Raw genomic sequence first — 230,686 nt, forward strand, 5'->3', positions numbered from 1 at the left:
GCAGGGATTAAGCGGTTCGGAAAAGGTTTTGGTGATTTGTACAGATAACTATATTGAAAAATCTAATGCTGGCAATGGAGGTGTTGGATACGAGGGGCAAATATTAACGGCAGAGATTTATCGCAGGCAGGATAGCGTTAAATATATTCCTCTGGTTAGGGGTGTGACTGCCGTCGTAAAGACGCCGACTTGCTTTGATGGTCGTTTGTACAGTGACTTCACAGATCAGGATAATTATGAAAATAACTTTAATGCCTTGATCCATAATCTCTATGGAGTAATGCTTCTGCCTAAGCCTGCGTTAGGTCCTAGTCCTTTTTTGACGCCTCCGCCAACTATGCCCGTTTTTTGGGGTAGTTCTGCGGAGTATTTTAGCGGGCGATTTGGGAAATCCTTTCCAGGTGTAAGAGGTATAGAGTGGTTTAGCGGGAAAGTAGCTACGGACAGATTGTGTTTGTTGCTGAAAGAACCACTTGTTTTCGGTAATATTAGCCCGATCTGGTGGTGGCGTACTGGTGATCTCCAGATTTCATCCCTGATCCGAGAAGGCGATAATATGCTTTTAATGAACGGGGAAGAACTCGCGATATCGAAAATTGCAGCTGTGGATGGCGCTTATTGGCAGCAATTTGTTTATGTAGAAGTTGAACATATGGAGCCTACAGGTGTGTATCCATATTTAAATGTAAAGGCGCAGATCGAATCTCGAGGATACGCGTTTGAAGAGTTTGGGATATATCAAGGTCGTCATATTTCAAGAGAAGAGTATGACGACGGTGCCGCAATCATAGATGGTGAAATTGTTGATCTTGAAGGGGGCGCTGAGATAAGACGGCGCTATCTAACTCCTTATAATTTTATTGTCGCGCCGGTTGGCTCGTGTATTAATAATATGGACTTCGATGCGAACAGAGAAAAGCTATTGGATGGTGTTCTAGCGGGCACAGTCACAATCGAAGAGCTGGCCGAACGAGTGAAGCAGCTTCCAAAGAACTTCTCAGCAATTTAAATCATAAACCGAGCTGCCCATCTGTCATATGAGCAGCTCGTGTCGTTAATTAGGGTTGAACGTACCCAGCGCCAACTTAGCAGCCTCACCTACCTGCGCTTCAAGCACCGACTTGAACTCTTGGGCGATTTCTTCTCGCTGAACTTCTTCTCCAATCCAGCGCAGCTTTAATGCCGGTTGCGCACCGCTGGTGATAACCGAGATGCGCAGGATGATTTCGCGCAAGCTCAAACCCTCGAACGGCACAACCGAGAACAACAACGAAGTAGGCAGTATTTCTTTGCTGGTCGCCTCGATGGCGTCCATTGCGCTACGGCTGGCGCGAGTTTCGCTGACGGTGTGATCGCTTTCAGACGATGCCTTGATGGTGATGGTCCGAACAGCTGCGATCGCTTTAACCAGGCTGATCTCCTGCAGGTCTTCACCAACAGCTTTCAGCGAGCCATTGCAGTCCTCAATCCAGTCGCTGAGGTCCTTCTGGGTCATCGTTTTACCGCCGATGGCCAGCACCGCTTTGTATCCGGCGGTTGGCTTCAACTTCAACGTTGCACGGTCATCGGCATGGCCAGGGCTCAACATGTCACCGATATTGAACATCACTGCGCAGGACATTTCGTCCTGATCGATAAAGCCCTTTGCGTTCACTACGGCACGGTCAGTGACATATTTACTGAAGTCGGGTAGCGAGTTGGTGGAGTAGACGCCACGGAAGCGGCTACGGCTTGCCTGGAACTTCTCTAGGTTGACCACTTCGGCGCCCTGAGGCAGCACAACGGTTGGCGTGAACGTGGACAGCGACTTGCCTGTAGCGATCAGGGCATTGTCGGTGATGAGTTGAATTGCTTCAGGGGTGAGGGACATTCGTTAGATCTCGATAGGGAAGGGAGGTTGTAACGGGTGATCAGGTGCGGGGAAAAACTGGCGCTTGGTCCTTGGTAAAGATCTGGGCGTGCTTTTCAGGGAAGAGCGTAATTTTCCCGCCGCTGCCGACGTGCATTGGCGTGTCGAGGCTGGTGTTCTCGCTGCGGGTACCACGCTTGGTCGGTACCTTGTAGTCGAGCTTATGTTTGATCTTCACCTGGCTGGATTCGCCGATCTGCGAGAGGTCTAGGGTGATCACGAGCTTTCCGACCTTGCCGTGGTCAACAACACCAGAGGCAACTTCGGAAAGGGCGTGGCCGATCTGGCTGGCGAAGGCGCCGCCATTCAGCTCCTCGAGGAACTCGGCCGTATTGGTTGCGATGGGCATTGTGTTTCTCCGGTGCGCGAAGCGCGGGTTGCTATCGATCCGCCTAAGTGCGGCGGCGCTTTACTCGTTTTTTGACATTCTTTGGCGTCCCGCGACCGTGTGCTATCCACCCGGCGCCGGAGACCTCGTTACCGTTCTCGGCGATCAGGTCACCGAAGCGTTCGTTCATCAGAGGAATCATGTCGACCAGCGTGGCGTTGGGCACCGTTACTGCGTGAACATGCTTTTCCCCGTTGGGTAGGACGAAGTACGCAGACACTTCCCAGTGGCAGGCCGCCGAGATCATCTGCCCCTTTGTCACCGTCCGCCCGCCGTTCGGCCCCACGTGGTGGGTTACTGTCGTTGACATGAAAGAAGTCCATATGGGCGATACGGCGCCGATCACCGATTGCTCGGGCGCGGCGCATCACAGGGGATTGCTGACGTATTTCGGGTAATCGATGTCGTACTCGGTGATAAGCCGGATAAACAACTTGTCGTTGACCTCAAGTTGCCGAGCGGCCTGCGCCCGGGTCAGGCCGATTTCCTTGAAATCCTTGATGCGCTCGACCCGTGCCGCGTCTTGGCTTCGGTCTGTTCGCGCACCAGCCGGTCGAGGCTGGCACTCACGTTCAAATCGGAACGCGAAGCCATGCTTCTGGCCCATGGCAAACAGAATCCTTCGAGCAACACCTGTCTGTTCGACGATTGCCCTTTGGGTCATCGTTTTGGACATGCCCCGAATCTGCTCAACGAATGCCTGCTTTTCCGCAGCCGCTTGGCGCGCAGACTGATATTTAAGGTCTGCTGCCTCGCCACCTTGGGCGGGTGGCGCGATGGGCCGGAAAGAGTACGTCGGCGGGGGCGCCTGAAAGATGATGCCGCCGTGAGCGAGAAAGCATTCGATCTGAGCGGTCATCAGAATAACGCTTGGACGCCGCTCATTAATCAGGCTGGTGTGGTTGCTTATCATCGGTGCGCACTAATGGCGAGAGCCACCAACACAACGCAGAACGTCACGGTCCAGCCGAGCATGTTGCGAGCAAAGTTGCGCATTGATGAGCGCCGCGCTTCGGTGGCGTCCGCTTCATCTTCAAGCCGCTGCGCAAGCTGGCATCCGTCACGGTGACCGGCCTTAAAGCCGTGAACTTTGCCGGTGGTGCGCTCGCGCACTTCGAACATGTTATTACCGCGCCCCTCGACGACGAATCGAACGGGCCGCGCAGGCTCATCGATACCGACCTTTGCGTAAAACTCGGCGGTGGCCATCTTGCTGCGTTCGCGCAATCCATCAAGGATGACGCGGCGCTGGAAAAGTGATTGGTTCATGGCGAATCCTCAATGGTTTGCGTTTATTCGTCAGCGCTCCAACGCTCTGTTGAGCGCTGACGAATAAAAACAGGCATTAAAAAGCCCGGTCGAAACCGGGCTCTGTTGCGCTCACTACGCCTCCGTATGCGAGCACTCACCGACCCAGGCGAGCATGTGGCGGGCCTGGTCACTGTCGTTTACATGGCTGCAAATCCTCTGAAGGTGGACGGGGGGTGATGAAGGTAGGCGGTATAGTCCGCGAATTCGTCCGCACTCGGTCAGAAGCCGTGCGCGAGTGACAAAATCCAGACCAATGAAATCTATGTGGCTCTAAAAGCCCTAAAGGGACCATATGGCTTTCATTAGGCTGGCTCGGCATCTGCCGATGCGGATGGACGCAGTTAACGCTTTGCGAGTGTGACCATCGCAACCGCTTGGAGCTTCGTCTGCTCAACAGCAGCGGCGAGAGTGTCAAGCAACAACTCTTGTCGCTTGTTCTTATCCAGGCACTGACGAAGTGCCTGGATAAGATGGTGTTCATGCTGGTGTCGAGGAAGCTGGCAGCAGCATCAACCTCGTCGCGCATACCGTCTGGCAGCCGTACCACGAACTTGTCGGCGGCGGGAGCTGAATTCTTTTTTGGGCATTGTTGGGTCCTCGCCGGTATCGAGTTGGTTTTGTTCAGTTACGTATTGGCGTTGCTGATTTGAATGCCCGAATACACAATCCGCCGCAGCGTTCGTTCACACAAGCCTTAGCAGGCACATCCAGGATGGAGACAAGCCAATGTCAGTTGAAAAGATCAATCACACGTCAGCCCGATCCCCAATTGCCCGCGCCATGGATGTCACGATGATCGCGACCACTATCGGCTCTGCAGCCATCGCCAATATGATTTTCCCCAGTCTAGGAAGCGCTGTCATCGGTGCAATTCTTGGCGCTATCTTCGGTTATCGAGCGACCAAATCGGCCTGAGCTTTCAAGGAATAGGCCGCATGTGCCTTGGGATCACTCACCATGTCCTCCAATCATGAACAGATGGGGGTATTTCGCGATCAGAAACCTAGCATCCTGATGGGTACCCTGGCGATGATCTGGATTTCCGTTGTGACGGCATATCAAGCTGTTATGCAACCCGTTCGATCAGGGAAGCGACAAGCAAACCCCCAACCCGACGCATCTTGATCGTCATTCGTAGTAACCCCGTATTACCCACCCGCCACCACCCGAACTAGACTGTTCGTCTCCCAACAAGAGCGAATCCCTTCATGCCTTTCGTCAGCGAAAATCAGCCCGGTGTCTGCCTGACACCCGATCCCGTTACTCAGGATTATGTGTTCAACCACACCATGCTTCGGGTCAAAGATCCCCAACGATCCCTGGACTTTTACAGCCGTGTGCTGGGCATGCGTTTGCTGCGCAAGGTGGACTTTCCAGAAGCCAAATTCTCCCTGATGTTCTTGGCCATGACGAAGGGCGACGCCGTGCCGGACGAGTCTGGAGAGCGCCAGGTGTATACCTTTGGCCGTGAATCGGTGCTGGAATTGACTCATAACTGGGGCACGGAGACTGACGATTCGCAGTACCACAACGGCAATCAGGAACCGCGCGGTTTCGGTCATATCTGCTTTTCGGTGCCGGACATCGAAGCCGCTTGTGTGCGCTTCGATGCCTTGCAGGTGCCGTTCGTAAAACGTTTGGACAAAGGTATGAAACACGTGGCTTTTATCAGCGACCCGGATAACTACTGGATCGAGATCGTCCAGGCGGATTTGCTCGCCAATCTCGGCAAAAGCTGACTGCGATCAGGCGTCTGATTCCGTCAGTGCCGAATACACCAACGTGCGCAGTTTCTGTCTGATTGGGTACGCGCTCGACGGCATCAGCTGAGTCATGAACACCACCGCAATGTCTTCCACCGGGTCGATCCAGAAACCGGTAGAAGCCATGCCGCCCCAAAAGAACTCGCCCAGTGAACCCATGTTCAGCGTGCGGGCTTGATTAATCGTGACGGCAAACCCCAATCCAAAACCCAGTCCATCGACCAGAGATTCACTGAACGGCGAGTCGGACATTTCTCCCAGCTCCTTGCCGCCCGGCAGGTGGTTCATGGTCATCAGTTTCAACGTTTTCGGGCTAACAATTCGCACGCCGTCCAGTTCGCCACCGTTGAGCAACATACGGCTGAAGCGCATGTAGTCGTCGGCGGTTGAGACTAGACCGCCGCCGCCGGATTTTGTGGCAGGGTCGCTCAAGAAGGCACTGGTGGCGGGATCGTCTTGCAATACGACATTGCCGTGTTGATCCAGGGCGTAGCAGGCAGTCAGCCGGTGTTCTTGGCCTGTGCGCACCGAAAAATCGGTATCCACCATGTTCAGCGGCTGAAAAACTCGCTCACGGAGAAACGTCTCGAACGGCATCCCCGAAATCACCTGCACCAAATAACCCAGTACGTCGGTGGAAACCGAATAATTCCAGGCTTCGCCGGGGTCAAATTCAAGCGGCACGCTGGCCAGCGCTGTGACAAACGCTTCAAGACCTCCCTCGCTGTTAACGCCGTCCAGCTTGAGGTGGCGATAGGCAGCGTCGACGTTGCTGCGTTGTTGAAATCCATAAGTCAGGCCAGAGGTGTGGCGCAACAAATCAATGACCTGCATCGCTTGGGTAGGCTTGCGCGTCTGGAAGGCGCCGGTTACGCCCGCTTGAAACACACCGAGGTTTGCCCAGGAGGGGATATAGCGCGCCACCGGATCATCCAATGAAACCTTACCTTCCTCGACCAGCATCATGAAGGCGATGGAAGTAATGGGTTTAGTCATCGAATAAATACGAAACAGGCTGTCGGCCTTCAGTGGCAGACCGCGCTCTTTGTCCGCAGAGCCTAACACCGAGCTGTACGCCAGTTGGCCGTGGCGCCAGATTTGTGTCGACGCGCAGGGCAACTTTCCGGTGTCTATGTATTCTTTCTGAATGAACGCGTCGATACGTGCCAAACGCTCGGAAGAAAGTCCTACAGATTCGGGAATGATCAAGGGGCGGTTCTCCAGTAAAGAAAGGGCGCGATGCCCCTCACCTTATCTGAACCACCTCGGTAAACGCAGCCATCTTGGGCGCGCGTACGAAATTGTGCCGTGCATCTGGAAATCGGGTGGTATCAGGCGCAATACCGCCTTGATTCATTGGGTTGGCTCGGAACTTGTTTCAAAATTAAGCCTCAATAGCGCATTACGTGTGACCTGAACGGGCCAAACCTATTCACAGTTGGACGTTTGAATAAATGCGCGGGTACCATCGCGTCCAGATAAGCAAAGACGTTGTCTGGAAGGGTTTGCCTTCGTATTTTCTGTGCGCAGCGCCGTGCCTTGAACCCTTGATGTGGCGAGTCTGGCAGTACCATTTTGATGGCTTGGGGCGGAGGGCGAATGAAGCTACAACGGGATTATGAGTTGGGGGAACCCTTCTATCGCCAGCAGGTGGAAGGAACCCGACGCTCGTCGCGATCGACTCATGGCCTTTGGATACATGCGTTATGGCTCGTCCCGATTTTGGCATTGGCCGCCATCGCGCGCTTTTACGGTTTGACCCAAACCGCGATTTGGTGCGACGAAGGCTCCAGCCTGCTCATGAGCCAGTACTCGCCCGCGCTGACCTGGTTTCACAGCGCGCACGACGTACACCCCCCGCTTTATTACCTGCTGCTGCATGCCTGGATGAATGTCTTCGGTAACGGGATCTTTTCGATTCGGGCCATGAGTGCTTTACCCGGTATCGCGACCGTGGGCCTCGCGGTCTGGTTGATGCGCTTAATCACGACCCCCCGCGCGGCGGTGCTGGGCGGGGTGTTACTGGCCTTAATGCCCATCGTCGTGCGCTACAGCCAGGAAGTACGCATGTACTCTCTGATGGGCTTCTGGCTGATGGGTGCAACCGTGGCGCTGGTGTATTGGGTCAAAAACCCTAGCCGCAAGCGTTATCTGGCGATCTATGCGCTGTTGATGACCGCAAGTTTCTATACCCATTACTTCACCTGCCTTTGCGTGCTGGCTCACTGGTTCTACTTGTTGATGCTGCGCTGCAAGTCTGAGGACAAACTCAAGCTGATCACACGACCAGCCTGGTGGGTGACCAACGTCGCAATTATCGTGCTGTATGCGCCTTGGATTCCTAGCTTGGTTGGGCAGTTGACCCACCTTGATCAATTGCGGGTCGGCGGTGATGTAGGCTGGATTCCACCCATCACCCTGGATTCTTTACCGTCGGCGATCTGGCAATTTCTGACCTTGAAAGACGGTGGCGACGTTTGGTTTCCGCTGTATCTGTTAATGCCGCTGGCCATCGCGACTATCGCAGTCATGGTTGTCGTCCGAGACCGAAGCGACTACCGGTTTAATGGACTGCTGGTGGCGTACACTTTCCTGCCGCTGCTGGTGATTTTTGCGGTGTCGTTCGTGACACCGTTGCTGGTCGAGCGGTACTTAATGTTTGCCGCCATTGGCTTACCGTTGGTGTTGGCGGTCGCCATCGATCAGCTTGAACGACGTTTTCGTTTTCTGGCGATTGGCCTGCTGGTCGGAGTGCTGGGCATTGAAATGGTCGGTTTAAAGAATAACTACAGCGTGGACAACGAACAGTTCGACGTCCTGGTCAACTACGTCAATCAAAACTACGTCGCGGGCGACCGCATCGTGGTGAGCGATTTGTTCTGGTATTTCGGCTACGTCTATTACAACAAGACTGGCGCACAGCCCTTGCTCTATACACCCACTTTGCCTGACGGCACTTCGGGCCGTCCGAACGCTTACGGCTTCGGCACCTTGGTGGACGAAGACGCGGATAAAATCTACGTTGATCGCTTGCAGGTAATGCCCAAAGGCACCGGTCGAGTGTGGTTGGTCAGTGGGAGCTACCAGCCCGATGATTTCCGCTCGATCCCAAGCGAATGGAATAAAGAGACAGAATTGAAAGTAGGCGATACCGAGGTTCGTTTGTACACAATTCACTGAGTGTTATCGATTACGAGGTCACAAGGCGGGCTGCGCAAAACACAGCCCGCTTTTTTATTGCTGCAACAGACTCAATCTTCCGCGGTGGGGTAGTCGACGTAGCCCTCAGGCCCTTGGCTGTACCAGGTCTGCATGACGTCATCGTTGAGCGGCAAGCCGTTGGCGAAACGATGCGGTAAGTCTGGGTTGGCAAGGAACGGCCGCCCAAAAGCGATGCCGTCAGCTTCGCCTGCGACCAGTGCAGCCTGAGCACGCTCAAAGCTGTAATCGGAATTCAAAAACAGCGCGCCGCGGAAGGCCTTGCGAATCACCGGATGAATCGGCGGTCGGTCGGCTTTGCCGAAGGTGCCATTGAACGGCGGTTCGCGCAGTTCCAGGTAAGCGATGCCAATCTTGTCCAGCGCTGCCGCTGCGGCGCCAAACAGAGCTTCCGGATTGCTGTCATTGACGCCCTGGGAGTCACCGTTGGGCGACAACCGTACGCCGGTGCGCTCGGCGCCGATGGTGTCGGCAACCCGCTGAGTAACCTCGACCAACAATCGAATGCGGTTTTCGATCGAACCGCCGTATTCATCTTGTCGGAAGTTGGTGTTGTCACGCAGGAATTGATCAATCAGGTACCCGTTGGCTGCGTGGATCTGCACCCCATCAAAACCGGCTGCCATGGCGTTTTTAGCGGCCTTGGCGTAGTCGTCGAGCAAACGTTTGATGTCCTCGACGCTCAACGGCCGCGCCAATGCATACGGTTGCTTGCCGTCATAGGTATGGGCACTGCCCGGCGCGGTAGTGGCCGACGATGAAACCGGCTGCGCACCGCCAAGGAAGCTTGGGTGGACAATACGGCCCATGTGCCACATCTGCAGATCGATACGCCCGCCCGCTTGATGAACAGCGTCGGTCACAGCTTTCCAGGCGTGAACCTGCTCATCGCTCCAGATTCCAGGCGCATACGGCCAGCCTAAACCTTCCTGACTGATGCCGGTCGCTTCAGTGATGATCAAACCGGCACTGGCTCGCTGGGAGTAGTACTCGATCATCAATTCAGTGGGTACATGCTCACGGGTCGCACGACCGCGGGTCAATGGCGCCATCAATATGCGGTTAGGCGCAGAGACGGTGCCGATTTTCAACGGATCAAAAAGGGATGGCATTCAGATTTCCTTTTAAAAAGCATTTTAGAAGGCGGTCATCAACAGACTCTGTAGGAGCGAACTTGTTCGGGAAGGGCCAGGCATAGCGTTTCAGACAAATCGCACCGCCTTTAGCGATCATCCACCGCGCCGCGGGCGCGATACGATGGATTCAATGTTCTTGCGACCGATCAACTTGGCTTGTGCGGGAACGGATTTTTCTATCGGATCCGCCAGCCATTTGAACATGACCAGGCAATCCACCAACCCCAACCGCGCATGCTGATAAGCGCGGGGCAAGCGCCCGACGGTCTCGAATCCTAGCCGGTGCCACAACGCGACGGCCACTTCGTTGCTGGACACCACTGAATTGAACTGCATCGCCAAAAAGCCGCTGTCGCGGGCCAGTTGCTGGGAGTGTTCGCACATCAGCCGGGCAACGCCACGCCCGCGGGCCGCCTCACTGACCATGTAGCCGCAGTTGCAGATGTGACTGCCGGGGCCTGCGGCGTTGGCTTTTAGGTAATAACTGCCGAGCACGACACCGTCTTCTTCGGCGATCAACGTATGCAGCGGCGTCTGCAACCACAGTTGAAGCGCCTGTTCCTGGGTAATTTCAGGGTCGTAGGCGTAGGTTTCACGCGCAGTGACAATGGCCTGAAAGGTCGGCCAAAAACCCTCGAAATCGGCGGCGGTCATGGGGCGGATCTGGATCATGGTGTGCTCTGGGCGTTTGGCTGTCGGTCAGTCTGGCAGTCTTCCTGCAAAAATTAAACGCCGTGGTGATTGCCCAGAGATGCGCCGTTATGTCGCACGACGCTTCATCGCCTTTAAATCAGCCGCGTGTAGGAAGTTTCACTGCATCATTGACCGCCTACTCAACACAGGCTGGTGTCGCATCCGACGGGACGGTGTTAGATTCCGCGCCCATGAAAATCGCCCGAATCCCCGTGATCACAGAGCACCGCTTGCGGATGCCTCTGCACGCGCTATTCGACGGGGCGTCTTTCACGTGATGCGCAGCAGCAAGGGATCGATCGGCGCATGGCTCAGTTTGTTCGCCATGCTGATGATCTTCCTTGGGCCATTGGTCTCTCAGGGCATGAGCTTGTCTCATGGCATGAACGACGCCATGACCATGGGCGAGATGCCGTGCCACGACAGCATGCCTGGCATGGCGCAGGCTTCCGAGCCGGCTAAAATCAGCCCGCCTCACAGCCTGGTGGTCTGGGAGAAGTGCGGGTATTGCTCGCTGCTGTTCCAGCATCCGGCGTTACCGCCATCTACCTTCACTGTCGTCCGCTCGGGCTACCCTCCCGCGTTATTTCGGGTGTCTTGCGTCGCGCCGCAAGCGGCAATGCCTCCGGTGTTTCCCGGGGCCAGGACTCGGGCGCCACCTGCACTCTGCTGATCGTCATTCACCCTGTTTCCCAAGGCAAAAGCTGAGCAGGGCGCACACGCGCCGGCCCCCGTGCGGGCGCTCATCTTTGTGAACCTGTTATCCCGGATAACGCTGACTTTTCAACGGACGATTTCATGCGCTCGATCTTTAACGCGTCCCTGTTTCACCTGCGCCCGCAGCATCTTTACTGGCGTCAGGCGTTTGCATTCTTTTTGGGCTTGACCCTGCCCGTGTGTGTAATGGCCGCTGAGCCTGAAGACCTTGATTCGACACCCGTACCGCCGCCATTGGTATTGGAACCGACAGTGATTACGGCTGTTCAACAAAGCTCACCGCTGACCATCATCACTAACCCAAAAGACCCACGCCAGCCGGTCCCGGCCAGCGATGGCACGGACTACCTCAAGACCATTCCCGGCTTTTCGGCGATTCGTAATGGCGGAACCAACGGCGATCCCGTGCTGCGCGGCATGTTCGGCTCACGCTTAAACATTCGCACCAACGGTGGGCTGATGCTCGGCGCGTGTCCGTTTCGAATGGATGCGCCCAGTTCTTACATAGCCCCGGAAACGTTCGACAAACTCACCGTAATCAAAGGGCCCGAAACAGTGCTGTGGGGGCCGGGAGCTTCAGCCGGTACGGTGTTGTTTGAGCGCGGCCCGGAACACTTTGCCCAATTGGGCAGCCGCTTGAGTGGTAGCGTGCTGGCCGGCTCCAACGGGCGCTTCGACAAAGTACTCGACGGCGCGGTCGGCGGACCGCAAGGCTATCTGCGCGCCGTCGGCAACCAGTCACAGGCGGATGACTATAAAGACGGTGGCGGCCACACAGTGCCTTCGCGCTGGGACAAATGGAACGGCGATGTGTCGCTGGGTTGGACGCCCGACGCCGATACGTTGTTGGAGTTGACGGCGGGTAAGGGCAACGGGGAAGCTCGCTATGCCGGGCGCAGCATGGACGGAACGCAGTTTAAACGTGAAAGCCTCGGGCTGAAGTTCGAGAAGAGCAACCTCGGCGGGGTGCTGGATAAGTTCGAAACGCAGGTCTACTACAACTACGCCGATCACATCATGGACAACTTCCGCCTGCGGACACCGGACCCCAGCAGCATGATGCCAATGCCCATGGCTTCAGAAGTCGACCGTCGCACGCTGGGCGGGCGCATGGCGGCCACCTGGAAGTGGACCGAGGTGGAACTGATAACCGGGGTCGATGCATTGCGCAGCGAACACCGTGTGCGTGATTCCGAATACGCCATGATGACCGATACCTTTACCGACACCGACGAAATGGCCTGGAGCAAAGACGCGGTCGAGCACAATTACGGTGCTTTTGCGGAACTGACCTGGTATGCCGCTGAACGCTCACGGGTAATTACCGGCGCTCGACTGGACCGCGCCTTAGCCAAGGATTACCGGCAAACCCTGCGCAGCATGTCAATGAGTTCGTCCAACCCCACCGCCGGCGATACCCGCGCCGATACTTTGCCCAGCGGTTTCGCACGTTACGAATACGACTTGGCCGACTCACCCACCACCGTGTATGTCGGTATTGGCCATGTGCAGCGTTTTCCTGACTACTGGGAGCTGTTTTCAGCGGGTAGCGGTCCGGCGGGCACGAGCAATGCGCTCAGTGGCGTGAAGCCTGAAAAAACCACACAAATCGACTTCGGCGTTCAGTACAACCGTGACGATTTGCAGGCTTGGGCGTCCGGTTATGTAGGCCAAGTGCAGGATTACATCCTGTTCGACTACAGCACCAGCATGATGGGCATGAGCAGCTCCAAAGCCGAAAACGTTAATGCTCGAACCCTGGGCGGTGAACTGGGGGCGGCGTACCGTTTGACGCCCAACCTGAAGGCCGACGCAACCATGGCTTACGCTTGGGGCAAAAACACCTCCGACGGCCAGGCCTTACCCCAAATGCCGCCGTTGGAAACCCGCCTTGGCCTGACGTATCAAAAAGGTGCGTGGGGCGCCGGGGCGCTATGGCGGATAGTTGCCGAGCAAAATCGGGTGGCAGTCAATCAAGGCAATGTGGTGGGTCAAGACTTCGGCAAGAGCGCCGGGTTCGGCGTGTTCTCACTGAACACCAGCTACCGAATCAGCAAACAGCTGAAAGTCAGCACCGGCGTCGATAACCTGCTGGGCAAAGACTATGCGGAGCACCTGAACCTTGCGGGCGATGCAGGCTTTGGCTATCCGGGCGACAAGGCGATCAATGAGCCGGGCCGTACCCTGTGGACCAAGGTCGATTTCAGCTTCTAAAATTTCGGCTGGAAAAGGTGACTTGTTGGTGAGGAGGTGTGCAAGCCGGGCCGCATCCGGTCTCCCGCCAACACGTTGACCCTCATCAAACACGATGTAACTCATTGAAATATCAACATTAAACTGTAGGAGCTGCCGAAGGCTGCGATTCGACCGGGAACCGGTCGCTTTCTTAAGACCACTGAAGGTTGTGCCGACCTTATCGCAGCCTGCGGCAGCTCCTACACGTCCAGTTTGCTGCGCGACAGCGTGGCGGGCCCCTCCTACAGACAAAATACGATCTGACAGTCAACCGCATTGTCCGCTTCCCGAATAACAGCCTGCTCAATTTTTTCCGGGCGGACCACCCGCACTGGGGCGCCGGCGTTGCCTCGTCCTGGAGTCAACGCCGCCACGAGCATGATCCAGTTGTTTAGCAAGCGTTTTACGTCTAGGTTGCTGCATCGACCATAAGTACAAAAACAGGAGTCACAGATGCAACCGATTCGTCTCGGTTTAGTGGGCTACGGCAAGATTGCGCAGGATCAGCACGTACCGGCGATTCTGGCCAACCCCGCGTTCCAACTGCTCGCGGTCGCCAGCCTTGGGCAACCGTGCCCAGGGGTAAAAAATTTCAGTTCCTTGGACGAAATGCTCGAGCAGTCGCCAGAGCTGGACGCCATCGCTTTTTGTACGCCGCCTCAGGGTCGTTACGCGTTGGTGCGTGCCGCCTTGGCCGCGGGCAAACACGTCTTGGTGGAGAAACCGCCTTGCGCCACATTGGGTGAAGCCCTGGCGCTGGTGGAGCAAGCCCGCGATCAAGGAGTGAGTGGTTTGTTTGCCTGGCATTCACGATTTGCCCCGGGCGTTGAAGCGGCACGCACATGGCTGTCGGGCCGTACCCTCAAGTCCGTGCAGATCGATTGGAAAGAAGACGTGCGCAAATGGCATCCAGGTCAGGCATGGATCTGGCAACCGGGCGGCTTGGGGGTATTTGATCCTGGCATTAACGCGTTATCCATCGTGACCCATTTATTGCCATTGCCTCTGTTCGTTGAGTCAGCCGAACTGCGGGTCCCGAGCAATTGCCAATCACCAATTGCTGCGTCGCTGCGTCTGTCCGACCCAAACCATTTGGACATTCGAGCCGAGTTCGATTTCGACCATGGGCATGATGAACTCTGGAGTATCGAGGTTCGTTGTGCTGATGGAATACTGAGACTGGACAGTGGCGGGGCGTCTCTGAGCATCGATGGTGTTGCCCAGTCAGTAGCCGATGAAGGGGAATACACGGCGGTGTACCGACACTTCGAGCAGTTGATTAGAGGGAAATCCAGTGACCTGGACCTTCAGCCATTGCGTCTGGTAGCGGACAGCTTTTTCGTGGGCAGCCGCGAAAGGGTCGAACCCTTTTACGATTGATCTATGACCGCATATAGTTCGGGAAATGTAGGAACAGCCGAACGCTGCGATAAGGTGGGAGCGACCTTCAGCGGTTTCATGAGGGCGATGAATTGCCGTTGGAACCGCATCCTCCTGCCCATCCTACGGGCTTTATCGTCGGACCTGTGACAAAGGCGTTTCTCTAACAACACGCGCATATATTGATCCAAGACAAGCATGCTAATTATGGGGATGCGACGATTTATACCTTGTATGTGGTTGTACGATATTGTACGGTCCCGTTCAGGCATAAAAGTAATGGCCAAATGCCTTTTTTGATCCGCTTTTTTAAACACGCACATCAAAGCCGCTTAACTGACTATCTTGTTCGCCTGCTAACAGGAAATGCCACACTGACTTTTTTCCTGTGATTGAACAGTAGTTTGTTAGCTAAGTATTTATTCAGCCGTATACGCATATTTATGCGACAACGTTCTGGCGGCATTAATAAGTCAGTAATAAAAGCCTATTATTATGCATACTTTTTTTGCGTAATAATTAACGTATGGGCTGTGCATTATTAACGGAGAGTTGCTGCATGGGCTATCCGAATGAGGGTGTTGATTGTTTGACAATTGAACAATGCATTCCTAATTATCAGCGGTAACTTTGCTAAATAGCCACTGCGCGGCGGTCGTTACGCGGCAAGAATAATAGGGATTGCGCATGAGAAAAAATTCAGCTGTAACCGGCCGCGCCATTCAACTTCCAAGCGATGCAAACATTCTTTCTACGACCGATACCGCTAGCCTGATCACCTATGTGAACCCTGACTTTATAAAATTCAGCGGCTACAGCGAAGCGGAACTGCTAGGTCAGCCCCATAACATCGTCAGGCACCCGGACATGCCCGCGTTGGCGTTTGAGCATATGTGGGCAACGTTGCACACGGGTCACTCTTGGATGGGATTGGTCAAGAATCGTTGTAAGAACGGCGATCACTATTGGGTCAGTGCGTATGTCACACCTATTCGAAAGAATGGCAAAACAGTCGAATTCCAGTCCGTACGCACTGCACCTTCCGCCGCTCAGGTTGAGGCAGCGGAAAAACTATATACGCAGCTGCGCAGCGGGTCGGGCTCGGCCAGTCGATGGTTGCGATTGGGATTAAGCACAAAAATTTCTGTGCTGGTGTGCAGCTTGATCACGCTAAGCATCTTCAGCCTCGGCAGCGTGCTGTCGATTCCATCGTATGTTTCGCTTCTGGAAACCGCACTAAGTTGCGCATTAAGCTGTGTCGCCATAGCCGTCGTACTTAGGCCCCTGCGAGGCTTGGCGCGTCAGGTACGCGGTTCAGCAGACAATCCACTGAGCCAGATCCTTTACACGGGCCGGGCGGACGTGGTCGGTCAGATCCAATTTGCGTTGCTGACCGCCCATGCAGAAACCGGTGCTGTTATCGGTCGCATTGCCGATGCGTCTGACCGACTGGGGGGGTGTGCGAAAAACTTGCTGGACGAAATTCATGCGAGCAATCGGCTGACCGTCGAGCAGCAGGTCGAAACCGATCAGATCGCCACTTCAATCACTCAAATGGCGGCCAGCATCCAGGAAGTGGCGCGCAATGCGCAGACTGCTGCCAGCGCGGCGGAAAAGGCTGGCAATGAGACGCGCTTTGGACAGCAATTGGTCAGCGACACCAGCAAGATGATCACTGCGCTGGAAATTGAAATTCATCAGGCCACGAACGTCATCTATGCGTTGGAAAACCACAGCAACGATATTTCCCAAGTGTTGGAAGTGATTGGCGATATCGCGGCACAAATAAACATGTTGGCACTCAATGCCGCAATAGAAGCGGCCCGCGCGGGAGATCAAGGTCGCGGTTTCGCTGTGGTCGCAGACGAAGTACGCAGTTTGGCTGCGCGGACTCAGCAGTCGACCGCCGATATTCAGCAGATGATCAACGCGTTGCAGGACGGTACCCGTTCTGCAGTGAGCGTCATGGAGAAAAGCCGCGATCACGCGCAATTGAGCGTCAGTCAGGCTCGTCAAGCGAGAGAATCGCTAGGCGGCATTGGTCGTGGCGTTCATGAAATCACGGAAATGAACATGCAAATCGCAGCAGCGGTTGAAGAGCAAGGGGAGGTGAGCGAAGGGATTAATCGCAGCGTTGCTAATATTCGGGATGCTACCGAATTGAGCGTTAGCACGAGCCAAAACAATCATAACAACGCAAGTGAAGCTTTACGTCTAACGTCCGCGCTGCATGAATTGACCAAGCAGTTCTGGGCAAAGCTGCATTAATAAGTTGACCACTTCGACATAAATGCGTCACACGATCAAGGATGACCTACCGGATAGCCTGCATGCCCCCCCAACCTATATTTAGCATCAATTTACGCCGTCTAATAATAACGTTGGCACTCTTGAGTGCCGCACTGACCCTGGTCAACAGCCTTTACGCCAGCTACCGCGTTCAACGCCAATTGTTGATCGATAACACCTTGGAAGCCAATCGGGTCTACGCCACCAAGCTGGCTAACAGCACCGATGTGTTTCTCATCGCGGCCAGGCAGCAGCTGGCCTACAGTGCCGCGCTGTTAGCTGACCAACTGGAAAACAAACAAATGCTGCAATCGGAAGTGCGGCGATTGCAGTTTCAGACCAACAGTTTTAATTCAGTCGCGATCGTGGATGGGCAAGGCTGGATATTGGCAGTCTCGCCTGATTTATTTGCCGGAAAGCAAAAAATGGCAAAGACACCCGGCGCCATTGAAGCTTTGGCTAAACAGCAGCCCCTCATCAGTCAGCCGTACATCTCGCTGGCAGGTAATTTGGTGGTATTTATTTCTCACCCTATTGTCGATCAAGCGGGCCATTACTTCGGGTATGTCGGTGGGACGCTGTACCTTAAGAAAAAAAGCATCCTCAATGATCTTCTCGGCGAACAGTACTACCACGACGGTTCCTATCTGTACGTGGTTGATCAAAACCGCCGTCTGTTGTATCACCCGGATCCTGCACGGGTGGGCCAAATCGTGCATGGCAACCCCGTGGTCGAAGCGGTCATTCGTGGGGAGAATGGCAAGAAGCGACTGATTAATAGTAAGGGCGTCAGCATGTTGGCCGGCTATGCCAATGTGCCGTCGGCGCATTGGGGGATCGTGGCGCAAAAGGAGACCGACGCAACATTGGGAGCCCTCAACAACCTGATGTTGGACATGCTGCGGAACACGGCGCCGTTGGGGATTTTCGGTTTAATCATTGTGTGGTGGCTGGCACGTTTGATTTCACGTCCTCTGCTGCAGTTGGCTGAAAGTGCGCAAGAAATGCAATCACCTGGTGCGGCGGGACGTATTGAGCGCGTGAAGCCTTGGTACTACGAGGCGGCGCAACTCAAGCGCGTCATGTTGGTGGGCGTTCGCTTGCTTCACGCAAAAATTGGCTTGCTCACCAGTGAAGCGCAAACCGACGCGCTTACCGGTTTGTACAACCGCCGTGTCCTGGACAGCTCTCTGGAAAGGCTGAAAGCCGAGCAGATACCCTTTGCTGCGGTGGCCGTGGACATTGATCACTTCAAGCGGGTGAACGATAACTTTGGTCATGGCATCGGCGATCAAGTGCTCAAGCGGCTGGGCGAGTTGATGCGTATCAACACGCGAGACGATGATGTGCTATGCCGCATTGGTGGTGAAGAGTTTTTAATTCTGTTACCCAATAGCTCGCCCGAGGTCGCCCTTAGGGTGTCTGAGCGTTTGCGACAACAAGTCGAACTCACGCTGTTTAAGACCGCTGGGCACATCACGATTTCGTTGGGCGTTGCACATTGGCCGCACACCTCATCCGATATCAATGAAGTTCTGAAGCAGGCGGACACAATGCTTTATACGGCTAAACAGTCTGGCCGAAACAAGGTGGTTGCAGCCCCCGCAGATCCCCGCGAAAAGAATTTGGTTTCTTAGTGTTTGGTGATGATGTCGGTTGTATTCCGTAATGGAATCCATTGCATAAAAAACATGAATTTTATTTATTTAAACCAACGCTGTAGCGTGTGCCGTTCTCCTTCCCTGGATGGTCGGCATGACAACGGTTTCGAATTCCACCCAGCAGCACTGGCAACGTAATTTGGCAGTGTGTGTTTTCGGCTCTTTCACCACGATCATTGCGATGACCTTGTTGCTGCCTTTCTTACCGCTATACGTTGAGCACCTGGGCGTCAGCGACCCCGGCGCCATCGTGCAATGGTCGGGGGTGGCGTTTGGCGCGACCTTTCTTAGCGCCGCGTTTACGGCACCGTTGTGGGGACGGCTAGGCGACCGTTACGGGCGCAAGTTGATGCTGATTCGGGCCAGCCTCGGAATGGCGGTGGCCATGTCGTTGATTGGCTTGGCAGAGAATGTCTGGCAATTGGTTCTGCTGCGGTTATTGGCAGGGTTGTTGGGCGGCTATGCCTCAGGCGCGACGATTCTGGTGGCTACGCAAACCCCCAAAGCGCGTTCGGGATGGGCGTTGGGCATGCTGTCTTCGGGAATCATGGCCGGCAGTCTGGTGGGGCCGCTGATGGGGGGGTTATTACCGCCATTGATTGGCATCCGTAACACCTTTTTCCTCGCCGGCGCGGTGATATTCGTAACGTTTCTGGCGACGGTATTTTTCCTCAAAGAAGCGCCCCGCGTGCCGCGCAAGGTCACTAAAAAGGGTGAACCGCCCCTTCGTGTCTGGGATCAGATTGACGATAAACGACCGGTAAAAATCATGTTTGTAGTGGCCTGCCTGGTCATGTTCGCAACCATGTCCATCGAGCCGATCATCACTGTTTACTTGCAAGAATTGCACACAGAAAGCCTGACAATGATGGCGGGGATCGTCATGTCGGCGGCAGCATTGGGCAGCATTATTTCCGCTTCGCGCTTGGGAAAGGTTGCCGACACGGTGGGCCACTGGCGGGTGGTCACGGTCTGTCTGTCGGTGGCGGCAGTGCTGTTGATTCCCCAAGCCTTTGTCACCAATGAATGGCAACTGGTGGTATTGCGCTTCCTGATGGGGTTGGCATTGGGCGGATTATTGCCTTGTATTGCGGCCATCATCCGCCACTCGGTGCCCGAGAACATCGCCGGGAGGATGCTCGGGTATTCCACGTCCAGCCAATATGTCGGCCAAGTGCTTGGGCCTTTGACCGGAGGATATTTAGGTGGTCATTTCGGTATGCGGATGGTGTTCATCGGCACCTTTGTCTTAATGGCGGCCTGCGCGTTAGCGATGGTTGTGCTGCGTCCGGTGCCCCAGCCCTTGGCGACATAGCCTTCTTTTCGAACGATGACAATCACCACTGTGATCACGCCCAGCAACAGAAACAACCCGAACACCCACAGTGCAGCGTGAGCGCCGAAGTGGTCGGCCAGAAGGCCGGTAACAATGACCGGAATGCTGAATCCCATATACGCCAACAGAAAGAACCCGGCATTGACGCGGGGTGTTTCCGAGCCCGCCATCGCCGTGACGGCCGATAGCCCGCCTAAATAAATAAACCCGTAACACGCACTGCTGGCACCCACTGCGCCTATTAATACGGCAGCGAGACAACCGCTGATCGCACCCCACGCCAGCAGTGCATAGCTCAGGGACAAGATCAACAGTCCCAACCCCGTGGCTTTGGCCGGTTGCATCCGTCGAACCCAAGGCTGAAACACCACGCCACTGCTGATCACCAAGAACGTACAGACGCCAGACCAACGTTCAATACCATGGGCTGCAAGCACCGACGGCACGATGGCGATGACTACTCCCGAGGCAGCCCACGCCAACAAAATTGAAAAACTGTAGGGGAGGCTGCCGGCGGGAAATCTAGGCAAGCGTATCAGCGGCGTGTTTTTGACTTTCACTTTAGAGTCCGGCAGCTTCACCACTACAACAATCGCCACGCACGCTAACGCCAATTGCACCCAAAAGCTGCCGGGTGTAACGCTGTCGTGGGAAAGCAGAAACAGGCTGGTCAGCACCGCGCCGAGTCCAAAGCCTAAGGACGTACTGGCGGTGACCCAATGGGCGGGGGCGCGAGCATCACCCGTCGACATCAATTCGGTCATGTAGGCCGTGCCGGTGACCGAGGCAAGCCCCGTGCCGATGCCCAACAGCAGCCGCGCCGCGCCCAGTGCTAGCAAATTTGGCCAGAGCAGCATGATGAGCGTCGCCATGATGGATAAACACAGCGCTGTCAGAATCAACGGTTTGCGTCCTACCCGGTCAGCCAGTCCGCCGAGGGCGAGTAACACCGGCAACACGCCCAGTACATAACCGGAAAACGCCAGCGCAGTAGCGCCCGCGCCATAGCCAGACAATTGCGCATAGGTCGTATACAACGGGGCCTGCAAGTTTACCGCGAGGGTGATCAGGCAAAGAACGAACGCTAATCCCCATGAATTCCGATGCTGTGCGTTCAAAGATGCTGCTCCGTAAATAGGCGTTTTAGTTCCTTCACTAAACTCCCGGACTATCTATCCCGGGGGCGATGTAAACAAGGAACAGACGGGTACCTTTTATGCTTAACTGTTCGCTCAAAATCTGAGAACAGTGCCCGTCGTGGACTTGAACATTGATCGAAACGCTGCATCGCCGGTGACTCAGCAGCTGGTGACTAATGTTACGCAGTGGATAAAGCGACGTCGTATCCGGCCTGGCGCCCGATTGCCCTCCATCCGTCAATTGGCGCAGGAAAACGGCTTGAGCCTGTCGAGCGTGATCAAAGCCTACGATCAATTAGTGGCCGTCGGTGTGCTGGAGTCCCGCCATGGATCGGGCTTCTTCGTGGCCGAGACGCGGTCCCAGTCCGTGGAGACCCACCGAGAACACGACAACGGCGCTTGGGAGCTGTTCGGCAGTGAGTCCACAGCGCTCAAACTGGGTTGTGGCTGGTTGCCTGAATCGTGGCGAGAGGGTACCGATTTGGGGCTGGCAATCCGCCAGGTGGTGCGCAGCGACAGCCACTCGTTATTCAACTACAGCTCCCCACTGGGCTCTGCTCATTTGCGGCAGCACATTCAGAAACGTCTGAGCTTGATTGACCTTCACGTCGAACCGCATCAGATCATCACCACTCAAGGTGCCAGTCATGGCCTGGATCTGTTGGTGCGGACGTTGTTAAAACCGGGTGACCTGGTGTTGGTGGAAAGCCCCGGTTATTACAATCTGTTCAACCTGTTGAAGTTGCACGGGATCAAAACCCTGGCCGTACCCAGAACTCAGCACGGGCCTGATATCGCCAGTCTTGAAGCGATCCTCAGCCAACACAGCCCGTCTTATTTCTTCATCAACAGCATGTACCAGAACCCAACCGGCACCAGCCTAGCGCCGAGCGTCGCCTACCGGTTACTGCAATTGGCCACCCAACATGACTTTCGAATCATCGAAGACGATATCTACGCCGACTTTCAGAACGGTACAACCTCTCGGTTAGCCAACCTGGACGCCTTGGATCGGGTGATCTACCTCGCCAGCTTTTCCAAGACCCTGACCAGCTCATTGCGAGTCGGCTATGTGGTTGCCCAACCGGAAATCATCAATCGGTTAGCTGAAGTCAAAATGATCACTGGTTTAGGCTGCCCGTTGTTCGCCGAAAACGTGGTTGCCACCTTGCTGGCCAATGGGTCGTATCGCAAGCTGATCCAGCGCTTGCGCCAACGCCTGAACAAGCAGATGGCGAACACGCTTCGGCAACTTGACGACGCTCATTGGGAGGTTTTTTCCGAGCCCACCGAAGGTATGTTCGTGTGGGCACGGCCGCGGCATTTAAGCGCCCAGCAGGTCAATCAAATCGCCGAGGAACTGCATGTGCAACTGTCGCCGGGGTCGGCATTCATGCCAGAGGGTCAGACCTGTGACTGGCTACGGCTGAACGTGGCATATGCGCAGGACATTCGTGCGCAGACCTTCTTTCAGCGCATAGAGCAGAAGTCGAAAGCGGCGCTGATAAGGCTCACGTCATAACAGTGAGCTGAATTGTCAAAAACGTCAGGTTGCTGGCCCTTTGAACTCTATCTTCTTGTCAAAATCGCTGACTTTTCAGGTGGTTAGAGAGGGTCATGTGCGGATTTTAGTATCTACGTTCCTAGGGATTATTTTGGTCAGCGTTGCGCTTGGTGCTCAGGCTAAGCAGTTGAGTAAAAGTGATCGGTTTGTGTGCAGTTGGGGTGCCGGGATTGCGGGCTCTGCCCAAGCATCAAAGCTCTCTGGCGTCAGTCGTTATGGCGCACGCCGGAAGTTACAGTATCAAAAGTTCAAGCAGAGTTGGATGCGAATGATGGCAATAGGAATCACCGAGCAGACCTACAACAGCGCCTCGCGGTTAAAGCCCGCTGGGGTCAAGCAAACCTATAACGAGGAATGCTTGAAGCACGAGTTGGCCCGTAGGTGATATTGAAAAGCGGCCACGATAACCGTATGGAAAAAGACGAACCGCCTAAGCCCGTATCGGCGGGAGTAGGCGGTCCAAGGGAACTCAACGGTCGACGCGTTGCTGCAAGTGAGCCGGGTAGCGATCACCCGCCACTGTAATCCGCGCCAATGCCGACTCAATGGTGGCCACGTCAGCATCGCTTAATGCGACGGTCGCAGCACCGACGTTTTCTTCCAGACGATGCAGTTTGGTGGTGCCTGGAATTGGCACAATCCAAGGCTTTTGAGCCAGCAACCAGGCAAGGGCAATTTGTGCACGGGTGGCGCCTTTGCCTTCGGCTATTCGCCCCAAGGCTTCGACCAATTGCGCGTTGGCCCTGCGGTTTTCTTCGTTGAAACGCGGGACCGTATTGCGGAAGTCGTCTTTTGCGAATGTGGTGTTGGCGTCAATGGCCCCGGTCAGGAACCCTCTGCCCAAGGGGCTGAACGGTACAAAACCGATGCCCAGTTCCTGCAGGACGGGGAAAATGTCTTTTTCCGGCTCCCGCCACCACATTGAATATTCGCTTTGCAACGCGGTGACCGGCTGCACCGCATGGGCACGACGGATTGATTGCACGCCGGCTTCTGACAGGCCGAAGTGTTTGACCTTTCCTTGCTCGATCAATTGCTTCACCGCCCCCGCGACGTCCTCCATGGGAACACTCGGATCGACCCGGTGTTGGTACAGCAGGTCGATGCGGTCCGTTTTCAGGCGCTTGAGCGAGGCCTCGACCACCGCTCGAATGGTGTCAGGATGACTGTCGAGGCCTTGTGCAACTTCGGCATTTTTGAAGCCAAATTTTGTAGCAATCACGACCTCATCGCGAAACGGTGCTAATGCCTCGCCGAGCAATGCTTCATTAACGAATGGGCCGTAAACCTCGGCAGTGTCGAAGAACGTGACGCCTGCGTCGAAAGCGCTACGGATAAGCGATATGGCAGATGACTTCTCCATTGCCGGGCCGTAAGCGAAACTCAAGCCCATGCACCCCAAGCCTATTGCTGATACCTCAAGGCCGCTGCTGCCTACTGTGCGCTTTTGCATAATCAGTCTCCTATTGAAATGTCTGTAGATGGCTAGTCGTTGGCTCTTACAGCCGGTCTGCTACCTTATATTGCTGTAATCTCCTCAACAATCCGTCTTCCGGTACATAGGTTATTGAGGAAAAATCACAAATGATTCGTGCCGGGCTACCTGAACTTACGGCATTCATTGCCATTGCCGAACACCGTAGTTTCAGCGGTGCCGCCCGCGTCCTTGGGGTTTCGCCGTCAGCGCTCAGCCATTCAATGCGCGGCCTCGAAGCCCGACTGGAGATGCGCCTGTTCAACCGCACGACGAGATCAGTGGCGCTTACGGAGGCGGGGGAGCAACTATTCAATGGCGTTCGGCCGTTACTTGGCGATCTGGAAAACGTCGTCAACGAGGTGACTTCCGCACGCAATACGCCCTCGGGTTCGATCCGTATCAGCGCCTCAGAATCAGCGATCAGGCCGCTTATCCGCCACGTTATTCCAGCGTTTTTGGCAACGTACCCGCAGATTCACGTTGAGTTCGTGGTAGACAGCAAATTGCTGGACATCGTTGCCGACGGCTTCGATGCCGGCATTCGAGCGTTCGACGACGTTCCGCGTGACATGATCGCCGTACGCTTTGGCCCCGATATTCGTTTTGCGGCAGTCGCGTCTCCTGAATACCTTGAGCGTCATCCCGCACCGAACGAGCCGCACGAACTCAAACAACACCGCTGTATACGCTTTCGATTTGCCAGCGGCGCTCTGTTTCGATGGGATCTTGAACACGCTGGAACCAGCACCAGCGTTGATGTCGAAGGCCCGATGACAATGGATAACATCAACCTGATGATTGAGGCCTCACTGGCTGGGATTGGCGTTGGCTGGGTGCCCGAAGACCAGGTAGCCGAGCATCTGGCGGCTGGCCGATTGGTTCATTTACTGACACAGTGGAGCCCAAGCTACCCAGGCCTGAGTCTTTATTACCCGGCCAATCGTCACCCACCGATGGCATTGCGGTTGTTCGTTCAAGCGCTGCGCGAATGGTCGAACGAATCACCCGGTGTTCGAACGTGACTCAAACACGTCCTTTAGTACCGGAACTGCCGACATCGCTTTAGGCCATCCGACATAGAACGCCACGTGGGTACGACTTCGGCGGCCTGCTATCCCGATAGATGGCACCTTCTAACGTTTAGCGATGGTCTGATCATTGCAAACGGGTCCGCTCAAGCGTTCTTGATAACTGAAAATTGGCGCTAAAACCTATACCCACATCTTCGCATCGACGTGTTCCGAGAGGAGCATTAGTCAGGAGTTAATCTTGAGCACACTCGCGGAAATGGCAGCCAACTTCTTGAAGTTTGAACTGCGGGCTGAAACATCTCTTTTGAATACAGCCAAGCAAGATTTAAAGGCAGGGCAGGAGCGAATAGCTTTTTTGAACGTCGCCGAAGGCCATGACCCTGAGCCACACTTGGTTCCGAATGATTTAATAGAACGAGTTGGGGGACAGGGTTTGATGCCAAGAACTTGACCATCAAGTTTGATCAGTCCCTGCCTATCGCCAATAGGCAGGTCATTCGCGGCACCCAATCCGAATGTCAGGATGCAAGAACTTCCAATGCACGTAATACATTCTTTTGATGCTCTGGCATTTCACTGGCTTGCGAGGCAGCGGGCCAAAGGGAACGTACTTTTTGCATTACCGCTTTCAGGTTGTAGAAAAACGGTCGCCAAGGGATATCGCTTTTTTTGAGCGCGTGAATTCTATATTTAATAGGTCCATGGATTTGCTGGGGGGCGGAAATACAGGAGACGCGAGACCGGCCGCCCCCACAGATGAACGCATTCTTCTATGGGAGCAGGTTTGCCTGGGAATGGTTGACGCGGTGTCAGATCAGAAGAAGTTGTAGGTGTAATTGAAGAACAACCGGGTCTGATCCAGATCAGCAGAACCCGTGTTACCTGCATGGTAGGTGCCGTGGCGCAGGGTAGTGCCGAAGCCTTTCAATGGGCCGGTTTGCACAACATAGTCGACGCGAGTGTCGATTTCCGATTCGTGCTGATCGGCCCCATGGCCATCGGCCGCTCTGATATCTGCGCCCCGCAGGTAGCTGACAGACGCCTTCAGGCCGGCAATACCCAGACCGGCAAAGTTATAGCTGTACTGGCCGAAGTTGGTGGCCTCACCCGCTCGGGCGAAGCTTCCGACCGTAGCGTCGTTGAACAGGTAGAAACTATAGCCGCCTTGGCCTTCGTTCTTACCGTATTGGTTAGTTTCGCTGGCATCGTTGTTCCAGACGAAACCACCGTCGTCAGAGACTTGGGTTCGGCCAAGCATCAGCGATTGGTTACCCAAGGAGTAGGTGAACATCGTGCTCCAGGTGGTGTTGTCTACCTTACCGGCGTTCTTCGCGTAGCCACCGTTGTTGTTGAACGCGTAGCCAGACTCGCCGTTGCGTCCGTCCGAGGTGCTCTTGAAGTAGCGCAGATCGGTCTTGAACGAAGAGTCGTCGGTGATCGGCAGCACATGCACCAGTCCCAAGAAATTCTGAGAGTAGAAGTTCTCCATGTTGGCGTAGTAGTACTGCAGGGTTAGGTCTTTATTGACCTTCCAGTCTCCACCGGCAAATAAGAATTTATTGCTGTCTTGCGTGGCGCCGGACACCGACAAGCCGGTGCTGTTGGTTGAAGCGCGGCCTTTGACCCCTTCAATTTGGCCCCCGGTCAGCGTCAGGTTATCGATGTCCTTGGAGGTGATCATGCCGCCCTCGAAGGTCTGCAGTTGCAGGCGCCCATCGTTGGCCAACAAGATCGGCAGGGCTGGGGTCAGCGTGTTGCCATAGCGAAATTCGGTCTTGGAGAAGCGCGCCTTGGCCGTAGCACCCGCACTGGCCCAAGTGGATTCAGCCGAACCGTCGCTTTTGCTCGGAGTGAAGGTATTGACCGCCGGGTGCATGCCTTTGCCGCCGTCCAGGTGCAGACCCAGCATACCTTGGACGTCCAAGCCAAAACCGACAGGGCCCTCGGTAAACCCAGAGATATAGTCAAGTTTGAACCCCTGCGCCCATTCTTTTTGATCTGCACCACCGGAGTGGTTATCAGAGTTGAAAAAGAAGTTACGCATGCCCAGCGATAACTTACTGTCCTCGATAAAGTCTGCGCGCGCCGTGGCCGTTAATCCAAGACCCACGGTTAAACTCGTCAGCGCCAACGCGGCTGACAATGATTTGCTGTGCATAGTTGCCCCAAAGTGTATTTATTATGAATTGTTAACAAGCTTGACGCGCCAGTCTTATCTGTCTTTAAGTTATGGACTGGCGCGGTGTTTTTTTCATCAGATGGCCAAGCGGTGTAACTCAGTAAGTATCAGGTTCAACAAATCAACCGTGGTCGCAACCGGTGCCCATCACCAGGTACTGCATAACGTGCCGTACCCCGGCCGAGTCTTCGTAGGTCAGTTGCACGGTTTCTGCACCGCAGGAGTGCCGGGCTCGGTGTGCGAGATGACCTTGGCGATGTCCGGGTGGCTGTCATAGGTATAAATGTCTACCGGCGCGGTCTGATCGCTCTTGGCAGTCGCAGCATCCTCCGCCATCGCAGAAATGCTTAAGCCGGCAAGTGCAAGTGTGATCAGCGCGTTTCTTATACTCATCTCTAACTCCGATATAACTAAAAGCGATCGCGTTATATGATCTATTTTTCCGTCGGGCGCTGTCGAAGATTCTCTTGGAATTGGAGTTTGGTGAATAGTTACAGCAGCCTCTGCGAGGGCTCGGATCTTAAGGAAGTGGTGGAACGGTGAGTAGGCAGGTTTGCGACAAACACTGTTTCCTGAATGAGGGGTAATGGATTGGTTTGAAGGGGGGTGGTGCGGGGCTAATCGGGTCAGGGAGTGGTGTCGGCCAGCTACCTTGCAAAATACCAAGCCGATCAGGCATTGAAGTCAGCGAGGCCAGCGCACGTCCACTACCCCGGCAAAGAGTCGCACTTGATGAGCGGCTGGTACGGTACGTCACCTACCTGGCGACTTGGAAAGTGATCGACGGAAACATCGACTCTACGAGTGTTTGCCTCAATTGTAAGGGAGGGTCCATTGGCGGCCGCGAACGCTGAAAAAGCGCCAAGCAGTGGTTCAAAGATCAATGCCGACAAGCAGGGCGGGGAGCCGGTGAGGGCGGTGAAACTACGAGGGGACGATACTGTTCGGCCGCGTCGAGCTTCAGTCCTATGGGCTGAGCGGACCGACCATAACCCTGGATTTCGAGCCCCGTTAGCCAAATCAGGTTAGAGTGTCCGTCAATGTCTGTTCATAAGGGCCATCCACTCGACTCGCGTGGTTGCGCCAAGTGGTTCCCGCGAACCAACAGGGCAAAAAAACCGTATACCAATCGATATGTGAAGAATGAATCGTCCGCTGTTTGTTTCTCTAGATGGACCTAAGGGAGTCGGCAAAACCACTCTGTTGGAGGCCGTCACTAAAGAGCTGAGGGCAGACAATAAAAAAGTGATCCGGCTTTGCGAGAAAAAAAGTGACCCCTATAGGGGTGAAACAATGGCCCTCGTTAACGGACTGGTGAGAAATCCCACCAGGAATTTGGAGCTGAGGGTTTGTGAGCGCTTTGCGGATAGCCGTAGTTGGATTTCCCAGCACGTGCTAGCTAAACAGCCACAAGGCAGCATCATCTTGATCGATCGCTGGTACCCGTCTGAAGCCGCGTTTCGCCGGATAGTGCCGTTTGCAGAGATCCTACAGTTGAACATTGATCGAAACGTGCGGGTGCCAGACCTGCATGTCGGGGTAGTCACCGCGCCTGATATTTCATGGGCGAGGGCAGCGGCACGACGGCGTGGTCTGAGCAGTACTGTGATCCATAAACTTGAAGATCATGTCGCTTGTACCACGGCGTTCGAGCGAGCGATTGCAGATCATGGCTGGGTTCTATGCCGGAATGAAGGAACGATTGAAGACGCGACGATGCAGGTGATTTCTGAGATTTATAGAGCCCTTCGATGTGCGGTAGCCGAACAATGACTTGCCATGAACGCGAAGTACATGGCCCTTGATGAAAATACCTGGAAGTACAGATACAAAAACATACCAGAGTTCTAGCACTGAGTAATATCAACTGGTTGCATAGGGAGCGTGTCCTCCATCCTAGGAGATTTGAAAACTTTACAGTCGTAATCTGCTGCGTATGTTTTTTTGAAGTCTGTGAAGTGTAAGAAATATTCAAACCAGGAAGCGGGCACCTTGTCAGGTCGAGCACTTCGTTGCTGTGGAGAACGCAACAGTACCTTGACGTAGCACAGTTCCTTTTCAACCTAGGTATTATGTTATTTCAAAGCTCCTGCAGCTGTATTATAAAAGGCAACTTGGTTGCGTCCACGCGTTTTTGCTTCGTACAACGCAATGTCCGCCTGTTTGAACCATTCATGTAGTAACATTGGGTTGTCGAACGCCGTTAGACCGATGCTTAATGTCGCAACGGTTGTCTGCTTTTGACCGAATACAGAGTCGGCGACCTTTATCCTCACCCTGTCAAGAACTTGAAAGGCTGTTACTCGATCGGTATCAGGTAGGAACACACAAAACTCATCTCCTCCAAACCGCGCGACTATATCAGTTGAGCGTAGGTTAGACCTGAGTGCGCAAGCCACATGCCTCAGGACTTCATCCCCAACAAAGTGGCCATACGTGTCGTTAATCTGCTTGAAATGATCCAGATCCAAGATTGCGAGACAGCCCTTCGAGACACCGTACACGCTGCGTTTATATTCGTTTGAGAGCAGCGCGTTCCAGTAGCGACGGTTGTAGAGACCCGTCAGGCTGTCGGTCTCACTCAACTCACGCAAAATCTCACGGTTGCGCCCTAGCCGAAGCGCAAGTTTGTATAGCGTCCAACCGATGACCAATGGCTGGATGATAATCATCGGTATCGACGAATAGACGACTAAAGGACTGCTATAAAGCGAAATACTTAAGCCAAATATTGCAACGAAAACGGCGATTCCAACTATTTTGGCCAGCCAGCCACGCAATACGAAAGCCATCCCGCCTGTAGCAACGTTGTTCATTGCCAGCATCGATAGCATTACCACGCTGGGAAGCAAGTTGAATCCTATGGCGGCGATCCAAAACGCGGACAAAGCTGAATCCAGTAGGACACTGCGCCGCTCTATATACGCGGGATGTTCAGCGAACAGTGCTAGTACAAAGGCTATCCACGGCCATACGAAGCAAAACGTAATGAGCAGTGCCCAGATTAAAGGTGGACGACCTTGCTCCCAAAAGACCCCGGCGACGCAGAAAAAACCAGCGGCCAGCCCTATAGCACGAGGCATCAATGCACGTTTGGCAAAAGCTTGGTTCCTGTTCCTTGCTCCGAATGAACTCGTCATCACTGTCCATAAATCCAAATTATCCAGCTACGGCCTCGCTCATGGGTCGGCCAAATCGAGCATAATTTCTATGCACGCTCGATAACTTAACAGACTCATTGGCTTGCATATCAAAATACCATCGTTGCGTGGGGGGTATTCTTTGAGGTGGTGTAACCCTCCAAACGGGCCTCAGCAGGTCACCTTGACGCTGGTAACTTGCCTGCACTTCGGCTCTCGCCCTAGGCGCTGGGGTCAGGAATGTCTGTTATCCAGACGGATGATGTACCAGTTAAAGCTGGCGCAGAATAGTCGATGAAAATTCGATACTGTTAAGAGTGTTTTTCGGATCAATGTCTTTAATGGCCTGCAGCAGTAGTTGCTCATGCGATGTCACGTGCGGGCTTGCGAAAAGCTGATCCAACGGTACAAAAGAATCGGTGAAGGCCTTTACCAGTTTGATGACTTCGCATTCTCGCAGACGTCTACCAAGGTGGAGTCGATAGAGCCCTCCCGCTGAATACCAACGGCGGTTATCCATTTAGGTAGCGACACGTTGGCGGCGATGCCAAGGCCGACGCGCGTGGCAGGGGAGACTGAATTTTCATAGGTAGAGCGTAAAGTCAGGAGATAGCTCCGGTAAGGGCTGGCTGGAGCGATATAAATGAGCCATCGCCCTGAGGGCAGGGCACATTCGGTGGTTGTGGCCGCGTAACTGATACTGACAGGCGAGGCAATAGGTGCACGCTATGGAGCCGTTTTGTTCTGCCCTTGCGAATGCTCGAACAAGCGCCTGAACCCTGTATTTCATGACACGCGTCGACGAGAAAACCCGCTGCTAGTCATTTTCAGAATGCTCGATGCACCGCTGCAATCATTTTCATTCCGGCGGTAAGCCCCATCGCAACCCCAGATGCGCCTGCCTCTGGGGCGGACATGACGGCTCCTATCACGGTAAAAGAATGGTGGCCATTGTAAGTCAGTTTTTTTCGGCATACCCTATGCAAAACCTATACAAAGTGCATTCATATGTATAACGCTGAGCAATGGCCACTGACGCTTTATTTTGATGGTGACTGCCCGCTTTGCGCTCGAGAAATCAAGATATTGAGCCGAAGCGCCACAGAGGCACGACTGCTGTTTTTTGACATCAGTCGCGATGACTTTGACGCCAAGGCACTGGGGTTCACGCTCGAGCAAATGCAGTCGTCACTTCATGCCAGCTTCGCCGATGGCCGCTGGGTTACCGGTCTAGACGCTACCCTATGGAGCTGGCGAGCAGCCGGTCTGGGTATGTGGGCCACTCCACTGACATGGCGCGCAATTCGGCCGCTACTTGCAGTCGGCTATAGCCTGTTCTGCCGCCTACGCCCCTATTTGGCATGGCTACCTCATCCTGATGGCAGCCGTCGCTGTCGCGACAACCGATGCACAGTGCCGGAGCCGAAAACCGCGGCAAGTAAGCAGTCAACATCGAAAACAAAGAAGACCTAGACAGCTTCACTCTGTCATTCGTCCGACGAAGAATCCGGGCCATAGGTGCTGCTCTACCGAAACCTGCGTTATCTGCTTCAAGCCAAGCGTTAAAGGCACGTCCCTAATGATTAGAGTGAACCTCTCCTGAAGTGCAATATTGCCGCGAGAAGTCAAAATGAACCCTTCATTAGTAGAGCATCACGGTAAAACTCTCGTCGGCGTCATCAATCTCTCTATGCCCAAGTTCGGCATCGAGATGGGGCAAGTGGCGTTGTTTTTCCATCGCCAGTATGTGGAGGAAACTCAATGAACAATACCTTGCGGATGAATTCCTTTGGCGACGGCTACCGGGCCTTGGTGATAGGCGCCAGCGGGGCACTCGGGTCGGCCTTCTGCGAATTGCTCAAGGAGGATCCACATTGTGTGGGGGTTCGCGAACTGGGACGCCATGGTTTTCCACGGTTGGATCTGGAAGAACCTGAGAGTATTGCCAAGGCTGCTGCCGAATTAGCCGAAGAAGCACCGTATCAGTTGATCCTGCATGCCGCAGGCCTGCTTCATCGTGGCGAAATCAAGCCTGAGAAAAGTTACTCCGCGATTGAAGACGATGCGTTCAGGACTGTATTTCAAGTGAATACGTTGGGGCCCGCGCTGGTGTTGCGTCACTTTCTGCCATTGCTTGACTCTCGTGGAGCGATGGCGCTGCTCTCTGCCAAGGTCGGGAGTATTGGCGATAACCGTTTGGGCGGCTGGTATGCCTACCGTGCCTCCAAAGCGGCGTTGAACATGCTGATTAAAACTGCAGCAATCGAACTGGCAAGAACCTGCCCTAAGTCCCGCTTACTCAGCCTTCATCCAGGCACCGTTATCTCGGGCCTTTCCCAACCCTTCCGTGGCGCCGCTGCAGCAAGACCGGCACGTCTTGCCGCACATGAGCTGCTATCGCTGATTGATCAACTGGGCCCTGCCGACAGCGGAAACTTCTTTGCTTATGACGGAGAGCGCCTACCTTGGTAGGCGAGGAGTGAAACTTGAATCTGAAAAAGCTGACTGAGTTGGCTGCAAATGGCGAGATACGGGAACTGGAACTGCTGTCACTGGAGCGTGGTATCTACATAGCGCGCGTTAGGCTTGATCACGGCCAGCTTACGCTGCTGAACGATTCGGCGAAGCCTATGCACCTTCGTTCCGTCACTCACTTGCGCGATCTGTTGCAAGCGGTTCCGCCGTTTCCATGTGTGCTTGTGCAGCAGTGTGTCCATGATGAAATGTGCGGCGGGCGTGAAGGCCCCATTGAGTCGTTGCGAATTCCTTTTTCGCTGGGGTCGCCCTAGTGAGACCGCTGGTTCGTAATCTGGGATCTGCTGTTGAGCCATCAGCTGTACTTCTATCTAAGTCTATGCGACGCATTGGATGGCGAGCACGACGCCATGCTGATGGCAGAGTGTGAGCGTGTTAGAAGCTCAGCTCCTGGATTTCAGAGCGCCAATCTCAACGCTGGCCATAACCTCCGGGCATCTGCCAACGCCTGTGACCGCCCATGACGACCGGGCTTGAGCGTGTACGAAGATATTGTCACCCTTGCTCGGCCGTAGGAAAGAACTAGTGCGTCACCGCGAAGTTGGTCAGCGCTATGGGGGCATCGTTTTATCATTTGGGAAACCTAGCACCGGGGCGTATGATTAAGGTAGTAGCCTTTCGACATCATGGCTGCGTTTTTGGAGCATGATGCTCCTGCTGCCACGGATCGCACGCGTACGTCGACATCCCCTTACCGCTACTGATCACCTCTCTTGGGAATTGGATGAAACACGCTGAAGAACCATCAACAATTGAACTACGTCGTTTTGAACGTATTCGGGAGTTGTGCCTCCTCGACGATCACCACGATGATACTTTTGATCAAATCGTGGCGCTTTGTGCCGAATACTTTCGTGCGCCCATCGTGCTTATTTCAATTGTTGATCAGCACAAGCAATGGTTCCGCGCCAAGGTTGGCGTAAGCATCAACGAAACGCCGCGCAGCGAGTCGTTCTGTGCCTATACCGTGCATTCGCATGAATTTCTCGAAGTGCCGGATGCAACAGCCGATGTCCGATTCAAAGACAATCTTCTGGTCACCGGTCTCCCCAATATCCGCTATTACGCTGGTGCGCCTCTAACCACTGAAGATGGCCTGGGTCTAGGCACTCTCTGCGTGATAGATACTGTGGCCAGGCCGGCGATGAGCCTACAAGACCTCTCAATGCTGATGCATTTGGCTAAGCTTGTAATGAGCCGAATCCCCGCGCTTAGATCAGAACACTTTGTTGACGCTGCCACCGGAATCTACAACCGCACCAGATTTGAAGAAGACATTAGAAAAGTGAGTCCCGAGGCACCTGAGTGTCTCGTCGTAGCGGTCGACATCATCTCCCCAAGCTTTTTAGATGACATCGTCAAAACGCTAGGTTATGAGTTTTCGTTGGGTCTGATGCTGGCCATCAAGGAACGCCTTTCAAAGCTCGTTGCTGCGGACTGCCAGCTATACAGAATCAGTCCCACTCGTTTCGGGCTCATGCTCGCTGGCCACGAAGCAGAAGCCTTTAGCCAGGCAGTTATCAACGACTACCAAACGCCGGTAGTGTGCGAAGGCATTCCTCTGCAGATGACGGTGGGCATCGGCTTGTTCAAACTCGATCAGTCAGGTCGCTCGTCGCAGGAGTGTGTTCGGTTGGCAATAAGCGCGGCTGGTGACGCCAGAGATCGAAACGTTGGTTGGGGGTACTACGAAAATGGGCTGGATGCTGCGCAGCAACGTACCTTCACGCTTTTGCGCTCGCTCACCACAGCCATGTACAGCGATGATCAACTTAGACTGGTTTACCAACCTCGCATCGACATTATTACTGGCGAATGCACCTCGGTTGAGGCACTTCTGCGTTGGGAGCATCCAACTCTAGGATCAATCGGGCCCGGAGAATTCATCCCGCTAGCTGAAAAAACAGCACTGATGGGGCCGCTTAGCGTTTGGGTTTTGCGGAACGCTATCAAACAGGCTTCCCATTGGCATCGTGAAGGGTTCAACTTCAAAGTCTCAATTAATGTGACGGTTAACGACCTCGAATCTCTTCTATTCATCAATTATCTTATTGAGAGGGTTCACGTCGAGGGTGTTGACCCCCATTTAATTGAATTGGAGCTAACCGAGAGTGCTCGCGTCGTAAACTTAGGGCGCATGTTGGAGCATCTGGATCAGCTTCGCGCCTACGGGATCGAGATTGCTATCGATGATTTCGGAACCGGCTATAGCAACTGGTCACACCTCCAGCAGCTACCTGCTCGTGTCGTGAAATTGGATCGGTCATTGATTGATGGCCTCGCTCAGAATCCCAAAAACCAGTGCATGGTGCGGACACTCATCCAGCTTGCTTGTTCTTTGGGATACCGCGTAGTCGCGGAAGGTGTCGAAACAATGGAGACCTACGAGCTTGTCCGTGGTTGGGGTTGCCATGAGATTCAGGGATATCTGATTGCTAGGCCGATGGAGGCAATTGCTTTACCTGTTTGGTTACTTGACCAAAATAACGCCCGAGAGGTTTTAAACGTCGAACATTTTAGCCGTGCTGATGTTGATGTTGACGCTACATCAACCAACTTCGACTAATCCAACCGGCGCATCGTGTGACAGCGACCCTGATTCATCACGAACCCGACAATAGCCACTGGCAGTGCGGCTGCGCACTCAAGCGTATTGGCGAGGATGTCAGCGAAAAACTCGACTACACACCGAGCGTGTTCACCGTCGAACGCCAGATCCGAGGCAAGTTGGTCTGCGACGATTTTGGCGGCTACAAGGCCAGTTTTGAACAGGGCGTGACCGAGATCGGTTGCATGGCCCATGCACGGTGCAGGTTTTTCGATTTGCACGCCACACACAAGCGCCAACTGGCCGAACAGGCGTTGCGATACATTCAGCTGCTGTTCGAAATCGAGCGTGAAGTCCGCGACCTGGAACCGGATTTACGCCGACGAATGCGACAAGAAAAAGCCGCGCCAGTGATGGACGCGCTGCCTACCTGGATGATCGCCCGGCGTCTGCTCGTGCACGATGCTAGATAGTGGCATTTTCGATACTCCCACCAATTGTTCAAAGCTTAGGTTAGGTGTCGCCCCAAGTTGAGATATGACTCGTTCCTGCATCCCTATATAGGTCCGAACGGCTGTTTTTGGCCCAGAGGTGTGAAGAAAAACGCTTGATCAAACCCTTTCTATGATTTCTGAGAACTTCATCGTAGGGATTGCCCATGAAGCGTTTTATTCAGAGGTGAACATCGTGGTCAGAGCACCCCCCTCTTAAAACCCTTGACGGCTATGTCAGCGATACTAGCTTGGTATGCGTGGTCGATTTTCATCGACTAACCCAACCTAGTTAAACTGGGTTTTAAGGCATCATTGTTCAGCCGCCAAAAAATCGCGGCTGACAGGAAAGTTACTGCTCCCATGCACACAAAGGTTGTGCGGAAAGTCAACAGAGTTACTTCAGCATCGCTGGCGAACAGATGGGAAAACAGCACCAGCAAACCACCAGCTCCAGATACGCCCATCCCCATCGCAAGCATTTGTACCATCGTCAGTGTGCTATTACCGCTGCTGGTCTGTTGCGGAGCCAAGTCTTTCAGTGTCAGCGTGCTCATCGCCGTAAGCTGCAGAGAGTTAAAGGCCCCAAAAAATAACAACGCGGGTAGTTGCAGCCAGAGAGTTCGTGGGCCTCGACCCATGGCGAAGCTGGCAATAGTGAGGCTGACCAACAAGGTATTGTTAATCAGCACATTGCGGTATCCAAAGCGGGTAACCAAGCGGTTGGCCAGCGGCTTCACCACCATCCCCGCCATCGCTATGGGTAGCATTAGCAAGCCGGCATTCAGCGGGGAGTATCCTTGGCATACCTGGAAATACAACGGCAGCAGATATGGCGTCGAGGAGCAGCCCAAACGCGCTACAAAGTTGCCCCACAAACCAATGCGCAAGCTGGCGACACGAAACAAGGTCGGTGGAAATAAAGGATTGCGATGGCGCATTGCATGCCGCCAGTAGCCCGCTAGGTTGGCTGAACCCAGCATTATTAACGTCAACGCTATTTCCCAGCCAAAGCCAAAACTGGCGACGCCGTCGAGCGCCAATGTGACGCAAAGCATGCCAAGGGCGAGCAAGGCGTAGCCGACAAAGTCGAATGGACCAAGCCCGCTGAGCGGCCGCCCTGGCATATACATCCAGGCGCCCAGCACACCAATAAAACCTACCGGTATATTGACTAGGAATATCCATTGCCAACTGGCGATCTGCACCAGCCAGCCACCGAGCGCTGGGCCAATCAATGGGCCGATCAGACTGGGAATGGTGACGAAGCTGATGGCAGGTAATAAGCGGTTGCCGGTAAATACGCGGATCACGGCCAAACGCCCCACGGGTAACATCAACGCACTACCAAGACCTTGCAATACCCGAGCGGCAATCAACTGCTCGGAGCTTTGTGCCATCCCGCAGCACAGCGAGCCAAAAGTAAATAAACCAATGGCAGTGATATACACACGCCGTGTGCCAAAGCGGTCGGCGATCCAACCCGAGGCCGGTATCAGCAGGGCCATGGTCATAACGTAAGCGACGATCACCGACTGCATGCGCAGCGGGCTTTCACCAAGGCTGCGCGCCATTGCCGGTAACGCCGTGGTAACCACCGTGGCATCGAGCGTCAGCATAAAAAAGCCACCGGCCACCAGCCATAATAGTGACCGGTCAGAATGTAGTCTAAAACCTTGTTTCAGCATCCGCTGGATCCTTTTCGGGCATGCGCCCCCTAAGCCGCCAAGCTGCGAGAATGTATCAATAAGCCCTAAATTTCGGCGATCCAACGGCTGAGCAGTTCGGCGATTTCCAAGTGGTTGCGTTCAAGCATCAGCATGTGGCCGTTGCCGTAGAGGCCGAAGTCTTCCAGGCGCCAGTGGGTGCAGGGTACGCCGGCCTGGATCAGATATTCGTAAGTACCATGGTCGTAAAGTGCATGGAACGAGGCCTCACCGGTCACGATGAGTACCGGTACATGCGCGAGATTGAGGAGTTGCCGGGCAGGGGACTGTTGAAGCCAACACGGTACTCGTTCCGCATTATTTACGGGGTCTTGCTGAACGAATACCAAGGCTTGACCCTCAGCGAGCGGTGGGTCGTAGGCAAGCGGGATGTCGGTGATGCCGCCGACCCGAGGCGGCTGCCCGGACGTGTCCTGTGTCTGGTTTTTTAGAGCCTTTTGCAACGACATGTTTTTCACGGGTGGGCCTTGCGGCTCAACCGCCACAATGGCCTTTACCAACTGAGGCCGGGCATCGGCGAGCAGCCAGCCCAACGGTCCGGATTGTGAGTGGGTAATCAGAATCGCCGGCCCGATAGTGTCGAGAAGGGCGCTGCCCGCAGCCTGGAAGAGGTGTTCGGTTTCGACGCTGTCGACTAGATAATCGACCTGGCTGGCGTAGAACGCGTCGAATACCGGGTCGCCTTGTCGACCGGTGCCTGGCCATTGTGTATGCCGGCGAGCCTGGGGCCACTCGCCCAACTCGGCGGTTGCGGTGAAGTAACGCTCGGTCGCCGCCACTGGAATACTGCCAAGTTCACCGTTGAACCCAGCGTGCCAAGCCGACCGGCCACGTGCCGGCTGATCGACCACGTGTACCGCATAGCCTTGACGGGCGAAATACTCTGCCCAACCGATGCGCCCATCCGGAGTGCGCAACCAATTGGTAGCCGTTTGCGCGCTGCCGTGGATCATCACCAGAGGGTAGCGCTGGGTGATTTCGGCGGGCGTGAAGACTTCAACGTACATTTGCCCGACCATCAGTTGCTTGCCAGTGTCGTCCGTTACGTAGCGACCGCCCGCATAAAAGAAACTGCGTGTAATAGCATCCATCATGCGCTGTGTACCTCAAGCAGTTGCGTCAACTCAACGACTCGCTGGCAGTTTTCCAGTTGTTGCCAGGCATTGAAGGCTACCAGCGCTTGCGCTTGCGGCATCATGCGAGATGCGCAGTCGCTGAATTTTGTCCACATTTCTTCGTCGCTCATAGGGTTTGTGCCGCCACGACCGAGGGCATGTGGAGCCTTGCTGAGCAAAGTCTCGCCAGTGCGTGTTAGCACGCGAATGTCGGCAGCGAATTCATTACTGGATGCCGTGGTTTGCTTCGGTTCATCCGGATAGACGGCCAATGATGTCTTGGCCATCAATCCACGCACGCTGGGGTCGTTGTGGGCTTCGCCTTCGAAATCCTTGAGGCGCACGACGCCGTCCACCAAGGCGCGCGCTGTAACGTACTGCACGCTGAATTTGGCACCCAGTGCGGTTTTCGGGTCGGGATTATCGGTGTGCGGCAATCGTAGGCGGTGGGTGGTAATCAGGATCGATTCGACGTCCTCGGCACGCAAACCGCCGCGCTGCAGTTGCAGCATGGCTCTCACTGCCGGATGGGTGCTCCCGCAGCAAGGGAACTGCTTGAGGCCGACGGATTTCTGTTCGATTTCCAGAATGCCACCCCATTGATCAAGCAAGAGTTCAGGGTGCACGTTGGCCATGCCATCGTAAGAAGCAAAAAAGCCTTGTTTGTGCTCGAACACCGCGAGGTTAGCGGTAAAGCCCTGGCTCGCCAATTGCGCGGCGAACAGGCCGTTGCGCACGCACTGGCCCACGTGCAATGGCTTGGTCATGGTGCCGAAGTTGGCTTTGATGCCAGCCGATTGCGACGCCGCAATGGCCAGCGCTGTAGCCGTTTGCTGCACATTCAGGCGTAGTAAACGCGCCGCCGCCACGGCAGCACCGAACACACCCAGTGTCGAGGTCGGGTGCCAGCCGGTTTCATAATGATGTGGGTGAACTACCCGACCCAGCCGACAGACCGTTTCGAAACCGACTACATAAGCCTCCAGCAGCTCTAGACCGGTCGAGCCGAGCGCCTCGCCAAGGGCCACGATCACGGGCACCAGCGCTACTGATGGGTGGCCGCCCATATGCCGGGCCATGTCGTCATAGTCGGCGGCGTGGGATGCGGTGCCGTTGATTAGCGCAGCGTCCAGCACACTTATGCGCTGGTGTGCACCGAACACCAGCGCTGGGCCGTTGGCGAGGGTGCCGGTCAGGGTTTTGTGCAGCACCTCGACCACCGGCTCGGTCGCACCAAGCAGGGTCACTCCAACGGTATCAATGATGCCGCGTTTGGCGGTCTGGATGACGTTTGCGGTCAAGTGGTCGACGGTTAACGAGGCTAGCGCTTGGGCAAGGATCATCGCAAAAGGTAGTTCGTTCATGGCATCAATCCTTGGCAGCAACCGTTTCAAAGCTGTGCGAGCCTGTGCGTGATGGGAAACCACCGCGGACTGTGCCGCCACGCTGGTCTTGATAGAGGGCCGACATCAGCGGGCTGAGCTCGCGGGTGTTCGGCATCGAGAGCCACATGCGCAACAAGTGGCGTTTGCGCTCAGGCTCGTTTGGCCAATCTTCGAACTCGCTGCGCGAGTGCATAGTCACGTGGTTGTTGAGTAATTGGATATCGCCCGGCTCGAAGAGCATACCGAAGTGGAACCGCGGCTCGTTTGCCAGTTGGTTGATCAATACCATGGCTTCTTTCTGCTTGTCGGGCAGCGGGCCCAGTTCTGGATTGTCCTCGTGGGCGCTCAATACATGCGGCGGGATATGCCGGGACGCGAACTTGCCTTTATGTTCAGAATAGGTCGGTTGTGGGTAGTAACTCTTTTCGTCGGGCGCCTGCTGGCCTTTCCAGCTCCAGTAAAAGGGTGTGTAGAGCACTTCAAGCAAATCGGGTCGGGTGCGTGCGATTTCATTTCGGATCGCCACCGAGCTGCAAATTTTGCTTACCCCGCCATTCATTGCTGTGCGCAACACCATCAGTACGACAACGTCAGCGCTGTCGGAGTGAAACCCAAGGGCCTGTTTTGACATGTAGCCACGGCCGGTAGAGCTGTTGAAATCAGCTCCAAAGTTCATCACGTCACCGAGCAAATCGCCTTTGCTGCTCTGTGATACGCCAGTGCCCAGATACAGGCCAAGACCCCAATACATCAGTCGCAATTCTTCCTTGCTGTAGTCGAGCGCTGGCAGGCCACGCAATACCACTACGCCACGGCCATTCTCCAAGCGGTCGAGCACTTCAGGGATCAGTTGGTCGAAGTCGCTAAGCGGAAAGTTTTCCTTGGTTAGTCTGTCGAGTGTCACGCCGCCTTTTTTCGCGCTACGCAGGGCGTTGTCGAGGGCCCGGATGTGAGCCGGCGTCAGGTGAATACACCATTGAACCGGGTCTTCCATGTCAGAGGCCATCCAGTTCCAAGGGCCATTATAGGTGTCTCTCATTTTTATTCTCCTTGGTGCATTTGGGTCAGTGGCGCTGCTCGGCAGCGACCGGAGTAAGGGTCAATCGTTAATGGCTTCGAGGGTGCGCCCTCGGGTGCGGGGCCCCATCGTTCCAATGATCAGAGCGACGACCACCATGCTGCCGGCCACTAGCCCAAGCGCTGATATAACGCCGTAATGGCCGAGCAAGAAGGCGATCATGAAGCCGCTGAGCATTCCGGAAATACGGCTGAACGAGTACACGAAACCGACCGCCTGGGATCGAATTCGGGTGGGATAGAGTTCTGATTGATACGCGTGGTAGCTCACCGACATGACGGTTGAGCCCACTGTTACCAGCACCCCGCACAGAATCACCAGTGAAGGCTCGCGGACGAATGCGAAGGCTAGCCCGCCGATAGCCATCACCAGCGCCGCCCCGGCGATTTGCCACTTGCGTTCAACTTTGTCGGCAAAGGTGCTGTTGAGCAATGGTCCAAGCGGAGCGCTGCAGCCCATAGCGATGGTGTAGGCCAAGCTGTGCGCAACCGATACGCCCTGCTCGATAAGAAAAGTTGGTACCCAGTTCATGAAGCCGTACACGCCAATCGAGGCGAAAAAGTGGAAGATCACCAACATGACGGTTCGCCGGGCGTATTTGCGGTTCCACAACTCGGAAAAATGTCCTTTGTGTTCCTGTGGTGGCAGGCTGGTGACGGTCGGAGATAAAAGATCGCGGCCTGTTTGCTGAACGGATTTGCGCTCCAGCTCTGCGACAATTTGCTCGGCGCGATCAATATGGCCGCGACTCGCGAGCCAGCGTGGACTTTCCGGCAACCTGCCGCGCAGCAGAAATACACCAAGCGAACCTAGCGTGCCGAGACCAATTACCCACCGCCAACCCTCTATTCCGTAGGGTTCATGGGGCACCAGCAGCAGCGCGCAAACGCCGCAGATCGGGCCCGCCAAATAAGAAATCACGTGGTTATAAGCAAAGGCACGACCACGAATTCCCGGTGGAACCAGTTCTCCAAGGTAGGTATCGATGGTCACTAATTCCACGCCTAGTCCGATTCCGGCCATCAAGCGCCAGAAACATAAGCCCATTGCGTCTGTCTGGCAGGCCATGATCAGTGAGCATGCGGAATAGCTCAGCAGTGCATAAATAAACACCCTGCGCCGACCGAGGCGATCGGCGACAAAGCTGACGCAAGAGGTGCCAATGAACATGCCAATAAACGTGGCGGCGATGTAACTGGCCGCACCGTGAATATCAAATAATCCGGCGGTGGAGGCGGTCAGTACGCCACTGTGGATAATGCCTGGGATGACAAAGCTCGTTGAGAACAGCTCGTAGGTTTCGAAAAAACCACCCAGCGACAATAGAATCACCATCTGCCAGATCACCTTGCTCGATGGCAGCCGATCCATGCGTGCAGCGAGCATCGCCTGCGCAGACATGGCCGGTTGTTGAAGCGGCGAGGCTGAAAAAACACTCATTATTTTTATCCTTGTTATCGAGTTCTGCAGGTCTTGCCCGTGCTTACTCCGGAACCTGGATCGACAGCAGCGGCACGTACTGCTGGCCGCCATAGCAATCGCTGTCGGCCAATTCGCCCTGATACACCGGGCGCGGGAACGAGGCTTTGATGGCGCGCGCCGCGTCGTGATAGACCAGCACGATGTCCTCTTCCTTTTGCTTATATAGCTGCGCCAAAATGCTTCGGGTGAGCGGCTGGGTGCGGCGCACCCGGGCGTAGTTGTCCTCATTGGTGAACATCAGGTCAAAGGTCAGGACGAAGGGGCCGGCGTTTTTCGAACGCACCAGGCTGCACAGTTCAGAAATGGTTGTCATGGGTCAGACCTCAAGTAGCTTGATGCGGAACATTTCCAACGGGTCGTCGGGCAGCAGCACGTGGTTGACGCTGAAGCGATAGATCTGCCCGCGCTCCATTTCAGGCGGCGAGAACGGGTAGGCGATGGTACTGATCAGGCCTTCGTAACCGGGCACTGGCAGGTGGGCGCTGACGTGCGCTACGAAACTGGCGATCTTGCTGGCGTACTCCTGCGACGGCGCCGTGACGGTGATCAACACCCCGATTTCTGACGGCTTAGGGTGCTTCTCGACTTCCAGCGGGCCCATGACAACGCCCATGCCGTACAGGCGGAAATTGATGTCATATTCGTTCGGCTGAAGGCGACCGCCGAACAGATCGGCAATCCGGGCGTTGAAATACTCCTGAGCCTTGGGCAACAACGTATCGAGGGCCATGAACACGTTCGGATCTCGAATACCGCCGATTACCACAGTTTGGAAACCGTTCGGCTGTGCGCCTTCAAGCTTCACGGTGTATACGTCGGCTGGATGAAAAGCCGATCCGCTGACTTTTACCGTGCGGTCAGTCAGCGCGGTGTATATCGCGCCTTCGGTGTCGACAACGCCAGACGGCTCAGTAAGCAAATACGGGTTGGCATTCTCATAGAGCGTATGTGCTGCTACCGATAGCGGGGTGACCTTGGCGTCCAAGTCCAGTGGTTCGATCTCGAAATGATCGTCGCGGATGTATGCGATCAAGCCGTCGGCCGCTGGGGTTACACAACAAGCGGCTCCGCACTCGATCGTTTTGGCCGCATGCCACGTTAGGCCTCGGTCGGCACCCATACGTTCTGGAACGACAGCGTATAGCGCTGAATCGCTTGCGCGACCGGCGAGAATGACTTGCGCGCCTTGATCAAGTGCTTCGCTCAAAGGTTCGGTGCCCATCATCCCGACGATATGGCTGCTATCGATCACGGCAGCGTCGAAATGCGGAGCTGGCATCAGCGGCTTAATTCGGTCTTCTTCAAGGCGCATGCGCAGATAAGCGGATGACTGGTCGGCGTAGATCAAACCGAGTTTAAAGCGCAGACCTTCCTCATCGGCGATTTCCAACGCGATCTCGGCCATCCAATCGACGCCGCTATCACGCCCGCTGGTACCGCAGGAACCAATAATCAACGGCACGTCGAGTTTGTCGCGACCCAACAGCAACAGACGTAAGTCACGCTTGCAGGCATCGCGTGACAGCTTAGCGCGGCCACTGCCCAGCGCTGAAGGCCCCGAATCGGTAGAGCCAGCATCGCAAGCGATAACGTGGGGAGCGAGGGCAAGACCACGTTCCAGTGAACTTACCTTAAATCCGGCGCCAATCACGCCGGTCGGTGCCAAAACGCGTATTTCCATAGTGCTTCACTCCACCTACTACATATATAGATCAATATATGTACTTTATTTTTGTTAATGTGAAGATATAGCGCGAATTGGCAACTGTAAATCTGTACGAAATTCATCAACCTGAGAACTTTATATGGAAAGTCCTGAAGACGGTTTGTACCTGTCAGCTGATGAGGCGGCTGCAATCCTGAGCGTCAGCCTGCCCACGCTTTACGCGTACGTCAGTCGTAAAAACATTCGTTCATTGAAGGTGGATGGTTCGCGCAGCCGCCGGTATTGGGCAGCGGACATCCAACGTCTGGCCAAGCCGAGAAGCGATGTGGTAGCTCTGTCAAATGAGCCACAACGCATTGCATCGTCCAGTACGATCACCTTGCTTACCGACAAGGGCCTTTATTACCGGGGCCTTGATGTGGCGGAGTTGGCCGCCAGCGCCAGCGTTGAGCAGGTCGCGGAGTTAATGTGGCAGGCACCAGGCGTATTCACGGACGTACTGCCAAAGCGGCCGAAAGCGGCTACACAGCTGCTAAAGGCATTCGCAGACCTGCACCCCGTGGAGAAGGCTATTGCGTTGTTTCCGCTGATAGAACGCGAAAACCCGAAGGCCTATGATTTGTCCCCAGAAGGCTATGCGCGCACAGGCGTAGGCGTGGTGCGTTGGATGGCGGCGTTGATGGTGGGGGCTGACGGTCCGAGTGCTCAACCGTTACCGGCATTTATCGTAGGGGCACTGGGCGTTGATCCGGCATTTGAGGATCTGGTGCGTCAAGTATTGATCTTGTCCATTGATCACGAACTCGATCCATCGACTTACACCGTTCGCGCGGCCGCCAATACAGGCGTAACCCCGTACTACGCGGCCGTCACCGGTCTGGCCTCATCTCGCGGACGGCGACTAGCCTACAGTCGGGGCGAAACAGTGGTCCGTCTGTTAGAAGAAATTTGCACTGCGCAGAATCCACAAACACCGGTCTTAAAGCGCTACCGCGAAGGCGAAGCGATTCCGGGTTTTGGTTCGAATATGCATGGCGTGGTGGACCCCCGGGCGCAAAGCCTGTTGGTGACTTTGCAACAGCTGTTCAGTGCTGATGTCGAATTCCAGCGCTTACTTAAGGCGGCACAAGTGGCCCATGAATTGATTCAACAACCCCCTGATTTCATCCTTTTGCTGTGCTTTGTCGGGCGAAAACTGAAGCTCGAAGGTCAAGAGCTGGCGCTGCCAGGTGTAGGCCGGGTAATCGGTTGGCTGGCCCATGCGAGCGAGCAGTATCACCATCAACCTCTCATCCGTCCGCGAGCCAAATACACCGGCCCGTTGCCGGACTGAGATTGAGGTCCCGCCCGCACAGGCGTATCGGTTACTTTTTCGCTCCTATTGAACCGCGATCCAAACCCGTCGGTCAGGCGCTCCCGAACATTGACAAAAAACGTACAGATTTACAGCGATTGCTTGATTGATTAGGCTCGTTATCGTCAAGTAAAAATCAATGTATTTTGTATTCGTCAATGTTTAAGCCTAGGGCGAGGACGAGTCACGAAATGCCGCACAGGATTCCCGTTCGACCAGCTTGGCCCCATTGCCGAAATTGCCTCGGGCAGAGAAGCAATGGAAATCGACATGGAGAAAAGCGCTTGATGATTTATTGGATTTTCAAATAAGTCTATCGCAGAAGGTGATTTGTTCAAGCGTTCTTTATCGCCAAATATGAGCCCGGACTTAGCAAAGGTCCTAGTTTCACGGCGACGCTCCATACCTATTCGTCAATGTTTAGGCCTGGATGGCACGAGTTACGGAATACCGCACATGACTCAAAATAAAAATAATAGGAGCTGCTGCATGACAACACGTACGCATCTGTCGTTTCGTCGTACCCCTTGGCTGAGCATAGCAACGTTGACTTTGACACCGTTGGCTTGTGCGATCTCATTGAGTGCTCGCGCCACCGACTTCGACTTCGGTGAAATCACTGGCCGCTACAATGGCAATATTACCGCTGGGGCGCTCTGGAGCACTCAAAGCCCGACCAACTCAACGATCAATCAAGGCAGTGCTAATAGCATCGGTTATGGCCACGCCGGTCAGTTCAATAACGGTGGAGGGCGTACCTCAGATGACAGCCGCTTGAACTTTCACAAGCCCGGTGAGTTGGTGTCCTCACCCATCACGCTGTTGGCCGAAACCGAACTAAAGTGGAAAAACTACGGCCTATTCCTTCGTGGCAAGGCTTGGTACGACTACACGTTGGAAAACAAGGAGGTCGATTACGGTAGTTCGGCCAACGGCTATCAGCAAAATCAAACCCTGAACGACGCCCACTATGACAAGCTGGCCAAGTTCCAGGGAGTCGAATTGCTGGATGCCTATGTCTACGGTAATTACGATATCGAAGGACATCCGTTAAACGTGCGCGCCGGTAAACAAGTGGTTAGTTGGGGGGAAGGGTTGTTTTTTCAGAACGGTATTAACGCTATCAACCCACTTGACGTAGCGGCCTTGCGTCGTCCCGGCGCACAACTTAAAGAAGGGTTGCTGCCGGTCCCGATGCTTTATGGCAATTTCGGAATCACCGACAGCCTGAGTGTTGAGTCGTTTTACCAACTCGCATGGCGCAAAACGGTTCTGGAAGGTTGTGGGACTTTCTTTTCAACCAACGATTACATTCCAGACGGCTGCTACGGCGTGCCCCGGGCAGGCAGCAACGATCAAGCTTCCTTTGCCAATGGTCAGATTATCCAGCGTGCACCGGATAAAGATCCGAGAAACATGGGCCAGTTTGGCTTCGCCTTGCGGTATTTTGCCGACGAAATTGGAACCGAGTTTGGCGCTTATGCGATGAACATTCACTCGCGCACCCCATATTCGAATTCGGTCATTGGTGCACGCTCGATTGCGTCAGGACCTTATCCAGGTTGGGTCAGCCCGACGACTAGCCCTGCACTGGCAGCGGGCAACGGTGAATACGACGTCAGTTATCCAGAGGACATCCGCATCTTTGGCGTAAGTTTCTCAACGACCGTCTTGAGTACGTCAGTGTTTGGGGAGTTAAGCTATCGCCCTAATCAGCCGGTACAACTGGCCAGTGCCGACCTCATTGCTGCCTTTGCAGCACTGCCTCCCGGTACGGGTAAAGCGTTAGGTATTCCGTTGGCGAGCGAGGCGTATCAAGTCTACGCACCCGGCACCGTAGTCGACGGATACGAGCGGCTGAAAGTGACGCAACTGTCATTGGGCGCTGTCAAGACGTTCCAGCATGTGTTGGGTGCAGACACGCTGAGCCTGGTCGGCGAGATGGGTATGAAGTACATGAACAACTTGCCAAGTTTGAGTGACGCCCGCTTTGGTCGTACAGACCAGTACGGCTCCGATTTGGCCAGCGGGAGCGTTGCCGGTTGTGCCATCGGCACTGCGTCCAATCCAAAATATGCCAAGCTCGCCTGCTCAAAGGACGGCTACACCACCAAGTTTTCTTCTGGTTATCGTCTGAAGGCGCAACTGACCTATAACTCGCTGTTAGCAGGGATCAACGTTTCTCCTTACATGGCGTTTGGTCAGGACATCAAAGGTTGGTCCTACGACGGCAACTTCGTCCAAGACCGTTTGCTCGGTTCAGTTGGGGTCAAAGCTGATTACTTGCAGAAATACTCTGCCGACTTGTCCTGGTCGGGTAGCGGCAACACACCGTGGGCAACAACGGATAAAGACTTTGTCGCGTTCAGCGTCAGCATGGGTTTCTAAAAAGCATTCGGAAAAATGAGGCATCCAATGAAAACAAGAAAACTGCTTTGTGTGACCGTCATGGGCAGCATGCTTGGTCTTGCCAGTAGCGTCGCGCTGGCCAAGGCCGACGCAGCCGATGTGGCGCGTCTGGGCCAGGATTTGACGCCATTTGGCTCGGAAAAGGCTGGTAACGCTAGCGGCACCATCCCTGCCTGGACAGGTGGGTTGACCCAGGCGCCAGCCGGATTCATTCCGGGTAAAGGCTACGTCGATCCGTATGCTAGCGACAAACCGGTGTACACCATTACCGCTGCCAATATGGCGCAGTACGCGGATCAATTGACGCCAGGCTACAAGGCCATGCTGCAGAAATTTGCTAGCTACAAGATGATCGTCTATCCGACGCATCGGCCGGTTGGGTTGCCTGCGACCGAGTACGAACAGATCAAGAAAGAAGCGGGGACCGTTGCCCTGGCTGACAATGGCGCCGGGATGCTCAATTACGATAAAACAAGCGTACCGTTTCCGGTTCCGAAGACTGCTCAGGAATTGCTTTACAATCATTCTCTGCGCTACCGCTCGGGTGGCTACCATTATTTCCCTACCGAAATGGTGGTCAAGCCTGGCGGCAACTTCACGGTAATTCATCGTGATGTGACGTTGGCGATGGCCTCTGCATTGGGCAACCCTGAACCGAACCGTCTCTACTATTACTTGAGTAAGGTGACCGGGCCGGACAGCGTTGCAGGCCAGCAAAGCTTGGTGCATGAGCCGATCGATCAGGTCAAGGAACCTCGGCTTGCCTGGCAGTACAACCCAGGTCAGCGTCGAGTGCTGAGAGCTCCTGAATTGGCCTATGACACTGTCGATGGTTTGTCTGACGGTTTGCGCACCCTGGATATGTACGACATGTTCAGCGGCGCGCCGGATCGTTACGACTGGCAACTGCTCGGCAAGAAAGAAATGATTGTGCCGTATGACACTTATAAACTGGCCGACCGCTCATTGCAGTACAGCGATATCGTCAAGCCTGATCACCTGAATCAAGACTTGATCCGCTACGAAACACATCGTGTGTGGGTGGTGCAGGCGACTTTGAAACCGGGTGCAAGGCACATTTACGCCAAGCGCATTTTTTACATCGACGAAGACAGCTGGGCAATTCTCGCCGCAGACCTTTTCGACGGTCGTGGCGAGCTGTGGCGTATGCAGGAAGCCCACGGGCTGCAACGCTACGACGTGTTGTCGAGCATTGCGATCAGCGACGTTGCCTACGACCTGCAAGCGCGTAGCTATGTGGTCAACGGCCTGGAGAATCAGGAAAAACAGTCCAGTTTCGGCGTCCATTTCACCCTTCAAGACTTCAGTCCCGCGGCCTTGCGCCGAGCAGGTAACTGACGACGGTCGAATGAACGAGCGAGGCCGGTGTGCGGCCACGCTCTTTGTTGCTGAATTCGAAGCAGAGACACCTTCGCGATGACTATTTTGATTTTGCGCCCAGCGCTTGCGCTGACGTTGGCCTTAAGCGTAGGCGTGCCTGTTCTGGCGCAACCGGTCCCTGATCGTTTGCAACGGCCTTCACCGATGTCGGCGTCGGCCAGCCATTCGCCGCTCACCGATATTCAGACCTTGGGCGACCGACAGGTGATGGTCGGTGACAGTGGCCACATTTTGCTGCTCGCAGCCGATGGCAGCGTCACCCAAGCCAAGGTGCCGGTGGATTTACTGCTGACGGCGGTATATTTCGTCGATGACCAGCGAGGCTGGGTGGTGGGTCATGACGGTGTGATCTTGCACAGCGATGACGGGGGTCAAAACTGGAAAAAGCAGCTGGATGGCAACGCCATCAATGCTCTGCTCAACGTTTGGACCGCAAGCGAGGCCACACGTCTGCAGCAGGCGGTTGCCACGCAACCTGACGATAAAACACAAACAAGCGCGTTGGAAAACGCACTGTTTGCCGTCGACGATGCCAAGGCCAGCAGTGCTGCCGGGCCGTCGCGACCTTTACTCAATTTGTGGTTTCGCGATGCCAATCAGGGGTGGGCGGTGGGCGCCTACGGGATGATGTTATCGACAATCGACGGCGGGCAGAATTGGCACTACTTGCCCGACCTGGATAACCCAGACCGACTGCACCTGAACGCTGTTCTGGGCCTGGCGGATGGAACGTTGCTAGTGGCGGGTGAGGGCGGACGAATCTATCGCTCGGCGGATAACGGATTGCATTGGCAGGCTGCCATGGCTCTTGGCCCTGCGTCTTTTTACAAACTGCTGGCCTTGAAAAACGGTGAAGTTCTGGCGATGGGATTTGGCGGTGTGCTATTTGCTAGCCATGACAGCGGTGTCAGTTGGCAGGCATTAAGCAACCCGGTGAAAGCGGGCCTCTATGGGGGCCAGCAATTAACCGACGGCAGCCTGATATTGGCCGGACAGGGTGGGATATTGCTGTACAGCGACGACGGCGAACATTTCAAAGTCTGGCGTTCGAAAAGCAAGTTGCCTTGGCTGGGTATTGGTCAGGTTTCTTCGACTCAAGTGGTGTTGATTGGCAGCGCCGGTCTGCAAAACCAGTCGTTGATCGAGCTCAAGGAGCACCTGCAATGAATGCTGCACGACAGATTCAGACGCCCCCCAACTTAACTAACCGTCTGGTCGCAGGCTTTGAACGGTATCTGTTCGGGCATCGCATCCTAGTGTTGGCGTTGTTCCTGCTGGTTTCCCTCTTGCTCGGATACGCCGCATTGTCCCTGCGCCCGGACGCTAGCTTCAGCCGGATGATCCCTGTTCACCATCCTTTTGTCTTCAACTACCTGAAGTTCGAAGATGTGCTGCGCCCACAGAGCAATGTTTTGCGCGTGGTAGTGGAAAATCCGAATGGCGATATCTTCAACAAAGCGTTTCTAGACACCCTGCGCGAAGTTAATGACGCGATTTTCTTTATTCCCGGTGTTGATCGAGGCAATCTCAAATCGCTGTGGACACCAAATGCGCTGTGGGCCGAAGTCACCACCGAGGGTATCCGCTCCGGGCGTGTCATCCCAGATAACTACGACGGCGGGCCGCAAGCCTTGGCACAGGTGCGACAGAACATTTTGCGGGCCAACATGCTAGGTAGTTTCGTTGCCAATGACTTCAGGTCGGTGGTGATCCGGGTTCCATTGTTAGAGAACGACCCCCAAAGCGGTAAGCCTTTGGACTACGGCGTATTGGCGCATGACTTAGAAAAACAAGTGCGGGCGCACTTCGACGCCCGAGGCGTACACATTCGCGTGATCGGTTTTGCACAGATCATTAGTGATTTGTTGGCGGCGGCGGCTGACATTGCGCTTTTCTTCGCCATCACCGTGGGCCTGATCACGCTGCTGTTGTATGGCTACTGCCGCTGCTGGCGCAGTACCGCCGTCACCGTGTTGACCTGCCTGTTGACGGTGGTATGCCAACTCGGTCTGCTGAGTGTTCTGGGTTTGGGGCTCGACCCGTATTCGATTCTTGTGCCGTTCCTTATCTTTGCCATTGGCATTAGCCACGCGGTGCAGAACATCAACCTGATGATGAGCGAAATAGGGCAGGGTGCCTCGCCACTTCAGGCTTCTAGACGCACCTTTAGAGCGCTGTTTCTGCCTGGATCAACGGCGTTACTGGCGGACGCTGTGGGTTTCATTACGTTGATGGTGATCGACATTGGTGTGATCCAGCAACTGGCAATAACAGCTAGCATCGGCGTATTTGTAGCGCTGTTTACAAAAATGTTTCTGCTGCCTGTGTTGATGTCCTACGTCGGTGTGAGCCCCGGAGGGCTGCGTAAACAACAACAGCGTTTGAATTATAAATGGCCCGTTTTTACCCGTTTGGCTAGGGTCTGCGAACCGCGCTTCGCCTGGCCGCTGATCGTTGCGAGCCTGCTATTACTGGGCTACGGGTATCACGCTCGTCAGGACTTGAAGATCGGCGATCTGGACAAGGGTGCGCCTGAGTTTCGTCCAGAAGCGCGTTACAACCAGGACAACGCTTACTTGCTCAATCACTACACCACGAGCACCGACGTTTACGTAGTGATCTTCAAGACGCCGCAAGAGCAGTGTGCTCGCTTCGCTGCGGCAGACCTGGCGAGCCGATTCGAGCGCACGATGCGCGAAGTGCCTGGGGTGGAGTCAGTGCAATCGCTTTACAATGCGATGCGTTTTAAGATCATGGCAAGTAACGAAGGCAACCCGAAATGGGCCGAATTATCCCGCGACCCTTACGTGATGAATACCGCCCGCGCCGGCGTCGCCACAGAGTTTATCAACAGCGATTGCAGCGTAGCGCCGATCAGTCTGTACCTCGCCGACCATAAGGCCCAAACCCTCACCGCAGTGGCCAATGCGGTACAGACGTTTGCCAACGCCAATAATACTGGCGGTCTACAGCTGCTTCAGGCCGCTGGCAACGCCGGCATAGAAGCGGCCACCAATATCGTCATCGGGCATTCTGAAAAGCTGATGCTGATTTTGGTGTTCTTGATAATCAGCGCGGTGGTGTGGTGGGAATTTCGCTCCCTTAAGGTTGCTTTCGCCCTGATGGCACCGCTGTACCTGTCCACCGTGCTTTGCGAAGCTGTGATGGCCAAAATGGGTCTCGGCGTAAAAATCGCCACCTTGCCGGTGATTGCCTTGGGCGTGGGGATTGGCGTGGACTATGGCATTTACCTTTACAGCCGAATTGAAGGTTTCCTGCGTCAAGGGCTGACGCTGCAAGAGTCATTTCTGGAGTCGCTGAAAACCACCGGTACCTCGATCGTCTTTACTGCCCTGACCTTGGCGGTCGGCGTTGCCACCTGGTCGTTTTCATCTCTTAAATTCCAAGCGGACATGGGCGTGTTGTTGGTGCTGCTGTTTATCTGGAACATGATCGGAACCCTAGTCTTGACCCCAGCGCTGGCATCGGTGCTGATCTTCGCCAAGAGGAGATGACCGGCACCCGACCTGCGTCCTCCAGAGCTACTCCAGCGGGACGCGGGTCAGCGTAACTTGCTGACTATTCAACCTGCTACACAGGCCGCCAAGATTGGTATCCCCACTATAAAAACAAAGAATAGGGAGAGAACTTCAGTGAGAAGCCTATTATATCCGGCTATTGTCTTAATGGATCGCTTGAGCTTCGCGATGAAGTTCAGCCTGATCAGTATCTTGTTTTTCGCGCCGATGCTGGCGACAAATTACGTCCTTGTGCGCGACTCTTACGATCAGTTCGTAGCCACCCGCGCCGAGCTTGAAAGTATCGACTTACTGCATTCCAGCGTTGGCCTGCGGCGCGATATCGAAAGTCTTGACAGCCTAGTCGCTATCAACGTTGTACTGGGTATCTCCGGCAAAGGCGGAGACCTCAATGCCCGCGCTACGAAGCTGACCAGCGACATCATCAGCACGTTGCAGGGGCTGAATTCTCCTAGCGACAAGTCCGAAGACGTCGAGCGTTTCAACGCTTCACGAAGAGAACTCCTTGACCAGCTCAAACAGCAGCAAAACGAGAACTCGTTGCGTAGCAAGAGCGAGATTCTCGATAAGGTGCTCACGCAGACCTTGGTGTTCTGCCGGCTGGTCGCCGGGCAGGCTGGTTTCAATCAGGACTACAACCCACAGGTGCGCCAATTGACCGAACTGGTCGTCGGTTCTACGCCGCTGGTAACCCACGCTCTGGCTCAAGGCCGTGTCATGGGCTCCTATTCGCTGGGACAGGGATTCCTTAATTCCGCTGCCAGCAGCAAGTTCGATGAAATACTCCAGCAGCTCGACAAGCTAGACGGTGATTACACGCTCAAGCTTCAGGACGCACTGCAAGGCAGCTCGGCCAAGGACGCCTTGCAAGAGCAGGCCGCGAAAAGCCAAGTGTCGTTAAAACAGGCCAGCCGCTTGTTCGAAGAAAAGGTAGTAATGGCCAGTACTCTGGATATGGCCTGGACCGACTTTTACGACCAGACCACTGCGTTCATGGCGAGCACCTACCAGCTTAACGATGCAACGCTAGTGCTGGTCCGTCATGAACTTGAGCAGAGGCTGCTGCAGAACCGCCTGCATATGGTTTGGCTTGCGGGTGGGCTGGCGCTGGTGTTTCTGCTGATCGTTTATTTGTACGCGTCGTTCTATGTATCGACTGTCAGCACCTTGAAGAGCCTCGGGGCAATGATGGACAAGGTTGCTGCGGGCGATATGACTGTGAGCTTCGAAGCGAAAAGTCGAGATGAGTTGGGGGAACTGGGCCGGGTGTTCAATGGTACTGTAAAAAAAATTCACGGCCTAATCGATCGGGTCGGCCAGACGGTGGTCGAGGTCCAGCGTCAGGCCGATCGGGTCGAGGCAGTTTCCGGCGCCAGCAACCAGGCTGTCGCCGGGCAGCGTGGTCAGATCGAGCAGGTGGCCACGGCGATGAACCAAATGTCTGCCACCGCGCAGGAAGTTGCCCGAAACGCTGCGGCGGCAGTGAGCAGCGCGCACAGCGTGAACGACGAGACGGTAACTGGACGCGAGCTGGTCGAGTCCCAGCTTGGCAGCATCCAGCAACTGGCTACCGAAATAGAAACCTCAGTGCAAGTGATCAACCAACTGGCAACCGACAGCACGGCCATCGGCCAGGTACTTGAGGTGATCAAAAAAATCGCTGGCCAGACCAACCTGCTGGCCCTGAACGCTGCTATCGAAGCGGCGAGGGCAGGTGAGCAGGGCCGCGGTTTTGCGGTGGTCGCTGACGAAGTACGTAACCTCGCCAAACGCACTCAGCAATCCACCGAAGAAATCGAGCACATGATCGTCCGCTTGCAGGGTGGCGTCGGAGCTGCGGTTGCCGCCATGGGTACAAGTCATCGTATGGCCAGCGGCACGTTGGGGCAATCGGACAAGGTGCAGCAGGCGTTGAAAAATATCCTTGGCGCGGTTGGTACCATAGTCGAGCAAAACCAGCAGATCGCCGCCGCAGTCGAACAGCAAACTGCGGTGGCCCGTGATATCGATCAGAACATCGTGGCTATCAACCATGCGGGTGAGCGCACTGCCGAGGGTGCTCACCAGGCAGAGCAGGCAAGCCGTGAACTTGCTGCCCAGGTGGGTGAGCTAAAGTCGCTGATTGGAGCGTTTCGGGTCTAGCGTAGTTCATTCCACCACCCTGACCAGGGCGGCGTCCTTAAACTAAACTTCCGCCAGTTGGTTTCATCGATATCCTTTGAGATGGGACTGCAAACGTAGCTATCCGGCATTGTCGATTTTGTTGACGCTAATGCGAACAAAATAATGCCTGGAAAAGTTTATCGATATCATCCAATAGAATTCCGGTGTATTGCGAATGGCAGTGGCGGGGATTTGAAAGCCAATTAAATTTGTTTCGTTTGCCGAACTAAACTCATCAGCCGTTTAGCGGCGTTTGTGAGCGCATTTGGTAAGTGACCATCACAGTCTGCACTTAAGCGGCCAGCTGGCGAAGTGACCGACAACGCTAAGATCATCTGCCCATCGCTGAAAATCGGTACGCTGAACGCATTTACAGTCTGCAGATGAAGCGGCGACGGCTGGGAGCGTGCAGCTTGAGCAAATCCTCGACTACGTATCACATCCAGTTCGTGCTCGAAGCGCTCTCGTTGCGTTGCCGCGTCCTCACCTTCCTCGCGATATTGGCGCAGTTCTTCAGATATCAAGTTCTTGGTCATCTCGTCAGGCAGAAATGCTGCGAACGCGCGTCCAGTTGCAGATTGCGTGACAGGCATTACTAATCCTAACCGTAACTGCTGGCTCACAGGTTGGCTGGAAGGCTCCCAGTAAATTGCAGTTGGACCGTGATTTCCCCAGACGGCTAAACATAGCGTATGACCACCCATTTCTTCGGCCAATTGTGGTAGTTCTTGGATAACTCGCCGAACGCTGGCCATTTGTGTCGGCGTTGAAGTACCAAGGTGCAACGCGAGCGGACCCAAGTCATGGCTATAGGCGACCATATACTTACCACTACCAAACGCTAAGGGCCGCTTACAGGACTCACCGATACCCTCAACCCGACCAAGAAATACTACGTGATCGCCCCCTGGATACGCTGCTACTTTGGTGCACTCTAGGTGCGCTGCTGCGCCCACTAAAAGAGGAATATCGCCTAGTCCGTTGCTATGAGCAATAGAGCTGAATTTGTCATCTTGTGATTTCGCGAAATGATTGGAAATCGCGATCTGATCATCAGCAAGTATATTGATGGTGAAGCGGTCGCTATCGCGAAAAGCCGGGTAGCTGCTTGAACTCAGAGATTGGCTCCAGAGCACCAACGGCGGATCAAGGGATACAGAACTGAAAGAATTGGCGGTCACGCCAAACGCTTTACCTGATGGGTCACGCGTAGTGACGACGGTGACCCCAGTCAGAAATGTGCCGAGCACGTTGCGTAGCTGGCGTTGATCAAATTCCGTAAAAGTTGTGGTCATAGCGGCTCTCCTGAAGTAGTCCGTCTTGTAGGAGAACAAGTCTAATCACGAGGCAGGACTCTAACAATTTGCGAGTGTCAATCGCTCTATAGGAGCTGCGAATAAATGATCAAGCTTTAGCCGAGGTTTCGGCCGCCTCGAGTGCCATATGTTGGCGCAAGAACTCGCAAAAGCTGGTGACGGCGGTGCTCTGATCGATTTTTTGTGAATAAGCGATTCCAAAGTCACGATGCAGATCCAGTCCTTCCAATAAGACGATCCGCGTTCCTCGTTCATCGTTGCGCTTAGCGATGACATGCGGTAACAGCGTTACGCCCATTCCGGCATCAAGCATCCCGAGTAAGGTGTTCAGGTTGCCGACAGATTTTACCGGTGGCATTACCAGGCCTTGCTGTTCTAACACTTCAGCAATCTGGGCACGAAGCGATCGATATTGCTCAATCACCATCAACGGATAATTCACCAGCATCGCAGGTTCGACGCTGCGAAACTTTGCAAGCGGGTGCTGAGCCGGCACCACTAACACCATTTTTTCGCGCCAAAGTAGCTCCCGTTGGTAGCGCTCACTGCGAGGTTCGAAAGCGATGACAGCGAAGTTGGCCGCGCCGCTGTCTAGAGCAGCAAGGGCTTCGGGGTATTGGAGGTCGAGTAGTTCCACCTGCACGGAGGGATAGCGCTGCGTATAGGCTTGAATTACGGGTGGCAGCGTGAGCGCGGCGAGCATCGGAGTTGCGGCAATCACAACGCATTGGCGCGCCAGTTGGGTCTCATTGCGCAGGTCGCCAATTACTTTAAACAGACCTCGCAGGGCGGTTGAAGCCTCGATTGCCAGGCGTGTGCCATCGGCGGTCAGTTCAACTCTGCGAGTCGTTCGTTCGAGTAGTTGGATTCCGAGGATCGACTCCAACCGTTGCACGCGACTGGTTACAGACGGTTGGGTGACATGTAGTGATTCCGCTGCTTGGCTAAAGCTGCCGCATTCGGCGACCGCAAGGAAGGTTTCCAGTTCGACCAGTTTGATCCCCATCGCCGAAATTGGCTCGTGCAGTGAAGAAATGGAACTCGACATAGGGAAAAGACACTTTGATGATTTATTTTAATTTCAAATAAGTCTATCGCAGAAGGTGATTTGTTCAAGCGTTATTTATCGCCAAAGATGAGCCCTGCTTTTAGTAAGGTCCTTGTTTCACGGTCACGCTCCATACATTGATGGCGCGGACGCGTTAAACGACCGGGGCTGGGGCATGAGCCTCATCATTTTGTCGGAGAAAAATAAAAATGAGTTCCAAAATACCGCGTCAGATCAGCATGGTCGCCTTTATGCAGGCCCAGAATTGTTCCAATTATGTGGGTTCATGGCGCCATCCTGCGACTATGAATGATTTTATGGAGCCTGAATATTACCAGCGTATCGCACGTACGCTGGAAGACGGTTTGTTCGACATGGCGTTCTTCGACGACCGGCTTGCAATGCCTGATATCTTCGGGGCTGACCACCACGAAACGGTTGCACATGGCATTCGGGCGGTGAAACTCGATCCGACGCCAGTACTAATGGCTATGGCAGCCGTCACTAGTAAGCTTGGTCTCGGCGCAACTTACTCGACCACTTACTACGAGCCGTACCATGTTGCTCGTCTCTTCGCCACGCTCGATCTAATGACAAAGGGCCGCGTGGCTTGGAATGTTGTTACTTCGTTAAATGACTCAGAAGCTGAAAACTTCGGCCGGGACGCGCATGAAGAGCACGACCTGCGCTATGACCGCGCTGACGAATTCATGGAAGTCGTAATGGGTCATTGGGATAGCTGGGAAGATGATGCGTTAATTCTTGATAAAGTGGGCGACCGCTTCGCAGATCCGGATAAAGTGCATCGTCTTGACCACGCGGGGCGCTTCTACAAATCGCGCGGACCATTCACCGTCCCGCGATCCAAGCAGGGAAGCCCAGTGATTCTGCAGGCTGGACAGAGCGGTCGTGGAATGGCATTCGCTGCACGTTGGGCGGAATTGGTGTTTGGTGCATATCCAAATTTAGAAATTGGCAAAAAGCAATATGCCCACTTGAAAGAAGCTACCCAGGCGGCTGGTCGAGATCCAGCAACTGTGAAGGTTGCTCCAGCGGTGAAAATCTTCGTTGCCGAAACCGAAGCGTTGGCAAGAGAAAAGTACGAATACGCTGGCTCATTGGGCCGGCCAATCGATGCGCTTACGCTGCTTTGTGAAGCGCTCAACGTCGACTTTTCGACCCGTCCTTACGATAAGCCATTTAGCGACGCTGAACTGGCCACAGTATCTTGGCACAGCCTTCGAGATCAGGTCATCCGCATCAGCGGTAAGAAGAACCCTTCGGTACGTGACTTTGTCGAGTGCAGCGGGCGCGGCACCATCAAAGAAGGCCCTGCGTTCATCGGCACGCCAACCCAAGTTGCAGATCAGATGGTTGAGTGGTTCGAGAATTGCTGCGACGGATTTGTATTGCAAGCCACCTCAATGCCCGGAACCTATGAAGATTTTGTCCGCTTAGTAGTGCCTGAACTGCAGCGTCGTGGTCTCTACCGCAAGGAGTATCCGGGCCAGACCTTGCGCGATACGTTGGATATTAAAAGGCCGACAACCCGCGCCTGGCGCAAATACGTCTGAGGATAATGGTCATGAAAGAAATCAAAATCCTCACCCCGATCGGGATGCTTGGCTACGGTGTGCCCGAGGTTGACTTCGAGGCAGGGCTCGAGGCCGGTGCAGATGTCGTGATCGTCGACTCCGGATCCACCGATCCAGGACCTTACCAATTGGGCCTTGGCGAGACTCTTGCCAAGCCCGAGGCATACGTCCGTGACCTGCGTGTGATGCTTAAGGGTTGTACGGCACGCGGCGTGCCGCTGCTGATTGGTTCTGCTGGCGGTCCAGGCACGGCAAAACACGTCGACGACATGGTGGAGACCATTCAGCGTATCGGCGCCGAGTTGGGCAAGTCACTGAAGATAGTTGCGATATATGCCGACGTTGATCCAGGGTTGGTAAGCGCGCGTTTTGCCGCAGGGCGCACTCAGTCTTGTGCCTCAGCTCCAGAGCTAACCCAAGCAGACATCGATCAGAGCGTGCACATTGTCGCTCAGATGGGCGCTGAACCTATTTATCAGGTGCTGCGTGAGCATCCCGATGTAGACGTAGTTGTGGCCGGACGCGCTTACGATCCGGCGCCTTTCGCTGCTTTCTGCATGTTGCATGGCATCGAACCGGGCATTTACTGGCACATGGGCAAGATAATGGAGTGTGGTGGTGCCTGCGCTGAACCGAAGGGCAAGGTGATTCTCGCCACGGTGCGGGCCGACAGCTTCGATCTGGAACCATTGAATCCAGCCGAGCGTTGCACACCTACGTCAGTCGCTGCTCATACGTTGTACGAGAAGAGCCGTCCAGACTTGCTGGCCGGTCCTGGCGGCGTGCTCGACCTTCGCAGTTCGAAATATGAAGCGCTCGACGACCGCCGAGTCCGCGTCAGTGGCAGCATTTTCCATCCAGCGTCGACCTACCAGGTAAAGCTCGAAGGTGCTGCGATTGATGGTTATCGGACAATCTTCATCGGAGGTGTTCGTGATCCAATCCTGATTGCCATTATCGATAAGGCACTGATTTCCATACGCCAATATCTGCAAGGTTATTACCCTGAGATGGCCAGCGGAGAAGCGCAAATAAACTTCCACGTATATGGCAAGCACGCGGTGATGGGAAAGCGCGAACCCTTAAGTCACCACGAGCCTCACGAGGTTGGCATTCTTGGAGAAGTTACCGCTTCGACACAAACATTGGCCAATGCCATTTGCAGCACTGCGCGCATCGCCATGCTGCACATGCCTTATCCGGGGCAGATGGCAACTGGCGGTAACTTCGCGATTCCGCTCAATCCGCCGGAGAATCCTATTGGTGCTGTTTGCAGATTCTCGCTTTATCACCTGATGGACGTGGAGTCGCCCTGTGAACTGTTTCCAAGCAAGGTGATAGAGGCCCATGTATGACAGCGCTGAAGAGCTTGGCCCAAGTAATACGTAGTAAGAATTCAGGCCCGTTCGAAATTACTTTCGATGTCATTTTCGCTGATCGCCAGCGTTACGAACGTGTCCGCACCAGTCGCGTACTGACGCAGGAGCTGATCACTGAGTTGTACCAGATTCCTCCTGGCGAACTGATTACTTTCATGTTTTTTGAGCCCGCGCTCGCGTTCAAATTCACCATCAAGCGTCATGGCAATCAGGGTGGAATAGGGGAGCGCGACACTTTTGGCGCACAGCAACACGCACTGTTGCTGGACATCGATATTCCTTGAGCTACCGCCGCTCTTCAAAACAAAACCAAGATTCGGAGAGAACCCTTATGAACACACATCAAGCGCCGACGTCACCTACTGATTCCGAGCGGATTGCTGCTTTTGCCTTGCAGCTAGATCTAGATGCAATTCCAGCCGAGGTGCAGATACTTGCCAAGGAGCATCTGCTGGACGTTCTTGGCATTGCCTTGGCTTCCTCTCGTTTCGAATTCGGCCGCGTAGCCATTGAGGGTGCACGCGCACTCGGCAAGGGAGACGAGGCCACTGTATTGGGGACCGGAGAGCGCCTTCCGGCAACTTCTGCCGCGCTGGCTAATGGCATCCTCGCTCATAGTTTGGATTTCGACGATACCCACATTGGTGCTATCTACCACGCCAGCGCTCCAGCCATGGCGGCGGCATTGGCTGCCGGCGAGGCGACCGAAGCCAGCGGCCGCGAGGTTCTGACCGCGTTCATCATTGCTTTGGAGATCGGATGCCGACTGGGCACCGGCGCTGCCGGCAAGCTCCACGTCCGAGGCTTCCATCCAACCGCGCTGTGCGGCACCTTTGCCGCTGCTACTGCTGCTGGCCGCCTCAACAAACTTGGATACCCTGCATTGGTATCAGCTTTGGGGCTGTGCGGAAGCATGGCGGCGGGCATCCTTGAAGTTGGACAGTCTTGGCTTAAGCGCTTGCATCCGGGCTGGGCCGCACATGGAGGTCTGAGTGCGGTGGCGCTCGGGCGAGTGGGTTTCCTTGGACCCAATACCGTACTCGAAGGCTCACACGGCTTTTATGCGACTCACGTGCAATCTGTGCCGCAGGGTGAGCACTCTCCAGCTCATGGTCTCGGCGAGACTTGGCAAACTCTCGGCATCGCCCTAAAGCCATATCCCTGCTGTCATTTCATCCACGGATTTGTCGACGCCGCATTGGAGTTGCGTGGCCAGTTCGACCTGGATGAGGTCGAGCGCATCGAATGCCCGCTGACTGCGATGTTGCACCCGATGGTTGGCGCACCACGCGAGCGTTGCATTGAACCTCCGACCGTCTATGCGGCGCTTTTCAGTGTGCATTATGTGGTGGCGCTCGCACTCACCAAGGGGCGTGTCGATTTGGTAGCGTTTTATGACGAGCCGATCAGCGATCCTAAAGTGCTGGAAGTTGCGGCAAAGGTGCATTGCATCGATGACATCAACAGCGATTTTCCTAAGCATTTTCCGGGGGAGGTGATTGTCACGCTCAAGGACGGGCGCGTCTTTCGTTGCCGTAAGCCCACCAGCCTTGGAACGCCGGAAGTACCCCTGTCGCGGGCCGAGATCGAGGTCAAGTTCTTTGCGAACGCTACCCGTGCGATTAGTCGCGAAGCGGCCGAACAAATCGTTGATGTAGTGTTGAATTTGGAAAAGGCTGAGTCTCTTGGCCAGCTCATGGCGCTTTGCAGCGCCAGTTGATGCATCCGAGGTGCGCTGCTTGCTGGCGCACCGTTCTGCGGCGAGACCTACAGTCAAGCCGAACGATAAAAATAAGAGAGCAGGAGTATTTCTGTGCGTGAACACATCCTTGATGACTCTGCCAATACGGCTGCGACGTCTCTCTCCGATTCCATTTCGGCTGGCGACATCGCCGCCCGGCTCGACCGACTTCCGGCAACCCGCTCGGTTTGGACTATGGTGCTGTTGCTGGCGCTTGGGTCGTTCTTTGAATTTTACGAAATATTTTCTACGGCCTACGTCATGCCAGGGTTGATCGCGAGTGGGATTCTCACTACAACAACGGAAAGTTTCTTCGGTATGACCGGCGCGGCGAGTTACATCGCGGCTACCTTTGTCGGCATGTTCCTCGGCGTTCTGTTGTTCGGCCAAGTCGCCGACCGATTCGGCCGTCGCACTGTTTTCACCTGCGCTCTACTGGGCTACTCGATTGCCTCGGCAATTATGGCCTTCCAGACTGACGCTCATACGCTCAACATCTGGCGACTCGTCGCTGGTGTGTTCCTCGGCGTAGAAATCGTCACCATCGACACTTACCTGAGCGAGCTCGTACCAGCCCGGATTCGTGGCCGCGCCTTCGCCATTCTGAGAATGTGCAGCTTCATCGCCGTGCCCATGGTGGCATTGATCGCCTACCTTTTGGTACCAACCACGTTGCTCGGCTACGAGGGGTGGCGATGGGTCTTCTGGATCGGCTCCTGTGGTGCACTGTTCATCTGGTTCCTGCGCCGTGGTTTACCAGAGAGCCCGCGCTGGCTAGCCAGCCATGGCCGTTTAAAGGAGGCGGACGCGGTCCTGCGTCAATTGGAGGCGAGGGTACAGACTCATTATGGTAAGGCGCTGCCGAAGCCGACGCCAACGCAGGGAGTCGTGCTGAAAACTCGGGAGCAGGTGAGCTTCACCGAAATATGGAGCCGACACTACCGCGGTCGCACCCTGATGTTGCTGTTGTGTCAGGTGGCGATGGGCATTGCACTTTTTGGTTTCTCAAACTGGATGCCCACGTTCCTTGTTGAGCATGGCATTGGGCTCACCAAGAGCCTTGAGTACGGCCTGATAATTTCTTGCGTAACACCTCTCGGTCCATTGGTGGCGTTCTTTTTCGCCGATCGAATTGAGCGTAAATGGCAATTACTCGTTGCTGGTAGCCTGATGATTTTCGGTGGTCTGTTATTTGTCGAGGTGCGAGGTATGTTGCCGCTGATCCTGGCAGGTTCGTTAATCACACTGGGCGCAACCGTCGTGCCGATGGTCGTACATACCTATCAAACTGAACTTTACCCCACCCGCAACAGAGCGCTTACAACTGGTTTTGTGGTCGCTATTGGGCGGCTCGGTGGGGCAATGAGCGGGTTCCTGATCGCTGCTGCGCTGAAGTATGCGGGCGTGTCCGGCGCACTCATGCTGATCTGCGGTGCCATGGCAGTATCAATGTTGTCGATCATCCTATTTGGACCTCGCACTCGCGGGCGCTCATTGGAAGAGCTTAACCGTTAGGGCCTCCTGAATCAGGCGCCTCACCCCTCATATTCCTCCACTGTACAGGCCGCATAGACTTCTCATTGCATCATGAGAAGGGCTTTGCCCGAAAAGCCCAAATTCACACGGCGTCGAAATCCAGGCCAAGATCGGCCAGCGTCTAGAAGGAAGAGCATGCACAGAGCTTGCGCATTGGACATCCACTCGGCGTCATGGAGGTCAAAATTGTGTGCAAGGCTGATGGCGGTAGGAGTGTCACTGTAATCAGCACCCCTGATTTTAACCCTAGCCCTTGGACTTAGTCGGATCAGCGCTGCGTGGGTAGGTACGTTCCTCTTGAGTCGTGCCATCGTCTTGATGGATTGTGAGCGAAGCCGTCTTACCGTCCAAAATCTTAACTGCGAGCTTCGTAATCTCTTATTTAGTGGCGGCGGTTTTCGATGCGCGCTCCGCACCTTGCTTGGTAAGCGCCCAGCCTTTGTCGGTTTGTCGATGTGAGTTGTTGTCGATTTCATTCTCCGGTTTTTTGAGTTTCACTTGAGGCCAACACGCCTGCGCATTTCAGCCGTAATCGTTTGTCGAGTTTTGTTCAGGTCAGCCCAAGGATCCTTGTCTAACTGACCCAATCGTTCATGGATGTTCTGGATATTCCAGACATTAGCGCCTTTGATCTCCAGCAATTCTTCACGGAAAATCGGCACCGAGACCGGCAAACCTTCGCGGGTGCGAACCCCGTAAGCACATGCAGTCGTTGCGCCCAGGCCGTTTCGCAGGTAGTCGATGAAGATTCTCCCGACGCGGTTTTTCGGCCCGGAAACGGCGGAGAAACGATCAGGGAGTAGTTTGGCGATATGTTTAACAATGGCATGGCTGAAGCTTTTGACGGCTTCCCAGTCGTCTTTTGGCGTAAGCGGCACAACCAAGTGGATTCCTTTGCCTCCGCTTGTTTTCAGAAATGACTTGAGCCCGAGTTCATCCAGAACGGTTAGCGTCAACTGAGTGGCCTCGACCATGCTCTTCCAAGGCAGCACGGGGTCTGGATCGAGATCGAGGATGAAACGGTCGGGTCGCTCAAGATCTTTGGAGACAGCATTCCACGTATGCAACTCGATGGTGCTCATTTGGACGGCACCCACCAGGGCTTCGATGTTGTTGATCAACATCACGGGGTGGCCGGTGTATTCCTTGCCCATGGTTTCAATGCCGGGTATGGCGAGACGGTCTGCGTTTTTTTGGAAAAACAATTCACCGGCGATGCCTTCAGGTGCGCGCACCAATGCGACGGGACGATTGGCAAGTTCGGGAAGCAGCCAGTCTGAGACGCCGATGTAGTAATCGGCAAGATCACGCTTGGACGAACCGCTGACGGGGTCGATTACCCGCTCGGGGTGGGTCAGTCTGATCTTGCCAGTCGTCTTGGAGGCAGCTGTTTTAACTTCGGGGGCCTGATTGTCTAGCGGGGTTTTTACAGGTGGTTTGGACGGTGTCTGCTTCTTTTCGGCTATTGGCGGAGCAGGGCGCTCTTCGGTAATTGCCTTCGCCGGCTTGTCATTGCGCATGCCATGAAAAACTGCGTGCCGTACAGAACCTTCCTTGGTGATTTCCGCGAATGCGACTTCCGCCAGCAGTACGGGCTTGAGCCAATGAACCCCTTTGGCTTCAAAGCCTGTTGGTGGATTGACGACCGCCGCCTTCTTCATTTCAAGCGGCACAAGCTGATCGAAGATTGTATTCAACGTGGCTTCGTTGAATCCGGTACCGACTTTTCCCGCGTACCTTAGTTCGCCGCTATCGGCGTCATGCAGTCCCAATAGCAGGGCTCCGAATTTACTGCGAGCGCCCTTGGGTTCGCTATAACCGACCACAATAAACTCTTGCCGCCGTTTGCACTTCAGCTTGATCCAGTCGCCGCTGCGGCGCGAGGTGTATGAGCTGCCGACTCGCTTACCAATCAGGCCCTCCATCTTCATCTGGCAGGCACTGTTCAGAAGAGCATCGGGCTCCTCGCCAAAATCTTCTGAGAACCTGAGTATGTCGTCTTCACTGCGCTCCAGCAGTTGTGATAACGCGGCGCGACGCTGCTGAAGGGGCACTTCCCGCAGATCCATACCGTTGAGATAGGGCAGGTCGAACAGGTAGTAGACGATGTTGCCACTGCGACCAACTTCAAATGCGTTTTGCAGCGCTTGGAAATCGGGAACACCTTCGTCGTTGGCGACGACCATTTCTCCATCTAGCCATGCCGATTCAAGCGCAAGACCGGCGATGGCTTCGGCTTGGCGAGGAAGTTTGTGCGTCCAGTCATGACCATTGCGGGTAAACAACTGAACTTTGCCAGCGTCAATTCTGGCCATGATGCGATAGCCATCAAACTTAATTTCGTAACGCCAATCACCGCCAGGCGCTGACTCCACCAACGTTGCCAATTCTGGTTTTATACTGTCAGGCATCTCGGCTGCTTGGGCCCCGGTTAGTTGAGTGTTGCCAGTCTTTTTCTTCGCAGCCGGTACTGTTTCAACGGGCTTAGGGGCGGCGGCCTTTCCCCCATGAGTTTTGGCGATAATCGTCCGCTCGCTTAACACGCTGTCAGGCAATTCCTTGACGACGTCGTACTCTGATTCAGGGCGGGCGAAATCGTCTTGGTGCTTAATCAAAAACCACGGTTTTTGTTTTCCTTCGCTGTGGCCTTTGACCAAGTTCCAGAGACCGCTGAGCTTTTCTCCCTGCAATTCGAATTTGAGCCGCCCCTGGGAATAGGCCTCGGCGGGGTCTGACAGTGGTTTCCAGACGCCACGATCCCAGACGATCACATCGCCAGCGCCATAATGCCCCTCGGGGATGCTGCCTTCGAACGTTGCATAATCAATCGGGTGATCTTCGACATGCATGGCCAAGCGTTTTACTTGGGGATCGAGTGAAGGCCCCTTGGGAACAGCCCAGCTTTTCAACGTGCCATCCAGTTCCAGGCGGAAATCGTAATGGAGGCGGGATGCGTCATGCTTTTGAATGCAAAATTGTAAAGCCGCTGGCGCTTTTGCCTTGTGGTTTACGGCGAACTTGGTTTTTTTAGCACCCGAAGGCTCCGGGGTGGCTTCGAAGTCCCGCTTGCGGTTGTACTCTTCAAGATTCGGATGGGACTTTGATGCTAAAGGCGCAACGTCAGTCTTCTTTGCGTTTTTCTTGGGCTTTTTCGGGGACTCCGCGATTCTGATCCATGTGGGGGCATGATCACTGGCATGCTCCTCACCTCGCACCCAGGCGTCCACTCCTGCCTCTTGTAGGCGAGGGGCCAGTACCGGGTTTAACAGGAGATGGTCGATGCGCAGACCTGAATTGCTCTGCCAGTGCCCGCGAAAATAATCCCAAAATGTATATACGCGCTCCTCTGGATAAAGATGCCGCAGCGAGTCGAGCCAGCCTTGACCCAAGAGTCGCTCAAAACACTCACGGCTTTCGGGCTGCAGCAGTGCGTTCTTAAGCCAGGAGCGCGAGTTATAGATGTCCATGTCGGTCGGTACGACATTGAAATCGCCCGCAAGAACAACAGGGTGGTCACTGGATTGTAGCGTTTTGGCATGTTCAATTAGATGCTCATACCACCTGAGCTTGTATTCGAACTTTGGCCCAGGTTGGGGATTTCCATTGGGCAGATACAGGCACGCTACGATAAGGCCGTGTGCGGCGGCTTCCAGATAACGGGACTGTATGTCTTTCTCTTCGCCAGGAAGACCTTTCTGGATGAGCAGCGGCTCCGAGTCTCGGGCCAGAATGGCCACCCCGTTCCAAGACGCTTGGCCCAGGTGCAACGATCCGTAACCCGCAGCTTCGAGTTCCCGTGCGGGGAAGTCTTTATCCTGAGCTTTGAGTTCTTGCAGGCAAACGATATCGGGCTGCTCTCGCTCAAGCCACTGTTTAAGGTTCGAGAGCCGTGTATTGATGCCGTTAACGTTGAACGTCGCTACCTTCAGCGTTTTCATCTTCCGTTCCTTCGACTTTTCAAGACCTTCTTATCTGAGGTCTGGCAGTCGAATGAGTTCGGGATTTTGGTGAGCTCGATGTAGCCAGGGAAGAAACTACCTGGCGCCTTCGATATGCTGATCGTCTGGTGTCATTTCGAGCGTTGCCATGCCGCCCGTGGGATTTCGTAGACTGCGCCGGTCAGGCAACTGCGAAGCTATAGATATAGGCCGTGGTCGCCCCCTGTAGCTCAACGTGTATGTCTGAAGTTAGACGACTGTCCTCTCCAAAACAGCGTTCACGCGTTCTTTCCAGATGCAATATTGGCCCTCCAATATCCAAGCGGGCATACCGCTTCCACGCTGAGAATTATGACGACGAACCATCTTCGTTTTCGTCATTTATTGTGACGAAGGATTGAGAAATTCAATGCAGCTGCCACCGAGAGCCACGCCAGGTAGGGGAATAGAATAAGCCCTGTAACGATGTCTAGCTGCAGAGCCATCACGACCATCGCGGCCACAACGATCCACAGCAGAGCAAGAATTACCATCGCAGCGACGATGTTGTTCGCTCCAAAAAACACCGGTGTCCACAACGTATTAAGTGCAATCTGAGCGGCCCATAAAGCCAGCACTGTCTCGCTGCCAGGAAGCAGAGTTAGGCGATATCCTGCCCACGCGAGAAGCAAATAGAGGGTCGTCCAAGCCACCGGAAACGCCCAATTCGGTGGAGTGAAGCTCGGTTTTTGAAGCGCTTCATACCATGCCCCAGGTTTGAAAATGATACCGGTAGCTGCAGCTGCGCAGCATGCTAGAAGAAAGATGAAGAAGGTCATAGGTCGTCCTAGGCCAAATTAATCGGGATGTAGAGGGGGAGTGGGTATCTCGGGATTGGATGCTCATACAAAGAAAAGTCGGTATCCAAGTCTTTGGAGCATCGCCACAGTCGTCCTTTGACAAAAGGAATAGTGCCCGTCAGGCGTGGTTGGATACATCGTTGGCATTCCTCCGGATGGTTAGCTTACCGCCCAGCGTACTGACGTGCGCAATTGCGAATCCTGTTGGACTGACCCTTTCTCAGGATCACGCGCGGCTGAAGTGCGCGGGTTGAACATGACGGTGATGTAGACGAGCGATCGGCAGCACGGCAATGGCTACAGCTACTGCTGGGGCCTGATGGGGAATGTCTCGGAATCCGTGTTCAATAATAGCGTTTTAGCTCATGCGCTTGGTCAATCATCTAACATCAACGGGGTGCAAGATTTTGAAATCTCACAGGCAAGCTACTTTGTCATTTTTGGCGATGGTATTACCTTTGCTGTCAATAAGGGTCACCGTCACATTCCTGCCGAGGCCACTGCTCTCCACCAAGTCGTAACGTTGATTCGGTAAAAAATCCCTAAAACTGAGAGCCGCAAGGCAAGTACGACGTCTTTCTTGGTAGTCCCATTTGACTATTCCAAGCTCCATTTTGTGTTCTCCGGAAGAAACGATGAAATATTTTAATTTTTTCGATCGTTCTTCGTCTAATCGTCTTGCAATCATCTCGTCACCAGGCTGTGCCTGCAGGTTAACCTTGGATTGGCCATCTTCCAGAGTTGTAGGCTCGGTCGTGCAGCCTGCTAAGCCCTGAAGGAGAATTAAAGTGCAGATGATCTTGATAGGGTTCATAGGTGCTTCTGCTAGAGGCTCAATGAAAGCTAGACCCGCAGGTCGGAACTAATACCCATAGCCGATTCCGAAATTGAACGGAGGATGCCCGTTCCAATGTTTATCGTCTGGACAAAAATAGCTAAGGCTTTTTATTAGAGGCTTCACGCACTATCTGCGTCAAGATTCGAGCGATTGCCGGTCTTTTAAAGTGTTGGCAGCAGGATAGGGCGGTCGTTGGTATCCGTGCGGCGAACACGCCTTCCAGACACCGATGCCAAAGGCGAAGGTGTCCACCTAAACTGAACACCTTCGCCGCCAAATGGCCTGCACTGGCGCAACAGGCGGCCGAAAAAGAGACCAGTTACGCCGATTTTCTGGAGCAATTATTACTCACTGAAAAATGGTCTCGATTGGAGCGTCGACGAGAGGCCCTGCTCAATTTTCGGGGCTTCCCGCTGTCAAAACCTTGAGCAATACAATTACACGCTTCATCTGCGCAGCAGACCTGACCCAGTATTTCAGCCGAGTAGTACAGCGCGCAAAATTACTGATTATCGACGAGATCGCTCGGTATGACCTTAACTCATGGCCTCATGATTTTTAATGGTTGTCGCCCCTTCAATCCCCAATGCTAAAAAGTCGCAAATCAGCTCCCCAACAAAAAGAGCGTTTGCAACCATGACTCACCATCACTGCCACGTCTTCGCCAGTTACGTACTGCGCTCTTCGAACCCCGATTTTTATCACGCAGCCTACACCTGCGTGCATTTCTGACCACCCAAAATCCCTGAAGAGTAATAACTCATGAAAGAACTCGACTTGTACATCGGTGAAGGCTTCGAAGGTCCAGGCGTCAACGCAGCACACATTAATATTCTTATCGGCCCACGCAATGGCCCAGCGGGTCAGGCTTTCGCAAATAGCCTTGCGTCACCCAGCCAAGGGCATTGCCCGTTCATGGTGATCGCTCAGCCCAATATTCCGGTCAAACCCATGACCCTTTATGTCAACAAAGCAGCCATCGGCAGCGAGTTGCATGGCAATGCCACGTGGGGCGCGTCCCAAGCGGGGATCGCCAAAGCTGTTCTGGAATCGTTGCTGGACGGCACCTTACCGCCTGAAGCCGAAGACGAGTGGGCGATTGTGACCGCGAACTGGGTCAACCCGGCCTGCAACGACCTGGATGCGGTGTACCGCAACAACTACAACGCCTGCCGCACGGCGATTCGAGCGGCCCTTTCCGGTAAACCGGAAAAAGCACAACTGACGGATGTGGTCGACCACATCAGCAACCCTTTCTACACGCCAAAAGCCTGAGGTTTCCCATGGAATATATTCGTTTGGGCAATTCCGGCCTGCAAGTCTCCCGCCTGTGCCTGGGCACCATGAACATGGGCACCCCGGACTGGAAACCATGGATATTCAATGAGCAGCAAAGCGAGCCGATCGTCGCGCACGCGCTGGACAATGGGGTGAACTTCATCGACCTGGCGGACTTTTATTCCGCTGGTGTGGGTGAGGAAGTGGTGGGGCGTATCGTCAAGCGTCTGGCCCGTCGCGAAGACTTGGTCATCACCACTAAAGTCGGTTATGGAACACGCAATGGCCTCAACGTCAGCGGTCATTCGCGCAAGCACATCATGGACAGCATCGATGCTTCGCTCAAGCGCCTGAACATGGAGTACGTCGATGTGTTCATGTTGCATTACTTCGACGTGAACACACCGGTGGAAGAAACCATGTGCGCCATGAACGATATCGTGCGCTCCGGTAAAGCACGTTACATCGGCGTGTCGACCATGCTTACAGGACAACTGGCAAAAGTCCTCTTGGCCTGTGAGCGCAACGGTTGGGTCAAGCCCATCAATATGCAGCTGCAACTTAACTGCGCTTACCGCGAAGAAGAGCGAGAGATGATTCCGTTCTGCCGCGATCAAGGTTTGGGTATCTCGGTGTTTAGCCCATTGGCCCGCGGGCTGTTGACCGGGGACGTACAGTCGACACGCAACCAGACCGACCTGTTTACCCAGCAGATGTACAGCGACGATGCATCGTTTGCGATTGCCCATTCAGTGCAGCGTGTTGCCCGCGCCCGTGGTGTGTCCAACGCACAGATTGCCCAAGCGTGGGTCGCCAACCATCCAGGGGTGGATTGCATGCTGGTGGGTGCTGACACCACTGCACAATTCGACAGCGCGCTGGCAGCGCTGGAAACCCGATTTGATGCCGACGAATTGCATGAGCTGGAGCGCAATTACACCCCGTGCGACGTGATCAATGACTACACCGCCGGTAAACGTATTTTGCGTACGGCCCGTCCGGGTGTTGAACGTTTCACTTTGACCGAGGCTGTGGCATGAGCGCGCTGATCCGTAACGGCAATTTCATCGACGGCCAGTGGTCCAGTGGCGGCCCGAGTTATCCCGTACTGAACCCGGCCAATGGCGAATTGATCGCAGAGGTACAAAAAGCCGGTGCTGGGGAAACCAATCGTGCCATCGCTGCCGCCCAGCGTGCCTTGCCGGCCTGGCGCAAACTGACCGCCAAAGAACGCAGCCAGCGTCTCAAGCGCTGGAGCGACTTGATGCTGAGCCATCAAAAAGAACTGGCAACCTTGCTCAGCCGCGAGCAGGGCAAGCCACTGGCCGAAGCCATGGGCGAAGTGGTGTACGCCGCAAGTTTCCTGGAATGGTTCGCCGAAGAAGCCAAACGCGCTTACGGCGACGTCATTCCAAGCCATAAGCCTGATGCGCGGATCATCGTCGTCAAAGAGGCCATCGGCGTAGTAGCGGCAATTACCCCATGGAATTTCCCGCTGGCCATGGTCACTCGCAAAGTCGGCCCAGCACTGGCAGCCGGTTGCACAATGATCCTCAAACCCTCGGAAGAGACGCCGTTGTCAGCCTTCGCCTTGGCCGTGTTGGCCGAGCAGGCGGGTATCCCAGCCGGCGTATTTAACGTCGTTTCCGGTGACGCGGTGGCCATCGGGGGCGCGCTGCAAGCTTCCAGCGTCGTACGCAAACTATCGTTTACCGGCTCCACCCGCACGGGCAAATTGCTCATGCGTCAGGCCGCCGACACCTTGAAAAAGGTCTCGTTGGAATTGGGCGGTAACGCGCCGTTTATTGTATTTGACGACGCCGATCTGGATGCCGCCGTCAAGGGCGCCATGGCCTCCAAGTTTCGCAATACCGGGCAGACGTGCGTATGTGTTAACCGCTTCTTTATCCAAGACGGCGTCTACGAAGCTTTCACCGGCAAACTGGCTGAAGCGGTCGCAGCGATGCGCATCGGAAGCGCCTTGGAAGGCGACACCGAGCAAGGTCCGCTGATTAATGCCGCGGCGCTGGCCAAGGTTGAGCTTCACGTTGGTGATGCACTGGCCAAAGGTGCCACGTTGTTGTGCGGTGGTCGCCGTCACGCACTGGGCGGCACGTTCTATGAACCAACAATTCTGATTGATGCCAACAGCGACATGCTGATCGCTCAGGATGAAACCTTTGGCCCAGTGGCTGCCTGTTTCCGATTTCAAGACGAAGCCGAGGTGCTGCAACGAGCCAACGATACGCCCTACGGGTTGTCAGCCTACTTTTACAGCCGTGACATCGGCCGGGTGTGGCGCATGGCCGAAGGGCTGGAGGTCGGTATGGTCGGCATCAACGAAGGGATAATCTCCACTGAAGTCGCTCCCTTTGGTGGAGTGAAGGAATCAGGGCTGGGCCGCGAAGGTTCTCGGTATGGCCTTGAGGATTATCTGGAGATCAAATACCTGTTGATGGGCGGTTTGTAACACAGCGGCGCCTTCGTACGCGGGGGCGCCTGATGTTCGACGTTTTACTCCCTGAAAAATAAGAAAAAGGAGAAGAATATGTCGGTTCAACCGATAAAGATCGATGACCTGCCCATTGGGCGCTTTCACATCAAAATCGCCGGCCTGACGTTCGGTGCGCACTTTACAGACGGTTATATTCTCGGGCTTATTGGCATCGCGTTTACGCTGCTTAGCCCGCAGATGCATTTGGATGCACTGTGGCAAGGATTGATTGGTGCTTCGGCTCTGATCGGGTTATTTCTCGGTAGTCTGTTCTTTGGCTGGATCGCCGACAAAACGGGTCGGCAGAAGATCTTCCTGGTGAGTTTCGTATTGATCACTGTGGCATCGGTGATGCAGTTCTATGCCCAAACGCCCCTGCAGTTGTTTTTATGCCGAGTGCTTATCGGCATCGGTTTAGGCGGTGATTTCAGTGTCGGCCACGCCATGCTTGCCGAGTTTGCGCCCAAGAAAAACCGCGGTGTGTTGTTGGGATCATTCAGTGTGATCTGGACTTTCGGTTATGTCGCGGCGACGTTCGTTGGCACCGCCATGCTCAGCTTGGGTGATGACGCATGGCGCTGGATGCTGGCCTCTTCGGCGATCCCCGCCGCGTTGATTCTAGTTGCCCGTATCGGCACGCCAGAGTCGCCACGCTGGTTGGTCAATCAGGGGCGCATTGCCGAAGCCCGCGCCATCGTCAAGAAGCACTTGGGTGACAACGTCGAACTGGACGAAACCCAATCCACTGAAACGCGTTCTGGCTATGCGGTGCTGCTAAGCCCCGAATACCGTAAGCGTACCGCTTTCAACTGCCTGTTCTTCGTCTGCATCGTGATGCCGTACTTTGCTATCTACACCTTTCTGCCGTCGATCCTGAGCAAGATGGGTTTAGCCGAAGGGTTTGGTACTGAATTGATGCTGAACATGCTGTTGATTTTGGGCGCGCTGATTGGCATCTGGTGCACGGTAAAGTTTTCGCGTCGGGGATTTTTGATCAACGCATTTATTGTTCTCGCGGTGGCCTTGCTGATCCTCGCGGTACTGCCGAACAACGCGGTATTTTTCATGATTTTGGCGTTTGGGGTCTTCACGTTGGTGCTGTCGGCGGTGAGTAACCTGGTGGGAGTTTTCCCGGCTGAAAGTTTTCCGACTGAGGTTCGTGCCAGTGGCATTGGTCTGGCGACAGCAGTGAGTCGCCTTGGCTCGGCGATCAGTACGTTCCTGTTGCCGGTCAGTGTGGCAGGAATAGGTTTGAGTCCGACCATGGGCATTCTCGCGGCTATTTTGACCCTAGGTGCGATCATTTCCTGGGCCTGGGCACCGGAAACCAAATCCCTCACGTTAAGCCAAGCATGCAAGGTCCAGGGCACGGTGCAGGTCACAGCTCCGATCCCTGTTCAGGGCAGTCCTTCAACGGCGGTCAACGTGGCGGTGCCACTGGGAAGCTGAAGGCCATCGCCAGTGAAAAAGGGCTCTGTGATGAGCTGGAATCCGCACCTTCAAGGGTTGCTCACCAGCCCCAACCACTCAGTAAACAACCGCACTTTCGATAACCCCAGCTTGTCATTGGCCACGTCCAACCAATATCCATAAGGTCCGATCACCTCCACCGGGGTGATTGGCAGTAGGCTGCCGTTGGACAGTTCCTTTTCGATCATCTGCCGGTCGATGACCGCGAGCCCGCCTCCTGCCAATGCTGTGTGAATGACTTGGTCCAGGGTGCTGAATTCCAGTCCTTGCCCGGCATTGATATCGTCACGACCCATGGCCGCCAACCAGTTCTCCCAGACTCTCAAACGCTTGCCGTCGTGCAGAATGTGCAGCAATGGATGCTGCTGCAGATCCGGTGGCTGGCCGTTGACGAACAACTCCGGGCTCGCTACCGCCATGTGTCGTTCCATCACCAATAATTGACTGCTGCAGTGACTGGCGGCTTCGACACCAAAGCGGATATGGCAGTCGAGTTCAGCGAGGTTATCGTGGCCATTTTGGTGGGTCACACTCAGGCTGATATCAGGGTAGCGCTGGCAGAATGCGCGCAGGTGCGCTGACAAATAACGCGTGGCCCAAGTCGGTGGCGCCACAATTCGCAAGCGCTGGCGCAAGTTGGGCACTCGCACAGATTGCAGGGCACGTTCGATGTGGTCGAACGCTTGCTCCAGATGAGGGGAAAGGGCAATGCCGGTTTCGGTCAGCGACAGTCCTTGCGGGGTACGGATGAAAAGAGCGTGGCCAAGGTAATCTTCGAGTTGCTTGATCTGCCGGCTGACGGCACCTTGAGTGACGTTCAAACCCAAGGCAGCTTGGCTAAAGCTGCGATGCCGAGCAACCTCTTCGAAGACCCGCAGCATATTCAGCGAGGGCAGTTGACGCATGAAAGGATGACTCCACACCTGCCGCCGGTGTTGCGTGGGGCTGGTTTATTGTTTTTGTGGGTGACGCTTCTGTGGTGCTTATCTGACGCTATCTGTAGGGCGTGGTGCAAGGAGTTGTAGTTATTTTGTGTAAGGGGGCCGCCAAGTCTTATGCCTTTACCTCATCTTGTAGGGGCTGCCGAAGGCTGCAATTTTTCCTGACCTGATGAAGGCGGTTTGCCAGGCCATCAGCGCGGTTGGTAACGCGGGCTACCTGAACAACTTTGGTGCGGCATTCGCTGGCAAGCCAGTCTCCCACAGGATTTGGTCAGCCCCAACTAGCCAACCAAACACACATCGCCTGTAGGCGCGAACTTGCTCGCGATGGAGCGCGAAGCAGCGCCGCCGTATTACCGTTAACAAGCTACACGCCGCGCTTTTGCCCTTAGAAGTAATACCCGATATTCGTATACAGCTGATTCTCCCAGTGATTTGTCCCACCGGCGCCCAGGCTCTGCGTATAGCTGCTGCCACCAATGTATGGGTCGTTCTTGCCGTACAGCCATTCTGTGGCGATCCACAGTTTGCTGAACGAGAACGAGGTGCCGAAGATCGCCCGTTGTGAGGTGTTGAAATCGTCATCAGATTTCACGAAGGCGCTGTAGTTGGCGTACAGCTTGACCCCACTGATCAGGTCAAACAGGTGCTTGCCTTCGACGTCGTAACTCAGGTCCGCCACGTACAGGTTGCCACGGGCGGCAACGTTGTAGGTGCCGTCGTAGCCGCCTACGGTGACCAGCGCGTCGGTGCCGGGGTTACGCGGTGACATCTGTTGGCGCGTGGCCTGAACCTGCACGCCCCACGGGCCATTTTTGCCGAGGTAATGCACAGCCACCGCGTTACGACGACCGGTGTTATCGGTATCGCTGTTTTTTAGTTCCGAGGTCAGGCCGGAAATGCCAACTTCGGATTTCCAGCCACCGATGTCCAGTGCCTTGGCCACTCGCAGGACCACGGTGTTGCGTTCCTGGTTGTTGCTGCCATCGACAACGTAGCTGTCAGCTTGGGAGATAGCGCTGGAGTAGGTGTCGCCTTTGCTGGTGCCTTTGCCTTGCCAGGCAGGACGCAAGTAATAACCTGCCTGCACGTTCCAGTCGCCGATTTGCTGGATGTATTTGGTACCTACTTCCTCTAGGTCCTCCAAGCCGATGACGTTACCCAGCGTTTCATAGAAGGTGCTGCCAAAGTAAGGCTGCAGGCCAAATGGCACCTGATTCAGGCCGACCTGGATTTGCTGGTTTGGATTGAATTTATAGCCGACCCAAGCGGACTCGGCAAAGGCTACATCGCCGACGTTATTGGTGTACTGGTAAGGATAAGCCCGCCCGTAAAAGCGGTACTTGGCCGCGCCGATCCACGTGTCAGACGTGTACTTGGCAGTGAGGAATGCCGTGTCGAAGTTAAACTTCTGAATGTCGCGGTCAGGGTCGTAGTCCCAACGGGCACGCACTGCGCCACCGAGGTCGAGGTTGTCGGTCACCTGTATCGCCATGGCTGGCGCCGCGAAGGCCCCTAATACGGGAATTAAAGCAATGGAACGGATAGCACGAGGGGTGAGTGTGCGCAAAGTGAGCTCCGATGTCTGATTTTATAATGGGCAACAGCAGCCCGGACCGCAGCGAATGCGGCGGCACGGGGTAAGGTTTGTTGACTCAGTTGAACTAGGGTCTTATCAGCCTCAACGCAGAGGTTGTTGCGGGTGCCATCGGTATCGCCGAGGCGCCGGGAGCCGCCGCCAGCAAGGTTTGGGTGTAGGTGTTTTGCGGCCGCAAAAGCACCTGTTCCGCCGTGCCGTACTCCACCACTTGTCCTTGGCGCATCACCGCGATGTAATCGCTGATCTGCGCCGCTACGCGCAAGTCATGGGTGATGAACAAAATGCTCAGGTTGAACCGTTGTTGCAACTCGGCGAGCAACTCCAGGACCTGCTTCTGTACCGAGACATCCAGCGCTGAGACGCTTTCATCGGCAATCAGTATTTCCGGGCGCATCGCCAACGCCCGGGCGATACCGATGCGCTGGCGTTGGCCACCGGAAAATTGCCGTGGTTTACGTTTGAGGGCGTCTCGCTTGAGCCCGACTTGCTCTAACAAGTCGCCGGCTTCGGTCCATGCATCCTTGGCCGACAGCCCACGCAGTTGCGCAGCCCGGCCGATAATGTCGCCGACCCGATGCCGTGGGTTGAGCGAACCATAGGGGTCCTGGAAAATCATCTGGATCCGCCGACGATTGGCCGCCAGGGCTGAACCGTTCAAGGCCAGAAAGTCAGTGTCACCGAGCCATACGTGTCCGCTGTCGCTGTCGATCAAGCGAATGGCTGCTTTCACCAGCGTGCTTTTACCAGAGCCCGATTCGCCGACAATTGCCAACGTCTTACCCCGTGGCAACTGCAGCGAAACGTCCTTGAGGGCCGACACCGAGCGACCACCGACAGTGTAGGTTTTGGTCAGGTGCTCAATACGTAACGCAATTTCGCCGTCTGCACTCGGTGCATGCAGTTCAGGGTGCAGGGCCGGCACAGCCGCGATCAGTTTGCGGGTATAGGGGTGTTTCGGCGCGTGCAGCACTTGATCACGCTCGCCAATTTCCACCAGCACACCGCCTTGCATCACGGCGATTCGGTCAGCTATTTCTGCGACCACGCCGAAGTCGTGAGTGATGAACAAAATGCCGTGCTGGCCGCGGCCGCGCAGGTCCCGCACCAGCTTCAACACTTGAGCTTGAGTGGTCACGTCGAGCGCTGTCGTCGGTTCGTCAGCAATCAGCAAATCAGGATTCATCGCCAGTGCCATGGCAATCACCACGCGCTGGCATTGGCCGCCGGAAAGTTGATGGGGGAAACTGTTAGCGATTCGTGGCGGGGCCGGTAACTGCGTAGAAGCAAGCAGTGCCAGTGTGCGTTCGCGGCGCTCGGCAGCAGGCATCGTTGGCGCGTGAATATCGAAAATTTCTTCGACCTGCTGACCGATGCGAATCGCCGGGTTAAGCGCTGCCATGGGCTCCTGGAAAATCATCGCAATACGATTACCCCGCAGCCGGCGCAATGCGGACTCATCCATGCGGCAAATATCGCTGCCGAGAAAGTCGATGACTCCCTCGCTGTGACGCAGGCCCTTGGCGTAGTCGCCCATGATCGCCGCCGACAATACCGACTTACCGGACCCGGACTCGCCGATCACGCACAGGATTTCACCCTTGCGCACGTCCAGGCTGATACCTTTTACAGCGTGGCTGCGGTCAGCGCCCGCGGGCAATTCAATGGAAAGGTTTTCCACACGCAGCACTTGTTGCTGATTAGGTTGGGGACTCATGCTCAACTCCTTGTGCTTTTCTGGGCGTGTTCGTCCAGACCATCCGCTAGCAGGCTTAGGCCTAGCATCAGGGTGGAGATGGCAATGCAGGGGAAAATCACCAAGTGCGGGAAGGCGATAGCCATGCTCCGGCCTTCGTTGATCATTCCGCCCCAATCCGGGGTGGGTGGCGGCAAGCCGAGGCCAAGAAAACCGAGGGCCCCGATCATGATTGCGGTGTAGCCAATGCGCAGGCAAAAATCGACGATCAGCGGGCCACCACAGTTGGGAAGGATTTCTACCAGCATGATCCTCAGCGGACCTTCGCCTTGGGTGATGGCGCTGAGCACGTAGTCTCTGGAGCGGATGTCGATGGTCAGCGCACGCATGATCCTGAAGATCGCCGGGGCGCTGGTGAACGTGACTGCAATCAAAATGTTCAGCGCCGAGGCACCCAGCGCGATGATGATCACGATGTAGAGCACCAACACCGGAAATGACAACACGGTGTCGGCGACATACGACAGCAAGGCGTCCACCCAGCCACTGAAGTAACCAGCGCACAGGCCCATGGCGATGCCCACCGCGAATGCAGTCAGCGTCGCCAGGATCGACCAGAACAATACGGTTCGGGTGCCCCAGATGAGCCGTGAAAGAATGTCCCGGCCGATCATGTCGGTGCCCAGCAGGAAGCTCATGCCGTTGCTGTCGGGGGTCATGGGTGTCAGCAGCGGAGTGAAACTTTCCAGCGGGTCATGAGGCGCAAGCCAAGGCGCAAAGAGTGCCATCAGCACCCAACTGCCTACCAGCAGCAGACCGAGCGCGGCCAAGGGATGTTTGAACGAGTTAAGAAGGTTCATTGGGCACCTGCGCCAAGACTGCGCAGGGTGATGCGCGGGTTGAGCCAGGTGTACGCCAGGTCCGAGAATATTTTGGTCGCACCGACCACGACGCCGCTGATCATTGCGCACGCTTCGATCAAGTAAACGTCATGGTTCAGCGAAGCGGTGTAGAGCAGCGAGCCGAAACCTTTGTAGGCGAAAAACACCTCGACCACGATGACGTTCGACAGTAGCCACGGGATGTACAACATGATCACCGTGATAGGCGCGATCAGCACGTTGCGCAGGGCGTGGCGCAGTACGATGCGAGTGGTGGATGCACCTTTCAGGCGGGCAGTTCGGATGTAGGGCGCCTGCATCACTTCGACCATGGACGCTCGCGTAATCCGCGCCAGGTAACCGATGCCGAACAGACACAGCACCATCAGTGGCAGTGCCATTTCCACGGCGTTGAAGCCGTCGCTCATGCTGCTGACCCCCGGCAACCAGTTAAGCCAGAAGACGAAGATGGCCGAGACAAACACCGCGCTGGCAAAGTCGGGAATCGAAGTGGTAAAGATCGACAAAAACGATACCAGGCGGTCCAGTACCGAGCCTTGACGAATGCCCGCTAGAATTCCCAGTGTCAGTGCCACCGGCACCATGATCAGCAGCGCCAGTCCTGCGAGCATCAGGGTCTGCCAGAGGCTAGGCAGCAACAGGTCGATCACCGGCTCACGAAAGTGTACCGAGGTGCCCCAGTCGCCACTCACGAAGTCTTTTAACCACACAAGGTATCGTAAAACGAAGGGTTGGTTGTAGCCGTGCTCCGCCAGCCACGCTGCGCGCTGGTCGGCAGCGGAGTAGGGTCCGAGAACATTGATTGCTACGTCCTGGATGTTCAGCTCCAGAGCCAGGAACACGATCGCCGACACCGACAGCAGGGTTGCTACCAGCGCCAATAGCTTGCGCATTAAAAATTCAGCCATGCTCGCACGCTCCGTTAATCAAGGGATGGAGGCTTGCCGCGCCGAAGCGGGCAAGCTCAATGAGTGGGCGCCGGAATCAGGCGCTCAACCACACTTCATCCATTGGGTAGAAGTCCGAAGGGTGCACGTTGAACCCGTGTACCTTTTTGCTGGCGGCGGTGAACTTGTCTCCCCAGAACGGCTGCACCATGACGCAAGCATCTTGCAGAATCTGCTCGACGGCTTGCATCGCCACTGCGCGCTGTTTTGGATCGATGATGCCCATGGCGTTGTCCAGCGCGGCATCGAATGCCGGGTCGCTGTAATGGCTTTCGTTCCAGGCCGCGCCGCTGCGGTAGGCCAGCTCCAAGGACATCACGCCCAAGGGGCGGTGAGCCCAATACGTGAGGCTGAAAGCAGCTTTGTCCCAAATCGGCCAGTATTGAGTGGCAGGGATCACTTTGAGGTTGATGCGGATGCCCGCTTCGGCGCAATTCTGCTGCAGGATTTGTGCACAGTCCTGTTCGTAGCGGCCTTGGGTATTGCCGACGATCAAGTCGATATCAATCCCGTTGGGATGGCCCGCTTCGGCGAGCAGCTTTTTGGCGCCTGCCACGTCCCTGGCGCGTTTGGGCAGCGGGAAGTACTCCGGATGGGAGGGGGCAACATGGTGGTCTTCGCCCAAAGTGCCCATGCCGCGATAGGCAATTTTCAGCATTTGTGCGTTGTCGGCGCAGAGCACCACGGCTTTACGAATCCGCAGATCATCGAACGGCTTCTGATCGCAGGCCATGCGCATCACGATGGTTTGCGCCGATTTGCAGGTCAGCAATTGAGCACCCGGCAAGCGTTTGGCCAGGTCGAGCTCTGCGACGGTTACCCGATACAGCACGTCGACCTGGCCTGCTTGCAGTGCGGCCAAGTGGGTGGAAACGTCGGTACCCATGTCGACGTAACGTAATTCATCGAGGTTGGCAGGTTTACGCCAGTAATCGGCACGCTTGGCAAACGTCGCCTGCTTGTTGACCGCGAACGAGACCAGCTTGAACGGCCCAGTGCCCAGCGGGTTTTTTACCCAGTCGTCACCGGCCTTGAAGCTGCGGTGGACAATGGCGCAGGTGAAGGCGTTGAGCATTTCCGGTATGGCCAGTATCGGCCGCTTGAGTATCAGGCGAAATTGAAAGTCGCCCAGTTTTTCAAAGGAGCCGATGTCTTGGAACGCGGTGCGATTGACTGATTTGGAATCGGCAGCAATCCAGCGCTCGATGTTGTGCTGTACGTCCTCGACGGTGAAGGTGTCGCCGTTGCTCCACTTCACGTCTTGACGCAAGTTGAAGGTCCACGTCTTGAGGTCGTCCGACGGGCTCCAGCTCTCGGCCAAGTACGGGTGTGTGATGTTGTCGGCGTCTACCCAGGTCAAGTACTCCAGCGAGTTGCGCAACAGGTTCGAGGCTTCGATCCAGGTGATCAACATCGGGTCCTGGATTTCCTGGATGGCGCAGGCGAATCGTAGGCTGCCGCCCTGACGGGGTGCGATGGCATCGGCGGCGCTGGCCGAGTCAGCGAGCAGCGCAGAACCCACAAACGTGCTGGCGCTGGCGGCGGTAATGCCCAGCAGCGCGGCGGTACGCAGGAACTGTCGACGATTGATCTCGCCGCTTTGGACTTGAGTGCACAGGCTGTTTACGGCTGGATGCGGCAGGGCGCCGTCCAGTGTCATTAAGTCTTTCATATGCCTCTCCGATAACGTGCAAATATGCGTTTTCCGACTGGCCGCAGAGGGGGCTCGCGGCAGACGCGGTCGCTTTTCGATGAACCGAACCGATAAACCGAAACTGTCAGTGGCAGGTGCCGCAAAGGCGCAGACAAGACAGGCGTGAAGCCGGCAGCAAACAAAGGAGCAACGAAATCAGGAGGACGGATGCGGGGTATGGCATGGGGCAGCTCTCATTTTATTTTTATTAGAGATGGCCGCAGTTTTGTCATCTGAGCAACGATGGACAAATGATAAATTCATGGGTGAAACGTTCGATAAATGCATGTTACTGACCGCAATGAAGGCTGCCGCTTGAGCTAGACAGGCCGGACGAGTGAACGCACAGGTGCAAAACCCAGAGCGCGGGGCCCAAAAAAATCCTCGTTCCGTCTGGAACAAGGGGAAAACGAACGGCGTCGAAGGAGGCGTCGACCCCGTTCGGGGGAACTCAACGGGGCAATAGGCGCGAATCGAACGGGTAATCTGAGAGCAATTCGATACCGTTTTCGTGGATGTAGATTTGCTCTTCGAGCTTGACGCCTTCGCCGCCGGCATCGTGACCGATATAGCTTTCTACACAAATGGTCATGCCCGCTTCGAACACGCCGTTGTAACCCAGCGCATCAATGTCCTCGCGGTGCACTACGTAGGGGTATTCACCGGTCATGCCAACACCGTGGGCCAGGGCGAAATAACGGTTGGCCTTGTAGTTGTCAGGAATCTTCCATGCCAGCTCTGCGTACTCCTTGAAACTGCGCCCGGCCTTGAGCATTTCCATGTTGGTCTGCACTTGCTCGTAGGCCAGTTTGTACAGTTCCTGCTGCTTGGCGGTGGCTGCTTGTTCGCCGCAAAGGAAGGTTCTTGAGAAGTCTGCGTAGTAACCGAAACGCCCGACGACGTCGGTGTCCAGCGCCACCAGATCACCAGCCTCGATGGGCCGGGTGCTGCATTCCTGAAACCATGGGTTAGTGCGCGGACCGGAGGAGAGAAGGCGGGTTTCCACGTAGTCGCCATCGGTGGCGATCACGTGTTGGTGCAGGTGCGACCACAACTCGTTTTCTGTAATGCCAGGGGTAAGTTTGCTTTCCATCAAGCGCACGCCCGCTTCAGTTGCACGCAGGCTGGCACGGATCATCTTCAACTCGTTAGGCACCTTGATGCAGCGGGCCCGCTCCAACGGTTCCTGAGCGTCGAACACCTGATAGCGGAGCTTCTGCAGTTCGAACGCAGCCGCCGACGTCGCGCTTTCGATGGCAATACGTTTGCCGCCCCCACATTTACGTACCAAGTCGTCAATTTCGGCGGCCCAATCGGCGGTGACGTTGCTCAAAAAGCTGTCGCAGAAGTAATAAGAAATGGCTTTGGCCGGACGCACTTCGTCGACGGTGTTGAGTGACTCCGCCAAGTGCAGGCAGCCACCAAATTCGAATATGACTACCGGACCTTCCGCCGGAATAAAGGCATAGCGTGCCGGGTTGCGTGCTGAGTACACCTGCATATTGCGCGAGCCGGTGGCGTAGCGCATGTGGGTGGGGTCGAACACTACGCAGGCGGCGTAATCGCGCTTCTTCAGCTCGTTGCGCACCCGTTGCAAGCGGTCGAGTTGAATCTGTTGGATCTCGTCATAGGTCGGTTCACAGTCGGCGGGGTTACGGTTTGGGCCGGACAAGCTCATCGGGTATTCCTCACGGGCACGTAGTGGGTTTTTTATAGAGGTTTTGGGGTTGAATCAGTCGAGCAACTGGTCGCTGCGTACCAAGTTGCGTTCGGCCTGTAGATGGGCTTCGGACAGTCGTCCGTAAAGCTGCTTGGTGCGTTGGGCGCGACCGACGATTCCGGGCTTTTCGGAATAAGCAAAAATCGCCGTATTGCGCTCGGTGGGACCTTGCACTTTGGTGACTCGGTGCACGGAGAAGCGCCCTTTGAAAATCTGCAAATCGCCGGGGTTGAGGTCCAGTTCCTGCACGCGGCTGTGGTCTTCGCCGCGTACTACTTTGCCCACCGCGCCGAGGTTTTCCTGGGTGCGCGAACGGATCATCGGTGCGTATTCGAACAAGCCACCGGTTTCTGGCTTCTGAGTCATCATGCTGACGATGAATTCGTTAGTGTCGAAGTGCCAAGGTTGTTCGGTGCCATGGGGCATGACGTTGATCACCAGGCCAGCGAACGGGTCGGCGTACTCGAAAATCTCTGGCTCGTTCAGGCAGGCGCCGATGAAGCGCTTCATTATGGGTGACACGTACAAGCGATGGATGATTGCGTCTGGGGCGATCATGTCTCGTGTCACGAAGCCGCTGGTGCGCTCCATGAATGTGCGTCGCGGGTCATCTTGGGGCAGGGTGGGGTCGTCTTCGGTGAAATAGGCATTGACCTTGCGCACCGAATAAAACGTCTTGCCCGACAGCGCCTGTCCTTCGGCACGTGCCTGTTCCAGCGCTTGCGGCCGCAGGAAGTTCTTCAGCAAGCAGCAGCCATCCTCGGCCAATTCAGCGCGGGCGTGCTCGATCAGTGCCTGCAATCGGACATGGCCCGAATCATGTATGGGGTACAACTCAGTATTAATGATGTCGCTGATATCGCCCACTTCGGCGTCGGCAAGTTGAAGACTCATGCAGGGCTCCTGGAACTATCAATACACGGGGTATTTTGGGAGTGGCTTAACCACTGTTTTGCGTGGAGTCGATAGTTGCTTAACGAGGTGAGAAGTGGAAATTACAAGTTGTGATCGAATCCATCGGCGGGTGCGATAGTTATGTCAGGCGAATTGGATGGGACCTTACTTAAAGTTTTTGTCGCGATTATCGAGTGCCGCGGATTCTCTGCGGCAGCTGAGCGCTTGCATAAAACCCAGTCGACCATCAGCCAGAGTTTGCAGCGCCTGGAAGAAATCGTCGGCACGCCCCTGGTCCAGCGCACCAGTCGTTCAGTTAGCCTGACGCCTGGCGGCGAGACCTTTCTGATATACGCCCGGCAAATCCTCAAACTCCACGGCGATGCGATCAACGCAGTGCACCTGCCCAACGAGCAAGCGTGTGTTCATGTGGGCATGCCGGAGGATTACGCGCAATTTTGCCTCGCACAGGTGTTGCAGGACTTTCAAGAGCAGTTCCCCCAGGTGCGGCCAGACATTTGCTGCGAAATGTCCACGGCGCTGGTCGGCCGTTTGCAACGCGGCGAGCTGGACTTGGTGCTGGGCGTGCAACACACCAACATGCAGCAAGGCGAATACCTGTGTGACGAGCCACTGGTGTGGGTGGCTGCCGGGGATTGGCGCTGTGATACCCACGAGTCCGTGCCGTTGGCCGTGTATGCGGAGGGCTGTGCTTTTCGCGCCAACGCCGTTGGTGCACTGGCCGAGGCGGGGCGGCCGTGGCATGTAGTGTATACCAGCCAAAGCCCGCGTGGCATTGCCATCGCCATCGAACAGGGGCGTTCAGTGGGAGTTACTGCGCGCCGCTTGGTGCCTGCCGGCTGGCAAATTCTGGACGAGGCACAAGGCTTCCCGCCCATCGAACCCGCGAGGTTGATGTTCTGGCGTTCTGCCCAGTGTCAGGAGTTGGCAGTCACGGCGCTGGCAGATATCTTGTGGCGCCAGTTGGGCCGTTCAGAGTTGTTGGCCCAGCGCGGACTCGCCGCGTTGACGACCAGCCATCAGCCGCAGCAGTAATACGCTGGCCGCCACCGAACAGACAATCCAGCCATGTACCCAGCTGAACTGTCCCGTAGTTTGCAGTATCCAGCCGCACAGCCCGTTGGCGGTGGCACTGGCCAGTCCATAGCCGACCATGCTCAGGCTCACCACTTGCAGGCTCTGCACCGGGTTCAACCGTGCGCTGAGGTAGGCCGCCATCAAGCCCCATGCCGGAAAATAGAACAGCGCGAACAGTCCGGCTGCCAGCCACGTCAGTTCCAGATTCGGCCGCCACAGCAAGGCGATCATTGCCAGGCCGAACGCGCTGATGCTCAAGGCCATGACTCGCAGCGCACCCCATCGATCCGCCAATGAGCCCAACAACAAACCGCCTACCGCCCCGCCGATACCGATCAGCGTCCACAGCGATCCAGTGGTTTGTGCGCTGGCGCCCAGCTGTTCGCTGACAAACGCCGAGAGAAAATTCAGGAAGGGTCCGCTGATCCCGCCAACACAGGCGCTAAGCACGAGTATGTGCAGCGCCACCGGGTATTCCAGGCACAGGTGCAGCCATTGCTTGAGTTCCCGCCGCAACGACGGCTTGCGCTGAGGCTTGTCGCGTTGGTCCGCTGCCAGTGGTGCCAGCGCCCAAAACGTTGCTACCGTAACGATCAGCGTCAAGCCTGCGCAGATAAACCAGAAGTGCGTCAGGGAGATGCCCTGCAACAAGGCGATCAGCAGTCCATTAAGGCAAATCGCAAACGCCGCCCCCGATGACGCCAGACCCAGCACGCGGCTTCGGTGGGAGACAGGGATTACCTCGCCCACCAATGCTGCAATGGCATTCCAGTTCGATACGGCGCAGGCCGAGATCAGCGCCAGGCACAGTGCGAACGGTATGACCCATGGCGTGGCAACCGCTAAAACCATCAACACCGGGCTTAACGCAATGGTCAAACGCACCATATTGCGAGGGCTGATCCAGGCCGCAGCGATGCCACTGACGAGAGATGCGCCCATATAGAACAGTTGCAGCAGCGCGGCGATGAAGGCGGCCTGGCTATAACTTAGCCCGAACACTTGGCGGATCTCGGGTAATAGAGCCGAATACAGAAAAATACTGAAACCGTGGGTGGTGGCGTTGCACGCGGTAAAGATAACTGCCAGCACACCGATACTTCTTGCCGGCGAGTTAATGGGCATTGGCATGTGTCTGACTCGATAAGGTTGGATGTACCACGTGCAGGCAAAGCTTTAATCTTGCCGAGAATCAACGCGAGGAGATAACAGGCTAACTGTTGAACTTAGACTAGCGTTTATATAATAAAAACCGCCAGTGCTTAATTGTCATGGTTGCACTGCGAAATACTCATGCTACTTATGCGTGAGCGACAATTATTGGTCTCAAACCGACGCCTCGAGCCTAGGATTTGTCCCGGCCATGATTAATGATGGGAAACAGTGCTGCTTAAAGCCGTACTGATGGCAGCCTTGTGGCTGCGGCCAACACAAAAATGCATGTTACTCAGAAAATTTTCTGCGGGGTGTGGGATGCTTGGCATTCGTCAGCCGATGCGGAAGTATCTTTAATGAAACGCAAAATGCCCGCGCTGAACGCACTCAAAGCTTTCGAAGTGGCCGGCAGTACGGGCAGTTTTACCCGCGCTGCGGAATTGTTGAACGTCACGCAAAGTGCCGTCAGCCGCCAGGTTCGTCAGCTTGAGGAGCAGTTGGGCGAGAACTTGCTGGAGCGTCGTCACCACCATTTGGAACTGACCAGTGCGGGCCGGGTTTTGCTGCGAGCGCTGCATCAGTCCTTCGATAAGATCGAGCTGACGGTGCGCAGCATTCAGGAGAAATCCCACGCCAATCGCTTGCACATCAATGCACCGCCGACGTTCACCAATCGCTGGCTGATGCCTCGCTTGGGCAGGCTGCGCGAGCGGCATCCGGAGTTGGAATTGAGCATCACCACGCGCCTACAGGACAGTCTGGCCGAGACCAGTACCCTGGATTGTGCGATCCGTTTTGGCGACGGCGAATGGGACGGGCTGGACAGCTCGCTGCTGATACAGGAGCGGCATATCGCCGTGTGCTCGCCGACCTTGTATGCGCGGGAGTGGAGCGAGCGCGGCATCGACCTGAATCGCTTGACCCTGCTGCATGTGCTGGCCCGGGAAGACCAGCGTTATTTGACCTGGAAGCACTGGCTGGACGCCGCGCGCATCAGCGGTGTCGACACACAAGGCGGTTACGAATTCGACCTGCTGGACCTCGCCATCCGTGCGGCCACCGATGGCTTAGGCATCACCATTGCCGACTGGCACATGGTCGCTTCCGAACTGGCCAGCGGGCAATTGACCCAAGTGCTTAACGTGCATGTCGACGGGCATCAATCCTATTGGCTGGTGACCCGCCCGGAGCAGACGTCGTTGCCCCAATTGCAGCTATTCAACCAATGGCTGCAAGAAGAGATCTGGTTGGCGCAACGTCAGTTGGAACCCTCTAAAGCGGTGCCGTCAGCCGTCTGAAGGGTAACGTAAGGGGTAACCTGCGTTTTACGAATGTTTTAATGCTCAATAAATCGTTTGTTCAACCCGGCGCGGATGACAAGACTGCGGTGACTGGATAAAAACAACGATGGGCGATTGACATGCGATTAGAGCGAAACTTTGTAAACGGCCACTTCATTGAACCGACCAGCGACGCATCGATCGCGGTGTACAACCCCGCGACCGAAGCCTTGGTCGGTCATGTAGCCGCCGCCACTGCCAGCGAAGCCATTGCAGCAGTAGATGCCGCCGCCGCTGCTCAGAAAGGTTGGGGCAAGCTCACCAGCATTGAGCGCGCCGACCACCTGCGTGCCTTCGCTGATGCCCTTGATGCCTGTGCCGAAAGCATCGGTGCTGCCTTGGCCAGCGAGTCCGGCAAAAGCGTGGCCGACGCCAGCAACGAAGCCCGTTATGCCGCGCAGATCACCCGCTACCACGCTGAATGGGCACGCCGTATCGAAGGCGAAATCATTCCCAGCGACGCCCCGGACGAAAACATCTTTTTGCACCGCGAACCGATCGGCGTCGTGGCCTGCCTTATTCCGTTCAACTACCCGGTTTACACCTTGCTGCGCAAAATCGCCCCGGCGCTGATTGCCGGCAACACCGTGGTAGTGCGCCCGAGCAACAACACGCCGACTTCAGCCTTTGAAATCGCCAAGGCCGTCCAGCAATCCGGCATGCCAGCAGGCGTGGTGAACATCCTGACCATGGACCACGCCACGGCATCGTCCTTGTGCACCCACAAATCGGTCGGGATGATCACCTTGACTGGCAGCGTCAACGCCGGGCGAGTGGTGCTGGACTACTGCAAGACCAACATCGCCAAACCTTCTCTGGAGCTGGGCGGCAAAACTCCGGCGATCATCGAAGCAGACGCTGACCTGGAAAAAGCCGCCAGCGACATTATCGCCTCCAAGACCACTCATTGCGGCCAGCTGTGCACGGCAGTAGAGCGCGTCTACGTGCAAGAAAATGTCTACGACGAATTTCTGGCTTTGCTCCGAACCAAAATCAAGGCGGTGAAAATCGGTGACCGCAGCACCGACGCCAGACTGATGGGGCCCCTGGTCAGCGCCAGTGCCCAGCAAAACATTCATGCCATGGTTGAGCGCGCCATTGCCGACGGTGCTGTATTGGAAGCAGGCGGCGTGCTGCCGCAAGGCAAAGGCCATTTCTATCCGCCGACCCTGCTCAGCGGTTGCCGTCAGGGCATGGAAATCGTCCAGGAAGAAATCTTCGGCCCAGTGCTACCCGTACTCAAGTACCGCGACATCGACGAAGCGTTGGCCATGGCCAACGACCACCAATTTGGTTTGTCGTCGGTGCTGTACACCGAGAACTACCGCACCACCATGAAAGTGGCCAACGCCATCGAGTCCGGTGAGCTGTACATCAATCGCACCCCGGCCGACCCGTATCAGGGTTACCACGCTGGTTGGAAACGCTCAGGTCTGGGCGGTGATGACGGTAAACACGGCATGCTCGAATTTACCCAGACTCGATTAGTCGTGATGAAGTTTTAAGGTCAGCTACAGGCTTCAAACGCCACGTTCAGCGCCAACCGTTTTTAGTTCGCAGCTAGCCGCTTGTGGCCGTTTCTATACCGCTTACCGCTTCACCTAAAACAATAATTATCAGGGCACCTGGATCACCAGGACGCCCGAGGTCACACAGATGTCCAAGCATGCATCCACTGCTGCCGCTGTTCAGAATTCGGCGTTAAAAGGCCGCAGTGACAAGGCCAGTCGTTATATCCAGTTGTCGTTGTTGGTACTTGCCGCAGGTGCGATCTACCCGATCCTGTACCTGCGTCAGGTTTACCAAACCACCATGCTCGACGTGTTCCACATCAGCCACAGTGAGTTGGGGTACCTGTATTCGATGTTGGGTACGATCTTTCTGCTCAGCTATCTGCCCAGCGGCTGGTTGGCCGACCGGATTGCACCACGGTTTTTAATCTTCTTTTCGCTGGTCGCTACCGGCGCATTGGGCCTTTGGTATTCAACCGCACCGTCCATGACCGGCCTGATGATTATTTTTGGTTGCTGGGGGCTGACCACCGGTTTGACCTTCTGGGCTTCGGTGCTCAAACGCGTAAAAATGATTGCCCACCACACTGAACAGGGCCGCTTCTTCGGCATCCTTGATGGCGGTCGCGGCTTGGTAGAAGCGCTGTTGGCCACCATCGCCCTTGGGCTTTTTGCCTTCGCCACCGAGACCCGCGGCGAGTCGGCAGCCGAAGGTTTCAAACACGTCGTTTATCTGTACGCGTTTATCTGCATCGCCATCGGTTTTGCACTGGTGCTGATCAAAGATCCAAAGGCGCTGGTTGAAACCGCAGCGGAGCAGAAAGGCAGCTTCAACCTGCTCGCGGACTTGGCTACCTTGGTCAAAATCCCGGAGCTGTGGCTGGTAACTGCCATTGTGTTTTGCGGTTATCACATCTTCTGGGCCACCTATAGCTTCTCCGATTACCTGCAAGGCAACGGTATGACTGCGGTCATGGCGGGGACCATAACCACCATCAAGTTATGGATGCGGCCCATTGGTGGTATTGGCGGAGGTTTGCTCGGCGACAAGTTTTCCAATATCTCGGTACTGATCGTGGCGCTGGTGCTGGCGACCTTGGGGATGGCGGGCTTGATAGTGTTCCCGGGGCTGAACAGTCTGGCACTGCTGATCGGTACGGTGATTTTCATTGGCCTGATGACCTATGCCATCCGCGGCCTGTATTGGGCCATTCTCGACACCTGCGACATCCCGCTGCGTATCACCGGCCTCGCCATCGGCATTGTTTCGGTGGTGGGGTATCTGCCAGACACCTTCATTCCGCTGATCAATGGCTACCTCACCGAAAATTTCCCCGGTGCATTCGGTTACCAGCTTTATTTCGGCTATATCGCCTTCGTCGGCATGCTCGGGACCTTCGCGGCTCTGGGATTGCGCGCGCGTATCAATCGTAAATCCTTGAACCAGACTGGTGCCTGAGATGAAAATCGTCGCCCTTGAAACCCATATCGTTGCCGTACCTCCACCGCACATTGGTGGCATGTACTGGTTGTTCGTCAAAATCAAAACCGATTGCGGTATCGAAGGTGTTGGCGAGATATACGCTGCGACCTTCGGCCCCAAAGCCATGCTGCCGATCATCGAAGACGTATTCGAACGCTACTTGCTCAACCATGACCCGCACCACATTGAGCGCTTCTTCCGTCAGGCCTATTCCAGCGGGTTCACCCAGCGTCCGGACCTGACCATGATGGGCGTGGTCAGCGGCCTGGAAATGGCGTGCTGGGACATCATCGGCAAAGCAGCGAACAAACCGGTTTACGAATTACTCGGCGGTAAGGTCAATGAACGCCTGCGTTCCTACACCTACCTGTATCCGGTCAACAGCAAGGGCGAGTACGACTACGATGACCCGGACCTGGCGGCTGAATGCGCCATCGAAAACATGAACAAAGGTTTCACCGCGCTGAAGTTCGATCCGGCCGGCCCTTATACCGCGTATTCCGGCCACCAGATCTCCCTAGAAGTGTTAGAGCGCTGCGAAACCTTTTGCCGCAAAATTCGCGAAGCGGTGGGCGATAAATGCGACCTGTTGTTTGGCACCCACGGGCAAATGGTGCCGTCCTCGGCGATCCGTCTGGCCAAGCGCCTGGAAAAGTACGACCCATTGTGGTTCGAAGAGCCAGTGCCGCCGGGTCAGGAAGAGGCCATGGCGCAAGTCGCGGCCAAGACCAGCATCCCCATTGCCACCGGCGAACGCCTGACCACCAAGTATGAGTTCTTCAAGGTTTTGCAGACCGGTGCCGCCTCCATTTTGCAGATGAACGTCGCCCGCTGTGGCGGCCTGCTGGAAGCCAAAAAGATCGCGAGCATGGCCGAAGCCTATTACGCGCAAATTGCACCGCATCTCTATAACGGCCCCATTGGCGCGGCAGCGAGCTTTCAACTGGCTACCTGCACGCCGAACTTCCTGATCCAGGAAAGCATCATGACTTGGGGTGGATTCCATGCCGAAATCCTGACCAAACCGCTGCAATGGGAAGACGGTTACATCATCCCGTCCACCGAGCCGGGCCTGGGCGTGGAGTTGAACATGGACGTGGTGCGCAAGCATTCGCCCTACACCGGCGAGCGCCTGCACCTGCAAATGGCGGCCGCTCCCGCCGACGTTAAAGACACCTCCCCGGCCAGGGGCTGAGAACCACCCCCGCCTTTAAATGGGCGGGGCATGGCACCTGATGCGGGTGCTTTAAAACGACTTACGCGGTAACCGTACATGACTTATGACTACATCATCGCTGGCGCGGGCGCAGCAGGTTGCATCCTCGCCAACCGGCTTTCAGCGTCGGGCAAGCACACCGTGTTGCTGCTGGAAGCGGGCGGCAAAGACAGCTCTTTGTGGTTCAAGATTCCGGTTGGCTTCGCCAAAATGTATTACAACCCGACCTTCAACTGGATGTACTACAGCCAACCGCAAAAGCAATTGAACAACCGTGAAATCTACGCGCCACGGGGCAAGGTGCAGGGTGGGTCGGGCTCGATCAACGCCATGATATTCGTTCGCGGCCAGGCCCACGACTTCGACGATTGGGCAGCCAACGGCAACGAAGGCTGGGGTTTTAAAGACGTACTGCCGTACTTCCGCAAACTGGAAAATCACCCACTGGGCGACAGCGAATACCACGGCGGTAGCGGTCCTATCAGCATCACGCCGATGAAGGGGCAGACCCATCCCATTTGCGATGTATTTCTCAAGGGCTGCGACGAACTGGGGTATCCCCACAGCGACGACTTCAACGGCCCGACATTTGAAGGTTCAGGCATCTACGACGTCAACACCCGCAAAGGCCAGCGCTGCTCCAGCAGCTTTGCGCATTTGCACCCTGCATTGAGCCGGCCTAACTTGACTGTAGAGCTTCACGCATTGGTTGACCGGGTGATATTCGATGAAGCGCAACAGCGCGCCACCGGGATTTCCGTGACCCAGAACGGCGTGGTTCGCACGTTCACGGCCAACAAGGAAGTGATCCTCTGTGCCGGTGCCGTGGACACACCAAAGATTCTGCAATTGTCGGGCGTGGGTGATCAGGCATTATTGGCCAAACATGCGATTCCCTTGGTCAAGCACCTGCCAGCGGTAGGCCAGAACCTGCAAGATCACCTGTGTGCCAGTTACTACTACAAGGCCAATATCCCAACCCTTAACGACCAACTCAGCTCGCTGTTCGGTCAGTTCAAACTGGGCTTGAAGTACCTGCTGACTCGCAAAGGCGCACTGGCCATGAGCGTCAACCAGGCGGGCGGTTTTTTCCGCGGCAATGAGGCTCAGGCCTACCCCAACCTGCAGTTGTATTTCAATCCGCTTTCGTATCAAATTCCAAAAAACAACAAGGCAAGCCTCAAGCCAGAGCCGTATTCAGGCTTCCTGTTGTGCTTCAACCCATGCAGACCTACCAGCCGTGGAGCAATCGAAATTGCGTCCAAAAATCCACGGGACGCAGCGCTTATCGACCCGAACTACCTGAGTACACAAAAAGACATCGACGAAGTGATTCAAGGCAGTCGGCTGATGCGTAAAATCATGCAAGCGCCAGCGCTCAAAGGCATCACCGTCGAAGAAGTACTGCCGGGGCCAGCGGTCGAAAGCGATGAACAGATGCTGCAGTACTTCCGTGAAAACAGTGGTTCGATTTACCACCTGTGCGGGTCCTGTGCCATGGGCGCGGATGAGCACAACTCGGTGGTAGATAAGGAATTGAAGGTTCATGGGATTAAAGGATTGCGGATTGTCGATGCTTCGATTTTTCCTAATCTGACTTCTGGAAATACCCATGCAGCGGTGTTGATGGTGGCAGAGAAAGGTGCGGATTTGATATTGCGGGGGGCGTGAGTTTTTTGCCGCCAAATTTGATACGCATCTCAGGCATGATGGCAGCATTCGCTTTTCGGACTAATGAAGCCCGGCTGAAAACCGTGGTTGACGGCCTCACGACCCAAAGGCTGCTTGTCTTGTGGTGGAATGCGCACATCCTCGAGAGGAGGACTTTGCCTTTCTTGGGAAGGTTCTCAAAATCACTAAAAGTGTCGGGCCTAAGGTTGCCGGAAGATACTGAAAAAAGGGGTAGGGCTGTTGGCCAGAACAGCAATGGTTTTTTGCCGAATACGGTGAACGTTTCCACAGCACGCGAGTGATGGTTAGGTGAGGGGATGGACGTCGCTATTCAAAGACTTTCTGTTTGAGCTGTACGTCCGGCCGGTGCTGATTGGTGAATGTGAGCCGCTGACATAACTTAAAAGTCGACGCTCAGATGCACTACTTCAATTTGATCCATACGCATTCATCGACCCAGCTATGCTGAAAAACTCAAACGGAGGAGTACGGTCATGGCTGACATGCAAGCACGAGAAGCCGTGAGGTTGCTGATTTGCCGGGATTTCGGGGGTTTGTGGAATCGGGTGCGTAGGTTAGTGGAAACAGACAACAACAAGCCAACACACACCCAGATACGCTATTTAACATAATATACATTATGCGCAACGACCAATCAGTTCGTTGGCTGTCAAGCTTGCCAAACTGCAGCGCTTGTCTCTTACGCATCACCTGATCAGGCTTTCTGTCTGACGATGTATGCACAGTGGGTACATTCTGCGGTCCGCACGCTTTGTGATAATCACCACGCTGGCCAACGTCCACAGCATTACACCCATCAGAATCGGATCATAAATTCTCACGCAGTGAAACTATACGGACACCGGCTGTGGTGAACACATTGCGATATCTCGCTAAACAATCGTCCTGACCGTCTAGATTTTGGTTGCAACGGATCTGCTTAGGGACGGCATCAAAGGTGCCAGCAGATCATGCTTACCAGGATTGCTGCGCTTGGTTTTATTGGTGTATCAGCAGTTGCTTGAGAACCTTGGCAAGCATTGTTGGGTCAAGCGTATAAGCTCCGCCCGATGTGCCTTACCATTATATTTGGCAGACTATTAAAGATTCAACTAAGCTGCTTTTTGATTCTTTAAGCTATAACTAAACTAAATGACCATTTAGTTTAGTTAATTAAAAGGCGTATAAAGCGTATTTACCTTGCGAATTTGCATCAGTGGTCAGCAGCTTGGGCTGGCACAGCCCGCTTCACGCAAGGTCTGAATGGCTTCAACAAGCAAGGCCATTTACGCCCGCTGCACTATCACCCTCCTCAACCTCCTCACTGTTCATAGAATTTAATAGAGTCTCCGGCCGGACCTTGGTACAAATAGGCAAGGCTTGCTGGGATGGTTGTCGTATAGCTCGGTCATCGGCAGACCTTAGAGGAACAACAAAAATAATAGCCATTGTGCCCCATGGGCCAAGGATCTCGAGACATGTCTAATACAATGCCAAAAACAGCAATTGTGGGGTCGCACGTTTCTGATCACGGAGCGAGAAAGATCATTTTCGCGTCGTCCCTCGGGACGATTTTTGAATGGTATGACTTCTTCTTGTACGGTGCCCTCGCCGCCATCATCGGCAAACAATTCTTCGCAGGTGTCAACGACACTACCGCCTTTATCTTCGCCTTGATGACCTTTGCTGCGGGCTTTCTGGTTAGGCCATTCGGCGCATTGGTGTTCGGCCGCCTGGGTGACATGATCGGCCGAAAGTATACGTTTCTGATGACCATTATCCTGATGGGTTTGTCGACCTTCCTGGTCGGTCTGCTGCCTGCCTTCGCCAGCTGGGGCATCGCCGCACCGATTACTCTTGTAGTCCTGCGCATGCTTCAGGGTCTGGCCCTAGGTGGTGAGTACGGTGGCGCCGCAACTTATGTAGCGGAACATGCGCCTATGGGTAAGCGCGGAAAATTTACCGGATGGATTCAGTCAACCGCCACCCTCGGGCTGCTGCTGTCACTGCTAGTGATCTTGGCCTGCCGGTACATCACTGGCGACCAGTTTGAGGTCTGGGGCTGGCGCATTCCGTTCCTGCTTTCGATCATCATGGTGGTGGTTTCGACCTGGATCCGCATGAGCATGCATGAGTCGCCCGCCTTCGTGAAAATAAAGGCCGAGGGCAAGGCGAGCAAATCGCCGATCCGTGAATCGTTCGGTTCTTGGGAAAACCTCAAAATCGTGCTCATCGCGCTGTTCAGCATCAATGCCGGGCAAGCGGTGACCTTCTATACCGCACAATTCTACGTGCTGTTTTTCATGACTCAATTCTTGAAGATGGACCCTTCGCAGGCCAACATGCTGCTCATCATCAGCGTGGTAATTGGCGCGCCATTTTTCGTGATCTTTGGCGCACTGTCGGACAAGATCGGGCGCAAACCCATCATTATGGCCGGCCTGCTGCTGGCCACGGTGCTGTACTTCCCGCTGTTCAAAGCACTGAGTCATTACGGCAACCCTGAAATTGACCGGGCCAGCCATCAGGCGCCGATCACCGTCTTGGCGGATCCTGCATCCTGTACCTTCCAATTCGATCCGGTGGGAAAGGCCAAATTTGACAGTCCGTGCGACAAAACCAAAACCTATCTTGCAAAGTTGGGCTTGCCTTACAGCTCGCAAAACGCCCCGACTGGCAGCCCGGTGGTGATCAGTATTGGTGAACAGCATATCCAGGGCTTCGATGAAGCAGTCGTTCACAAAGCCGTCATGGACGCCGGTTACCCCGCCAAGGCTGATAGCAGCAAGGTCAATCAACCCATGGTGGTGGTGATAATTGTTGCCCTGATTCTCATCGCCTGCATGACGTATGGCCCGTTGGCGGCCGTCATGGTCGAGTTGTTCCCGACCCGCATTCGCTATACCTCCATGTCCCTGCCCTACCACATCGGTAATGGTTGGTTTGGCGGGTTTCTTCCAACGGTATCGTTTGCCTTGGTGGTGTACACCGGGGATATTTTTTACGGCCTGTGGTATCCGGTGCTAGTGACGGGAGTTAGCTTGGTGGTCGGTATCTTCTGCCTCAAGGAAACCAAAGACGTTGACTTGGACCACGTTTAAATAACACCCGTTTTGAGCAACGAATCGTAGTGCTGGCCCGCGCCTAGCTACCCAGCACGTTCCAAGGTGAAGTCACGGTATGAGAACGAGGGTACCCGACGACGTGCCGCTTTCAAGGGCGGCATGGGCCTGGGCCACATCGGACAAGGCGTAGCGGCCTCGGATCATGGGTTTGATGATGCTGGCCTCGACCGCGGCCAGTACATCTTTAGCGCGGTGTTGATATTCGGCGATATCGGTGGTGTGCGCGACGATGGAGGGTCGAGTCAGAAACAGCGACCCTTTCGCGTTCAACGTGCTTATTTCCAAAGGCGCAGGCGCACCGGATGATGCACCGAACGAAACCATCAAACCTCGAGGTTTTAGGGAGTTCAGCGAGGCTTCGAATGACACGCGTCCGATTGGATCGTAGACGACGTCCGCTTTCTTGCCATCAGTGATTCGCGCAACATCGGCTGCAAGTGTCTGCGGGTTGAAAACCAGTACCGCGTCGCACCCCAGTGCTTTAGCCTTATCAACGCTCTGCTCACGAGAAACGATGCCTATCACGAATGCGCCAAGGTGTTTGGCCCAAGGTGCCATGATCTCGCCGAGACCGCCTGCAACGCCGTAGAGCACCATGACAGTGCCAGGCCCGACGGGATAGGTCGACTTGAGGAGGTACTGTGCGGTGATGCCCTTAAATAGAACGGCGGCCGCTTCTTCGAACGTCATCGAGTCCGGAATTCTTACCAGTTTATTTGCGGGATACAGGCGCCCACTCGCATAACTTCCCAGTGGCCCAGTCGCGTACGCCACGCGGTCACCCACATTGACGTTGTCTACGCCCTCACCCACTGCTGCTACACGGCCCGCACCCTCCAGACCTAAGCCGCTGGGTAATGTCACCGGCACCGCGCCATTGCGTTGGGTGATATCGAGGAAGTTGACGCCAATCGCCTCCTGTTCCAACCATACCTCGCCTGCACCAGGAGCGGACTGACCGACCTCTTCGACCTGCAAGACTTCGGGTGCACCTGCATGAGTGAACTTGACGACAGAAACCATAAAGTGCTCCTTGTTGTGCACTGCGCGCAGCAAACTGCGGGCGGTATCCAGTGTTTAACTGGCGAGACGAGAAATGACATGACTATCAAGGGTTTTCAGGTGCAGTGGATGCTTGGTAATGTGGCTTGGCGAACGATTGCGCGCAAACATCTCTCATGCCTGAAGCTTATCGGGTACCCATGTTGAAGTGAGAACTCCTGATCCCTGTGCAATCTACGCCCTCGGGGCAACCGAAAGCTTCAAAAATATGGATGCAAAGCGCTTGCTCGCGGATGATTGTCGAGGGCACCGACTGAGCAGCCATCCACGAATAACGATGTCAAACGGACGATGCGTTCAGCTCTGACATCGTTACCCGGTATTAACCGCCATCCCTATCGAGGCTTGCTGGAAATGACGTTCGTTCACAAAGCTGCTCAGTTAGGTTTTTCCAAGGAAGCGGGTACTTACGCCCTCGGACGTCCGGGCTATCCAAGCGCAATACAGCCGTGGCTCACCGACGCGCTGGAAATCAATGCTGAATCGACGGTCATTGATTTAGGGGCCGGTACCGGTAAATTCACTCGATTACTAACGCCCATAGCAAAAAATGTTATCGCCATCGAACCGGTCGAGGCCATGCGACTCGAATTTGCAAAGCAGCTACCAGAAGTAAAAATTTTGGAAGGAACTGCAGAATCTCTGCCTTTGGTTGCTGGAGCGGCCGACGCTTTAGTCTGCGCCCAAGCTTTCCACTGGTTTGCAAACGAAACAGCGCTGGCCGAGATTCACCGAGTGCTTAAGCCGAACGGTCGACTTGGGCTAGTCTGGAATGTGCGCGACGAGTCGGTGGACTGGGTGGCGGCCATCACCGACATCATTACCCCCTACGAATCTGATACACCGCGCTTTCACACGGGGAATTGGCGACTACCGTTCAACGGCCGCTATTTTTCGGCGCCTGAAGTGACCTGCCTAAACTACTCCCACACAGGCACCGCTGAGACGGTAATCATGGACCGCTTCCTGTCAGTGAGTTTCATCGCGGCCCTACCTTCCCAAGAGAAAGCACAGGTGGCAGAGCAATTGCGAAGCTTGATTGCAACCCATCCGGCGCTGCGCGGACGCGACACCATTGAGTTCCCCTATCAAACCCAGGCCTATCGCTGCCAGCGACTGGATTGAAAAAAACAGCCAGGCGTTTACCCAGGGTACACCGGGTAATCGGTGAAACCGACCTCAGTTCCGCCGTAGAGACCACTGTGATTCAGTGGGTTGAGAGGCCAGCCGTTGATCATCCGTTCTGGCAAGTCGGGGTTGGCAATGTAGGGCCGGCCAAAAGCGATGAGATCAGCCAGACCCGCGTCAATGAGCCGCGCGCCGCGTTCGGCGGTATAACGCCCGGCATAGATGATACGGCCGCTGAATGCACGGCGAACATCGCGGCGGAATTGCTCGGGCAAATCGGGTGCGTTGTCCCAGTCAGCTTCGGCGATGGAGACGTAGGCAATACCCGCGTTCTCCAGCACCTTGATCGCTTCAATGTAGGTGTGATGCGGGTCTTCTTCGACGAGCCCGATATACACACGGTCCTCGTCGGTACTGGTGAACAACGGGGAGAAACGCACGCCCAGACGGTCAGGACCAACCACCTCGACCACGGCCTGGACAATCTCCCGCAGGAAACGTAGCCGATTCTCCAGCGAGCCGCCGTATTCATCATCACGCTGGTTGGCGTGCTCAGAGATGAACTGGTTGACCAAATAGCCGTTTGCCGAATGAATTTCGACACCGTCGAAACCTGCCGCCAAGGCATTGCTTGCCGCTTGTGCGTAGAGACCCACCAGCGCTTTAACCTCACCCGTGCTTAATGCACGCGGCATGGACGGCTCTACCAGGTCGCCAGTGCCTGGAGCGGTTTCGATGAACGCCTTGACTTTCTGCGCCTGAATAGCCGACGGCGCCACTGGGGATTCACCGTTGGGCTGCAAGGCATTATGCGAAACCCGCCCAACGTGCCAGAGTTGCGCGAAGATCACGCCGCCGTCGGCATGCACCGCCTCGGTCACTTTCTTCCAGCCATCGATTTGCGCCTGGGTGTAGATGCCGGGTGTCCAGGCATAACCTTGCCCTCGCGGCTCGATCTGGGTGCCTTCGCTAACCATAAAGCCTGCCGTTGCACGCTGCCGGTAGTACAGCGACATCAAGTCGGTGGCGATGTCACCGGGCTGGGCGCTTCTCTGGCGGGTCAGTGGCGGGAAAACGATACGGTTTTTCAGGGTAAGGCGACCCAACTTAACGTGGGTAAATAGAGCGTCATTGTTCATGCTGGGTATTCCGGATTAAGAAATTAAACACCTGGCCTTGTTAGGTTGAAATCAGGTCGGCCGTGCGTCTAATCCTGTGACACGCTTCGATGCGCAGTGGAAACTGCGCATCTACTGGGTTGAGGTCATGTGTTTGCACACACTCATGCGGTACAACTAAGCCACTGGGTTTAAATCAGCGGGTTCAAGCCAACCGATTTAACAGTGCTTTGGCAACACCCTCGGAACTTGCAGGGTTCTGCCCGGTTATCAATTGGCCGTCTTCGATGATAAACGGCTGCCAATCGGCGCCTTTCTGGTAATCAGCACCCAGTGCCTGGAATTCGTCCTCAATCAGGAACGGCACCACCTCAGTGAGCCCGACCGCCGCTTCTTCCGCGTTGGTAAAGCCGGTAACCCGACGGCCTTTCACCAAGGGTTGACCATTAGCCGCCTTGACGTGACGCAAGGCGCCGGGAGCATGGCAGACAAAGCCGATAGGCTTACCGGCGCGCTCGAACGCTTCGATCAAGGCGATTGAGGTGCTCGACTCTGCCAAGTCCCACAAAGGCCCGTGACCACCTGGGTAAAACACCGTATCAAAATCTGCGGCGTTGACTGTTTCCAACTTCACGGTGCTGGCCAAGGCCTGTTGCGCTACGGGGTCCGCCTTGAAACGTTCGGTCATTTCAGTCTGAGCGTCGGCGTCATCACTCTTCGGGTCTAGCGGTGGTTGGCCGCCGGCTGGCGATGCCAGCAGCACTTGGGCCCCAGCGTCCTTGAAGGTGTAATAAGGCGAGGCGAACTCTTCGAGCCAGAATCCGGTTTTTTTCCCGGTGCTGCCCAACGTGTCGTGCGAGGTCAATACCATCAATACTTTCATGTCTGCTTCCTCGGGGTGGATAGGTTTCAATAGGGTTCGGTGCAGCCCAAAAGCTGTCGAGTCATCAACAGCGCTTGGTCAAATGGATCGGAGGTACGGGTGATCTTGGCCATCACGCTCGCCCCCAGCCATAACGAATACAAGCGTGATGCCAGCGCTGCGGGTGCTTGATCAATCGTCAGTGAGCCTTGTTCAACGCCTCGAGACACGGCGCCCTCCAGGCACTTGATGATCCGCGAAGTGCCGCGATCAAGTGCCGACCTCATGGGTTCGGAAAGATCGGCGACCTCAGCGCCCAACTTGACTGCCAGGCACTTGCCTGAATCAGTCCCCTTGGTTTGGTTTTCAATCCATCGTTGCCAATACAGCATTAACTTGTGACCTTCAGGTACATCGGACCGCTGGAAAAGCGCTTCGACCCCTTTCAAATAAGTCTCGAAATAGTCATCCAACAGCGCAACACCGAACACGTCCTTGGAACCAAAGTAATGGTAAAACGAGCCTTTCGGAACGTTAGCGGCTTTAAGCACCTCGTTCAGGCCTACTGCTGAAAAGCCTTTCTTGCTCACAATCAACTGCGCGGCATCAAGGATGCTCTGTTTCACCGGTTTGCTTGCGCTCGTCGTCATCAATCACCGCCGCTAAGTAGACCAGTCGTCTACGCCGTTGAGGTGAATGTTAGAGGCCGACAAAAACCTGCGCAATGTCGTATCCGCAAGGATTCCGGACATCGGGCTGACGTGATTGAAGATCAGCGAGGTGCTGATGGGAATAACGTTTCAATGATCAGAAGTAAGTTGCCACTTGCACGGCAGGCACTGACAATCACGCCCTATGACAAATTCCCCGGAGCGGTTGAATGCATAGCGTCGCGCTGATTATTTACCCCAATTTTCAATCGCTTAGTCTCTCGTTGGGCTCGGTGTTCGAGTGTGCGAACTTGCTCCGTGGCGAGCAGGCCTATGAGTTTCACCTGGTGTCAGAAACCGGCGGCGCCGTCATGACCTCAGCAGGCTACTCGGTGAACAGCGAGCCCATGCGCGCCGAGGGCTATGACACGCTGATCGTTAGCGGTTACCTGGAATTCCGCTTGCCGGAAAAAAACTTGCTCGACTTCGTCAGGGCCGCGTCTGCGCAGTCGCGGCGGATCGTTTCGTTGTGCATGGGCGTGTTTGTCCTCGCCGAGGCCGGTTTGCTCGAGGGCAAGCGCGCAACCACGCATTGGCTTCACGCACCGGCGTTTAAAAAGCGCTATCCGGGCATTCGCCTTGAGGAAGATCGATTGTTCGTGGTCGACGGCCACGTCTGGACCGGCGCAGGGATGAGCGCCGGCGTTGACCTTGCACTGGCAATGGTCGAAAACGATTTGGGCAGCGACTTGGCCCGCAGAATCGCCCGAAAACTGGTCATCTACCAACGGCGCGGCAGCGAACAATCGCAGTTGTCGGCGCTGCTGGAACTGGACCCTAAATCTGATCGTGTGCAGTTGGCGTTAGCCTATGCGCGAGAGAATTTGACCTACGACCTATCGGTCGAAGCGCTCGCGGCGGTTGCAAGGTTAAGTCCGCGTCAATTCAGCCGAGTGTTTCGCGAGGAAACCGGGCAAACCCCGGCCAAGGCCATTGAGCGCCTGCGTGTCGAAGCGGCGAGGACGATGATGGAGACCAGCCGCCATCCGATAGAAGTGGTCGCCACTGAGACCGGGTTCGGTGATCGGGAACGGATGCGCCAAGCGTTCCTGCGTGCGTTCGGTCAACCGCCGCAAGCCATGCACAAGCCACTGTTCAACGCAGCGGCCGGCGTAACCATGAGCTGAAGACGCCTTCGCGCTGCTCACAAGCCCTACAACGTGCGCCCATGCCCGGCTGATCTTATATTCGCTCATGAACCCATAACCGCCATGCAGTTGCAGGAACTCATCCAGCAGCTTGCCTTGCATCTCTGAGCCCAGCAGTTTGGCTATGGCGGCGATGTCTGGCGTGGGCACAGGCGATCACCGCCAGGACGAATCAGGCAATCGGAATCAAAGGGTCCGCGGCGGCCCATACGGTTTCGCGGTTAGCCGCCGGGGGGTAAATCCACACGGTATTGATCTGGGTCTTGAGTGACTTGCCTTCCTGTTTGATCAGTTTGACCTGACGATCCCAACCTTCGGTATACACCGCACCCCAGGCACCCAAATCCAGGCAGGTGACGTATTTAGGTTGGCTGTACGGGGTCGGCGTCACGCCGAGTATCTGCGCAGCAACGTTATTGCCCGCATGGCGACCTAATACGATGGCGTGCTGGCAGGTCATCAGTGCGTGATTGCCAATGTCATCGGTGGCAGCGTAGGCCACATCGCCGGTGGCAAAAATGTCTTCTTGGCCAATGACCTTGAGCTGGCCATCCACGTGCAAGCGGCCAAGGGCATCACGTTCGCCGGGGATCTGTTCTGTCAGTGAGCTGGCGCGAACGCCGGTGGTCCAGACCACGGTCTTGGCGTCGATGTGCCGACCATCAGACAGGGTCACGCCGTTTTCATCGACGGCAACTACCGACGATTTCAAGCTCCATTTCACGCCCAGTTCAGCGCTGGCTTCGGCAATCGACTCGCTGATTTCAACGCCCATGGACGTGCCGATTTTTTCTCCTCGATCGACGATGATCACTTCGATGTCTGCGCCCTCACCCAAGATGGCCCGCAGACGCGCTGGCATTTCAGTCGCAGTTTCAATCCCGGTAAAGCCACCGCCGGCCACCACTACGGTGTTGCGTGCTTTGCTTTCTGGCACGTTAGCCAAAGATTTGAGATGGTCTTCAAGGCGCACCGCAGTTTCGATCTGGTCGACGTCAAAGGCGTATTTGGCCACGCCTTGAGTGTTGGAGGCCGCGAGCCGGCTGCCGCTAGCCAGAACGAGTTTGTCGTAGCTGAGCACGTGTTTGGCACCTGACGCATCGCTGTAGCCAACCTGCTTTAAGTGCACATCGATGGTCTGCGCTGCACCCTTGATGAACTTCACACCTACCGCATCGAACAGCTCGCCAATCGGCGCGAACAAGTGATGGGCGTCAGGCTCGTAGAGGCGCGGACGTACGCGCAGCTGGGCCTGTGGGGCCAACACCGTAACTTCAACGTTGTGGCGGTCATGTATGTTGAGCAGCCGGGTGGCACTCAATGCGGTCCACATACCACCAAACCCTGCGCCGATGACCAAGATATGCTGTTTCATTGTTAACTCCAAAAGGGTAAACCGGGAGCGCGGAACACGGTGGATGTTGCGCTCATCGGTAGCGCCTGAACGCCATTAACTACGACTCTATTGGTCGCCGTTAAAAAATACAACCGTTATTTAGGATTAGCTCCAGCTGTTTTTTTTGGACCCTTCACCAGATTCCTGCAAACCACTAACTGCTTGAGAACCGGTGCACCTGGGTTTGAAACAGAAATACCTTCACTGCGTCAGCCGCGTTGCCGGCATTGCGGCTCACTGATAATATGGCGACCATATTAGTCGGAGATACCTATGTCTCTTTACAGCGCAGGCGTTGAGTACGGCATTCATTGCCTGATTTTTTTGGTGGGTGAGCGTGGCGAGAGCCGGGAAGCCAGCGTCCGCGAGCTGGCCGAGCTGCAAGGTGTGCCTCTGGACTATCTGGCCAAAATCTTCACCAAGCTGGCCAAGGCGAATTTGGTCGTGGCCACTGAAGGCGTGCGGGGTGGTTTCAAGCTGGCCAAACCCTCGGACGAGATCAGTATTCTCGACATCGTCAACGCCATCGACGGCCGCAAGCTGATTTTCGACTGCCGCGAAATTCGGGGTCGATGTGCGCTGTTCGAAGGGTCCCCGCCCTCGTGGGCACTGGAAGGCAGTTGCGCCGTTCATGCCGAGATGTCGGTGGCACAGGACCGTATGGAAGAAGCCCTTGCGCAGCAGACCATTCTTGACCTCGCACGAAAACTGGGACGAAAAGCGCCCGCGAATTTTCCCGTGCAAGTGGATCAATGGATCAATGATCGGCGCGAGAAAAAAAGGGCTACGCCTACTCGGGACGATACCCTTTCAGTGGTGGATATTTCCGACTGAATTATTGGCGGTAGCCGTCACTTAAAGCGGTTACCACCATCACAGCTATGCTCAGACCCGATGAATACCAAAACCGAGGCCGATAGCTTGAATCATCTTTTGCTCGCACTGGGTGTATTTGTCTGCGTATTCGGCAGCGCCTGGTTGGGGTTATACGTGCGAGAGCGTCTGCCCGCTCACCACCTGAGTGATGAGTCCATTGGCGTGGTCAAGTTAGCGACCGGCTTGATTGCACCGCGCAACGGCACGATTATCGTGGCGCTGCTGATGTGCGCCCTCTCCACCTCCGGGGCGATCTATCTGATTGAAGAACTGAGCCGGCCACTGGACGGATGGGTCGGCGTGTCAGTGGCACCCATGCGCGACACGTTGTCGCGCATGGGCCAGTAGTGCGTTATCGAGGGTTTTTGAAGAGGAAATGCGACAGCGCCGGAATCAATACCAATGTCCCGACCACCCTCATTCAAAGGAGCATCTCCCATGGGAGTATTGGACGGCGTACGGATTGTCGAGATCGCTGGCATCGGGCCGGGACCGTTTTGCGGCATGTTGTTGGCTGACATGGGCGCCGAGGTCATTCTGGTTGAGCGCAGCAGCGCCAAAGGCGGCGACACGTTCGACCTGGGCAAGCACGCCATCGTTAATCGCGGAAAACGCTCGGTCGCGCTGGACCTCAAAGACCCTGCCGCCATCGAAGCCGTGCTGCGCCTGATCGAAGGTTCGGACGCCCTCATCGAAGGCATGCGCCCAGGCGTCATGGAACGCCTGGGGCTGGGACCGGACGTGTGCCTGGCGCGCAATCCGCGCCTGGTCTACGGACGCATGACTGGCTGGGGTCAACACGGGCCGCTGGCTCAGTTCGCCGGCCATGACCTTAATTACATCGCCCTTTCCGGCGCCTTGTGGTTTTCCGGGGAACCTGGCTCACCACCGCTGTCGCCACCGACCTTAGTGGGTGATCTGGGCGGCGGTGCGCTGTATTTGGCAATGGGAATTCTGGCCGGCATCCTCAATGCCAGCACCCGTGGCGTGGGGCAAGTGGTGGACGCTGCGATCGTCGATGGCAGCGCCAACCTGATGAACCTGATGCTGTCCGCGCACGCCGCCGGCCACCAGCCTATGGCGCGTGGTACGGGGTTACTCGACGGTCCGCACTGGGCGCGTACTTATGCATGCGCCGATGGCCACTTCATCAGCATTCAAGCGCTAGAGCCGCAATTCAATGCCCAACTGTTCAACACACTCGGGCTGGGCGACGACCCGGAATTCAAGAATCCCTACGACCCTAGCTTCTGGGGCCCGTTGCGCGAACGCTTGACCGGGCTGTTCGCCAGTGAACCACGCCAATACTGGATCGACCTGCTAGAAGGCAGCGATGCCTGTTTCGCGCCGGTCTTGACCCCAGTTGAAGCTTTGGCCCACCCGCACATGGCCGCTCGCGGGGTGTATGCCATTCATGACGGCGTGCTGCAAGCTGCACCGGCGCCCCGCTTCTGCGCGACGCCCTCCTGTGGCATTGGCAGCGTGCCCAGCCGTGGCGAACACAGCGTCGCAATTCTCAGGGCCGCAGGTTTGAGTACGGACGAGATTAACCGGTTGATTTAGCGCAGCACTTTCATAACCTAATGAAGAAATGAGTGTGTAGGAGCGCGATTGAGCGCGACCCCGATCCACCCCGTGCAAGCCCGCTCCCACCATTGCCAGATGATAAACGGCATTCAAAATCGGGGTTTGACGACAGAGGGCCTCGTGGGTTGGTCTACGCTGAAATCTCCACCGCAGGAGACAACAACATGAGCAACTCGGAAAAACCCATTAACGTCGTCGAGCAGAATATCGAGGACGACAATGAGGACCTAGAAGGTACCGATGAAACATCAACCACCGACACCGATGAAGAAAGCGCTGCCGATGAACTCAGCCGGAAAACAGCAGAGATAGAACGCAAAGTGGCTGATGGTCACTAGACAGCAGCATTACGCTTGGATCGATTTTTCAGACCGAAAACAACCAAAGAATAATGGATATGGATGCTAACGACCCCAGCGTCGAAAGCAAGATAGTGCGAGAGATCACCCCTGCTTCACGGCGATAGTATTCCGCAAGCATGAAAGGCCCAGTGCCGGTAGGCAGCGCGCTTAACAGCAGCGCCGCCTGCGCCCATAACGGCGGAAGATGAAACACCTTGAACGCCAAATACGCCGTTATTAACGGCTGGACGATCAGCTTTATAAGCACCAGCGGCCAGGCACCGGTCACTCGTCCTTCCTGCTTGTGTGCGAGAAACAAACCCAAGGAGATCAGCGCACACGGGGTCGTCGCACTCGCGAGCATGTCCAGGAAGTGGAGAACCGGCACAGTGAGTCCCAACCCCGTCGCAGCCCACAACCCCCCGGCTATTGGCGAAACGACCAGTGGGTTTTTTGCCAGCGCACGTAATACGGTCGCAATGGCCCGGCCTAGGTGTTTTTCCTGTTGAAGCCCGATCTCAATGCAGACCACTGAAATAGAGAACAGCACGCAGACGACGATCAGCGAGGATATCAACGCCGGTTGAAGACCTGCGGGGCCGAGAACCAACAGGCACAGTGGAATACCGATGTAACCGGTATTGGCATACGAAGCGCTTAGCCCGTCGATGCTCGCCTCGACCAACGAGTGTTTGTTGGCCATGCGCCAGATCAGGGTCGCGAAAAACACCAACAACGCTCCACCGCTAAAGGCGAGAACGAAGCCCGGCTGCCAAATCTCCGCCCAGGTGGCGGTAGCTGTGGTTTTAAATAACAGCGCTGGCAAGCACAGCCATACCACTAGGCGATTGATTTCTGAAGCCGCAGTGGGTCCGAGACAATTGGCTTTTCGACAGATAAACCCGACCAGGATCAGCGCAAAAATCGGCAAAACGACGGTAACAACTGAGTTCATGAAGAGTGACGCCAGAACCGGACAAAGGCGATGAGCCTAAAGTTGCCACTCCCTGCTGTCTAGGGCTCGACTAAGGTAAATATAAAGCGATTGCTTTTAGCTCTTTTAAAAGCAGTATTGGCGTGGACATTTATGGAATAACACCTTTATTGGACGGATTTTACATGTCTGACTCTGACTCAATTCTATTTGGCGCAAGCCTTGACGGGCAGCCGGTTGGGCAAGCGCTGCGGTTGGCGAATCGTCATGGCCTGATTGCGGGAGCGACCGGTACCGGCAAGACCGTGACACTCCAGCGTCTGGCTGAAGTATTCAGCGACGCTGGCGTCGCAGTTTTCGCGGCGGATATCAAGGGTGACCTGTGCGGGCTGGGCGCGGCAGGTAACCCCCAAGGCAAAGTCGCTGAACGAATCGCCGGTATGCCGTGGCTGAATTATCGCCCCCAGGCTAATCCGGTCATCCTTTGGGATGTGCACGGCCAATCGGGTCATCCCTTGCGCACCACGTTGTTGGAAATGGGCCCACTGCTGTTGGGAAGTTTGCTGGAGTTGACCGACAGCCAACAATCGACGTTGTACGCAGCGTTCAAGGTTGCGGACCGTGAAGGATTGTTGCTGCTGGAAATTAAAGACCTCAAAGCCCTGCTCAATCACCTTCGCGACCATCCAGAACTGCTGGGTGAAGACAGCGCCTTGATGACCACCGGGTCCAGTCAGGCATTGCTCCGTCGTTTGGCGGTGCTGGAGCAACAAGGCGCCGAAGCGTTGTTCGGCGAACCGGCCTTGCAGCTCGAAGATATTTTGCAACCGGCCAGTGATGGCCGGGGACGCATCCACGTGTTGGATGCCCGCCGTTTGGTGCATGAAGCGCCCAAGGTCTACGCGACGTTCCTGCTGTGGTTGCTGGCTGAACTGTTTGAGCAATTGCCTGAACGTGGCGACGCTGACAAGCCGCTGCTGGCGCTATTTTTCGATGAGGCGCATTTGTTGTTCGCTAACACCCCAAAGGCGTTGCAAGAACGTCTTGAGCAGGTGGTTCGGTTGATCCGCTCCAAGGGCGTTGGTGTGTATTTCGTCACCCAATCGCCCAGCGACTTGCCGGATACCATCCTCGCGCAGCTGGGTTTGCGGATTCAGCATGGGCTGCGGGCATTCACCAGCAAAGAACAAAGGTCCTTGCGCGCCGTGGCCGATGGTTTTCGTCCTAATCCGGCGTTCGATACCCTCGCGGTACTCACTGAGCTGGGCATTGGTGAAGCGCTGGTCGGTACGTTGCAGGAAAAAGGCACCCCCGAAATGGTCCAGCGTGTACTGATCGCGCCCCCGCAATCGCGAATCGGGCCATTGAGTGAAACCGAGCGCGCGGTGTTGATTGCTCAGTCGCCTTTGGCTGGACGTTACGACAAACCGGTGGACCGTGAGTCTGCGTATGAAATGTTAATGGCGCGCAAGATCGCCCCGCCTGACGTAGGCGTAGAGCCGGCGAAGGACGTACCCGGCGGATTGGCCGAGAGGGCAGGAGGTTTTTTTAGCGGTCTCGCGGGCCAGGCAATGAAAAACGCGATGCGCACCGCCGCGAATCAAATCGGGCGAGAGTTGGTGCGCGGTTTGATGGGCTCATTGTTGGGTGGGAGCAATAAAAAGAAGTAATTCGGTTTAACGATTCAAACCACCGTGGGACCGAATTATTCGGGAAGGCTTTTCTCCTGACACGCTGCAACCTCAAGCTCAACGAAGTGCCCCACAGTTTGCTGCGCGACAGCGCGGCGTCGAAGACGTGGCGGACCCTCCTACAGGTCCGGGGGATTGATTTTAATCCCACTCTGCCGAAAGCGGTCTCAACGGCAGCCTGCGGGTGGCTATTTTGAACAGCCAGCGTAATCCGCTGTTGGAGTGTGCACTGAGCCGGGTAAGCGCCATCGCGTAGGCCACGGCCCGGTGAGTGATTTTGACTTGATCACCGGAGCAGAAGTCCAGGTGTCGCTGTAGTTTACGGAGTGTCAGGACCGCGAAGGCGATATTCATCACGCAGAAACGTCGAAACCCAGAGTGCTTGAGCGGAATCGTCAGTGTGTATTCCAACGCCAGTTTCAGGTGCGCGTGGGCGATGCCGATCATCTCGGTCAGTGCACGGCCATGATTCGCGCTTTGCACACCGGCTTGTAATCCCGAGAGGTCAACGCCGTGGCGGGCGAACAGGTCTTGCGGCAACCAGCAAACGCCGTGGCTGTAATCCTCCCACTGGTCTTTCAGCACATTGGTCATCTGCAGGCCTTGGCCGAAGGACACGGCCAGCGGCAAGAGCAGCCCGCGCTGGCTGGCCAACGCAGGGTCAAAATCGATGAGCAGCTCGGTCAGCATTTCGCCCACCACCCCCGCTACGCAGTAACAGTAGCGATTCATGTCGCGCAACGTTTCCAGTCCATGTCGACTGACGGTGCGCTGAAAATCAAACATCCCTTTGGACATCACCGTCAGGCAGTTAATGATTGCCGTTCGTTGGGAGGGCATCAGGCTGCGGGTGATCTGTAAAACCAGCACTAACTGGCTGACCAGTTCGCGCTCGGCGGGCAAGGTTGCCTGTGAAAACAGCGGAGCCAACTCGGCCGAGAACTGTTTCGAATCGATATGACCCGTGACGGCGGCAATGAACGCCGCCCCATAACGACGCTTCTGCTCCAGGCTAAAGGTCGGTTCGTCTTCAATGGTATCGGCGATGCGACAGAGCAAATAAGCGTTGGTTACCGCCAGCCGCAGGGGCGGCGGCAACTGCGGAATAGTGAGCGCAAAGGTTCTGGATACATGGGGCAGGATCAGATTTTGATAGGCCTCAGCTTCGCGTGCGCCGAGGTCAAAAGCTGAGGGTGACTCGAACATGGACAAGCGATTTCTACCTCACCATAGGGTCATGCATACCGGTGCATACAGGCTCCGAGTGCGGCAGTGTAATCGCTAATGGGGGGCTTGGCGTGGATTCGCCACACGGCCCTCAGCGTAAAGTTTTCACAACCTGTCAGGAAAATCCGTTGGGCATGTCGCCGCTGATGACCGCGCCTATGATGCTCATCGCCGGCAGTAGCGCCGTGGCAATCTCAATCGCCCGGCTGGTAGGCCGCATCCCTCTTCCCGCGCGTAAAAACAACGGGTCATCGAAGCAATGACGCAATCTGACCAGTGACCCGCTCACCGCCGGTTGTTGGACATGCAGATATTCAGCCGATTTTGAGACGCTTTGTTCGCGGAACATCACCATGAAAACCACTAATAAATTTAGATCAATACCTGCAAATTTATGTTCGTCGATATTCATTACGGAACCCCGGAATGTTTAAAAAAATGAAGAATGATTGTTGGTAATCGCCACTACCTGGACCTGCGCAAATCGATAGGCTGCTATGCATATTACACAGAGCAGCCCATGACCGGCTCAGTTATTTATGGCCACGCCCTCAACCTTGTTATTCCAGCCGCCACCCAATGCCTTGTAAATGGCAACAATCCCACGGTAGGTGTCGATCTCACCCAGGGCCTGAGAATCTTCGGCTGCCAGGCGTTCACGTTCGGCATCCAGCAACACCAGGAAGTCAGCGGTGCCTTCGCGGTACTGAATCGAGGCCAAATCTGCCGCTTTACGGCTGGATTCACTTTGACGGATCAACGAGATCAAACGTTCCTGACGCTTGTTGTAATCGCTGAAGGCGTTTTCCGACTCCTCCAACGCCAGCAACACGTGCTGCTCGTAGTTGGCCAGCGCACCGTCAGCATCGGCATTGGCCCCGCGAATCCGCGCTCGCACGCTGCGTAAATCCAGCGCCGGCCAAGTGATGCTTGGGCCAAGCGACCAGGCAGCAGCAGCCGAAGAACCGATCTGCGAACCACGGGCGGCGGTGTAACCGAGAAAACCGGTGAGGCTGACCCGTGGGAACAGGTCCGCCGTGTTCACCCCGATTTGCGCGGTGGCCGAGGCCAATTGGCGCTCAGCGGCACGCACATCAGGACGGTGACGCAGCAGTTCGGTGGGATCGCCAATCGGCAAGGCCTTGGCAATCGCCGGCAACTGCGCTGGGCTCAGGTCGACTTTCATCGATTCCGGACGCTCACCCATCAAGGTCGCGATGCGGTTTTTTTCCCGCACTTGTTCAGCTTGCAACTGCGGCACAGTGGCTTCAACTGCCGCCAGACGGGCATCAGCACGCACCACGTCGAGTTCGTTACCGACCCCGGCGTCACGCATGCTGACGGTGACAGTGCGCGATTCCTGCTGGTTTTTCAGGTTGTCCCGGGCAATTCGCTCACGCAGTTGCGCGCCGCGCAGCTGGCCGTAGGCATCCACCAGTTCGGCGGTGATGCTGATCTGCAACTGGAACAGATCGGCTTCGCTGGCTTGCTGATCGGCATTGGCCGACTCGATCTGGCGATGGATGTGACCAAACAGGTCGATTTCCCAGGCCATGTCCAGGCCCGCGGTGTAACTTTCGATGTTAACGCGCTGATTGGTCTGACCCGGCACTTGCGCCTTGCCTATCTGGCTGCTGACGCCGCTGGTGATGATCGGCATCTGGGTGTACGCCACCTGATCACGGATCGCCCGGGAAGCTTGCAAACGAGCAAACGACACGCGCAAATCCCGGTTGCCGGTCATCGACTGAGCAACCAGTTGATTCAGGACTGGATCATCGAATTGCGCCCACCAGACTGACTCAGTGTGAGTGCGGTCGTAATTGCCTTGGGCGGCAGACAACACCGCAGCCGCTGGGGTCACTGGGGCCTTGTAATCCGGGCCGACGGCGCAGGCCGCTAGCGCCAGAACCAACAGGCTAGGAACAAACAATTTCATGCTCATGGGTGCGACTCCAGCGTCAGGGCCTTGTCAGCTTCGTGAGCCTGTTTGCGGGCTGCTTTACGGGCTGCTTTGCGACCTACATAGTTACGAATCAGTACAAAGAACACCGGCGTCAGCAGCAGACCAAAGAAGGTCACCCCAAGCATTCCGGAGAATACCGCCACGCCCATCGCCCGGCGCATTTCAGAACCGGCACCGGTCGATGTCACCAACGGGATTACGCCCATGATGAAAGCGAACGACGTCATCAGGATCGGACGTAAACGCAGGCGGCACGCTTCCAATACCGCATCCAATGGGGTCATGCCCTGGTCCTGCTTATCTTTGGCAAACTCGACGATAAGGATCGCGTTCTTACACGCCAAGCCCACCAGTACGATCAAGCCGATCTGGGTGAAGATGTTGTTGTCGCCGTTAGAGATGATCACCCCGGCAATGGCTGAAAGCAGGGTCATCGGCACGATCAGGATCACGGCCAGTGGCAGGCTCCAGCTTTCGTACAAGGCAGCCAACACCAGGAACGCCAGCAGTACGCAGAGTGGGAAGACCAACAACGCCGTGTTGCCAGACAAAATCTGCTGGAACGTCAGGTCGGTCCACTCGTAGGTCATGCCGTTTGGCAGTTCATCTTTGAGCAGTTTCTCGATAGCGATTTGAGCCTGCCCCGAGCTGTAACCGGGTGCCGCACCGCCGTTTATCTCGGCGGTAATGAACCCGTTGTAGTGCATGACCCGATCAGGACCGGAGGTAGGGCTGACCTTGACGAAGGTCGCCAGCGGGATCATTTCGCCGAGGTTGTTGCGTACTTTCAGCTGACCAATCTGCTCAGGTTCCTGGCGGAACTGTTGCTCGGCCTGAACGTTAACCTGATACGTGCGACCAAAACGGTTGAAGTCGTTGGCGTACAGCGAGCCCAGGTAAACCTGCAACGTGTCGAAAATGTCGCTGATAGCGACGCCGTGGGTCTTGGCTTTTTCACGGTCGATGTTCGCATCGACTTGCGGCACGTTAACGGTGTAGCTGGTAAACAACCCGTGCAGCTCAGGAATCGTCCGGCTCTTGGCAATAATATTTTGCGTTTCTTTGTACAGTGCTTCGTAACCCAGGTTGCCACGGTCTTCGATTTGCAAACGGAAGCCGCCGATGGTGCCGAGGCCTTGGACCGGGGGTGGCGGGAACACCGCGATATACGCTTCTTGAATCCCGCCGAACTTGGCATTGAGCGAGCCCGCAATGGCGCCGGCCGAGAGGCTGGCCTCTTTGCGTTCATCGAACGGCCGCAGACCAATAAAGGCGATGCCGTTGTTTGGACTGTTGGTGAAACCGTTGATCGACAGGCCGGGGAACGCAACGGCACTGTCAAAACCCGGTTCGTTCATGGCAATGGTGCTCATGCGCCGAATAACCGCTTCAGTGCGGTCCAGACTGGCGGCATCCGGCAACTGCGCAAAGGTCACCAGGTATTGCTTGTCTTGGGTCGGTACGAAACCGGTTGGCGTGGTGTTGAAGCCAAACCAGGTCATCACAATCAGACCGCCGTAGACCACCACCGCAATGCCGGTACTGCGAATGACCCTGGCCACCGTGCCCACATAACCATGGCTGGCTTTGTCGAAAAACCAGTTGAACGGTTTGAACAGCCAACCGCCGAGTAAACGATCAAGCAAGCGTGAGAAACGGTCTTTGGGCGCGCCATGGGCTTGCAGCAGCACGGCGGCCAATGCCGGCGACAAGGTCAGCGAGTTGAACGCCGAAATAACCGTGGAGATGGCAATCGTCAGCGCGAACTGCTTATAGAACTGACCGGTCAAGCCCGAGATAAAGGCGGCCGGGACAAACACCGCACACAGCACCAATGCCGTGGCGATAATCGGCCCGGTCACTTCACTCATGGCTTTTTTCGTCGCCTCAGCGGGCTGCAATCCCAGCTCGATATTTCGCTCGACGTTCTCCACCACCACAATCGCGTCGTCCACCACGATGCCGATGGCCAGCACCAATCCGAACAATGACAACGCGTTGAGCGAGAAGCCGAACAAGTGCATCACGGCAAAGGTGCCGATCAATGACACCGGCACGGCGACCAGTGGAATGATCGAGGCACGCCAGGTTTGCAGGAACAGAATGACGACCAACACCACCAGAATCAGGGCTTCGAACAAGGTGTGGACCACTGCCTCGATGGAACTGCGAACGAAGATCGTCGGGTCATAAACGATTTCGTAATCCATGCCTTCGGGGAAGCTTTTCTTCAGTTCGGCCATCTTCGCCCGCACCTGATTAGAGATGTCGATGGCATTGGAACCGGGACGCTGAAAGATCGGCATGGCCACCGCTTCCTGGTTATTCAGCAGCGCCCGCAGGGCATATTGGTTAGAGCCGAGTTCGACCCGTGCGATGTCTTTGAGGCGGGTGATCTCGCCGTTGGCGCCGGCCCGAATGATGACGTTTTCGAACTCCTCCTCGCTGACCAGACGGCCCTGGGAGTTGATCGACATTTGAAAGCTGGTGGCATTCGGCGCTGGAGGGGCACCTAATGAACCGGCGGCGACTTGACGGTTTTGTTCACGAACCGCGTTCACCACATCAATCGCTGTCAGGTTCCGCGACGAGGTTTTGTCCGGGTCCAGCCAAATCCGCAGCGAGTAATCGCCCATGCCGAACAGTTGCACATCGCCGATACCGTTCAAGCGCGCCAGCTCATCCTTGACGTTGAGAATGGCGTAGTTGGACAGGTAGAGCATGTCGTAGCGTTTGTCTGGCGAGACCAAGTGAACCAACAGCGTCAACTCAGGTGACGCTTTGTCCACGGTGATACCGATGCGCGTCACCTCTTCTGGAAGTTTCGGCTCGGTGCGGGTCACGCGGTTCTGAACTTGAACTTGGGCGTTGTCCAGGTCAGTGCCCAACGCGAACGTCACCGTGAGCGTCAGCTTGCCGTCGGCGGTGGACTGCGAGGACATGTACAGCATGTTCTCGACACCGGTAATGGCTTGTTCCAGCGGCGCGGCAACGGTTTCACCAATTACTTTAGGGTTGGCACCCGGAAAGTTGGCGTGCACGACCACGGTAGGCGGAACGACTTCCGGGTACTCACTGATGGGCAACTGGAACAGCGAGATGGCACCGGCGATCAGAATCAGCAGCGAGAGCACCGCTGCGAAAATCGGTCGGGTGATGAAAAATTGGGAAAACTTCATGGTCAGCGCCCCTTATCCGCGCGGTGTAACAGCGGAAGCCACTTTCACCACCGCCGACTTAACGGCAGACGGTGACTGTGCGGCGGGCTGGTTGCTGGCTTCCAGCGCTTGACGCTGCTGGGCCAATATCGCGATCACTTCTGGACTGGCCATCGGCGCGACCTGCGGATCTATCGGCGCGCCGGGACGTACCCGTTGCAACCCACTGATGACGATTCGTTCGTCCTTTTGTAGCCCGCTGCGAACGATGCGTAACCCTTCCAGTTTCGGACCCAGTTCGACGCTGCGGTAAGCGACCTTGTTGTCCTTGTCCACGACTAGCACGAACTTTTTGCCCAAGTCAGTCCCCACCGCTTCGTCTGAAATCAACGTGCCGGAATAGGTGGGACTGCCCACCAGTTTCAAGCGGGCATAAAGGCCCGGCGTGTATTGCCCGTCACGGTTGTCGAACACCGCACGACCGCGAATGGTGCCGGTTTTCGGGTTGACTTGGTTGTCGACGAAATTCATCTGACCAACATGGGTGTTGCCCTCCTCGTTGGACAGGCCCATGTACACCGGGGTGGTCTGGCCACGTTTGCCTTGGCGTGAGAGCTGGCCGTATTTGAGGAATACGCGTTCGTCGGCGTCGAAGTAGGCATACACCTTGTCGGTGGACACCACGCTGGTCAGCGCCGTCACGTCTGCGGTGACGATGTTACCCGCCGTAATTTCGGCGCGGCTGACGCGACCGGTAATCGGCGCGATAACTCGGGTGAAGCTCAAGTTCAGGCGTGCCAGATCAAGCTGGGCTTGAACCGCATCGACGCCGGCTTTGGCTTCCTGAGCAGAGGTGGTCCGGGTATCTGCCAGTTCAGCGGAGATCGCGTTGCTGCTCAGCAGGCGCTGGCCGCGTTGCGCTTCGTTCCCGGTGCGGGTCAAGGTGGCGCGGGTTTGTTGCAACTGCGCCTCAAGACGGTGGACTTCATGCTCGAACGGCCGTGGATCGATCTGAAAAAGCAGATCACCCTTCTTCACCAACGCACCGTCGACAAATGCGACCGAATCAATCTGCCCGGAGACTCGCGGACGGACTTCAACGGTTTCCGGCGCTTCCAGGCGACCGGTGACTTCGTCCCACTCGGTGATGGGTTGTTCCAGCACCTGCGCCACGGTGACTTTGGGTGCCCCCGGTGCCTGAGCAACAGCGGGAGTGCGATTACAGGCGGCGAGGACGGCAAGCGCCAGCACCGATACGGGATAACGAAGGTGTCTGAGTGAATGTTGCATGGTGCGTCCGCCGTTCGGGATTGAGTAGGCGGATTCTGTGTGACGAGCACTTTGGCGACGAATTGAACGGCATGAAGTTCAGTATTACTAATAATGATAGTTGTAATCATTAAAGCCTAAATCGGCTGAGACCCTTTAAACACGGGCCTCCTGTGTTTTATGTTTGGCGCTGAAAACAGGCAAAACCGCGGAGTATCGGAATTCATGATTACGGTCATCATGATTAGTACGTTGCAAACGCAGCTTCGATGGCCAAGAGTTAACCGTCCACTCAGGAGTCAACGATGAAAGTCACCAAAGAAAAGGCCGCACAAAACAAAGAAGCGATCCTTGAGGCGGCTTCACATTTGTACCGCGAGCGTGGTATCGACGGCATTGGCATTGGCGAATTGGCCCGCTCCACCGGCCTGACCCACGGCGGTTTCTATAAGCAGTTTCCGGGGGGTAAAGAGCAACTGGTCACTGAAGCGGTACGTCGCGCCTTCGCCCCCGAAGTGAACCAATGGCACACCGCCCGTTCCATCAGCGAAATAGTTGACGGCTACCTGGCTGACGCGCACATCTGCAACGAAGGCGACGGCTGCCCGATACCGGCGATGGCCGCAGATGTGGCACGCAACGGCGGTCCCATCAGCACCGAGTTCACCAGTGGCATCCGCGATCTGATGGGGCTGCTTGCCGAGCGCGCCGAAGGGCAAACACCAGAAATCAAACAGGCCAATGCAGCGCAGATACTAGCGTCCATTGCTGGGGCGATATTGATCGTACGCGCAGTCGATGACCCCGAACTCTCGGCGTTAATTATCAACTCCGTGAAAAGCGCGTGGTCGTCGGAGCGGTAGCGGATGTCACCCCTTGTGTGGTTTGAGGTTGCAGCATGTCAGAACGAAAGCCCTCCCGAATAAATTCGGTCCCACAGATTTTGGCGCTGCACAGATTTCTGTAGGAGCTGCCGAAGTCCTGTGGGAGTTGGCTTGCCAACGAAGGCGCCTTTGCATCCGGCAGCAGTCCGTGTTGGGTGTCTACTGAAGTCCGGCAAGCAAAAAAGGCATCCATCAACCATGCAATACCTTCGCCGCCGACAATAATCCGCGAAATTTCTCATAGCGCTGATTCAAGGCAGGCTGTTGCTCAACCCGTGGAAAATACCGCGCTTTGACCGGCATCCCCGCCTGTAGCAGTGCGTCGCCCTGCCCGTTCGCTAAAAAGCCCAGCGTGGCCGCGCCGATGCAGGCGCTGAGTTCACTGCCGTATAGCGTGTAGATTTCTCGGTCGAGGATATTCGCCAACAACTGCGCCCAATATTCACTGCGTGCCCCGCCGCCCACCAGTGCACAGGCATGCACGGCGGCACCTGCCGATTGAACCGCGTTCATCGCGTCTAACAAGCCAAAACCCACCCCCTCCAGCACCGCGTAACCCAGCATCGCAGGTGAACAGTCGTAGCCCAGGCTCATGAATCCACCGCGCAATAACGGGTCGTTATGCGGCGTACGTTCGCCTGCGAGGTAAGGCAGAAAAAGCGGATTGGAAACCGCCACCGGTTGATCAATGGGCAATGCCGTCTGCACCCGCTCCAACAGTGTTTGCTCGTCGGGAAAGCCCAATAATTGCGTCACCCAGCGCAAGCAACTGGCGCCCGCCAACAGGGCGCCCATGGTGTACCAGCGCTGCGGGATGGCGTGACAAAAGCTGTGCACCGCGTGGGCTGGATGGCCGGCCATGTGATCGGTGATCGCAACAATCGCAGCGCTGGTGCCCAAGGTGATAAACGCGTCCCCGGCATGGATGGCGCCGATACCCACTGCAGAGACCGGGTTGTCCCCGCCGCCCCCGGCGATGACCACTCCAACCGGCAAACCCAAGCGTTGCGCCGCTGAGGTGTTGAGCACGGTGGACGCTGCGCGCCCTTCCACCAGCCGAGGCAGTTGGCGAAGTTCCAGCCCGGTCGCGCGAACGATCGGTTCAAACCAATCACGCTTGACCACGTCCAGCCACAGGGTGCCGGCAGCGTCCGAAACGTCGGTGACCCGCTCGCCGCTCAGCCGTAAGCGCAGGTAATCCTTGGGCGACAGCACACAGTCAATCTCGTTAAATACCTGCGGCTCATGGTGCTTCAGCCACAGCAGTTTGGGTGCGGTCAACCCGGCCATGGGCAGGCTGCCAGTGATCTCGGCAAACTCAGGGTAATCCCGGGCCAGTTGTTCCGCTTGGCCGGTAGCCCGTGAGTCATCCCACAGGATCGCAGGGGACACCACGCGGTTGTCATCGCCCAATAGCACTGCGCCGTGCATTTGCCCCGACAAGCCAATGCAGGCAATGCGCGCATAGGCCTGCGGTTGATCCTGGCGCAATTGGTCCAGAGCACTGAGACACGCTTGCCACCAGTCTTCTGGACGCTGTTCTGACCTTCCCGGATGTGGGCGGGAAATCGTCAGTTTGGCGCTGGCATGGCCCAGCACGATTCCGCCCTCGTCCAGCAGCACCGCCTTGAGTTCGGACGTACCGAGATCGATCCCGAGCGAAACAGGATTGTTCATCACCATTTCAACGGCATCCACATGAATTTCGAATCCGCAATGTGGGCGGGAGCCGAACGGTTTGTCGCTTGCCTTCGGGTGATTCGATTCGTTTCAGCAGCAGCTTCACCGCCCGTGCCCCCAGCGCCTCAACGGGTTGCGCGACCACCGTCAGGCGCGGGACAAAAAAATCAGCCCAGTCGAAATCATCGAACCCCACCAGCGCCATCTGCTCGGGCACGCCGATGCCAGCGTCCCGCAGGGCGTGCATGGCGCCGATGGTCATCATGTTGTTGGCGGCCATGATTGCCGTGGGCGGCGAAGCCAGCGCCAGTAGATGCCCCGTGGCCAGCCGCGCGGGCTCACTGCTGGACTCGCCATTGACCAGTAACGCCGGATCAAACGGCAAACCTGCCGCGCTCAACGCTGCCCGGTAGCCGTCGATGCGTTCCTCGGTGGTACTAAACCCGCGACGGCCGGCGACACAGGCAATGCGTCGATGACCGTGTTCAATCAGATGCGCGACCAAGGCCTGAGACGAGCGTTTGTTCTCCACGCCCACTTGATCGAAGCCTTTCGCAGCGAGCCGATCCACCAGCACCGTGGGAATCTCGTTGGCTTGCAAATACGCCAACGTCCGGTGGTCTTTAGTGTCCATGGACGGCGCTAGTAAGATCCCGTCGACACGTCGATGGTGCAGCGCTTTCACCACCCGCAACTCCTGTTCGGGATCATCGTGGGTGTCCACAAATAACATCATGATTCCGTGCTTGGCCGATTCGGTTTCGATGGCGTGCACCGTCTCGCTGAAATAGTGGTTAGACAGCGCGGAGATCGCCACACCAATGGTGTTGGTGGTCGAACGGGCCAACGAGCGCGCCAGGGTATTGGGAATGTAATCAAGGTACTGAACGGCCGACTCCACCGCACGCGCGGTGATCGGGCTAACCTTGCGCGTGCCGTTGAGCACGTGCGACACCGTTGATGTCGATACCTTGGCAAGTTTCGCTACATCATCCATCGTTACCACAGCGATTACTCCGCCCTTTCCATCACATTAAATGGGCCTTCTGTGGGAAGGCCCAGCTGTTAGTGCTTGGACCAACCGGTATACGAGGCAATGTTGTCCCGGGTAATCAGGGTCGGCGCTAGCAGTTTGATCTTGTCCGCCGGTGGCTTGCCGTTGAGCAGGTCGTAACCGATGGTCACCGCGTCCTGGGCCTGGGCCCACGGATCCTGGCTGGCGGAGGCCTGGATCGACGAATCGCTGGACTTCAGTGCCCCTTCGATATCCGGTGCGCCATCCACCGAGGTGATGATGATGCCGCTGCGTTTCAGCTGTTTGGCGGCCAGGTCGCTGCCGATGGCCTGTGGGTCATTGATGGTGAACAGCCCATCGATTTTAGGGAAGCGCACCAGATAACCCTGCATGGCATTCAACCCACCTTCCCGCGAGCCTTTGCCGTCTTGATCGTCAGACAAGACCTTGATCCCCGGCGCTGCAGCGAACACGGTTTTACAGCCATGTACTCGGTCGGTGACCGCAGTCACTTGCGGCCCATTCTGGATGATCACGTTGCCCTTGCCGGACAGTTTGTCGACGATGTACTGGCACGCCAGACGACCGGCCAAATCGTTATCGGTCTGCACCGTGGCATCAACGCCCTTGGCGTCTACGTCTACGGCGACGACCACGATTCCGGCCTTACGGGCTTTGCGGATGGCGGGCTCGATGGCCGCCGGATCCGTTGCGTTCAACAGGATCAGATCAACCCCCGCCGAAATGAAGTTATCAATTTGGGTGAACTGTTTGCTGAGGTCGTAATCCGCCGACACTGCTGTGACTTTGGCTTTGGGGTTGATCTCCATGGCCTTGGCCTTGGCACCCTCGACCAGCGCGACAAAATAAGGATTACCCAACGAGCCAACGGTGATGCCAACCGCATTCAAATCCCGGGCCTGGACGCCTGCGGACAAGGTCGCGGCCAGCAATAAGGAAGCAACGGCAGGAAACGTGAGTTTGAAGTTCATGGCTTATCTCTTGTGATTATTGTGATAACGCTAGAGGTGTAAAAATCAGGTTCGCGCGCCGGACTGGCGATAACGGTCGAGTGCCACTGCGCCGATGATAACGATGCCTTTGATGATGTATTGCCAGATGTCGGACACGCCCATCAGCACCAGTCCATTGGTCAATACCGCGATAATCAAGGCGCCGATCAGCGTGCCACCAATGGTACCGACACCGCCGGTAAAGCTGGTGCCGCCGAGAATCACCGCCGCAATCGCATCGAGCTCATAGGATTGACCCAGCTGTAACCCGTTGGCCGCCGACAACCGCGAGGCAGTCATCACCGCCCCCAGCCCGGCCAACGCCCCGGACACCGCATACACAAACAACAGCACTTTCCAGACTTTAATCCCTGACAAGCGCGCCGCTTCCGGGTTGCCGCCCACGGAGTAAATGTGCACGCCCATGACCGTGCGCCGCAAAATGAACCACGACAGCACCACCACACACAGCGCAATGATCACCAACCACGGCACCCCCAATACCGAATCGTTACCAATAAAGGCGAACGGCAAGTCCGGGTTGAACACGGTTTTATCGTCAGCCATCAACCGCGCCAAACCGCGCATCGCGGTCAGGGCGCCGAGGGTCACGATAAACGGCGGCAGCCGCATGAACGCAATCAGCCCTCCGTTCACCAACCCCAATAGCAACCCGAAGCCGATCCCCGCGACGATGCCCAACATGCCAAATTGAGGGGACGTCGAGACCAGCATCGCGACCACTGCCGAGGCCGCCAGAATCGCCCCGACTGACAGGTCAATCCCGGCGGTAAGGATCACAAAGGTCATCCCGGCGGCCAGCACCACATTGACCGACGCCTGTTGGCTGATGATCGACAGGTTCTGCACGGTAAAGAAGTTTTCGCTCATCAGCGCGAAACCCACCAGCAGCAGGATCAGCACCGGCAGCATGCCTACCGTACGCAGCAAGCCTCGAATTTTCTCGCCCGTGCTAACGGAGACTGCGCCACGGTTTTCGTTCACAGGCACGCCCATGGCGTTGGTTTTTTCGGTGTTTTGATTCATGACGGTTCCACCTTCGGCGGCTTTATTTTTGTTGTAGTGGTCAGGCTGCGTGGACCGCGACTTGCGCCGCGCCAGTGGCCAAATCGATGATGGTTTCCTGGGTGATGTCCTGCCCGGAAGTGCCACCCAACTCAGCCACCAATTGGCCCTCGCGCATGATCAAGACCCGATCGGACGTGCCGATGATTTCCGGCAACTCACTGGAAATCAGTACGATCCCGACCCCGGCTTTGGCCAGCTCGTTGATGATCCGATAGATTTCCGATTTCGAGCCAATGTCCACGCCACGGGTGGGTTCATCCAGGATCAGCACATGGGGTTTGACTTCGAGCAAGCGTGCCAGCAAGACCTTCTGCTGATTCCCCCCGGACAAGGCGCCGACGTTGACTTTGCCCGAGCCGACCCGGATCGACAGCGAGCGAATGGCAGCGCTGGCGCGTTGGGCGCCATGGCCAAGGTCAAGCACACCGTAATGGGCATCGGGCACACATGCACAGACGTTGATGTTGTCGCGAACGCTCATGTCGAGAAACAACCCTTGGGCTTTTCGGTCCTCGGTGAGGTACACCACTCCGGCGCGAATCGCATCGGCGGGGTCACGCAGCTGAGTGATGGCTTGGCCTGCGACCTCTAGCGTGCCGGAAGTGCGTGGGTTGGCGGCGAAAATCAAGCGGGCCAATTCAGTTCGGCCCGCGCCCACCAAACCGGCGATGCCCAGTACTTCGCCAGCGTGCACGTCAAAACTGCAACCGCGTACCCGTGCGCCATCGGCCATGTCCCGCACACGCATGACCACCGCGCCGGGATCGTACGGCGCATGTTCCTTTTTATAGAAACCAGACAGGTCGCGCCCCACCATCATTTTCACCAACACCTCAGCTGACAGGGCTTCGCGCTCCAGCATGCCGACGTGTTCGCCATCGCGAAGCACTGAAACCCGGTCAGATAACTCGTAGATTTCAGCCATACGGTGGCTGATGTAGATGATTGCCAGCCCTTGACTGCGCAATTGCTTGATCAGCGCAAATAAACGGTCGGTCTCACGGGAAGACAGCGGCGTGGTGGGTTCATCCATCACCAGGATTTTTGCATCGGCGTGCAGCGCGCGGGCGATTTCCACCAATTGCCGCTCGGCAATCGACAGCGTGCTGACTTTGGTCAGCGGCGTGAAGTCAGCGCCGAGTCGATTCAGCACTTCGACACAGCCGGCTTGCATCGCCTTGCGGTTGACCGTCAAGCCGGAACGCAACTCGCGCCCGAGGTAGATATTCTCGGCCACGCTCAGGTTCGGACAGAGGCTCAACTCTTGGTAAATGACCGCAATGCCATGGGCTTTGGCCGTACGTGGGTTATAGGTGGCAACCGGTTGGCCATCGATTCGAATCTCGCCGCCTGCGTCAGCCTGATAGGCGCCGGACAGGATTTTCATCAACGTGGACTTGCCCGCGCCGTTCTCGCCCATTAATGCGTGAACTTCGCCGGGGTAGACTTTCAGATCCACGCTTTTCAGCACCCGCAGGCCGTTAAAGGTCTTGGAGATGCCGCGCATTTCGAGCAGGGGTAAAGGTAAAGAGAGACTCATGACGCGCCCTCAAATTTTTTATTTTTGTACGTGGGCCTGCATAGGTTTTACAACCTGTTGCGACCTGTTTGAGAACGACTCTAGTCGATAAATCCAGTTACGCAAGCGCTTGCGCAAGCACTTGCGTGGTGCTTGCATGAATTCCGCCCCACAGATTTTTGTGATGCATAGATTTTTGTAGGAGCTGCCGAAGGCTGCGATCAGATGTTCAGTGCCTACTATTCCGTGTCTGCTGATGTCTCTGTGTGGCTTGCCAACGAAAGCGTCATTGCAAGCGACCCAGGTTTCAAGTCGATATCAGCGGCGCGATTATCGGCCTCTTCGCAGGCAAGCCTACTCCCACAGGAGTTGTGGCTGCTTGCTACAACCGTATCAATGAAACCCCAGAGCCGTACTGACCTCGCAGCCTTCGGCAGCGCCTACACCTTGGTTTGCTGCTACAACGCGTTGATGGACCACCTCAGGGCATGCATGAATTCCGCCCCACAGAAAACCGCTGGAGCCAACTTATTGGCGAAGCGTTGGATCTGATACCGCGCGTCAGGCCTCTCGCCAACAAGTTGTCTCCTACAGGTTTGGGGTGGCTTGTGCCCATCAGAAGGTGGACTGAACCTGCAAGCCCGCCACTACGCCGTTTTGCACTTCGCGTACGCCGCCTGGGTGGGCGATGTATTGCAGGTTGGGCCGGACGTTTAGCCACTGGGTGACTTGTACGCCGTAGTTGAGTTCGACGTTGTACTCCGTGTGTTGCTCTGGCACGTAGTCCGCGTCGGCATAACTAAGGCCGCTAACATCGTTGGCGGTTTTGGCGTTGCGCAGGTACAAGTTACTGGCATACAGGCGAGCGATGCCCAGGCCCAGCGTGTCGGTCGGACGCGCGTCAAACGGCCCTTTGTACACCAGCGTGACCTTCTGATAGCTGTCGATCGGGGTGGTGGCGCGGTCGTAGAAGCTGGCGTTGGCCGAGAGGGTCAAACCGCGTGAAGCGTCGCCGTTCACCGTGGTGAGTTGTTGCTTGCCGGTCAACCACCAGCCATGGCGACTGCTATCGCTGCGATAGTCTTCACCCGATAAAGCGGCCGGTTGGTTGTTGGCGTCTTTATAAACATCGCTGGCGTTGGCGGAGCTGTAGTAATAACCAACGTGGTATTCGCCCGGCAGGCTGTTAAGCGTGGGCGCCCACACCAGTTCGACGGGAATCAGTGCACCGGTGGTACCCGCGCCATTGAGTTTGAAGCCGCTGTCGTTTTCGAGGTTAGACGGATTGACGTCGAACACGCCGACTTGGGCGTAGACCGAATCAGTCAGTCTGTATTTGATCCGTGCGGCCCATTGGCTGATTGGATTGTTGTAGATGCTGTCGACATAGTTGCCGGGCTGCGAACCACAGAACGCCAGGTTCTGGAACAGGCAGTCTTCAACCCCAAAATCATCACTGAACGCAAAACGACCGGCTTTGATATTCAATGCGCCATCGAAAAAGCCTTTGCTCAGCCACAATTCGCTAAGGCGGGTAACGCTGCCGGTCCCCTGCACTTCTTGGGTGGCAGAAAAACTGCTGGCGCGGGGGTCATTGAGGTTGTCGGTGTTCAGGTTGTCGCCATTGCGATTGGTGAGCTGAACCATGAACTGCGTGTCATCCCAACCCATCAACTTTTGCAAGTCGATGGCCGCGCCCAAGGTGAACTGGTCGGCATAGCGTGTAGTGTGATGCTTGTCGTAACCGCCGCGCAGGTTTGAGGCCGATTCGCCGGTGTAGCCCATCTGAACGTCGATGCCCTTTTCCAGCCATTCGGTGCGCAGTCCGCCCCAGTCGCCGGTCATCCACTGTGAATCCGCTGAGAAAGCATCCTGCGCTTGAGCGCTGACGGCCCAACTGAAGGCGGCGCAGACCGACATTAGCAAGCCAAGAACCTGCGTCAAGCGCAGGTGGCGGGGAGTCAAACGAGGCATCTGTTTTTTCCTGTTCTCTATGACACAACGACGACAGAAAGGTCTTTGCAGTCGTTGTTTTCCATGGGGTTGCGTTACCGATTTATTGAAACGGGGCAGCGCCGACACGCGCCATGGTATAGACAAGTCCAAATATTTCAAATAAGAATATTTCTTGTTTGTACTAACGTCGTATCCGCTGTTATCAAACATGCCGTCTGATCAGGCGTTTTTACCGCTAAAACACCCAGTGCAATCAGCACCTTTTCGCTGCCGCTGCCCTCTAAGCTCGAATAACCCACCATCGAGGAATCCACCCATGCTGCATTTACTGCATGTTGAAAGTTCGCCACGCAAGCAACGTTCAGCGTCGATTGAAATCGCCCATGCATTTATCGACGCCTGGAAAAGTAAGCACTCGGGGGCCACAGTTGACACTCTCGACGTGTGGAATACCGCGTTACCGGAATTTGATGGCGAGGCGTTGGGCGCCAAGTACGCTGGCATTGAGGGTCGCGAACGGACCCCGGCCGAGCGGCAGGTCTGGACGGAAATAGAAGCGCTGGCGGAACGTTTCAAGCGTGCGGACGTGATTGTATTCAGCGTGCCCATGTGGAACTTCGGCATTCCCTACCGGCTCAAGCACCTGATCGATGTGGTCAGTCAGAAAGACCTGTTGTTCACATTTGATGACCGAGGCCTGAATGGTTTGCTAAACGGTCGCAAGGTGGTGGTTATCGCGGCACGCGGCGCACAACTGGACCGTACGGAGCACCAAGTGTCATATATGGCCAGTTGGTCAGAGATGGTCGGCATCGACGAACAACACACGGTCATTGTCGAAAAAACCCTGTATGGCCCAGAGGTTGATACCCAGGGCCGGAACGCCGCCAAAGCAGAAGCCGTGGCACTGGCTTCAACGATTTGATACCAGACGCTCAACTCAAACGGTAAATTTCATCACCAGGCCGTTCAACTCAGTGGCGAGCCGTGACAGTTCATGGCTCGCTGTTGACGTTTGCTCGGCCGCGGTTGAGGACTCAACAGAAAGGTCTCGAATACTGATGAGGTTTTGGTCCACGGACCTGGCCACTTGAGCTTGCTGTTCCGAGGCGGTGGCAATCAGCATATTGCGCTCAGTGATGTTCACGATGGCGGCGGCGATTTCCACCAGGGCGGCGCCGGCCTCGTGGGCGATCAACAATGTTTTCTCAGCCTCGGTGCTGGTCAGTATCATCGATGAAACAGCGTGCTCCGAGCCTTCCTGAACGCCCCGGATGATCTGTTCTATTTCCAGGGTTGATTGCTGGGTGCGGTGGGCCAAGGCACGCACTTCATCAGCGACGACCGCGAAGCCCCTGCCCTGATCACCCGCCCTCGCGGCCTCGATAGCCGCGTTCAGCGCCAGCAAATTGGTTTGCTCGGCGATTGACCGAATAACCTCCAACACCTTGCTGATGCTTTGAGCCGACTGCGCCAGCTTCTCGACTTGCTGACTGGTGGCGTTGACTGTCGCGTTCAAGCCTTCAATGGAGGTAATGGTTTTTGCCACCCGCTCGCTACCGCGTTTGGTAGAACGCTCCGAATCCTGGGTGGAGACCGATGCTGCCGAGGCGTTTCTGGCCACTTCTTCAACCGCCGCAGTCATCTGATTGACCGCTGTGGCGGCCTGGTCAGTTTCCAGACTTTGCCGCTGCAGACCTTGGTTGGACGCCTGCGTCACTTGATTCATCTGCTGCGCTGCGCTCGCCAATTGCGTAGAGGAACTGCCAATCAGCCTGACAGTGTTTCGCAAATTCCCCAGCATCAACGCAGTGGCCGTCTGCAACTCAGTAATTTCGTCGCTCCCATCGATTCGGATGTCTCGACGCAGATCATTGTTGGACATCTCCTTACTGGCGCCGACCAAGGCCATCAAGGGAACCGAAATACTTTTTGTGAAGACGATCGCAAGCACGATGGTGGCCAAAATCGAGCACACCAACAGCAGCAACGCATAGGTCACTCCATTGTCGTAGGCGGCTTTGGATTTAATGCTCGATTGAGCCGCCTGCTGCTCGTTGATCTTGATCAGCTCATCGGCGTATGCCTGCATTTCCTTGGAAAGCGGGACGATGTGGAGGTTTATATAGTTAAGGGTTTCGGTCAACGAAAGCGCATCCCCCGCATTGATGACAGTTTTGAGTTGCTCGTTATAAGGGGCGACGTCGTTGACCAGCAATTGATAAACCTTGCGTTCGCTTTCACCGGAAACCAGTTTTTCGTAGTTCCCGATGTCGGCCTTCATGATGTCTTGATACTTTCCGAGGCTGATGGCGGAGCCTTTCTTTTCCGAATCGCTGGCGGTGATCAGCTTGAACGTTTCCAGGCGCATTCTTAACAGCGAGGTTGCAATAATTCCGGCTTGCCTGACACTGGGCATTGAGTTTTCCTGGATATCGACGGTTAACGCCTGCATTTCCCGCATATTCCACATCGATATGCCGCTGGAAACCGTCATCAATACAATAACGACCAGAAAAAAAAGCCCCGCACGAGTCCCAATCTTTAAACCTCGAATCGTCATGAGCTACTGCCTTTATTATTGTTCACGGTCGGGCGACGGTGTGCTGTTTTGCATAGTGCCACCGAGGGCATGGACGGTGTGAACATTTCGGCAAGCGCAAAAGCCAGCGTGACCTCCTGACTCACTCAGCGGGTCATGGCCCTGGCCCTGGCGGTGTCAATGGCAGCCGTTAGCGCAAGCAGGTTAGTTTGAAGGGCTATTTCACGAATCGGTTGCACACTCCCGCTGAACTTGCTTGGTAGGTTGTTCACATCAAAAAGGGTGACGCGAGTTTGGCGGCTAGCGTCCGCCAAGCGCTGAACGCTGGTCAAACTTTCGAGGCGTGCGAACTCACCTATTTTGTCCTCGACGCGTAACGCTACCGGCGCTACGCCTTCGCTCTCGATACGAAGCGTTACAGGCTCAGTGCCCAGTAAAAATTTAATCCAGCAGGCGACAAAGGCGAAGCTGATCAAAGCGCCAATAGCACTTACGGTCACAAACAACGCCAACATGGACCGTCCTGACAACAACATGGATTTCATACGTCCTCATCCTTGAGTGATGGGTTTGGTGCGGGCGTAATGCACGCACCTATAACGAAGGAACTGCAAAATTCCGGAGCTTTGAAATACGTTCAAACGTTCAATATAGTACAACTCAGAACTACAATTAAAATCTCTCCCCAACGGACAACCCCGACAAAAACGCTGCGAATAGTGGCACGAAGCTCAAATTGATCGCTTAACCGCTGCCATGATCAATCGAAAACCTGACTTCCCCGTCGTCTGTCAGCCACACTGCGCTCCTGTTTCCATCGCCGCCCAAGGGAGTTTGTCTTTGGACAAAGCATCCGATCGACGCAATACCCTTTCACTGGACGCGCTCAATTTTTTTCTGGCTGATGTCCGCGATGGGCTTGGACCTTATCTGGCCATTTATCTGCTAGCGGTTCATCACTGGGACCCGGCCAGCATCGGCGTGGTCATGACCGTGGCGGGAATTGCTGCGTTGATCACACAAGCGCCGGCGGGTGCGATGATCGACGGCATGCGCAGTAAACGCGCGGTGATTGCCGTCGGCGCATTGGTGGTGACTACGAGTTGTCTGCTGTTTGCCGTTCATTACTTCATTCAGTCTGGTAGCGCTGACGCAATCGATCAGCGCCGCTGCCGCGTCGGTGTTCGCGCCTGGCATTGCCGCCATCGCCGCGCAACTGGTCATGGTGCCTGCCGCCTGGATTGTCGGGACCAAGGCCGATCAATGGGGACGCAAGCCGCTGTTGCTCGCCGGATTCTTGATCCTGCCCTTGCGTGGAGTGCTTTACACCCTGTCCGATGACCCCTATTGGCTGGTCGCCATCCAAATGCTGGACGGGGTTGGTGCCGGGTTATTTGGTGCGCTGTTTCCGTTGGTGGTGAAGGACCTGACCCACGGCACTGGCCGATTCAATGTAAGCCTCGGCGCGCTGTCTACGGTGTTCGGTTTCGGCGCAGCGCTGAGTAACAGCCTCGCTGGGCTTGTGGTTCAACAGGCGGGCTACAGCGCGGCGTTTCTGACGCTGGCCGCAATAGCCAGCGTCGCGTTTGTTTTATTGTGGTGGGCGATGCCGGAAACCCTTCGCCAGTCAGATCGGTCCAGTACTGTCGACCTGAGCGCTTCCGGGGTCGCCCGATGACTAGGGCAACAGCCCCGCCGCTCGGTAAACGTCGACTGTCTCGTCGAACGCCGCGATGTCATTGCGGCCTCGCGACACCAGTTGAGCGCCTTCAACGGCCGAATAGATAGCCAGTGCCTTTTGCTGCAACGTTTTTAACGGGGCATCACCCTGTTGCAGGGACAGCACGGTTACCAGCCAGTTAACGTTCGCTTCAGTGAACGCATCCACTTCGGTTCGGACTTCAAGGGGCAGGTCCTGATACTCGGCGGCCATTATCCCGCACAAGCACATGCGATTGTCGTTGACCAGTGCCGAGCGAAAAATAGCGGTGTAGCCGTTTATCAAGAAGCGCGGATCTTGGGACTGCTCAGACAAACCTGTCAGGTATTTGACCCCGTCCTCCGTATACCGCCGTGCGAGCGCAGCCCCCAAATCGCCCTTGGTGGGGAAGTGATGGTGAATGCTGGCGCTTTTGATTCCGACTTCCTTGGCGATCTCGCGAAAGCTCAGCGCGTTATAGCCGAGGGCTTGCACCCTGGCGCGGGCAATGCCCAGGATGGTTTCTTTGGTACTTGAGGTTGTCATTAAGAAACTCCCTACTGACAAAGACCTGATAAGAATACGTTGCTCGGCATTCTACCTATCTAGTGAAAGGTAGAACAGTGCCGCCGTAAAAATTATCCTGCCGAGAGTCGTTGGCAAACCCTTCACCAGCTCATACGAATCCCAACGTTGCCACTGATGCCTTTCAGGTCGTTGCTGTCCAGGTTGGCGTCGTAGTCAGCCCCGAGGTAAACCGCGACCGTCGGCGATAGCTGCGCCACAACTCCCATGCCGACATCGGCGGACGAGGCTTTATGCTGAGTTTTTATCCGGTCCACGTCGTCGTAGGTCACCGTGTCCGAGCCGCCAAATGTCCGCCATACGTTGGCACGCAGATAAGGTTCGACCGGCGTATTGCTGACCCGATAGCGCCCATTCAAACGCGCGCCCAAACGCCCGGTGGTGTAGTTCTGGGAATCAAATGAAACCTCGGAAATTCCGTCGTTTTGATCGTCGAGGCTAATGTGCTGACTGATCAACTGCGCTTGCGGCTCAACACTCCAGTGATCGGACAGCGCAACCGGGTAGCCACCTTCCAGAGAAAGCGTCAGCCCGTGGCCTTGGGTCTCTAGCTTCACCCCTCTGTCCGATTGACTGTTTCCGTCTAAACGAGTGGCGATGGCCACCGCGTCCACATACCAGCCTGATCGGTCCGACAGGGTCCAATAAAGCCCGACATTATCGCCATCGAGCTTGGTCTGACCCGCTTGGCGCCCCTGAAAGCCTTCGGCAAATCCTTTTACGCTGCCGCGGAGGTGGGTTTGCCCCACAAAAAAACCAAAGCGTTGATAGCGTCCTTCACTTATTTCGGATGAGAAAAGGTCATTCCCGATCTGGAAGCCCTCCAGCGAGCCATCAAGACTGGGTGATACGGTTCCAGACCAGCTTTTCTTGAAGTCGTTGTTATAGAAGCGCCCCCATCCTGCAGACGCGAGACCGGTTTCGGTCAGCAGGCCTTGATCACCCTGACGATCGTGAAATGTACCCAGGGCGTTGAGCATCAGGGTTTGCGCGGCCGGGACAACCACCGAGTAGACCGGGACTTCCAACCTGAACAGCGGAATCGGCGCCGCCCCCGCAACGGCAGCAGGCAGCGCTGGCGTGGTGGCTGCCGGTGTCGGTGAAGCGTCGGCTGGGGAGTCAGCAGGAACTGTCGATGGCGGATCAGCGGGCGCCACGGGTGCGGCAGTCGGTGGTTCTACTGGCGGCTCGTCCGCCGCAACGATAGGCGCTGCGGGTGCTACGGGCGGTGCAGATGGCGGCCGGATAATCACCGGCGGCGCGGCTGGCGGCGCAGCCCGAGGGGCGATTGCGATAACAGAAGAGCGCAAGTACCAGTTGTTCTCGGAGCCCGCAGTAACGCCGCCTTTAAACAAATAATATTGATAAGCACCGGCTGACACCGAGCTCTTCAGTGCAAACGCATCGGCGCTGCTGGTTGCACCGTTTTGTGCCTGCACGACCTCGATACCGTTTTGAAGGGTCAAGGCACCTTGACCGCCGAGGTTAGAAATCCCTACTTGGGTATTTCCACTGATTGCACCTTGGGAGACGATTAACTTGTCGCTGGCAGAGCTGTCGTCGCCTAAGGAAGGTCTGAAATAAGACCTTCTTTTTCTGGCAAATCGGGCGTCAAGCGCTCCGAAAGAAAGTACTTCACTGAAATTTCGAAAATATCGGCTTTTATTGATGAATAAGCCGGTTTTAAGCACTTATTAACCCTTAATTTCCATACTGCGGACGCACCTGTCCTATAGGCTCCATCAAATGTCGGCGCGCCATCCACAGATTCGACAGTGCAAACAGTGTCACCAACTGCGCCGTGTTCTTTACCAACCCGCGAAACCGCACCTTGGTGTAACCAAACTGGCGCTTGATCACCCGAAACGGGTGCTCAACCTTGGCCCGAGTTTGCGATTTGGCGTATTCAATCTTGCGCAACGCACGGCCAATGACGCTTTTTTCTCCATGTTTGCGGCGGCTGCTGGGCCTGGCGGAGATCGACCAGATCATCTCGCGCCCCTCATGTTCAAGCCGCTTTTCTACGCCGGTGTAGCCCGCGTCGCCACAGAGATGGGTCTCTTCGCCGTGCAGCAACTGATCGACTTGAGTGACGTCCGCGACATTGGCTGCCGTGCCCACCACGCTGTGCGTCAGACCCGTATCAGCGTCTACTCCGATGTGCGCTTTCATCCCGAAAAAATATTGATTACCTTTCTTGGTCTGATGCATTTCGGGGTCGCGTTTACCCTCTTTATTCTTGGTCGACGTCGGCGCATGAATGATCGTGGCATCAACAATTGTGCCCTGACGAAGCATCAAACCTCGGTCTCCCAGGTAGCCATTAATGACCTCCAGGATTCCCCCGGCAAGATGGTTTTTCTCCAGCAGGCGACGGAAGTTGAGAATCGTGGTTTCGTCGGGAATGCGTTCCAGATTCAACCCCGCGAACTGGCGCAGAATCGTGGTCTCATAAAGAGACTCTTCCATTGCTGGATCGCTATAGCCGAACCAGTTCTGCATCAGGTGCACACGCAACATGGCCATCAAGGGATACGCCGGGCGGCCCCCTTCGCCTTTTGGATAATGCGGCTCGATCAAAGCGATCAACCCCTTCCAGGGGACGACCTTGTCCATCTCGCTCAGGAAAATCTCACGGCGGGTTCGCTTACGTTTACCGGCGTACTCGGCATCGGCGAAAGAAATTTGCTTCATGGGGGGCAACCGCTCGGCTCATGTGATGGGGGACATTTCACCAGATTTGAAAACCTTTTTCAGAGTTTCCCTAACACTGTTTGAAGTAGCAACTGCCCGCCACGGCCGACATAGTTGCCGTACACCGACAGCGTATCCGCAGCACTCGAACTTGCGCTGGTCATGTCTATAACGCCAGCGTTGGTCAGGGTCGTGAGTTGCCCAGAGGTGTAGGGCCTGACCGCTCCATGGGTCACCTGCAATGCGCTGGTGCTGTCGATAGTGAAACTGCCGGTGCCACTGGAACTGTCACCCAGAAAGAAATCTCCGGCCAAGTTAAACCGGCTGTTATTGGTGAGGTTGACTGACTCCCATCCGATGTACCGGGCGGCACCAGCAGATGAGCTGTTGTCAAAGGTCAAGGTGTCATTACCCAGTCCGCCGTCCACCGAGGGGGTTAGAGACAGCGTGTCTTCGGTCAAATGACTAATAAACGCCGTGTCATTACCGTCCCCCATCAAAATAGACGACTTGATCAAACCTCCGGCATTCCAAATAAACCTGTCATTACCGCTACTGGCGCGTATTTCACCGTTTATAACACCGCCGGTAACGGTAATACGGTCGTCGCCGCCACTGACGCTGATATTGCCGCCTATAGTGCCCCCGGACACAATAATCGTGTCGTCACCAAAGCCCGTCACCAGGTTACCCAAGATAGTGCCGCCCGACATATCAAAGAGGTTGTCGTCCAGCTTCATGTTGACGCGGCCGATAGTGCCACCGGTCATCTTGGCGATATCACCATCATCAAAACCGCCGACGATGGTACCTCCCGTCATGACAAAAACATCGCGACTGTCCCCCTGGGTCAGCGATGCAATAGTGCCCCCGGTCATTTGAAAATTATCAACACCGCTGCCCTGTGAAACGTCACCACTCACGGTTCCGGCGCTTATTTTAAATACGTTGGCGCCATCGCCTTGATCAACTAACCCGAGGATTTTTCCCGAATCCATTTGAATGACATCATTCTGAGGGCCAAAAACAATGTTCCCATTAACCGTGCCGGTACCGCCGGCGGGAAATACCAGACTGTTAGCACCCGACAAATCGGTCAACCCCGTGCTGCTACCACTGCTGCAGCTATAGACGTCGTTGCCTGCCGATGCAATTAACGTACAGTCCGCCTTTGCCACCCCCGTAAGACTGATCGCGCACACTAAGGTTACGGACCCTACTGCCCGAGCAGGTCCATGCTTCGACACGGTATTGTATTTAACAAATCGCAAGGCTTGGTTAACGGTTAGCATCCCTGTTCTCCTGGCCGGGCACTTACACCAAACGTCGCCGTAAGTACCCTCCTTTATTTTCAAAGGTTAAGCGGGAGAGGCTTGTTCTAAGCCAACCCGATCCTTGGGTTCACTATTGACCCTAGTCGCACCGTTGAAATATCGCCACTTCCAGTTAATACTCCAGCACAAAACATGCGCATCCGCATTTATTCATTGATTTATTACGCATGCGTACTAGACTGACAACCCGTTACCCACCGTCAAGGAGCGTTGGCCATGGCAAACGCAAGCACCGTCCACCCCGCCGTTCATAGCGTAGACACCCCGGAGGCGGGCCGGGTGGCGTTGAAATTCTTCTTCGGTCTGATGGAGCAATGGGGCTGTTCGGCGGATCAGCAGCGAGCGCTCTTGGGTTCGATCAGCACCACCACTTTTTATAAATACAAACGGCTGCCCAGTGTTCGACTGCCCCATGACACCTTGGAGCGGATCTCGTACCTGATGGGTATTCACAAGGCACTGAGCATTATTTTCAGCAACAACCATGATCGGGTGTACGCCTGGGTCAGCAGCCCCAACACTGCCGCGCCGTTTAATGGTCAAACGGCGCTTAAGTACATGCTGGCCGGTCGCGTTGTTGATATTGCCGATGTGCGCCGTTATCTGGATGGGGTACGCGGATGATGCTGCCGAAACAGGAGATACCCGCGTGGGACAACGCCTATCGAATCATCAGCAGCTCGTTCCCGCCGATCACCCTGTTCGAAGACATTCTGGACCCCTCAGAATTGCAGGTGGCCTACGCCCTGGAATCGCTGACCAATGATCGATTGGCTGAACAAGCAGGTGTCATCAGTCGGGTTAGCCCGGAAGATTGTGTGTCAGGCCCCGGTTCTACACCGGTGATGGCAGCTTTTACTCACATTGGCAGGGTCAGCCGGTTTACCGATGGGACGTTTGGCATTTATTACGCCGCCAACAGCCAGACCGCCGCCATCGCAGAAACAAGCTTTCATCAGGAACGATTTCTTGCCGCCACCCAAGAGCCTGACGTTGAGCTGACCATGCGCACCTACGTCAATAAAGTGGTGAAGCCGATGCACGACATTCGTGCTGATTTCGGCCATTTGCATGACCCCGACCCCGCCCACTATGGGGTTGCACAGGCGTTCGCGAAAAAGCTTCGCGGGGCAAAATCCTGGGGGATTTTGTACAACAGCGTCCGCGCCACGGGCCATGAATGCACTGCAGCGTTTCGCCCGACAGCGGTGTCAATTCCGGTGCAAGGCAAACATATGCGTTACGTGTGGGACGCCAAGAGCCAAAAGATCGGCTGTTTCTTTGAAATCACTCCGGTGATTTAAGGCGTCTGCGCCCCGAGGGTCAGGACGGTGAAGGGTGTAGGTAGGGTCGCCCACGTCTGCAGAGTTGAACGATCAGCCCAAGCGAGGGCCCAACCTGCGCAATGCTCGAATAACGTTGCGCCGTTCGCACACTCATTGAACGTGGAGAACACCCATGAATTACGTCTCATTGGGCAATACCGGCCTGAAGGTTTCGCCCATCGCGTTAGGCTGCATGACCTACGGCATACCTGAGCGCGGCAAACACCCTTGGACGCTTGACGAGCAGAGCAGTCGCCCGTTGATCCAAAAGGCCCTGGAGCTGGGGATCAATTTCTTCGACACCGCTAACAGCTACTCGGACGGCACCTCTGAAGAGATCGTCGGTCGAGCCCTGCGCGATTTTGCCCGGCGCGATGAGATTGTTATTGCTACCAAAGTGTTTTTCTCTTCGCGGGAAGCGCCAAACGTTGGCGGCCTGTCGCGCAAGGCGATCTTCAATGAAATCGACAACAGCCTGCGCCGACTGGGTACTGACTACGTCGACCTGTATCAAATCCACCGCTGGGACTACAACACGCCCATCGAAGAAACCCTCGAAGCGCTGCACGATGTAGTCAAGGCCGGTAAAGCCCTGCACATCGGCGCTTCGTCGATGTACGCCTGGCAGTTCGCAAAAGCGTTGCATACCTCGCAACGCAATGGCTGGACGCCCTTTGTGTCGATGCAAGACCACCTTAATTTGCTCAACCGGGAGGAAGAGCGTGAGATGCTGCCATTGTGCCGTGATCACGCAATTGCTGTATTGCCCTGGAGCCCACTGGCCCGTGGCCGCCTGACCCGCGACTGGAATCAAAGCAGTACCCGCGCCGATTCCGATGACTTCGGCAAAAGCCTGTACACCGAGCAGACTGCCGATGCGGATAGAAAGGTGGTGGAAGCCGTGGCCACCATCGCCGCCGAGCGTGGCGTACCCCGTGCGCAAGTTGCCTTGGCGTGGGTCGTACAGTCAGCGGGGGTAACAGCGCCACTGGTGGGCGCCAGCAAACCTCAGCACCTCGACGATGCCATGGCTGCGTTGACCTTGAAGCTCGACCCGAATGAGATCCACCGTCTGGAAGCCCCGTACATACCCCACGCCGTGTCGGGGTTTGAATAGCCCCGTCGTTGACGCCGCGCTGTTGCGCAGTAAACGTGTTGCGCATTGTGTGGCTTGAAGGTGCAGAGTGTCAGGACTGAAGCCTTCCCGAATAAATTCGGTCCCACAGACTCTGGTGATGTGCACATTTTCTGTAAGAGCCAAAGGCTACGATAAGTCCGAAGGGCCTTCGCCAACAAGTTGGCTCCTGCGGAGGGCTGCCCGCCCGCAACCCCATAAAGGCGGGATATACCTGCCAGGATCAGCGCCAACCTTCGTTTGTAAAAGCTTAAAAGTAGTGTGATAAGAGGAAGCCCGTCGTCCAGACGCCGCAGGGTATGAGCTGTCAGATAACGTAGCGGCGCAATGGCAAAACCCAATGCAGTCATCAAAGCAACATCCAGACTGTCAGCCTTGCGGCTGGCATTACGCCTTCGGAGATGCACGTGATTATTGGTGAGAAGATCCATGTCGAAGCTTTTTTGGACGAAACAACCTCAACTTTCAGCTACCTGCTGCTTGATCGGTCTACCCAACATTGCGCGCTGATCGACAGCGTTCTGGGCTACGACCCAAAATCCGGCCATACCAATACCCACGCGGCTGATCGCCTGATAGCACGGGTGCTTGAGTTGGGGGCTTCAGTGGAATGGATTCTCGAGACCCATGTGCACGCGGACCACCTGTCTGCTGCGACCTACCTGAAAGAGAAGCTCGGTGGAAAAATCTCCATTGGCAGTCATATCAAACAGGTTCAGCAGGTATTTGGCGAGCTGTTCAATTGCGGTGCCACTTTCAGCCACGACGGCAGCCAATTTGATGTACTGCTCAATGACGGCGACACCTTCAGGATTGGCACGCTAGACGCGACAGCAATGCACACCCCCGGCCATACGCCCGCCTGCATGACCTATGTGGTCCGAAACGAAGGCGACTCCCTCGCGTTTGTCGGTGACACCTTGTTCATGCCCGACTACGGCACCGCTCGCTGCGATTTTCCCGACGGCGACGCTAGAACGCTGTTTCGCTCGATTAAAAAAATTCTCCAACTTCCCGCCGACACCCGAATTTTCATGTGCCACGACTATTGCCCGAACGGCCGGCCCATCGCTTTCATGACCACCGTGGCGGATCAGCGCTCAAGCAATATCCATGTCCGGGAAGGCATCACTGAAGACGACTTCGTGAACATGCGCGAAGCGCGAGATGCCACGCTGGAGATGCCGGTTTTGATCCTGCCGTCGGTGCAGGTCAACATGCGCAGCGGCCATCTGCCTGAGCCAGAAGCGAACGGCATTCAGTACTTGAAAATCCCGATCAACACCCTTGGAAAACCGGCTATTACCGCCAGCGACACCGTGACCCAATCGCCCTCTCGCCACGCCGATGCGCATCACCAAATCCTTATCATCGGCGCGGGCTCGGCAGGTATCGCCACGGCGTCAAGCTTGAAAGCGAGGGACCGGACCCTCGACATCGCGATCATCGACCCTGCCGAGGTCCATTATTACCAGCCAGGCTGGACACTGGTGGGCGGTGGCGTTTTTGCTGGAAAATCCACCGTTCGGGCCATGGCCTCGGTGATCCCCGACAACGTACAGTGGATCAAAGCGGCAGTGGTTGCCTTTGAACCGCAAACCAATACCGTCGTTCTGGGAAACGGTCAGATCATCGGCTACGAACAACTGATCGTCTGCCCTGGGTTGAAGCTCGATTGGGAGGCGATACGGGGATTGACCGAAACCTTGGGCTCGAACGGCGTAACCTCCAATTACCGCTACGATTTAGCGTCGTACACTTGGCAGTTGGTGAAGGCACTCAAACATGGCCGGGCGCTGTTTACCCAGCCGCCGATGCCGATCAAGTGTGCTGGCGCGCCGCAAAAAGCCTTGTACTTATCCTGCGATTACTGGCAAAAAAACGACCGTCAATCACAGATCAAGACCCAGTTTTATTCGGCCGGCGCGACCCTCTTCGGGGTCGCAGATTATGTACCCGCGCTCATGGCGTACATCCAGAAATACGCCGTAGATCTGAAGTTCACGCACACCCTGGTCGCGGTGGACGGGCCAGGCAAGCTGGCGACGTTTAAACGCACCTCTTCAGATGGCGTCACGGACACGGTGGTTGAGCCGTTTGACCTGCTGCATGTTGTTCCACCCCAAATCGCGCCGGACTTCATTCGTAACAGCCCACTCGCCGATAAGGCTGGCTGGGTCGACGTAGACCCCGCCAGCTTGGTGCACCGCCAGTACCCTAACGTGCACGGCCTCGGCGATGTGACCAACACCAGCAACGCCAAAACCATGGCGGCCGCGCGCAAACAGGCGCCAGTCGTTGCCCACAACGTGCTGGTGGCGCTGGGACGTAAACGATCCTTGGCCACTTACGATGGCTACGGTTCATGCCCGCTGACCGTTGAACGCGGCAAGATCGTGTTGGCTGAGTTCACCTATGGCGGCACCTTGGCTCCAACCTTTGCGCCGTGGTTCATCAATGGCCTGAAACCCTCCCGTTTGGCCTGGTTTTTGAAGGAGCGATTGCTGCCGCCGTTGTATTGGCATTGCATGCTCAAGGGCCATGAATGGCTGGCGGCGCCCGTCATTGCCAATACCGAGCGCGATAAATGATGGAGCACGATTTACTGGGGGTGGCGTTAGGCGCGGTCATCGGGGCGATTTTGGCCCTGACCGGTGCTGGCGGAGGCATTCTGGCTGTTCCAGTCTTGGTCTTCGGCCTCGGACTGTCGATGGTGCAAGCGGCGCCTGTCGGGCTGTTGGCCGTTGGCTTGGCCGCAGCAGTGGGCGCGATTCTGGGCCTGCGTCAGGGCGTGGTTCGATACCGCGCGGCGGCTTTCATCTCCGTGATGGGCATTCTTGCAGCGCCTGTGGGTTTGTACATCGCTCACCGTTTACCCAATCAACCGTTGGCGCTGGTATTTGCGGCGGTGTTGCTCTACGCCAGCATCCGTATGCTGCGAAAAGCCAATCGCGAGATTCACCAAGGCGCACCCGCGCCCCGCGCCGCCGCATTGCCGTGCGTGCTGAATCCGCTTCAGGGCCGACTGCGCTGGACCTTGCCCTGTGCACGCGCGTTAACCTTCACCGGATTGCTGTGCGGTCTGTTGTCGGGGCTATTGGGCGTGGGCGGCGGATTCGTCATCATCCCGGCCCTGACGCGGTATTCCAACCTTGAGATGAAAAGCGTCGTCGCCACCTCCCTCGCCGTCATCGCGCTGGTGTCCATCGGCAGCGTAACCACCGCCGCGCTTACCGGCGTGATGTATTGGGAGGCTGGCGTTCCCTTTGCCCTCGGTGCGGTGGTGGGATTAATTGGCGGCCGGCAAATCGCCCACCGCCTGGCGGGCCCACGCTTGCAACAAGCCTTTGCCCTGGTCGGAATGATTGCCTCGCTGATGCTCGCGACCAGCGCGTTGGGGATGAAGATTTAGCCTGTGCTTGTGAAACCTAGAGCCATACCGGCTCAGCGCTGCCTGGCGGCATGGACGGCAACCTGTAACGTGGCTGAGTGCGTTCCAGTTGCGCACTTGGCCGCACGGCGTGCAACTGACCAAAGCCGGAGGTTGAGGTTTCAAGCCAAGGGTCGACGCTGGGTTTATCGAGGCTAAAACCGTTGGGGATACGGCCCAAGCTACGTAACCATTGCCCGGTTTGCGCTAATGAAACCTGCACGTGCCAACTGCCACCCTCTGTTTGCTGCCGGTACAGGGCGGCGGCCGTGCCATAGGCCATCAAGTAACCAGTGGCCTGATCGAGTATCTGCATTGGCAGCGCACGGGGAATGCCTTCGCCGGCGGATTCACCTTCCCCATGATTGAAGCCCATGGCAGTTTGTACCAATGAGTCAAACCCCCGCCGCCCCGCCCACGGCCCTTCCGTGCCGTAGGCGGTCAGGGACACATAGACAATACCGGGGCGACGTTCGGCCAACGCTTCAGGGGAATAGCCCAAAGCGGCCAATCCGCCGGGCCGATACCCTTGCGAGAAGACGTGGGCGCCGTCGATCAATCGCCAAAGCGCGGCGCGGTCTTGCTCGGTGTGCAGGTCCAGCAGCGCCGACCGTTTCCCGCGGCTGGTGTCGGCGATGGCTTCGATGTTTGGCAGGTTGGGCGAGTTGATTAACAGCACATCCGCCCCCTGAGCAGCCAGCGCACGACCACCGACAGGACCGGCGAGAATCCGTGTGAGATCAAGCACGCGCACCCCAGACAGCGGACGCTCATCGTGGGCAAGCGAAGGCAGTTCGAGGGGCTCTGCATCGCCGATGCGCGAGAGGGTCATTAACGGTTTGGCGAGGATCGCTTGACCCTGAGCAGTGGCGTCCCATTGATCAAAACTGCGCAAGGCCGTGGCAACCAAGCCCCGCTCAGCGGCGGCCTGTTCAAGATCCAGCGCCCGCCAACGCAACATCGCCTGTTCAGCCTCGGTGCGCTGTGTGGTCGCGGGAGACAAGCCCAACAGGCGTAACGCGCCTTCGCGATGATGGGCGAAGTTCGCATGAATGCGCACATAGCCGTCGGCGCAACGGTAAAGCCCAGAAAAAGCGTCCCACAGGTTTGGCTCGCGCCCGTCGAGGCTGAACCAACCGCTGCATTCGACAGCAGCGTGCAGCGTGTCTACGGCAACCTTCTGCCGAGCACCACCTCGTACATAGCTCAATTCACACGCCGCCAGCGCCGCCGCGGCAATAGAAAGTTGCGCAGCGCTACCGACCGCAAAAGACGAGGGGAATACCGGGTCACCGCCGCTAAGCTGGACGAAGTTAAGCGCTTCGGACGGCAACCCGCAGAGTTGCCATAGAGCGTGCAAGTATTGGATATCGCGCATCAGGCCTCCTCAGCACAAAGGACACCTTAGCAGCGAACCGGACGAAAGCGTCAATGCAGACGACCCAGGTATCAGGTCGACATCAGCGAGATGATGATCGGCCCCTTCGCAGGCAAGCCTGCTCCCACAGTATCTAAGTCTGCTTGCTATCAACCTCTTCAATGAAAACCCAGGCCGTTCCGCTTTCGCAGCCTTCGGCATCCCTACAATTGTCCTGCGCTTGCTACACAACACGCAGCATTACCCACTGTTATTGCAGGTTCCTGCCCGCAGTAACGCGGGCCAGATGTTTCACGAGTTATGCGAGATCGAGCTTGGCGTTGGTTTCATTCGCCGCCTGAGTCATTTTCACTAACGCACTGTTCAGGAACGTGTTGCCTTTGTCATCGGTGCTGGCGCTGGTGCCGGAACCTGCCGCGCCACCACTTTGAGCTGCAGCAGCCTGCATTTCCGTTTGTTTCTTGATGATGTCAGCGAGTTTGGTTTCTACCTTGGCTGCCGCATCCGGGGACATGGCTTTAAGATCAGCCTCGGTCAGCCCCATGCTTTTCAATGCGCCGTAACGCATTTTCTGAGCAGGCGTCAGCGCCATGTAATCCTTGAACTGATCCGCCGCACTTTGCGTACCGGTGGTGCCGGTGGTGCCGGTTGCGCTACTGGCGTTGGTCACACCGCCCACTGCAGAAGCGGCGGTGAGGTTATCACTGCTGTCACTGCTGTCCGTCGAAGCCACTTGGCCCATGGGGTTTTGCAGGTTAACCATCATTTTCGCGAACGCTTCTTCACGGTCCTGTTCTTGCTGGCTCGACGCGCTTGACTGAGCCGACGCGCTGCTACTACCCACTGCAGTCGGTTGAACCGTCGAATCGCTCAAACTGAGGAAATCAGCTTCGGGCGACTGGGAGGCGGAACGTACTACCGGAATTGAATAGTCCGTCCTACCGAGGCCACTGATAAAACTCATTTCAGTTACTCCAATAAGTGCCGTTGTACAAATATATCTCCCGAATTCTGAGCAAAGCACGTGCCAGCCGGACGATATGCCCTGCGGGGCACGATTTAAGGCATTCTTAGATTAACCGCGTCATAGATGCTTACAAATCAAAGGCAGCAAATGGCCGGCGTCGGCAAGTGATTGCCGCGTTGATCGCTACGCCATCTGTAGGAGCCAACTGGTTGGCGAAGCGCCTGGATTGACACGCATGGCGCTGACGGCCTATCGCCAACCAGTTGGCTGCTACAGACGGTCTGTTAACGCTCCACGGCAGGGAAATCCACGTCGGTGGACGCCACGCTGTTGAGGTAATTGGTCAAGGTTAACAGCGCGACTTGGGTCACGACTTCGACGATCTTGGCGTCGGTCAGGCCCGCAGCACGGGCAGCAACCAGGGACTCATCGCTCACACGTCCTTTGGTGGACACCACTTCACGGGCAAACACCGTATAAGCGCTCAAGTCGCCATCACGGGCGCTGCGGATCGCGTCGGCGGACAGTCCCGCTTTACTACCGAACAACGTGTGCGCAGCCAAGCAGTATTCACAACCATTGACTTGGGAAGTGGCCAGCGCAATCGACTCACGCTCGACCCCGCTCAGCGAGTTCTTGCCAAAGGCTTGGGAAAATTGCAGATAGCCTCCCAGAGCTGCAGGTGAATGTGCCAGGGTTTTGAAGACGTTTGGCACGATGCCGAAGCTTTTTTTCACCCCTTCCAACAAGGGCACGGAAGCGGCGGGTGCGTGTTCAAGGCTCAGAGCAGGGATGCGTGACATAGTGATTCTCCGAAGTATTCGGTCGCGGTATGCGCCGACGGGGCCTATGTTAGGAACAATCCATGTACCATCGGATCCGAATCGTCGCCGTTATGCGACATATCGTCCAAAAAACTGTTTTTTCTGAGGTCATCCATGGATCGCTTGTCTGCCCTCTTGACGCACTTTGGTGTCAGCGCCGGAACGTTTCACAGCGGTGACTTTTGCGGGATTTCTGCGTTCGACGACGAAGAGCCACGCGGCCATATTCATTTGCTGCAAGCGGGGCAGATCAAACTCCGCCTGGCCGATAACCGCGAGCAATTGATTACTGAGCCCACTTTGATTTTTTTCCCTCGGCCGTATAGGCACCGGCTGAGTTCCACCGAAGCGGATGGCACGCGGTTGGTCTGTGCGTCGCTGAACTTTAACGGCGGAGTGAATAATCCGCTGTCGTCCGCGCTGCCTGACTACCTGCTATTGCCGCTGGCAGACGTGGCCATGCTCGGGGTCACGCTGGAGTGGCTGTTTCGCGAGGCGTCGGGGGATGACTGCGGGCGTGACGCGACAATGGACCGCCTGTTCGAGCTGTTGGTGATTCAGTTGTTGCGGTATTTGCTGGCAACCCATGGCATGGAAAGCGGCATGATGGCCGGGCTGGCCGACCCGCGTTTGTCACGGGCATTGAACCAGATGCATGCCAATCCCCAGCAACCGTGGACGGTGGCTGAGCTGGCCACGGCGGCCAACATGTCCCGAGCGAGCTTCGCTGCGCATTTCCACAGCGTGCTCGGGCAACCGCCTGCGGATTACTTGATGAGCTGGCGCATTAGTCTGGCGCAAAAGCGCTTGCGGGACGGCAAACCCATCGCACTGATTGCCGACGAAGTGGGCTATGAAAGCTCTTCCGCCCTCGCCCGGGCCTTTCGACGCAAGACCGGCACCAGCCCGCGCGACTGGCTGCGCAGCCAAACGTCATAAACCATAAAGTCCAACGTCGCCTGGGGCGTCGTCGGACTTTTCTTAACCGCAGGCTATCGCCGGTGGGTTATCAGAAGATCGAGATCGGGTAATCCGCGATCAAACGAAACTCGTTGACGTCGCCTTCGGCCTGATCCGCGTTACCCCGGTGCCATGCCTGACGCATGCGCAAGGACAAGTCCTTGGCCGGCCCAGTCTGGACCGTGTACTTGGCTTCAAGGTTGGTTTCGTGGTGTTTACCGTTTGCGCCATAACCATAAGCACGATAAGGGCTGTCAGCGGCCATCCGCGTCCCGTCGATATCATCACCGTGGATATAACGAACCATGAAGGCCAGTCCAGGAACACCGTAACTTGTCATGTTCAGGTCATAACGCGCTTGCAGGGATTTCTCGCCAGGACCGTTGAAGTCGGAATACTGAATTGAGTTGGCCAGGTTAATAGAGTCAGCGGTGTCACCTGGGCCGTTCTTACCAAATGCCACGTAGTCGAACGGGGTATCGCCGTGGACTTTCTGGTACGCAATAGTGACGGTGTGTGCGATCAGGAAGGTGTAAGCCGCTGCCATTGAGTACGCGGTGTTACTAATATCGCCGGCCTTGGCCGACCCTTCGTCGTTAGTGCGATAAATATTGAAATCGAAGTTCAACGACTGCAGGTCCGAGATCGCCAAGGTGTAGTTAGCGTTGGCGTAGTACTGACGCCAGATATCTTCAAGCTCAGACCCGTAAACACTGAGCGAGAGCGCGTCAGACACCGCATATTTGCCGCCGGCATAACTGATGCTATCGGCCGCTACGTTGGCGTAAGAGGCAAACAGGTCATGCTCGCTGTTGGTCGTGACCGGACCATTGCCGCTGGTAAAGTGCCCGACATCCAGTTCGAGGCCACTAATTTCGCTGCTCAGCAAATTGAAACCGGTACCGGTCTGCGGCATTAGTCGTGAACCACCGGCAGCAAAGACTGGCGCCGTGGGTTGCAGATTGCCCCAGAGCAGCTCGGTTTTGGAGATTCGCATTTTCAGCGCACCGCCTGCCCGACCGTATTCATCTGCGGGGGCGCCGTTGCCTTGCACCGGCAGGTTACCGGTTCCGGTTGTCCCCGCACCGCCGTCAAGCTTGAACGCCCAGTTACCGAACGCTTCAACGCCGAAACCGACAGTGCCTTGGGTGAAACCCGAGCTGTAGTTGGCCAGGATGCCCTGGGTCCAGTCTTTGCGGTCTGCGCCGCCGTTTTTTACATCTCGGTTGAAATAATAGTTTCTAAGGTGCACGTTAAGACTGCTGTCTTCTATAAATCCTTTCGCATCAGCTTGATCGCTAACGACACCCGCCGCTGCGAACTGGCAAACGCCAAGAGAGACCGCGAGGGTCACAAGATTCCACTTAACAGACATCATTTTTGACGATCCCCTAATTCTGATATGCCATCGCCATCAAACACCTGAGAACGGGAATACCCCTGAGTTCAGGCGAATGGATTAACGATAGTTGTGCGTTGGCAGATGGCTTTTACATCAAGACCGTGTACTGAAATCACGGTGAAATCACGGGCAATCCAGCCCTGTTTTTATCTTTTTAATCACGGGATCGCCCCGTGCGGTACAACTTTTAACATCGAAGTTCCCTACCGTTTATGTCGATTTTCATGATAGTCAGTATCGACTAACGTAATAGTTCAACATTCATGGCGATGTTAAGGTGCGTCTCGATGACCGACCACGCCTCGACCGCTTTCTGACTCCGCATCAGGAGGCAACGATTTGGCTGCTCCACTTCATCGATCCTTTGGTTACACATTTTTTGCCACCCCACCTTTCGTGCGGTGGCTTTTTTATGGCTGCGATGCGGTGGTATTGATCAGAGATCAAACCGGTCAATCGCTCGACGGCGCTCATTGTCATCGCGCATGTCATAGCTGGCAGTGGTCGAGATGTTGGTGTGATGGGCGAGCTTTTGGGCGATGGACAGGTCGTGCTCTTCTATGACCCGCGTAATGAATGAGCGCCGAAAATCGTGGGGCATGATGTCCATGCCAATCTGCCGTCCGCGCTGCTTAGCGATAAAGTAGATCGCATGTTTGGTGACCCGCTCACGGGTGATATGAGCGCCGCGACGAATACGGTTGAACAGGAAAGCGTCGTCGCCCTGGCCTTCTGGCAGGGACCTCCGGCGAAGTTCAAGCCAGTCGTTAAGCACGGTGAACGCCCATGCAGGCGCGTATTTGATCAATTGTTTATTCCCTTTGCCCGTCACCTGCAAACTGCGCTCGGCGAAATCAATCTGCGCCAGATCCAGGTTCACCGATTCTGACTTGCGCATCCCCGAGCCATACAAGATGGCGATGATCGCCGCGTCGCGTCTGCCCTGTGGCCGAGGGTCTGCGGCACAGACATCCATCAGTTCGCGAATGAGCGAGCGTCGAATGTTCTTTCCTTTGGGTAGGCGCGTTCCGGCAATGGGTTTTACCGAACGCATTTTTAACAAGTGTTCGTGACTGATCAGGCTTTGCCGCCACGCCTCGTTGGTCACACCGCGAATCGCATTGACGTACAGCGATGAAGTGTTGGGCGCGTAACCATCCTCGCGCAAGGTCGCCACCAGGGCGATGACATGCCCCGGTTGCAGTTCGTGCCACGGCACGTCGTGAATGTCGGTCTCGCTGAACCCCAAGCGATCCGCTGCGTCTTGCAGCACGTACTTCATCGTGAGCTGACTCGACGGTGCTAGTCGCGCCAGATAAAGCGCCAACGGATTGTGTACCTCACCCAGCGACATGGCATAACGGCCTTCTAGGGTCGAAAAAAGCCACTCTACACCACAACCATCGCGGCTAACTAACTGAATAAAAACAGTATTTTAATATTCAGCGTTCGTCAGGCTTCAACAGCTCGGCACCATTGAATACCCCGCCCAAGTGCATCTGCCGCCCGCCACTGGCCAACGGGCCGAGGTCGATGGGCGCCAGCCCCAGGGACTTGATCAGGTCGGTGACGCACGCCTTGGCCTGGGCATCGTCTCCAGCGAGAAACGCTACGCGCCTGTGGCCATCGGGCGCCCCAGTGAAGAAACCAGCGATAGGCAAGGTATTGAACGCCTTGACCACCCTGGCGTCCGGTGCAAGGCGGGCAATGATTTCACTGCCGCTGTCGTCGCCCAGGTCGGCCACTTTGTAATCGGGCAAGTAATTGAGGAAGGTATTGGTGGCATCGATGAGGATGCGCCCTTCCCATTTTGGTAAAGCCGGCAACGCTTGCGCCACGCTGACCCAAGGAATCGCCAGTATCACCAGATTGCACGCCGCAGCCTGCTCCAGCGTGCCGGCCTTGGCTTTGTGACCCAGCCGATGAATCAGCGACGTCAGGCTAGCGGGTCCCCTGCGGTTACTGAGGAGCACTTCATGGCCCGCACGAATACATTCTGCCGCCAAGGTTTCACCGACAGCTGCCGCGCCAATAATTCCGATGTTCATGGTTCCCCCTTAATGCAGTAGACAAAAATGGGCCAAACGCGAAAATTATAGCTTCGCTTCCGAGCGAGGAATTAATTCGCCAAAACCGAGACCAACGCTCTGAAATAAATTCTTGCGACGGCTGAATAAACCTACCCTCATAGGTGTTCACTTACCAACACCGCGTTGTCGCAGGTCTTTAGGAGGGGCCGCGCTGTCGCGTAGCCCACTCAGGGTGTGTTGTCACCAACCCATTGTGTTAACAAATTAGTTCAATCGGAGCTGCTCATGAACAAAAATACCACCACAAGATCCGCTCGTCGTCCTTCGGCTTTGCTCTTGGCGGGCTGTTTGGCTGCCACGTTGTTAAGCGCGCAGGTGCTGGCCTCCGGCGGTGACAGCGATGAATCGGACACGCCGAAAAAACCAAACTGTCCCAAGGGCCAGGTCTACGACACCAAAACCAAGTCCTGCGTGAATCAACAAAGCAGCCTGACTCCCGATGCGGACAAAACCGATTACGCCTACCGACTGGCCAAGGCCGGGCGCTACCAAGAGGCGCTTTCGCTGCTGGACACCCTGAAAGAACCGAACACGGCCAAGGCACTGAATTACCGCGGTTATGCCACCCGTAAACTGGGCCGCACCGATGAAGGCATCAGCTATTACCTGAAATCCGTGGCGCTGGACCCTAACTACGCGCAAGTCCGCGAATACTTGGGCGAGGCCTATGTCATCAAGGGGCAGCTGGATTTGGCCAAGGAACAGTTGGCAACCATCAAAACCCTGTGCAGCACGACCTGCGAGGAATACCGTGATTTGGCTCACGCCATCAATCACTCCTCACGGACGTGACCGTTAGCGGGCACGCTTGGCCCGGTGTCCTCCGGGCCGTCACTGCCTGGCTCAATTCGCAGGCCGTCATCGCGAAAACTATCCACCTCCGGGCCAAGCTGAGACAGAACCTTGCGCACCTACAGCTTGGTGCTGTCGCGTCAACAGCACGGGGCGCGCTGGATGCGACATCTGCGCGCAGCAATAGCCGCGATCATGGCTGGAATCGGTCGCTCGATTCTGGTCTATTAGCGCGTCGCTTTACGACACCAGCCTGAACCGCCGCTCTGAAAAAAGGTAATCGAATGTCTGCCCAACGTTTTAAGAAAGCCATGACCTCGTTCGCCCTGCTCGCCTCGTTCGTCACTGCCACCTCCGTCTTCGCCCATGCTCACCTGCAAAGCCAGACACCCGCGGCTGACAGCACCGTGAGCGCGCCTAAAGAATTACGCCTGAACTTCTCCGAAGGCGTCGAGGAAAAATTCACCAAGGTGGTTCTCACGACCGACACCGGTAAAGCCGTTAGCGTAAAAAGCATTGCCACTGCTGCAGACGATAAAAAAATCCTGATTGTGACCCCGGCGGCGCTGCTGGTTGCCGGTCAATACCACGTCGAATGGCACGCGGTTTCGGTCGATACCCATAAGAGCGATGGCTCATACGCGTTCACGGTAAGCCCTTAATTTCATGCAAACCGCGCTCATCCTGTGCCGTTTCGTGCACTTTGCTGCAGTCTTGTTGCTGTTTGGAAGCTGCCTGTTTCGGACAGGGTTCTTCCGCGTCCAGCTAAAGACCGTAGACACCGCTGCGCTAGACACAAAGCTCACGTGGTGCGCACGCGCATTGATTCCTTTGGCCCTTGTCAGTGGCGTGCTGCTGCTGGTGTTTATCGCCGCGAGCATGGCGGGCAGTTGGCAAGAAGGGTTCGATCCAAACACCCTTGCGCTGGTCTTGAAACAAACATTTTTTGGCAAGGTCTGGAGCGTCCATCTGCTGCTGAACGCCCTGCTGTTGGTCGGTGTGGTTTCACCTCGACGCTCTTCGCCCACCCTGCGCCTGATCCTCGCCGCGTTGCTACTCGCAACACTGGCGCCGGTCGGTCATGGGGCGATGTTCGATGGCACGCTCGGTGAGTTGATGATCCTCAATCAACTTGTCCACTTGTACGGCGTAGGTGCGTGGCTAGGCGGCTTGTTGCTGTTGTCGTTGCTGATGGTGAACTCGGCGCCCGCCAACCATGTCCTGCCGCTGCTGCTGCGGTTCAGTGGCGTCGGCTACGGCTTGGTGGCGTTGATTATCACCACTGGCCTGATCAACGTCCGGGTCATGAGCGGCGCGTTATGGCCAGAACCCGCACTGTCCGGGTTCGGACTGATTTTGCTGATCAAGGTGTGCCTAGTGCTGTGCATGCTGCTGTTGGCGCTGTTTAATCGGTTGCTACTCAATCATCACGCTCAACAATTCAATGTTCTGCGCACGAGCATCGCCGTGGAGTGCCTGTTCGGTTTACTGGCGGTGGCGGCGGTATCGTTGTTGGGAACACTGCCGCCCATGCTGGCGACCTGACGGCCGGCACCAAAGCGTTTCAGACCTGTAGTTTGCGCTTGCGAAATTCAGCCACTTTATGACGGTTGCCACATTGCGCCATGCTGCACCAGCGGCGTTTGTGGGACTTGGTACGGTCATAAAACCACAGCACGCAGTCCGAATGTTCGCAGGTGCGAATCAGCGAAAAATCGCCACCCACCAGCAGTTGCGCAGCGGCTTCCGCCAGCGGCGCGAGAAACTGTTCAGCGGTTTGCTGTTTGCGCACACGTTCGAGGCGCAATGTGTCCGGGGCATCCCAGATCAGTTGCGGGTGGCTCAGCGCTTTGCGCAAGTAGGCATTCAATGCGGTTGGATTACCCAGAATCCAGGCTTTACGCTCCTCAATGCCCACACGAATGATCTCGCGCAGCTCAACGGCGGCCGCCAATAACGCGCCTTCGGCAAACGTCGGGATTCCCGAGGCGTCAAACCAGCCGGCACGTATCAGCCAGCGCGCTACATCGGCGTCGTGCCGCCAGAAATCGATCAATATTCCATCGACATTGGCTCGGGTGTTGAGCATGTCCAGAATCGGGTCATCGGCCACAAGAGCCGGTTCGTTCGAGTGCGCATCAGGGGTGACGGTAGCCATGGTGCCTCCTTGAATCAAGGCTGCCATCGTAACCCCTATAGGGTGATATGAACAGTTACAGACTGATCGACTACTCAGCGATTGACGTCCACCACCACCCGACCACGGACTTTTCCGGCAATCAACTGAGCTGAAACCTCGACCACCTCACTGAGCCCAATTTCGTGGCTGATCAACGGGAGCAACGACACGTCGAAATCTTTCGCCAGACGTTCCCAAGCGGCAATCCGGTCAGCCCGAGGCCGATTGACGCTGTCGATGCCCGCCAAGGTCACGCCGCGCAAAATAAACGGCATCACCGTGCCCGGAAATTCCATGCCCTGCGCCAGGCCGCACGCGGCCACGGTGCCTCGATATTTGATGCCGGCGCAGACGTTCGCCAGCGTGTGGCTGCCGACCGAATCAATGGCGGCGGCCCAACGCTCTTTGGCCAGCGGTTTACCGGGTTCTGACAAGGTGGCGCGTTCAATGATCTCGGCGGCACCCAGCTGTTTCAAATACTCGCTTTCGGCAACGCGCCCGGTGGAGGCCACGACGCGATAACCCAGCTTCGCCAAAATAGCCACCGCGAAGCTGCCGACGCCACCATTGGCCCCAGTCACCAGCACATCGCCCTTATCCGGGTGCAGACCGTGCTCTTCCAAGGCGATCACCGCGAGCATCGCGGTGTACCCGGCCGTGCCGATGGCCATGGCCTGTGCAGCGGTAAAACCCGTGGGCAACGCAATCAGCCATTTCCCTTCAAGCCGGGCTTTTTCGGCGAGGCCACCCCAATGCGCTTCGCCGACGCCCCAGCCGTTGAGCAACACCTCGTCCCCGACGTTGAATTGGGCGTCACTGCTGTGCTCCACCGTGCCCACCAAATCCACGCCCGGAATCATCGGAAATTTGCGCACCACAGGCCCGGTGCCGGTAATCGCTAAACCGTCTTTGTAGTTCAACGTGCTGTAAGACACGCGCACGGTGACGTCGCCGGGTGGAAGTCGGTCTTCGCTGATCTCGCTCAAGCCTGCGCGATAACCCGCCTCGTCTTTCTCGATCAAAATGCCCTTGAACATGCATGCCTCCGATATAGACCGATCGTCTAGTAATAGATCAAAAAATCACTGCGGTAAGCCCCGCAGGAAGCCCGCAATGAAGGTATTCAATGGATTGCCACTTTGAACCAGCCGAGCGCGCAACACAGCGCCCTCCCAGCCGATCCAGAAAAACGCCGCCAATTCAGCGCAGTCAGCCGTCACCGACAATTCCCCCGCTGATTGGGCCGCCTTTAAACACCGCGTCAACCGTGCTTGCCAATCGAGAAAAATGCTTTCGAGCGCGGCGCGAAACCCTTCCGGCAACACACAGACCTCTTGGCCCATGTTGCCGACCATGCACCCGCGCCGGTAGTCATAACGGGCCATTCCGAGGTTGGCGTCTTGGGCGAAAGCCGCCAGCCGCTCCAACGGCGAGAGTGTTTCGTCCAACAGCCAGCGATCCAGTTTGCGTGCAAAAAATGCCGCGTAATGGTCCAACACCGCTCGGCCGAACGCCTCTTTGCTGTCGAAGTAATGGTAGAACGAGCCCTTTGGCACACCGACCCGCTTAAGAATGCTGTCGATGCCAGTCGCCATGAACCCTTGCTCGGTCAGGACCTCAGTCCCGCAACGAATCAATGCGTCGCGGGTTTCAAAGTTGTCTCTGTCGACCTTGGGCGGACGGCCTGGACCCCGTGGTTTAGCGCTAAGTGTTGTCATCCACGGAATACTAGACTGATCGTCTTTAATGTCAATGCCACTGCCAAGAAAACAGCCATGTAACCTATAAAATACTATTTGACAGGTTACAACGAATGGCGGAAAAATAAACGTCCCCTTCATTCGTCGCTTATCGAGAACCGTTGCCATGACCACTTACCCGGCTCACGCCACCACCACTGTTCGCTACCAACACGTCGATGCCGACGGCGTAAAGGTTTTCTACCGCGAAGCCGGCGCGCCTGATGCCCCAGTGATTTTGCTCCTGCACGGTTTCCCGAGTTCATCGCACATGTACCGCGACTTGATCCCGCATCTGGCCACCCGCTACCGCGTCATCGCACCGGATCTGCCGGGCTTCGGCTTCACCGACGTGCCTGCCGAACGGGACTACCGCTACAGCTTCGACAGCCTGGCAAAAACCGTTGAACGCTTTGTTGAGGTGCTGGGCCTGAGCCGCTACGCGCTGTATGTGTTTGACTACGGCGCCCCAGTCGGCCTAAGGCTGGCGGTTGCGCACCCTGAGCGGGTCACCGCGCTGATATCCCAGAATGGCAACGCTTACCTGGAAGGCCTCGGCGACGCGTGGGAGCCGATTCGTAATTATTGGCAAACGCCGAGTGCGGCCAACCGGGAAATCATTCGCGAGGCGGTGCTGAACCTCGACGGTGTGCGCTATCAATACGTGCATGGCGTCACCCACCCGGAACTGATTGCGCCGGAGTCGTACACCTTGGATGTGCTGCTGATGCAGCGTCCGGGCAACGCTGATATTCAGCTGGACCTGTTTCTCGATTACGCCAACAACCTGACGCTGTACCCGGCGTTTCAGGCTTTTTTCAAACAGACCCAAGTACCTGCGCTGGTGATTTGGGGCAAACATGATCCGTTTTTCATTCCACCCGGCGCCGAGGCGTATAAACGCGATAACGCTAACGCGGTGATCGAGATGCTCGACACCGGCCACTTTGCGCTGGAAACTCATGCCGACTACATAGCCCAGCGCATCGTCGAGGTGCTGGGAGACGCTATCCGCTGAACACCTCAGGTCACCCGGTGGCCTAGCTGTTGTTTTATTAGGAGAATTCAACCGTGAGTACATGGCCCGACCGTCGCATCCTTGATCTATTCGGTATCGAACTGCCGATTCTGCAAGCACCCATGGCCGGATCCAGCGGTTCGGCCCTGGCGATTGGCGTTGGCAAGGCTGGCGGCCTTGGGTCACTGCCGTGCGCCGCGCTGAGCCAAGAGCAGATCCGCGAAGAAGTAAGCCTGATTCGCAGCCAGAGTCCCGGCCCACTGAATTTGAATTTTTTCTGCCACCAGCCACCCGCTGCAGACCCCGCGCGGGAGGCTCGCTGGAAAGAATCGCTGAAAGACTATTACACCGAGCTGGGGGCTGATTTCGATGCGCCCACCCCGGTATCGGCCCGCGCGCCCTTCGATGAGGCCATGTGCGCACTGGTCGAAGAGCTGAAGCCCGAAGTGGTCAGCTTCCATTTCGGTCTGCCCGAGCAAGCGCTGTTGAAACGGGTCAAAGCAACCGGCGCCAAAGTGATTTCATCGGCCACCACGGTTGATGAAGCGATATGGCTGGAGCAACACGGCTGTGACGCCATTATCGCCATGGGTTACGAGGCCGGCGGCCATCGCGGGCTGTTCCTGAGTGAGGCCCTGTACACCCAGATCGGCACGTTGGCGTTGGTGCCACAAGTTGTCGATGCTGTCAGTGTTCCGGTGATTGCCGCAGGCGGGATTGGCGACGCTAGAGGTATCGTCGCCGCGTTTGCGTTGGGCGCTGCGGCGGTGCAAATGGGCACGGCCTATTTGTTCTGCCCGGAAGCCAAGGTCAGTGCGCCGCATTACCAAGCGTTGCGCAGCGCCAAAGCCAGTGAAACAGCGTTGACTAACCTCTTCACCGGGCGGCCGGCCCGGGGCATCGTCAACCGTGTGATGCGTGAACAAGGCCCGATCAGCGCTATCACGCCGGCGTTTCCTTTGGCGGGGGGCGCACTGATCCCGTTACGCGCCCGGTCCGAACCCCAAGGCAGCGGTGATTTCCTGAACCTATGGGCCGGTCAGGCGGTGGGCCTGAAGCACGAACTGTCCGCAGAAGCACTGACACGACAACTCGGTGCCCAAGCGCTGAAGAAGTGTTCCAGGCATTAATCTCGGGGCTTCGCTTCCCCGTAGGGATTTGCCGCTATATATTCCGCTCTATAGCGCTAGGCCCATGGCGGCCTAGCCACACAGTTATTCCGCCCTAAACCTATGGAAAGCGTTCATGCTAACGGGTCCATCACGCATCTCCCTCAACGCCTTGGTTGTCGTGTTCGTTGCGCTTGGCATGAACGCAGCGTTCGCCGATGACGTCCAGGTGGCGGTCGCTGCCAACTTCACCGCGCCGATCCAGGCCATTGCCAAAGATTTTGAGAAAGACACCGGGCACAAATTGATTGCAGCCTATGGCGCCACTGGGCAGTTCTATACCCAGATCAAAAACGGTGCCCCGTTTGATGTGTTCCTGTCTGCCGATGACACCACCCCGGCCAAGCTGGAAAAAGAGGGTGACACCGTTCCCGGCTCGCGCTTCACCTACGCCGTGGGCAAATTGGCCTTATGGTCGGCCAAAGACGGTTACGTTGACGACAAAGGCGCCGTCCTCAAGGCCAACCAGTATCAGCACCTGTCCATCGCCGATCCAAAAGCCGCCCCATACGGCCTGGCGGCGACTCAGGTCTTGGCCCATCTGGGTCTGACCGACGCGACGAAAGACAAACTCGTTACCGGCCAAAACATCACTCAAGCCTATCAATTTGTCTCCACCGGCAACGCTGAGCTGGGCTTTGTGGCGCTCTCGCAAATCTACAAGGACGGCAAAGTCACCAGTGGTTCGGCATGGCTGGTTCCGGCCAACCTGCATGACCCTATCAAGCAAGACGCGGTCATCTTGGCCAAGGGCAAAGACAACGCCGCTGCCAAAGCACTGGTTGAATACTTGAAGGGGCCAAAAGCCGCTGCGGTGATTAAATCCTACGGCTATGAGCTGTAAATGCCCCTGGGTGGTGAAGACCTGGAAGCGATTTGGCTGACGCTGAAACTGGCGTCACTGACCACCTTCATTCTGTTGCTGATCGGCACACCCATCGCGTTATGGCTGGCACACACGCGTTCGTGGCTCAAGGGCCCGGTGGGTGCGGTGGTTGCCTTGCCGTTGGTGCTGCCGCCCACCGTGATCGGCTTTTACCTGTTGCTGACCATGGGGCCCAACGGTTTTGTCGGGCACTTTACCCAAAGCATTGGCTTGGGGACGCTAACCTTCAGCTTCCCCGGTCTGGTCATCGGCTCGGTCCTCTATTCGATGCCCTTCGTCGTGCAGCCTTTGCAGAATGCCTTTTGCGCGATTGGAATACGGCCACTGGAAGTCGCCGCCACCTTACGCGCTAATCCGTGGGACACCTTCTTCAGCGTCGTGCTGCCGCTGGCCAAGCCGGGGTTCATTACCGGGGCAATCCTTGGGTTTGCCCACACCGTGGGCGAATTTGGCGTGGTGCTGATGATTGGCGGCAATATCCCCGGCAAGACCCGCGTGGTCTCGGTGCAAATCTACGACCACGTTGAGTCCATGGAGTACCTGCACGCGCACTGGCTGGCGGGGGCCATGGTGGTGTTTTCTTTTCTAGTGCTGTTGGCGCTGTACTCCAGCGGCAAAACCAAAGCGAGCTGGAGTTAAACCATGACATTGCCGCTCGCTGAGATTCAGGTTCGGCTGCAACTGGCTTACCCCAGCTTTGCCGTGGACGTCGACCTCAAGCTGCCGGGACGCGGAGTGACAGCGCTCTACGGCGATTCCGGTTCGGGTAAAACCACCTGCCTGCGGTGTATTGCCGGGTTGGAAAAAGCGCACCACGGGTTTATTCAAATCAACGACGAGGTATGGCAAGACAGCAGTAAAGGCATTTTCCTCGCCCCGCATAAGCGTGCGCTGGGCTATGTCTTTCAGGAGGCCAGCCTATTCCCGCATCTGTCGGTACGCGGCAACTTGGAATTCGGTTTGCGACGCATCGCAAGTCATCAGCGCAAAGTGCAACTGCCTCAGGCTACCGCGTTACTCGGCATCGAACACCTGCTGGATCGACGCCCGGACAAATTGTCTGGCGGCGAGCGCCAACGCGTCGGGATTGCCCGCGCCTTGCTGACCAGCCCGCGCCTGTTGTTGCTGGACGAGCCCTTGGCGGCGCTGGACGCCAAACGTAAAAGCGAAATCCTGCCGTACCTGGAGCGGCTGCACGACGAGCTGGATATTCCGCTGCTGTACGTCAGCCACTCCCAAGACGAAGTCGCACGGCTGGCCGACCACATTGTGCTGTTGAGCAACGGTAAAGCCCTGGCCAGCGGTCCTATCGGTGAAACCCTGGCGCGACTCGACCTACCGATGGCGACCGGTGACGCTGCCGGGGTAGTGATTGAAGGCGTCGTCAGCGCGTACGACGTCAATTACCAGTTGCTGACGCTACAACTGCCCGGCAGCGATTTAACCGTGCGTGTGGCCCATGCGCCCATGGATATCGGTAAACACTTGCGTTTCACCGTGCAGGCCAGGGACGTCAGCCTGAACCTGCAACCCGACGACCAAAGCAGCATTCTTAACCGCTTGCCGGTGACTGTGACCGGTGAGGTGGCGGCCGATAACACGGCCCATGTGTTGGTCCGGCTCGAGGCTGCTGGCGTACCGCTGCTCGCACGCATCACCCGTTACTCCCGCGACCGGCTGCACCTCTATCCCGGCCAACAATTATGGGCACAGATCAAGTCGGTGGCGGTCCTGGCATAGTTCACCGAAACGCCAGTGGCACCCCTGCGAATTCCAGCGGTCAATGCTGATAACTGCTGAAGGAATTCGCCATGTCCGACTCGACCGACGTCATCCAACTGCCTTCCGACCTGCACTATGTCGACGACACTCAAGTGGGGTTCAGTCGAAAAATCTTGCGCGGCAAATTTGCTTACTTCGACACCGCCGGACAGCGCATCCGCGATGAATCGGAAATCAAACGGATCAATGCGCTGGTGATACCACCGGCCTACACCGATGTGTGGATTTGCGCTGACCCTCAAGGGCATTTGCAAGCCACCGGACGCGACGCACGGGGCCGCAAACAGTATCGCTATCACCCGCGCTGGCGCGAGATCCGCGACGAGAACAAGTACTCAAGGATGATTGAGTTTGGCATGGCGCTGCCCAAGGTCCGCAAGCAACTGGAAGCGCAATTGAATGCGCCGGGCATGGGTCGGGACAAGGTCATGGCGACCGTTATTTCACTGCTGGACGCCACGTTGATTCGTATTGGCAACAGTCAGTACGCTCGAGACAATCGGTCTTACGGGTTAACGACGCTGCGCAATAAACACGTGGAAGTCAAAGGCAGCGCAATTCTGTTTCAGTTTCGCGGCAAAAGTGGCGTCGAGCATCAAATCAGCATTAAGGATCGACGCTTGGCGCGCATCATCAAGCGCTGCATGGAGCTGCCGGGGCAGAATCTGTTTCAGTATCTGGACGACAACGGCGAGCGGCACTCGGTGAGCTCTTCAGACATTAACGCTTATCTGCACAGCCTCACCGGCGCTGATTTCACCGCCAAGGACTACCGAACCTGGGCCGGCAGCGCATTGGCGCTGACAACCTTGCGCAAGCTGAAATGGGAGACTGAGGCCGACGCAAAAAAACACATCGTCGACATGGTGAAGGAAGTCGCGCGGCAACTGGGCAACACCCCGGCGGTCTGCCGACGTTGCTATATCCATCCTGCGGTACTCGAAGGTTTTCTACTGGGTAATCTAGCCAAACTGCCCCGGGTTCGACAACGCAAGGGCCTGCGGCAAGAAGAAGTCGCGCTGGCGACTTTCCTCCAAGCGCTAGCCACAAAAGCCGCCGAAATGGCTAAAAGCGCTGACTGAATGCTAGCGCGAAGTGTAACTACTCGCTCACCCTGTCTACGGCGCGGTCATGCAACGTACGAACAGGCTTTCCATTCTGAACGTAACTACTGGACAGCTCTTCAATCCGGAGCAGTAGATGGCGCACCGCATGTTTAACTTCTTTAAATACCGCATCGGGCTCATCCACCTGCGCCACCTGTTTCAGCAGGGTATCAACAGCAGTCCCGGTACTCCGTTGGTTGGTCAACACATACAAAACATCTAATCCTTCGCTCGCCAGCGCCGCCAGGTAATCCGCCTTCGGCACCCGCTCACCGCTTTCGTACTTACCCTGCGCATTGGCCGCAACGCCGCCCAGAAGACCCATTTCTCGTTGTGAATACCCCAGCCGCTTGCGCTCTTGCCTGAGTCTCGCACCCATCTCGTTCATTTTCTCTGACTACCTAAACGGTCATTGACTGCCAAAGTCTCTCAAAAAAAAACAACAATTTAAATGTCCTCTGTTTCATAAAGTCGACTGTTGGTCGGAACGCCGCCCCCTCCGGCCGTCTATATAGTTCCTCACCATTCATTTGATGGTTGACATATTTTCCAAGCGGCTTTCAATCCGAACATACCGCAGGCATGCACTCTTTCAACGACGGTCATCGACATTTACTGAACATCTCCCCTATGGGCGGATCAACGAACTACGCGATCAACAACGCCCTACTACTTTTGAGGAATTCCCTTCATGGAACGACCCATCATATTCAGCGCACCCATGGTGACAGCAATACTGCGCGGCAAAAAAACAGTCACCCGCCGCATCGTCAAACAGGTTGAGTCATCTGCATCGGCCTCGCAGCGGCCTTCACTTGCACTCAGCATGGGCAGTGAAATGGAGCAGACAACAATAGAACCTTCATCTGTGCCTCTTCACGTGTCCGACGAAGCGTGCCCCTACGGTCAGCCGGGGGACCTGCTGTGGTTAAAGGAGTCATTTTATGCGTTCGGCCGATGGGAGGCTCGATTCAGTAAAGACCTTTATCGCGATGAGTGGCGCTTCGTCGACCTCACGTTAAACAGCGGGCTGACCTATCAATATAAGCAACCGGCTGATTACCTCAAAACCGCGCGATCCGACCCGCGTCCCTGTTGGTGGTTGCGGTCCAGTGTGTTCATGCCGCGCCGCGCCTCACGCATCACACTTGAGATCACCGAGGTACATAAGGAGCGCCTGCGGGACATCACCGACGAACAGGCCATCGCTGAAGGGTTTTCAGCGCTGCATGACGGCATGCATGGTTACTTCGCCAATCATTTACCGCCGCCCAGTGCAGGCATCAGTACGACTCCCGTGATCGCTTTTGCAGTTTTCTGGCAGAGCCTCAATGGTGTGGAGTCCTGGGACGACAACCCCTGGGTCTGGGTGGTTGGCTTTCGGCGCATAACGTCATAGATTCATCGGTATTTCAGTACCTACCCTATTGGCTTAAGGCTCGATCATGACTTCGCAGCGCAACACCCCTGACGATCAAGCCTTATCAGCCGTTTCGGTAAACACCTCACCGCTAAACAGCTCGGGTTTCGTCCGGGTGCGCGGTGCGCGGGAGCACAACTTGAAAAACGTGGATGTCGATATTCCGCGTGATGCGTTGGTGGTGTTTACCGGTGTCTCGGGTTCAGGCAAATCGTCCCTGGCGTTTTCCACCCTGTATGCCGAGGCGCAGCGGCGCTACTTCGAGTCAGTGGCGCCTTATGCACGACGCTTGATTGATCAAGTGGGCGTGCCCGATGTTGATTCCATCGAAGGCTTGCCCCCCGCTGTAGCATTGCAACAACAACGCGGCACCCCGAGCACACGCTCGTCGGTGGGCAGCGTGACCACCCTGTCGAGCCTGGTACGGATGCTCTATTCCCGGGCAGGCAGTTATCCGGCCGGGCAACCGATGCTTTACGCCGAAGACTTTTCGCCGAATACACCCCAGGGCGCCTGCCCCGATTGCCATGGGTTGGGCCGGGTGTACGAGGTCACCGAGCAGACGATGGTGCCGGACGATACGCTGACCATTCGCCAGCGCGCCGTGGCGTCATGGCCCACCGCTTGGCAAGGACAAAACCAGCGCGACATCCTGGTCACCCTCGGTTATGACGTCGATATCCCTTGGCGCGATTTGCCGAAAAAGCAGCGTGACTGGATTCTGTTCACCGAAGAAACCCCCACCGCCCCGGTGTATGCCGGACTGTCGCCACTAGAAACCCAACAGGCCTTAAAACGTAAACTTGAACCCAGTTATCAAGGCACGTTTACCGGTGCCCGGCGCTACGTCCTGCACACTTTTGCCCACTCACAAAGTGCACTGATGAAAAAGCGTGTGGCGCGCTTCATGATCGGCAGCCAATGCCCGCTGTGCTCGGGCAAGCGCCTCACCGTGGAAGCGTTGTCTGTCAAGTTTGCCGGCTACGACATCGGTGAACTCTCGCAAATGCCGTTGTTGCAGCTGGCCGAGGTCTTGCGTCCAGTGGCGGACAATGCCTTTGTTGAGGTCCCCACTGACAACCGTGTACTGAGCAAACGGCAGATCGAAGCTGCCCGTCAACAACGCTTGGCCAAAGGCGGCTCGGCGCATGGAGCCGCACCAGATGTCCGGCTGACACCCAATTTGTCCGTGGAAAAACGCTTGGCGGCGCAGCGTATCGCCCACGACTTGCTGGCGAGGGTCAGCACCCTGACCGATTTGGGCCTTGGCTATCTGGCGCTGGAACGTAGCACCCCAACCCTTTCATCCGGCGAGCTACAGCGTTTACGCTTGGCAACGCAGCTGGGCTCTCAATTATTCGGTGTGATCTACGTGCTGGATGAGCCCTCGGCAGGTTTGCACCCGGCTGACGGTGAAGCCTTGTTTGGCGCGTTGCAGCGACTGAAAGCGGCCGGCAATTCGCTGTTTGTGGTCGAGCACGATATCGAAACCATGCGTCGGGCTGATTGGTTGATCGACGTCGGCCCTGCGGCGGGAGAACATGGCGGTCATGTGCTGTACAGCGGACCGCCCGCCGGGCTGGCCCACATCGCAGCCTCACAAACGCGCCCGCACCTGTTTGCTGCACAGGCGCCCCATCGTCAAATTCGTCGAGAAACCAAAGACTGGCTTCGACTTGAGGGCGTTACCCGCAATAATTTGAATAACGTATCGGCGGCGTTTCCCCTGGGTTGCTTCACCGCCGTTACCGGGATTTCCGGCTCGGGCAAATCGAGCTTGGTCAGCCAGGCATTGCTGGAGCTGGTGGGCACGCATCTGGGCCGAACCTTGGCGGATGTCGAACAGGAAGAACTCAGCCTGGAAGACGATGCTCCGCAAGTCAGCAGCGGTCAGGTGACGGCCGGATTGGCATCCATCCGGCGACTGGTAAAGGTCGATCAAAAACCTATCGGTCGTACACCGCGTTCGAACCTGGCGACCTACACCGGGCTGTTTGACAGCGTTCGTAAGCTGTTCGCGGCGACGCCCGACGCCAAACATAAACACTACGACGCGGGGCAGTTCTCCTTCAATGTCGCCAAAGGGCGCTGCCCTGCGTGCGAAGGCGAAGGCTTTGTCAGTGTGGAGTTGTTGTTCATGCCCAGCGTTTATGCACCCTGCCCGACCTGTCACGGCGCCCGCTATAACCAGGACACCCTTCAAATCAGCTGGCAGGGTTTGAACATTGCGCAAGTGCTGCAACTGACAGTAGAGGAAGCCGTGACGGTATTTGCCGAACAACCGAGCGTGCTGCGTTCCCTGACAGTCCTGCGTGACATCGGCCTCGGCTATTTAAGACTCGGTCAACCGGCGACCGAACTTTCTGGAGGCGAAGCGCAACGCATTAAACTGGCGACCGAGTTGCAACGTGTCCAACGCGGGTCCACGCTGTACGTCCTTGATGAACCCACTACCGGCCTGCACCCCTGCGACGTTGACCGCTTGCTTACACAGCTCAACAGCCTGGTCGACGCGGGCCATACGGTAATTGTTGTCGAACATGAAATGCGCGTTGTTGCACAAAGCGATTGGGTGATAGACATCGGCCCTGGTGCGGGCGATGAAGGCGGCAGGCTGGTCGCCTGCGGTACGCCGGAAGCCGTGGTCGGCGTCAAAGCGAGCCGGACGGCGCCCTTTCTGGCCAACATATTGTCGGGCAGTAATACTGTTTTAAAAAATTAGGGCGACACGTTTAGATGATTCCCGCACTGTGTCGCCCATTCGTCACTGCAACTCAGCTTAACTTTTATCTGGTAGTCCTATGACCCCTAATGCAGAACTCTATAACCCTTCCACCGACTACGCCGACAAGCTCGTCACGCGCATCGGCCAGACACCCGGCTGGATCGCAAAACGAATTGGCGTTACCGATCGTCGAATCCGCTACATCCTCGACGGCTCGCGCACCGTCAAAGGCGTTACCACTGCGATTGAGATGACTTACCCAGAACAATTCGCCCTGGAATGCCTCGCCGCAGAAGCCGCCGCCAGAAAGAAACAGTAAGCGCTACGCGCTCAGGGCTTAAGCGGCCATTCGACATCCTGATCCGACAGGCTTTTGCCATCATCAGGATGTTTCCAATCCTGCGGCGGGGGATTGTCATCGTCCGTGAACGTATCGATGTCCTGATCCGGTTTCTCGGTATCTTCGTCAAGTTCATTAGGGGTTGGCACCGGCATTGATAGGACCGGGTATTGAACGTCGCCTTGGCAGTTCAAACTGATATCCATATACACCTCGCAGTGGACCGTTGAAGTAAGGCCCGAAACTTAGAGGAATGGATGATCTGCTGGTTCGACAGCGCGCGCAAGGTATACCAGGCAACACTTGAAATGTTCCGTTGAGTTTTATCGGGGTCTCGCCCTGTGTGCTTCATCATGATGAAGCACACAGGGCGAGACCCCAAGTAAATAGGTCAACGCGCTATTTTTTCTTCCGATGTTGAAGATGGACGTCAATAGTTGACCACGACGATTAACACAACGCACATGATCCAGATGCCGATCGACAATAACATCTTCCAGCACGACATCATCACCATGTCTTTCTATCCAAACGAGTTTTCAGAGCAATATACTCTATTCGATTCGATATACCCAACATCCGTTATATGACACTGTTTCCTATTTGAGGCAGGCTGAAAGCCTCAGGATAGAGCGGCCCAGTCTATGGATATACTGTCCGCTGTAGAGAGTGTGCAATAACGTTTCCGACCGCAATATAACACCCATAAAGGTGTTTATCCAACAGTCATAACACGCATACGGATATACATCCGATCAGACCTGTACATAACAGTAAATAACTGTACATGCTTATAAACCCTGTACAGGATATGAGTTATAACAGGCGTGTCAGGTCGACCATAATCTTCAGAGACCGCGAAACCTGAAATGCACAGCAGCCCCAAAAGGGAAATACGATTCAGCAACGGAAAAAGCGGGGGTTTGCCGAATGAACAGCCAGACGAGAGGAATCGGTGTGCGGCTTAGAAAAGAACGTGAGCGCTTAGGACTGTCCCAAAAAGCATTTGGACAGCGGGGCGGCGTCGCGACTAACGCACAAAGTAATTACGAAAACGGAACTCGCTATCCAAAGTCTGAATACTTTGTGGCTGTTGCAGAAACCGGCATCGACATATTGTTCGTCTTGACGGGTAAGGCGACACCACCTTGCTCCTATGATTTGAGTCAGGACGAAGAGTCAGTGCTGATCAGTTTTAGATCGCTTCAGCGCCAAGACCAAGAAGCGCTGAGCCGTTTGACCACGACTATTGCTGGACTCCTGACGGCATCATCAAAAAACGAATCAATTGCGCGGGAGTGATGAGGAATTCAGGTCACCGGACACAGGCAGCCGCTGAGATAGAACCCGTGTCCGTTAGGCCACTTATTCATTGCGCGGCTTGTGAAGCCCTAAAAACATCAGGATCAATCCTGGGAGTAAGAACCCTGCAAGCGCGTAAGGGGAAGGGTTACTGCCGATAGCGGGGCCGATAACGCCAAAGGCTATGCCGCATACCACTAACGGTAGGCCAACGCTAAATAACGCTAGTTTTTTCTTCGAATTTCGCATGGTTTTTGCTCTTTCGCTCGAGAGTTGGTTTGACGTGCACAGAAGAAGGTTCGAACTATGCTGACCGTTGGCGAGGTACTGTGCCGCTAGGCAGGCTGCCGATCATGGAGAAAACCCTATGCCCAACACGTCGCTAAATTGGTTGCCGGCGAGAATATTGTCATATTCCAAGCTTTCGATGCTGACGAACTTAATTGCTGGGTCGAGGCTAGAGTTTACGCGCTCCAAAATATGGCTAGGGACTAGAGCAATGGTGCTTTGACGTTATCACCGACGAGCCGAGAACCCGGGGTCCACTAACGCCAGCAGAAAAGCAGTTTTTTGCATTCCGGCCGCTTCAGCAGCGGTGATGGCTCGATTCAGGCTTCCTCCAGCATGCCAGCGTCTGGATCGGATGATGAAGATGGCGAAGGCAGTTCTGAGTCACGTACTCGCCAAACGCACATCAATAAGCAGTTCCAGCAATGACGAGACGCTAATAAAGTATGATCCCGTCGGCATTAGCTCGCCTGGGGACTTAGCAATCCACCCACCGTCTCCGTATTGGCTGCAGCCATTCAAATAGCGAGCAACACCGAGCATTATTTATAGAAAGCGTGTGGGCCGCCAAATGCCTGAGGGCCCGCACGAAGTCGATTGAGGATGAGTACTGAATGATTGCGGTGACCCTGGTCAATTTGGTTGTAATTATTACTGCTGTGATGATCCATTATGAGTGCCTGTTGCGGATGAACTTGATGTTATCCAAGCTCACCGGGCGGCATCGTTTTCGGATCGTATTGGGTGTTCTTGGCGCGATGTTGGCCCATGCGCTGGAAGTCTGGTGCTTTGCGCTGACTTACTACTTCATCATTCAATTCGGTGATTGGGGCGGCTTGCAGGGTCAATTCGACGGCAGCCTGCTCGACTGCGCGTACTTTTCTTTTACTACTTTTACAACCATCGGCTTCGGCGATATTCATCCCGTCGGCCACATCAAGTTCCTCACTGGGCTTGAGGCGCTGACAGGGCTCATGCTGATCACGTGGACGGCGTCATTTTTGTTTCTGGAGATGCAAAAATACTGGAAGCCCGAACGCTGAGAGAGGTGGGACCGGCTGCCGGGTTATCGGCGACCCACGCCCCTGTAGGAGCCCACTTGTTGGCAACATCCTTCGGGCTTATCGCAGCCTTCGGCAGCGCCTACAGCAGGTATGCATTCAGTCGGCGACAACCACCTGATTACGCCCCAGCGCCTTTGCTCGATACAACGCTTTGTCTGCACTGTTCATCAAGTTGTGCAGGTCTTTATCACCCACATGCGTTGAGGCAACACCCAGGCTGGCCGTTATGTAGTTCACTGGCTCAGCCTTCAATCCAGCGATTGTCTGAATGAGTTGCTCAGCAACGCCAAGTGCGGTCTCAATGGATGTATCAGGAAGCAGAACCGCAAACTCCTCTCCCCCCAGCCTGCCGCAGACATCCGCTTCGCGAAACGACGTGCTGATGACTCCACCAATTTGACGCAGCACCTGATCTCCGACCTGATGACCGTAGGTATCGTTGATAAGTTTGAAGTGGTCCATATCCAACATCAAGGCGCACAACGGCAACTTGTTTCGCTTGCAATAGTTATGCAACTGCTGAGCATTGTCGAAAAAAGCGCGGCGATTTTTCAGGCCGGTCAACTCGTCGGTCTGCGCCGCATGAGTGGAAATACTATGCGCCTGCTCCATTTCACGGGTTAAGCGGAAGGCCGTTTCCAATGCATCGGAGAGCCTGCGTGTAGCGCTGACCACAAATGAAGAGAATACGAGAACGGCTAACGCGATACCGAGTTGTAACCCTGAGGGCTGAAACAGTAGCCATAGGGTGCAGGGCAACAACACCAACCCAATCGACACTAAGGTCATGGCGCGATAGGCGGAGTAGCAAGCCACAGCGCTAACAGACATTCCAACGGTAAACAATATAACCAGTACCTGCGCCAGCAGGTCGGTGGCTGGCATGACGGCTAATGCACCCACGCCCCAAATGCCAGCGGACAATGTGAGCGTAACCCAGTATCTCCGCTCCCAGCGCTGAGGCGTACGCTCACTGACAGGACTGCGAAAATAGAAAAAAAACATCGAGATACGCAGCAGCGACGAAGCCGTCAATACGGCTATCCACCAAACAATGACGGTGTGGTCAAAACGGTCCCAGCACAGCCCGCACAACATCAGCGCACCCAGTAAACTGCCGAAAACTGCCGACGCTGATTGGCGAAATAACTGATGCAATCGATCCGTTCGTACCTGCACCTCTATGAGGATATCCTGGTCCCGCTTACGTCCTAGGCTACCCATTCAACCCGCCTGATCAAGATGCTCGAACAAAAAACAGTATGGCATCCAGCCTGCAACACGGTCATTTCTTTCTAGTCGCTGGGCTAACCAGCCAACTCAAAGCACTGGAGGGCTTATCAGCTCAATCCTCTTGATACAAAAGGCCGGTCACGCCCGCCTTCGGTTAAGCAGCTCCAGCGAGGAGCGACTCGTAAGGAATTCGCAGCCCTTCGTGCAGACGCTTAATCATTTTCAAACTCAAGCGCCGCTTGCCATTCAGAACCTCCGAAACGCGACCGCTTGGCCCAATGTACTGTTCTAGATCGCGCGGGGTCAGACCCTGTTGATCCATACGGAATTTGATCGCCTCGATCGGATCGGCGGATTGGATCGGATAGTACTTGTTCTCATAGACCTCGATCAGGGTCACAAGAGCCTCCATCTCGTCAGCTTCCGGCGTTCCGGCTTCGGCCTGAAAGATTGACTCAAGACGCTTGAAGGCGGCATGAAGGTCTTCGTCGTTATGGATAGGCTTAATATTCATTGATCGTCTCCACATCTATCTCATCGTAGCGCCGGTGGTTTCCGATGAATTTTACCCAGACAATGCCTGCTCTATACTGCATCTCGACAACCAGCCGATACTTGTTACCACCGATATTGAACACCACGCGGTTATTGCCGCATACGCTAGCGTTACCAATCTGGTCCTTTACGTCCTGAGGCGTCTTCCAGATGGCCCTTAAGGCGGTGTGATGCCAGCTTTCTAGAGATGCTTCAGCGTCGTCATGTCCAGGGACCTCCCGGAATTTCACCAGCTTTCTTTTGGCAATAACCCGCATTTTGCAGCAACCTCCCGTTTTGGGAGACTCCATGCCTCAAATTTGATCAACGCAAATGGCCAGCGGGCATGCAGAGGCAGAGCTTTCAGATATTTCTGTGAGCATTTGGCAAGAATGTGAACAGGACCGCCCCCCTTCCAGCACTGCGGGTCTTTACTGCACATCGCCACCTTGCATCCTGATCTGTTTCGCGATGTCCTTTCGCAGTGAACCTTGATCTGCAGCCGATTTTTACTGGCTCATTCAACAGTAAGGTGAAATGCGCCCTTGTTAGACAACGGGCGCCTCAATCCGGGGACGGGATACTGCCTTGGTTTGAATAAGCGTTGAACGGATTTTGCAGGCAAATTAAGCGTAAACGACCGGCCGAGTCATCTATCCTGTGTCGCAAAGCAGCCTTTTGTAGCCTTCAGCTAACTGATACCAAGCGCTAACAAGACAAGTATGAGCAGCGCAACGTAAATGTGTGCATGCAGCTTGTCCGGGATCCTCCCTGCAAAAGGTAGTGTCAGGCGAACGCCGATCAACGAACCGACGGTCAATAAGCCAAATGCGGGGAGATAGATGTAACCCAGAAAACCGCTGTTAATTCCCGCCGTTTCGAGTTGCCCGGTAACTGCGTACATCAGCGATCCTATTAGCGCTACTGGCATGCTCAAAGGGTTCGCCAGTGCCGATGATTGAGCCATGCTCAAACCGGCTCTGCGCATTAGCGGCACGGTCATAACGCTGCCCCCTACGCCCAGCAGAGTAGCAACCGTTCCGATAGTGACACCTTTGATAGGTATCGCAGGCACAGTCCTTTTGGTGTGACCTGCGCTCTGTAAAAAACCCTCGCGAAACAGGCAGTCCGCGATGGTCAGCCCCAGGTAAACCATGAACGCTATCCGGACACCGTTACTGCTCATTGCACTGGCCAGCAATGCTCCAGCCACCGAACCAAGTGCGATGTAACCTACCAGCGGCCAGATGTAGCCATGAACAAGTTTTGCAGCCCGATGCTGTTTGAACGTTGCCATCGATGCGCTGATCACCATAACGGCCGTTGAAGTGGCCACCGCGATTTGCATCGCAGAGTCATAACCAGGCTCGCCCGGACTGTGACCGGAAATCAACACGTGATATACCAGCGGCACGACCACAAAGCCGCCGCCGAACCCGAACAGCACAGTGGTCACTCCAGTCAAGCAGCCAAAGGCTGCGAGGATTAAAAGGCTCATCCAGTATCTTCCATTGCTCAATGTTTATTGAGCAGGCATCTTAGTGATGCGGCGCTTGGACGACCTTAGCGAACAAGCCAACCGTGTTTTCGTTTCGGCCAAAGCCTCATGGATCATCACGATGCACAATGCTTCCATCGCCATTCTAGATTCCACCCCTCGTAACGTTGTGGCTATCAGCACAGACTACGACCTTGGGCATCGTCTACCGATGCACAGCCATCGGCGCGCTCAATTGCTCTATGGATCGAAAGGCGTCATGCAGGTAACTACGAGCCTTGGCACATGGGTGGTGCCACCACAACGCGCGGTGTGGATACCGCCGCAGGTACCCCATGAAGTGCTCTTTATTGGCGTAACGACTCACAGTTTGTACATCGAGCCCGACGAATCACTGATCAATCAAGGACAATGCCAAGTGATCGAGGTGAGCGCATTAATGCGCCATCTGCTTCAGGAGGCCGTGGATTTGCCTTATGAGTACGAAGAGGAAGGTCGAGACGGCGTGGTGATCAGTCTTCTGTTGCACGAAATACAACGTGCAAACGAACTCCCTTTGCATATCCCTATGCCCACACATGAGCGGTTGCTGGCAAGCTGTCAAACCTTTCTGATGACGCCGGATATCAACCTGTCTCCCCAACAACTGGCTGATTCGTTATTCATGAGTGTGCGGACATTCACTCGCCTTTTTCGGGAACAAACCGGCCTTAGCTTTGGGCAATGGCGTCAACGAGCATGCGTCGTTCTGGCACTTTCACGACTGGCCGACGGCCACAGCGTCACCACCGTTGCCCTAGAAATGGGGTATGAAAGCCCCGCCGCGTTCGCGACCATGTTTCGCCGGGTATTGGGACAGGCACCTTCGGTGTACCTTATTAATTAGGCCGCTTATCGGCACCAGCGACTTCCGGCCATCACGCCTTGCGTAGTTAAACTGCCAACCACTTATGTGGTAGCAGCTCCGTAATCTTACTCGCCTGCTGCGTCGGCAGCCGCGTCAGGACATCTTTCAGATAAGCTTACGGATCATGTCCATTCATGCGCGCCGACTGGATCAAGCTCATGATCGCCGCCGCCCGTTTTCCGCTGCGCAGCGACCTGGCAAACAACCAGTTCGAGCGTCCAAGTGCCCATGGCCGGATCTGATTTTCGACTGCATTGTTGTCTATGGGCACAGCCCCATCTTCCAGGTAGCGCGTTAGCGCTACCCAGCGTTTGAGGCTGTAATCCAGAACTTTGGCTGTTGCCGATCCATTGGGCACAAGATCGCGCTGGGCCAACATCCAGTCGTGCAGCGTTTTCGCCAGTGGTGCAGCTTTTTCTTGCCGTATTCGCCAGCGATCCTCATCGCTCATGTCGCGGGCTTGGCGCTCAACTTCGTACAAGCCACCAATTGAGTGCAGTGCCTGTTCTGCCAACTGGCTTTTGTTCGCGATGTGCAGATCGAAATACTTGCGGCGGGCGTGGGCCATGCAGCCGATTTCGACCATGCCTTTCTCGAAGCCAGCTTTGTAGCCAGCAAAGTCATCGCACACCAACTTACCGTTCCACGAGCCTAGGAAGTTACGCGCATGCCCACCCGCACGGCTCGGACTGAAGTCATAGACCACAGCCTTAACCGCCGAGAACGGCGTGGTGCAGTAAGCCCAGACATAGGCGCGATGGGTTTTCTTCTCGCCCGGTGCGAGCATCTGTACCGGCGTCTCGTCGGCTTGGACGACTCGTTGGGCTAGAACAACTTCTCGCAAGGCATCAACCAGTGGCTGAAGTTGTACGCCGGTCTGTCCAACCCATTGCGCCAGTGTCGAGCGGGCGATAGCTAAACCGGCACGGCCAAAGATTTCTCCTGCCGGTACAGCGGCAAGTGGTCGGCGAATTTCGCTACCATCACATGAGCTAGCAGACCTGGGGTAGGTATTCCTTTGTCGATTACCTGGGCCGGCACCGGTGCCTGGATCGGCGTTTCACACTGACGGCAGGCCCATTTTCCACGTACATGTTGCTCAACGGTGAACACTCCCAGCGTGTAATTGAGCTTCTCGCTGACGTCCTCGCCGATGCGCTGAAGCTGGCAACCGCAAGTGCACTGAGTGTTTTCTAGTTCGTGATGAATAACGGTGCGTGGAAAACTGCGGCGGCAGCGGTGCGCGCTTTGGTTTCTGGCGCACCTCTGATGGAGCCGGAGCCGGCTGGAGTGCCGTCAGCTCAGCGTCGATAGCCTCATTCGCCAGGCTATGGACCAGCTCGGCCATACCACCGTCGCCATGACCGAGCAGTACATTCGCAACCGCAAAGGGAAGAGAGTCACATCGACAAAATAGCGAATTGCGGCAACATTCCATAATTGCGGCAACAAAACCAACAAGGGCCTACCTGCACAACACAGGTAAGCCCTTGATTTAAATGGTGCCCGAAGCCGGGGTCGAACCGGCACGTCCTTACGAACGAGGGATTTTAAGTCCCTTGCGTCTACCAATTTCGCCATTCGGGCGGTAGCGCCAAGAGCAGGGAATATATACATCCCTTCTCGGTGAAGCAAGTTTACTGGGCCAGCAAGGTGCGACAAAATCTTGCAGATAAGCCCAATAAAAAAGCTCCGTAAATCATGGATCTACGGAGCTTGTTTATGATGGAGGCCGAGGTCGGAATCGAACCGGCGTAGGCGGATTTGCAATCCGCAGCATAACCATTTTGCTACTCGGCCCCAAACGTACAGTGCCCCTACAACTGACACTAAACGCATACAACTTCGAGTTGAAGAAGAGACATTAATCTATCTCTCAACTCATTGAAATCTATAGGTTTTTCTAAATTCCCACATCAGGAATGGACGCAATTTTGGACTTGTTCGATTGCCATGTCAAGAACTGAGGGCAAATAATTCCTCACAGCTCTAATCAGTCAATTTTTCGAGAGATTTATTTCAACGAATCGCCTTTGGACCAACCTTTCTGGCATTTTCTAGTCCATTCGGCGTAGTCAGTAAAATAATGACGCCATTTATCTGACCGTCGGGTTAAAGTTGCGAACCAGTCGGCAGATATAGCTATTAGCCACCACCCGTAATCCAACGTTCAGGGATGAGACATGCCTTCCAGCCCGCAGTACGCCGAACTCGCCCACTCCCCTCTTCGCCCGATCGGTTTTTGCTGGCTGCCCTGCGTGATGTCGATTGCCGGCGCAGCCGCGCTCTTGACGTTGGCAGGCCCGCAGATGCTGCCAGTGTTACTCAGCGCTGTATTGATGTTGGCCGGGCTGGCTGCCGGATTTTGGAGCGCCGGTCGACAGGGCCGCTTAGTCGCCGATTCCGTTGCTCAGGCGTTGAGCGCAGATCATGCGGCTATTGAGTTGCAGCAGTCTTCGGCAGCAGTCAGCGGTCTCGAAGCGGTGTGTATGCAAGCAGTACCGATCTGGGCCAAGCAAGTGGAAAGCTCACGTCAGCAAACCGAGACGGCGATTGTGGAGTTAAGCAACCGCTTCAACGCCATTTCCAACCGGTTGCAGGAAACCGTCAACGCCTCCCAATCGGCGGCAGGTAATTTGTCGGGCACAGCTGGCGGCGGCGCTCTCGAGGTGCTGGCGCAAAGTGACGTCGAGCTGATCAAGGTTATTGACTCGTTGAGAGCCAGCCAACACAGCCGTGATCAGATGCTGGCGCAGGTTCGCAACCTCACCGCGTACACCGGCGAGCTGCGCACCATGGCCGCCGAAGTGGCGGCGATTGCTGCACAAACCAATTTGCTGGCCCTGAACGCAGCCATCGAAGCAGCCCGCGCCGGGGAAGCAGGACGTGGCTTCGCGGTGGTGGCCGATGCCGTGCGCACGCTGTCGAGCCAATCCAGCGAAACCGGTCAGAAAATGTCGGCCAAGGTCGACATCATCAATGGCGCGATCACCCAATTGGTCCAGGCAGCCTCCAGCAGCTCCGACCATGACAACGACTCTGTGGCCAGTTCCGAAACCAGCATCCAGCGGGTGCTTGAACGTTTCAAAAGCATCACCGGGCGTCTGTCGGACTCGGCCACCTTGCTACAACAGGAAAGTGTCGGCATTCACGACGAGGTGACCGAAGTGCTGGTCAGCTTGCAGTTCCAGGACCGGGTCAGCCAGATCCTCGCCCACGTGCGCGACAACATGCAGGCATTGCACGGCCAGCTTCAGGCATCACGAAAAACTCCGGGGCAGCCCACTGAGATCGACGCAGGTGCGTGGCTGGCTGAAATGGAACTCACCTACGCCACCGACGAACAACGCCACAACCACCGTGGCGGCACCGCATCGCCCGGGGCAAAGCCTGCAACCACCGCTGAAATCACTTTTTTCTAGGAGCTGGATAATGGCTAAAAACGTAATGGTCGTCGACGACTCGAGCAGTGTCCGCCAAGTCGTCAGCATTACTTTAAAAAGTGCTGGCTACGACGTCATCGAAGCCAGTGACGGCAAGGACGCCCTGAGCAAACTGACCGGTCAAAAAGTCCATTTGATCATCAGCGACGTAAACATGCCGAACATGGATGGCATCACTTTCGTCAAAGAAGTGAAGAAGCTGGCCAACTACAAGTTCACCCCCATCATCATGCTCACCACCGAATCCCAGGAATCGAAGAAGGCCGAAGGTCAGGCTGCCGGCGCACGCGCCTGGGTGGTCAAGCCCTTCCAGCCCGCGCAAATGCTCGCGGCCGTCGCCAAACTGATCATGCCCTGAGGAATAGCGGCCATGCCGATCATTCACGACACCAACGCGAGTATTGCGCATTGGCGGATAGAGGGCGAGATGACCATCTACACCGCCGCCGAACTTGCGACCCAGCTATTGCCGCTGCTGACACCGCCCAGCGACCTCGAAATTGATCTGTCCCACGTCACCGAAATGGACAGCGCAGGCCTGCAATTGCTGATGCTCGCCAAGCGCGAAACCGTGCAATCCGGTCGCCCCTTGCGCTTGATCAAACACAGCCAGGCAGTGCTCGACACCTTCGAGTTGTGTGACTTGGCGGCCTATTTTGGCGACCCGCTGGTGCTGGCGGCCAACAGCCACTGACGCTCAAGTGACCGATAAGAAAAATACGAATAATCGGAGTGGAAAGGACTTTATCGTGACGATTAACCTCGACCAGGCGCAACAGACGTTCATCGTTGAAGCCCGGGAACTGCTTCAAGACATGGAAACGTCTTTGCTGCGTCTTGAGAATCAACCCGACGACAGCGACACCCTTGGTGCGATTTTTCGTGCTGCGCATACTATCAAAGGCTCCGCCGGCTTGTTCGGGCTGATGCCCATTGTCGGCTTTACCCATATCGTCGAAGACGTGTTGGACCGGCTTCGAGATGGCGCGGTGGCGGCTGATGCAGCGTTGATCGCACTGTTGCTTAAATGCGCTGACCACATGCTTGAACTGGTTGAAGTCGTAGCCAGCCAAGGCGGTGACCTGAGCGCTGCAGCCGTTGATCGCGAAACAGGCCTGCGTGAAGGATTGCAGGCGTATCAGGACACTCCGCAAAAAACCGCTTCGGTCTGTGCGTCGGCGGCCGAAGCGTCGACGGTTCAGGTGGTGACGGATAACACCTCCGTCAGTTCCGATTTGTGGCACATTTCCCTGCGCTTTGGCAGGAACGTCTTCCGTAACGGCATGGACCCCCTGTCGTTCCTGCGCTACCTCAATACCCTTGGTGAAATCGTCTATATCACGACCCTGGCCGACGCCATGCCTAGGTTGGATGAGCTGGATGCCGAGAGCTGCTACCTGGGGTTTGAAATCGACTTCCGCTCAGACGCCACCCGCGCCGCCATTGCCGAAGCCTTCGACTTCGTACGTGATGACTGCGTGATCCATATCTTGGCCCCGCACAGCCGCATCGAAGAATACCTGCAACTGATCGACACACTGCCGGAGGGCCCCGCACGTCTGGGCGAGATCCTTACCCGCTGCGGGGCATTGACTTTGCACGAGCTGGAAAGCGGCCTTGCCACACAACTGCAAATCGCCAACGCGCCCGGCGAAAACAACGTGCCGCTGGGCGAAATTCTCATTGAACAGCGCACGGTTGAACCCGTCGTGGTGCAATCGGCGCTGATCAAGCAAAGCAGCCTGCAGGAGAGCAAGGTCAAAGAAGGTAACTTCGTTCGTGTCAACGCCGACAAATTGGACGAACTGATCAACTTGGTCGGCGAATTGGTCATCGCAAGCGCCGGCACCAGCCTGTTGGCCCGCAGCAGCCACAACGGTCCGCTACAGGAATCCACATCGGTGGTGTCCGGGCTGGTCGAGGAGATACTCGACGGGGCGTTGCGCCTGCGGATGATCCCCATCGGTGACACGTTTAATCGCTTTCGGCGAGTGGTACGCGATGTCAGCCAGGAATTGGGCAAGGACATCGACTTACTCATCAGCGGCGCCGACACCGAACTGGATAAAACCGTGGTCGAGAAAATCGGCGACCCGTTAATGCACCTGCTGCGTAACGCCATGGACCACGGAATCGAGACACCCCAAGCACGGCTGGCGGCGGGTAAACCGGCCAAGGGCCAACTGCACCTCAACGCGTACCACGACTCGGGCAGCATCGTCCTGGAAATTGCCGATGACGGCGCAGGGCTGAACCGCGACCGCATTCTGCAAAAAGCCCATGAACGGGGTTTGGTCCCCGCCTCTGCAACCCTGACCGATCAGGAAATCTACAACCTGATTTTCGAGCCTGGATTCTCCACTGCAGAGGCCGTTACCAACCTCTCCGGACGTGGCGTCGGCATGGACGTGGTCAAACGCAACATCACCTTACTGCGCGGCACGGTCGATCTCGACAGCCAGCCCGGTCAAGGCACGCTCATTCGTATCCGCCTGCCCCTGACCTTGGCAATCATCAACGGATTCCTGGTCGGTATTGGCCAAGCGAGTTACGTCATTCCCTTGGACATGGTTCAAGAATGCATCGAACTCAGTGAAGAAAATCGCCAACAGGCCCGGGACAGCAGTTACCTGGACTTGCGTGGCGAAGTGTTGCCGCTGGTTTACCTGCGCGATCACTTCAACCATGACGGCCAACCGGTGCGCCGGGAAAACGTGGTGGTGGTGCGGTGCGCTGAGCACAAAGCCGGGCTGGTGGTGGATGACCTGTTGGGCGAGTTCCAGACCGTCATTAAACCTCTCGGCAAACTGTTCAGCACGCTACGCGGTATCAGCGGCTCGACCATCCTTGGCAGTGGCGCCGTTGCGTTGATCCTCGACGTACCGGCGCTGCTCGCGCAAATCGTACAAATTGAAGCTCGCCACACCTCGTCAACCCCACTTTTACACGCACGCACTCGCCAAGCCGGCAATCGAACTGCGCACGGAGGAATCACCCAATGAAATGGTTTTACGATCTCAGGATAGCGACCAAGCTGATCACCTCGTTTCTGGTGGTGCTCGCGCTGACAGCGCTGATCGGCGTTTTTTCCATCATTCAACTGGGCTTGGTCAATAACGCCTCCACCGAAATACGCGACGACTGGATGCCGTCTGTGTACGCAGCTTCGGCCATGCGTTTCTACGCTGCCAACTACCGCATCAAAGAGGCTCGGCATATTCTCACCGACGTGGCGGCTGAAAAAACTCAAATGGAATTAGAAGCCGGCGAGGTAAGAAAAGAGATGGACGCGCGCCGACTGTCTTACGAAAAGCTCATCTCCAACCCGCAAGAGCGCGCTCTCTTCCTCACGTTCAGCAGTGACTGGGAAGCCTACCTCGTCACCAGCAAAACCTTGTTTGATACCTCACGGCAAAATACCGTCGAAGACGCAAAAGTCATTCTCAGAGGCGACTCAAAGCGCACCTACGATGCGGTGCTTGGGGATCTGGAAAAACTGGTACTCATGAACGACGACGGTGCCGCCGCTGCCAATCAGCGCGGTAACGATCTCTACGCCAGTGCCCGTATATCGATCATTTCCGTGTTGATCATCGCCTTGGTAGTGGGCTTACTGTTGGCGCTGTTCATTTCGCGAATCATTTCCCGCCCCTTGCGATTGGCCGCCAGCGTTGCCAGCCAACTGTCGGAAGGCGACCTTAGCGCGAAGATCGAACCAGGTTCGAAAGACGAGACCGGCATGGTGCTCAACGCCATGCACACCATGGTCGGCAAGCTCTCCCACATCATTGGTGAAGTGCGCAATGCCGCTGACAACCTGGCCAGCGCCTCGGAACAGGTCAGTGCTACTGCCCAGTCCATGAGCCAGGCCACCAGCGAACAAGCGGCCAGCGTCGAAGAAACCAGCGCCTCCATCGAACAGATGAGCGCCAGCATCAATCAGAACACCGAGAACGCCAAAGTCACCGACGGCATGGCCAGCAAAGCGGCCAAGGAAGCCACCGATGGCGGTCAGTCGGTGCAGCAAACCGTGGTGGCGATGAAAAAAATCGCCCAGCGCATCAGCATCATTGATGACATCGCTTATCAAACCAATTTGTTGGCGTTGAACGCCGCCATCGAAGCCGCACGGGCGGGTGAGCACGGCAAAGGCTTTGCCGTGGTTGCTGCCGAAGTCCGCAAACTGGCCGAACGCAGCCAAGTGGCCGCACAGGAAATAGGTGAATTGTCTGGCAGCAGCGTCGAGTTGGCCGAGCGCGCCGGCAAGTTGCTGGACGAAATGGTCCCCTCGATCAACAAGACCTCGGACCTGGTGCAGGAAATCAGCGCCGCCTCTGAAGAACAAGCCGCAGGCGTTGCGCAAATCAACACTGCCATGACCCAGCTCAATCAGGTGACACAGCAGAACGCCTCCAGCAGCGAAGAGCTGGCGGCCACCGCCGAAGAGATGAGCAGCCAGGCCGAGCAACTGCAACAAGCGATGAGTTTCTTTACCCTGGATGCTTCGTCACAGGGCAGTAAAACCGTACGCGGGGCCACCAAGCCTGCGATCAACGGCGCTAGTGCAGGCCGTAAACAGCCTCGTCAAACTCCGCTCAACCGGTCATTTGCCCAGCAAACGACTGGCCCTGACGAAACCGAATTCACCCGGTTCTGATGAAGGCTGCATAGGTTAGATTTTTTGGAGAAAAAGGCATGGGCTCAATCATGACCACCCGGCAAACCACCGCTGTCGTTGCCGAGGAGGCGCAATACCTGACCTTCATGCTCGGTGGCGAGATGTTTGCCATCGGCATTCTTGGCATCAAGGAAATCATCGAATACGGCCACCTCACCGTCGTGCCGATGATGCCCGCCTTCGTTCGCGGGGTGATTAATTTACGGGGCGCTGTGGTGCCGGTGGTTGACCTCTCGGCGCGTTTCGGGCGGGAGAATTCAGGCACCACCCGCCGCAGCTGCGTGGTGATTATCGAAGCCAACACCGACGACGGCCAATCGCAAGACATCGGCCTGCTGGTGGACACCGTGTGCGCGGTGCTGGAAATTCCAGCGGCAGAGATTGAACCGCCGCCCAGCTTTGGCGCCCGGGTGCGGGCCGACTTTATCAGCGGCATGGCCAAGGTCGAGGGCAAGTTCGTCATCGTATTAGAGGTCGATAACGTGTTGTCCATCGACGAGATGTCAAGGCTTGCCGGTGCCCAAGCCGATGCCACCGTCGATCCGCAATGAAACCCGGCAAGGACCGTCATGCTGACCACCGCATCCCTGAATGATCGCGAGTTCGATCAGTTTCAAACCTGGCTTTACCGCACCTCAGGGATCAACCTGTCGCCAGCGAAAAAGGCCTTGGTGGCTGGCCGCTTGTTCAAACGCCTCAAGCATTACCAACTGGACAGTTACGGCGATTACTTCACGCTGATCATGGGCAACCAAAACACTCCTGAACTGCAAATCGCGCTGGATTTGTTGACCACCAACGAAACCTATTTTTTTCGCGAACCCAAGCACTTTGATTTCCTGCGCCAAGAGGTACTTACCAAGGCTCGGCCTGGACAGCTTTTCCGAGTGTGGAGCGCGGCAAGCTCATCGGGAGAGGAGCCCTACAGCCTGGCGATGACCCTCGCCGAAGGACTGGGCACTACGCCGTGGGAAGTAGTCGGCTCAGACATCAGCACCCAAGTGCTGCTCACGGCGCGTAACGGCCACTACCCCATGGAGCGCGCACGCACCCTGCCCCAACCGCTGCTGGTGAAATATTGCCTCAAGGGTACGGGCAGTCAGGACGGGACCTTTCTCATCGGAAAAGCCCTGCGCAATCGGGTCAATTTCATTCAGGTCAACCTCAACGAGGCCCTGCCCAACCTGGGTGAATTCGACGTGATCTTCCTGCGCAACGTGATGATTTATTTCGACCAGGACACCAAGCGCAAGGTCGTCGCCCGGATTTTTCCCCTGCTCAAACCCGGAGGGCACTTGATTATCAGCCACTCGGAAAGCCTCAACGGCGTTAGCGACGCGCTGAAAATGGTCACGCCGTCCATTTACCGTAAACCATGAATACGCCCCCAGGCGCAATTGACCTTTACCTGGCCCCCGGTCAATTCCATTTCAGCAGCGGGCCTGCACGGATGCGTACCCTGCTCGGTTCCTGTATCGCCATTATCCTGTGGCACCCGGTGCACAACATCGGCGGCCTGTGCCATTGCATGCTGCCGTATCGGGCGCGACGAGGCGCCGAGCTTGACGGGAGATACGTTGACGAAGCCTTAGCGCTGTTCCAGCAGGAGATAGTTGCCCACCAGACAACGCTTGAGGAGTATCAACTCAAGCTATTCGGTGGCGGCGAAATGTTCCCTGAGCAACGCCGCGACCTGATGGGCAGCAACGTGGCCCACATGAACGTGGCCGCTGCCCATGAGCTTGCCGCGCAATCGGGGTTAACCCCAAAAAGCCAGGACCTGGGCGGCCTTGGGCATCGCACCCTCATCTTCGACACCTGGAGCGGTCACGTCTGGGTGAGGCACACCTCATTGAAAACAGCTGAAGGCAATGATGAAAAAAATAAGGGTACTGGTCGTCGATGACTCCGCCGTGGTGCGGCAAGTCCTGCTGGCCATTCTCGAGAGCACGCCAGACATTCAAGTCATGGCATCGGCCTCTGACCCCATCTTCGCCATGGACAAGCTCGCCCGTGAATGGCCCGACGTCATCGTGCTGGATGTGGAAATGCCGCGCATGGACGGCATCACGTTTTTGAAAAAAATCATGGCCGAGCGGCCTACCCCGGTGGTGATCTGCTCGTCGTTGACTGAAAAAGGCGCGGAAACTACCTTGCAGGCCCTCGCGGCGGGCGCAGTGGAAATCATCACTAAACCCAAGAGCGGGCTGAAAAACTTCCTCCTCGAATCTTCCGCCGAACTCATCGCAGCGATTCGCGCGGCGGCCACGGCCAATGTGAAGAACCTCGGCAAACGCGCCACCACTGCGCGCCTGGAACCGGCCGGTAAGTTGAGCGCCGACGTGATTCTGTCTGCTGCCAACGGCCACGCGATGCCTCACACCACCGAACGAATCGTCGCAATCGGCACCTCCACCGGTGGCACCCAAGCGCTTGAAGCGGTACTGACGGCATTGCCACGGGTCTGTCCCGGCATCGTCATCGTTCAGCACATGCCCGAGAAATTCACCGCCGCCTTTGCCGAACGCCTGAACAGCATTTCGCAGATCGAAGTACGTGAAGCCCGGCACAACGACCGCGTGCTGCCTGGATTGGCCTTGATCGCGCCGGGTGGCAAACACATGTTGTTAACCCGTAGCGGCGCGTATTACCACGTTCAAGTGGTCGATGGTCCCTTGGTCAACCGCCACCGACCTTCGGTGGACGTACTGTTTCGCTCGGTTGCCAAATTCGCAGGTAAGAACGCCAGCGGCATCATCATGACCGGAATGGGCGATGACGGCGCCCGAGGGCTAAAGGAAATGCTCGACGCCGGGGCTGCCACCGTTGCCCAGGATGAGGCGAGTTGCGTGGTGTTCGGCATGCCCAAGGAAGCCATCAAACTGGGCGCAGCGAAGCGGATTTTGCCGTTGCAGGACATTCATCTGGCAGTAATGGGGAAGTGAATCGCCATATCGGCTCACTGAACGGCCCCGGTCGGAGCCGTCGTTTCTCCAAGACTGACGAAGGGTGTAACGAGATCGTTAAGCCTCGCTTCAAACAGCTTTTTAACACCACCGAATTTCAGCTCGACGCCCATCTCCCCCATTTGCTGCGATACAACGCGGTGTCAAAGCCAAGGCGAGGTCTTCTATCCGCTTGCAGCCGAGCGACTGAACCGGGAAGCTAGGCGCATTCAATAGATGGAGTGACGGCCTTGGATTGGGAAACCCTGCTAAATCGCGAACGACTGGGCAAGCCCATACACAGCCCTCAGGAGCTGGGCCGCAGCCCGTTCCATAAAGATCACGACCGCATCATCTTCTCCGGTGCTTTTCGCCGGCTGGGACGCAAGACTCAGGTCCATCCGGTGACCAGCAACGACCACATCCATACGCGCCTGACCCACTCGCTGGAAGTCAGCTGCGTCGGGCGTTCGCTGGGAATGCGGGTTGGCGAAACCATTCGAGATGCCCTGCCCGACTGGTGTGAGCCCAGTGACCTGGGCATGGTCGTACAATCGGCGTGCCTCGCCCATGACATAGGCAACCCACCGTTTGGCCATTCCGGCGAAGACGCCATTCGCCATTGGTTCTTGCAGGCCGCCGGACGCGGCTGGCTGGACGCCATGAGCGAAGTCGAGCGCAACGACTTCTTGAATTTCGAAGGCAATGCTCAGGGCTTTCGGGTACTCACCCAGCTGGAGTATCACCAGTTCGACGGCGGGACCCGGCTGACGTACGCGACGCTGGGGACTTACTTGAAGTACCCCTGGACCGCTCGTCATGCGGACTCGTTGGGCTATAAAAAACACAAATTCGGTTGCTACCAAAGCGAGTTACCGATTCTCGAGCAAATCGCGCACAAACTTGGTTTGCCGCAACTCGAGGAGCAACGCTGGGCGCGCCATCCGTTGGTTTACCTGATGGAAGCAGCCGATGACATCTGTTACGCCTTGATCGACCTTGAAGACGGTCTGGAAATGGACTTGCTTGAGTATTCCGAGGTCGAGTCCTTGCTGCTGGGGTTAGTGGGTGATGACATCCCGGAAACCTATCGTCAGCTGGGGCCTAACGATTCACGTCGCCGCAAGCTGGCCATTCTGCGTGGCAAAGCCATCGAACACCTGACCAACGCTGCCGCCCGGGCGTTCGTCGAGCAACAAGAAGCTCTCTTGGCAGGCACCCTGACTGGCGATTTGGTGGAGCACATGCACGGTCCTGCCAAGCGATGCGTCCTTGATGCGAAAGACATGGCACGCAAGAAAATCTTCCAGGACAAACGTAAAACGCTGCATGAAATAGGCGCTTACACCACCTTGGAGGTTTTGCTGAATGCCTTTTGTGGCGCAGCGCTTGAGCAATTTGGCGGGCGTACACCTTCGTTCAAACACCGACGCATTCTTGACCTCCTCGGCAACAACGCACCGGACCCCCACTGGCCCTTACATACGTCGTTTCTACGAATGATCGACTTCATCGCTGGCATGACCGACAGCTATGCCAGTGAGATGGCAGGTGAGATGACCGGGCGCTCAAGCCCGGTTTAATTGTTTCAGCGGTACGACCGGATGAGGCGACCCTTGTACGCAGTCATCCGGCGGCCGATCTTCAATAATGCGTCCCCGCACTACAATTAGGGACACAGCCTACACCGAGAACAGAAACGTCTTATCGCTCAAGAGGCTCTGCTGCCGAATAATTCGATCTACTTCTGGCCGTCACTGGCCAGACGAATTATTAACCAGACGCAGTGGTCGTATTCGATGCAAAAAGGTCATCAAGAGCCTGACGCTTCCCGAGCAACGACTGCCCGGCTGGTTGGTACGCGCATGTCGCGCCATCGTGTTAGCCCGGAATACTCTGATGTCAAAAAACAACCTGCGCATCCTGCTAGTGGAAGATCACCCCTTCCAACTGATTGCCACCCAAATACTGCTGAACAATCAAGGCTACTTCCGACTGACCCCGGTATTGAGCGCTGGCGAAGCGATGCAGGCCATGGAAGCTGCGAGCGAGCCCTTTGATGTGCTGCTTTGCGACCAGTGCCTGACAGATCTGACAGGGCTGGAATTGATCATATTGGCCAGTCAACAAGGCTTGATTCACAGAGCGGTATTGCTCAGCGGATTAAGCGACGAACAGCTCCAGGAGCTTGAGCAGAAAGCCAGAGTGCTTCGTCTTCCCTTACTCGGTTGCCTGAGCAAACCGCTGAAGGTTCAGGCGTTCACTGACCTGCTGGAGAACGCCGATGCACACTTCACATATAGGCGCGAATAGCCCTTAGCGATGCGGGCAAACACCTTTAAACAGTCGTTCAACCCTTTTCTTCTAATCAACTGCGCTATTAAACAACCCTAACATGTGGGCCGATACCTAATTGTTTGTAGGATAATTCCGAAACGCTATAAACCGGCTGTATTTCAATTTCGAATCCACACAATATGGCCGCTCAAAATTAAACACTGCCTTGGAGGTTATGAACATTTACGTACGTTAATACGTTAATTCGTGTAGGAAACTTCCTATATCCACTTAACGGTCCTGTAGGTTCATGCGCCGGCCCAAGCTTCTGAGCTAAGGTGCGCGCTTTACTCTTTGCTTGTATGGAAATGAACTATGCACTCGGTTTTTATCATCGACGATCATCCTGTTATTCGCCTCGCGGTTCGGATGCTATTGGAAAACGAAAATTATGAAGTGGTGGGAGAAACGGATAACGGGGTTGATGCCATGCAAATGGTCCGTGAATGCCTGCCAGACCTGATCATTCTCGACATCAGCATCCCCAAGCTGGACGGCCTGGAGGTGCTGGCCCGCTTCAACGCAATGAACTTGCCGTCGAAAATCCTGGTATTGACGGCGCAGACACCCAATCTGTTTGCTATACGTTGTATGCAATCAGGTGCTGCGGGCTATGTATGCAAGCAGGAAGACTTGAGTGAGTTACTCAGTTCGGTAAGAGCCGTATTATCGGGCTACAATTACTTTCCAAGCCAAGCCCTGAGCCCGGCATCCCGCGCAGACGGCCCGCCTTCCGAAATTGAATTATTCAAACTGGTCAACGACCGCGAACTCATGGTATTGCAGCTGTTCGCTCAAGGTAGAACCAACAAGGAGATTGCCAAAGGAATGTTTCTCAGCAATAAGACCGTCAGCACCTATAAAACACGCCTTATGCAAAAACTCAGGGTAAAAACCTTGGTGGAGCTTATCGAGCTGGCAAAACGTAACGCGCTAGTGTGAGAGACCGGATGTCGAAGCGCTTAATGGATTATATGAAGCTGTTCGCTGGCATGTGCTTGAGCGTCACTGTGCAGGCAGCTGACCTTGCGTCTCAGAATTACACGTTGCTGAGTCGGTCCAGCCCCAGCCATATGGATACCCGGCTGGACAGAGCGCAATGGCAATGGTTGCAAAACAAGCGTGAGCTGAGGCTCGGCACGTCAGCCCCCGACTATCCGCCGTTCGACATGACCCTGACCGGTCACGATTACGAAGGATTCACGGCTGACTACGCCGGCATTCTTGCCCACGCACTAGACACGCCAATCAAGGTTTTGCGCTTCGAATCAAGGGACGCGGCCATTGAAGCCTTAACCGAAGGACAAATTGACCTGCTCGGAAGCGCCAATGGTTTCGAAGCGCAAGGCAAGCACCTTACGCTGTCCCTCCCCTACGCGGTTGACCAGCCGGTATTGGTCACTCGCACCGGAGAAACCCGCCCGCTTTCCGACGGTTTGGCAGGCTTGCGCGTGAGTATGGTTTATCACTACCTGCCCCGTGAAGAAGTCAAAGCCCTTTACCCCAACGCGCTGTTGCAGACCTATCCGTCGTTTCAAAGCGCGATCAACGCAGTCGCCTTCAATCAGGCCGATGTCTTTCTGGGCGATACCATTTCCACCCATTACCTGATCAACAAGGGCTATCTGAACAACGTTCAGATGGCCAATTTCGGCAAACATGAGGCCAATGGATTCAGTTTTGCCATGCGCAGCGATGACACCCAGTTGTTGGACATCGTCAATAAAGTGCTGAAAGCGATCCCTATCGTCGAGCGAGTGAGTATTTCCAAGCGCTGGAATGCCGGTAGCGACTTGTTGCTCACAGACCAAAAGCTACAACTGACTCCGCGCGAGGAGCGCTGGATTGCACAGCATCCAGTGGCGCGCGTTGTGATCAACGAGGCGTACGCACCACTGACTTTCTTCGACGCCTCCGGCAACTTTCGAGGCATCACCGCTGACGTGTTCGATTTGATTCGTCTGCGCACGGGGCTGAATTTCGAGGTCAAACGTGCCCCGAGCATGGCCGACATGATGAAACAAGTCAGCGAAGGTCAGGCGGACATTATTGGCACGATGATCCCCAGCGATGAACGGGAAAGTCGCTTCAGCTTCACCCGTCCTTATGTGGATACCTCATTCGTTCTGGTCACTCGTCAGGAGGCGGACAGTCCAGTTAGCCTGGATCAATTCGACGGCAAACGTCTGGCGGTCCTCCAAAACAGCCCGACCCTGCCCTTTGTCCGACGAGAACACCCCGGCGCCCAAGTGGTGGAAACAGACAATCCTTTTCAGGCCCTGGACATACTCGCTCAACACCAAGTTCAGGGTGCGATTGTCTCGCTACCCAGCGCCAATTATTTTCTGTCCTCGCAGTTGTTCGAGGATAAATTGCAGATGAGCGCCACAGTCGGCGACGACCAAGCGCGTATTTCCATGGCTACTGCACGTGATGCGACAGAGCTCAGTTCGATTCTCGACAAGGCGCTTTCCAGCATTGCTCCCGAGGACCTGGCGATAATCAACAACCGATGGCGCGCTTACGTGCCACCCAGTGGCGGTTATTGGCGCAATTACCATGAGTTGATTTATCAGATCGTGATCGGCACTGGTCTGCTGCTGCTGGGCTCTTTGGCGTGGAACGCTTACATGCGCCGCCAGATTAAAAAACGCGAAGTGGCTGAACGTGCCTTGAATGATCAGTTCGAGTTTATGCGCACGTTGCTTAACGGCACGCCACATCCCATTTATGTCCGGGACAGTGAGGGGTTGCTGCAAACCTGTAACGACAGCTACCTGGCCGCTTTCTCAGCCACACGTGAAGAGGTTATCGGCAAGAACGTGATGGACGGCGTGCTGAGCAATGCATTCGAGGCACGGGAATTCGCCGCCGATTATCATCGGGTAATGGCCGAAGGAACTTCGTTGATACTTGATCGCCCCCTGCAAATCGGAGACCGCCGACTCACCATCTATCACTGGATTCTGCCTTTTCGCGATTCGCTGGGTGAAGTTCAAGGCATCATTGGTGGCTGGATCGACATCAGCGAGCGCCGTCAACTGATGGAAGAGCTACGCGGGGCCAAGGACCTGGCAGATGAAGCCAGTCGAGCCAAAACGACCTTCCTGGCAACCATGAGCCATGAAATCCGCACCCCGATGAACGCCGTCATTGGCATGCTTGAACTCGCGCTCAAACGGGCCGATCAAGGTCATCTGGACCGGCCGGCCATTGAGGTGGCTTACAACTCTGCCCGCGATCTATTGGAGCTGATCGGTGACATTCTGGACATCGCACGAATTGAGTCCGGTCGCCTCAAACTGTGTCCTGAACGGGCTAATCTGCGCGAGCTAGTGGAGTCAGTTGTGCGGGTATTTGACGGTCTCGCCCGACAGAAAAGCCTGAACCTGCTGCTCGACCTCGACAGCCGCATCAATGGTGATGTTCTGCTCGACCCGTTACGGTTTAAACAGATCCTGTCAAACCTGCTCAGCAACTCCATCAAGTTCACTGAGCAAGGCAAGGTCAAAATAAGCGTGGTCGTTGAAGACCGGCCAGACCCGCAACAACTGCACGTACAACTGCGGATTCAGGACAGTGGAATCGGCATCAGTGATGAGGATCAGCATCGATTATTCCAGCCCTTCGCCCAAGCGGATAATTCCGGCCACTTGGCCAGGAGCGGCGCAGGACTGGGGCTGGTTATCTGCCGCAATCTCTGTGAAATGATGGGGGGACGGCTGAGTCTGAGCAGTCAGTCTGGTCAAGGAACACTGGTTCAGGTTGCATTGACACTGACCACCCTGGAACCGCTCAAGACCACCGAGCAACTGCGTGATCAGCCACCTGAAACCGGCACGCCGCTGAACATTCTGATCGTCGATGATCACCCTGCCAACCGGCTGTTGATGTGCCAGCAACTGGGCTTTCTCGGCCATAGTTTCCAATCGGCGGAAAACGGCGCAGAGGGTTTGCAACTTTGGCTTACCGACCCGTTCGATCTGGTTCTGGCCGATTGCAACATGCCGGTCATGAATGGCTATGACTTGACCCGCGCTATCCGTGCCCATGAACAAAAGTACGCGCTTGAGCACTGTACTGTTTTCGGCTTTACCGCCAATGCGCAGCCTGAGGAGCATCAACGCTGCCGAGAGGCCGGGATGGATGCCTGCTTGTTCAAACCGGTCAGCCTAAATGCGCTCAATGAAGCGTTGGTCACGATAAAACCGCATCGTCCTCCGGCCGCCCCCACGCCATCCATTGACCTGGGTTCAGCTGCGTTCAGTGTTGATGGTATTCATGCCTTGACCGGAGGCAAGCCGGACATGATCCAACGCTTGCTGGCGCAATTACTCAGCAGCAGCCAGGACGACCGCAAGGAGCTAGAGGCGATTGGGAACATCAACAATCGTCAGTACCTGGGAGAAATGGCGCATAAAATCAAAGGGGCGGCATTAATCATCCAGGCACATGAGGTGATTAAACACTGCGATGCGCTGGAGGACGCTTGCGTCCAAGGGGCACCGGACGCAGTGATCGAAGGGCATCGACATGCCATCAACGCCGCAATGAAAGCGCTGGAACATGACCTTCGCTTGCAACAAACCGACGTCGACTGAGCGTCCTCCAACCAAAAGGAATAGAACATGACCACGCAATGGATTGAGATGAATACCGAACAGTTTCTGGCCTACGCCGCGCATTCCAGCGTCGGATACGCAAACGATATCCAACTCACCTACAAGCAACCGCTTGACCTGACGCCAGCGCAACAAAGCTGGTCAATGGACCAGTTGCTCCCGCAGGGGGTCGACACGCCGAATCACTATCTCTTTACGCTGCACTCCACTGAAGGCGAAAACATTGGCCTTCTCTGGTTCGGCACCTACGAGGAATACAGCGTCAAAACGCTGTTTATTTATGATCTGGAAATCTATCCACGCGCGCAGCGTCGCGGCCATGCCACTGAAGTCATGGACATGATCGAGCGCTGGGCTGTCGCCAACGATATCGGTCGTCTGGAGCTGAACGTATTTGCACACAATCACGCGGCCCAGGCGCTCTACCACGCGTGTGGACTGGCACCGTACGAGATAACCATGGGCAAGCAGCTGGATTGACACAGCAGTGTGACTAGCCTCTAGCCGGGTGACAGCGGTAACCCTTGTCTATGCTGAAAAGTGGTAATGCAGCGCACAACTATGGAGAGAGTTGCGATGCCTTGGAATTCTTCGACTGGACAACGCCGCTTCCCCCTGCATCTTCACATCAGTGTCATGTTCACCGTGCTGCTGCTGTTTACCAGTGTCGTTCTGAGTATTTTCAATTACTGGCAAACCTCGCAAATCATTTTATCCAGCAGCGAGAAGCTGTTCGGCGCCATCGCCCAAGATGTGGAGGTCGACTTACACCGCACCTATCAACCGATCCGTCGATTGCTCAGTCTGTTGGCCGCCTATGATCCCAATCACGCCTACGCGCTGGGACAACGGCTGGCATTGCTCAAACCCTTTGCACAGGCATTAGAAAACGATCCTAATCTTGCGTCGTTGTACCTGGGCTACAGCAATGGCGATTTCTTCATGGTCCGGCCTTTACGGACTGGCACCGCGCAACACTATGTTCAAGCACCTGCGAACGCCTCATACCAGGTCTGGAGTATTGAGCACATCTCCGGCACTTCCTTGCCGCGCTCGCAGTCGCTGTTTTTCGACGCCGCACTGCACTTGATCAGCCAACAGGAAAACCTGAACGAACGGTTCGACCCCCGTGATTGGGGGTGGTTTGAGCAAGCCCGCGCCGGTTCCGATCAGATCACCAGTGAACCCTATGTCTTTTTAAACCGCCATGTGGTGGGCACTACATTGGCCCGTCGAAGTGGCACGGACAGCGTTATCGCGGCAGACCTGACCCTCGATGCCTTGTCCGCGACACTGGCCAAACACAAGATCACCGCCAGTACCGAGGTGGTGGTGTTCGACAGCAACGGCAACGCAGTGGCGTACCCCGATAGTTCAAAGTTGGTGATCGAAAGCGGCACGGCCCATTTGGCCAACGCGAAAGACCTAAGCCCGGCGTTAAAGGAGTTATTTGATCAAGGAGTAGAATCCACAAGCCGCCTGACACTGGGTAATCGCGACTGGATAGTTGCCCATAGCCATCTGAAAGAAGGCGGTCCATCCGGGCTGCAACTGGCAATGTTAGTGCCAGAGGATGAGCTGTTGGCAGACGCCATACGCCTGCGATGGCAAGGAGCGCTGGTAGCATTGAGCACCCTGCTGTTGTGCTTACCGCTGGGTTGGTTGATGTCCCGCATCATGGTTAAACCTTTGCGGACACTGGTGCGCGAAGCTGATGGGATCCGCAGTTTTGATTTCACGAGTCCGGCCGGCCATCGATCGCTGGTGCTGGAAGTCGACCAGCTGTCGTTGTCCATGGCGCGGATGAAGGCAACATTGGCCAGTTTCCTTCGAATCACCGCCAGCTTATCCGCCGAAACCCACTTCGATACGCTGCTGCAACGACTTCTTTGCGAGACCGTGGCGATCAATCAGGCCCAGGCCGGTTTGATTTATTTGGTCAATAGCGAGAGCAGATGCCTAGAGCCCGTTGGTCTCGTTATGCTTGGCGCCCAACATGCGCCGCAGGACTACGGCCTAGGCGCCCATGATCTGCACACGGATCAACAACCCGGCTGGCTGCAACATTTGGTCGTGAACAGGAGCAGCGTGGTAGTTGCGCTGAGCTTCGAGCACGCAGGCGATCTGCAAGGCCTCATGCAAGCCATTGACGCGCCGAGGATTCATCTACTGGGTATACGTTTGAGCAATCAGCATGGCGAAACCATCGGCGCCCTTAATCTAATCCATGCCGACACCGGTACCCCGTCTGATCTGGAGAACATCAGCCCTGAGCGGGTAGCCTTCACCGAGGCTGTCTCTGGGGCAGCCGCCGTATGCATCGAAAGCCAACGCCTCCAGTCCAGGCAAAAACTGCTGTTGGATTCGTTTATCCAGCTGATTGCCGGTGCCATCGACGCGAAGAGCCCCTACACAGGCGGCCATTGCCAGCGGGTGCCGGTGTTGACCCTGATGCTGGCCCGCGCCGCCGCCGCAAGCCAGCAACCGGCGTTTCTCGACTTCCACCCAACCGAAGACGAATGGGAAACCTTAAACATCGCTGCGTGGCTGCATGATTGCGGCAAAGTCACCACTCCCGAATATGTGGTCGACAAGGCCACCAAACTTGAAACCTTGTACGACCGGATTCATGAAATCCGCACTCGCTTCGAGGTGCTAAAACGCGATGCCTGGGTCACTTATTGGCAAGGACGAACAATGGGAAGCCACGAGCCTCAGTTAGCCGCCGCCCGAGACCTTGAGCTGACCGAACTGGATAACGACTTCAGTTTTGTTGCACGGTGCAATCTTGGGGGAGAAGCGATGGACGATGCCGATTTACGACGCCTGCGGCAGATTGGCGCTCGCAGCTGGATGCGTACGCTAGATGACCGGCTGGGCGTTTCCTGGGAGGAGAACCGCCGTCAGGCCCGTCAGCCTGTGACGGCATTGCCTGCCAGAGAAACCTTGCTGGTGGACCGGGCTGAGCACTTGTTCCAGCGGGCAGAAGCTGAAGAAATACCGGCTGACAATCCCTGGGGATTCAAACTGGATGTGCCACCGTACAAATTCAATCGCGGCGAACTGTACAACCTGAGCATTCGTCGCGGCACCTTGACCGCTGAAGAGCGGTACATCATCAACCATCACATGGTCCAAACCATTTTGATGCTCAGTCGTTTACCGTTTCCCGCACACCTGAAAGGCGTTGCAGAGATCGCTGGCGGTCACCATGAAAAAATGAACGGGACGGGATACCCCAAACGCTTGAAGCGCGACGAAATGAGTATCGCGGCACGAATGATGGCCATCGCGGACATCTTCGAAGCGTTGACGGCCGTCGACCGGCCCTACAAAAAGGGTAAACGCCTGAGTGAAGCGCTGTCGATCATGGCGCAGATGTGTATCGATGAGCACATCGACCCGCCCCTGTTCGAGTTGTTCATTCAGGCGGACATCTATCAGCACTATGCGACCCGCTATCTTCAGCCACAGCAAATCGACGCCGTCGATAAACACAGCGTGTTGGAAAAAGCGGGAATGGGGAGGTCACGCTAGGTCGAAGAGACTTCGGGGGAATAGGTAGTGCAAAAAAAAGCAGGCATTTGAGCCTGCTTTTTTTGTATCAACGTGGATCAGGCAACCGGATTGATCGGCTTTTCCGGGTACCAAACGTCGATCAACGGGCTGACAGTCACTTCTGTCAATTCGCTGCGGCCTTTGAGCCAGCCTTCAACTACTGCGCGCTGCTCTGCGTTAACCGAGCCGCGTTTCTTCAGGCAAACCAGACCAAAGTCTTCGCCGCCAACGTAGTTCAGATCATTGGCATCCATGGCTTCGGTCAGGAAGGCATCGAGGAAGGCGTCAATAGCCTCATCATCCAGGTCTTGTTTGAAGTCCAGGTTGAGTTCAAAACCAACCTCTTGGAATTCATCAACGCAGAGTTTTTTGCGCAGACGCTGGGAACGGTTAGTGGCCATGGAACAATCCTCATAAGTAATAACGGGCGGCACTTTACCAGCTTGGGCGACTAAATGCCCGCCTCAGTGCCGGATGTTCGTCCGGGAGCGCGCTTAAGACCCATATTAGCTGTTTATCGACAAAAAACTGCCCGTTGGACGGCGTTTCCTCGGCACACGTCACCCTTGCTTGGGGCATAATGCCGCTCAATTCTGCTCAGATGCAGGTGATCCGGGCAGCCTATTGAATGGCCGTATTTATCTCGGTAACGGTCAAGATCAACGAGGGAATCCATCCATGCCCTCTACTTTTCCCTTCTCAGCAGTAGGGCTTTATTTCCAATGATCAAATCTTTACGCCCCCTGTTATTCGCCAGTCTTTTCTTCCCTCTGGCTATGTCCGTCGCCGCCGCCCCGATCAACACCTCGTTACCGCCCAAGGTTCAACAGGCGCTGCAGGCCGCCAAACTTCGAAACGATGCGCTTTCCCTGGTCATTTTACCGCTCACCGGCCCCGGCGTTGCGACGGTCTATAACGCGGACGTTTCGGTCAACCCGGCGTCAACCATGAAACTGGTGACAACCTATGCCGCGCTGGAAATGCTCGGCCCGAACCACCAATGGAAAACCGAGTTCTACACCGACGGCACTGTCAGCAATGGTGTTCTGCACGGCAACCTCTACCTTAAGGGCGGCGGTGATCCCAAGCTGAATATGGAAAAACTCTGGCTGCTGCTGCGCGATCTGCGCGCCAACGGGGTGCTGCAGGTAACGGGAGACTTGGTGTTGGACCGCAGCCATTTCATTCGGCCGCTATTGCCCGTGTTCAACGACGATGGCAACGATGAAAATCAACCGTTCCTGGTCAAGCCCGATGCGCTGATGGTCAACCTCAAGGCCCTGCGCTTTATCGCGCGCAACGACGCCGGCAAAGTGATGGTGTCCGTTGAGCCTCCAATTGCCAGCATCCACCTCGACAACCAAGTCAAGGCGCTGGCCTCCGACGCCTGTACCGGCGATGTGCGCTACACGCCGACGCCTCAGGTCGACGGCAGCATCAGCGTGATTATCAGTGGTCAACTTGGTCAGGGCTGCAGCTCTCAGACCTATCTGTCATTGCTGGATCACCCGACTTATACCGCTGGTGCAGTGCGCGCGATTTGGCAAGAGTTGGGCGGCAGCATTTTAGGCAAGGACCGGGAAGAGGTGGTGCCTGGCAACGCTCGACTGTTGGCCAAGGCCTATTCGCCGGATCTGGCGGAAATCATCCGTGACATCAATAAATTCAGTAACAACACCATGGCTCAGCAATTGTTTCTGAGCTTGGGTGCGAAGTTTCGCAACGATGCCGATGGTGACGACGCCAAGGCTGCACAACGGGTGATTCGCCAGTGGCTGGCCAAGAAAGGCATTATCGCCACGCACTTGGTCATGGAAAACGGCTCAGGTCTGTCCCGGGCTGAACGCGTCAGCGCGAGAGAAATGGCACAAATGCTCCAGTCTGCCTGGCAGAGCCCGTATGCCGCTGAGTACATAAGCTCCCTGCCACTGGTCGGGGTTGACGGCACCATGCGTAAACGTCTCAAAACCACGCAAATGCGCGGCGAGGCGCATATCAAAACCGGCACCCTGAACACCGTGCGGGCGATTGCCGGCTTTAGCCGCGACAGCAATGGCAACACGTGGGCAGTGGTGGCGATTCTAAATGGGTCGCAGGTCGGCGGTACCGCATCCGTGCTCGATACCGTACTGCTTGATCTGTATCGCCAACCGAAGCTGGCCAATACCTCAATCTCGTTGCAACGGCCTTGATGGTCCGCTGAGACACCGGGCCGCGCCAACACCTGACCCATCCAGCCAGGTGTTGGGGCGACGATTGCTTACCGCGCGGTAATACGCCACGCCCGGTGGATCTTGGTGTTACGGGCAAAATCCGGGTCGACGGTTTGGGCGGTGATTTCTTCAATCGCGTACCGTTCGCTCAAGTTTTCATCGAGCTGAAACTTGCGGAAGTTATTCGAGAAATACAACACGCCGCCGGGTGCCAGGCGCGCCATCGCCAGATCAAGCAGTTGCACTTGATCTCGTTGCACGTCGAAGATCCCTTCCATGCGCTTGGAGTTGGAGAACGTCGGTGGATCAATGAAGATAAGGTCATATTCATCGCGGCTCGCGTCCAGCCAGGCCATGACATCGCCCTGCTCCAAACGGTTTTTATCCGAGAAACCATTGAGCGACAGGTTGCGCCGCGCCCAATCCAGATACGTCTTCGAGAGGTCCACGCTGGTGGTGGTCCGTGCGCCGCCTTTGGCCGCGTGCACGCTGGCAGTGCCGGTGTAGCTGTACAGGTTGAGGAAACGCTTCCCCGCCGCTTCTCGCTGAATCCGCATGCGCATTGGGCGGTGATCGAGGAACAGCCCGGTGTCCAGGTAGTCGGTCAGGTTAACCAACAACTTGACACCACCTTCGCTGACTTCACGGAATTGGCCTTGCGCGCTTTGACGCTCGTACTGCTTGGTGCCGCTCTGGCGCTCGCGACGCTTAATGACAACGCGGCTCTTGTCGATGTTCAGCGCTTGAGGAATAGCTGCCAGCGCATCGAACAATCGGGCCGAGGCTTTTTCCGGGTCAATAGACTTCGGCGCAGCGTATTCCTGAACGTGTACCCAGTCGTGATAGAGGTCGATAGCCAGTGAGTATTCCGGCATGTCGGCGTCGTAGACGCGGTAGCAGTCGATGCCTTCACGGCGCACCCACTTGCCCAGCAATTTGAGGTTTTTCTGCAAGCGGTTGGCAAACATCTGCCCGCCTTCGCTCAGGCGCGCGTGCTCAACGACTGGCTCGGGCGTTTTGATCGGATTGCCGTTCTTGTTGTATTTCTCGTACTTGCCCGGCGCTTCGACTTCGGTGGATTCGTTGGCATCAGCTTCAACCTGATCGCGCTCGACTTGCCGCTGTTCAGCCGTACGGCGCTCGCCGGTGACGAATTGATCTGGCACTACTTTGATCAGCAATAATTTGCACGGCAATGCGCCGTTCCAGAACGCGTATTGCTTGTGACTGCGGATGCCCATGCGCTTGCCCAGGTCCGGCGCACCGGTAAACACCGCCGCTTCCCAGTTCAGACACGCTTGTCGCAAACGCTCGCCAAGGTTCTGGTAGAGATAAAGCAGACTGGCTTCATCGCCCAAACGCTCGCCGTAAGGAGGGTTACAGATCACCAAGCCTTTTTGGTTCTGGTCAGGACGCGGCTCAAAGGTCGCCACTTCGCCTTGATAAACCTTGATCCAATCACTCAAACCCGCGCGGTCAATATTATTGCGCGCAGGTTGGATCAGACGCGGATCGGCTTCGTAACCACGGATCCACAACGGTGGCTTGGCCAGGCCGATGTCGGCCCGTTCCTGCGCTTCGTCGTGTAGCTTTTTCCAAATGGCAGGAATGTGCCCAAGCCAGGCCGAAAAGCCCCAACGCTCGCGCTTGAGGTTGGGCGCGATATCCGCCGCCATCATGGCGCCTTCTACCAGGAAGGTACCAACGCCGCACATGGGGTCAGTCAACGCGCCGCCTTGAGCGGCGATACGCGGCCAGCCAGCTCGCACTAGAATTGCAGCGGCAAGGTTTTCTTTCAGCGGAGCAGCACCTTGCTGCAAACGATAACCGCGCTGGTGCAGGCTGTGCCCGGACAGATCAAGCGACAAAATAGCTTCCCCGCGATCAAGGCGCAGGTGAACGCGAAGATCAGGGTTGAGCTTGTCCACCGAAGGACGCAGGCCTGACGGCGTGCGCAGTTTGTCGACAATCGCGTCCTTGACCTTCAACGCACCAAAGTGGGTGTTGTCGATGCCCGAACCGTTACCGCTGAACTCCACCGCGAGACTGCCTTCGGCGTCCAAGTGATCCTCCCACTCAACGTCCAGGACCCCGTGATACAGGTCCTCGGCGTCTTTCATGGGAAAACGCTTGATAACCAGCAACACTCGGTTAGCCAAGCGCGACCAGAGGCATAGCCGGTAGGCGGTCTCCATGTCTGCGAGGCCGCGAATGGCTGAGGTATGTTCGCGGGTTTCCTCAAGGCCAAGCCCGGTCGCTTCTTCAGCGAGTAGGCCCTCAAGGCCTTTGGGACAGGTGAGGAAGAGTTCAAAACGGTCCGACATGGATAATCCAACGCCCTAGGCGAGTAGCGGTGAGGCAACGCATTGCCCAACCAGATTTTAAACAGGCGCCTTTCTTGGAGAACGCCTGCGTGGCACACACATTGTGCCGTTCCACCTTGAACGATCCCTTTGGGAGCGCATTCATTTGCAAGGCAGCGATGCTGTATATCAGATAAACCCCCTAGCCCGCTTCCCGAATAAATTCGGACCGCAGACTCGGCGCGAGCACAAACGTTGCAACAATAAGTCACATTCCGTGACCCTTCGTCGATTAAAGGTTGACGTCAATCCGCCATCTTTTAACCCCGAAAACGACTTCCATTCTCAATCAAAGCCTCGGTTCAGCGGGGCTGTGGAAAAAACATTGCGCCAAACGCGTGGGTTGCTTATGGCTCTAACACCCTTTTCGTTACGTTGTTATGACAAAACGATCATTCACAGCGTCCGGCGCATTGGTTAGAACTCAACTCAGGTTGTCGCCGCAATGGCAACGACACTAAGCCCGCGACGCCGGCAGCGGGTACTCACGGCAGAAGATTCTGCCCGACCTCGACATGAGGTCTCCAGGGACATAACAGTCAACAAACGAGGGCAATACCCTATGAGAAGACTTAAGCGTGATCCGTTGGAAAGAGCATTTTTACGCGGATATCAATTTGGTGTTCATGGCAAATCCCGTGAGCTTTGCCCTTTTACTCTACCGTCAGTACGCCAAGCCTGGATCAATGGCTGGCGAGAAGGACGCGGCGACAACTGGGACGGTATGACCGGCACTGCGGGCATCCACAGACTCAACGAACTTCACGCGGTCGGCTAACCAGGCATATTCCGACCAGGCTTTTTTAAAAAGTTGCACACCTGACTAAACATGCACGCCCTATCCGGGCGGCGGGCTAGCGCCCAGGGGTTCCTTCTCAAGGAGCCCCTTTTTTTATCCGGGTTTTGACGTCGCGACGCTGGATCAGTGGCGACTCATTGCAGCAATAGCGTCAACCGACTGCCCGATCAGCGCTGGCCCTTTATAGATGAAGCCCGAATAAATCTGCACCAGACTTGCACCGGCCGCGATTTTTTCCGCCGCGTGCCTGCCTTCAGTGATTCCGCCCGCCGCAATGATTGGCAAGCGCCCCGCCAGTTCTCCCGCCAGCACCTTGACCGTATGGGTACTTTTTTCGCGAACCGGCGCGCCCGACAGACCACCGGCCTCGTCGGCGTGGGGCAAACCTTGGACACCCTCGCGGCTAAGAGTGGTGTTGGTGGCGATCACCGCGTCCATGCCCGAGTCAATCAACGCAGCGGCCACCAACACGGTTTCTTCGTCGGTCATGTCCGGCGCGATCTTGATCGCCAACGGCACGCGACGGCCGTATTTCACAGTGAGGTCTTCTTGACGCATGCGCAGCGCTTCGAGCAGTTGCTTGAGCGAGTCCCCGAACTGCAAGCTGCGCAAACCGGGGGTATTAGGCGAGCTGACATTAACCGTCACATAACTCGCGTGCTCGTAGACCTTATCCAGGCAGATCAAGTAATCGTCCACGGCGCGCTCAACCGGTGTGTCGAAGTTCTTGCCGATGTTGATTCCAAGGATGCCGCTGTACCGAGCCGCCTTGACGCGAGTGATCAGGTGATCGACGCCCAGGTTGTTAAAGCCCATGCGGTTAATGATCGCCTCAGCTTGGGGCAACCGAAAAATCCGTGGTTTCGGATTACCCGGCTGTGGACGTGGGGTCACGGTACCGACTTCAACAAAGCCGAAACCCAACTGCGCAAAGCCGTCGATGGCCGCGCCATTTTTGTCCAGCCCCGCCGCCAACCCCACCGGATTCGGGAAGTTAAGGCCCATCACTGTGACCGGCAACTGCGCAGGCGCCTTGCTCAACAAGCCATTGAGCCCCAAACGCCCGCCCGCGCCGATGAGATCCAGCGACAGGTCATGGGAGGTTTCCGGGGAAAGTTTGAACAATAACTGGCGGGCCAGGTTATACATGGGCGGGCGTGGCTCGTGAGCGGCTGAATTCAGGGACGCGATTATAGACGGACCCGGCATTGGAGGCGAGACATGCTGTAATCTTTGCAGACGCTCGCGCCGGGTGTGGCATACGCATTGCTATGGGACGCGTATGAATAAAGAGACGCGCTATGAATAAATCACCCAACAACGCTCTGGATTGGGTCGCAGGCAGCGATGCACCGGAAAAGAATGTTATCGATCTAGGCTTCATGGCCTTGACCGATTGTGCCCCGCTGGTGGTCGCCGCCACCCAAGGTTTCGGTCAGCCCTATGGGCTGACGATGAACCTTAAACGTCAATCATCGTGGTCCAATCTGCGTGACAAATTGGTCAACGGTGAACTGGACGCGGCCCACAGCCTGTATGGACTGATCTATGCCGTGCAGCTCGGAATCAGTGGCACCGGCCAAGTCGATATGGCGGTACTGATGGGCCTGAATCAAAACGGGCAAAGCATCAACCTGTCGAAAGCGTTGCAAGACGCCCACGTGGTCAGTCCTGACGCGCTGGACGACCGCGTGCACCAAAGCCGCTCAAAACTGACCTTCGCCCAAACCTTCCCCACCGGCAACCACGCGATGTGGCTGTATTACTGGCTGGCGAGTCAGGGCATCCATCCGTTGAACGACGTCGACAGCGTGGTCGTTCCTCCGTCGCAAATGGTCGCGCATTTGCAAGCCGGGCGTATTGACGGCTTTTGCGTCGGTGAGCCGTGGGGCGCCAGCGCGGTTAATCAGGGTGTCGGATTTACCTTGGCGACCACTCAGGCCATCTGGCCGGATCACCCGGAAAAAGTCCTCGGTTGCACCCGGGAGTTCGTCCAACAAAATCCGAATACCGCCCGCGCGTTGGTGATGGCGGTGCTCGAAGCCAGTAAGTTCATTGAGCAAAACGACGAAAATCGCCGCAGTACCGCGCAATTGCTCAGCGGCAGTGACTACCTCGATACGCCGGTGGAATGTATCGAACCACGCTTGATGGGCAACTATGGCGACGGCCTCGGTCACCATTGGCACGATCAACACGCCGTGCGCTTTCACGGGGCGGGCGAAGTGAACATGCCTTACTTGTCGGACGGCATGTGGTTCATGACGCAATTGCGCCGCTGGGGTCTTCTGCGTGACGACCCGGATTACCTGGCCATCGCCGCTCAGGTGCATCAATTGGAACTCTATGGCCAGGCCGCCAAAGCGGTGGGCGTTACCGTGCCTGCGTCAGCCATGCGCAGCAGCCAACTGATCGATGGCAAAATCTGGGATGGTAGCGACCCGCAGGCCTATGCACACAGTTTTAAACTGCATGCTCTGGTCGATACTGCCCTCACCCGCGTTCCTCGTTGAAGGAACCTGCGAATATGCTGCGTATCCTGCTGATAAACGACACATTCAAGAAGGTCGGTCGCCTCAAGGCCGCTCTCGTAGAAGCCGGTTTTGATGTCATTGATGAGTCCGGGCTGATTATCGACCTGCCGGCACGGGTCGAAGCGGTTCGCCCTGACGTGATTCTGATCGACACCGAATCCCCCGGCCGCGACGTAATGGAACAAGTGGTGCTGGTCAGCCGCGATCAGCCCAGGCCCATCGTGATGTTCACCGACGAGCACGACCCGTTGGTCATGCGCCAAGCGATCAAGTCTGGGGTCAGCGCCTACATTGTCGAAGGCATTCACGCTCAGCGCCTGCAACCGATTCTGGACGTGGCCATGGCCCGTTTTGAGAGCGACCAGGAACTTCGTGCCCAATTACAGGCACGCGATCAGCAACTGGCCGAGCGTAAACGCATCGAATTGGCCAAAGGCCTGCTGATGAAAATGAAAAATTGCAAAGAAGAAGAGGCCTACACCCTGATGCGCCGCCAAGCCATGAGCCGCCAGCAAAAGCTGATTCAAGTAGCCGAGCAGATCATCGCCATGAGTGAGTTGTTGGGGTAGGCGTAAGTTCTATTTAACCTTTTGAAATCCCTACATTTTCTGTAGGAGCGGGCTTGCTCGCGATGGAGCGCGAAGCGGTCCGAAAAAATGCGAAACCCAGTGTTTATCGTTAAAAATGTACTGCATGATTTACGGCCGCTGCGCAGTCGATCGCGAGCAAGCTCGCTCCTACAGGGTTGCAAAGTGAGTCAAGCTTGAAGCTTATGGCTCGCAACTTGCTACTACTCTTGCACCGGTAGCCAAAGGCGGTTACCCCTTTCACGACAAAGACGTCGCATACTCTTCTCGCTCAGGCGAATCGGGTTGCGGCGTTTTTTGCGTTTTGGCCCACCGGCCACGATTCTTTAAATGCGGATGAGGTGTTCTATGAATGCAAGCTTCTGGAAAGCCGGTCACCGACCGACGCTGTTCGCAGCCTTTCTGTATTTCGACCTGAGCTTCATGGTCTGGTACCTGCTCGGCCCAATGTCGGTGCAAATCTCCGCTGACCTGCACTTGACCACTCAACAACGCGGCTTAATGGTTGCAACGCCGATTCTGGCCGGCGCTTTTCTGCGTGTATTGATGGGCCTGCTGGCTGACAAACTGTCGCCAAAGACCGCCGGGATTGTGGGTCAAGTGATCGTGATCGGCGCCTTGCTAACGGCTTGGCAGCTTGGCATCCACAGCTATGAGCAAGCGCTGTTGCTCGGCGTATTCCTCGGCATGGCCGGCGCTTCGTTCTCCGTCGCCCTGCCGCTGGCCTCGCAATGGTATCCGCCAGAGCATCAAGGCAAGGCAATGGGCATCGCCGGTGCGGGCAACTCCGGCACCGTGTTCGCCGCATTGATCGCTCCGGCATTGGCCATGGCGTTCGGCTGGACCAACGTGTTTGGATTCGCATTGATACCACTGGTACTGGTGCTGATCGCCTTCAGCTTGATGGCGCGCAACTCACCGCAGCGGGCAAAACCCAAATCCATGGCCGACTACTCAAAAGCTTTGGGTGACCGTGACACCTGGTGGTTTATGTTCTTCTACGCCGTGACCTTCGGCGGCTTCATTGGCTTGGCCAGCGCCCTGCCCGGCTACTTTAACGACCAATACCACCTGAGCCCTGTAACGGCGGGTTATTACACAGCAGCCTGTGTGTTCGGTGGCAGCATGATGCGTCCACTCGGTGGTGCTCTGGCGGATCGCTTTGGCGGGATTCGGACCTTATCGGGCATGTACGGCGTGGCTGCAATCTGCATCGCCGCTGTCGGTTTCAACCTGCCGAGTTCCTGGGCAGCACTGGCACTGTTCGTGTCCGCCATGCTCGGCCTCGGTGCTGGTAACGGTGCAGTGTTCCAACTGGTTCCTCAGCGTTTTCGTCAAGAGATCGGTGTCATGACTGGCCTGATCGGCATGGCCGGCGGCGTCGGTGGTTTTCTACTGGCAGCCGGCCTGGGTGCAATCAAACAGAATACCGGCGGCTACCAAATGGGCTTGTGGTTGTTTGCCAGCTTGGGTGTCTTGGCCTGGTTCGGTCTGCATAACGTCAAACGCCGCTGGAGAACCACTTGGGGTTCGGCCGCTGTGACCGCTGCTCGGGTATAAACCGCTCAATGAGCCTGCAACTGAGTTTTGCCCATTTCAGCGCCAACGGGCCGCGTGCCGAGAATCAAGACGCGAGTCGGCAGGTGACACCGATGCCGGCGCTGGCCGCGAGCAAGGGTTACTTGTTCGCGCTGGCCGATGGTGTCAGTCAATGCGTCGACGGTGGATTAGCGGCGCGCTCAACCTTGCAGGCATTGGCGCTGGATTACTACGCAACACCGGAAACCTGGGGTGTTGCGCAGTCGCTGGACCGCTTGCTGCTGGCGCAAAATCGCTGGCTGCAGGCCAACGGCTTGCTCACCACCTTAAGCGCCCTTGTACTGCGCGGACGCCGCTTCACCCTCGCCCACGTCGGCGATTGCCGAGCCTACCGCTGGCACGCCGGCGAGCTGCAACGGGTCAGCGAAGACCACGTTTGGGAACAACCAGAGATGCGGCACGTGCTCAAGCGTGCTCTGGGGCTCGATCAGCATTTGGTCATGGACTACCTCGACGGCGAATTGCACGAGGGCGAACGCTGGTTGCTACTGAGCGACGGCGTGTGGGCGACCTTGGGTGATGCGACCATCACCTCGATTCTTCGCGAACAAGATGACCTCCAAAGCGCGGTCAATACCTTGGTCGCCGCCGCGCACCTGGCGGGCAGTCAGGACAACGCCAGCGCGCTGCTGATTCAGGTCGATGGAGTGGGCGAAGACAACCTCGGCGACACCCTGGTCCAGTTGCAACAATGGCCGCTGCCCCCTGCGCTCAAAACGGGCCAAGCGTTCGAAGGTTGGCAGGTGGAAACGCTGCTCGCGCAATCGCGCCAGTCGTTGCTGTATCGGGTGCGTGATCGTCAGCAGCAACCCTGGCTACTGAAAACCTTGCCCGCCAGCCGTCACGCCGAGGCCAATGCCGGGCAAAGCCTGTTGCTGGAAGAATGGTTTTTACGTCGGGTCGCGGGGCGGTATTTTCCGGAAATTCATCCCGCCAGCGAACGTCAGCACCTGTATTACCTGATGCGTGAATATTCTGGCCAGACCTTGGCCGAGCTGTTCAGTGCAAGTGGCCCGCTGCCGCTGGCTCAGTGGCAAGACGTTGCGACCCACCTGTTACGTGCCGTGGGCTTGCTGCATCGGCGCAACATCTTTCACCGCGACATCAAGCCGGAGAACCTGCTGCTTGATGACAATGGCGACCTGCGGGTGCTGGATTTTGGCCTGGCTTTTTGTCCGGGGTTGTCGGCGGACACTGCCAACGACCTGCCGGGCACGCCGAGCTTTATTGCGCCCGAGGCGTTTACCGGCACCCCTCCCAGCGCGCAACAGGATTTGTACAGCGTCGGCGTGACCTTGTACTTCTTGCTCACCGGGCATTACCCCTACGGCGAAATCGAAGCGTTCCAACACCCGCGCTTCGGCAACGCCGTGCCGGCCAGCCGCTACCGCCCGGACGTGCCCGACTGGCTGGAACACTGCCTGAGCAAAGCGCTGCAACCTGACCCCGCCCAGCGCTATGAAACCGCCGAGGAATGGTTAATAAACCTGGAGAAGGCCGAGCTAAACCCAGCCAACACCCGACCCCGCCCGCTGCTGGAGCGAGAACCGCTCAAGGTCTGGCGGACCGTGGCGTTGGTGTCTTTGTTGGTGAATTTGGTGGTGATTGTGATGATGTTGCATAGGTGATCCCCTGAGGGATTAACTTGCGCAATAAGTTGCGCAACGCAGTAACGAAAGTTGCGCAACAGGGTTCGAGCAAACAAGTGACATCACTCTTTTTTATTTTTCATCGTGCGATTTTCAGAAACGTCCTACAGCCTGCCGGGGAAACTTTCCAATAAACTACCCTCCATCAAAAAGGAGAGGTAGTTATGGCTAACCCTGGATACGTAACAATTACCGGCAAGGCTCAAGGATTGATTTCGGCAGGCTGCTCCAGTAAAGAGTCGATCGGCAACAAATACCAGTCAGCGCATACCGACGAAATAATGATGCTTTCTTATACTCGAAACCTGGCCAATTTTGAGAATAACAACAGCTCGACCCATGGCCCCATTATCATCTCCAAATACATTGATAAATCGTCTCCCTTATTAGAGCAAGCACTGACCCGAAGAGAAGAGTTGGACTGCACGTTTGATTTTTATCAAACAACGCCCTCGGGTACGCAGGAGAAGTTTTATTCGATATCGATCAAGGGTGGACTCATTGTCGACCTGACACAGGACATGCCTGATGTGATCTTTCAATCTGACGGTGAAATGCGAGAACACGTTGCTTTTCGTTTCCGTGAGATTAATTACACTAACCTCAGAGCGGCCACCAGCGGCTATGGCTTTTGGGGTGAGCCACGATGAGCGCCAGCAGTGATGATATCTGGGATGTCCACCAAGCAGCAGGGCAACTGCAAGGACAAGCCCTTAGTGTCAGCGCCCGACACCTTGATCAAGGTCATGGGCGCGTGTTGTTTATTCGGGAAGTGTCCTATTACGCCAAACGTATTATTGATGACGTTGAACTCGGTCGTAAAACCCCCACGCAGGGCATCGACGCCATATTGAAAGAGCACCGCAGCCTTGCGAGTCAATCGCAGGCGTTGGCGCGTGATCGCCAACGTGCCATAAGCAACAGCGTCAAACGCATTCCAGTGCCACGGCTCACCCAACCGGCGATGCGACCTGATCCCGAACGCTTACTGCGTTATGTCTTTGCTCAACACCTTAAGGTGACCAATGAAAAGACCCTGGCCACCCTCCACCTGCCGGTTCCGACGTCAATATATGAGCGTTACCAGCTTTTCCCTCCAGAGCTGCAGCCGGAACCCATCGAACTGCATGACCCAGGGTTCTACATCGTTCCCAGAAGCACCACGGTTGAACGACTGGAAGCACAATTGTTCACCTCAGCCAATTCTAGGGTCATTGCCAAGTTCAGGATCCTGAACCCTGGGTTGGATCAGATAAAAGCCGGGCAAATGATTGTGCTCAGCGATCCCGATAATGGGCGATGCACCGAGGAAGAAGCGCGGCTGATGGCAACGGCACGCGTGGTGAACAAGGTATTGGAGGATCTTAGCCCGGAAGAAGCCGACTTCATGGTTCTCCACCGTGATGAAATCGAGTCTTTCATCAAGTACGGCTCTATTGGGACCAGCATGGCCGCGGCGGTTTACAAAGACAACATAGACACGGTAGGACAAATCCTGAAAGCCATTGAAGACCTGCACAAGCGCACCTTCAACCAACACGGGCACCTGCGATCCCCCGAGTTCTTTGCCGAACGCAAACAACTGTTTGCTCAACTCGACACCCACCTCACCAAACTGACCAAACATACCATCGACTACCCCGACCACCCGAAACTGAGAACCGCCTTGGGAATTTCCAGCCGCAGCTTGGTGCATCGCTGGGGCCGGGCCGGTGCACACGACATGAACCCTGGATACGCCACCCACTTAGCCGCAGTGTCCAAGGCCTCCAAGTACATAAATTATGGTGGCTGGGTGGGCACTGCTATTGGCGGCGGGGCTTCTTATATGAAAGTGCAGGATGTGTGCCGGGCGGGGGATGCTGAGGCGTGTGAGAAGGTGAAATATACCGAAACCGGAGGGTTCGCAGGAGGGGTTGCGGGCGGTATTGCCGCCGGCGCGCTTTTAGGCAGTGCGGGAGCTGGCGCTATATGCGCTGCTCTCTGGGTACCAACGGTTGGGGTGGGAACACTTGTATGTGGTCTTGTTGTAGCGGGAGGAGTGTCTTTCGCTTCCGGTTATGGTGGCGGGATGGCTGGTGAAGCGATAGGCGAAGTGATTTACGAGGTCAGTAAATGAGCGTGAGTGTCGTCGACAAAATCTTCCTCTGTGTTGGCCTGATCGATTTTGGAGGTCTTTTCATATGGCTCGGAATAGCGTCGTATCTCGCATATACCAAAATGGATTTGATGTTGGATCACATGAAGAATAGTCCCATAGTGATGATACGCAGGTTTTTGATACACGCGGGTCTGTGGGGACGGCTCCATGTCTTTGGGTTAATAATGTGGCTGATGGTCATGCCTGGTATCGCTCTTCGGAAGGGAATCGTTAGTACCGAGGACCTGAACACTTTTCCTGCCGATCTGAGGCGCAAACTGATTGTTATGCAATGGGTTGGTTGGGGGCTGCTATTGGTTATGTATGGACTTGCCATATACGCCAAGTTTGGCCGTGGCTAGCTTAATGGGTAGTTACTCGCCCTCGTCAACCGCATTTAAGCGATAAGCGAAGTTATTTACGAGGTCAGGATGAGCCTGGGTACTGCTGACAAAATTTTCCTCGGTGTCACTCTGGTCGACTTTGCAGGTATTTTCGTTTGTTATGGCTTTGGTCTTCGTCTGGCCTATACCAAGATGGATTTGATGCTTGCCCATTTGAGTAATTGCCCCGCTATTAAGATCCGCGCTTTTCTGATAAATACAGGTCCTTGGGGGCGTATGCATGTACTGGCAGTAATAACGGGGCTGATGGTTACCCCCAAAATTTTTCTTCGTGACGGGGGAGCAAGTGCTGAGGATTTAAATAACTTTCCTGATGATATAAAACGGAAGTTGACTATGTTGTTTTGGGCGAATGGCGGGCTTTTGTTAGTAATGCTTGGGCTTTTTTTGGTAATAAAAGTTGGCCTTGTCTAGTATCTGTGGCGCTGTAGCGCTGGATAGGAATGCTTGTGTGCGGTTTTGTGGGAGAGGGAGGATCTTTCGCCGGAGGGTTTCTGGGGGGGAAGATGGAGAAATAGCACGCGAAACGATTTGCAAGGCTATAAAATGAGTTTGAATATTGAGGAGAAAATTATCCTTTGTGTCGGTCTAGTAAATTTTGGAGGTATTTTTATTTGGCTCGGGATAGCGTCGTATCTCGCCTACACCAAAATGGACCTGATGCTGGGTCATATGAGGAATAGTTCAATAGTTATGATTCGCGTGTTTTTGATACACACAGGTCTCTGGGGACGGCTTTATGTCTTTGGGTTAATAATGGGAATGATGGTCACGCCTGGTATGGCTCTTCGGAGGGGGGCGGTTAGCGCCGAGGATCTGAAGAATTTCCCCCCCAATCTGAAGCGCCAGCTGATTGTTATGCAGTGGGCTGGTTGGGGGCTGCTATTGGTTATGTTTGGATTTGGAGCGTATGCCAAGTTTGGTCGTGGCTAGCGTTGTGGGAGGCCACGTCAAAGCGATAAACGAAGTGATTTAGGGGGTCAGTAAATGAGTGTGAGTACCGCTGACAAAATTTTCCTTTGTGTAGGTCTAATAAATTTTGGAGGTATTTTAATTTGGATCACTATAGCGCTGTATATCGCCTATACCAAAATGGACCTGATGCTAGGGCACTTTAAAAACAGTTCCGCAGTTATGATTCGTGCATTTTTGATACATTCTGGTCCTTGGGGGCGGATGCATGTCTTTGGGTTAATAATGGGACTTATGGTGATGCCTGGTGTTTTTGTCCGAAAAGGAGCTGTTAGCACCGAGGATTTAAAAAATTTCCCTGTCCCCTTGAAACACAAACTGGCGGTAATGCTGTGGGTCGGCTGGGGGCTGTTATCGGTAATATTCGGGCTTTTTGTGTTAATAAAAATTGGTATTGTCTAGCGCTTTTTGTCATGGATTTTGAGGCTGGAAAATAAGTTTAGATATCGAGGAGGAGATTATTCTTTATGTCAGCTTGATTGATTTTGGAGGTGTTTTTGTTTGATAACAGGGGCCGGGGCGGTGCACACGACATGAACACTGGCTATGCCACTCACTTAGCCGCAGTGTCCGAAGCCTTCAAGTACATAAATCATGGTGATTGGGTGGGCACGGCTAAACGAAGTGATTTACGAGGTCAGTAAATGAGTATGAGTACCGCTGACAAAATTTTCCTTTGTGTCGGTCTAGTAAATTTTGGAGGTATTTTCATCTGGCTCGGAATAGCGTCGTATCTCGCCTACGCCAAGATGGACCTGATGCTGGGGCATATGAAGAATAGTCAAATGGTTATGATGCGCGTGTTTTTGATACATACGGGTCTCTGGGGGCGGCTTCATGTCTTCGGGTTAATAATGGGGCTGATGGTCATTCCTGGCATAGCTCTCCGGAAGGGAGTCGTTAGTGCCGAGGATCTGAAGAATTTTCCTGCGGACTTGAAGCGCAAACTAATTGTTATGTTATGGGTTAATTGGGCGCTGATATTAGTAATGCTTGGGCTTTTTTTGGTAATAAAAGTTGGCCTTGTCTAGCGCTTTTTGTCATGGGTTTGGAGGCTGGAAAATGAGTTTAGATATCGAGGAGGATATCATCTATGTCGGCTTGATTGATTTTGGAGGTATTTTTGTTTGATAAGAGGGGCCATTACGTCTCCGACAGCCGCGCTGTCGCGCAGCAAACACCGGGCTGTAGGAGCGCGCTTGCCCGCGATCGGCTGCGCAGCAGTCGTAAAACCGGCCATTCTATTTTTTCAGTTGGAGCCGGGTTGGCCATCGGGACCGCTTCGCGCTCCATCGCGAGCAAGCCCGCTCCTACTATCTAATTGCGGCTAATTCAATGGGTGTGCGGCATTTGATACAGAAATCCCCCCGCTCCGCACCAGTAACGCGCAACGGGCTTTAAAAGGGTGCAAAACCCGACAACAAACCCTTCACCCCGCCCAATAAACACGGGACAACCCGACTTGGCACAACCGCTGCATAGGTTCCAGTAAGTAATTACATCGTTGCAGCTTTCAACGTCGAAGGCTGCACTTCCCGAGAGAACGGGACCGGACAAAGGTGTCCTCGCCAGTAATGGCGGGACGCCTTTTTTTGTTTGCGCGAATTTTGTCGAGCTCACCCTTAGCGGTTTCTCGGAGGCCACATGAAACGACTCAAGCTGGTGATGATTGGTAACGGTATGGCGGGTGTCCGCACCCTTGAAGAGCTGATCAAACTCAGCCCTGATCTGTACGACATCACGGTATTCGGCGCCGAGCCACACCCTAATTACAACCGTATCCTGCTGTCGCCAGTCTTGGCCGGTGAGCAGAATTTCGACGACATCGTGCTTAACGACCTGAGCTGGTACCTGGACAACAACATCCACCTGCTGCTCAACCGCAAAGCCGTGAAGATCGACCGGACCAAACGCTTGGTAATCGCCGACGATGGTACCGAAGCGCATTACGACCGGCTGCTGATCGCCACTGGCTCGGTACCGTTCATTTTGCCGATTCCGGGCAACACCCTGCAGGGCGTGATTGGTTACCGCGACATCGCCGACACCCAAACCATGATCAACACCGCCAAAACCCACACCTACGCAGTGGTGATCGGCGGCGGGCTGCTGGGGCTTGAAGCGGCCAACGGTCTGAGGTTGCGCGGGATGGACGTGACCGTGGTCCACATCGGCGAATGGCTGATGGAGCGCCAGCTGGACAAAATCTCTGGCCAAATGCTGCAAACCGAATTGGAAACACGCGGTTTGTCGTTCCGTCTGAAAGAATCAACCCAAGCTTTGCTCGATGATGGCAACGGCCGTGTGAAGTCCGTGCGGTTCAAGAACGGCGACGTGATCCCGGCTGACCTGGTGGTCATGGCAGCCGGCATCCGCCCCGCCACCGAACTAGCTGAACAGTCCGGTATCCCATGTAATCGAGGAATTCTGGTCAGTGACACGATGCAGACCTACGACCCACGGGTCTACGCCATTGGCGAATGCGCCAGCCATCGCGGCATCGCTTACGGGCTGGTCGCCCCACTGTTCGAACAGGCCAAGGTCTGTGCGAACCATTTGGCTCAACTGGGCTTCGCTCGTTATCAGGGCTCAGTGACATCAACCAAATTAAAAGTGACTGGCGTCGACTTGTTTTCCGCCGGCGACTTCATGGGCGGCGAAGGCACGGAAACCATCACCCTCTCTGACCCCATTGGCCGGGTCTATAAAAAGCTGGTGATCAAGGATGACGTCCTGGTCGGCGCCTGCTTGTACGGCGACACCGCAGACGGCGGTTGGTATTTCCGGCAAATCCGCGAAAACGCCCAGATCAATGAAATTCGCGATCACTTGATGTTCGGTGAAAACGCCTTGGGCGACGTTGGCCACCAAGGCCAAGACAAAGCAATGGGCATGGCAGATACCGCTGAAGTCTGCGGCTGCAACGGCGTGTGCAAAGGCACCATCGTCAAAGCGATTCAGGAACACGGGCTGTTCAGCGTCGACGATGTGAAAAAACACACCAAAGCCGCCAGCTCCTGCGGTTCCTGCGCCGGCCTGGTGGAACAGATCCTGATCAACACCGTCGGCGGCGCTGCGGATGTCAAACCGAAAAGCGAAAAAGCCATTTGCGGTTGCAGCGATCTAAACCACGGCCTAATCCGCGCCGCAATTCGCGACCAGCATTTGCTGACCATTGCCAGCGCCATGAGCTACATGAACTGGCGCACGCCAAACGGCTGCGCCACCTGCCGCCCGGCGCTGAACTACTACTTGATTTCCACCTGGCCGGGGGAAGCGAAAGACGATCCGCAGTCACGCCTGATCAACGAACGCGCCCACGCCAACATCCAGAAAGACGGCACCTACTCGGTAGTGCCACGGATGTGGGGCGGCGTGACCAATCCCTCCGAACTGCGGCGAATTGCTGACGTCGCCGACAAGTACAACGTGCCCATGGTCAAGGTCACTGGCGGTCAACGCATCGACTTGTTGGGAATCAAGAAAGAAGACTTGCCGGGCGTCTGGAAAGACCTCGACATGCCATCCGGCCATGCGTATGGCAAGTCGATCCGCACAGTGAAAACCTGCGTCGGCAGCGAGTTCTGCCGTTTCGGTACGCAAAATTCGACGCAACTGGGCATCGAGCTGGAGCACGACCTGTTCAACATGTGGTCGCCGCACAAGGTCAAGCTGGCTGTGTCCGGTTGCCCACGCAACTGTTCGGAAGCCGGCATCAAAGACGTCGGAATTATCGGTGTCGATTCTGGCTGGGAGATGTACATCGGCGGCAACGGCGGGATCAAAACCGAAGTCGCGGAGTTTTTTGTCAAATTGAAGACCGCCGAAGAAGTCCGTGAATACAACGGCGCGTTCCTGCAGCTGTACCGCGAAGAAGCGTTTTACCTGGAACGCACCGTGCATTTCCTGCAACGCGTCGGCATGGACTACATCAAGAAAGCCGTGTTGGAAGACGCCGATAAACGCCAGGCGCTGAACGCGCGCTTGCAGTTCTCGCTGTCGTTCGAACAGGACCCTTGGAAGGAACGCATTTCTCAGCCGCTGCTGAAGAAAGAATTTGAACGTATTCCCGTGGAGGTGCTGGCATGAACTGGCTAGATATCTGCGCCCTAGAAGACATCAACCCGCTGGGCTCGCGCATCGTTGAAGGGCCCAAGGGCGACATCGCCATCTTCCGCACCAGCGACGACGAAGTGTTTGCCCTCGACGACCGCTGCCCGCACAAAGGTGGCCCGCTGTCCCAAGGTTTGATTTACGGCAAGCGGGTGTCTTGCCCGTTGCATAACTGGCAAATCGACCTGGAAACCGGCGATGCGCAAGCCCCCGACATCGGCTGCGCGCACAAGCACTTGGCCCGTGTCGAAAATGGCCGGGTGCTGCTATCCCTGAAGGAAGCGGCCTGATGCGCCCGCCCGCTGCGACTGAATCCACCACGCAGATCACGGCCTCGACCTGCTGCTACTGCGGGGTCGGTTGCGGCGTGCTGATTGAACACGACGGCGAGCGCATTCTCGGTGTCAGCGGTGACCCGCAACACCCGGCCAACTTCGGCAAATTATGCAGCAAGGGCGCGAGCCTGCACCTCACCGGTGACGTGACTGCCCGAGCGCTGTACCCGGAATTACGCTTGGGCAAAACCCTCGCGCGCAGCCCAACCGATTGGGACACCGCACTGGAACATGCGGCTAATGTCTTCGCCGAGACCATTCGAGAGCACGGCCCAGACAGCGTTGCGTTCTATGTATCAGGGCAACTCCTGACCGAAGACTATTATGCGTTCAACAAGTTGGCCCGGGCTCTGGTTGGCACCAACAATATCGACAGTAATTCGCGGCTGTGCATGTCCTCCGCCGTGGTCGGCTACAAGCGCAGCCTGGGCGCGGACTCACCCCCGTGCAATTACGAAGACATCGAACTCAGCGATTGCGTGATGATCGTCGGCAGCAATATGGCCTACGCCCACCCGGTGCTGTTTCGACGACTGGAAGAAGCAAAAAGCCTACGGCCCGAGATGAAAATCATCGTCGTTGATCCGCGCCGCACCGACACCTGTGACTTGGCCGACTTGCACCTGGCGATTCAACCCGGCACCGACGTCGCGCTGTTTCACGGCATCCTGCACCTGCTGCTGTGGGAAGACTGGGTCGATCGGAGTTTCATCAATGCCCACACCCAAGGCTATGGCGAGCTGAAAACCCTGGTGCGCGACTACACGCCGCAAATGGTCTCGGAGATTTGCGGCATCCCGGTGGAACAACTGCACGCCTGTGCGCAATGGATCGGCACCGCGCCAAGTTTTCTGTCGCTGTGGTGCATGGGGTTGAACCAATCCACCTCCGGCAGCGCGAAGAATAGCGCGCTGATCAATTTACACCTCGCCACCGGCCAAATTGGTCGACCCGGCGCCGGACCGTTCTCATTGACCGGCCAGCCCAACGCCATGGGCGGACGCGAAACCGGCAGCCTGTCGAACCTGTTGCCGGGCCACCGCGAAGCGGGCAACGCCACGCACCGTGAAGAAGTCGCGGCCTACTGGGGCGTCGATACCTTGCCAGAAACACCGGGTCTGTCGGCCATCGAGCTGTTTGAAGAACTACAAAGCGGCAAAATCAAAGCGTTGTGGATTGCCTGCACCAACCCCGCTCAATCATTGCCGGATCAGCAAAAAGTCCGCGAAGCCCTGACCACCTGCCCGTTTGTGGTGTTACAGGAAGCGTATCGAACCACTGAAACCTGCAAATTTGCCGACCTGTTATTACCTGCCGCCAGTTGGGGTGAAAAAGAAGGCACGGTAACCAATTCGGAACGACGCATTTCTCGCGTACGCAAAGCGATAGCCGCGCCTGGTGAAGCCCGTTCGGATTGGGCGATTACGGTCGATTTCGCTCAGCGACTGGAACAACGCCTGCGTCCGGGGGAACCGAGTTTGTTTGCGTTCGATGAGCCTCAAGCCCTGTTCGATGAATTCAAGCACCTGACACGTGAACGCGATCTGGACCTCTCGGGCATTAGCTACGGGCTGCTTGAGCAACGAGGCCCGCAACAATGGCCGTTCCCAATGGGCGCCGAGACGGGTATCGCGCGATTGTATGGGGACGGTGTTTTCCCTACTGACTCCGGCCGCGCTACGTTCGTTACCGAACCTTACCGTGCAGCCAAAGAGCTGCGTGATGCGCGCTTTCCACTCACGCTGAACACCGGTCGCCTGCGAGATCAATGGCATGGCATGAGCCGCACTGGCACCGCCGCGCAATTGTTCGGTCATGTCAGCGAAGCCGTGCTGAGCCTGCACTCGGATGAATTGCGCCGCCATCGCCTGCAGGTGGGGGATTTGGTCAGTCTGAAAAGCCGCCGCGGCAGCCTGATTGTGCCCGTCAGCAGCGATGACAGCATCCGCCCCGGTCAAGCCTTCTTGCCCATGCACTGGGGTGATCGTTTCCTCAAGGGCGGCGTGAACATTCTGACCCAACCGGCCTTCGACCCCCTGTCGAAACAACCGGAACTGAAACACACCGGCGTGCGCATCGAAGCCGTAAGTTTGCCGTGGCAACTGTTTGCGCTGGTGGAAGGTGATGTACAAACCAAGATAGAAGCGCTTAGACCCCTGTGTGAGGCGTTTGCTTATGTCAGCCTCAGCTTGGCTGGCCGTGAACGCCCTGCGCTGCTGATCCGCGCTGCCAGTGCCCAAGCGCCTGACAACCATTTGCTGACGCAGATCGATCAACTGCTCGGCCTGAATGAAGGGCCGGTGCTGTCTTACGACGATCCCCGTCGTTCCATCGGCAAGCGGGTGCGCATCGAGCACGGTCGCATCATTGCGATTCGCCTCGCCGGAGAGACCATCGCCCGGCATTGGCTGCAAAGCCTGTGGCTCGAAGGTCGCGCCGACGAGCAATTACGCCGCTGGCTATTGGCGCCCATCAGCACCCCACCCGGCAATGCCGCCGCCATGCCGCGCAGCAGCAAGATCCTGTGCAACTGCATGAACGTCAGCGAAAGCGCGGTGGTGGCGGGTATCGGTCGCGGCTTGGATCTGATTCAACTGAAAACACAATTGAAATGCGGTAGCCAATGCGGCTCCTGCGTACCGGAAATCAAACGACTGCTGGCGGTCATACCGCTGCCGGTCGCGATCCATCAATGAGGGTGACGGTATGAGCGCAAAAGTCTGGCTGGTGGGTGCAGGTCCCGGCGACCCGGAGTTGTTGACACTAAAAGCCGTGCGCGCACTGCGTGAAGCCGATGTGGTGCTGATCGACGATCTGGTCAACGTGGCGGTCCTTGAGCACTGCGCGTCGGCCCGAATCATTGCGGTCGGTAAACGCGGCGGCTGTCGTTCGACACCGCAAGCGTTCATCCACCGGCTGATGCTGCGTTACGCCCGCCAAGGTAAATGCGTGGTCCGACTGAAAGGTGGTGATCCGTGTATTTTCGGGCGTGGTGGCGAAGAAGCCGATTGGCTGCGGGCGCACGGCATTAAAGTCGAACTGGTCAACGGTATAACGGCCGGACTGGCCGGGGCGACTCAGTGCGGTATTTCCCTCACGCTGAGAGGGGTCAGCCGGGGCGTGACACTGGTCACGGCCCACACTCAAGATGGCAGCAGCCTGAACTGGCAAGCATTGGCGCAAAGCGGGACCACGCTGGTGGTGTACATGGGCGTCGCCAAGCTCTCGGAAATTCGCGACAACCTACTGGCGGGTGGTTTGTCGGCGAACACTCCGGTGGCAATGATCGAAAACGCCTCTCTGCCCCATCAACGCGAATGCCGCAGCACCCTGGCCGAGATGCAAACCGACGCCCTCGCCTTCGAACTCAAAAGTCCGGCGATATTAGTGATTGGCGAAGTCGCGGCGAGTGCGGCGGCAGTGGTCGAACAGGCTCAGTTTGGTTGATGCGTCCATAACGTCTTGCAAGACGATTCTATAGCCAACCTGATGGCGAGGCGAGCAGCACGGCGTGCTTGAAGCGCTGCGGTGTTTGTTATATCGCCCACAAATTGCAATTTGGTTGGAGACCCTTTACCCGCTTCCCGAATAAGTTCGGTCCCACAGATGATGGCGATGCACAGATTCTGTAGGAGCTGCCGAAGGCTGCGATAAGTCCGCAGTACCTTTGTATTTATCAAATCGCACGCAAAGAAAAGCCCGGCCTGAGCCGGGCTTTTCTATGAGGCTTTAGCTACAGATTACTGAGCAGCTTTTGCTTCAACTTCAGCTTCTACGCGACGGTTGATCGCGCGGCCAGCTTCGGTTTTGTTGTCTGCTACTGGACGGCTTTCGCCGTAACCAACCGAGCTCACACGACCAGCGCCAACACCGTACTGGCTAACCAGAACTTGTTTGACGGCGTTTGCACGGCGCTCAGACAGTTTTTGGTTGTAAGCGTCAGGACCGACGGAGTCAGTGTGACCTTCAACAGTGGTGCTGGTTTGTGGGTACTGCTTCATGAAGTCAGCAAGGTTCTTGATGTCGGCGTAGCTGTTAGGCTTAACGACCGATTTGTTGAAGTCAAATTTGACGTCCAACTGAACACGTACGACTTGTGGAGCAGCTTCCACTGGAGCTTCTACAGGCGCTTCAGCAACTGGCTCTGGAGCCGGTGCTGGAGCCGGTGCTGGCTTGGAGCCGCCACCGAAGTTCACGCCCAAGCCAACGGTAGGAGCGTAGTCCCACTTGCCGTTGTCCAGTTTGTAGTCAGCGTCTACACCAGCACGTGCATACAGGTTGTCAGTGATGTACCACTTGGCACCTGCACCGATGGTTGCGAAGGTGGACGAGTCACGACCCTTGTAACCGTCAGCTTCAACGCCAGTCATGCTCTGGTGAGCAAAGCCGCCGGAAACGTATGGACGGATAGCATCACCAACGGTACCGAAGTGGTACATACCAGCCAGGGAGCTAGTGTCGCCATGAATTTTCTGGCTACCAGTACCGTCGTTGGAACGCGTGTAATTGGTTTTGCCATAGCCCAGGATAACTTCAACGTCGTCGGTCAAGAAGTAGCCGATGGAAGCACCTGCGGTGCGGCCGTCTTCTACGTGATTGACGCTGTCGTTGTAGTTCTTCTGGTAGAAGGCCTCACCTTCGACCGCGCCTTGGCCTTGCGCCAGAACGCCGAACGAAGCTACGGCAACAACAGAACCAATGGCAATGCCCAAGGTGTTTTTCAGTTTCATCCGTTAAATCCCCATCTGGTGATTGTTAAGCGGCCCCTCGTACTGAAGGACAACTCGACGACAAGTCTATCAGACCTTGCCTGCACGTTAGAGATATTTGCCCCGAGTTAAGTTTCGGTAATGCCTGCAAATTTCTCACGTAATTTATCAAGCGCGCGTTTGTAGCGCATTTTTGTGGCACTCAGGCCCATGTGCATGATGTCCGCAATCTCTTGAAATTCTAGTTCTGCGACAAACCGTAGCACCAGAATTTCTCGATCAATTGGATTTACATACACAAGCCAGCGATCAAGTCCGCCCTGCTCTTCAGGTTTGGGCGACTTCTCTTCCGTCGCCTCCTCAAGAGGATCCAGACTCAACGCGTCCATTAAGCGACGCTTCCGCCGTTCCTTCCTGTACTGCGTAATACATTCATTGTAAGTGATGCTGTAGAGCCAGGTTTTGAACTTCGATTTTCCTTCGAAATTCTTCAATCCGTACAACACTTTAAGCATCACTTCCTGACAGACATCATCAGCATCGCGATCGTTCCCTAAATAACGTGCACATACGTTAAAAAGTGTTCTTTGATAGCGACGCATCAACTCTTCGTATGCGCGAGTCACATGAAAAAGCTCGACGTGCGCCCGCGCCACCAACTCCTCATCGGAGAGTTCGCGGGGGTCGTAGCGCATGGACAGCGATTGGGGCTTATTCAAAAAAACTCATGCCGACAGTCAGGTCAATCAGGTCAATGTCCGCCACTGCCGTACTTCCAGCAATTTGTGGCGGCATACATTAGCAGGATTCGCCGGGTTAGCGGCTAAACACTTGCTGTTCGAGTAGGATTCGGTTGGACAAAGATACCAACTCCCCCTCATCGGTCAGCAACGTGGTTTTCACCGTGCCAATTTCTTCAATCTGCCCTTCGACCTCGCCCACCCGCACTTGTTGCCCCACCTGATACAACTCACGCACATATATTCCCGCCAGTATTTGCCCGGCAATTTCTCGACTGCCCAAGCCCATGGCCAGCGCAATTGCCAGACCAACGGTAATCAAACCGATCACAATCACATGGTTGAGCAGGTCTGTTTTGACCTCCAACTGACTGATTGCGACCGAAATACTGATAATAATGACCAGCCCTTGGGCGATTCGCCCCAGGCCGGCGGCGTAATCGATTCCAACGCCCTCGGCAGCACCGCGGACCAGCCCATTGGCCAACTGCGCCAGAAGCACACCAACCAGCAAGACCAGCGCAGCACCAAATACCTTTGGCAGATACTGGGTCAGCATGGTCAATGTGCTCGACACTTGCTCAAGACCCAGCGATTCGGCGGCGGACACCAGAAATATAAGCAGCACGAACCAATAAATTATTTTGCCAACCAAGGTCGAAATCGGCACTTGGATACCGGCCCTGGCAATAACCTTGGTCAAGCCAGTACCGCCCATAAGGCGATCAAGGCCCAGCTTGGCGAGCAATTTCGACAGCAATGTGTCGAGCAGTTTTGCAACCACGAACCCGAGCAGCACCAAAATCAGGGCGCCAAACAGGTTAGGAATGAAATTAGCGACTTTGGTCCACAACACCGTCATTGCGGTGACCAGGCTCTGCGTCCAGAGGTTGAGTTCCATGTTCAATCAGCCTTATCAGCAGGGCGAGCAGAAGAAAGGGTACGACGTGAGACCGGAGACACATGCGGTGAGCCATTGTTAAGGCCAATCATCATCGCTTGCGACCAGCGACCGAGCAGTTTGAACAAATCACCCGCGCCGACCTGACGGTTAGCGGTTTTCAACACGCGGCCCAGGCACGCATCGTCATCCCTGGTAGAGGAAGAGGCGTTGAGCATGTCGCGCAGTGATTTTTCGAACGGATCGTGCATAGGTAACCTCACGCAATGTCACTGAAAGACGCAACCACATTTGTTCGAGTCACAAATGAGTCATTCGGTAGCGAAAAAAATCGAACATTTACACCCACCGTAAGCGCCGGAACAGCCAATACTGCCCAATCCCCACCGCACCCATGATCGAACAGGCGATGAGAAACCCGTATGGATTGGTCGAGCCTGGAATTCCACCGACATTCACCCCCAGCAACCCTGTCAGAAAGCTCATGGGCAGAAAAATTCCGGTGATGATGCCGAATCGGTACATGACGCGGTTCATGCGCTCACTGAGACGTCGGTCCTCGGTTTCCAGGACCAACCCCACACGTTCGCGGGTCAATTCAAGCTCTTCCAGGTAGCGGGTCAAGCTATTATTCAGCTCATTCCAGTAATTGGCATCTTCTTCGACAAACCACGGCACTTTATTACGGGTCAGCTGCGCGTAAACTTCACGCTGCGGCGCCAGAAACCGGCGCAATCCAGCGGCGCGACGACGGATGTGCAGCATGTCGCCGTGATCAGCGGCATACCGTTCGTCAGCATCTATCTTTTCTTCCTCCACATCGACCAATTCCGACAGCTCGCCGACGAGCGCCTGAACCTTGTCGGTGAGGTATTGAGCGAGGTAGAGAATCAATTCAGAGGCGGTTTTTGGGCCAATACCGGCAGTGAGACACTCGATTAATTCATCGGTGGCCCGCAACTGACGCAGTCGTAGCGAGATAACCTGCTGCGGCGCCGCAAAGATCCGCACGGAGACCATGTCTTCAGGCTCGGCGCCAGGATTGAGGTTGACCCCGCGCAAAAACAGCAGCAATTCCGCGTCGGGTAACGGCACCAGACGCGGCCGGGTATTTTCTTCCAGCAACAAGTCGCAGCTGAACTCACTCAGGCCGCTGGCCGTACGCAACCAGGTTTGAGTCTGGGGATGCCCGCGATCCCAATGCAGCCACACACTTTCGTGTGGCTGCAATTGAAGACCTTCCAACTCGGTTCGAGCAATGAAACGCGCCCCGCCCTGACCATCTAGCACCAGGGCATGTACCAGTCCCCACTGCGCGTTTGTTTCATCGAACATTCGTTGTCCTGTTATTCCGGCATTTTTAGCGCAGACGGCGAAACAATCACGCCATTGTTGTCCGCGTACACGTATTCACCTGGGCGAAAGGTCACGCCCGCGAAGGTCACTGCTACATTTAGATCACCGATACCCCGCTTGTCGGTTTTCATCGGGTGGCTGGCCAACGCCTGAACACCCAGATCGGTTTGCGCAATCACATCAACGTCGCGGATGCAGCCATAGATGACCAAACCTTCCCAGCCGTTTTTTGCGGCTTTTTCGGCGAGCATGTCACCCAGCAACGCCCGACGTAGCGACCCGCCGCCGTCGACCACCAACACTTTACCCTTTCCGTCGAGCTCAACCTGGTCCTTGACCAGCGAGTTGTCCTCGAAGCACTTGATGGTGACGATTTCGCCACCAAACGAATCGCGACCGCCAAAGTTGCTGAACATCGGCTCTACAACGTGCACCAGTTCCGGGTAGGCATCGCACAGATCAGGGGTGATGTAATGCATGGGTGAACTCCTTTCGGTGAAAGAACGACCATTTCATAGGATATGGAATGACGAATTAGACATCGACGCCGATCCGATCGCCGTCGTAAGTTAGGGCATACATTTTCAAGCCTGGGCACAAGGCCCCCAAGGCTTTCCCGCTGGGTAACTGGAACTCCATGCCATGACGCTGGCAGCGCAGAACCGTCCCTACCAGCGTGCCGGTGCGCAAGGCTGCGCCTTGATGCGGGCAGCTGTCCTCAAGCAGCAACGGCTGATTACCGACCACTAATAAAAGCAGATCACGCCCGGCAACCTTAAACGTTTGCCGGTAGCCGTCATTCAGATTAATCAGGCGCTCAAGTGGCACGAACATAAGTGGGGCCGCGATTCAAAAATGACTGAGAAAACCTAATGCGCCATAGCTTAGTCGCATCCCCGCGCCGATGAAACGACTCAAATGCTGACGCTGACCTCGACGGCTTCCGATTGTGGCGCTGCGTGATTGGCTAACAGGACCGTCTGGTCGCGTAACCAGCTAACGACCATTGGCCAAACCTGGGTTTGTGCGCTCTTGCTGACCAGCATTTCAACGTGGCCAAAATCATCGCTAAAGCCTTGAGCCCGACCGAGGCAGACGAACTGTCGTTGCACCGAACCGAATTGTTCGCTCAGCACGCGACAGGCCCACGGCGGATCTTGCTCGTCTGCGGCGGCAGCAACGGCCAGCACCGGCACCTGCACCTCGCTCAAGCCCGACCACCAGTTACGCTCTTTATCGCCAAATCGCTTGAACAACCCGAACCAGCGCATGCTTTCCAACGCCAAGCCTATCGGCTCATCTTCAGGTCCACGCTTGAAGCGCGAACCCGAAATATGCGCAAACCGCTTCAGCACAAAGCGAGCGCCCCACTCCACCAACGGCACTTTCAGCGGCCAATGAACGCGACTGATTTGACTGCCGAACAACGCCACCGAGGCCACGTGTTCTGATTCGAGGTAATGACCACCCAGCGCAGCGGCGAGCGTGGTGCCACCCAGGGAATGGCCGATCCAGTGCGGGACCTGCCCGGTTTGCTCGCACACAAAAGCCGCGATCGCTGGCAAGTCGTAGCGTGCGTAATCCGCCACACGATTGTGTCGGTAGCGCTGATTGCGCGACGAAAGACCGTGACCGCGCATTTCGGGTATCCAGACGTCGAAACCCGTTCGGGCCAAATACGCCCCCAGACCGACGCCCTTGGGCGAATACCAGAAACGTCTGTTGGAAAAACTGCCATGTAACAAAATGACCGGCACGCCGCGCACCTCAGCGCTGTCGGCTCGGCCGAGACGGGTCACGGCCAGCTCGACACTGATGTCCGGACTATTGGCTGGTTTTAAACGGTAAACGTCCTCGATCAGATCGCCACGACGTTCGGCGCTGATCAAGGCCACAGGAAAGAGGTCACTGCTGCTTTGCATATTGCTCTTGCACAAAAAAGGCGGCTTCGACGAAACCGCCCTGCTGAAAAATGACCGACCCACCGAAGTGGGTCGGCGTTCTAGCGTTTTACATCAGACCGGGGCTTGCGCTTCGGCCAGGAAGAACCAGGTTTCCAGGACGGAATCCGGGTTCAACGACACGCTTTCAATGCCTTGGTCCATAAGCCAACGAGCCAGGTCCGGGTGATCGGAAGGCCCTTGTCCGCAAATACCGATGTATTTGCCGGCTTTGTTGCACGCCTGAATCGCGTTCGACAGCAGCTTTTTAACCGCAGGGTTACGCTCGTCGAACAGGTGCGCAATGATCCCGGAGTCACGGTCCAGGCCCAACGTCAGTTGGGTCAGGTCGTTGGAACCAATCGAGAAACCGTCGAAGAATTCAAGGAACTCTTCAGCCAGAATCGCGTTGGACGGCAGCTCGCACATCATAATGATGCGCAGACCGTTTTCACCCCGTGTCAGGCCATTGGCGGCCAACAGGTCGATGACCTGGCTCGCTTCACCCAAGGTCCGCACGAACGGCACCATGATTTCGACGTTGGTCAGGCCCATCTCATTGCGCACGCGCTTGAGGGCGCGGCATTCGAGTTCGAAGCAGTCGCGGAAGCTTTCGCTGATGTAACGCGATGCGCCACGGAAACCCAGCATCGGGTTTTCTTCTTCCGGCTCGTACAGCTTGCCGCCGATCAAGTTGGCGTATTCGTTGGACTTGAAGTCCGACAAACGCACGATGACTTTTTTCGGGGTGAACGCTGCGGCCAGGGTGCTAATGCCCTCGACGAGTTTCTCTACATAAAAACCGACCGGATCGTCGTAGCCAGCAATGCGCTTGTCAACGCTGTCTTTGATGTCCTGCGGCAAGCCGGCGTAGTTCAGCAGCGCCTTGGGATGGACGCCGATCATGCGGTTGATGATGAACTCCAGACGCGCCAGGCCGACACCGGCATTGGGCAGCTGGGCAAAATCGAAGGCACGGTCGGGGTTGCCGACGTTCATCATGATTTTGAACGGCAGGTCAGGCATGGCATCAACCGAGTTTTTCTTGATGTCAAAGCCCAGCTCACCTTCGAAGATGTAACCGGTGTCGCCTTCTGCACAAGAAACAGTAACGCCCTGCCCGTCTTTCAACAGCTCAGTCGCGTTACCGCAGCCAACGACTGCCGGAATGCCCAGCTCGCGCGCAATGATCGCCGCGTGGCACGTACGGCCGCCACGGTTGGTCACGATGGCGCTGGCGCGCTTCATGACCGGTTCCCAATCCGGGTCGGTCATGTCGGAAACGAGCACGTCACCCGGCTGAACCTTGTCCATCTCGGACACATCTTTGATGATTCGCACTTTACCGGCGCCGATGCGCTGGCCAATGGCACGACCTTCCACCAGCACCGTGCCGGTTTCCTTGAGCAGATAGCGCTCCATGACGTTGGCCGAGGTCCGGCTTTTCACCGTTTCGGGACGGGCCTGAACGATGTACAGCTTGCCGTCGTCACCGTCTTTGGCCCACTCGATGTCCATCGGGCACTTGTAGTGCTTTTCGATGATCATCGCTTGTTTGGCCAGCTCGCTGACTTCCGCATCGCTCAAGCAAAAACGCGCACGATCGGCAGGCGCGACATCGATAACCTTGACCGACTTGCCGGCTTTGGCTTCGTCGCCATAAATCATCATGATTGCCTTGCTGCCCAGGTTACGGCGCAAGATGGCCGGGCGACCGGCTGCAAGGGTGTTTTTGTGAACGTAGAACTCGTCCGGGTTAACCGCGCCCTGAACAACGGTTTCGCCCAGGCCGTAAGCACCGGTAATGAACACGACGTCACGGAAACCGGATTCGGTGTCCAGGGTGAACATCACACCGGCCGTACCGGTTTCGGAACGGACCATGCGCTGCACGCCTGCCGACAAGGCGACCAACTTATGATCGAAGCCTTGGTGCACGCGATAAGAAATGGCACGGTCGTTGAACAACGACGCGAACACTTCCTTGGCCGCACGGATGACGTTTTCAACGCCGCGGATGTTCAGGAAGGTTTCTTGCTGGCCCGCAAACGAGGCGTCCGGCAAATCTTCGGCGGTGGCTGAAGATCGCACGGCGACTGCGAGGTTCGGATTGCCGGCCGACAATTCAGCGAAAGCAGTGCGGATTTCCGCGTTGAGTTTCTCGGGAAACTCGGCGTCCATGATCCAGGCGCGGATTTGCGCACCGGTCTTGGCCAATGCGTTGACGTCATCGACATCAAGCGCATCAAGGGCCGCATGGATCTGATCATTCAAGCCGCTTAACTCAAGAAAATCACGATACGCTTGAGCCGTAGTGGCGAAGCCACCGGGCACCGAAACACCGGCGCCCGCGAGGTTGCTTATCATCTCGCCGAGGGATGCGTTCTTGCCCCCCACGTGCTCCACATCATGGACGCCGAGCTTATCGAGGGAAACTACGTACTCTACCAAGGTGATCTCTCCACTAACTGTGTTGGGAAAAGCTCAGGGCGCTGAAACTACAAGAGCGGTTCCGAGCGTGTATGGCCTGGACCTGCAAAATAAGTGAAAATGCCGGCTCTCAAGGACCGCCAGCGGGCCTATCATATCTAACAATCGTCATCAGCTTAAGGCCCCGGCGCAAATGAAACGATCTGCCTTCTTCATCTCCGACGGCACAGGCATTACCGCTGAGACCCTCGGTCAAAGCCTGTTAGCGCAATTCGAAAACATTACGTTCAGCAAGTTCACGCGCCCCTACATCGACAGCGTCGAAAAGGCGCGCGCAATGGTACAACAAATCAACGCCGCCGCCGATAAAGATGAACTTCGACCGATCATTTTCGACACCATCGTCAACCAAGAAATTCGCGAAATACTGGCGACGTCCAATGGCTTCATGATCGATATTTTCTCGACGTTCCTTTCTCCGCTGGAGATAGAGCTTAGTTCACACTCCTCCTATTCAGTGGGAAAATCCCACTCCATCGGTCACAACTCCAACTACATGGAGCGTATCGAGGCCGTAAACTTCGCCCTCGACAACGACGACGGCGCTCGCACGCATTATTACGATAAGGCTGATCTGATCCTGGTCGGTGTCTCACGCTGCGGTAAAACCCCTACCTGTCTGTACATGGCCATGCAATTCGGCATTCGTGCGGCCAATTATCCGCTGACCGAAGACGACATGGAACGCCTGCAATTGCCTGCCGCGCTCAAACAGCATCGCAATAAATTGTTCGGCCTGACCATCGACCCTGACCGCCTCACGGCCATTCGCCACGAACGCAAACCCAACAGCCGTTATTCCAGCTACGCGCAATGCGAGTTCGAAGTAAGGGAAGTGGAAAGCTTGTTCCGTCGCGAGAATATCCCGCATATAAATTCCACGCATTTTTCGGTAGAAGAAATCTCAGCGAAAATCCTCGTTGAAAAAGGCGTGGAGCGCAGATTCAAATAACGTTCTGTCTGTAGGTGCCAACTTGTTGGCGAGAGGCTTGAAGCGGCGTGCCCGATCTGACGCCTCGCCAACAAGTTAGCGCCTACCGATTAAATGACCCACATATCTACAAATGTGTTCACCGGGGTTGACTCCAACTTCGCCTGGTCCTTACACAGCGCAACAATTTCAGCGCTGCGCTGAGCGGCAAATCGAGTCGCCAAGTTGGATTTGAATTTGTCCTCCAGTAACGGAATGCCGTCCGCCCGGCGACGGCGATGACCAATCGGGTACTCCACCACCACCTTCTCGGTGCTCGATCCATCCTTGAAGAACACCTGAATCGCATTGGCGATGGAGCGCTTGTCGGCCTCCAAGTATTCACGGGTGTAACGCAGGTCTTCGACAATCACCATCTTCTCGCGCAGCTCATCGATGATCGGATGGGTCACATGGAAATCATCTTCGTACTGCTCGGCAACCAAATTACCGAACGCCAAGGGCACAGCGGTCATGTACTGAATGCAATGATCACGGTCCGCCGCATTGGCCAACTTGCCCTGTTTTGAAATAATTCGAATCGCCGACTCATGGGTGGTGATGACGATTTTGTCGATCTCATGCAGACGATTTTTTACCTGCGGGTGCAAGGTCACTGCCGCTTCACACGCGGTTTGCGCGTGAAACTCCGCCGGGAAGCTGATTTTGAACAGCACATTCTCCATCACATAGCTGCCGTAGGCCTGGGACAGGCTAAATTGCCGTTTGTCCTCGGCCTTGAGCGCCAAGTCTTTGTTGGTGTGACTGAACAGCACGTCGTAAAAACCCCACTGCGGCGCGCTCAATACGCCCGGAATGCCCATCTCGCCGCGCATTGCGATGTCGGCCAGACGGACCCCTCGACTCGACGCGTCGCCCGCCGCCCAGGATTTACGGGAACCCGCGTTCGGCGCATGTCGATACGTCCGCAACGCCTGACCGTCGACAAACGCGTGGGACAGCGCGGCCAACAGTTGTTCTCGATTAGCGCCCATCAATTTGGCGGTCACCGCCGTGGACGCCACTTTCACCAGCAATACGTGGTCAAGGCCGACCCGATTGAATGAGTTCTCCAATGCAATCACACCCTGAATCTCATGGGCCATGATCATCGCCTCCAGCACCGCACGCATCGTCAGCGGCGCGTCGCCATTGGCGACACGCTTCTGCGACAGGTGATCAGCAACAGCAAGAATTCCCCCGAGATTATCGGATGGATGGCCCCACTCAGCTGCCAGCCAGGTGTCGTTGTAATCGAGCCAACGCACGATGCAGCCGATGTCCCACGCAGCCTTGACCGGGTCGAGGCGAAAGCTTGTACCTGGCACCCGGGCGCCAAACGGCACAACCGTGCCCTCAACGATCGGCCCCAGGTGTTTGGTGCACTCGGGAAAACGCAGCGCCAACAAACCACACCCCAAAGTGTCCATCAAACAATTGCGCGCGGTGTTCAGCGCTTCGATGGAATCGATCGTGTAATCCAGCACGTAATCGGCAATGTCCTGCAGGACCTTGTCGTAGTCAGGGCGGTTGTTCAGGTCAACGTTGGCGCTCATTGCAAATTCTCCGCTTCGTTGGAAGTAGCAAAGTTTAAGTTACAAGCTACAAACGGCAAGCAAAAGCACCGAGCCCTCTTACCGCTTGAAGCTTGCCCCCTTACACCTGTGGCACTCGAACCGTCCCTTCCATCAACACCCGAGCGCTACGGCTCATGATGGCTTTGGTGACTTTCCATTCGCCGTTTTCCTGTGTGGCTTCGGCTCCGACGCGCAAGGTACCGGACGGGTGCCCAAAACGCACCGCGCTGCGCTTGATGCCGCCCGCCGCGAGATTGACCAAGGTCCCGGAAATCGCCGCCGCTGTGCCAATGGCCACCGCCGCCGTGCCCATCATTGCGTGGTGCAGCTTGCCCATGGACATCGCTCGCACCAACAAATCGACGTCACCGGCCGCCACGGGTTTGCCACTGGACGCGATGTAATCGGCAGGCGCCGCGACAATTGCGACCTTGGGCGTGTGCTGGCGTTTAGCGGCTTCGTCGAGGTGCTGGATCAACCCCATACGCAGTGCGCCGTGGGCCCGAATGGTTTCGAACATTGCCAGCGCCTTGGGGTCGCCGTTGATGTCGCCCTGCAATTCAGTGCCGGTGTAACCAATGGCTTGGGCGTTGACGAAAATCGTCGGAATGCCCGCATTGATCATCGTTACTTTCAACGTGCCAACGCCGGGCACTTCCAGCTCATCAATCAGGTTGCCGGTGGGAAACATCGAACCGCCCGCGCCTTCTTCCTCGGCCGCCGGGTTGATAAATTCGAGCTGAACCTCAGCGGCGGGAAAAGTTACGCCGTCGAGCTCAAAGTCACCCGTTTCCTGCACCGCGCCGTTGGTCACTGGCACGTGGGCAATGATCGTCTTGCCGATGTTGGCTTGCCAGATGCGCACGATGGCCACGCCGCTCTGCGGAATCCGGCTGGCGTCCACCAAGCCATTGCTAATGGCAAACGGACCCACCGCCGCAGACAGGTTGCCGCAGTTGCCGCTCCAGTCCACGAACGGCTTGTCGATGGAGACCTGACCAAACAGGTAATCAACGTCGTGGTCGGCCTTGATACTTTTCGACAAAATCACCGTCTTGCTGGTACTGGACGTCGCCGCGCCCATGCCGTCGATTTGTTTGTCATACGGATCGGGGCTGCCGATTACCCGCAACAGCAGTGCATCCCGGGCCGCGCCTGGAGTTTGCGCCGCTTCAGGCAGGTCTTGCAGGCGGAAAAACACGCCCTTGCTGGTGCCGCCACGCATGTAGGTGGCGGCGATCTTGATTTGCGGTGCGTGAGCCATGAAGTGGTGTCCTGTTGGCTTAAGCCGTGGCCGATTCTAAGAAGTCTTGTGCGAAACGTTGCAGCACGCCGCCCGCTTCGTAGATCGACACTTCTTCGGCAGTGTCGAGGCGGCAGGTGACGGGCACCTCGACTCGCTCGCCATTCTTGCGATTGATCACCAACGTCAAGGTGGTGCGCGGAATGCGCTCGCCAATCACGTCGAAGGTTTCGCTGCCGTCGATGCCCAGCGTGGTGCGATTGACACCCGGCTTGAACTCCAGCGGTAACACACCCATGCCCACCAGGTTGGTCCGGTGAATACGCTCGAAACCTTCCGCCGCGATGGCTTCAACCCCGGCCAGCCGCACACCTTTGGCCGCCCAGTCGCGGGACGAGCCCTGACCGTAATCAGCGCCGGCAATAATAATCAGCGGCTGCTTACGCTCCATGTAGGTTTCGATGGCTTCCCACATCCGCGTCACTTGGCCTTCGGGTTCGATACGGGTCAGCGAGCCTTCTTTCAGCTTGCCGTCGACCATCGCCATTTCGTTACGCAAGCGCGGGTTAGCAAAGGTTGCGCGCTGAGCGGTCAAATGGTCGCCCCGGTGAGTGGCGTAGGAGTTGAAATCGACTTCCGGCAAGCCCATTTTCGCCAGGTATTCACCCGCTGCGCTGTCGAGCATGATCGCGTTGGACGGCGACAGGTGATCGGTGGTGATGTTGTCTGGTAGCACCGCCAATGGACGCATGCCTGTGAGGGTACGCTCGCCAGCCAGTGCGCCTTCCCAATACGGCGGACGACGGATGTAGGTGCTCTGTGGACGCCAGTCGTAAAGCGGGCCGACTTTGATGCCGTCGTCTTCCTGAATGGCGAACATCGGGATGTACACCTGATTGAACTGCGCAGGTTTGACGCTGGCCTTGAATACCGCGTCGATTTCTTCGTCGGCCGGCCAGATGTCTTTCAGGGTGACTGGATTGCCCTGTGGGTCGATGCCCAGTACATCTTTTTCAATGTCAAAACGGATGGTGCCGGCAATGGCATAGGCCACGACCAACGGCGGCGAGGCAAGGAATGCCTGCTGCGCGTAAGGGTGAATCCGCCCGTCGAAGTTGCGGTTACCGGACAACACGGCGGTGGCGTAGAGCTTGCGCTCCACCACTTCCTGTTGAATGACCGGGTCCAACGCGCCGGACATGCCGTTGCACGAGGTGCAGGCATAGGCCACGACACCGAAGCCCAGCTGTTCCAGTTCCGAAAGCAACCCGCCTTCTTGCAGGTACAACGTCACGGTTTTGGAACCTGGCGCCAGGGAGGTTTTCACCCACGGCTTACGGGTCAGGCCCAAGCGGTTCGCGTTACGCGCCAGCAGCCCGGCAGCAATCATGTTGCGCGGGTTGTTGGTGTTGGTGCAGCTGGTGATCGCGGCAATGATCACGGCGCCATCCGGCATCAGGCCGGGTTCATTTTCGACGATGCCGCTGATACCCCGTGCAGCCAGTTCCGAAGTAGGCACGCGGTTGTGCGGGTTCGACGGACCGGCGATGTTACGCACGACGCTGGACAGGT

Annotated in this window: 192 protein-coding genes, 2 tRNA genes and 11 pseudogenes (2 of these 205 only partly in view); 111 read left to right on the forward strand and 94 right to left on the reverse strand. The window is 56.0% G+C overall.

Going from position 1 to position 230,686, the window contains the following annotated elements; translation table 11 throughout:
* Positions 1-1,009 carry the 3' portion of a toll/interleukin-1 receptor domain-containing protein gene (locus RHM65_RS18760; protein WP_322170556.1) on the forward strand. The gene continues 173 nt to the left of window position 1, outside the view, so only the last 1,009 of its 1,182 coding nucleotides appear in the window; its start codon lies beyond the left edge, outside the window; it ends in the stop codon at positions 1,007-1,009.
* A 45-nt stretch (positions 1,010-1,054) separates the two neighbouring features.
* On the opposite strand, the gene RHM65_RS18765 is transcribed toward RHM65_RS18760, so the two are convergent.
* The 6 genes from RHM65_RS18765 to RHM65_RS25455 form a co-directional block, all read right to left on the reverse strand.
* The gene (locus RHM65_RS18765) at positions 1,055-1,870 is read right to left on the reverse strand and encodes a DUF2303 family protein (RefSeq protein ID WP_322170553.1); all 816 of its coding nucleotides are present in this window, start codon (positions 1,868-1,870) and stop codon (positions 1,055-1,057) included.
* Positions 1,871-1,910: 40 nt separating this feature from the next.
* Positions 1,911-2,258, reverse strand: coding sequence for a hypothetical protein (locus RHM65_RS18770; protein WP_322170550.1), 348 nt, complete (start codon positions 2,256-2,258; stop codon positions 1,911-1,913).
* A gap of 43 nt (positions 2,259-2,301) precedes the next feature.
* Positions 2,302-2,607: a hypothetical protein gene (locus tag RHM65_RS18775; protein WP_322170547.1), complete on the reverse strand. Its 306-nt coding sequence runs from the start codon at positions 2,605-2,607 to the stop codon at positions 2,302-2,304.
* A 57-nt stretch (positions 2,608-2,664) separates the two neighbouring features.
* Complete coding sequence (locus tag RHM65_RS18780; protein WP_322170544.1) at positions 2,665-3,156, reverse strand: hypothetical protein; 492 nt, start codon at positions 3,154-3,156, stop codon at positions 2,665-2,667.
* Positions 3,157-3,206: 50 nt separating this feature from the next.
* Positions 3,207-3,566, reverse strand: coding sequence for a hypothetical protein (locus RHM65_RS18785; protein ID WP_322170541.1), 360 nt, complete (start codon positions 3,564-3,566; stop codon positions 3,207-3,209).
* 169 nt (positions 3,567-3,735) lie between these two features.
* Complete coding sequence (locus RHM65_RS25455; protein ID WP_322170538.1) at positions 3,736-4,134, reverse strand: hypothetical protein; 399 nt, start codon at positions 4,132-4,134, stop codon at positions 3,736-3,738.
* Between RHM65_RS25455 and RHM65_RS18790 the strand changes: the two genes are divergently transcribed.
* The 3 genes from RHM65_RS18790 to gloA all read left to right on the forward strand — a co-directional run bounded on the left by RHM65_RS18790 (position 4,034) and on the right by gloA (position 5,347).
* Positions 4,034-4,258 (forward strand): hypothetical protein, encoded by a 225-nt coding sequence (locus RHM65_RS18790; RefSeq protein ID WP_322171323.1) that lies wholly within the window; start codon positions 4,034-4,036, stop codon positions 4,256-4,258. The two genes, RHM65_RS25455 and RHM65_RS18790, sit on opposite strands and share 101 nt — an antisense overlap.
* Before the next feature lie 76 nt (positions 4,259-4,334).
* Positions 4,335-4,523: a hypothetical protein gene (locus RHM65_RS18795; protein ID WP_322170534.1), complete on the forward strand. Its 189-nt coding sequence runs from the start codon at positions 4,335-4,337 to the stop codon at positions 4,521-4,523.
* Between the two features lie 293 nt (positions 4,524-4,816).
* The gene (gene gloA, locus RHM65_RS18800) at positions 4,817-5,347 is read left to right on the forward strand and encodes a lactoylglutathione lyase (protein ID WP_322170531.1); all 531 of its coding nucleotides are present in this window, start codon (positions 4,817-4,819) and stop codon (positions 5,345-5,347) included.
* Positions 5,348-5,353: 6 nt separating this feature from the next.
* Here gloA and RHM65_RS18805 read toward each other — a convergent pair whose 3' ends face one another.
* Positions 5,354-6,580: a serine hydrolase domain-containing protein gene (locus tag RHM65_RS18805; protein ID WP_322170528.1), complete on the reverse strand. Its 1,227-nt coding sequence runs from the start codon at positions 6,578-6,580 to the stop codon at positions 5,354-5,356.
* A gap of 390 nt (positions 6,581-6,970) precedes the next feature.
* Here RHM65_RS18805 and RHM65_RS18810 point away from each other — a divergent pair, with 390 nt between their 5' ends.
* The gene (locus RHM65_RS18810) at positions 6,971-8,551 is read left to right on the forward strand and encodes a glycosyltransferase family 39 protein (RefSeq protein ID WP_322170526.1); all 1,581 of its coding nucleotides are present in this window, start codon (positions 6,971-6,973) and stop codon (positions 8,549-8,551) included.
* A gap of 71 nt (positions 8,552-8,622) precedes the next feature.
* On the opposite strand, the gene RHM65_RS18815 is transcribed toward RHM65_RS18810, so the two are convergent.
* Positions 8,623-9,702: an alkene reductase gene (locus tag RHM65_RS18815; RefSeq protein WP_322170523.1), complete on the reverse strand. Its 1,080-nt coding sequence runs from the start codon at positions 9,700-9,702 to the stop codon at positions 8,623-8,625.
* 117 nt (positions 9,703-9,819) lie between these two features.
* Positions 9,820-10,398 (reverse strand): N-acetyltransferase, encoded by a 579-nt coding sequence (locus RHM65_RS18820; protein WP_322170520.1) that lies wholly within the window; start codon positions 10,396-10,398, stop codon positions 9,820-9,822.
* 298 nt (positions 10,399-10,696) lie between these two features.
* Here RHM65_RS18820 and RHM65_RS18825 point away from each other — a divergent pair, with 298 nt between their 5' ends.
* The 7 genes and pseudogenes from RHM65_RS18825 (at position 10,697) to RHM65_RS18850 (ending at position 20,016) form a co-directional block, all read left to right on the forward strand.
* On the forward strand, positions 10,697-11,092 hold the full coding sequence (locus RHM65_RS18825; RefSeq protein ID WP_322170517.1) for a DUF2946 domain-containing protein: 396 nt from the start codon (positions 10,697-10,699) through the stop codon (positions 11,090-11,092).
* Between the two features lie 125 nt (positions 11,093-11,217).
* Entirely contained in the window at positions 11,218-13,350 is a 2,133-nt protein-coding gene (locus RHM65_RS18830) for a TonB-dependent copper receptor (RefSeq protein WP_323565487.1), read from the forward strand.
* A gap of 474 nt (positions 13,351-13,824) precedes the next feature.
* Positions 13,825-14,751 carry a Gfo/Idh/MocA family oxidoreductase gene (locus tag RHM65_RS18835; protein WP_322170514.1) on the forward strand — a complete coding sequence of 309 codons (927 nt, stop codon included), beginning with the start codon at positions 13,825-13,827 and terminating at the stop codon, positions 14,749-14,751.
* A 687-nt stretch (positions 14,752-15,438) separates the two neighbouring features.
* A pseudogene (locus RHM65_RS25460) lies at positions 15,439-15,768 on the forward strand (PAS domain-containing protein); the annotation flags it as partial.
* 177 nt (positions 15,769-15,945) lie between these two features.
* Entirely contained in the window at positions 15,946-17,019 is a 1,074-nt protein-coding gene (locus RHM65_RS18840) for a methyl-accepting chemotaxis protein (protein ID WP_416195073.1), read from the forward strand.
* 62 nt (positions 17,020-17,081) lie between these two features.
* On the forward strand, positions 17,082-18,677 hold the full coding sequence (locus tag RHM65_RS18845; protein WP_322183898.1) for a sensor domain-containing diguanylate cyclase: 1,596 nt from the start codon (positions 17,082-17,084) through the stop codon (positions 18,675-18,677).
* Between the two features lie 118 nt (positions 18,678-18,795).
* Positions 18,796-20,016: an MFS transporter gene (locus tag RHM65_RS18850; protein WP_322170502.1), complete on the forward strand. Its 1,221-nt coding sequence runs from the start codon at positions 18,796-18,798 to the stop codon at positions 20,014-20,016.
* On the opposite strand, the gene RHM65_RS18855 is transcribed toward RHM65_RS18850, so the two are convergent.
* On the reverse strand, positions 19,911-21,155 hold the full coding sequence (locus tag RHM65_RS18855; RefSeq protein ID WP_322183900.1) for an MFS transporter: 1,245 nt from the start codon (positions 21,153-21,155) through the stop codon (positions 19,911-19,913). The genes RHM65_RS18850 and RHM65_RS18855 overlap by 106 nt on opposite strands.
* A 139-nt stretch (positions 21,156-21,294) precedes the next feature.
* On the opposite strand from RHM65_RS18855, the gene RHM65_RS18860 reads away from it, so the two are divergent.
* Both RHM65_RS18860 and RHM65_RS18865 read left to right on the forward strand, forming a co-directional pair.
* Positions 21,295-22,698 (forward strand): PLP-dependent aminotransferase family protein, encoded by a 1,404-nt coding sequence (locus tag RHM65_RS18860; RefSeq protein WP_322170498.1) that lies wholly within the window; start codon positions 21,295-21,297, stop codon positions 22,696-22,698.
* A gap of 97 nt (positions 22,699-22,795) precedes the next feature.
* Positions 22,796-23,125 carry a hypothetical protein gene (locus RHM65_RS18865; RefSeq protein WP_322170495.1) on the forward strand — a complete coding sequence of 110 codons (330 nt, stop codon included), beginning with the start codon at positions 22,796-22,798 and terminating at the stop codon, positions 23,123-23,125.
* Between the two features lie 84 nt (positions 23,126-23,209).
* Here the strand turns inward: RHM65_RS18865 and RHM65_RS18870 are convergent, their stop codons facing one another.
* Entirely contained in the window at positions 23,210-24,193 is a 984-nt protein-coding gene (locus RHM65_RS18870) for an aldo/keto reductase (protein WP_322170492.1), read from the reverse strand.
* A 131-nt stretch (positions 24,194-24,324) separates the two neighbouring features.
* Between RHM65_RS18870 and RHM65_RS18875 the strand changes: the two genes are divergently transcribed.
* Both RHM65_RS18875 and RHM65_RS18880 read left to right on the forward strand, forming a co-directional pair.
* Positions 24,325-25,239, forward strand: a complete 915-nt coding sequence (locus RHM65_RS18875) for a LysR family transcriptional regulator (RefSeq protein ID WP_322170489.1) — start codon at positions 24,325-24,327, stop codon at positions 25,237-25,239.
* Positions 25,240-25,486: 247 nt separating this feature from the next.
* Positions 25,487-25,699, forward strand: coding sequence for a hypothetical protein (locus RHM65_RS18880; protein WP_322170486.1), 213 nt, complete (start codon positions 25,487-25,489; stop codon positions 25,697-25,699).
* A 363-nt stretch (positions 25,700-26,062) separates the two neighbouring features.
* On the opposite strand, the gene RHM65_RS18885 is transcribed toward RHM65_RS18880, so the two are convergent.
* The 3 genes from RHM65_RS18885 to RHM65_RS18890 all read right to left on the reverse strand — a co-directional run bounded on the left by RHM65_RS18885 (position 26,063) and on the right by RHM65_RS18890 (position 27,820).
* Complete coding sequence (locus tag RHM65_RS18885) at positions 26,063-27,406, reverse strand: OprD family outer membrane porin (RefSeq protein ID WP_322170484.1); 1,344 nt, start codon at positions 27,404-27,406, stop codon at positions 26,063-26,065.
* A 142-nt stretch (positions 27,407-27,548) separates the two neighbouring features.
* Positions 27,549-27,632: a DUF2790 domain-containing protein gene (locus RHM65_RS25465; RefSeq protein WP_369124915.1), complete on the reverse strand. Its 84-nt coding sequence runs from the start codon at positions 27,630-27,632 to the stop codon at positions 27,549-27,551.
* Positions 27,623-27,820: a DUF2790 domain-containing protein gene (locus RHM65_RS18890; protein WP_322170481.1), complete on the reverse strand. Its 198-nt coding sequence runs from the start codon at positions 27,818-27,820 to the stop codon at positions 27,623-27,625. The genes RHM65_RS25465 and RHM65_RS18890 overlap by 10 nt, the downstream gene beginning before the upstream one ends.
* A 750-nt stretch (positions 27,821-28,570) precedes the next feature.
* On the opposite strand from RHM65_RS18890, the gene RHM65_RS18895 reads away from it, so the two are divergent.
* The gene (locus tag RHM65_RS18895) at positions 28,571-29,200 is read left to right on the forward strand and encodes a dTMP kinase (protein ID WP_322170478.1); all 630 of its coding nucleotides are present in this window, start codon (positions 28,571-28,573) and stop codon (positions 29,198-29,200) included.
* A 302-nt stretch (positions 29,201-29,502) separates the two neighbouring features.
* Here the strand turns inward: RHM65_RS18895 and RHM65_RS18900 are convergent, their stop codons facing one another.
* Positions 29,503-30,567: a diguanylate cyclase gene (locus tag RHM65_RS18900; protein ID WP_322170475.1), complete on the reverse strand. Its 1,065-nt coding sequence runs from the start codon at positions 30,565-30,567 to the stop codon at positions 29,503-29,505.
* A 1,008-nt stretch (positions 30,568-31,575) separates the two neighbouring features.
* Here RHM65_RS18900 and RHM65_RS18905 point away from each other — a divergent pair.
* The 5 genes and pseudogenes from RHM65_RS18905 to RHM65_RS18925 all read left to right on the forward strand — a co-directional run.
* Entirely contained in the window at positions 31,576-32,040 is a 465-nt protein-coding gene (locus RHM65_RS18905) for a DUF393 domain-containing protein (protein WP_322170472.1), read from the forward strand.
* A gap of 288 nt (positions 32,041-32,328) precedes the next feature.
* The gene (locus RHM65_RS18910; protein ID WP_322170468.1) at positions 32,329-33,039 is read left to right on the forward strand and encodes an SDR family NAD(P)-dependent oxidoreductase; all 711 of its coding nucleotides are present in this window, start codon (positions 32,329-32,331) and stop codon (positions 33,037-33,039) included.
* A gap of 14 nt (positions 33,040-33,053) precedes the next feature.
* Complete coding sequence (locus tag RHM65_RS18915) at positions 33,054-33,356, forward strand: DUF6482 family protein (protein ID WP_322170465.1); 303 nt, start codon at positions 33,054-33,056, stop codon at positions 33,354-33,356.
* Positions 33,357-33,826: 470 nt separating this feature from the next.
* Positions 33,827-35,668, forward strand: a complete 1,842-nt coding sequence (locus tag RHM65_RS18920) for an EAL domain-containing protein (protein ID WP_322170463.1) — start codon at positions 33,827-33,829, stop codon at positions 35,666-35,668.
* Between the two features lie 26 nt (positions 35,669-35,694).
* A pseudogene (locus tag RHM65_RS18925) lies at positions 35,695-36,108 on the forward strand (IS66 family transposase); the annotation flags it as partial.
* Between the two features lie 311 nt (positions 36,109-36,419).
* Here RHM65_RS18925 and mdtD read toward each other — a convergent pair.
* The 7 genes from mdtD to RHM65_RS18960 form a co-directional block, all read right to left on the reverse strand.
* The gene (mdtD, locus tag RHM65_RS18930) at positions 36,420-37,829 is read right to left on the reverse strand and encodes a multidrug transporter subunit MdtD (RefSeq protein WP_322170460.1); all 1,410 of its coding nucleotides are present in this window, start codon (positions 37,827-37,829) and stop codon (positions 36,420-36,422) included.
* A gap of 65 nt (positions 37,830-37,894) precedes the next feature.
* A complete protein-coding gene (locus tag RHM65_RS18935; RefSeq protein ID WP_322170457.1) occupies positions 37,895-38,962 on the reverse strand; it encodes an alpha/beta hydrolase in 1,068 nt (355 codons plus the stop codon).
* Complete coding sequence (locus RHM65_RS18940; RefSeq protein WP_322170454.1) at positions 38,959-40,347, reverse strand: MmgE/PrpD family protein; 1,389 nt, start codon at positions 40,345-40,347, stop codon at positions 38,959-38,961. The genes RHM65_RS18935 and RHM65_RS18940 overlap by 4 nt, the downstream gene beginning before the upstream one ends.
* A gap of 4 nt (positions 40,348-40,351) precedes the next feature.
* Complete coding sequence (locus RHM65_RS18945; protein WP_322170452.1) at positions 40,352-41,407, reverse strand: TauD/TfdA family dioxygenase; 1,056 nt, start codon at positions 41,405-41,407, stop codon at positions 40,352-40,354.
* Positions 41,408-41,467: 60 nt separating this feature from the next.
* Entirely contained in the window at positions 41,468-42,886 is a 1,419-nt protein-coding gene (locus RHM65_RS18950) for an MFS transporter (protein WP_322170449.1), read from the reverse strand.
* Between the two features lie 43 nt (positions 42,887-42,929).
* On the reverse strand, positions 42,930-43,241 hold the full coding sequence (locus RHM65_RS18955; RefSeq protein ID WP_322170446.1) for a DUF4387 domain-containing protein: 312 nt from the start codon (positions 43,239-43,241) through the stop codon (positions 42,930-42,932).
* 3 nt (positions 43,242-43,244) lie between these two features.
* Positions 43,245-44,609, reverse strand: a complete 1,365-nt coding sequence (locus tag RHM65_RS18960; RefSeq protein ID WP_322170443.1) for an acyclic terpene utilization AtuA family protein — start codon at positions 44,607-44,609, stop codon at positions 43,245-43,247.
* 124 nt (positions 44,610-44,733) lie between these two features.
* Here RHM65_RS18960 and RHM65_RS18965 point away from each other — a divergent pair, with 124 nt between their 5' ends.
* From RHM65_RS18965 to RHM65_RS25475, 7 genes and pseudogenes are all read left to right on the forward strand, one after another.
* Positions 44,734-45,927, forward strand: a complete 1,194-nt coding sequence (locus RHM65_RS18965) for a citrate synthase (protein ID WP_322170440.1) — start codon at positions 44,734-44,736, stop codon at positions 45,925-45,927.
* A gap of 510 nt (positions 45,928-46,437) precedes the next feature.
* Positions 46,438-48,336 carry a DUF1302 domain-containing protein gene (locus tag RHM65_RS18970; protein WP_322170437.1) on the forward strand — a complete coding sequence of 633 codons (1,899 nt, stop codon included), beginning with the start codon at positions 46,438-46,440 and terminating at the stop codon, positions 48,334-48,336.
* 27 nt (positions 48,337-48,363) lie between these two features.
* On the forward strand, positions 48,364-49,716 hold the full coding sequence (locus RHM65_RS18975; protein WP_322170434.1) for a DUF1329 domain-containing protein: 1,353 nt from the start codon (positions 48,364-48,366) through the stop codon (positions 49,714-49,716).
* 78 nt (positions 49,717-49,794) lie between these two features.
* Positions 49,795-50,925 carry a WD40/YVTN/BNR-like repeat-containing protein gene (locus tag RHM65_RS18980; protein ID WP_322170431.1) on the forward strand — a complete coding sequence of 377 codons (1,131 nt, stop codon included), beginning with the start codon at positions 49,795-49,797 and terminating at the stop codon, positions 50,923-50,925.
* Entirely contained in the window at positions 50,922-53,273 is a 2,352-nt protein-coding gene (locus tag RHM65_RS18985; protein WP_322183903.1) for an efflux RND transporter permease subunit, read from the forward strand. The genes RHM65_RS18980 and RHM65_RS18985 overlap by 4 nt, the downstream gene beginning before the upstream one ends.
* A gap of 1,104 nt (positions 53,274-54,377) precedes the next feature.
* Positions 54,378-54,581, forward strand: a pseudogene (locus tag RHM65_RS25470) (HAMP domain-containing protein); the annotation flags it as partial.
* A 153-nt stretch (positions 54,582-54,734) separates the two neighbouring features.
* Complete coding sequence (locus tag RHM65_RS25475; RefSeq protein WP_416195074.1) at positions 54,735-55,439, forward strand: methyl-accepting chemotaxis protein; 705 nt, start codon at positions 54,735-54,737, stop codon at positions 55,437-55,439.
* A 224-nt stretch (positions 55,440-55,663) separates the two neighbouring features.
* Here RHM65_RS25475 and RHM65_RS18995 read toward each other — a convergent pair whose 3' ends face one another.
* Positions 55,664-56,755 carry a flavin reductase gene (locus RHM65_RS18995; protein ID WP_322170421.1) on the reverse strand — a complete coding sequence of 364 codons (1,092 nt, stop codon included), beginning with the start codon at positions 56,753-56,755 and terminating at the stop codon, positions 55,664-55,666.
* Positions 56,756-56,864: 109 nt separating this feature from the next.
* Positions 56,865-57,824: a LysR family transcriptional regulator gene (locus RHM65_RS19000; protein ID WP_322183905.1), complete on the reverse strand. Its 960-nt coding sequence runs from the start codon at positions 57,822-57,824 to the stop codon at positions 56,865-56,867.
* A 209-nt stretch (positions 57,825-58,033) separates the two neighbouring features.
* Between RHM65_RS19000 and RHM65_RS19005 the strand changes: the two genes are divergently transcribed.
* The 5 genes from RHM65_RS19005 (at position 58,034) to RHM65_RS19025 (ending at position 64,054) form a co-directional block, all read left to right on the forward strand.
* Positions 58,034-59,398 carry an LLM class flavin-dependent oxidoreductase gene (locus RHM65_RS19005; protein WP_322170415.1) on the forward strand — a complete coding sequence of 455 codons (1,365 nt, stop codon included), beginning with the start codon at positions 58,034-58,036 and terminating at the stop codon, positions 59,396-59,398.
* A gap of 11 nt (positions 59,399-59,409) precedes the next feature.
* A complete protein-coding gene (locus tag RHM65_RS19010) occupies positions 59,410-60,774 on the forward strand; it encodes an acyclic terpene utilization AtuA family protein (RefSeq protein WP_322170412.1) in 1,365 nt (454 codons plus the stop codon).
* Positions 60,771-61,082 carry a DUF4387 domain-containing protein gene (locus RHM65_RS19015; RefSeq protein ID WP_322170410.1) on the forward strand — a complete coding sequence of 104 codons (312 nt, stop codon included), beginning with the start codon at positions 60,771-60,773 and terminating at the stop codon, positions 61,080-61,082. Before RHM65_RS19010 ends, RHM65_RS19015 begins: the two co-directional genes overlap by 4 nt.
* 47 nt (positions 61,083-61,129) lie before the next feature.
* A complete protein-coding gene (locus tag RHM65_RS19020) occupies positions 61,130-62,518 on the forward strand; it encodes an MmgE/PrpD family protein (RefSeq protein WP_322170407.1) in 1,389 nt (462 codons plus the stop codon).
* A gap of 93 nt (positions 62,519-62,611) precedes the next feature.
* The gene (locus RHM65_RS19025) at positions 62,612-64,054 is read left to right on the forward strand and encodes an MFS transporter (RefSeq protein WP_322183907.1); all 1,443 of its coding nucleotides are present in this window, start codon (positions 62,612-62,614) and stop codon (positions 64,052-64,054) included.
* Positions 64,055-64,321: 267 nt separating this feature from the next.
* Here RHM65_RS19025 and RHM65_RS19030 read toward each other — a convergent pair.
* The 4 genes and pseudogenes from RHM65_RS19030 to RHM65_RS19045 form a co-directional block, all read right to left on the reverse strand.
* Positions 64,322-64,546, reverse strand: a pseudogene (locus RHM65_RS19030) (DUF2188 domain-containing protein).
* Positions 64,547-64,569: 23 nt separating this feature from the next.
* Positions 64,570-68,013: a DNA ligase D gene (gene ligD, locus RHM65_RS19035; protein WP_322170402.1), complete on the reverse strand. Its 3,444-nt coding sequence runs from the start codon at positions 68,011-68,013 to the stop codon at positions 64,570-64,572.
* Between the two features lie 377 nt (positions 68,014-68,390).
* Positions 68,391-68,831 (reverse strand): tryptophan-rich sensory protein TspO, encoded by a 441-nt coding sequence (gene tspO / locus RHM65_RS19040; protein ID WP_322170399.1) that lies wholly within the window; start codon positions 68,829-68,831, stop codon positions 68,391-68,393.
* A gap of 436 nt (positions 68,832-69,267) precedes the next feature.
* Positions 69,268-69,666: a hypothetical protein gene (locus RHM65_RS19045; protein ID WP_322170396.1), complete on the reverse strand. Its 399-nt coding sequence runs from the start codon at positions 69,664-69,666 to the stop codon at positions 69,268-69,270.
* Positions 69,667-69,947: 281 nt separating this feature from the next.
* On the opposite strand from RHM65_RS19045, the gene RHM65_RS25480 reads away from it, so the two are divergent.
* From RHM65_RS25480 to RHM65_RS19065, 5 genes are all read left to right on the forward strand, one after another.
* Entirely contained in the window at positions 69,948-70,118 is a 171-nt protein-coding gene (locus RHM65_RS25480) for an ATP-binding protein (protein ID WP_369124692.1), read from the forward strand.
* 334 nt (positions 70,119-70,452) lie between these two features.
* Positions 70,453-70,965 (forward strand): formaldehyde-activating enzyme, encoded by a 513-nt coding sequence (gene fae / locus RHM65_RS19050; RefSeq protein ID WP_322170393.1) that lies wholly within the window; start codon positions 70,453-70,455, stop codon positions 70,963-70,965.
* A gap of 8 nt (positions 70,966-70,973) precedes the next feature.
* Entirely contained in the window at positions 70,974-72,008 is a 1,035-nt protein-coding gene (locus tag RHM65_RS19055; protein WP_322170390.1) for an aldo/keto reductase, read from the forward strand.
* Positions 72,005-73,438 carry an NAD-dependent succinate-semialdehyde dehydrogenase gene (locus RHM65_RS19060; protein WP_322170388.1) on the forward strand — a complete coding sequence of 478 codons (1,434 nt, stop codon included), beginning with the start codon at positions 72,005-72,007 and terminating at the stop codon, positions 73,436-73,438. Before RHM65_RS19055 ends, RHM65_RS19060 begins: the two co-directional genes overlap by 4 nt.
* Positions 73,439-73,516: 78 nt before the next feature.
* The gene (locus tag RHM65_RS19065) at positions 73,517-74,911 is read left to right on the forward strand and encodes an MFS transporter (RefSeq protein ID WP_322170385.1); all 1,395 of its coding nucleotides are present in this window, start codon (positions 73,517-73,519) and stop codon (positions 74,909-74,911) included.
* A gap of 50 nt (positions 74,912-74,961) precedes the next feature.
* On the opposite strand, the gene RHM65_RS19070 is transcribed toward RHM65_RS19065, so the two are convergent.
* The 8 genes from RHM65_RS19070 to RHM65_RS19105 form a co-directional block, all read right to left on the reverse strand.
* Positions 74,962-75,837, reverse strand: a complete 876-nt coding sequence (locus tag RHM65_RS19070; protein ID WP_322170383.1) for a LysR substrate-binding domain-containing protein — start codon at positions 75,835-75,837, stop codon at positions 74,962-74,964.
* A 424-nt stretch (positions 75,838-76,261) separates the two neighbouring features.
* Entirely contained in the window at positions 76,262-77,368 is a 1,107-nt protein-coding gene (locus RHM65_RS19075; RefSeq protein ID WP_416194776.1) for a hypothetical protein, read from the reverse strand.
* 169 nt (positions 77,369-77,537) lie between these two features.
* Positions 77,538-79,187 carry an ABC transporter ATP-binding protein gene (locus RHM65_RS19080; RefSeq protein WP_322183909.1) on the reverse strand — a complete coding sequence of 550 codons (1,650 nt, stop codon included), beginning with the start codon at positions 79,185-79,187 and terminating at the stop codon, positions 77,538-77,540.
* Positions 79,188-79,189: 2 nt separating this feature from the next.
* Positions 79,190-80,026 carry an ABC transporter permease gene (locus tag RHM65_RS19085; RefSeq protein WP_322170379.1) on the reverse strand — a complete coding sequence of 279 codons (837 nt, stop codon included), beginning with the start codon at positions 80,024-80,026 and terminating at the stop codon, positions 79,190-79,192.
* Positions 80,023-80,976: an ABC transporter permease gene (locus tag RHM65_RS19090; protein WP_322170376.1), complete on the reverse strand. Its 954-nt coding sequence runs from the start codon at positions 80,974-80,976 to the stop codon at positions 80,023-80,025. The genes RHM65_RS19085 and RHM65_RS19090 overlap by 4 nt, the downstream gene beginning before the upstream one ends.
* 76 nt (positions 80,977-81,052) lie before the next feature.
* Complete coding sequence (locus tag RHM65_RS19095; protein WP_322170374.1) at positions 81,053-82,687, reverse strand: ABC transporter substrate-binding protein; 1,635 nt, start codon at positions 82,685-82,687, stop codon at positions 81,053-81,055.
* A 472-nt stretch (positions 82,688-83,159) separates the two neighbouring features.
* Entirely contained in the window at positions 83,160-84,386 is a 1,227-nt protein-coding gene (locus tag RHM65_RS19100; RefSeq protein ID WP_322170371.1) for a Xaa-Pro peptidase family protein, read from the reverse strand.
* 54 nt (positions 84,387-84,440) lie between these two features.
* Positions 84,441-85,322 carry a phytanoyl-CoA dioxygenase family protein gene (locus tag RHM65_RS19105; RefSeq protein WP_322170368.1) on the reverse strand — a complete coding sequence of 294 codons (882 nt, stop codon included), beginning with the start codon at positions 85,320-85,322 and terminating at the stop codon, positions 84,441-84,443.
* A gap of 141 nt (positions 85,323-85,463) precedes the next feature.
* Here RHM65_RS19105 and RHM65_RS19110 point away from each other — a divergent pair, with 141 nt between their 5' ends.
* On the forward strand, positions 85,464-86,378 hold the full coding sequence (locus tag RHM65_RS19110) for a LysR family transcriptional regulator (protein WP_322170364.1): 915 nt from the start codon (positions 85,464-85,466) through the stop codon (positions 86,376-86,378).
* On the opposite strand, the gene RHM65_RS19115 is transcribed toward RHM65_RS19110, so the two are convergent.
* Positions 86,316-87,551 (reverse strand): MFS transporter, encoded by a 1,236-nt coding sequence (locus tag RHM65_RS19115; RefSeq protein ID WP_322170361.1) that lies wholly within the window; start codon positions 87,549-87,551, stop codon positions 86,316-86,318. The two genes, RHM65_RS19110 and RHM65_RS19115, sit on opposite strands and share 63 nt — an antisense overlap.
* A 380-nt stretch (positions 87,552-87,931) precedes the next feature.
* On the opposite strand from RHM65_RS19115, the gene RHM65_RS19120 reads away from it, so the two are divergent.
* The 6 genes from RHM65_RS19120 to RHM65_RS19145 all read left to right on the forward strand — a co-directional run bounded on the left by RHM65_RS19120 (position 87,932) and on the right by RHM65_RS19145 (position 97,897).
* The gene (locus tag RHM65_RS19120; RefSeq protein ID WP_322170358.1) at positions 87,932-88,873 is read left to right on the forward strand and encodes a LysR substrate-binding domain-containing protein; all 942 of its coding nucleotides are present in this window, start codon (positions 87,932-87,934) and stop codon (positions 88,871-88,873) included.
* A 122-nt stretch (positions 88,874-88,995) separates the two neighbouring features.
* Positions 88,996-90,420: an aldehyde dehydrogenase gene (gene aldA, locus RHM65_RS19125; RefSeq protein WP_322170355.1), complete on the forward strand. Its 1,425-nt coding sequence runs from the start codon at positions 88,996-88,998 to the stop codon at positions 90,418-90,420.
* Positions 90,421-90,571: 151 nt separating this feature from the next.
* Positions 90,572-91,885 (forward strand): MFS transporter, encoded by a 1,314-nt coding sequence (locus tag RHM65_RS19130; RefSeq protein WP_322170353.1) that lies wholly within the window; start codon positions 90,572-90,574, stop codon positions 91,883-91,885.
* 1 nt (position 91,886) lies between these two features.
* Positions 91,887-93,104, forward strand: a complete 1,218-nt coding sequence (locus RHM65_RS19135) for a mandelate racemase/muconate lactonizing enzyme family protein (RefSeq protein ID WP_322170350.1) — start codon at positions 91,887-91,889, stop codon at positions 93,102-93,104.
* A 78-nt stretch (positions 93,105-93,182) separates the two neighbouring features.
* Positions 93,183-94,796 (forward strand): GMC family oxidoreductase, encoded by a 1,614-nt coding sequence (locus RHM65_RS19140; RefSeq protein WP_322170346.1) that lies wholly within the window; start codon positions 93,183-93,185, stop codon positions 94,794-94,796.
* Positions 94,797-96,274: 1,478 nt separating this feature from the next.
* Positions 96,275-97,897, forward strand: coding sequence for an MFS transporter (locus tag RHM65_RS19145; protein ID WP_322170219.1), 1,623 nt, complete (start codon positions 96,275-96,277; stop codon positions 97,895-97,897).
* Positions 97,898-97,969: 72 nt separating this feature from the next.
* Here RHM65_RS19145 and RHM65_RS19150 read toward each other — a convergent pair whose 3' ends face one another.
* A complete protein-coding gene (locus RHM65_RS19150) occupies positions 97,970-98,944 on the reverse strand; it encodes a quinone oxidoreductase (protein ID WP_322170217.1) in 975 nt (324 codons plus the stop codon).
* A 393-nt stretch (positions 98,945-99,337) separates the two neighbouring features.
* On the opposite strand from RHM65_RS19150, the gene RHM65_RS19155 reads away from it, so the two are divergent.
* Positions 99,338-100,108 carry a class I SAM-dependent methyltransferase gene (locus tag RHM65_RS19155; protein ID WP_322170216.1) on the forward strand — a complete coding sequence of 257 codons (771 nt, stop codon included), beginning with the start codon at positions 99,338-99,340 and terminating at the stop codon, positions 100,106-100,108.
* A gap of 17 nt (positions 100,109-100,125) precedes the next feature.
* On the opposite strand, the gene RHM65_RS19160 is transcribed toward RHM65_RS19155, so the two are convergent.
* The 3 genes from RHM65_RS19160 to RHM65_RS19170 form a co-directional block, all read right to left on the reverse strand.
* A complete protein-coding gene (locus RHM65_RS19160) occupies positions 100,126-101,250 on the reverse strand; it encodes an alkene reductase (RefSeq protein WP_322170214.1) in 1,125 nt (374 codons plus the stop codon).
* A gap of 184 nt (positions 101,251-101,434) precedes the next feature.
* Complete coding sequence (locus RHM65_RS19165; RefSeq protein ID WP_322170211.1) at positions 101,435-102,112, reverse strand: type 1 glutamine amidotransferase domain-containing protein; 678 nt, start codon at positions 102,110-102,112, stop codon at positions 101,435-101,437.
* 26 nt (positions 102,113-102,138) lie between these two features.
* A complete protein-coding gene (locus tag RHM65_RS19170; protein ID WP_322170209.1) occupies positions 102,139-102,741 on the reverse strand; it encodes a TetR/AcrR family transcriptional regulator in 603 nt (200 codons plus the stop codon).
* A gap of 230 nt (positions 102,742-102,971) precedes the next feature.
* Between RHM65_RS19170 and RHM65_RS19175 the strand changes: the two genes are divergently transcribed.
* The gene (locus RHM65_RS19175) at positions 102,972-103,928 is read left to right on the forward strand and encodes a GlxA family transcriptional regulator (RefSeq protein ID WP_322170206.1); all 957 of its coding nucleotides are present in this window, start codon (positions 102,972-102,974) and stop codon (positions 103,926-103,928) included.
* A gap of 36 nt (positions 103,929-103,964) precedes the next feature.
* Here the strand turns inward: RHM65_RS19175 and RHM65_RS19180 are convergent.
* Positions 103,965-104,099 (reverse strand): annotated as a pseudogene (locus tag RHM65_RS19180) (acyl-CoA dehydrogenase family protein); the annotation flags it as partial.
* Between the two features lie 22 nt (positions 104,100-104,121).
* Positions 104,122-105,324: an NAD(P)/FAD-dependent oxidoreductase gene (locus RHM65_RS19185; RefSeq protein ID WP_322183911.1), complete on the reverse strand. Its 1,203-nt coding sequence runs from the start codon at positions 105,322-105,324 to the stop codon at positions 104,122-104,124.
* Between the two features lie 294 nt (positions 105,325-105,618).
* On the opposite strand from RHM65_RS19185, the gene RHM65_RS19190 reads away from it, so the two are divergent.
* The 4 genes from RHM65_RS19190 (at position 105,619) to RHM65_RS19205 (ending at position 108,146) form a co-directional block, all read left to right on the forward strand.
* Positions 105,619-106,179: an Rrf2 family transcriptional regulator gene (locus RHM65_RS19190; protein WP_322183913.1), complete on the forward strand. Its 561-nt coding sequence runs from the start codon at positions 105,619-105,621 to the stop codon at positions 106,177-106,179.
* 60 nt (positions 106,180-106,239) lie between these two features.
* Entirely contained in the window at positions 106,240-106,569 is a 330-nt protein-coding gene (locus RHM65_RS19195) for a hypothetical protein (protein ID WP_322170198.1), read from the forward strand.
* Between the two features lie 90 nt (positions 106,570-106,659).
* Complete coding sequence (locus tag RHM65_RS19200; RefSeq protein WP_322170196.1) at positions 106,660-107,784, forward strand: CaiB/BaiF CoA-transferase family protein; 1,125 nt, start codon at positions 106,660-106,662, stop codon at positions 107,782-107,784.
* Between the two features lie 188 nt (positions 107,785-107,972).
* On the forward strand, positions 107,973-108,146 hold the full coding sequence (locus RHM65_RS19205) for a hypothetical protein (protein ID WP_322170193.1): 174 nt from the start codon (positions 107,973-107,975) through the stop codon (positions 108,144-108,146).
* A gap of 28 nt (positions 108,147-108,174) precedes the next feature.
* On the opposite strand, the gene RHM65_RS19210 is transcribed toward RHM65_RS19205, so the two are convergent.
* Positions 108,175-109,104 (reverse strand): AEC family transporter, encoded by a 930-nt coding sequence (locus RHM65_RS19210; RefSeq protein WP_322170189.1) that lies wholly within the window; start codon positions 109,102-109,104, stop codon positions 108,175-108,177.
* Positions 109,105-109,268: 164 nt separating this feature from the next.
* On the opposite strand from RHM65_RS19210, the gene RHM65_RS19215 reads away from it, so the two are divergent.
* Positions 109,269-110,753, forward strand: a complete 1,485-nt coding sequence (locus tag RHM65_RS19215) for a helicase HerA-like domain-containing protein (RefSeq protein WP_322183915.1) — start codon at positions 109,269-109,271, stop codon at positions 110,751-110,753.
* A gap of 162 nt (positions 110,754-110,915) precedes the next feature.
* Here RHM65_RS19215 and RHM65_RS19220 read toward each other — a convergent pair whose 3' ends face one another.
* The 5 genes from RHM65_RS19220 to mexE form a co-directional block, all read right to left on the reverse strand.
* Complete coding sequence (locus tag RHM65_RS19220; protein ID WP_322170183.1) at positions 110,916-111,980, reverse strand: phytoene/squalene synthase family protein; 1,065 nt, start codon at positions 111,978-111,980, stop codon at positions 110,916-110,918.
* A gap of 136 nt (positions 111,981-112,116) precedes the next feature.
* Positions 112,117-112,413 carry a LysR family transcriptional regulator gene (locus RHM65_RS19225; protein ID WP_322170179.1) on the reverse strand — a complete coding sequence of 99 codons (297 nt, stop codon included), beginning with the start codon at positions 112,411-112,413 and terminating at the stop codon, positions 112,117-112,119.
* Positions 112,414-112,530: 117 nt separating this feature from the next.
* A complete protein-coding gene (locus RHM65_RS19230) occupies positions 112,531-113,946 on the reverse strand; it encodes a TolC family protein (RefSeq protein ID WP_322170176.1) in 1,416 nt (471 codons plus the stop codon).
* Positions 113,943-117,146: an efflux RND transporter permease subunit gene (locus tag RHM65_RS19235; protein WP_322170173.1), complete on the reverse strand. Its 3,204-nt coding sequence runs from the start codon at positions 117,144-117,146 to the stop codon at positions 113,943-113,945. The genes RHM65_RS19230 and RHM65_RS19235 overlap by 4 nt, the downstream gene beginning before the upstream one ends.
* A 12-nt stretch (positions 117,147-117,158) precedes the next feature.
* Positions 117,159-118,415 (reverse strand): multidrug efflux RND transporter periplasmic adaptor subunit MexE, encoded by a 1,257-nt coding sequence (mexE, locus tag RHM65_RS19240; protein ID WP_322170169.1) that lies wholly within the window; start codon positions 118,413-118,415, stop codon positions 117,159-117,161.
* Between the two features lie 284 nt (positions 118,416-118,699).
* Here mexE and RHM65_RS19245 point away from each other — a divergent pair, with 284 nt between their 5' ends.
* The gene (locus RHM65_RS19245; RefSeq protein ID WP_322170166.1) at positions 118,700-119,257 is read left to right on the forward strand and encodes a TetR/AcrR family transcriptional regulator; all 558 of its coding nucleotides are present in this window, start codon (positions 118,700-118,702) and stop codon (positions 119,255-119,257) included.
* Positions 119,258-119,470: 213 nt separating this feature from the next.
* On the opposite strand, the gene xylB is transcribed toward RHM65_RS19245, so the two are convergent.
* The 6 genes from xylB to RHM65_RS19275 form a co-directional block, all read right to left on the reverse strand.
* Positions 119,471-120,955, reverse strand: coding sequence for a xylulokinase (gene xylB / locus RHM65_RS19250; RefSeq protein ID WP_322170163.1), 1,485 nt, complete (start codon positions 120,953-120,955; stop codon positions 119,471-119,473).
* A gap of 7 nt (positions 120,956-120,962) precedes the next feature.
* Positions 120,963-121,964 (reverse strand): LacI family DNA-binding transcriptional regulator, encoded by a 1,002-nt coding sequence (locus RHM65_RS19255; protein ID WP_322170160.1) that lies wholly within the window; start codon positions 121,962-121,964, stop codon positions 120,963-120,965.
* Positions 121,965-122,023: 59 nt separating this feature from the next.
* Positions 122,024-122,965, reverse strand: a complete 942-nt coding sequence (locus RHM65_RS19260) for an ABC transporter substrate-binding protein (RefSeq protein ID WP_322170157.1) — start codon at positions 122,963-122,965, stop codon at positions 122,024-122,026.
* A 45-nt stretch (positions 122,966-123,010) separates the two neighbouring features.
* A complete protein-coding gene (locus RHM65_RS19265) occupies positions 123,011-124,003 on the reverse strand; it encodes an ABC transporter permease subunit (protein WP_322170934.1) in 993 nt (330 codons plus the stop codon).
* A 70-nt stretch (positions 124,004-124,073) separates the two neighbouring features.
* Positions 124,074-125,615 carry a sugar ABC transporter ATP-binding protein gene (locus RHM65_RS19270; protein ID WP_322170154.1) on the reverse strand — a complete coding sequence of 514 codons (1,542 nt, stop codon included), beginning with the start codon at positions 125,613-125,615 and terminating at the stop codon, positions 124,074-124,076.
* Positions 125,616-126,209: 594 nt separating this feature from the next.
* Positions 126,210-127,568, reverse strand: coding sequence for a carbohydrate porin (locus RHM65_RS19275; RefSeq protein WP_416194775.1), 1,359 nt, complete (start codon positions 127,566-127,568; stop codon positions 126,210-126,212).
* 301 nt (positions 127,569-127,869) lie between these two features.
* Between RHM65_RS19275 and RHM65_RS19280 the strand changes: the two genes are divergently transcribed.
* Positions 127,870-128,475: an FMN-dependent NADH-azoreductase gene (locus RHM65_RS19280; protein WP_416194798.1), complete on the forward strand. Its 606-nt coding sequence runs from the start codon at positions 127,870-127,872 to the stop codon at positions 128,473-128,475.
* Positions 128,476-128,490: 15 nt separating this feature from the next.
* Here the strand turns inward: RHM65_RS19280 and RHM65_RS19285 are convergent, their stop codons facing one another.
* Together RHM65_RS19285 and RHM65_RS19290 are read right to left on the reverse strand one after the other, a co-directional pair.
* The gene (locus RHM65_RS19285; RefSeq protein ID WP_322170150.1) at positions 128,491-130,113 is read right to left on the reverse strand and encodes a methyl-accepting chemotaxis protein; all 1,623 of its coding nucleotides are present in this window, start codon (positions 130,111-130,113) and stop codon (positions 128,491-128,493) included.
* 125 nt (positions 130,114-130,238) lie between these two features.
* Positions 130,239-130,637: a hypothetical protein gene (locus tag RHM65_RS19290; protein ID WP_322170149.1), complete on the reverse strand. Its 399-nt coding sequence runs from the start codon at positions 130,635-130,637 to the stop codon at positions 130,239-130,241.
* A gap of 295 nt (positions 130,638-130,932) precedes the next feature.
* Between RHM65_RS19290 and RHM65_RS19295 the strand changes: the two are divergent.
* Positions 130,933-131,770, forward strand: a pseudogene (locus RHM65_RS19295) (MFS transporter).
* Here RHM65_RS19295 and RHM65_RS19300 read toward each other — a convergent pair.
* From RHM65_RS19300 to RHM65_RS19315, 4 genes and pseudogenes are all read right to left on the reverse strand, one after another.
* Positions 131,771-132,337, reverse strand: coding sequence for a TetR/AcrR family transcriptional regulator (locus RHM65_RS19300; protein ID WP_322170147.1), 567 nt, complete (start codon positions 132,335-132,337; stop codon positions 131,771-131,773). It lies immediately after the preceding pseudogene.
* A 122-nt stretch (positions 132,338-132,459) separates the two neighbouring features.
* Entirely contained in the window at positions 132,460-134,067 is a 1,608-nt protein-coding gene (locus tag RHM65_RS19305) for an autotransporter outer membrane beta-barrel domain-containing protein (protein ID WP_322183917.1), read from the reverse strand.
* A 10-nt stretch (positions 134,068-134,077) separates the two neighbouring features.
* Positions 134,078-135,070, reverse strand: a complete 993-nt coding sequence (locus RHM65_RS19310; protein WP_322165339.1) for an IS5 family transposase — start codon at positions 135,068-135,070, stop codon at positions 134,078-134,080.
* Positions 135,071-135,138: 68 nt separating this feature from the next.
* Positions 135,139-136,272, reverse strand: a pseudogene (locus RHM65_RS19315) (autotransporter outer membrane beta-barrel domain-containing protein); the annotation flags it as partial.
* A gap of 348 nt (positions 136,273-136,620) precedes the next feature.
* Between RHM65_RS19315 and RHM65_RS19320 the strand changes: the two are divergent.
* From RHM65_RS19320 to RHM65_RS19345, 6 genes and pseudogenes are all read left to right on the forward strand, one after another.
* Positions 136,621-137,028, forward strand: coding sequence for an MbcA/ParS/Xre antitoxin family protein (locus RHM65_RS19320; RefSeq protein ID WP_322170142.1), 408 nt, complete (start codon positions 136,621-136,623; stop codon positions 137,026-137,028).
* Complete coding sequence (locus RHM65_RS19325) at positions 137,025-137,708, forward strand: RES family NAD+ phosphorylase (RefSeq protein ID WP_416194774.1); 684 nt, start codon at positions 137,025-137,027, stop codon at positions 137,706-137,708. The genes RHM65_RS19320 and RHM65_RS19325 overlap by 4 nt, the downstream gene beginning before the upstream one ends.
* A gap of 154 nt (positions 137,709-137,862) precedes the next feature.
* Complete coding sequence (locus RHM65_RS19330; RefSeq protein ID WP_322170141.1) at positions 137,863-138,846, forward strand: aldo/keto reductase; 984 nt, start codon at positions 137,863-137,865, stop codon at positions 138,844-138,846.
* Between the two features lie 419 nt (positions 138,847-139,265).
* A pseudogene (locus RHM65_RS19335) lies at positions 139,266-139,895 on the forward strand (MBL fold metallo-hydrolase); the annotation flags it as partial.
* 288 nt (positions 139,896-140,183) lie between these two features.
* Positions 140,184-141,455, forward strand: coding sequence for an FAD/NAD(P)-binding oxidoreductase (locus RHM65_RS19340; RefSeq protein ID WP_322170925.1), 1,272 nt, complete (start codon positions 140,184-140,186; stop codon positions 141,453-141,455).
* Positions 141,452-142,276, forward strand: a complete 825-nt coding sequence (locus RHM65_RS19345; RefSeq protein WP_322170139.1) for a sulfite exporter TauE/SafE family protein — start codon at positions 141,452-141,454, stop codon at positions 142,274-142,276. Before RHM65_RS19340 ends, RHM65_RS19345 begins: the two co-directional genes overlap by 4 nt.
* A 16-nt stretch (positions 142,277-142,292) precedes the next feature.
* Here the strand turns inward: RHM65_RS19345 and RHM65_RS19350 are convergent, their stop codons facing one another.
* From RHM65_RS19350 to RHM65_RS19360, 3 genes are all read right to left on the reverse strand, one after another.
* Entirely contained in the window at positions 142,293-143,672 is a 1,380-nt protein-coding gene (locus tag RHM65_RS19350) for a CoA transferase (protein ID WP_322170137.1), read from the reverse strand.
* Positions 143,673-143,970: 298 nt separating this feature from the next.
* On the reverse strand, positions 143,971-144,636 hold the full coding sequence (locus RHM65_RS19355; RefSeq protein ID WP_322170135.1) for a hypothetical protein: 666 nt from the start codon (positions 144,634-144,636) through the stop codon (positions 143,971-143,973).
* Positions 144,637-144,923: 287 nt separating this feature from the next.
* Positions 144,924-145,442, reverse strand: a complete 519-nt coding sequence (locus tag RHM65_RS19360) for a carboxymuconolactone decarboxylase family protein (RefSeq protein ID WP_322183921.1) — start codon at positions 145,440-145,442, stop codon at positions 144,924-144,926.
* A 135-nt stretch (positions 145,443-145,577) separates the two neighbouring features.
* Here RHM65_RS19360 and RHM65_RS19365 point away from each other — a divergent pair, with 135 nt between their 5' ends.
* The gene (locus RHM65_RS19365; protein WP_322170129.1) at positions 145,578-146,402 is read left to right on the forward strand and encodes an AraC family transcriptional regulator; all 825 of its coding nucleotides are present in this window, start codon (positions 145,578-145,580) and stop codon (positions 146,400-146,402) included.
* 70 nt (positions 146,403-146,472) lie between these two features.
* On the opposite strand, the gene RHM65_RS19370 is transcribed toward RHM65_RS19365, so the two are convergent.
* From RHM65_RS19370 to RHM65_RS19380, 3 genes are all read right to left on the reverse strand, one after another.
* Positions 146,473-147,801 carry an OprD family porin gene (locus tag RHM65_RS19370; RefSeq protein WP_322170126.1) on the reverse strand — a complete coding sequence of 443 codons (1,329 nt, stop codon included), beginning with the start codon at positions 147,799-147,801 and terminating at the stop codon, positions 146,473-146,475.
* A gap of 460 nt (positions 147,802-148,261) precedes the next feature.
* Positions 148,262-149,179: a site-specific integrase gene (locus RHM65_RS19375; protein WP_322170124.1), complete on the reverse strand. Its 918-nt coding sequence runs from the start codon at positions 149,177-149,179 to the stop codon at positions 148,262-148,264.
* An 88-nt stretch (positions 149,180-149,267) separates the two neighbouring features.
* Positions 149,268-149,873 carry an NADPH-dependent F420 reductase gene (locus tag RHM65_RS19380; RefSeq protein WP_322170122.1) on the reverse strand — a complete coding sequence of 202 codons (606 nt, stop codon included), beginning with the start codon at positions 149,871-149,873 and terminating at the stop codon, positions 149,268-149,270.
* Between the two features lie 267 nt (positions 149,874-150,140).
* Here RHM65_RS19380 and RHM65_RS19385 point away from each other — a divergent pair, with 267 nt between their 5' ends.
* From RHM65_RS19385 to copD, 3 genes are all read left to right on the forward strand, one after another.
* A complete protein-coding gene (locus RHM65_RS19385; RefSeq protein WP_322170120.1) occupies positions 150,141-150,707 on the forward strand; it encodes a tetratricopeptide repeat protein in 567 nt (188 codons plus the stop codon).
* A gap of 284 nt (positions 150,708-150,991) precedes the next feature.
* The gene (gene copC, locus RHM65_RS19390) at positions 150,992-151,369 is read left to right on the forward strand and encodes a copper homeostasis periplasmic binding protein CopC (RefSeq protein WP_322170117.1); all 378 of its coding nucleotides are present in this window, start codon (positions 150,992-150,994) and stop codon (positions 151,367-151,369) included.
* Between the two features lie 4 nt (positions 151,370-151,373).
* Positions 151,374-152,252 (forward strand): copper homeostasis membrane protein CopD, encoded by an 879-nt coding sequence (gene copD, locus RHM65_RS19395; protein ID WP_322170114.1) that lies wholly within the window; start codon positions 151,374-151,376, stop codon positions 152,250-152,252.
* Positions 152,253-152,271: 19 nt separating this feature from the next.
* On the opposite strand, the gene RHM65_RS19400 is transcribed toward copD, so the two are convergent.
* The 3 genes from RHM65_RS19400 to RHM65_RS19410 form a co-directional block, all read right to left on the reverse strand.
* Positions 152,272-152,865 (reverse strand): CGNR zinc finger domain-containing protein, encoded by a 594-nt coding sequence (locus tag RHM65_RS19400; protein ID WP_322170111.1) that lies wholly within the window; start codon positions 152,863-152,865, stop codon positions 152,272-152,274.
* A 74-nt stretch (positions 152,866-152,939) separates the two neighbouring features.
* Positions 152,940-153,923, reverse strand: a complete 984-nt coding sequence (locus tag RHM65_RS19405; protein WP_322170108.1) for an MDR family oxidoreductase — start codon at positions 153,921-153,923, stop codon at positions 152,940-152,942.
* Positions 153,924-153,968: 45 nt separating this feature from the next.
* The gene (locus RHM65_RS19410) at positions 153,969-154,604 is read right to left on the reverse strand and encodes a TetR/AcrR family transcriptional regulator (RefSeq protein WP_322170105.1); all 636 of its coding nucleotides are present in this window, start codon (positions 154,602-154,604) and stop codon (positions 153,969-153,971) included.
* A 148-nt stretch (positions 154,605-154,752) separates the two neighbouring features.
* Here RHM65_RS19410 and RHM65_RS19415 point away from each other — a divergent pair, with 148 nt between their 5' ends.
* The 6 genes from RHM65_RS19415 to RHM65_RS19440 all read left to right on the forward strand — a co-directional run bounded on the left by RHM65_RS19415 (position 154,753) and on the right by RHM65_RS19440 (position 160,562).
* Positions 154,753-155,643 carry an alpha/beta hydrolase gene (locus tag RHM65_RS19415; protein ID WP_322170102.1) on the forward strand — a complete coding sequence of 297 codons (891 nt, stop codon included), beginning with the start codon at positions 154,753-154,755 and terminating at the stop codon, positions 155,641-155,643.
* A gap of 53 nt (positions 155,644-155,696) precedes the next feature.
* Positions 155,697-156,773, forward strand: coding sequence for a nitronate monooxygenase (locus tag RHM65_RS19420; protein ID WP_322170099.1), 1,077 nt, complete (start codon positions 155,697-155,699; stop codon positions 156,771-156,773).
* A gap of 178 nt (positions 156,774-156,951) precedes the next feature.
* Entirely contained in the window at positions 156,952-157,656 is a 705-nt protein-coding gene (modA, locus tag RHM65_RS19425; RefSeq protein WP_416194796.1) for a molybdate ABC transporter substrate-binding protein, read from the forward strand.
* On the forward strand, positions 157,657-158,337 hold the full coding sequence (gene modB / locus RHM65_RS19430; protein WP_322170094.1) for a molybdate ABC transporter permease subunit: 681 nt from the start codon (positions 157,657-157,659) through the stop codon (positions 158,335-158,337). It begins immediately after the preceding gene.
* Between the two features lie 3 nt (positions 158,338-158,340).
* The gene (modC, locus tag RHM65_RS19435) at positions 158,341-159,438 is read left to right on the forward strand and encodes a molybdenum ABC transporter ATP-binding protein (RefSeq protein ID WP_322183923.1); all 1,098 of its coding nucleotides are present in this window, start codon (positions 158,341-158,343) and stop codon (positions 159,436-159,438) included.
* Between the two features lie 71 nt (positions 159,439-159,509).
* Positions 159,510-160,562: a DNA topoisomerase IB gene (locus tag RHM65_RS19440; RefSeq protein WP_322170089.1), complete on the forward strand. Its 1,053-nt coding sequence runs from the start codon at positions 159,510-159,512 to the stop codon at positions 160,560-160,562.
* Between the two features lie 19 nt (positions 160,563-160,581).
* Here the strand turns inward: RHM65_RS19440 and RHM65_RS19445 are convergent, their stop codons facing one another.
* Entirely contained in the window at positions 160,582-160,974 is a 393-nt protein-coding gene (locus tag RHM65_RS19445; RefSeq protein WP_322170087.1) for a helix-turn-helix domain-containing protein, read from the reverse strand.
* Between the two features lie 303 nt (positions 160,975-161,277).
* Here RHM65_RS19445 and RHM65_RS19450 point away from each other — a divergent pair, with 303 nt between their 5' ends.
* From RHM65_RS19450 to RHM65_RS19460, 3 genes are all read left to right on the forward strand, one after another.
* Complete coding sequence (locus tag RHM65_RS19450) at positions 161,278-161,985, forward strand: hypothetical protein (protein WP_322170084.1); 708 nt, start codon at positions 161,278-161,280, stop codon at positions 161,983-161,985.
* Between the two features lie 46 nt (positions 161,986-162,031).
* Positions 162,032-164,728, forward strand: coding sequence for an excinuclease ABC subunit UvrA (locus tag RHM65_RS19455; RefSeq protein WP_322170081.1), 2,697 nt, complete (start codon positions 162,032-162,034; stop codon positions 164,726-164,728).
* A gap of 79 nt (positions 164,729-164,807) precedes the next feature.
* On the forward strand, positions 164,808-165,050 hold the full coding sequence (locus RHM65_RS19460; protein WP_322170077.1) for a hypothetical protein: 243 nt from the start codon (positions 164,808-164,810) through the stop codon (positions 165,048-165,050).
* An 11-nt stretch (positions 165,051-165,061) separates the two neighbouring features.
* On the opposite strand, the gene RHM65_RS19465 is transcribed toward RHM65_RS19460, so the two are convergent.
* Positions 165,062-165,277: a hypothetical protein gene (locus RHM65_RS19465; protein ID WP_322170074.1), complete on the reverse strand. Its 216-nt coding sequence runs from the start codon at positions 165,275-165,277 to the stop codon at positions 165,062-165,064.
* A gap of 724 nt (positions 165,278-166,001) precedes the next feature.
* Here RHM65_RS19465 and RHM65_RS19470 point away from each other — a divergent pair.
* Positions 166,002-166,373: a helix-turn-helix domain-containing protein gene (locus RHM65_RS19470; RefSeq protein ID WP_322170072.1), complete on the forward strand. Its 372-nt coding sequence runs from the start codon at positions 166,002-166,004 to the stop codon at positions 166,371-166,373.
* 902 nt (positions 166,374-167,275) lie between these two features.
* Positions 167,276-167,704 carry a potassium channel family protein gene (locus tag RHM65_RS19475; protein ID WP_322170069.1) on the forward strand — a complete coding sequence of 143 codons (429 nt, stop codon included), beginning with the start codon at positions 167,276-167,278 and terminating at the stop codon, positions 167,702-167,704.
* Between the two features lie 117 nt (positions 167,705-167,821).
* Here RHM65_RS19475 and RHM65_RS19480 read toward each other — a convergent pair whose 3' ends face one another.
* From RHM65_RS19480 to RHM65_RS19495, 4 genes are all read right to left on the reverse strand, one after another.
* On the reverse strand, positions 167,822-168,949 hold the full coding sequence (locus RHM65_RS19480; protein ID WP_322170067.1) for a diguanylate cyclase: 1,128 nt from the start codon (positions 168,947-168,949) through the stop codon (positions 167,822-167,824).
* 163 nt (positions 168,950-169,112) lie between these two features.
* Positions 169,113-169,472: a helix-turn-helix domain-containing protein gene (locus tag RHM65_RS19485; RefSeq protein WP_322170065.1), complete on the reverse strand. Its 360-nt coding sequence runs from the start codon at positions 169,470-169,472 to the stop codon at positions 169,113-169,115.
* Entirely contained in the window at positions 169,462-169,770 is a 309-nt protein-coding gene (locus RHM65_RS19490; RefSeq protein WP_322170062.1) for a type II toxin-antitoxin system HigB family toxin, read from the reverse strand. The genes RHM65_RS19485 and RHM65_RS19490 overlap by 11 nt, the downstream gene beginning before the upstream one ends.
* 413 nt (positions 169,771-170,183) lie before the next feature.
* Positions 170,184-170,990: a sulfite exporter TauE/SafE family protein gene (locus tag RHM65_RS19495; protein WP_322170060.1), complete on the reverse strand. Its 807-nt coding sequence runs from the start codon at positions 170,988-170,990 to the stop codon at positions 170,184-170,186.
* Between the two features lie 121 nt (positions 170,991-171,111).
* Between RHM65_RS19495 and RHM65_RS19500 the strand changes: the two genes are divergently transcribed.
* Complete coding sequence (locus RHM65_RS19500) at positions 171,112-171,876, forward strand: helix-turn-helix transcriptional regulator (RefSeq protein ID WP_322170922.1); 765 nt, start codon at positions 171,112-171,114, stop codon at positions 171,874-171,876.
* Between the two features lie 46 nt (positions 171,877-171,922).
* Here the strand turns inward: RHM65_RS19500 and tnpC are convergent.
* The 3 genes and pseudogenes from tnpC to RHM65_RS19520 all read right to left on the reverse strand — a co-directional run.
* A pseudogene (gene tnpC, locus RHM65_RS19505) lies at positions 171,923-173,212 on the reverse strand (IS66 family transposase); the annotation flags it as partial.
* A 185-nt stretch (positions 173,213-173,397) separates the two neighbouring features.
* A tRNA-Leu gene (locus tag RHM65_RS19515) sits at positions 173,398-173,484 on the reverse strand.
* A 139-nt stretch (positions 173,485-173,623) separates the two neighbouring features.
* Positions 173,624-173,697, reverse strand: a tRNA-Cys gene (locus RHM65_RS19520).
* A gap of 944 nt (positions 173,698-174,641) precedes the next feature.
* Here RHM65_RS19520 and RHM65_RS25485 point away from each other — a divergent pair.
* The 16 genes and pseudogenes from RHM65_RS25485 to RHM65_RS19595 all read left to right on the forward strand — a co-directional run bounded on the left by RHM65_RS25485 (position 174,642) and on the right by RHM65_RS19595 (position 193,459).
* On the forward strand, positions 174,642-175,319 hold the full coding sequence (locus tag RHM65_RS25485) for a methyl-accepting chemotaxis protein (protein WP_416195080.1): 678 nt from the start codon (positions 174,642-174,644) through the stop codon (positions 175,317-175,319).
* Positions 175,320-175,329: 10 nt separating this feature from the next.
* Positions 175,330-175,698 carry a response regulator gene (locus RHM65_RS19530; RefSeq protein ID WP_322170057.1) on the forward strand — a complete coding sequence of 123 codons (369 nt, stop codon included), beginning with the start codon at positions 175,330-175,332 and terminating at the stop codon, positions 175,696-175,698.
* Between the two features lie 12 nt (positions 175,699-175,710).
* Positions 175,711-176,034 (forward strand): STAS domain-containing protein, encoded by a 324-nt coding sequence (locus tag RHM65_RS19535; protein WP_322170053.1) that lies wholly within the window; start codon positions 175,711-175,713, stop codon positions 176,032-176,034.
* A gap of 55 nt (positions 176,035-176,089) precedes the next feature.
* A pseudogene (locus RHM65_RS25490) lies at positions 176,090-176,482 on the forward strand (Hpt domain-containing protein); the annotation flags it as partial.
* A 93-nt stretch (positions 176,483-176,575) separates the two neighbouring features.
* A pseudogene (locus RHM65_RS19540) lies at positions 176,576-178,342 on the forward strand (chemotaxis protein CheA); the annotation flags it as partial.
* On the forward strand, positions 178,339-179,997 hold the full coding sequence (locus tag RHM65_RS19545) for a methyl-accepting chemotaxis protein (protein ID WP_322170049.1): 1,659 nt from the start codon (positions 178,339-178,341) through the stop codon (positions 179,995-179,997). The pseudogene RHM65_RS19540 and the gene RHM65_RS19545, both read left to right, overlap by 4 nt.
* A 38-nt stretch (positions 179,998-180,035) precedes the next feature.
* A complete protein-coding gene (locus RHM65_RS19550) occupies positions 180,036-180,569 on the forward strand; it encodes a chemotaxis protein CheW (protein WP_322170046.1) in 534 nt (177 codons plus the stop codon).
* 18 nt (positions 180,570-180,587) lie between these two features.
* Positions 180,588-181,397 carry a protein-glutamate O-methyltransferase CheR gene (locus RHM65_RS19555; RefSeq protein WP_322170043.1) on the forward strand — a complete coding sequence of 270 codons (810 nt, stop codon included), beginning with the start codon at positions 180,588-180,590 and terminating at the stop codon, positions 181,395-181,397.
* On the forward strand, positions 181,394-181,924 hold the full coding sequence (locus tag RHM65_RS19560; RefSeq protein WP_322170039.1) for a chemotaxis protein CheD: 531 nt from the start codon (positions 181,394-181,396) through the stop codon (positions 181,922-181,924). Before RHM65_RS19555 ends, RHM65_RS19560 begins: the two co-directional genes overlap by 4 nt.
* The gene (locus RHM65_RS19565; protein WP_322170036.1) at positions 181,890-182,963 is read left to right on the forward strand and encodes a chemotaxis response regulator protein-glutamate methylesterase; all 1,074 of its coding nucleotides are present in this window, start codon (positions 181,890-181,892) and stop codon (positions 182,961-182,963) included. Before RHM65_RS19560 ends, RHM65_RS19565 begins: the two co-directional genes overlap by 35 nt.
* A gap of 251 nt (positions 182,964-183,214) precedes the next feature.
* Positions 183,215-184,546, forward strand: coding sequence for a deoxyguanosinetriphosphate triphosphohydrolase (locus RHM65_RS19570; protein WP_322170033.1), 1,332 nt, complete (start codon positions 183,215-183,217; stop codon positions 184,544-184,546).
* A 316-nt stretch (positions 184,547-184,862) separates the two neighbouring features.
* A complete protein-coding gene (locus RHM65_RS19575; RefSeq protein ID WP_322170030.1) occupies positions 184,863-185,276 on the forward strand; it encodes a response regulator in 414 nt (137 codons plus the stop codon).
* Between the two features lie 339 nt (positions 185,277-185,615).
* On the forward strand, positions 185,616-186,242 hold the full coding sequence (locus RHM65_RS19580; RefSeq protein WP_322170027.1) for a response regulator transcription factor: 627 nt from the start codon (positions 185,616-185,618) through the stop codon (positions 186,240-186,242).
* 8 nt (positions 186,243-186,250) lie between these two features.
* The gene (locus RHM65_RS19585; RefSeq protein ID WP_416194772.1) at positions 186,251-189,901 is read left to right on the forward strand and encodes a transporter substrate-binding domain-containing protein; all 3,651 of its coding nucleotides are present in this window, start codon (positions 186,251-186,253) and stop codon (positions 189,899-189,901) included.
* A gap of 27 nt (positions 189,902-189,928) precedes the next feature.
* The gene (locus tag RHM65_RS19590) at positions 189,929-190,402 is read left to right on the forward strand and encodes a GNAT family N-acetyltransferase (RefSeq protein WP_322170024.1); all 474 of its coding nucleotides are present in this window, start codon (positions 189,929-189,931) and stop codon (positions 190,400-190,402) included.
* Positions 190,403-190,498: 96 nt separating this feature from the next.
* The gene (locus tag RHM65_RS19595) at positions 190,499-193,459 is read left to right on the forward strand and encodes an HD domain-containing phosphohydrolase (protein ID WP_322170021.1); all 2,961 of its coding nucleotides are present in this window, start codon (positions 190,499-190,501) and stop codon (positions 193,457-193,459) included.
* A gap of 77 nt (positions 193,460-193,536) precedes the next feature.
* Here the strand turns inward: RHM65_RS19595 and RHM65_RS19600 are convergent, their stop codons facing one another.
* The gene (locus RHM65_RS19600) at positions 193,537-193,881 is read right to left on the reverse strand and encodes a YggL family protein (protein WP_322170018.1); all 345 of its coding nucleotides are present in this window, start codon (positions 193,879-193,881) and stop codon (positions 193,537-193,539) included.
* 321 nt (positions 193,882-194,202) lie between these two features.
* Here RHM65_RS19600 and dacB point away from each other — a divergent pair, with 321 nt between their 5' ends.
* Positions 194,203-195,672, forward strand: coding sequence for a D-alanyl-D-alanine carboxypeptidase/D-alanyl-D-alanine-endopeptidase (gene dacB, locus RHM65_RS19605; protein ID WP_322170015.1), 1,470 nt, complete (start codon positions 194,203-194,205; stop codon positions 195,670-195,672).
* Between the two features lie 68 nt (positions 195,673-195,740).
* Here the strand turns inward: dacB and rlmKL are convergent, their stop codons facing one another.
* Positions 195,741-198,017: a bifunctional 23S rRNA (guanine(2069)-N(7))-methyltransferase RlmK/23S rRNA (guanine(2445)-N(2))-methyltransferase RlmL gene (rlmKL, locus tag RHM65_RS19610; RefSeq protein WP_322170011.1), complete on the reverse strand. Its 2,277-nt coding sequence runs from the start codon at positions 198,015-198,017 to the stop codon at positions 195,741-195,743.
* Positions 198,018-198,618: 601 nt separating this feature from the next.
* On the opposite strand from rlmKL, the gene rmf reads away from it, so the two are divergent.
* Positions 198,619-198,834: a ribosome modulation factor gene (gene rmf / locus RHM65_RS19615; RefSeq protein WP_080290409.1), complete on the forward strand. Its 216-nt coding sequence runs from the start codon at positions 198,619-198,621 to the stop codon at positions 198,832-198,834.
* A gap of 144 nt (positions 198,835-198,978) precedes the next feature.
* Here the strand turns inward: rmf and RHM65_RS19620 are convergent, their stop codons facing one another.
* Positions 198,979-200,004 carry a quinone-dependent dihydroorotate dehydrogenase gene (locus tag RHM65_RS19620; protein ID WP_322170003.1) on the reverse strand — a complete coding sequence of 342 codons (1,026 nt, stop codon included), beginning with the start codon at positions 200,002-200,004 and terminating at the stop codon, positions 198,979-198,981.
* Between the two features lie 152 nt (positions 200,005-200,156).
* Between RHM65_RS19620 and RHM65_RS19625 the strand changes: the two genes are divergently transcribed.
* From RHM65_RS19625 to cobA, 14 genes are all read left to right on the forward strand, one after another.
* A complete protein-coding gene (locus RHM65_RS19625; RefSeq protein WP_322169999.1) occupies positions 200,157-201,368 on the forward strand; it encodes a CmpA/NrtA family ABC transporter substrate-binding protein in 1,212 nt (403 codons plus the stop codon).
* A 14-nt stretch (positions 201,369-201,382) separates the two neighbouring features.
* Complete coding sequence (locus tag RHM65_RS19630) at positions 201,383-201,958, forward strand: ANTAR domain-containing response regulator (RefSeq protein ID WP_322169997.1); 576 nt, start codon at positions 201,383-201,385, stop codon at positions 201,956-201,958.
* Positions 201,959-202,324: 366 nt separating this feature from the next.
* The gene (locus tag RHM65_RS19635) at positions 202,325-203,536 is read left to right on the forward strand and encodes a nitrate/nitrite transporter (protein ID WP_322169994.1); all 1,212 of its coding nucleotides are present in this window, start codon (positions 202,325-202,327) and stop codon (positions 203,534-203,536) included.
* 8 nt (positions 203,537-203,544) lie between these two features.
* Positions 203,545-205,203, forward strand: coding sequence for a bifunctional protein-serine/threonine kinase/phosphatase (locus RHM65_RS19640; RefSeq protein WP_322169990.1), 1,659 nt, complete (start codon positions 203,545-203,547; stop codon positions 205,201-205,203).
* A gap of 185 nt (positions 205,204-205,388) precedes the next feature.
* Complete coding sequence (locus tag RHM65_RS19645; RefSeq protein ID WP_322167352.1) at positions 205,389-205,874, forward strand: Hcp family type VI secretion system effector; 486 nt, start codon at positions 205,389-205,391, stop codon at positions 205,872-205,874.
* Positions 205,871-207,343, forward strand: a complete 1,473-nt coding sequence (locus RHM65_RS19650) for a hypothetical protein (protein WP_322169986.1) — start codon at positions 205,871-205,873, stop codon at positions 207,341-207,343. The genes RHM65_RS19645 and RHM65_RS19650 overlap by 4 nt, the downstream gene beginning before the upstream one ends.
* Before the next feature lie 452 nt (positions 207,344-207,795).
* Positions 207,796-208,182, forward strand: a complete 387-nt coding sequence (locus tag RHM65_RS19655; RefSeq protein ID WP_322169983.1) for a hypothetical protein — start codon at positions 207,796-207,798, stop codon at positions 208,180-208,182.
* Between the two features lie 132 nt (positions 208,183-208,314).
* Complete coding sequence (locus tag RHM65_RS19660) at positions 208,315-208,701, forward strand: hypothetical protein (protein WP_322169980.1); 387 nt, start codon at positions 208,315-208,317, stop codon at positions 208,699-208,701.
* 54 nt (positions 208,702-208,755) lie between these two features.
* A complete protein-coding gene (locus RHM65_RS19665; protein ID WP_322169978.1) occupies positions 208,756-209,142 on the forward strand; it encodes a hypothetical protein in 387 nt (128 codons plus the stop codon).
* Positions 209,143-209,384: 242 nt separating this feature from the next.
* On the forward strand, positions 209,385-209,771 hold the full coding sequence (locus RHM65_RS19670; RefSeq protein WP_322169976.1) for a hypothetical protein: 387 nt from the start codon (positions 209,385-209,387) through the stop codon (positions 209,769-209,771).
* 613 nt (positions 209,772-210,384) lie between these two features.
* A complete protein-coding gene (gene nirB, locus RHM65_RS19675; RefSeq protein ID WP_322169973.1) occupies positions 210,385-212,829 on the forward strand; it encodes a nitrite reductase large subunit NirB in 2,445 nt (814 codons plus the stop codon).
* On the forward strand, positions 212,826-213,143 hold the full coding sequence (gene nirD, locus RHM65_RS19680; RefSeq protein ID WP_322169971.1) for a nitrite reductase small subunit NirD: 318 nt from the start codon (positions 212,826-212,828) through the stop codon (positions 213,141-213,143). Before nirB ends, nirD begins: the two co-directional genes overlap by 4 nt.
* A complete protein-coding gene (locus RHM65_RS19685; RefSeq protein ID WP_322169968.1) occupies positions 213,143-215,884 on the forward strand; it encodes a molybdopterin-dependent oxidoreductase in 2,742 nt (913 codons plus the stop codon). The genes nirD and RHM65_RS19685 overlap by 1 nt, the downstream gene beginning before the upstream one ends.
* A gap of 10 nt (positions 215,885-215,894) precedes the next feature.
* Positions 215,895-216,635, forward strand: a complete 741-nt coding sequence (gene cobA, locus RHM65_RS19690; RefSeq protein ID WP_322169965.1) for a uroporphyrinogen-III C-methyltransferase — start codon at positions 215,895-215,897, stop codon at positions 216,633-216,635.
* 293 nt (positions 216,636-216,928) lie between these two features.
* Here the strand turns inward: cobA and RHM65_RS19695 are convergent, their stop codons facing one another.
* The 9 genes from RHM65_RS19695 to ppsA all read right to left on the reverse strand — a co-directional run bounded on the left by RHM65_RS19695 (position 216,929) and on the right by ppsA (position 225,285).
* A complete protein-coding gene (locus RHM65_RS19695; RefSeq protein WP_322169962.1) occupies positions 216,929-217,918 on the reverse strand; it encodes an OmpA family protein in 990 nt (329 codons plus the stop codon).
* Between the two features lie 107 nt (positions 217,919-218,025).
* Complete coding sequence (sigX, locus tag RHM65_RS19700) at positions 218,026-218,616, reverse strand: RNA polymerase sigma factor SigX (RefSeq protein WP_322169958.1); 591 nt, start codon at positions 218,614-218,616, stop codon at positions 218,026-218,028.
* Positions 218,617-218,713: 97 nt separating this feature from the next.
* Entirely contained in the window at positions 218,714-219,538 is an 825-nt protein-coding gene (locus RHM65_RS19705; protein WP_322169955.1) for a mechanosensitive ion channel family protein, read from the reverse strand.
* Positions 219,539-219,540: 2 nt separating this feature from the next.
* Positions 219,541-219,789, reverse strand: coding sequence for a CrfX protein (locus RHM65_RS19710; protein WP_322169951.1), 249 nt, complete (start codon positions 219,787-219,789; stop codon positions 219,541-219,543).
* Between the two features lie 88 nt (positions 219,790-219,877).
* Positions 219,878-220,873: a zinc transporter ZntB gene (locus tag RHM65_RS19715; RefSeq protein WP_322169949.1), complete on the reverse strand. Its 996-nt coding sequence runs from the start codon at positions 220,871-220,873 to the stop codon at positions 219,878-219,880.
* 11 nt (positions 220,874-220,884) lie between these two features.
* Entirely contained in the window at positions 220,885-221,373 is a 489-nt protein-coding gene (gene rraA, locus RHM65_RS19720) for a ribonuclease E activity regulator RraA (protein ID WP_322169945.1), read from the reverse strand.
* A 55-nt stretch (positions 221,374-221,428) separates the two neighbouring features.
* The gene (locus RHM65_RS19725) at positions 221,429-221,728 is read right to left on the reverse strand and encodes a Rieske (2Fe-2S) protein (RefSeq protein ID WP_322169942.1); all 300 of its coding nucleotides are present in this window, start codon (positions 221,726-221,728) and stop codon (positions 221,429-221,431) included.
* Between the two features lie 80 nt (positions 221,729-221,808).
* Positions 221,809-222,816: an alpha/beta fold hydrolase gene (locus RHM65_RS19730; RefSeq protein WP_322169938.1), complete on the reverse strand. Its 1,008-nt coding sequence runs from the start codon at positions 222,814-222,816 to the stop codon at positions 221,809-221,811.
* Positions 222,817-222,909: 93 nt separating this feature from the next.
* Positions 222,910-225,285: a phosphoenolpyruvate synthase gene (gene ppsA, locus RHM65_RS19735; protein WP_322169935.1), complete on the reverse strand. Its 2,376-nt coding sequence runs from the start codon at positions 225,283-225,285 to the stop codon at positions 222,910-222,912.
* 172 nt (positions 225,286-225,457) lie between these two features.
* On the opposite strand from ppsA, the gene RHM65_RS19740 reads away from it, so the two are divergent.
* Positions 225,458-226,276: a pyruvate, water dikinase regulatory protein gene (locus tag RHM65_RS19740; protein ID WP_322169931.1), complete on the forward strand. Its 819-nt coding sequence runs from the start codon at positions 225,458-225,460 to the stop codon at positions 226,274-226,276.
* A gap of 89 nt (positions 226,277-226,365) precedes the next feature.
* Here RHM65_RS19740 and prpD read toward each other — a convergent pair whose 3' ends face one another.
* From prpD to acnD, 3 genes are all read right to left on the reverse strand, one after another.
* A complete protein-coding gene (gene prpD / locus RHM65_RS19745) occupies positions 226,366-227,850 on the reverse strand; it encodes a 2-methylcitrate dehydratase (protein WP_322169928.1) in 1,485 nt (494 codons plus the stop codon).
* A gap of 100 nt (positions 227,851-227,950) precedes the next feature.
* A complete protein-coding gene (gene prpF, locus RHM65_RS19750) occupies positions 227,951-229,135 on the reverse strand; it encodes a 2-methylaconitate cis-trans isomerase PrpF (protein ID WP_322169925.1) in 1,185 nt (394 codons plus the stop codon).
* Positions 229,136-229,154: 19 nt separating this feature from the next.
* Positions 229,155-230,686 carry the 3' portion of a Fe/S-dependent 2-methylisocitrate dehydratase AcnD gene (acnD, locus tag RHM65_RS19755; protein WP_322169922.1) on the reverse strand. Its footprint extends 1,060 nt past the window's final position, so 1,532 of the gene's 2,592 nt are visible here — the last part of the coding sequence; its start codon lies beyond the right edge, outside the window; the stop codon is at positions 229,155-229,157.

This window comes from Pseudomonas sp. CCI4.2, from assembly GCF_034350045.1.
In the GTDB taxonomy this organism is placed as follows: Bacteria; Pseudomonadota; Gammaproteobacteria; order Pseudomonadales; family Pseudomonadaceae; genus Aquipseudomonas.

Bases quoted from the DNA above. Each gene is read 5' to 3' on its own strand.
- RHM65_RS19710 (WP_322169951.1), bottom strand. From the start codon at position 219,789: ATGCACGATCCGTTCGAAAAATCACTGCGCGACATGCTCAACGCCTCT.
- RHM65_RS18900 (WP_322170475.1), bottom strand. From the start codon at position 30,567: ATGACGAGTTCATTCGGAGCAAGGAACAGGAACCAAGCTTTTGCCAAA.
- RHM65_RS19445 (WP_322170087.1), bottom strand. From the start codon at position 160,974: ATGAACGAGATGGGTGCGAGACTCAGGCAAGAGCGCAAGCGGCTGGGG.
- tspO (WP_322170399.1), bottom strand. From the start codon at position 68,831: ATGACCTTCTTCATCTTTCTTCTAGCATGCTGCGCAGCTGCAGCTACC.
- RHM65_RS19485 (WP_322170065.1), bottom strand. From the start codon at position 169,472: ATGAATATTAAGCCTATCCATAACGACGAAGACCTTCATGCCGCCTTC.
- RHM65_RS19145 (WP_322170219.1), top strand. From the start codon at position 96,275: ATGTCTAATACAATGCCAAAAACAGCAATTGTGGGGTCGCACGTTTCT.
- RHM65_RS19670 (WP_322169976.1), top strand. From the start codon at position 209,385: ATGAGTATGAGTACCGCTGACAAAATTTTCCTTTGTGTCGGTCTAGTA.
- RHM65_RS19045 (WP_322170396.1), bottom strand. From the start codon at position 69,666: ATGAACCCTATCAAGATCATCTGCACTTTAATTCTCCTTCAGGGCTTA.
- RHM65_RS19320 (WP_322170142.1), top strand. From the start codon at position 136,621: ATGGCAAACGCAAGCACCGTCCACCCCGCCGTTCATAGCGTAGACACC.
- RHM65_RS19440 (WP_322170089.1), top strand. From the start codon at position 159,510: ATGTCCGACTCGACCGACGTCATCCAACTGCCTTCCGACCTGCACTAT.
- RHM65_RS19410 (WP_322170105.1), bottom strand. From the start codon at position 154,604: ATGACAACACTTAGCGCTAAACCACGGGGTCCAGGCCGTCCGCCCAAG.
- modB (WP_322170094.1), top strand. From the start codon at position 157,657: ATGCCCCTGGGTGGTGAAGACCTGGAAGCGATTTGGCTGACGCTGAAA.
- RHM65_RS19220 (WP_322170183.1), bottom strand. From the start codon at position 111,980: ATGTTCGAGTCACCCTCAGCTTTTGACCTCGGCGCACGCGAAGCTGAG.
- RHM65_RS19400 (WP_322170111.1), bottom strand. From the start codon at position 152,865: ATGGCTACCGTCACCCCTGATGCGCACTCGAACGAACCGGCTCTTGTG.
- RHM65_RS18780 (WP_322170544.1), bottom strand. From the start codon at position 3,156: ATGACCGCTCAGATCGAATGCTTTCTCGCTCACGGCGGCATCATCTTT.
- RHM65_RS19595 (WP_322170021.1), top strand. From the start codon at position 190,499: ATGCCTTGGAATTCTTCGACTGGACAACGCCGCTTCCCCCTGCATCTT.
- RHM65_RS19385 (WP_322170120.1), top strand. From the start codon at position 150,141: ATGAACAAAAATACCACCACAAGATCCGCTCGTCGTCCTTCGGCTTTG.
- RHM65_RS19135 (WP_322170350.1), top strand. From the start codon at position 91,887: ATGAAAATCGTCGCCCTTGAAACCCATATCGTTGCCGTACCTCCACCG.
- RHM65_RS19205 (WP_322170193.1), top strand. From the start codon at position 107,973: ATGAGCAACTCGGAAAAACCCATTAACGTCGTCGAGCAGAATATCGAG.
- RHM65_RS19585 (WP_416194772.1), top strand. From the start codon at position 186,251: ATGTCGAAGCGCTTAATGGATTATATGAAGCTGTTCGCTGGCATGTGC.
- RHM65_RS19590 (WP_322170024.1), top strand. From the start codon at position 189,929: ATGACCACGCAATGGATTGAGATGAATACCGAACAGTTTCTGGCCTAC.
- RHM65_RS25485 (WP_416195080.1), top strand. From the start codon at position 174,642: ATGCTGGCGCAGGTTCGCAACCTCACCGCGTACACCGGCGAGCTGCGC.
- RHM65_RS19105 (WP_322170368.1), bottom strand. From the start codon at position 85,322: ATGAGTCTTCAACTTGCCGACGCCGAAGTGGGCGATATCAGCGACATC.
- RHM65_RS19490 (WP_322170062.1), bottom strand. From the start codon at position 169,770: ATGCGGGTTATTGCCAAAAGAAAGCTGGTGAAATTCCGGGAGGTCCCT.
- RHM65_RS19140 (WP_322170346.1), top strand. From the start codon at position 93,183: ATGACTTATGACTACATCATCGCTGGCGCGGGCGCAGCAGGTTGCATC.
- RHM65_RS19460 (WP_322170077.1), top strand. From the start codon at position 164,808: ATGACCCCTAATGCAGAACTCTATAACCCTTCCACCGACTACGCCGAC.
- ligD (WP_322170402.1), bottom strand. From the start codon at position 68,013: ATGAAAACGCTGAAGGTAGCGACGTTCAACGTTAACGGCATCAATACA.
- RHM65_RS19175 (WP_322170206.1), top strand. From the start codon at position 102,972: ATGCATAGCGTCGCGCTGATTATTTACCCCAATTTTCAATCGCTTAGT.
- RHM65_RS19370 (WP_322170126.1), bottom strand. From the start codon at position 147,801: ATGATGTCTGTTAAGTGGAATCTTGTGACCCTCGCGGTCTCTCTTGGC.
- RHM65_RS19285 (WP_322170150.1), bottom strand. From the start codon at position 130,113: ATGACGATTCGAGGTTTAAAGATTGGGACTCGTGCGGGGCTTTTTTTT.
- RHM65_RS19455 (WP_322170081.1), top strand. From the start codon at position 162,032: ATGACTTCGCAGCGCAACACCCCTGACGATCAAGCCTTATCAGCCGTT.
- xylB (WP_322170163.1), bottom strand. From the start codon at position 120,955: ATGAACAATCCTGTTTCGCTCGGGATCGATCTCGGTACGTCCGAACTC.
- RHM65_RS19160 (WP_322170214.1), bottom strand. From the start codon at position 101,250: ATGAACAATGACGCTCTATTTACCCACGTTAAGTTGGGTCGCCTTACC.
- RHM65_RS19655 (WP_322169983.1), top strand. From the start codon at position 207,796: ATGAGCCTGGGTACTGCTGACAAAATTTTCCTCGGTGTCACTCTGGTC.
- RHM65_RS19085 (WP_322170379.1), bottom strand. From the start codon at position 80,026: ATGAACCTTCTTAACTCGTTCAAACATCCCTTGGCCGCGCTCGGTCTG.
- prpF (WP_322169925.1), bottom strand. From the start codon at position 229,135: ATGGCTCACGCACCGCAAATCAAGATCGCCGCCACCTACATGCGTGGC.
- RHM65_RS19560 (WP_322170039.1), top strand. From the start codon at position 181,394: ATGAATACGCCCCCAGGCGCAATTGACCTTTACCTGGCCCCCGGTCAA.
- RHM65_RS18835 (WP_322170514.1), top strand. From the start codon at position 13,825: ATGCAACCGATTCGTCTCGGTTTAGTGGGCTACGGCAAGATTGCGCAG.
- dacB (WP_322170015.1), top strand. From the start codon at position 194,203: ATGATCAAATCTTTACGCCCCCTGTTATTCGCCAGTCTTTTCTTCCCT.
- RHM65_RS19550 (WP_322170046.1), top strand. From the start codon at position 180,036: ATGGGCTCAATCATGACCACCCGGCAAACCACCGCTGTCGTTGCCGAG.
- RHM65_RS19235 (WP_322170173.1), bottom strand. From the start codon at position 117,146: ATGAAGTTTTCCCAATTTTTCATCACCCGACCGATTTTCGCAGCGGTG.
- RHM65_RS19190 (WP_322183913.1), top strand. From the start codon at position 105,619: ATGTCTCTTTACAGCGCAGGCGTTGAGTACGGCATTCATTGCCTGATT.
- RHM65_RS19380 (WP_322170122.1), bottom strand. From the start codon at position 149,873: ATGAACATCGGAATTATTGGCGCGGCAGCTGTCGGTGAAACCTTGGCG.
- RHM65_RS19080 (WP_322183909.1), bottom strand. From the start codon at position 79,187: ATGAGTCCCCAACCTAATCAGCAACAAGTGCTGCGTGTGGAAAACCTT.
- RHM65_RS19360 (WP_322183921.1), bottom strand. From the start codon at position 145,442: ATGTCACGCATCCCTGCTCTGAGCCTTGAACACGCACCCGCCGCTTCC.
- RHM65_RS18785 (WP_322170541.1), bottom strand. From the start codon at position 3,566: ATGAACCAATCACTTTTCCAGCGCCGCGTCATCCTTGATGGATTGCGC.
- RHM65_RS19195 (WP_322170198.1), top strand. From the start codon at position 106,240: ATGAATACCAAAACCGAGGCCGATAGCTTGAATCATCTTTTGCTCGCA.
- RHM65_RS19150 (WP_322170217.1), bottom strand. From the start codon at position 98,944: ATGGTTTCTGTCGTCAAGTTCACTCATGCAGGTGCACCCGAAGTCTTG.
- RHM65_RS18825 (WP_322170517.1), top strand. From the start codon at position 10,697: ATGCGCAGCAGCAAGGGATCGATCGGCGCATGGCTCAGTTTGTTCGCC.
- RHM65_RS19350 (WP_322170137.1), bottom strand. From the start codon at position 143,672: ATGCGCGATATCCAATACTTGCACGCTCTATGGCAACTCTGCGGGTTG.
- RHM65_RS18870 (WP_322170492.1), bottom strand. From the start codon at position 24,193: ATGCAAAAGCGCACAGTAGGCAGCAGCGGCCTTGAGGTATCAGCAATA.
- rraA (WP_322169945.1), bottom strand. From the start codon at position 221,373: ATGCATTACATCACCCCTGATCTGTGCGATGCCTACCCGGAACTGGTG.
- aldA (WP_322170355.1), top strand. From the start codon at position 88,996: ATGCGATTAGAGCGAAACTTTGTAAACGGCCACTTCATTGAACCGACC.
- RHM65_RS19620 (WP_322170003.1), bottom strand. From the start codon at position 200,004: ATGTATAACCTGGCCCGCCAGTTATTGTTCAAACTTTCCCCGGAAACC.
- RHM65_RS19625 (WP_322169999.1), top strand. From the start codon at position 200,157: ATGAATAAATCACCCAACAACGCTCTGGATTGGGTCGCAGGCAGCGAT.
- RHM65_RS18770 (WP_322170550.1), bottom strand. From the start codon at position 2,258: ATGCCCATCGCAACCAATACGGCCGAGTTCCTCGAGGAGCTGAATGGC.
- RHM65_RS19230 (WP_322170176.1), bottom strand. From the start codon at position 113,946: ATGAGCATGAAATTGTTTGTTCCTAGCCTGTTGGTTCTGGCGCTAGCG.
- RHM65_RS19495 (WP_322170060.1), bottom strand. From the start codon at position 170,990: ATGAGCCTTTTAATCCTCGCAGCCTTTGGCTGCTTGACTGGAGTGACC.
- RHM65_RS19500 (WP_322170922.1), top strand. From the start codon at position 171,112: ATGCACAATGCTTCCATCGCCATTCTAGATTCCACCCCTCGTAACGTT.
- RHM65_RS18890 (WP_322170481.1), bottom strand. From the start codon at position 27,820: ATGAGTATAAGAAACGCGCTGATCACACTTGCACTTGCCGGCTTAAGC.
- RHM65_RS19005 (WP_322170415.1), top strand. From the start codon at position 58,034: ATGAGTTCCAAAATACCGCGTCAGATCAGCATGGTCGCCTTTATGCAG.
- RHM65_RS18775 (WP_322170547.1), bottom strand. From the start codon at position 2,607: ATGTCAACGACAGTAACCCACCACGTGGGGCCGAACGGCGGGCGGACG.
- RHM65_RS19545 (WP_322170049.1), top strand. From the start codon at position 178,339: ATGAAATGGTTTTACGATCTCAGGATAGCGACCAAGCTGATCACCTCG.
- RHM65_RS18940 (WP_322170454.1), bottom strand. From the start codon at position 40,347: ATGAACGAACTACCTTTTGCGATGATCCTTGCCCAAGCGCTAGCCTCG.
- RHM65_RS19330 (WP_322170141.1), top strand. From the start codon at position 137,863: ATGAATTACGTCTCATTGGGCAATACCGGCCTGAAGGTTTCGCCCATC.
- RHM65_RS19345 (WP_322170139.1), top strand. From the start codon at position 141,452: ATGATGGAGCACGATTTACTGGGGGTGGCGTTAGGCGCGGTCATCGGG.
- RHM65_RS18815 (WP_322170523.1), bottom strand. From the start codon at position 9,702: ATGCCATCCCTTTTTGATCCGTTGAAAATCGGCACCGTCTCTGCGCCT.
- RHM65_RS18955 (WP_322170446.1), bottom strand. From the start codon at position 43,241: ATGACAACCATTTCTGAACTGTGCAGCCTGGTGCGTTCGAAAAACGCC.
- RHM65_RS19715 (WP_322169949.1), bottom strand. From the start codon at position 220,873: ATGTTCGATGAAACAAACGCGCAGTGGGGACTGGTACATGCCCTGGTG.
- RHM65_RS19000 (WP_322183905.1), bottom strand. From the start codon at position 57,824: ATGTCGAGTTCCATTTCTTCACTGCACGAGCCAATTTCGGCGATGGGG.
- RHM65_RS19070 (WP_322170383.1), bottom strand. From the start codon at position 75,837: ATGCGTCAACTGCCCTCGCTGAATATGCTGCGGGTCTTCGAAGAGGTT.
- RHM65_RS19375 (WP_322170124.1), bottom strand. From the start codon at position 149,179: ATGTCGCTGGGTGAGGTACACAATCCGTTGGCGCTTTATCTGGCGCGA.
- mexE (WP_322170169.1), bottom strand. From the start codon at position 118,415: ATGCAACATTCACTCAGACACCTTCGTTATCCCGTATCGGTGCTGGCG.
- RHM65_RS19065 (WP_322170385.1), top strand. From the start codon at position 73,517: ATGTCGGTTCAACCGATAAAGATCGATGACCTGCCCATTGGGCGCTTT.
- RHM65_RS19600 (WP_322170018.1), bottom strand. From the start codon at position 193,881: ATGGCCACTAACCGTTCCCAGCGTCTGCGCAAAAAACTCTGCGTTGAT.
- RHM65_RS19115 (WP_322170361.1), bottom strand. From the start codon at position 87,551: ATGCCAATGCCCATTAACTCGCCGGCAAGAAGTATCGGTGTGCTGGCA.
- RHM65_RS18810 (WP_322170526.1), top strand. From the start codon at position 6,971: ATGAAGCTACAACGGGATTATGAGTTGGGGGAACCCTTCTATCGCCAG.
- modA (WP_416194796.1), top strand. From the start codon at position 156,952: ATGAACGCAGCGTTCGCCGATGACGTCCAGGTGGCGGTCGCTGCCAAC.
- RHM65_RS19130 (WP_322170353.1), top strand. From the start codon at position 90,572: ATGTCCAAGCATGCATCCACTGCTGCCGCTGTTCAGAATTCGGCGTTA.
- RHM65_RS18975 (WP_322170434.1), top strand. From the start codon at position 48,364: ATGAAAACAAGAAAACTGCTTTGTGTGACCGTCATGGGCAGCATGCTT.
- RHM65_RS18885 (WP_322170484.1), bottom strand. From the start codon at position 27,406: ATGCACAGCAAATCATTGTCAGCCGCGTTGGCGCTGACGAGTTTAACC.
- RHM65_RS18945 (WP_322170452.1), bottom strand. From the start codon at position 41,407: ATGAGAGACACCTATAATGGCCCTTGGAACTGGATGGCCTCTGACATG.
- RHM65_RS25475 (WP_416195074.1), top strand. From the start codon at position 54,735: ATGTCTGCCACCGCGCAGGAAGTTGCCCGAAACGCTGCGGCGGCAGTG.
- RHM65_RS19100 (WP_322170371.1), bottom strand. From the start codon at position 84,386: ATGAGCTTGTCCGGCCCAAACCGTAACCCCGCCGACTGTGAACCGACC.
- RHM65_RS18845 (WP_322183898.1), top strand. From the start codon at position 17,082: ATGCCCCCCCAACCTATATTTAGCATCAATTTACGCCGTCTAATAATA.
- RHM65_RS19310 (WP_322165339.1), bottom strand. From the start codon at position 135,070: ATGAAGCAAATTTCTTTCGCCGATGCCGAGTACGCCGGTAAACGTAAG.
- cobA (WP_322169965.1), top strand. From the start codon at position 215,895: ATGAGCGCAAAAGTCTGGCTGGTGGGTGCAGGTCCCGGCGACCCGGAG.
- RHM65_RS18895 (WP_322170478.1), top strand. From the start codon at position 28,571: ATGAATCGTCCGCTGTTTGTTTCTCTAGATGGACCTAAGGGAGTCGGC.
- rlmKL (WP_322170011.1), bottom strand. From the start codon at position 198,017: ATGTCGGACCGTTTTGAACTCTTCCTCACCTGTCCCAAAGGCCTTGAG.
- RHM65_RS19665 (WP_322169978.1), top strand. From the start codon at position 208,756: ATGAGTGTGAGTACCGCTGACAAAATTTTCCTTTGTGTAGGTCTAATA.
- mdtD (WP_322170460.1), bottom strand. From the start codon at position 37,829: ATGCTGAAACAAGGTTTTAGACTACATTCTGACCGGTCACTATTATGG.
- nirD (WP_322169971.1), top strand. From the start codon at position 212,826: ATGAACTGGCTAGATATCTGCGCCCTAGAAGACATCAACCCGCTGGGC.
- RHM65_RS18935 (WP_322170457.1), bottom strand. From the start codon at position 38,962: ATGATGGATGCTATTACACGCAGTTTCTTTTATGCGGGCGGTCGCTAC.
- RHM65_RS19055 (WP_322170390.1), top strand. From the start codon at position 70,974: ATGGAATATATTCGTTTGGGCAATTCCGGCCTGCAAGTCTCCCGCCTG.
- RHM65_RS19565 (WP_322170036.1), top strand. From the start codon at position 181,890: ATGATGAAAAAAATAAGGGTACTGGTCGTCGATGACTCCGCCGTGGTG.
- RHM65_RS19075 (WP_416194776.1), bottom strand. From the start codon at position 77,368: ATGGCGATACAGGTGACCGACAACCTCGACCTCGGTGGCGCAGTGCGT.
- RHM65_RS18950 (WP_322170449.1), bottom strand. From the start codon at position 42,886: ATGAGTGTTTTTTCAGCCTCGCCGCTTCAACAACCGGCCATGTCTGCG.
- RHM65_RS19120 (WP_322170358.1), top strand. From the start codon at position 87,932: ATGAAACGCAAAATGCCCGCGCTGAACGCACTCAAAGCTTTCGAAGTG.
- RHM65_RS19725 (WP_322169942.1), bottom strand. From the start codon at position 221,728: ATGTTCGTGCCACTTGAGCGCCTGATTAATCTGAATGACGGCTACCGG.
- RHM65_RS19015 (WP_322170410.1), top strand. From the start codon at position 60,771: ATGACAGCGCTGAAGAGCTTGGCCCAAGTAATACGTAGTAAGAATTCA.
- RHM65_RS19660 (WP_322169980.1), top strand. From the start codon at position 208,315: ATGAGTTTGAATATTGAGGAGAAAATTATCCTTTGTGTCGGTCTAGTA.
- RHM65_RS19270 (WP_322170154.1), bottom strand. From the start codon at position 125,615: ATGAGTCTCTCTTTACCTTTACCCCTGCTCGAAATGCGCGGCATCTCC.
- RHM65_RS19090 (WP_322170376.1), bottom strand. From the start codon at position 80,976: ATGGCTGAATTTTTAATGCGCAAGCTATTGGCGCTGGTAGCAACCCTG.
- RHM65_RS19530 (WP_322170057.1), top strand. From the start codon at position 175,330: ATGGCTAAAAACGTAATGGTCGTCGACGACTCGAGCAGTGTCCGCCAA.
- RHM65_RS19165 (WP_322170211.1), bottom strand. From the start codon at position 102,112: ATGAAAGTATTGATGGTATTGACCTCGCACGACACGTTGGGCAGCACC.
- RHM65_RS18980 (WP_322170431.1), top strand. From the start codon at position 49,795: ATGACTATTTTGATTTTGCGCCCAGCGCTTGCGCTGACGTTGGCCTTA.
- RHM65_RS19210 (WP_322170189.1), bottom strand. From the start codon at position 109,104: ATGAACTCAGTTGTTACCGTCGTTTTGCCGATTTTTGCGCTGATCCTG.
- RHM65_RS19470 (WP_322170072.1), top strand. From the start codon at position 166,002: ATGAACAGCCAGACGAGAGGAATCGGTGTGCGGCTTAGAAAAGAACGT.
- RHM65_RS19275 (WP_416194775.1), bottom strand. From the start codon at position 127,568: ATGCCTCGTTTGACTCCCCGCCACCTGCGCTTGACGCAGGTTCTTGGC.
- RHM65_RS19170 (WP_322170209.1), bottom strand. From the start codon at position 102,741: ATGACGACGAGCGCAAGCAAACCGGTGAAACAGAGCATCCTTGATGCC.
- RHM65_RS19290 (WP_322170149.1), bottom strand. From the start codon at position 130,637: ATGAAATCCATGTTGTTGTCAGGACGGTCCATGTTGGCGTTGTTTGTG.
- RHM65_RS18795 (WP_322170534.1), top strand. From the start codon at position 4,335: ATGTCAGTTGAAAAGATCAATCACACGTCAGCCCGATCCCCAATTGCC.
- RHM65_RS19645 (WP_322167352.1), top strand. From the start codon at position 205,389: ATGGCTAACCCTGGATACGTAACAATTACCGGCAAGGCTCAAGGATTG.
- RHM65_RS19185 (WP_322183911.1), bottom strand. From the start codon at position 105,324: ATGAAACAGCATATCTTGGTCATCGGCGCAGGGTTTGGTGGTATGTGG.
- RHM65_RS19555 (WP_322170043.1), top strand. From the start codon at position 180,588: ATGCTGACCACCGCATCCCTGAATGATCGCGAGTTCGATCAGTTTCAA.
- RHM65_RS19225 (WP_322170179.1), bottom strand. From the start codon at position 112,413: ATGAATATCGACGAACATAAATTTGCAGGTATTGATCTAAATTTATTA.
- RHM65_RS25455 (WP_322170538.1), bottom strand. From the start codon at position 4,134: ATGCGCGACGAGGTTGATGCTGCTGCCAGCTTCCTCGACACCAGCATG.
- RHM65_RS19020 (WP_322170407.1), top strand. From the start codon at position 61,130: ATGAACACACATCAAGCGCCGACGTCACCTACTGATTCCGAGCGGATT.
- RHM65_RS19580 (WP_322170027.1), top strand. From the start codon at position 185,616: ATGCACTCGGTTTTTATCATCGACGATCATCCTGTTATTCGCCTCGCG.
- fae (WP_322170393.1), top strand. From the start codon at position 70,453: ATGAAAGAACTCGACTTGTACATCGGTGAAGGCTTCGAAGGTCCAGGC.
- rmf (WP_080290409.1), top strand. From the start codon at position 198,619: ATGAGAAGACTTAAGCGTGATCCGTTGGAAAGAGCATTTTTACGCGGA.
- RHM65_RS18830 (WP_323565487.1), top strand. From the start codon at position 11,218: ATGCGCTCGATCTTTAACGCGTCCCTGTTTCACCTGCGCCCGCAGCAT.
- RHM65_RS19630 (WP_322169997.1), top strand. From the start codon at position 201,383: ATGCTGCGTATCCTGCTGATAAACGACACATTCAAGAAGGTCGGTCGC.
- RHM65_RS19260 (WP_322170157.1), bottom strand. From the start codon at position 122,965: ATGAACTTCAAACTCACGTTTCCTGCCGTTGCTTCCTTATTGCTGGCC.
- RHM65_RS18910 (WP_322170468.1), top strand. From the start codon at position 32,329: ATGAACAATACCTTGCGGATGAATTCCTTTGGCGACGGCTACCGGGCC.
- RHM65_RS19010 (WP_322170412.1), top strand. From the start codon at position 59,410: ATGAAAGAAATCAAAATCCTCACCCCGATCGGGATGCTTGGCTACGGT.
- RHM65_RS19325 (WP_416194774.1), top strand. From the start codon at position 137,025: ATGATGCTGCCGAAACAGGAGATACCCGCGTGGGACAACGCCTATCGA.
- RHM65_RS18875 (WP_322170489.1), top strand. From the start codon at position 24,325: ATGATTCGTGCCGGGCTACCTGAACTTACGGCATTCATTGCCATTGCC.
- RHM65_RS19365 (WP_322170129.1), top strand. From the start codon at position 145,578: ATGGATCGCTTGTCTGCCCTCTTGACGCACTTTGGTGTCAGCGCCGGA.
- RHM65_RS19110 (WP_322170364.1), top strand. From the start codon at position 85,464: ATGTCAGGCGAATTGGATGGGACCTTACTTAAAGTTTTTGTCGCGATT.
- RHM65_RS18960 (WP_322170443.1), bottom strand. From the start codon at position 44,609: ATGGAAATACGCGTTTTGGCACCGACCGGCGTGATTGGCGCCGGATTT.
- RHM65_RS18905 (WP_322170472.1), top strand. From the start codon at position 31,576: ATGTATAACGCTGAGCAATGGCCACTGACGCTTTATTTTGATGGTGAC.
- RHM65_RS19155 (WP_322170216.1), top strand. From the start codon at position 99,338: ATGACGTTCGTTCACAAAGCTGCTCAGTTAGGTTTTTCCAAGGAAGCG.
- RHM65_RS19535 (WP_322170053.1), top strand. From the start codon at position 175,711: ATGCCGATCATTCACGACACCAACGCGAGTATTGCGCATTGGCGGATA.
- RHM65_RS18920 (WP_322170463.1), top strand. From the start codon at position 33,827: ATGAAACACGCTGAAGAACCATCAACAATTGAACTACGTCGTTTTGAA.
- RHM65_RS19200 (WP_322170196.1), top strand. From the start codon at position 106,660: ATGGGAGTATTGGACGGCGTACGGATTGTCGAGATCGCTGGCATCGGG.
- RHM65_RS19650 (WP_322169986.1), top strand. From the start codon at position 205,871: ATGAGCGCCAGCAGTGATGATATCTGGGATGTCCACCAAGCAGCAGGG.
- RHM65_RS19740 (WP_322169931.1), top strand. From the start codon at position 225,458: ATGAAACGATCTGCCTTCTTCATCTCCGACGGCACAGGCATTACCGCT.
- RHM65_RS18970 (WP_322170437.1), top strand. From the start codon at position 46,438: ATGACAACACGTACGCATCTGTCGTTTCGTCGTACCCCTTGGCTGAGC.
- prpD (WP_322169928.1), bottom strand. From the start codon at position 227,850: ATGAGCGCCAACGTTGACCTGAACAACCGCCCTGACTACGACAAGGTC.
- RHM65_RS18765 (WP_322170553.1), bottom strand. From the start codon at position 1,870: ATGTCCCTCACCCCTGAAGCAATTCAACTCATCACCGACAATGCCCTG.
- nirB (WP_322169973.1), top strand. From the start codon at position 210,385: ATGAAACGACTCAAGCTGGTGATGATTGGTAACGGTATGGCGGGTGTC.
- RHM65_RS18985 (WP_322183903.1), top strand. From the start codon at position 50,922: ATGAATGCTGCACGACAGATTCAGACGCCCCCCAACTTAACTAACCGT.
- RHM65_RS19635 (WP_322169994.1), top strand. From the start codon at position 202,325: ATGAATGCAAGCTTCTGGAAAGCCGGTCACCGACCGACGCTGTTCGCA.
- RHM65_RS19300 (WP_322170147.1), bottom strand. From the start codon at position 132,337: ATGACAACCTCAAGTACCAAAGAAACCATCCTGGGCATTGCCCGCGCC.
- RHM65_RS19405 (WP_322170108.1), bottom strand. From the start codon at position 153,923: ATGTTCAAGGGCATTTTGATCGAGAAAGACGAGGCGGGTTATCGCGCA.
- RHM65_RS19215 (WP_322183915.1), top strand. From the start codon at position 109,269: ATGTCTGACTCTGACTCAATTCTATTTGGCGCAAGCCTTGACGGGCAG.
- gloA (WP_322170531.1), top strand. From the start codon at position 4,817: ATGCCTTTCGTCAGCGAAAATCAGCCCGGTGTCTGCCTGACACCCGAT.
- RHM65_RS19695 (WP_322169962.1), bottom strand. From the start codon at position 217,918: ATGAAACTGAAAAACACCTTGGGCATTGCCATTGGTTCTGTTGTTGCC.
- RHM65_RS19705 (WP_322169955.1), bottom strand. From the start codon at position 219,538: ATGGAACTCAACCTCTGGACGCAGAGCCTGGTCACCGCAATGACGGTG.
- RHM65_RS19685 (WP_322169968.1), top strand. From the start codon at position 213,143: ATGCGCCCGCCCGCTGCGACTGAATCCACCACGCAGATCACGGCCTCG.
- RHM65_RS19730 (WP_322169938.1), bottom strand. From the start codon at position 222,816: ATGCAAAGCAGCAGTGACCTCTTTCCTGTGGCCTTGATCAGCGCCGAA.
- copD (WP_322170114.1), top strand. From the start codon at position 151,374: ATGCAAACCGCGCTCATCCTGTGCCGTTTCGTGCACTTTGCTGCAGTC.
- RHM65_RS19450 (WP_322170084.1), top strand. From the start codon at position 161,278: ATGGAACGACCCATCATATTCAGCGCACCCATGGTGACAGCAATACTG.
- RHM65_RS19265 (WP_322170934.1), bottom strand. From the start codon at position 124,003: ATGGGCGTGCCTGTGAACGAAAACCGTGGCGCAGTCTCCGTTAGCACG.
- RHM65_RS18995 (WP_322170421.1), bottom strand. From the start codon at position 56,755: ATGACCACAACTTTTACGGAATTTGATCAACGCCAGCTACGCAACGTG.
- modC (WP_322183923.1), top strand. From the start codon at position 158,341: ATGACATTGCCGCTCGCTGAGATTCAGGTTCGGCTGCAACTGGCTTAC.
- RHM65_RS19465 (WP_322170074.1), bottom strand. From the start codon at position 165,277: ATGGATATCAGTTTGAACTGCCAAGGCGACGTTCAATACCCGGTCCTA.
- RHM65_RS18850 (WP_322170502.1), top strand. From the start codon at position 18,796: ATGACAACGGTTTCGAATTCCACCCAGCAGCACTGGCAACGTAATTTG.
- RHM65_RS19640 (WP_322169990.1), top strand. From the start codon at position 203,545: ATGAGCCTGCAACTGAGTTTTGCCCATTTCAGCGCCAACGGGCCGCGT.
- RHM65_RS19575 (WP_322170030.1), top strand. From the start codon at position 184,863: ATGTCAAAAAACAACCTGCGCATCCTGCTAGTGGAAGATCACCCCTTC.
- RHM65_RS19415 (WP_322170102.1), top strand. From the start codon at position 154,753: ATGACCACTTACCCGGCTCACGCCACCACCACTGTTCGCTACCAACAC.
- RHM65_RS19355 (WP_322170135.1), bottom strand. From the start codon at position 144,636: ATGAGTTTTATCAGTGGCCTCGGTAGGACGGACTATTCAATTCCGGTA.
- RHM65_RS18965 (WP_322170440.1), top strand. From the start codon at position 44,734: ATGGAAAGTCCTGAAGACGGTTTGTACCTGTCAGCTGATGAGGCGGCT.
- RHM65_RS19095 (WP_322170374.1), bottom strand. From the start codon at position 82,687: ATGAAAGACTTAATGACACTGGACGGCGCCCTGCCGCATCCAGCCGTA.
- RHM65_RS19060 (WP_322170388.1), top strand. From the start codon at position 72,005: ATGAGCGCGCTGATCCGTAACGGCAATTTCATCGACGGCCAGTGGTCC.
- copC (WP_322170117.1), top strand. From the start codon at position 150,992: ATGTCTGCCCAACGTTTTAAGAAAGCCATGACCTCGTTCGCCCTGCTC.
- RHM65_RS19245 (WP_322170166.1), top strand. From the start codon at position 118,700: ATGAAAGTCACCAAAGAAAAGGCCGCACAAAACAAAGAAGCGATCCTT.
- RHM65_RS18820 (WP_322170520.1), bottom strand. From the start codon at position 10,398: ATGATCCAGATCCGCCCCATGACCGCCGCCGATTTCGAGGGTTTTTGG.
- RHM65_RS19475 (WP_322170069.1), top strand. From the start codon at position 167,276: ATGATTGCGGTGACCCTGGTCAATTTGGTTGTAATTATTACTGCTGTG.
- RHM65_RS19480 (WP_322170067.1), bottom strand. From the start codon at position 168,949: ATGGGTAGCCTAGGACGTAAGCGGGACCAGGATATCCTCATAGAGGTG.